We start from the raw sequence: 174,491 nt of genomic DNA, 5'->3' as shown, positions 1-174,491 counted from the left end.
GCAGGGTGACCTGGTAGCTGGCGAACTGGCCGGCGCCGGCGCCCTGGCTACAGCGCGCGACGATGCCGTGGAAATACCGCCGGCTGCCGCCGGGGAGTTCCAGCGCGAGGCTCATCGGCTTGCCCAACAGGGCATCCAGAGGCAAGGCGGGATTGCTCGAGACCAGTTCGAGCTCGTGGCTGAACAGCCGGCCCAGCTCTTCGCGACCCTCCAGCCGTTGCAGTTGCAGGACCTCGGGTCCCAGCGGGGAGTCCACGTGTACCAGGCGGGTGTGTTGGGAGAACAGCATGGGGAATCTTCCTTGATAGTCACCTGCGGCGGGCGGCCCGAACAACGCGCCAGCAGCGCGCCAGATGATCGTACAACCCAGTGCCGTCGCGAAAGGCTGGCCAATAGCCACGACACTCCTGCCCGCCTCCTGCGGACCCGCCGACCCTAAGCCAGAACCAAAGCCGAAGCAACGACGGCTTTGTCGAAAAGTATTTCCGCTCCGAGCACGCTGCGGCGCATTGGCCCATTGCCCGATACCCGGCAAAAATGAGATATTCACGAACGTGAATCATTCTCATATTTCAATCCCATCTCCCCGCCTGCTGCTGGTCGAAGACGACCCGCGCCTACGCGAGGATCTCGACGCGCATTTCCGCCGGCGCGGCTTCCGCGTAACCGTCTGCGGCGATGGCTCGCACGGACTGGAAGCCGCCGGGCGCGAAGCGTTCGACCTGGTGTTGCTGGACATCATGCTACCCGGCCTCGACGGCCTGGCGCTGCTGGAGTCGCTGCGCCGCGAGCAGGCCACGCCGGTGATGCTGATGTCGGCCCTGGGCGCCGAACAGGATCGCATCAGCGGCTTCACCCGCGGCGCCGACGACTACCTGCCGAAGCCGTTCAGCCTGGCCGAGCTGGATGCCCGCACCGACGCCCTGCTGCGCCGCGTACGACTGGACCGCCTGCCGTCGGCGCAGCGGCGGGATACCCGGCTGGTGTTCGACGACCAGGCCCAGGATGTGCTCCACCAGGGCCTTCCGGCGGGGCTGACGCCATCCGAGTACCGCCTCCTGGCGACGCTCCGCGAACACGCTGGCGAGGCGCTGAGCAAGCCGTTCCTCTACCGGAGCGTGCTGCACCGCAGCTACACGCGCCTCGACCGCGGTCTCGACGTGCACGTCTGCAACCTGCGGCGCAAACTCGCCGCGGTCGCCGTCCGTCACCTGCAGATCCAGGCGGTACGCGGCCAGGGCTACCTGCTGGTGGAGACGGAACACCCCTGATGCGCAGGCACCCGCTGTTATGGAAACTGGCGCTGCTGCAGGTCGGCTTCTGCCTGCTGCTGACCTGGCTGATCTACACCTGGGGCCTGTCGGTGGAGCGCAGCACCTACTTCCTCGCCCCGGCCGACCGCAGCTACCTGGCGGACTACGCGCGGCAGGCGGAGGATGCCTGGCGCAGCGAGGGTGCCGCGGGCGCCGAACGCTTCCGCAAGGAACTGTCGGCGAAGGAAGATACCTGGGTGGCGCTGGTCGGACCGCACCTGGAAAGCCTCGGCAGCACGCCGCTAAGCGCCGAGGAGTCGAGCCACCTGACCTTCATGCGCAAGCTCGACTGGCCGATGAGCCGGCGCCTGCAGGACGAACTGCCGTACGTCAGCATCGAGTTCCCCGGACATCCCGAGCAGGGCCGGCTGGTAATCCAGTTACCGGAGCGCCTGCTGCCCGGCGGGCTGACCCCCTGGACCCACCTGGTCACCCACGGCATAGTCCCGACCCTGCTGGCCGCCCTGCTCGGCCTGCTGCTCTATCGCCACCTGGTGGTGCCGCTGAACCGCTTGCGCGATCGCGCCGACGCCCTGCGCGCCGACGAACTGGAAAGCACTCCCCTCGCCGCACCGCTGGCGGCCCGCCGCGACGAACTGGGCGAGCTGGCCCAGGCCCTGGAGCACATGGCCGAGCGCCTGCGCCTGAGTCTCGCCCAGCAGCGCCTGCTGCTGCGCACCCTGTCCCACGAACTGCGCACGCCGCTGGCGCGCCTGCGCATCGCCCACGACAGCGAGCTACCGCCGGAACAGTTGCGCCAGCGCCTGGATCGCGAAATCGGCGACATGCAACGACTGCTGGAAGACACCCTCGACCTCGCCTGGATGGACACCGAGCGCCCGCAACTGCCCACCGAGCCGGTGCTGGCGCTGTCGGTGTGGGAAGCGCTGCGCGATGACGCCTGTTTCGAAAGCGGCTGGGACCCGGCGCGGCTACCCTGCCGCTTGGGCGTCGACTGTCGCGTCGAGGTACACCTGGACAGCCTGGCCCAGGCCATGGAAAACCTCCTGCGCAACGCCATCCGTCACTCGCCCGAGGACGGCACGGTCAGCCTCGACGGCGAGCGCGAGGGCGACTTCTGGCACCTGCGCCTGCAGGACCAGGGCCCTGGCGTGGCGGAAGACCAGTTGGAACGCATCTTCCTCCCCTACCAGCGCCTGGACGATAGCGCCGGCGAAGGTTTCGGCCTCGGCCTGGCGATCGCCCGGCGCGCCATCGAGCTACAGGGCGGCCGGCTCTGGGCCAGCAACGGCAAGCCCGGATTGTGCCTGCACCTGTGGCTGCCGGCGGCCGCCTGAGGGCGAAGTGTTTAGAAAGTTAATGCGCTTTACTATCAAATAACAATCAATATCATTTGTGATCTCTTGCATTTCGCTGCATTGCCCGGAGATCACCGATGTCCTCACGCGCCCTTCCCGCCGTTCCCTTCCTGCTGCTGTCCAGTTGCCTGCTCGCCAACGCCGTACACGCCGCCGGCCAGGGCGACGGCTCCGTCATCGAGCTGGGCGAGCAGACCGTGGTCGCCACCGCCCAGGAGGAAACCAAGCAGGCGCCGGGGGTTTCCATCATCACCGCCGAGGACATCGCCAAGCGACCGCCGAGCAACGACCTGTCGCAGATCATCCGGACCATGCCGGGGGTCAACCTGACCGGCAACAGCTCCAGCGGCCAGCGTGGAAACAACCGGCAGATCGACATCCGCGGCATGGGCCCGGAGAACACCCTGATCCTGGTCGACGGCAAGCCGGTCAGCTCGCGCAACTCGGTGCGCTACGGCTGGCGCGGCGAGCGCGACAGCCGCGGCGACACCAACTGGGTGCCGGCCGACCAGGTCGAGCGCATCGAAGTGATCCGCGGCCCGGCGGCGGCGCGCTACGGCAACGGCGCGGCGGGCGGCGTGGTGAACATCATCACCAAGCAGGCCGGCGCGGAAACCCACGGTAATCTCAGCGTCTACAGCAATTTCCCGCAACACAAGGCCGAAGGCGCCAGCGAACGGATGAGCTTCGGTCTCAACGGGCCGCTCACGGAAAACCTCAGCTACCGCGTCTACGGCAACATCGCCAAGACCGACTCGGACGACTGGGACATCAACGCCGGCCACGAATCCAACCGCACCGGCAAGCAGGCCGGCACCCTCCCCGCCGGTCGCGAAGGCGTGCGCAACAAGGACATCGACGGGCTGCTCAGCTGGCGCCTGACGCCCGAGCAGACCCTCGAGTTCGAGGCCGGCTTCAGCCGCCAGGGCAACATCTACACCGGCGACACGCAGAACACCAACAGCAACAACTACGTGAAGCAGATGCTCGGCCACGAGACCAACCGCATGTACCGCGAGACCTACTCGGTCACCCATCGCGGCGAATGGGACTTCGGCAGCTCGCTGGCCTACCTGCAGTACGAGAAGACCCGCAACAGCCGGATCAACGAAGGCCTGGCCGGCGGCACCGAAGGTATCTTCGACCCCAACAACGCCGGCTTCTACACCGCCACCCTGCGCGACCTGACCGCCCACGGCGAGGTCAACCTGCCGCTGCACCTGGGCTACGAGCAGACCCTGACCCTCGGCAGCGAGTGGACCGAGCAGAAGCTCGACGACCCCAGCTCCAACACCCAGAACACCGAGGAAGGCGGCTCGATCCCCGGTCTCGCCGGAAAGAACCGCAGCAGCAGTTCCTCGGCGCGGATCTTCTCGCTGTTCGCCGAGGACAACATCGAGCTGATGCCCGGCACCATGCTCACCCCAGGCCTGCGCTGGGACCACCACGACATCGTCGGCGACAACTGGAGCCCATCGCTGAACCTGTCCCACGCGCTCACCGAGCGGGTCACCCTGAAGGCCGGTATCGCCCGCGCCTACAAGGCCCCCAACCTGTACCAGCTGAACCCCGACTACCTGCTCTACAGCCGTGGCCAGGGTTGCTACGGGCAAAGCACCAGTTGCTACCTGCGCGGCAACGACGGCCTCAAGGCCGAGACCAGCGTGAACAAGGAACTGGGCATCGAGTACAGCCACGACGGCCTGGTAGCGGGGCTGACCTACTTCCGCAACGACTACAAGAACAAGATCGAATCCGGCCTGTCACCGGTCGACCACGCCAGCGGCGGCAAGGGCGACTACGCCAACGCGGCGATCTACCAGTGGGAGAACGTGCCCAAGGCGGTGGTCGAGGGCCTCGAAGGTACCCTGACCCTGCCCCTGGCCGACGGCCTGAAGTGGAGCAACAACTTCACCTACATGCTGCAATCGAAGAACAAGGAAACCGGCGACGTGCTCTCGGTGACGCCGCGCTACACCCTCAACTCGATGCTCGACTGGCAGGCCACCGACGACCTCTCGCTGCAAGCCACGGTCACCTGGTACGGCAAGCAGAAGCCGAAGAAATACGACTATCACGGCGACCGTGTCACCGGCAGCGCCAACGACCAGCTCTCGCCCTACGCCATCGCCGGCCTCGGCGGCACCTATCGGTTGAGCAAGAACCTGAGCCTCGGCGCCGGCGTCGACAACCTGTTCGACAAGCGCCTGTTCCGCGCCGGCAATGCCCAGGGCGTGGTCGGCATCGACGGGGCCGGCGCGGCGACCTACAACGAGCCCGGACGGACCTTCTATACCAGCCTGACCGCGTCGTTCTGAGCCATAACGAGAAAGCCTGATGAGAACCTCCCTGCTCGTCGCCGCCCTGGGCCTCGCCCTGGCGGCGGCCCTGCCCGGCGGCGCGCCGCTGGCGCAACCGGACCCCGAGGCGACCATGGACCGCAGCCTGCTGCAACGCCAGGACCTGCCCTATCGCTTCAGCGCCGTGGACCTGGACTCCGTCGATGGCCAGCGGCATTACCGGCTGTGGCTCGGCCGACCGCTGCAGGCACCGCCCGCCGCCGGCTACCCGGTGGTCTGGATGCTCGACGGCAACGCCGCCGTCGGCGCCCTCGACGAGTCAACCCTGAGACGCCTGGCCGACGGCGACGCACCGCTGCTGGTCGCCATCGGCTACCGCACGCCGCTGCGCATCGACCGCGCCGGGCGTACCTTCGACTACACCCCCGCGAGTCCCGGCCAGGCCGATCAGCGCGACCCGCTCAACGGCCTGCCCAGCGGTGGCGCCGACGCCTTCCTCGACCTGCTGCGCGACGGCATGCGCCCGGCCGTGGCGGCGCAGGCGCCCCTGGACACCGCGCGACAAACCCTCTGGGGACACTCCTACGGCGGCTTGCTGGTGCTCCACGCACTGTTCACCCGTCCCGGCGAGTTCGCCCGCTACGCCGCGGCCAGCCCGTCGCTGTGGTGGCGCGACGGGGCGATCCTCGGCGAACGAGCGGGGCTCGAACAGCGCCTGCGCGGAAAGCGCGCGGAACTCCTGCTCTGGCGCGGCAGCGCCGAACCGGCCAGCCCGCGCGGCTCGCTGAAAGCCGAGCCGGGCCAGGCGATGGCGCGGCTGGTAGATGACCTGCGCCGGGTTGCCGGGCTCACGCTGGACTTCCAGCCGCTCGACGGCCTGGGTCATGGCGAAACGCTGGGGGCCTCGTTGCGCCTTCTGCTCGCCCGTCCGGCGGTGGAACGCCAGCGCTGAAGACGCACGCTCCCAAGAGAACCGAGGCAACGGCGGATAACCGCTTCGCGGTTATTCGCCCTACCGGAAGCCAGGCATCCGCGCGCCGCTGCATCCCTCTACGCTGCACGGCATCCTCTCCCGCCTGCGGGAGAGGGTTGGGGTGAGGGAAAATCGCCCTACGCCACCACCGGAATCAGCGGGTCGGCCGCCGCCAGCGCCACGGCGCGGTCCGCCGCCGGCGGGTAGATCCACACGCCATTGATCTCGGTCTTGATCTTCTTGCCCTCCTCGCGCACGAACCGTACCTGGCGGTCCCAGCCCTCGGTGAACACCGCGCCCCAGCCGCCGAGGTCGAGACAGGTCACGTACTTCACCTGGCTGTAGGGAATCGGCTCGACGCCGAGCAGGTCGGCGGCCACGTTATTGCCGGCCGAGCGACCCAGGGCGATGGCGTGCTGGCAGGTCATCAGGGCATGGTTGCCGAGGTCGTCGGTAGCCGCGCGGGCCACGTCGCCGGTGGCGTAGACATCGTCGAGACCGAGCACCTTGAGGTTGCGGTCGACATGCAGGCGACCCTGGGCATCGCGCTCGCCCGGAATCTGCCCGGTCAGGGTGCTGGCCCGCACGCCCACGGTCCAGACCACGGTCTTCGCCTCGATCCGCTGGCCGTCGTCGAGCGTCACGCCCTCGGCATCCACCGCCGCCACCGAACGCCCCAGGCACCACTCCACGCCCAGTTCCGCCGAGGCCTCGGCGATCAAGCCGCTCAGGTCCGCGCCCATCGATGCGCCGATGGCGGCGCCGCGGTCGACCACGATCACTCGCAGCGCCGCTTTCTCGCCGAGGATCGCCCGCAGGCGCGCCGGCATCTCGGTGGCAGTCTCGATGCCGGTGAAGCCGCCGCCGGCGACCACCACGGTGTTGCGTGCCGGCGAATCCGGCAAGTCGCGCAGGGCATGCAGGTGTGCCTCCAGGCGCAGGGCGTCTTCCAACTGGTCGACATCGAAGGCAGCGTCGATGCCGACGACACTCGCCGGACGCCACACGCCGCTGCCGGCCGCCAGCACCAGGCGGTCGTAGTCCAGTTGCGCCAGCGTGCCCTCGGCATCGCGGTACTCCACCCACTTGCCGGCCACGTCGATGCGCTGCGCGCTGCCCTGCACGAAACGCACGCCGACCGCGGCGAACAATTCGCCCAGCGGCGCCGCCATGCGCTGCACGTCAGGCTCGTAGAAACGCGGGCGGATGCGCAGCTCGGGCTGCGGCGCGAGCACCGCGACCTCGACGTCGTCGCGGCCCTGGCGGTCGAGCTGGCGCACTGCGCTCAGCGCGCTCCACATGCCGGCGAATCCGGCACCGACGATCAGGATACGTTGTTTCATTGGGGGCTCCTGGAGGGAAAGGACGGGATATCCGGAGAAAAGCCTCTCCGTAACTACGACTATATTTGTCGTAGTTAAGAAGATCAATCCCCGAAAAGCGTTCCGAGAGGCAATCGCCCCTCGCCGTGAAAGAGAGGAAAAGACGTCGAAAACATACGAAAAGGATCGGAGATAGAGCGCTTCGAGGCGGAAGACAGCGAACGACCTGTCCTTGTGAGCGACCTGAAAACCGCGCAGAATATTGCGAATATTTCTGTCGGAGTTAGTGATGGCTCTCTATAGCGCCGGCGTCGAATACGGCATCCACTGCCTGTTGTTCCTCGCCGACGAGAAAGGCGACAGCCGCGAGTCCAGCGTACGCACCCTCGCCGAGTTGCAGGGCGTGCCGCCGGAACTGCTGGCCAAGGTCTTCACCCGCCTGGCCAAGGCCGGCCTGGTGGCTGCCACCGAAGGCGTGCGCGGTGGCTTCCGCCTGGCACGGCCGGCCAACGAAATCAGCGTGCTCGACGTGGTCCGCGCCATCGACGGCGACAAATCGATCTTCGAATGCCGCGAGGTCCGCGAGCGCTGCGCGATCTTCGAAGGCAACCCGCCTTCCTGGGCGACCCGCAACACCTGCTCGATCCACGCGGTGATGCTCACCGCGCAGAAGCGCATGGAAGAAGCGCTGGCCCAGCAGACCATCCTCGACCTGGTACGCCGGGTGGGGCGTATCGCGCCACCGGAGTTCGGCGAAGAAGTGCTGCGCTGGATGGATGCCAGCCGGGAAGGACGCGGCGGCTCCCGCGACTAGCCCTTGGCGCATACGGAGCGGCGCCGCAAGCCCGTTTCGCGGAAAACACCATTGTCGACTGCGGTGCTAATCGCGCCGGCGTTTCTCCCTACCCTATCGCCAGAGGCCGCCGCAGAGCGGCCGCCGGCCCACTGCAATGGCCCGTGACCAACTTGCGTGATAGGTGAACGATGGAACCTGGCAGCTACCAACTGACCATGAGCGTGCTCATGACCCCCGACAAGGCGAACTTCTCCGGCAACGTCCACGGCGGCGCGCTGCTCAAGCTACTCGACGAAGTGGCCTTCGCCTGCGCCAAGCGCTACGCCGGACGCTACGTGGTGACCCTGTCGGTGGATCAGGTGATCTTCCGCGAGCCGATCCATGTCGGCGAACTGGTGACCTTCCTCGCCTCGGTGAACTACACCGGGCGCACTTCGATGGAGGTCGGGGTGAAGGTGATGACCGAGAACATCCACGAGCGCACCGTGCGCCATACCAACAGTTGCTTCTTCACCATGGTGGCGATGGACGACCAGCGCCGGCCGGTGGCGGTGCGTCCGCTGGAACCGGAGACCGCGATCGAGAAACGCCGCTACGCCCAGGCCCTGGCCCGGCGCGAGCAGCGCAAGCTGATGGAACTGCGCTACCAGGAGATCCGCGAACAGGTGGATCACGCGATGCCGGCCTGAACGCCGCCCGGCCCGCGGGCCGGGTCCTCAGCCCTCGCCGACCAGGCTCTCGAACGCTTCTTCCAGCACGCTGGCGCTGCCGGGGCGGACTACCCGCGCCACCTCCCGGCCGTCGCGAAGAAAGACGAAGGTCGGCCACAGCTTGACCTGGAACGAGCGCCCCAGGCGGCGCCCGGGACCGTCCTCGACCTTCAGGTGGCCGACCTCCGGATAGTCGTCGAATACTTCCGCCAGCAGCGGCTGGGCGGCCTGGCAATGGCCGCACCAGTCGGTACCGAACTCCACCAGCGTCGGACCGGCGAGCCGGTCCAGTTCGTCGCGCGCCGGTGCCTCGGCGCTGTATCGGGTCTTCATACGCTGCTTCTCCATGAGCTTGGCTGACAGGACGGCAGACTCCCGCGGCGGCGCCAGGTTCGACCCGCGCGACGATGGACTCAGCGTTTCCGCACGCGCGCCATGCAACGCTGGTAGCGTTCGTCGACGCGCTTGGCGAACCAGGCGGTGGTCAGCTTGCGGGTGATCTTCGGGCTCTCCAGGGCGATCCCCGGCAGCACGGCGCGGGGCAGCGTCTTGCCGATGGCGCTTTCGGCCAGGGCGAAGACCTTGCGGTACAGCGCGCTGTCGGCGAACTCCGGGCTGTCGCCCTGCTCCAGCGCCCGGCGGATCGCCGCGTCGCTCATGTCCAGGCGCTTGCCGAGGCTGCGCACGGCCAGTTCGGTGGAGCCCGGCGTGCGCGTACCGTAGCGGATCAGATCGCCATCCAGCGCCAGCGGAATCCCCGAGACGCGACTCACCGCATTCTGGAACGCGGCGTTGCGACTGGCATACCAGCCGGCGTTGAAGTCGGCGAAGCGGTACAGCGGCGCCGGGTAGTCCGCCGGATAGCCAAGCAGGTGGGCGATGCCGAAATACATGCCGCCGCGCCGGCTGAACACCTCGCGGCGGATGCTGCCGTCCAGCGGATAGGGATAGCCGTCCGCGTGCTGCTCGGCGAAAGCGATGCTGACCTGCATCGGCCCGCCGGTGTGTACCGGGTTGAAGCCGCCGAACAGCTTGCCGCCCATGGGCACGATGGCGATGAAATCGTCGAATGTCTCGCTCAGTTCCTTCTCCGTGCGCGCCGCGGCCAGGCGCTGGCTGTAGGTGCGGCCATCGGGCGACTTGATATTCAGCGCCGAGCTGACCAGGAACGCCGGCACGTGCAGCTTGCCGGCACGACGCTCGACCTCGCGGGTGGCGATCCTGCCCAGGCCGGCCACCGGCGGGTCGACCTGGTAGGTGGACTCCTGCTCGGTCACCGCCAGCACCGCACAGAGATTCTCGTCGCTGGGGTAGATCTGCTGGGCGGAAAAGGCCGCGTAGATATCGCTGGCCCACCCTTGGCGATCGCGCACCGTGGCCGGCATCAGGCGGACGATCTTCGCCCGTACTTCGTCGGGGTTGGGCGGCGGCGGCTCCGCCGACCGCGAACTGCACCCGGCCAGCGCCAGGAGCATGAGCAACCCCGTTACGCCGCGACCCTGGCGTACTGCTTTCATCTGCGATTCCCTGTTCCGTTGCGAAGTGGGCGGCCGATGGCGACCGCCGAAGCCAGGGCATTCTAGCCGAGCATCCGGCGGCTTCCGTACCGTCCGTCACGCACGGTCGCGGTTCACAGCGCTGCGTCGGTGCGCTGCCGCTTGACCCGACGCCAGGTCGAGGGCGAGGCGCCGGCCAGCCGGAGAAAGATCCGCGAGAAATGCGGCTGGTCGGAAAAGCCGCAGGCGACGCCGATCTGCGAAAGCGGTTCGTCGCTGCCCAGCATCAGCTCCTTGGCCCGGTCGACGCGCATGCGCATCAGCCATTCGTGGGGCGAAACACCGGTGCTGCACTTGAAGGCCTTGGTGAAATAGCTGCGCGAGAGCCCGCACTCCTCGGCCAGGCGCGCCACCGACACGCCCTCGGCCAGATGCCCGGCGATCAGCTCCTTGGCCCTGCGCAATTGCCAGGGCGCCAGGCCCTTGCCGGTGCAGACCGGGACCTGGGTCGAAGCGAAGCGATCCTGAACGTGGGTCAACAGCGCCAGCATGACCTGCTCGATGAACAGTTCGTTGCGCTCGCCCGCCCTGGCGAAGCTGGGCAGCAGCGCCAGCGCCAGGTGATAGACCACCGGATCGTCGACACCGATGATCCGCTCCGGCTCGGCGGACGCGCGTTGCCCTTCTTCGTAGAGAAACTCCTTTATCGAAGCGCGCGGCAACATGAAGCGGACATTGTCGTAAGTTGTCCGGTGCTGGCACTTTATTTCATCGCCAAGATAGGCGATGGAGATACTTTTCCGTGGATGTCCGCCATCGAAAACCAGTTTGTTTCCATTCCAGAGACGATGGGAATTGAAATCGCGCAACTGCACGATGACGGAAAACGAATCGGCACAAGGAATATGGATCACCTTGTCCGGATCGGGAGTCGCCTCACTATTGCGAATCAAGGCGTACCCCTCTCCCCTTATGATGTTCCCTGGCGTGGATTGGTCGCCCTTTGTTCTGTCTATGGCAACAGTCATGACTCCCCCTGATTCCATGCGCCTGATGATCTCGTGACACTTTTCTCTCGACGCGAAAAACGACGCACGAAAGCTCCCCCAGAGATTAATCCGAGGGAGCCGTTCCGGGGAAATCTAACCGACGAAGATAACTACCAGATTACTGCGCTGTTACTCGATGATATAACGCTCAACCCTTTTCCTTTTCCGACGGGCCAGCGGCCTGGTCGAGGCGATGCCGACCCGGTAGTTGCCCCAGCACATGGCCGACCGAACCCGCCTTGTCGCAGGCCGAGGCGAACGCGCAACCGCCGAGCAATTGCTTGCCGACCGGGATGACCTGCTCGCCGAGCAGGATGCCGAGCAACCCCACCAGCGCCACCAGCGGCGGAGCCGGCGAACGCACCTGCAGCAGGCTGTAGACGATCCCCACCAACAGTCCGGCGCCCAGCGACAATACGTAGAGCTTCATCTTCGTTCTCCTTCGCGGCCGTGCCGCCCGGCGGACCGGAGCGGCACGGCCGGCATTCACTTGGCCGGATTCGGGCCGATGCGTTCGCCGTGGGTCACCCGCTCGGGCGCCTTGTGCACCATGGTGTAGGCGTAGTCCACGCCCATGCCGTAGGCCCCGGAATGCTCCTTGGCGATGGCCATCACGGCGTCGTAGGTATCCCGGCAGGCCCAGTCGCGCTGCCACTCCAGCAGGACCTGCTGCCAGGTCACCGGTACCACGCCGGCCTGGACCATGCGGTCCATGGCGTACTTGTGGGCGTCGCTGGAGGTGCCGCCCGAGGCATCGGCCACCATGTAGATCTCGTAGCCGCCCTCGAGCATGGCGCAGAGGGCGAAGGTGGTGTTGCAGACCTCGGTCCACAGCCCGGCGACCACGACCTTCTTGCGGCCCGCGGCGGCCAGCGAGTCGCGCACGTTCTGGTCGTCCCAGGAGTTCATCGAGGTGCGTTCGAGGATCTTCTGTTCGGGGAACACCGCCAGCAGCTCCGGATAGGTCGGGCCGGAGAAGCTGTCGGTTTCCACCGTGGTGATGGTGACCGGGATGTCGAATACCTTCGCCGCCTTGGCCAGGCCCACTACGTTGTTCTTCAGCGTCTGGCGATCGATGGACTGTACGCCGAATGCCATCTGTGGCTGCTGGTCGATGAAGATGATCTGGCTGTTCTGCGGAGTTAGAACTTCGAGATAGTGGCTCATGATTGTTTCCTGACAACGAACGATGAATTCCAGCTGTTGCGCACAACAGCACGCGGGCCAACAGATAATTTCCCGTGGCCGGCCAGACTATGAAGCATGAATATTGGAAAAAACAAACTTTTCGAGAAAATAAATCACTGAACTGCGGCCCTGGATAAAGTTGAACGGCGATATTCAAAATATTCGACACATCCATACAAAAAGCGCACACAGAGACAATAAAAGAAGGATTACCAGCTAGCAGAATCGACAGTCCGCCCTATAAGAAAAAGCCCCCATGAAGTTCAGGACATGTCTCGCGCCTTACTTGCTATCGACCACCAGCAAGTTGCGCTTGCAGGAGGATGCGTCATTCGGGAAAACCGCTCTTTCGTCCCGTACGTTTTCCGCCGCACCTATCCTGTCCGGTGGCCTCTCTCGCCGCCGCCCTCGCTGACCGATTCCGCCCCGCTGCCAGGAGCACGCCATGAGCCACGATCCGCCGAGCAAGGACCGCCGCCATTTCCTCACTACCAGTTCGGTGCTGGGCGCCGCCGGAGTCCTGTGGTCCGCCCTGCCCTTCGCCAACGCCGCCAGCCTTTCTCCCGCAAGCAACCCAGGAGGTTCCATGACCGCCGACCTGATCCTGCACAACGGCCGTTTCCACACCGTGGACCGCGACAACCCCACCGCCACCGCCGTGGCGATCAAGGACGGCAAGTTCCTTGCCGTCGGCAACGACGCCGAGGCGATGCTCCATCGCGGCAGCGCCACCCAGGTGATCGACCTGCAGAAGCGCACCGTGATCCCCGGTCTCAACGACTCGCACCTGCACCTGATCCGCGGTGGCCTCAACTACAACCTGGAGCTGCGCTGGGAAGGCGTGCCCTCCCTGGCCGACGCCTTGCGCATGCTCAAGAACCAGGCCGAACGCACGCCCAGCCCCCAGTGGGTGCGGGTGGTCGGCGGCTGGAACGAGTTCCAGTTCGCCGAGAAGCGCATGCCGACCCTGGAGGAATTGAACAAGGCCGCGCCGGACACCCCGGTGTTCGTCCTCCACCTGTACGATCGCGCCCTGCTCAACCGCGCCGCCCTGCGCGTGGTCGGCTACACCAAGGACACGCCCAACCCGCCCGGCGGCGAGATCGTCCGCGACAGCAGCGGCGAACCCACCGGCATGCTGATCGCCCGGCCCAACGCGATGATTCTCTACGCCACCCTGGCCAAGGGACCGAAGCTGCCGCTGGAATACCAGGTCAACTCCACCCGCCAGTTCATGCGCGAACTCAACCGCCTCGGCCTGACCAGCGCGATCGACGCCGGCGGCGGCTTCCAGAACTACCCGGACGACTACCAGGTGATTCGCGAACTGGCCGACCAGGGCCAGCTCACCGTACGCATCGCCTACAACCTGTTCACCCAGAAACCGAAGGAAGAACTCGCCGACTTCAAGAACTGGACCGGCAGCGTCAAGTACGGCCAGGGCAGCGATTTCTTCCGCCATAACGGCGCCGGCGAGATGCTGGTGTTCTCCGCCGCCGACTTCGAGGACTTCCTCGAACCGCGCCCGGACCTGCCGCAGACCATGGAGCAGGAGCTGGAGCCTGTGGTCCGCCACCTGGTGGAGCAGCGCTGGCCGTTCCGCCTGCACGCCACCTACGACGAATCGATCTCGCGGATGCTCGACGTGTTCGAGAAGGTCGACCGCGACATTCCGTTCAACGGCCTGCCCTGGTTCTTCGACCACGCCGAGACCATCACCCCGCGCAACATCGAGCGGGTGCGGGCACTCGGCGGCGGCATCGCGATCCAGGACCGCATGGCCTTCCAGGGCGAGTACTTCGTCGACCGCTACGGTGCCAAGGCCGCCGAGGCCACGCCGCCGATCCAGCGCATGCTCGCCGAGGGCGTGCCGGTGGGTGCCGGCACCGACGCCACCCGGGTCTCCAGCTACAACCCCTGGACCTCGCTGTACTGGCTGGTCAGCGGCCGCACCGTCGGCGGCATGGCCCTGTATCCGCAGGGCCTGCCGCGGGAAACCGCGTTGCAGCTGTTCACCCACGGCAGCGCCTGGTTCTCCAGCGAGCAGGGCAAGAAAGGACAGATCAAGGTTGGCCAGCTCGCCGACCTGGCGGCGCTGTCGGCGGACTTCTTCGGCGTCGAGGAAGAGGCCATCAAGTGGATCGAGTCGGTGCTCACGGTGGTCGACGGCAAGGTCGTCTATGCCGCCGCCGAGTTCGACAAGCTCGGTCCGCCGGCGCCGCCGGTGCTGCCGGACTGGTCGCCGGTGGCCAAGGTACCCGGCCACTGGCGGCAAGGCGCGCCGCTGACCGCCCAGGTCCACCAGTGCGTCGGTGCCTGCGCGGTACACGCCCACGAGCACAACCGCGCGCGCCACTCCAACGTACCGGTGAGCGACTTCCAGGGTTTCTGGGGCGCATTCGGCTGTTCCTGCTTCGCTTTCTGACGTACCCGGGCGGGCCCTTCGCGGCCCGCCTAGCCCGGAGTTTTCCCGATGATCCGCGTTCGACCGGTCGGCCGCCTGGCCCTTTTCCTGGCGCTGGGCGGCACCTCGCCGTGCCACGCCGCGACAGAGGAAGCCAAGGCACCCGACTACCTGGAGTGGCGCCTGCTCAACCGCAACTACTTCCTCTACAACGACTATCGCCGCGCGGACGCCGGGCGCGGCTACCGCAAGGAATGGGCACACGGCCTGATCGTCGACCTGGAGTCGGCCTATACTCCCGGCCGCGTCGGTTTCGGCCTCGATCTCCAAGGCTTCGCCGGCTTCAAGCTCGACGGCGGACGTGGCCATGCCGGCACCGGCCTGTTGCCGCTGGACTCATCCGGCGATAACGCCAGCGAGTATTCCGACGCCGGCGCCGCACTCAAGCTGCGGCTCGGCGAGAGCCTGCTCAAGGTCGGCGAGATGACCGTCGAGACCCCGGTCTTCGATACCAGCGACAAGCGCCTGCAACCCCAGTACGCCAGGGGCTTCTTCCTGCAGAGCGACGACCTCGACCGCGTGCGGATCCAGGCCGGGCGCTTCACCGCCTTCAAGGAACAGGCCTCCAGCTCCGGCCATGGCGACTTCGACGGCTACGGCGCGAGCACCGCCGGCAGCGCCATCGGCTTCGCCGGCGCCAGCCTGGCGGCCAGCGACAACCTGAGCGGCTCGCTGTTCGCCGCGCAACTGGACAACGTCTGGCGCCAGGTCTATCTCAACATGAACCTGCAACGTGCCGCGTTCAGCCTGGATGGCAACCTCTATCGCACGCGCGACCAGGGCCGCAGCCGGGCCGGCGCGATCGACACCCTGGCCTACAGCCTGCAACTGAAGTACCGCGTCGGCGCGCAGGGTTTCTCCCTGGCCTACCAGCGTGTCCATGGGGATACGCCGTTCGACTTCGTCGGAGGTGACTCCATCTACCTCGCCAACTCGATCAAGTACGCCGATTTCAACGGTCCGGGCGAACGCTCCTGGCAGGCCCGCTACGACCTCGACCTGGCCCCGTTCGGCCTGCCGGGGCTGAGCTTCATGGCGCGTTACGTCAGCGGCCGCGCCATCGACGGCAGCCATGCGCCGGCCGGCGGCGCCTACAACCCGCTGGGCGCCGATGGCCGCTACCGGCCCTTGCAGGGCAGCGGCGGCAAGCACTGGGAGCGCGACCTCGACCTGCGCTACCTGTTCGCCTCGGGCCCGCTCAAGGACCTCTCGCTGAACGTCTCGCACCTCAGCCACCGGGCCAACGCGGCCCAGGCCGGCGACGACATCGACCGCCTCTACCTGATCGTCGAATACCCACTCAAAGGCTCGCTCTGACCATGACCGCACCCGCCGCCTCACCCTGGAGTCCCCTGCGCCAAGCCACCTTCCGCTGGCTATGGCTGGCCAGCATCGCCTCGAACATCGGCACCTGGATGCACGAGGTGGGCGCCGGCTGGCTGATGACCTCGCTCTCCGCCAGCCCGCTGAACGTGGCCCTGGTGCAGGTCGCCGGATCGCTGCCGATGTTCTTCCTGGCCCTGCCGGCCGGCGCCCTCGCCGATATCGTCGACAAGCGCCGCTACCTGCTCGGCGTGCAATTGTGGATGGCCTTGGTGGCCACCCTGCTGGCCAGCCTCACCCTGCTCCAGTTGACCAGCGTCTGGCTGCTGCTAGGCCTGACCCTGTGCATGGGCATCGGCACCGCGCTGATGATGCCGGCCTGGAGCGCCACCACTCCGGAACTGGTGGGCAAGGACGAACTGCCGGCGGCGGTGGCGCTGTCCAGTGTCGGGGTCAACCTGGCGCGGGCGGTCGGACCGGCCATCGCCGGGGTGCTGGTGAGCCTGGTCGGCCCCTGGCTGACCTTCGCCCTCAACGCCCTCTCCTTCTTCGCGGTGATCGCCGTGCTGCTGGCCTGGAAACGCGAGGCCGTGCCCTCGGTGCTGCCGGCGGAACGCCTGTTCGGCGCCCTGCGCGCCGGCTGGCGCTACAGCCGCAGCTCGAGGCCACTGCAATCGGTGCTGGTGCGCGCGGTGGCGTTCTTCCTCGGCGCCAGCGCCGGCATGTCGCTGCTGCCGCTGATCGTGCGCGGCGAACTGCATGGCAACGCCATGGACTTCGGCCTGCTGCTGGGCAGCGTCGGCGTCGGCGCGGTGCTCGGCGCCGCGTTCCTGCCGCGCCTGCGCGAACGCCTCGGCAGCGACCGCCTGGTGCTGCTCTCCAGCGTGCTCTACGCACTGGTGCTGGTGGCCCTGGCGCTGCTGCGCAACCTCTATTTGCTGGTGCCGGTGATGCTGCTCAGCGGCGCGGCATGGATCGCCGTGCTCTCCAGCCTGCAGGTCGCCGCGCAGACCTCCGTGCCGGCCTGGGTCCGCGCCCGCGCGCTGGCGGTCTACATCCTGGTGTTCTTCGGCAGCATGGCCGCCGGCGGCGCCCTGTGGGGTCTGGTCGCCAGCCACCTGTCGATCACCTTCGCCCTGCTCTGCGCCAGCGCCGCGCTGCTGCTCGGCCTGTTCGCGTCGCTGCGCTGCCGGCTGCCGGTCACCGAGGCCGAGGACCTCGCGCCGTCGCTGCACTGGCCGGCACCACTGGTCGACGAAGAGGTGGACCAGGAACGCGGCCCGGTGATGGTCACCCTTGAGTACGACATCGACCCGCAGGACGCCGCGGCATTCGAGGCGGCGATGGTCGAGGTGCGCGCCATGCGTCGGCGCAACGGCGCGGTGTCCTGGGGACTGGTCCAGGACAGCGGCAACCGTCGCCTGTGGCTGGAGTTCTTCATCGACGAATCCTGGCTGGAACACCTGCGCCACCACCAGCGGGTGACCCGCGGCGAGTTGCGGGTCGAGGCCGCCGCCCGGCGCTTCCAGAGCGCCGGCGTGGAGGTGCGCATCCGCCATTACCTGCACGGCGCGGCCAGGCCTTGAGCCTCCCGGGCGACGGTCGTCGCCTGCCCCTGGCGGATCCGCCCACGGCTGTTATCCTGCTCGCCGATGGCGCCACAAGGACGGTGGCCGGTAGCGATGCCGCGCACCCGCGGCGCCGCGAACGCAACCCACAGGGAAGTCCACGCATGTCCTACGACTACGAGAAAACCAGCCTCACCCTCTACCGGGCGGTATTCAAGGCCAACTACGACGGCGATGTCGGTCGCTACCTGCGTCCCGACAAGGAACTCGCCGAGGCTGCGGAAGTCGCCCCGCTGCTGCATCCGACCTTCGACAGCCCCAACACCCCTGGCGTCCCCGCCCGCGCGCCGGACATCGTCGCCGGCCGCGACGGCCTCTACGCCCCGGACACCGGCGGCACCTCGGTGTTCGACCGCGCCGGCGTGCTGCGCCGCGCCGACGGCGACTTCGTGATACCCGACGGCACCGACATCCCGCCGGACCTTAAGGTGAAGCAGGACAGCTACAACAAGCGCCTGCAAGCCACCCACTACACCATCATGCCGGCCAAGCCGATGTACCGGGAGGTCCTCATGGGCCAACTGGACAACTTCGTGCGCAACGCCATCCGCCGCCAATGGGAAAAAGCCCGCGGGCTCTAGGAGTGAACCATGAACCTGAAACCCCAGACCCTGATGGTGGCGATCCAGTGCGTCGCCGCGCGCACCCGCGAACTCGACGCGCAGTTGCAGAACGACGACCCGCAGAACGCCGCTGAACTCGAACAGTTGCTGGTCGGCTACGACCTCGCCGCCGACGACCTGAAGAACGCCTACGAGCAAGCCCTGGGCCAATACAGCGGCCTGCCGCCCTATGACCGGCTGATCGAAGAGCCGGCATCCTGACGGCCCGTGGGCAGGCCATCGTTGGCCTGCCCGCTCCAGCGCGCGCAGAGAAACGACAGATGGTCTTCGGCTGGCACGGCGACACCATCACCCGCGACACCGCAGTGTGCCGCGACTAGCGCAACGCCCAGGACGTACGGCGCTTCCTCGTCGGGCTGTGCGGCGCCGACTTCCGCTTCGATCGTGCCTTCATGGCCTGGATTGGCGACGGCGCGGCAAAATCCCTGAGTGAGGTGGCGAACGAACGGCGACGGCGCCACGCCGACACCAGCCCCTCCGCCTGAGCGAGCGCTCAGGCGCGGAAATGGCTCGGCGGCTGGCCGCTCCAGCGCTGGAAGGCATGGCGCAGGCTGGCGGTCTCGCTGAAGCCGAGTTCCTCGGCGATCCGGTAGATCGGCATGTCGCCGCTCTGCAACAACTCCTTGGCGCGGGCGAAGCGCAACTCGTCGAGCAATTGCTGGTAGCTGGTGCGCTGCTGCTGAAGGTGCCGGCGCAGGCTGCGCGACGAACAGTTCAGGCGCCTGGCCAGTTCCTCCAGGCCGGGCGGGTCCTGCAAGCGCTCGGCGAGGATCGCCCGGACCTTGTCCAGCCAGGCACGACGCGCGGCCAGGTCGATGTTCTGCCGCCGGCACTGTTCCAGCATCTCCCGGTGGGTCACCGGGTCGGCCAGCGGCAACGGGCGCTCCAGCCATTCGGCGGCGAAGCCGATGGCGCTGCGCTCGCGTTCGAAGTGCAACTCGCAGGCGAAACCCTCGGCGTAGGCCCGCGCCATCGCCTCGTCGCCGGCATAGTCGAAGGCCGCTTCCAGCAAGGGCAGCGGCTGGCCGAGCAGGTCGGCGCAGGTGACCTTCAGCGAGCCCAGGCAAAGCTCGGTGTTGAATGGCCGCAGCGCCTCGTCCTCGCCGTAGCCGGTGGCCACCAGCCAGGCGCGGCCGTCGGCGACTTCCAGCGACAGGTGGAAGTAGGTGCCGAGCAAGACCGGATAGCTGAGGCCGATGCGCAGCGCCTCGCCGAGGGTCGGCGCGGAGAGCAGCGCGTAGCCGAGCAGGCCGTAGGCGGAAATCCGCGTGCGCAGTCCCAGGCGCAGGCCGAGGGCAGGCTCGTCGCTGAGCCGGCAGGCGTTGGCGAACACCTGCTGCTCCTGCCAGGGGCTGATCAGGCGCCGCAGGTCGAGCAGGTCGGCGGGGGTGATGCCACTGCCTTCGAGCAGTTGCTCGCGGGCGAACCCTTCCTTCTCCAGCAGCGAGAGAGTGAGGGTCGACATGTGCAGCGAGTTGAGCCAGGTGGCGCGGGAGAAGGTCGAGTCGATCATGGCGTGCCCATCGTTACCGGTGGCCGCGCCGCGCTGTTACCGCGCGGACGGGATACACAGGGTAGGCAAGTTGCGTGCCGCCGCGCCTGTCGCCGGTCCCGCAGGCAGTTGGCTCAACCGCGCGAGAGGAAGCGCATGCCCTCCTCCAGGCCGCTCAGGGTCAACGGATACATCTGTTCCTTGACCAGTTCGCGGACCAGGCCGGTGGACGCCGTGTAGTTCCAGGTGTCCTTCGGATAGGGGTTGATCCAGACGAGCTTCTTGTACTTCTCCATGAAGCGCTGCATCCAGACGTAACCGGCTTCCTCGTTCCAGTGCTCGACGCTGCCGCCGGCCTGGGTGATTTCGTAGGGCGCCATCGCCGCGTCGCCGACGAACACCACCTTGTAGTCCGGACCGTACTTGTGCAGCAGGTCGAAGGTGGCGGTGCGTTCGCTGCTGCGGCGCAGGTTGTTCTTCCACACCGACTCGTAGATGAAGTTGTGGAAGTAGAAATACTCCAGGTGCTTGAACTCGGTCTTGCAGGCCGAGAACAGCTCCTCGCAGACCTTGACGTGGGCGTCCATCGAGCCGCCGATGTCCAGCAGCAGCAACAGCTTCACCGTGTTGCGCCGCTCCGGGCGCATCTGGATGTTGAGCAGCCCGGCGTCCTTCGCGGTGTGGTCGATGGTGCCGTCGATGTCCAGCTCCTCCGCCGCGCCCTCACGGGCGAACTTGCGCAGGCGCCGCAGGGCGATCTTGATGTTGCGCGTACCCAGTTCGACCTGGTCGTCGAGGTTCTTGTATTCGCGCTGGTCCCAGACCTTGGCCGCCTTGCCCTGGCGCTTGCCGGCGTCGCCGACGCGGATGCCCTCCGGGTTGAAACCGCCGGAGCCGAACGGACTGGTACCGCCGGTACCGATCCACTTGTTACCGCCGGCATGGCGCTCCTTCTGTTCCTCGAGGCGTTTCTTGAACTCCTCGATCAGCTTGTCCAGGCCGCCGAGGGACTGGATCTGCGCCTTTTCCTCGTCGGTCAGCAGGCGCTCGAACTCCTTGCGCAGCCATTCCTCGGGGATCAGCGCCTTGAGGTGGTCGTCGAGCTTCTCCAGGCCCTTGAAGTAGGCGCCGAAGGCCCGGTCGAACTTGTCGAAGTGGCGCTCGTCCTTGACCATGATGGTGCGCGCCAGGTAGTAGAACTCGTCCATGTCGGCGAACACCACGCGGTGCTTCAGGGCATCGATCAGGTCGAGCAGCTCGCGCACCGACACCGGCACCTTGGCTGCGCGCATTTCGTTGAACAGGTTGAGCAGCATGGCTGCGACCTCGTCTGTTGTCCGTTGATCCCGGCGCGCGAGCGCCGGTCAGTATTGGTGTTCTTGCGGCAGGTCGTCGGCGATGACGTACCAGTCGGCTTTCGAACCCACGTAGATGTGCCGCTGCGCTACCGATGGCAGCGGCGAGTCGAGGGTGCCGAGGGCAATAGAGGTGTACGTCGGGTCCTCGTTGCCGCCAAGCCACTGCAGGTTCGATCCGCAGTGGCGGCAGAAGGTACGGGTGACGCCTGGCGACGAGTGGTATTCGGCCACCGCGTCCGCTCCGGCGACATAGCGGAACGCCTCGCGGCGCACCTTGCCGTAGGTGGCGAACGCCGCGCCGTGGGCCTTGCGGCACTGGCTGCAATGACAATGACTGGCCGACTCGATGGGCGCGTCGATTTCATAGCCTACCGCGCCGCACAGGCAACTTCCGCTGAGCATGGGATGTTCCTCCGCTGTCTGGCGTGCCGCCCCGCAGCCCTTTCCCCGGAAAGGGCCGACGCACTCAGCGGCTGGCGCGGCGGCTCATGAACGCCAGGCGCTCGAGAAGCTGCACGTCCTGCTCGTTCTTCACCAGGGCGCCGGCCAGCGGCGGGATCGCCTTGGTCGGGTCGCGTTCGCGCAGCACCGCTTCGCCGATCTCGTCGGCCATCAGCAGCTTCAGCCAGTCGACCAGCTCGGAAGTCGAAGGTTTCTTTTTCAGGCCGGGCACCTTGCGCACGTCGAAGAAGATGTCCAGCGCCTCGCTGACCAGCGACTGCTTGATGTTCGGGTAGTGCACGTCGACGATCTTCTGCAACGTCTCGCGGTCGGGGAAGGCGATGTAATGGAAGAAGCAGCGGCGCAGGAAGGCGTCGGGCAGTTCCTTCTCGTTGTTCGAGGTGATGATGATGATCGGGCGCTGCTTCGCCTTGATGGTTTCGTTGGTCTCGTAGACGTAGAACTCCATCTTGTCGAGTTCCTGCAGCAGGTCGTTGGGGAACTCGATGTCGGCCTTGTCGATCTCGTCGATCAGCAGGATCACCCTCTCCTGGGCCTCGAAGGCCTCCCAGAGCTTGCCCTTCTTGATGTAGTTGCGCACGTCGTGAACCTTGTCCACGCCCAGCTGCGAATCGCGCAGGCGGCTTACCGCATCGTACTCGTAGAGGCCCTGGTGGGCCTTGGTGGTGGACTTGATGTGCCAGGTGATCAGCTTGGCGCCGAAGGACTCGGCCAACTGCTCGGCGAGCATGGTCTTGCCGGTGCCCGGTTCGCCCTTCACCAGCAGCGGCCGCTGCAGGGTGATGGCGGCGTTGACCGCGAGCTTGAGGTCGTCGGTGGCGACGTAGGACTGGGTGCCTTCGAACTTCATCAGGAAATCCTCGAACGGTAACGCCCTGGCTGGAAAACCGGGCAGTTCAGTATTGTTTGAAAACCCGACTATAACGCGGGGACAAGCGCACTGTGAACGCAGACGGGTCATTCAGTCACTGAATGCCCGGCCACCTCGCGACCCGCCGTTCCGCCCGCGTCTTCAGCCGTCGTCGTCGCGCGTCGCCGGGGAACGCTCGAAACGAGCGTTGAACGCCTCGACGAACGCGTTGCGGAGAATCCCGAGGAACGCCTGGAACGCGCTGACGTCCCGCTGGTGGATATTACCGCTCAGGCTCACACGGGTTGCGAACTGGTCTTTGCGCTGGTTCTTCAGCACCGTCTCGCCACCGCCGACCAGCGCCTCCCACACCGAGCGGAACAGGTTCTTGTCGCCATCCTCCACGTCCTGCCGCCAGTTGAACACGTCCACGTCGCGCAGCAGCGGCTTGATGTAGCCATCCAACTGGCCGCGCTTAGCCTGGGCCTCCAGCACCAGGTCGCCGGTGCCGGCATTGAAGTCGAACTTGCCATAGGCGCTGGCGAAGTCGTTGAGCCGCTTCAGCTCGACGCGGGTGACCCGCAGGCGCAGGTCGAAGTCCTCGAAGTCGCTCAGCGGGTCGAAATGCGCCGCCACTTCCAGCGGCGCCTGGCCGAGTATCCGCGCCGTGCCTTCGAGACGCGCCGGCCGCTCGCCCCGGGCGTCGGCCACGTTGGTCAGGTTATAGATGCTGGCGTTGAGCGCCGAGGCGTGCAGGTTCACCGGCGGCTTCGAAGTGAAGTTGCGGAAACGCAGGGTGCCGTCCACCACCCGCACCTCGTTGAGGGTGATCGGCAGCAGCTTGTCCAGTTGCTCGCGCCAGTCGGTGCCGGCACCGGTCTGCGAGGCGTCGCGGTCGCCGCCGGCATCGACGAAGTTGAGCTGCGGACGCTCGAAGACCACCCGCGCCACTACTGCGTGATCATCCCAGAGCGCCTGCCAGCTCACCGACAGGTCGATGCTCGGCGCGTCGAGGAACGGCACCGGCACCTTGCCGTTGTCCTTGACGATGCTCAGCCCGTCGATCCGATACGCGCCGCGCCAGAGCGCCAGGTCGACGTCGGCGATGTGCCCACGGTAGTCGCCCATGTCGGCCAGCTTGCCGTTCAGGTAGTCGCGCACCAGGTACGGCAGCGCCAGGTGCAGCGCCAGCAACAACAGAAGCAGCGCCGCCAGGCTGCCCAGGGGAATGGCATAGCGTTTCTTCATCGGTACGGCCCTCCTGGACAGTGGACACGCGCGGCGCGCCGCTGGTTCGAACGCGTCTGGACGCGCGGGCGGGGGCGGAATAGGCTGATTGATCTTTCTCCATGCGACAAGGACACCATCATGAGCCGCATCTTCGCAGACAACGCGCAGTCCATCGGCAACACGCCGCTGGTCCAGATCAACCGCATCGCCCCGCGCGGCGTCACCATCCTGGCCAAGATCGAAGGGCGCAACCCCGGCTATTCGGTGAAGTGCCGGATCGGCGCGAACATGATCTGGGATGCCGAAGCCAGCGGCAGACTGAAGTCCGGCATGACCCTGGTCGAGCCGACCTCCGGCAACACCGGCATCGGCCTCGCCTTCGTCGCCGCCGCACGCGGCTACAAACTGATCCTGACCATGCCGGCGTCGATGAGCCTGGAGCGACGCAAGGTGCTCAAGGCGCTGGGCGCGGAGCTGGTCCTGACCGAACCGGCGAAGGGCATGAAGGGTGCGATCCAGAAGGCCGAGGAACTGGTCGCGGGGGATCCCGGGAAGTACTTCATGCCGCAGCAGTTCGACAACCCGGCCAACCCGGCGATCCATGAGAAGACCACCGGCCCGGAGATCTGGAACGATACCGAGGGCGCGGTGGACGTGCTGGTTTCCGGGGTCGGCACCGGCGGCACCCTCACCGGCGTCTCGCGCTACATCAAGAACACCCGGGGCAAGCCGATCCTCGCCGTGGCGGTGGAGCCGGTGACCTCGCCGGTGATCAGCCAGACCCTCGCCGGCGAGGAGGTCAAGCCCGCCCCGCACAAGATCCAGGGCATCGGCGCCGGCTTCGTGCCGAAGAACCTCGACCTGTCGCTGGTCGACCGGGTCGAGAAGATCGGCGACGACGAAGCGAAGAACATGGCGCTGCGCCTGATGCAGGAAGAAGGCATCCTCTGCGGCATCTCCTCCGGCGCGGCGATGGCCGCCGCGGTGCGCCTGGCCGAGGAGCCGAACATGCAGGGCAAGACCATCGTGGTGATCCTCCCCGATTCCGGCGAGCGCTATCTTTCGAGCATGCTCTTCGACGGCCTGTTCAGCGAACAGGAACTGACCCAGTAACCACCGACCCGCGGCGCCGCAGCAAACCGGCGCCGCCTTGCGCCAGGCGTATCGAATCATGCTGGAAACCTCGCTCTTCGTAGCCACCCTCGCCACCCTGGGCATGCTCTCGCCCGGCCCGGACTTCTTCCTGATCATCCGCAACGCGGCGCGCTACCAGCGCTCGGCGGCGATGATGACCTCGCTGGGGGTGATCCTCGGCGTGGCCACCCACATGGCCTACTGCGTCGCCGGCCTGGCGGTGCTGATCACCACCACGCCGTGGCTGTTCAACGCGCTGAAGTACACCGGCGCGGTCTACCTGATCTGGATCGGCATCCAGGCCCTGCGCTCGCGCGGCGGCGGCACGCTCGACCTGGCGGTCGGCGGCGTGCAGCGCGTCGGCCACTGGAGCGCGTTCCTCCAGGGCTACCTGTGCAACCTGCTCAACCCCAAGGCCACGCTGTTCTTCCTCGCCGTGTTCACTCAGGTGCTGAGCCTGGACTCCAGCTTCGCCGAGAAGCTCTGGTACGCCGGCATCATCGTCGGCCTCGCCGCACTCTGGTGGCCGCTGCTGGTGGTGCTGATCCAGAGCGCGGTGGTGCGCCGCGGCCTGGCCAGGGCCCAGGGGGTGGTGGACAAGCTGCTCGGCGGCCTGCTGATCGCCCTCGGGGTCAAGGTCGCCCTGAGTTGAGGCAGGCGGGCGGAGCGACGCCCCGCTGCGGTGCCGGCGCCTGTCTGCGGGCCCGCAGGTAAAAGCCGCCCCTTTCCTCGCTTCCGGCAACGCGGGATAAAACCCGGGTGCCGGCCAGCGTTGCCGGCGCCCCCTGAGCGCCGGCGGCGAACCAGTCCGTCGCCGACGCTGTCGTCAGCCGACAGGACACCTACAACAATGAAGACCCGCATCGCTTCCCTCACCCTCCTCGCCCTCGCCCTCGCTTGCGGCAGCGGCGCAACCCTCGCCGCGGACAACCTGAAGATCTACAACTGGTCCGAATACATCGCTCCCGAAACCGTGGCGAACTTCGCCAAGGAAACCGGCATCCAGGCCACCTACGACGTCTACGACAGCAACGAGACCCTCGACGGCAAGCTGATGACCGGCCAATCCGGCTACGACGTGGTATTCCCGTCGAACCACTTCATGGCCAAGCAGATCCAGGCCGGCGCCCTGAAGAAGCTGGACAAGTCCCAGCTGCCCAACTGGAAGAACCTCAACCCGGTGCTGCTCAAGGCCCTGGAGGTCAACGATCCGGGCAACCAGTACGGCTTCCCCTACCTTTGGGGCACCACCGGCATCGGCTACAACCCGGCGAAGATCAAGGCGGTGCTCGGCGACGACGCGCCGCTGGACTCCTGGGATATCTTCTTCAAGCCCGAATACATGCAGAAACTGAGCAAGTGCGGGGTGGCGGTGCTGGACAACGGCCCCGAGCTGCTGCCCATCCCCCTCAACTACCTCGGCCTGCCACACCACAGCCAGAAGGCCGACGACTACAAGCAGGCCCAGGCGGCGCTGCTGAAGGTGCGCCCGTACATCCGCTACTTCCACTCCTCGAAGTACGTCAGCGACCTGGCCAACGGCGAGATCTGCATGGTGGTCGGTTTCTCCGGCGACATCCTGCAGGCCGCGACCCGCGCCAAGGAGGCCAACAACGGCGTGGAAGTGCGCTACTCGACGCCGAAGGAAGGCTCGCCGCTGTGGTTCGACATGGTCTCGATGCCGGTCGACGCGCCCGACGAGAAGGCCGGCTACGCCTTCATGAACTACCTGCTGCGTCCCGAGGTGATGGCCGCGATCAGCAACCATGTGCACTACGCCAACGGCAACCTGGCCGCCGACCCGCTGGTGGACGCCGAGATCAAGGCCGACCCGGCGATCTACCCGCCGCAGGAGAAGATGGCCAAGCTGTTCGCCCTCGAGTCCATGCCGCAGAAGATCGACCGCGTGCGCACGCGCACCTGGAACACGGTGAAGACCGGCAAGTGAAGCCCGGCGCCGGCCCGGTTTGTCGCCGGGCTGGCGTTTTAGCGCAAGGCTCGCCCACAGGCTCGTCAAATCCCGGACGGCCCGCTATAGTCCCTCTCGTTGTCTTCATCGACCGGATAGCCTCCATGAACCAGCGCTCGCACAGCTCGCTCCCCGCCCTTCCGGTAGCCACCGGCGAGGTCGGCGCGCTCCAGCCGTGCGCCAGCCTGGGCTGCGTTTCCCCTCCTGTAGTCGCCTCGCCTCCGCCTCCCCCTCCCGGTTCGGCCGCCTGCCCGCCGCCGGGCGTCAGCCCCTGACGAGCGCGGTAGCGCCCCAACTCTCTTCCACAGCCCGCCGCAAGCAGCGCCATCCGCTGCCGAGGCGTGCCGTCCGCCGCCGGCCCGAGCCCGCGGCATGCCCGACTACAAGGTGGCAGATCCATGTTTGCACTGAACAAATCCGCGCTGGCCGGCCTGGCCAGCACCAGCCTCTTCGTCCTGCTCTGGAGCAGCGGGGCCATCGCCTCGAAATGGGGCCTGGCGCACTCCTCGCCGTTCGCCTTCCTGGTGTTCCGCTTCGGCATCGCCCTGGCCTGCCTGCTGCCGCTCGCCCCGCTGCTCAGGCTGCGCGCGCCGCGCAGCGCGCGTGAGCGCGGCCAGGCCCTGCTCACCGGCCTGGTGATGCTGGGGATCTATCCGATCTTCTATATCTTCTCGCTGAAGCTGCAGGTCACTCCCGGCATGATGGCGACCATCCTCGGCGTGCAACCGATCCTCACCGCCGTCATCCTCGAACGCCGGCAGTCGCCGGCGCGCCTGTTCGGCCTGCTGCTGGGCCTGGCCGGCCTGGTGCTGGTGGTCTACCAGGGCATCGGTCTGGCCGGGATGTCCACGGCCGGCATCCTCTGCGCACTGCTGGCGCTGGCCGGCGTCACCGGCGGCTCGATCATGCAGAAGGGCATCCGCGAGAACCCGCTGGGCACCCTGCCCCTGCAGTACCTCGCCGGCCTCGGCCTGTGCCTGGCGTTCGTGCCCTTCCAGCCGTTCGAGTTCGAATGGAACGCCGGCTTCCTGGTCCCCGCACTGTGGATGGGCGTCGTGGTCTCGGTGGGCGCGACCCTGCTGCTCTACCGGCTGATCGCCCAGGGCAACCTGGTCAACGTCACCAGCCTGTTCTACCTGGTGCCGGCGGTGACCGCGATCATGGACTTCATGGTCTTCGGCAACCGCCTCGGCTGGCTCAGCCTGCTGGGCATGGGGCTGATCGTGGTGGGTCTGATGTTCGTCTTCCGCAAGGCCGGCTGAGCGAACCGAGCGGGTCGCGGCCCGCCCATGGCAGAGCGCGCGCGGATTCAGTTCTGCGCGAGCTTGCCAGCCATCGCCGCGAACCCCGGCCCCGGCACCGCCGTCACATCGCGCGACCCCACCGGCTCGCCGCACTCCGGACAGACCATGGTCGGCCGGAACTTGTGGCCACAGGCCTTGTGTACATACTCCACCGGAGCGCCGCGGCCCTCGTCGAGCCAGCGGTCGCCCCAATTGGCCAGGGCCAGCAGCACCGGATGCAGGTCGTGGCCCATCTCGGTGAGGCGGTATTCGTAGCGCGGCGGTCGCTCCTGGTAAGGCACCTTCTTCAGCGCGCCCGCCTCCACCAGCCGGCTCAGGCGGTCGGCCAGTACCTGGCGGGTGACCCCGAGGCTGGCCTGGAACTCATCGAAGCGGCGCATGCCGAGAAAGCAGTTGCGCAGGATCAGCAGCGTCCAGCGATCGCCGAGGATCGCCAGGCTGCGCGCCATCGAACAGGGCGTTTCGCCGACTTCTTGCCATTTCATGGGGTTCTCCCGGAAAAACCTCCGTCCATTCTAGGGGGCCGCTTCGGAGCTTGACCAGTTCCAAATTGGAACTTAGTATCCGGCCGAAAAGGTCATGGACCCGGCGCGCTCCTGCCAGGATCGGACAAACCAGCACTACGGACGGGTCCCATGTCAGCGCCCGCGTATTAAGTTCCGATTCGGAACTGTAGAAGCGTCGAGCATGAGAGGGAAAGGCCGATACGACGGGGTTCCGTGGGCCGCCCGCGCGTCGTCCTTGCAGCACAGCGTCAGGCAGTCCCGAAAGAACGAAGCCCGCACGGCTGGGGTGCGCCCCAGGTTGCGCCGGCAACGACAACAACGAGGAACACACCGTGACTACGCCGTCCCCGCAATGGAAGAAGACCGCCTGTATCCTCTGCAGCCTCAATTGCGGGCTGGAAGTGCAGACCGAGAATGGCCGCATCAGCAAGATCCGCGGCGATGACGACCACCCCGCCTCGCAGGGCTACGTCTGCGAGAAATCGCAGCGCATGGACTACTACCAGAACGGCGCCGACCGCCTGGACACGCCGATGCGCCGGCGCCCCGATGGCAGCTACGAAGCCATCGACTGGGACACGGCGATCCGCGAGGTGGCGGAGAAATTCCTCGCCATCAAGCGCAGGCATGGCGGCGAAAGCATCCTCTACTACGGCGGCGGCGCGCAGGGCAACCACCTCGGCGGCGCCTACGGCGACAGCACGCTGAAGGCCCTCGGGGTGAAGTACCGCTCCAACGCCCTGGCCCAGGAAAAGACCGGCGAGTTCTGGGTCCAGGGCAAGATGTTCGGTACCGGCGTGCACGGCGACTTCGAGCATTGCGAGGTGGCCATCCTGATCGGCAAGAATCCCTGGCAATCCCATGGTTTCGCCCGCGCCCGCGTGCTGCTCAACGCCATGGCCAAGGACCCCGCACGCTCGATCATCGTGATCGACCCGCGCCTGAGCGAAACCGCCGCCCTGGCCGACTTCCACCTGCAGATCCGTCCGGGCACCGACGCCTGGTGCCTGGCGGCGCTGGTCGGGATCATCGTCCAGGACGGGCTGCTGGCGCGCGACTGGCTGGCCGAACACACCAGCGGCTACGAGCACATCGTCGACGAACTGAACGCCATCCCGGTGGCCTACTGCGCCGAGACCTGCGGGGTGGCGGAAGACAAGCTGCGCGCCGCCGCCCGGCGGATCGCCAGCGCCAGCAGCGTATCGGCGCTGGAAGACCTGGGCATGCAGATGAACCTGCACTCGACCCTCGGCAGCTACCTGCAACGCCTGGTCTGGTTGCTCACCGGCCATTACGGGCGCCCCGGCACCAGCAACGCCTTCGTGCCCTTCCTCTCGCTGTCCAAGGCGAGCAAGGGCGATACCTCGATGGGCAAGAAGGGCGCGCCACGCGTCGAGAAGCGCAGCCCGGTGGCCAATGCCAAGATCATCATCGGCCTGATTCCCTGCAACGTGATTCCAGAGGAAATCCTCACCGACCATCCCAAGCGCTATCGCGCCATGCTGGTGGAGACCGGCAACCCGCTGCATTCGCTGGCCGATAGCCAGCGCATGCGCGAAGCCATGCGCGCCCTGGAGTTGTCGGTGGTGATCGACGTGGCCATGACCGAGACCGCGCGCCACGCCGACTACGTGCTGCCGGCGGCGAGCCAGTTCGAAAAGGCCGAGGCGACCTTCTTCAACCTGGAATTCCCGCGCAACGCCTTCCACCTGCGCGCGCCGCTGTTCCCGGCGCGCCCCGGCACCCTGCCGGAAGCGGAGATCCACGCCCGCCTGCTGGAAGCCATGGGCGTGCTCGGCGAGAAAGACTACCGGCCGTTGCGCCTGGCCCTGAAGCTCGGGCGCAAGGCATTCTCGGCGGCTTTCCTCGCCGCCGCGGCGACCCGCCCCAAGGTCATGAAATACGCGCCGGTCCTGCTCTACCGTACCCTCGGCCCGACCCTGCCCGCCGGCATGGAAGCGGCCGCGGCGATCTGGGGCATCTGCCAACTGCACGTGCTGAACAACCGCAAGACCGCTGCCCGCGCCGGCTTCGACGGGTTGCCGCCGCTGGCCGCCGACCGCCTGTTCCAGGCCATGCTCGACAACCCGTCCGGGGTGGTCTTCGCCGAAACCACCTACGCCGAAAGCTGGCAGGCCGTCGCCCGTCCCGAACAGCGGATCAACCTGCACATCCCCGAACTGTTGCCGGAACTGGCCAAGCTCGCCCACAGCGCGCCACCCCACGATCCGGCCTACCCGTTCATCCTCGCCGCCGGCGAGCGGCGCAGCGACACCAGCAATACCGCCGTGCGCGACACCGGCTGGCACCGCCGCGGGCGCTACGGCACCCTGCGCATCAGCCCGCAGGACGCCGAGGCGCTGGGCTGCGCCGACGGCGAGGTGCTGCGCGTGGTGACCCGCCGCGGCGAGGTCGAGGCGGAAGTGGAGATCAGCGACATGATGCAGCCGGGCAATATCTCCCTGCCCAACGGCCAGGGCCTGGACTACCGCAACGCCGAGGGCGAGGTGGTGCGCCGGGGCGTGGCGCCCAACGAGGTGACCGACTGCACCCAGCGCGACTTCCTCGCCGGCACGCCCTGGCACAAGTACGTGCCGGCGCGCCTGGAACGGCTGGCGACGCCCGCCGCTACGAACGCCTGAGCCAGGGAGGACGATCATGACCTTCGTCGTGCTGGAAGAATGCATCCGCTGCAAACACACCGACTGCGTGGAAGTCTGTCCCGTGGACTGCTTCTACGAAGGCCCCAACTTCCTCGTCATCCACCCCGATGAATGCATCGACTGCGCGCTCTGCGAGCCGGAATGCCCGGTCGCCGCGATTCGCGCCGAGGACGAGGTGCCGCTCGGGCAACGGCAGTTCATCGCCCTCAATGGCGAACTCGCCGCGCATCCCAACTGGACGCAGATCACCCGCAAGAAGCCGGCGCCCGACGACCACGACGCCTGGTTCGGCCTGCCGGGCAAGCTGGCCGAACTCGACCGCAACGGCGCCTGAGGCGCTGACGGTGCTCAGGCTTCGGCGCGCGAACGCATGAGCCGCCGGTAACGGCGGGTCTGCAGGAGCGCGCCGGCCTGCTGCGCGAGCAACGCGCACAGCGGCGACACCCGTGGGTTGGTCGCCCTGCCCCGGCTCAGCTTGCGCAACTGGAACTTCACCGCGGCCATGTTCGCCAGCGAGGCCAGGGGTTTGTTCCTCCAGGTTATCGGCCGCAACTGCGGCGCCGAGTCCTTGCCGGCGCGCCAGTCGCGCGGCAGGTTCGGCTCGATCGCCAGCGCCGTGCCGATGCCGACCATGTCCACCCCGCTGGCCAGCACCTGCTCGGCCACCGGCCGCCGGCGGATGCCGCCCGTGACCATTACCGGCATCCGCGCCGCCGCGCGGATGTCGCGGGCGAACTCGACGAAGTAGGCCTCGCGGGCCAGGGTCCGCCCGTCGCGCGCTTCGCCCTGCATGGCCGGCGCCTCGTAGCTGCCGCCCGACAGCTCGACCAGGTCGACGCCCAGGCCATCGAGCATCCGTACCACCTCGCGGGCATCGTCGGCGCTGAAGCCGCCGCGCTGGAAATCGGCGGAATTCAGCTTCACCGCCACCGCGAAGCCAGGGGCAACCTCGGCGCGCACCGCCCGGACGATCTCCAGCAGCAGGCGCGCGCGATTCTCCAGGGAGCCGCCCCAGGCGTCGCTGCGGCGGTTGCTCAGCGGCGAGAGGAACTGGCTGAGCAGGTAACCGTGGGCGGCATGGATCTCCACCCCGCTGAAGCCGGCCCGCTCGGCCAGGCCGGCGCTGCGGGCGAACCGCTGGATCACCTCGGCGATCATCGCCTCGTCCATCGCCTTCGGCGTAGCGAAGTGCCTGGACATCCCGCCCAGTTCCAGCGGCACCGCCGAGGGTGCCCAGGCCTGCTGGCCGAGATTGGCCTGCATCTGCCGGCCGGGATGGTTGATCTGCAACCAGAACTGCGCGCCGGCGGAACGCCCGATGCGCGCCCAGCGGCGGAATTTCTCCAGTTGCGCGTCGTTTTCCAGGACCACCCCGCCGGGGCCGGTCATGGCACGGCTGTCGACCATCACGTTACCGCTGATCAGCAGCCCGGCGCCGCCGTCGGCCCAGGCCTGGTAGAGGCGCATCAGGCGTTCGGAGGGGGCCTGCGCGGCATCGGCCATGTTCTCCTCCATGGCGGCCTTGGCGAGGCGATTGGGAATGGTCGAGCCGTTGGGAAGCGTCAGCGTGTCGAACAGGTTCATGGGCCTACCTCATGAGGACAGTGGCCCGACGATAAGATTGAAGTCGACTTCAAGGTCAACGCTTTTTTTGCCGCGCCGCCCGGGCCCTGACCGGGTGCCGGGAGCGCGCCCCCAGCACCCGGCGCGCTCAGCCGCGGATGAAGGCCAGCAGGTCGGCGTTGATCACCTCGGCCTGGGTGGTCGGCATGCCGTGCGGGAACCCCGGATAGGTCTTCAGCGTGCCGTTGCGCAGCAGCTTCGCCGAGAGTACGCCGGAATTCTCGTAGGGCACGATCTGGTCGTCGTCGCCATGCATCACCAGCACCGGGATGTCGATGCGCTTCAGGTCATCGCTGAAGTCGGTCTGGGAAAAGGCCACGATCCCATCGTAGTGGGCCTTGGCGCCGCCCATCATGCCCTGCCGCCACCAGTTGCGGACGATCCCTTCCAAGGGCTGCGCCCCGGGACGGTTGTAGCCATAGAACGGGCCGGCGGGAATGTCCTGGTAGAACTGCGCGCGATTGGCCGCGAGCTGCGCCTGGAGATCGTCGAAGACGCTCTTCGGCAGGCCGCCCGGATTGCCCTCGGTCTTCACCATCAGCGGCGGTACCGCGCTGATGATCGCCGCCTTCGGCACCGGGTCGTCGGGATAGCGGGCGATGTAGTGGACGACCTCGCCGCCGCCGGTGGAATGGCCGACATGGATCGCCCCGCGCACCCCGAGGCGCTCGACCACCGCCGCCACGTCGTCGGCGTAGTGGTCCATGTCATGGCCGTCCCAGACCTGGCTGGAGCGACCGTGGCCACGGCGGTCGTGGGCCACTACGCGAAAGCCCTCGGCGAGGAAGAACAGCATCTGCGCATCCCAGTCGTCGGAACTCAGTGGCCAGCCATGATGGAAGTAGATCACCTGGGCGTCGCGCGGCCCCCAGTCCTTGTAGAAGAGTTCGACGCCATCCTTCGTTGTCACGTAACCCATGTCGCTTCTCCCGATCGGTGTGGATGCAGGCAACGGCGCCACCCTGCGGCCGCCGTTCCCTGTGTAGAGTAGAAAGCCGCCTGCGTTGCGCCGCCTGGACGAGGAAAACGCGACCGGCGGTAGCGCCCATGCGGCCTGGCGAACCCGTCGATGGAGGCGAGTTCGTCGCCCGGCCGTGAAACCACCCTAGGCTTGAAGTAGGCTTGAAGGTCAACGCGTTTCGAGGTGCGACATGAAAATCGGCGAACTGGCCAAGCTCACCGGCCTGGCGACATCGCGCATCCGCTTCTACGAGGCCAGCGGCCTGATCCGCTCGCAGCGCAAGGCCAACGGCTACCGCGACTATGCGGCAGACACCGTGTGGATCCTGGAGCTGGTCACCGGCGCCCAGGGCGCCGGCTTCTCCCTGGAGGAGATCGCTCGCCTGCTGCCGAGCGGCGACGGCGCCTGGCAGCACGGCGAGCTGCTCGAAGGCTTGCGTCGCAAGGTGGCCGAGATCGAGGCCCTGCAACGACGCCTGGAACAGAACAAGGCACAATTGCTGGTGGCCATCGAAAGCATCGAGAACAAGCCGGACGGTCTGCAGTGCACGGAAAACACCCAGCGCGTGCTGGAGCGCCTGCGCGAGGAAGGCCCTCCACAGACGGTCGGGCGTCCACGGCAAACCCGCTCGCGGGGGTCCTCTCCCACGCCGGCGGAGCAGCGGCTTTCCGACGCTTGACCTTGAAGTCGACTTGAATCTTAGAGTGACGCCAACCCACCCGGACAGCCTGCCGAAACCGGCTGCCGACGGGATCACTCACCGAGGAAGGTCAACGCAATGACCAAGCGCATCCTGCACGTCGTCACCAACGTCGCCCACTATGCCGATCCGACCCAGCCCACCGGGCTGTGGCTGTCGGAGTTGACCCATGCCTACGAGATCTTCGCCGCTCGGGGCTACCAGCAACGCCTGGTCAGCCCCCGCGGCGGCGAGTCGCCGCTGGAGCCGCGCGCCCTCGGCTGGCCCCACGCCGACGCCAGCGCCAAGGCCTGGCTGGCCGACGAGACGCGCCTGGCGCTGCTGGCCGACACTGCCGCTCCCGAGCAGGTCGACGCGGAGGCGTTCGACGCCATCTATTTCACCGGCGGCCACGGCGTGATGTGGGACTTCCCCGACGACGCCGGGCTGCAGCACCTGACCCGCGAGATCTACCAGCGCGGCGGCATCGTCTCGTCGGTCTGCCACGGCTATTGCGGCCTGCTCAACACACGCCTGGACGATGGCCGCCTGCTGGTCGCCGGGCGCCGCCTGACCGGCTACTCCTGGATCGAGGAAGTGCTCGCCGGGGTCGCCCGCAAGGTGCCGTACAACGTCGAGGAAGAAATGAAACGACGCGGCGCGCTCTACGAAAGAAGCCTGCTGCCGTTCACCAGCAAGGTGGTGGTCGACGGCCGCCTGGTCACCGGGCAGAACCCGCAGTCGGCCAAGGCCACGGCCGAGCAGGTGGCCGCCCTGCTCGGCTGAACGCGGCGTGTCAGTCCTGCGCGCGCCTCATCTGGAAGTCATGGCGCCGCTTGCCGATGAAGAACGATTCTGCATCGTCCCGTCGGCCAGGGGCCGCAGGATCGTCGCAGTGCTGGTCGTGTGGTAGGGGTCGAACTCGTCGAAGGGCGACGCGGCGGCCTACGCCAGCGGCTTGAGCATGAGGAAGTTGCGCACGCTGTAGTAACCCTGCGAATCCTGCCAGTCGAGAGCGGCCAGGTTCTGCATGCCGGCCTCCCACGGCTGGTTGTCGAACAGCGCCTCCACCGTGCGCTGGTTGCCGAAGGCACAGAAGAAATGCCGGAACCAGTGCAGGCGCGCGTCCAGCGGCTCGGCGCGGATCGCCCGCTCGATGCTCGGGAACAGCCCGGCCGGCAGCGGCGGCGCCTTGCCCTCGGCGCCGCGCAGGCCGAGGTTGCCGATATGCACCTCGAAACGCCGCTCGTCGACCTCCCAGGTCTCCACCATCACCTGGTCCTCCTCGGCCTGGCCCCAGAGCGCGGAAAGCAGCACGTGGAAAGAGTTGGAGGCGAAGTTACGCAACGCGTCCTGCAAGCCGTCCTCGCCGCTGCCGATGCCGGCGAAGGCTTCCTGCAACTGGCGCTCGTCCTCCAGCAGCACGTCGACATCCAGCCGTCCGGTCTTCTCCCCCGCATACCAGGTGGCGCGGATCGCCGGTAGCCGCCCGGCTGGCGCCACCCATTCGCCGTGCACGACGCAGTCGATCCGGTGGGATTCGAACAGAGCAGCCAGATGCTGCGAGACGGAGACCGCTTCCATGGGTTGTCCTTGCATGGTCGAGGGCGCGCCGCCGAGGCGCTGCCCGGAAAGCCCGGCGAGGCCGGGCGAAACGCGGCATAGGGTAGCGCAGATCGGCACTCGCGGCGCGACCTCCCGTTCGGCGCCTGCCCAGGTCGCCGCACGCCAGCCGACTAGACTGGCGGGGTCGACCCCGCCCGTGGAGACCTCGCCATGAACAGCAAGAACACCATCTGCCTCTGGTACGACAGCGCCGCCCTGGAGGCCGCGACCTTCTACGCCGAGACATTTCCCGACAGCGCCGTGCTGGCTGTCCATCGCGCGCCCGGCGATTACCCTTCCGGCAAGGAGGGCGACGTACTGACGGTGGAGTTCCGGGTGATGGGCATTCCCTGCCTCGGGCTCAACGGCGGCCCGGCCTTCCGCCACAGCGAAGCGTTCTCCTTCCAGGTCGCCACCGACGACCAGGCCGAGACCGACCGCCTGTGGAACGCTATCGTCGACAATGGCGGCGAGGAAAGCGCCTGCGGCTGGTGCCGTGACAAGTGGGGCATCTCCTGGCAGATCACCCCGCGCGTACTCAGCGAAGCCATCGCCAGCCCCGACCGCGCGGCGGCCAGGCGCGCCTTCGAGGCGATGATGACGATGGGCAGGATCGATATCGCCACCATAGAGAAGGCCTTCAAGGGCTGAACGCCCCAACGCCTTGCAAAGGAGTCACGAAATGGATCGATTCACCGGCGGCTGCCTCTGCGGCAAGGTCCGCCTGGTGGCGAGCGGCCGCCCCTACCGGGTCGGGCTCTGCCACTGCCTCGACTGCCGCAAGCACCACGGCGCGCTATTCCACGCTTCGGCGATCTTTCCCGAGGAGGCGGTGAGCATAGAAGGCGAGACCCGCGACTATGCCGGGCGTTTCTTCTGTCCGCAGTGCGGCTCCTCGGTGTTCTCGCGCAGCGCCGACGAGATCGAGGTCAGCCTCGGCGCCCTCGACGCTCCCGACCGGTTCCAGCCCACCTACGAACTCTGGACCGTCCGCCGCGAGGGCTGGTTGCCGGCGTTTCCGCTGGCACGGCACTATGAAAGGGATCGAGAAGGCGACGGACGCAGCGAAGAGTGACGTTGTTCCAGCAGGAGAAGGGAGGCAGCATGGACGAACTGTTCGAAGAGCACCTGGAGATCGCCAAGGCGCTCTTCGCGCAGCGCTTGCCGTACTGGTGCGATGTCTTTCTGCGCCCGGCCGACCAGGCTTTCAACGCCTACCTGAATGCCCGCGGCCAGGCCTCCACCTACCTGGTGCTCGAAGGCTTCGATCCGGTCTATATTCCTCGCGGCTGCGACCTCGACGCCGTGCGCGCGACCGCCAGGGCCAGGGCTCGATTGAGGGAAGCGGGGCTGGGCGAAGACGCGCTGCCCGTACTGCTCTGAGCGCAGGCCGCCAGTATCGCGGAAGCGTCTGCTGGCAATTTCTCCCACCGCACTGTCCGCCAACGGAAGGCTACATGACCCGCCCCTACCTGCTCCGTCTCGCCGCCGGCCTGGCGCTGCTCCTGCCGGCCGCCTGCACGTCCCCTGCCCCGCCAGCACCGAACCTGACCGCACTGTTCGCCGACGCCCTGCACTGCCGCGGCGACTTCCCCGACGGCCGCGACCGCGCAACCGCCGAGCGCCTGCGCGCCGAGGGCGTCGAAGTGCTGGATCGCGCGCCCGGCGAGACCCTCGACCTGCTCTACCGCTTCGCCACCCCGCTGCGCATCGACGGCAGCCTGGTGAACGCGGTGCGGGTACGCGGCGACAGCGGCGTGCTGGTGATGGCCTACGCCGAGGGCGACCTCGAAGACTTCGCCCGGCGCCAGGGCGCGACGCCGCACCCGGCGGAACGCGCCGCGCTGGATGGTTTCGGCGAGCTGGAGGTGCTCTACAGCCGTCCGTTGCCGCCGCGTCCCGACCTCGACGAAAGCCCGCCGCGCCTGGTGATCGGCCGCGGGATCGAGGCGGCGGCGCAGGCGTTCCGCTGGGGCTGCCGGAGCTACGACGGTTGAGCAGGCGCTCCGCCAAGCCTGGCACCCGGAACTCGTAGCGGTTTTCGTCGCCTCCGGCGAGGTCAGGGTTGGAGACATGGCCCTCGGGGCAATATGCTGTGGCCACGACACACGCTGTGAGCGACTATCGATGCCAGGGACTGCACTGTTCGAAAAGCCACGCTGGTTGCGCGACCTCCTGCGCTTCCTGCCCCTCAAGAGCCAATTCGTCCTCTCCGGGAACATCCGCGACCTGCAAGCCTGCGAAGTGGTGCCGGGTACGGTCACCGCGCAGAGCTTCAACCAGACCCTCTGCGACGCCCTGCTGGACGCCGGCTACACCCAGGTGCTGGCCTGGGATCCGCTGGCCGGGTTCCGCGTGCTCGGCCGGCCGGGCAGCGAGGCGGGGGCCACTCCGCAGGTGCTTCTCGACCTCGGCCTGACCCCGGTGGACGGCGCCGCGCCGGCCGGCATCGACCTGCTCGGCGCGACCCTGCAACGCCTGGTCAACCGTAGCGGCGAGCCGATCGCCCTGATCGTCGACTTCGCCTCGCGCCTGGCGGTGCGCAACGACGCCCTGAGCGCCGCCGAGCATCAGTTGTTCACCCAGGCCCTGGTGCTCTCCCACCAGGCCCGCAGCCGTCCCGCCGGGGAACAGCGCAAACCGTTCTTCAACAGCGTGCTGTGGGTGGTGGAAAAGGAAGGCGACCTGCCCGACTGGCTGCTGGTGGACAACCCGCGCCTGCGCCATATCCCGGTGTCGAAGCCCGACCAGCCGGCGCGCCGGGCCCTGGCCCCGGCGCTGCTCCGCGGGCTAGGCGGCGCGGGCGTCGCCGAGGAGGCCCTGCAACAGGCCGCCGCAACCTTCGTCGAGAACACCGAAGGCCTGCTACTCCTCGATCTCAACGCCATCGTCCAGTTGGCGCGCGTGGAAGGCCTGGCCATGGAACGCATCGCCGACGCCGTGCGGCGCTACAAGGTCGGCGTCACCGAAGACCCCTGGCTGAAGATCGACCGCCAGCGCATCCGCCAGGCCGACGAGATCGTCCGCCGCCGGGTCAAGGGCCAGCAGCACGCGGTGACCCACATGCTGGACATCGTCAAGCGCGCGATGACCGGGGTCGGCGCCAGCCGCAAGGGCAACCGCCCGCGCGGCGTGGCCTTCCTCGCCGGGCCCACCGGGGTCGGCAAGACCGAGCTGGCGAAGACCGTCACCAGCCTGCTGTTCGGCGACGAGAGCGCCTACATCCGCTTCGACATGTCCGAGTTCAGCGCCGAGCATGCCGACCAGCGCCTGATCGGCGCGCCGCCCGGCTACGTCGGCTACGACGTCGGCGGCGAACTGACCAACGCGATCCGCGAAAAACCCTTCAGCGTGGTGCTCTTCGACGAGATCGAGAAAGCCCACCCCCGGATCCTCGACAAGTTCCTGCAGATCCTCGACGACGGCGTGCTCACCTCCGGGCGCGGCGATCGCGTGTACTTCTCCGAGGCGCTGATCGTGTTCACCTCGAACCTGGGCATCTACCGCCAGGGGGAGAACGGCGAACGGGTCGCCAACGTGCTCCCCGGCGAGCCCTTCGAGGCGGTGCAGGGCAAGGTCCACGGCGAGATCGAGCGCTACTTCAAGCTGGTTCTCAACCGCCCGGAAATCCTCAACCGGATCGGCGAGAACATCATCGTCTTCGACTTCATCCGCGCCGACGTCGCCGAGCAGATCTTCACCCAGATGGTCGACGGCACCTTCGCCGACCTCCGCGAGCAGCGCCTCGTCATCGAACTGGCCGAGGCGCCGCGCCAGGCGCTGCACGACCTCTGCCTGGGCGACCTGTCCAACGGCGGCCGCGGCATCCGCAACCAGCTCGAAGCGCGCCTGCTCAACCCGTTGTCGCGGGCGCTGTTCGACCAAGACGCGCAGCCGGGCGAGCGCTTCCTAATCAGCGCCCTGGACGCCGACGGCCTGACCCTGGAACGCCGCTGAGATGGAACTGAGCCTGTCGCGGGTGCATTTCCCGGTGACCACCCTGGGCCCGGGACGGCGCCTGGGCATCTGGTTCCAGGGCTGTAGCATCCGCTGCCCCGGCTGCATCTCCGCCGATACCTGGGGGCCGGGACGGCGGCGCATCGCCCTGGCACGCCTGCTCGCCGACATCCAGCCATGGCTGGAGCAGGCCGAGGGCATCACCGTCTCCGGCGGCGAACCCTTCGAGCAGTTCGCTGCCCTCCTCGCCCTGCTCGGCGAACTGCGCCAGCGCAGCCGCGCCGACATCCTGGTCTACAGCGGCTACCCGCTGGAGCATCTGCACGCGCAACTGGAACAGGCCGCCGGGCTGATCGACGCGCTGATCAGCGACCCCTACCAACAGCACGCCGAACAGAGCCTGGCCCTGCGCGGCAGCGACAACCAGCGCCTGAGCCTGCTCACCGAACTCGGCCGCGCGCGCCTCGGCGGCTACCAGCGGCCACTGCGCGAAGACGACAAGGCCCTCGACCTGATGTTCGACCACGACGGCAGCGTGTGGATGGCCGGCATCCCGCGCCGCGACGACCTGCTGCGGCTGCAGGACCTGCTGCGCGAACAGGGCCACCAACTTAGCGTCAGCGCCCACCGGCCGCGCTGAATGGATCGATACCGATGATACGTTTCTGCCCCAACTGCCAGAGCGAACGCTCGCTTTCGGAAATCTTCTGCGAAGGCTCGATCCAGGGCCAGCCCTGCGGCTGGGACCTTTCCGCCGAAGCCATCCATCCCGCCGGCTGGCGACCACAGCCGGTGCTGACCCAGGAAGCCATCGCGCCGCCCGCCAGCGAGCCGCCAGCGGCGTCCGCCCCGCTCTGCGCCAACGGCCACCCGCTGCAACCCGGCGACCTGATGTGCCTGGAGTGCGGCGCCGCGCCGGCCGAAGGTCCACTGCCGATGCAGGCCGAGGCCACGCCGCAGCCCGCCGTCACGGAAACCCTGATCGACGGCTGGCGCCTGCTGCGGCAGATCGCCAGCAGCGACGGCGTGCGCGAGCGCTACCTGGCCGAACATGCGGAAAGCGCCCGCCAGGCGGTGCTCACCCTGTATCGCCCGGGCGCCGAGCCGGACCCGGCGATCTACGACGTGATCCGCCGCCTGCCGCGCGAACACGTGCCGGAAATCCTCGCCACCGGCCGCTGGGACGAGCGCGCCTACGAAGTGGTCGAGGAACTCACCGGCGGCAGCCTCGCCGACCTCGGCACCGTGCTGGAGGACCGCGAGGCGGTGCGCCACGTGGTCCGCGAGCTGGGCCACGCCCTGCACGTGTTCAACGAAGCCGGCCTGCGCCACCGCGACCTGCGCCCGGCCAGCCTGCTGGTGCGCAGCCACGAGCCACTGGACCTGGTGATCAGCGGCTTCGGCTCGGCGCGCCTGTCGGAGTTCGACCTGGATATCGTCTCGCCGCTGGAGACCAGCCGCTACATGGCCCCCGAGGCGATCGCCGGCGGCGTGGCGGCGGCTTCCGACTGGTGGAGCCTGGGCATGATCCTGCTGGAGCAGTTGACCCGCGGCGCCTGCTTCGAAGGAGTCAACGCCAACGCCTTCCTGATCCACGTGCTGGCCAACGGCGTGGCGCTGCCCGACGACCTCGACCCGCAGTTGCACCTGCTGCTGCGCGGCCTGCTTGCACGCGACCGCCACCAGCGCTGGCAGTGGCCGCAGGTACAGGCCTGGCTGAACGGCGAGGCGGTGGACGCGCCGGCCTCGGCGGACAGCGAAAAGGACGACGCCGAAGGCGCCAGCATCGCCCTCGGCGCACGGCGCTTCCGCAAGCCGACGGTCTTCGCCCTGGCCGCGGCCCAGGCCGAGCACTGGGCGGAGGCCCTCGACCACCTGCTGCGCGGGGCGATCGTCACCTGGGCCGAGCACATCGGCCTGTCGCCCAGGCTGCTCGCCGGCCTGCGCCAGGTGGCCCAGCACGAGGGGCTGGAGGACGACTTCCGGCTGATGCTGGCGCTCAAGCTGCTGAACCCGGAAATCCCGCTGATCCAGCGCGGCGAGATCGTCACCCCCGGCTGGCTGCTGGAGCATCCGCTGGAGGGCTACCGGCTGATCAGCGGCTCGGTGCCCGACCTGCTCGAACAGTTGCACACCGAAAGCTGGCTGTCGCGGCTCAAGACCCGCGCCGAGAACGTCCGCCAGCGCGCCCTGCACCAGCACATCGAACTCGCCGAAGAACAGTTGCGCATCTACCTGCTGTCAACCTCGCGGGCGCGCCTCGCCGCGCAGTGGCAGGAGCGCCAGCGCCTCCTGCCGGACACCGAGCACCCCGGCCTGCTGGCCCTGGCCGAGCGCCGGGTGATCGCCGAGGAAGACCTGATCGTCCTGCTCAGCGCCAACATCGGCCAGTTCCGTGCCGCCGAGGCGATCGTCGAGGAAGCCGCCGGCCTGGCCCGCGACGCCGATGTGCACCTGTTCGACGCGGAGACCGCGCGCGGCCTGTTGCAGCACTCGCGGCAGGAGCTGTACCGCCGCGTCGACGAACGCATCAGCGGCTTCGCCCGCAGCGGCGTGCCCAGGGTCGACGAATGGGCCGAGCAGTTCCGCCTGGAGCGGCGCATGCCGTTGGCGAGGGTCCTGGTGCTGCTGGCGATCCCGCCGGAACAGTGGCTGGAACCGCAGAAGCAGCAGTACGTGTCGCAGATCCTCGATTTCTTCGAGAAGAAAGTGGTCGCCGCGGTGATGCGCGGGCCGCTGGTGCGCATGAGCATCGGCAAGAGCACCCCACGCATCGACCTCAACGAACTGCACAGCGCGCGACGCCCCGCCGCCGCCCTGCTCGACCATCTGCTGCAACGCAACGCCCGCGCGGTGAGCCTCGACCCGGACAGCTTCCTCGCCAACCCGCAACTGGAAGTGCGGCTCAACGCGCTGTCCCGGCAAAGCTCGCTGTACAAGCGTGACACCGGCATCGACGGCCTCTACCTGGGCTTCCCCTTCCTGCTCAACCGCGACCCGCGCGGCACCACCCGCACGCGCATCGTGCCGCTGCTGCTGTGGCCGCTGAAGCTGCAACTGGAAGTCGGCAGCCGCGGCCAGGTGGCGCTGGCCTTCGACGGCGAGCGCGAGGAAGTGCGCCTCAACCCGGCCCTGGAAAGCCTGCTCGGCCCCGAGCCGTGCAAGCGCTGGCGCAAGGTCGCCGACGAATTGCTCGGCCGCTCCGCGCTGCGCGCCGCCGATGTGATGGATGCCTTCGGCCTGCTCGCCACGCCGCGTGCTAGGGTGCTGGAAGGATTGCCACCGAGTTCCACCGAGGTCACGCCCTACCAGGACCAACTGGCCTGCGCCGCGGTGCTGTTCCACGTCACCTTCATGGGCCAGGCGATCGGCGAGGACCTGCGCCAGCTGAAGAGCCTGCCGCCCTCCGGCACCGGCCTGGAGACCGCGCTGCGCCTGCGCGAGAACGGCGAGCCGGAAGCCCGCGAGAGCCCGCCGGAGTTGCAGCGCTACTTCACCGTGGCCAGCGACCCGTCCCAGGAGGCCGCCGTGCTGCAGGCCCGGCAGAGCCCGGGGCTGCTGGTGGAGGGCCCGCCCGGCACCGGCAAGAGCCAGACCATCGTCAACATGGTCGCCGACGCCATCGGCCGCCAGCGCAGCCTGCTGATCGTCTGCCAGAAGCACGCCGCCCTGGAAGTGGTGCACAAGCGCCTGGTGGCCGAGGGCCTGGGCCAGCGCATCGTCATGCTCAACGACGTCAACCGCGACCGCGAACCGGTGATCCGCAACATCCGCGAGCAGCTCGAAGCGCTGTTCGCCGAAGCCGGCGGCGCCCAGGGCTGGGAGCGCCAGCGCGAGCGCCTGGCGGCGCGTATCGAGGCGCTGGAAGGCGAACTGGACCGCTACCACCAGAGCCTGCACCGCGTGGACGAGGCCACCGGGCTGAGCTACCGGCGCCTGCTCGGCGAACTGATCGAGCTGGAGAAAGGCTCGCCGCCGCTGGACTTCCCGGCCCTGCGCCAGCGCCTGGCGGCGCTGGACATCGGCAGCCTGGCGCGCCTGGAGGAAAACTGCGCGCCGCTGGTCCGCCTCTGGCTACCGGCCCGCTACGAAGGCAGCCCGCTGGCGCAACTGCGCGCCTTCGCCACCGACCAGGCCACCCTGCAAGCCTTCGCCGACAGCCTGCGCGCCTTCGGCGAAGCGGAGAACGCCCGGCAGAAAGCCCTCGACGAACACCCGGCGAGCTTCGAGGTCGACGACCCGACGCCCTACCGCGCCTGGCTGGCAAGCCAGGTCGGTACCCTGCTGAATTTGCGCGAGGAGCAGCGCCAGCGCCTGGCCCACTGGCTGCCGCTGTTCCGCGACGCCGCACCAGGACAGCCGAGCCGTGGCGACGGCCTGTTGGCGGAGGCCGAGCAGATCGAACGGCAACTGCGCCAGCTCGACCTCGAACGGCATGCGCCGCTGCTGTCGCCGGCCCTCGCCATGCTCGAAGAGAACAACCTCGAACGCTTCCAGGCCCACGCCCGCCAGGTGCTCGAGGCACGCACCTGGCTGGCTCGGCTCAACCCGCTGCGCCTGCTGCGGCGCGGCCGCCTGCGGCGCTTCCTGCGCGAGCACGGCGAGGCCGACGACGACAGCCGCCTGGCCGCCCTCCTCGGCGCCTGCGACCTGGAGCGCCAGTGGCGGCCGCTGCGCCGGCAACTGGCGGCGCTGCAACAGAGCCTGGGGCTGGCGACAGTCGCCACCGATGCCGGTCCGGAACTGACCGGCCTGGCCGGCCACGCCAGCCAGCAACTGCGCGAAACCCAGGTCCTGGCTCGTGGCCTGGCCCAAGCGCCGCGCGCCGAGCAGCTCGACGCGGTGATCCTCACCGGCGAGAAACAGCGCTTCGAAGCGCTGCTCGGCGACCTCGACGCCGCGCTGATCCGCCAGGCCGCACGCCAGCTCAGCCTGGACAAACTCAAGGTGCTCGCCGACTGGCTCGGCGACGAACTGCTGGAACAGCTGCACCGCGCCATCGCCGGCAACCAGAGCAACCTGCCGGCCCTCGGCCGCCTGCGTGAGGCGCTACCGCAACTGGTCGCCTACCAGCGCTTCCGTGGCCGCGCCGGCCAGCTCGAAGCCACCGAGCTGGAATTCCTGGCCCTGCTGCGCCAGCGCCAGGAACGACTCGACGCGATTCCCGCCGAAGCACTCGAAGCCACGGTGCGCCGCATGCTCAATCGCGAAGCGCGGCTGGGCTGGAAGCAGCGCCTGGAACAAGACAATCCGGAACTGCTGTTCAGCCAGGACGAAGCCAGGGCCAGGGTCGCCAGCCTCGCCGAAGCCGACGTGCAGATGCGCGCGCTGAACCGCGAACTGCTCGGCAAGGGAATCGACGCCGCGCGCCTGGGCAGCCGCAAGCAGTGGGAAGACGTCACCCGCCTGACCGGCAAGCGCTCGCGGCGCCTGCGCGAGTTCATCGAGCTGGGCGCCGAACTCGGCCTGATGAGCCTGCGCCCGGTCTGGCTGATGAACCCCGACCTGGCCAGCCGCGTGCTGCCGCTCAAGGCCGGGCTGTTCGACATGGTGATCTACGACGAAGCCTCGCAGATGCCGGTGGAGTTCGCCCTGCCGACCCTCTATCGCGGGCGGGTCACGGTGGTCAGCGGCGACGAGAAGCAGATGCCGCCGACCGCGTTCTTCTCCAGCCGCGTGGAAAGCGACGAGGCCGAACTGTTCGACGGCGAAGCGCCCGACGAGGACGCCGACGAGGAGCAGCGCGAAGCCTACGAGGACACCTGGAACCGCCGCGAGATCAAGGACTGCCCGGACCTCCTGCAACTGGCGCGCAACGCCCTGCCCAGCACCACCTTGCAGATCCACTACCGCTCGGCCTACCGCGAGCTGATCGGCTTCTCCAACGCCTCGTTCTACGGCAACCGCCTGAGCGTGCCGGTACGCCATCCGCAGGCCAACATCCTGCGCATCAAGCCGCTGGAACTGATCCAGGTGAACGGCCTGTACCAGAACCAGAGCAACGAGCGCGAGGCCGAGCGAGTCGTCGACTACCTCGCCGAACTCTGGCGCCAACCCTACGCGGCGCGGCCGTCGGTGGGCGTGGTCACCTTCAACCGCAAGCAAGCCGACCTCATCGAGGAGCGCCTGGAACTGCGCGCCGAGCAGGACGAGGCGTTCCGCGCCGCCTACAGCGAGGAGCGCGAGCGCAGCGAAGACGGCGAGGACATGGGCGTGTTCGTGAAGAACGTGGAGAACGTGCAGGGCGACGAGCGCGACGTGATCGTCTTCTCCTCCACCTTCGGCCGCAACGGCCAGGGCAGCTTCCGGCGCAACTTCGGCGTGCTCGGGCAGACCGGCGGCGAGCGCCGTCTCAACGTGGCGGTGACCCGCGCGCGGCGCAAGGTGGTGATGATCACCTCGATGCCGATCGGCGACATCTCCGACATGCTCGGCACCCAGCGCTCGCCGAGCAGCCCGCGCGACTACCTGCAAGGCTACCTGGAATACGCCCGCGCACTGTCCGCCGGCGAATTCGCCGGCACCGGCCAGCTGCTCGAGCGCCTGCACACCGACCGCAGCGACCAGCGCCGCCAGCACTACCAGCGGCACGACGGCTTCAGCGAGATCGTCGGCGAGTACATCCGCTCGCTGGGCTGGTCCGCCGCACCCGCCAGCGAAGGCGACGCCTTCGGCCTCGACTTCGCCATCGAGAACCCGGCCACCGGCCTCTACGCCATCGGCATCGAATGCGACGCCCCCTGCCACCCGCTGCTGGAACGCGCCCGCGCCCGAGAAATCTGGCGACCCTCGGTGCTGCGACGGGCGATCCCGCACCTCCACCGGGTTTCCTCCCAGGGCTGGTACCACGACGGCGACAACGAACGCGCACGGCTGCGCGCCGCCATCGAGAAAGCCCTGGCGCCCAGCGCGGAACCCCATCCCACGGCAGCAGCGGAGGCCTCCCAATGAGCGGACCGAAAGTCGTACGAATCGTCACCCGGGAAGAAGCCATCGCCACCTGCGAGCGCGACCTGCAACGCCTGGACAAGGCCCTCGCGCGCTGGGAAAACCAGGCCAGCCGGCTCGCCCAGCTCAGCGACGCCGAGCGCGCCGCCGCCCACGCCCGCCGCGCCAGCCTGCACGCCCTGCTCGAACAGGAACGCTGGCTGGACGTGCAACTACAGGTGAAGATCGAAAGCGAATTCCTCAAGCGCGACCTCGCCGAACGCGAAGAGCGCGCCATCCGCCAGGCCGCGGAAACGCGCCAGCAACACCGCCGCCTCCAGGAAAACGCCAGCGCCCTGCTCCAGGCCCTCGACGCCAAGCCCGATGCCGCCAGCGCGGCACTCCGGCAAACCCTGCAAGCGCTGGCCGACGGCGCCCTCCGCGACGACGCGGAAGCCCTGCTCGCCCAAGGCTTCGCCGCCCTCGCCAGCGCCCCCGCCGAGGAACGCCTCAGCGAAGCCCAGCACGAACTCGCCCAGCGCCTGAAGACCGACGAAACGCCCATCACCCTGGAACAGTGGCGCGCCCGCCAGCAACAGGACGCCCCGCGCGAACAGCGCCTGGCGCGCATCGACCGGCACATCGCCGAACTGCAACTGCTGCAAGGCGAGGCCAGCGCCCAAGCGTTCCTCGAGCGACTGGCACGCGCCGAAGCCGAACAGCGCCCGGAGCGCCGCAACCTGCTGCTCGACAGCCTGGTCCTCGACCTCGCCCAGGCCGCCCGCGAACACCAGCAGCAACGCCAGCGCCTGGAACACCTGCAAGACCTCGCCAGCGAAGTCGCCGCCCTGGGCGCCGCCGAACACGCCGAACTGCTCCAGCGCGCCGCCTGCCAGCCCGACAGCGATCCGCAGCAACTCGCCGAACTCACCGAGCGATGCAACGCCATCCTCACCGCCCACCTCCAGCAACAGGCCGCCCTCGCCCGCCGCCAGGCCGTGCTCCAGGGCCTCGCCAGCCTCGGCTACGAAGTCCGCGAAGGCATGGCCACCGCCTGGGCGCAGACCGGCAGGGTCGTCCTGCGCAAACCCGCCACCCCCGGCTACGGCCTGGAAGTCGGCGGCAAGGCCGACAACGGCCGCCTGCAACTGCGCGCCGTCGCCCTCAACGCCAACCGCGACAGCCAGCGCGACCGCGATATCGAAACCCTCTGGTGCGGCGAGCTCCAACGCCTCCAGGCCCTGCTCGCCGCCCAGGGCGGCGAACTCAGCGTGGAACGCGCGCTGGGAGTGGGAGAAGTGGCGTTGAAGGAGATTGGCGAGGAGGAGCAGCGGGAGATGGGGGTGGCGCGGCAGAGGGGGTTGTGAAGGGGCCGGCTGGCGCCTCGGCGAGGCATTCGATCCGGGCAGCCCATCGCTTGACCCATGGATGCCCCCTCGCTACCCTGCCGGCCAGGTGCTGAACACACCTTCTCTAGGCGGTTAGCCGCTCCCGAAAGCCAAGCGGTTTTTTACCTACACAGGAAAAAATCATGGCTACCCAGAAATCCCCTCTTTCGAATTCTCGACTTCTAACGATCGGCTACCAGCTCTATAAAAGCCGTCATAGCGATTGGGAACGTCGTGGCAAACCACGGCAAATTCCCTACCTGCGCTTGAGTGGCGACTGGCTGGAGGCTGCGGGCTTTGAGGTTGGCTGCAAGGTGAGCATTCAGGTCACCAGGCGGCGCCTTGTCATGCAAGTTGAGGATTGAGGCCATGCGCCCCTCGGGCAGAGAGTATCTGCTCAGGGGGCGCTGGTTTCTCTGTGAACCTTCATCCCATTCCTGCCGCATCTCGCCCTGCGCTCGCGCACCAGGCATCGTAGGAAAACGTCGCTCAGACACCCTTGTCTCCTCGAGCTGAAGCCAGCATGGGAGAGCAAGCTCAGCATGGAGCGAACTCCTGGACCGCAGGAAGCAGCAAAAGCCCATGGTGGCTGACGATTCGCCGAGGGCATGTCCGACAGCTTGTAGCCCCCTATCCCATGAAGAATCCCTACGATCTTTCTCCCTTCGTCTGAAGGAAGTATGGTGGCGGGCAATGGCGTCGCAGACGCCCGAGGCCCCGCCTCGCCGCCAGCCCGAAAAGATTCCTGGATATCGCCGTGACAAACGCATCGCCCCCCTCCTCCCTGGTAGACGTCGGCCAGCTCGCCGCCGCCCTCGATCGTTTCGCCGCCGAGCGCAACTGGGCCCAGTTCCACTCGCCGAAGAACCTGGTCATGGCCCTGACCGGCGAGGTTGGCGAACTCAGCGAGATCTTCCAATGGATGGACGAGGAGCAGTCGAAAGACGCCGCGCGCCATCCCGACACCGCCCAGGCGGTGCAGGACGAACTGGCCGACGTACTCATGTACCTGGTGCGCCTGGCCTCGGTCCTCGGCGTCGACCTGGATGCCGCCGCCCGGCAGAAGCTGGAGCAGAACAACCGGAAATACCCGGTAGAGAAAGCCCGGAATAGCAGCAAGAAATACGACCAGTTCTGAAGAAAGGCCATATCAGGGAAGATCGACGTGATCGTTTACGAAGCGACCAAGAAGCAGTTCCTGCAAGACAGCGACAACGACGATATCGAAGAGGTGATCCTCCAGCATTTCAAGGCGGTCACCGGCAAAAGCGTCGGCAACTCGGAAATCAACTCGTGGAAAGGCTCCCTCGGCTACATGGCCAAGGTGCTGCGCGACGAGGAAGTGCCCGACGACACTGGCCTGGCCATCGAGCTGCATATCCCCCAGACCTCCAAGCGCATCGACATCACCCTCACCGGGCGCGACGAGTCGGGAGGCAAAAACGCGGTGCTGGTCGAACTGAAGCAGTGGAGCAAGGCCAGCGCCACCGGCAAGGACGCCATCGTCCGCACCGCCCTGGGCAATGGCCTGCGCGAGGTCGTCCATCCCTCCTACCAGGCCTGGTCCTACGCTACCCTGCTGGAGGGCTTCAACGAGGCGGTCTACGAGGCAAGCATTTCCGTCCGCCCCTGCGCCTACCTGCACAACTACCCGCGCGACGGTGTGATCGACTCCCCGCACTACCGCGACTACATGGAAAAGGCCCCGCTGTTCCTCAAGGGCAAGGACGAACTGGCGCGCCTGCGCAGCTTCATCAAGCAGCACATCAGGACCGGCGACGCCAAGGAAGTGCTCTACGAGCTGGCCAACGGCCGGATCCGCCCGTCCAAGGCCCTGGCCGACTCGCTCAAGGGCCTGCTCGCCGCCCAACCGGAGTTCGTACTGATCGACGACCAGAAGGAAATCTACGAGTCCGCCATCGCCGCGGCCAGGTCAGCCTCCGAGACGCATCCCCGTGTACTGATCATCGAGGGCGGCCCGGGCACCGGCAAGACGGTGGTGGCGATCAACCTGCTGGTCCACCTCACCGGGCTCGGCCTGGTCGGCAAGTACGTGTCCAAGAACGCCGCGCCACGCAAGGTCTACGAATCCAGGCTGGTGGGCTCCATCACCCGCAGCCGCTTCTCCCACATGTTCACCGGCTCCGGCGGTTTCATCGAGACCGAGCCCAACACCTTCGACATGCTGATCGTCGACGAAGCCCACCGCCTGAACGAGAAGAGCGGGCTCTACGGCAACCTCGGCGAGAACCAGATCAAGGAACTGATCGAAGCCTCCAAGTGCGTCATCTTCTTCATCGACGAAGACCAACGCGTCACCCTCAGCGACATCGGCAGCAAGCAGGCCATCCGCGAGTTCGCCAAGGCGAAAGGCGCCACGATCGAGGAATACAGCCTCGCCTCGCAGTTCCGCTGCAATGGCTCGGACAGCTACCTCGCCTGGCTCGACGACGTGCTCGACATCCGCCCGACCGCCAACCAGCAACTCGACGCCAGCCAGTACGACTTCAAGGTCTTCGACACCCCCGAGGCCCTGCACGCCGCCATCGCCGCCCGGAACCAGAACAACAAGGCCCGCGTCGTGGCCGGCTACTGCTGGCCGTGGCGCAGCAAGAAGGATCCCCGGCAACAGGACATCGTCATCGGCGACTACCAGCGCCAATGGAACCTCGACCAGGACGGCAGCCTCTGGATCATCGCCGAGAACTCCATCGAACAGGTCGGCTGCATCCACACCTGCCAGGGCCTGGAGGTCGACTACATCGGCGTCATCATCGGCCCGGACCTGATCGTCCGCGACGGCAAGATCATCACCGCCCCCGAACAACGCGACCGCCACGACAAGTCCATCCGCGGCTACAAGAAACTGATGAAGGAAAACCCGGAACTGGCGCGCAAGGAGACCGACCTGATCATCAAGAACACCTACCGGACGCTGATGACCCGGGGGATGAAGGGGTGCTACGTGTTTTGTACGGATGAGGAGACGGCGAGGTATTTTCGGGGGCGTGGCGGAAGGTAGGACAGCTTCCAGGGCATCGTGGACGCGTCATGCAAAGAGATGGGGACGAGGAATTTTAATATTCTACCCCTTGTACCCCATGCTCTTATTTCATGGATTTCCATGGACGCTAGTGGACACTGACGGATCGCCTACACCCTAGTAAATACGGGGAATACAGGCTAAATTAGCGTCCATCACGGTCCATGAGCATCCACCGACAGCCAAGCGATTCGGTGGGGTAAAAGTGGGGTAAAATTCCATGAAATCGAATTAGGCAAGGGGTAGGACATGGCCAAACTGACAGCCAAGCAACTGGAAGCACTCACCACAGCCGATGATGGCCGGATCCTCCGCGAGGACGGGGGCCTGGTCGCTAAAGTCCGTGCCGGCGTGCGTGGTGTGACGGTGCAGTTCCGCTACGAATTCAAGCAGGATGGAATAAAGCGCGACCACAGCCTGGGCAGTTGGCCGAAGAAATCGCTAGCGCAGATTCGCGCCGAACGCGACGAAGTGAAAGCGATAGCCGCCAAAGGGATCGACCCCACCGCTGCCCGTAAGGCTGCCAAGATCGAAGCCCAGGCCGCCATCGCCGCGACCATTGCCGAAGCTGAACGTCAGGCCGCAGAAAACAAGACAGTCGCCGACCTCTTTGAGGAGTGGATGCGTGATGGCGTATCACGCCAGGACGGTAATGCCGAACTGCGTCGCAGCTTCACCAAAGACGTGCTTCCACTTATTGGCAAGAAGCCGCTGCGCACCCTGACCGAGAAAGACCTGCTCAAGGTCCTGCGCTCAGTCAAAGCCCGTGGCCTGAACCGCACCGTAGTGATCCGCAGCAAGGACATCGGCCAGATGCTGCGCTGGGCCGAGAAACGCAAACCATGGCGCACCCTGATGGCCGACGGCAACCCGGCCGACCTAATTGATGTCAACAAGTTGCTCGACCACGACTACGAGGAACAGCGCGATCGCCTGCTCTCCCCTGACGAAATCCGCGAGCTGCGTGATGTCTTCGCCCGCCTGGAACGCGACTACGACGCCCTCCCCGCCGGACAGAAATACTCAGGCATCCGTCCGGTAAACCCACGCGTGCAATGCGCCGTCTGGATCTGCCTAAGCACTCTCTGCCGTATCGGCGAGCTGCTCAAATCAGAATGGCGGGATGTGGATCTGGAGAAAGGCACCTGGTTTATCCCCGCCGAGGCCACCAAAGGGCATAAGGGCAAGCGCCAGGATCACCATGTGTTTCTATCGCCATTCGCGCTGGAGCAGTTCAAGCGACTGAAAGACGAAACCGGCCATACCCCGTTCTGCTTCCCGAGCAAGGACGAGAACAGCCATGTCGACACCAAGACGGTCAGCAAGCTGATCGGTGATCGGCAGTGCCGTTTCAAGAACCGTAGCAAACCACTTACTGGTCGCCATCATAATGACTCACTAGTACTGAGCAAAGGTACTAAAGGCGAATGGACACCTCATGACTTGCGCCGCACAGGTGCAACCATGATGCAAGAGCTCGGTATAACGCTGGAGATAATTGATCGCTGCCAGAACCACTTGCTGGGTGGATCAAAAGTTCGCCGACACTATCTCCATTATGACTACGCCAACGAGAAAGCAGAGGCCTGGCAACACCTCGGAAGCAGGTTAGAAAAAATCCTAACCCCCTAAAGTACCATCTCAAGCTCTGCGCAATCAAAAAGAGAACGATTTGGGATCCAGCCAATGGGGAAATTAGCCCTGAGTACGATGAAGCTGATCGAAACTTGGCCGGACAAGACGCGGGATAGAGATAACTCAGACGGTTGCTAGGCGTTGGTTTGCCCGAGAGAAATCCGCCAGGGAGACATGAGGCATAGGCAGCAGGGATAAGCCTGCATAGAGAGATAAGGTGATGGGCATGACCACGGACTAGGCGCCGCTCACTATTCCAGATCTTTCTTATTGACGCTGGGCACGATCAGCTTAAGGTCTAGCTGACTATACACATCCCGAGATAATGCCCATCTCGGACTACACGGATGTAACTCAGATGAAGAAAGCGTTGATCTCTCTTGCCATATTTAGCTGTACCGCCATCGTATCTGCCGAAGAGAAAACCGCCCTCGCCGAAGCTGCCGAAACGATGAAGCCCATCATCGAAGTTCCTGCGCAGTATATTGAGAAAAGTATCATGCAAAGCCTGGCCGATGGAAAAGGACCACTCGCGGAAGGGGCACGAAGAAATCTTAAAATGCAGGCCCAACACGAACGGGAAGCCAACAGAGGCACCCGTAGATCCATGAAGGAATGTATCAAGCCAGGAAACGTAATCGATGATGACGTAAAAGAGTGTACCGAAGGAACTCGTGAGAGAACATGGTGAATTTATGTGCAGGACGGACTAAAACACTAATACCCCTCGACTCTCACATGAATCTATAACAGCTAACAGAACCCAAAGAATTCGCTCACTACAACATCACGAAAATAAAACCAATAAAATCAAAAGTCTCTACACTAATGCTTTATCAAAGAAATAATTTCTCTCAATGACTTTGCTGCCCCCTCATCCTCAACATCAACTTTAAGAACCAACCCTTGCGCCCCGCTATACCTAACGGACTCTAGTATCTTCACCCACAGCTCAAAGGGATATTTGTCAAGATCAACAGTCAATGAGACAAGCTCTTTTCCAACTCCGAGACTTTCGGTGCTATCTACATCAGCACAGCCATCCTTACGCCCGTCAGAAAATACTGGCTCACCTCTATATGCACTTAAAAGATTCTCAACATTCGGCGCACCATCTGTCGAACGTCGACCAATCGCAAAAGCATTTGCCTCAGCCAGTAAACTTCTACTCTCGTTTGACATAACATCATAGCGTATGAAGAACTTTGCGAGCTGTCGCCAGTCAGAATTAGATCTCTTCAAAACCCAGCCTACTTCTGGGTCAGACAAAAGTGCTGCCGATGAATTACCACTTAGGATATCTGTGGCACCGGCCAAGGTAAATCGACTCCACTTTTCACCCGGGGCCACAGCAGATATTAGCGTTATTGAGCCCGAGCAATCGCCCCCCGCTTCCACCGCTATTTTCTTCCTAGTTAACACGCCAAAAGGAAGGATCATTACAACATTCATTCCGCGATCTAAAAAAACTCTAGCTACATCTTCACTAGAACGATTGTTATAAATCAGAGCGACGGTAATACCATCTCCTTTCCTGGAAAGCTCCGAAGAAATTGATTCAAGAGCCGACATCTCTCTCATAGAGGGATTGCGCGAAGGAAAAACAGATATCCAGGGCTCGTTTAGCGCTCCCAAATCACCCTTAGCATAAATAGTAGAGCCAGTTTTATTAGAAAAACTCGCGAATGAAGATGCAGTATACCCTGCGCGCTTTACTTCAAGACTTTCATCCTCGCCAGCTGTAGCAGTGCCAACCCGCCTAGATTCTGAGGGCGAAAATACCAACAGGTTTGCCGGTAAATCAGAAAGTTTCTCTCTGATCATCTGAGAAACACGTCCCCAGTCTAATCCGCCGTGCCCACATCCCAAAGCTGGAATTGTTACGGTTACGCTTCCCAGTGGAGCAAGAAATTCATACAGAGCGTCCAAACCTGTATCGATATCCTCATATCTTGAAGGATCTCGCCAGTCCCTCTTTGTTGGAAAATTAACTACCCAATCGCCCGTCAAAGAACGCCATACATGCAACTTTCCTGGACGAACCAAGCCAGCATCACAAGCTTTTTTATAATCCTTGAACATCTCAGGCAAAAGCTTTTTAAAAGCCAGCGCGACCCCAGCCCCCATAACTCCAACACAGTTTACGGTATTCACTCGAATATCCGCAGGAGTCTCGAACATGTCTCCATCAAGAAAACTAATCATGCAGACCTCTAACTCCCGTTTTTTACATAGACTCGAGACACCAATCATACAACCGTTCTGCGCCGGTTTCATCCCACCAATGCTCAGCTAACGCTGTTGCATCAGCCTTGCCCAGCGCAAAGAGCATATCCAGCTCAGATTTATTATCGACAACATCCAAAATTTGCCGTGCATCTCGCTCCTTTCCAAGCACTTCACCGACAAGATCATGATAGCAAACTAGCTTGGCAAGGGTCGTTGCCTTTATCGCCGAGACATTTCCGACCACCCTGGTCAGTACGTTGACCATCATTGGCATAGCGCCAACTGGATGATTTGGGTCAACTTTTTGTAATCCGCCATTAAAATCCCAGCGGGAGCGCGGCCCTTTACCAATATCGTGCAAATATGCCGCAAGCTCTACCAGTACTCGCTGCCCCTCTTTAAGCTCACCATACTCACGAAGGGAGAGCAACTTCGCCACAACTTCCTTAGTATGGACATCAACAGTTCGTTTATGTACGCCATTTTCGGATTTAAGCCCAACCAACTCTGCCGTTTGAGCAAGACACCCAAAGTCCTCCCTTAGTGCATTTAAAAGTTCTACCTCATCCTCAAATTCAGCAGACTCCTGGTGCTTACCTATATCCGAGAGCATTTCCTGGCAAGCCGCCGAAAATATCATTGATATCTCTCGCGGCCCTGTAACTATACTCGTCCCCTTCCTTGCTGCCTCCTGAAAATTAGTAAACCAGTGGCGTCTTTCTGGGGATTCGAATTCAATCACTGGAAAAGGCACACCAGCTTCCGCAACAATATCCTCTACCCGCTTCTTTATCCCTTCATTCCATACAACGCAGCGCGCTGCCGCCGCCAGAGGAAGACTCCCATACACAAGAGCTTCCGCCATTCGCTGATGTCGGAAGTCATCATTGACATTCCCCCACTTACGACTATCAATAGCCTCCCAGTTCAACTTACACAACTCATCGGGATTATCAAAGAACTGCGGAGGAATAACCGTATTCGCCGATGCATTGGTGAACACCACATCACCACGCTGAAGTATGGATATAGGAAATTCAAAATAAAGAATTTCCATCTGATCTACGTTTTTTGCGTTAATCACGCCAAGCAGCATTGGGCTGATCGCGCCAAAATAGAGAGGAACATAATCATGAACACACCCCCCGGGTCCACAAGGAACGGCCATTTCTGCACGCCTCTTCTGGATTCCCGAAGCCGCAATTGAGTGATGCCCAAATCTTGGAAAGCCTTTATGATTATTTGCTAAAAATCCCGACCTTAGCAAATTCGGTAGATTATCGATGTGGGAAAAGTGATAGACATAACGGCCACTATGCTCTGGAGGAATCGACATGGAAGACCTCTTAAATTTAAATCCCGCATATTAAAACAAGGACCCAAACACAAAACTCACCAATTACATCAAAATACTTCGAATGGATAGTCAAACGCCCCACAAACAATCATGTACTATTTATTTCTTCCCCCTCGACAAGCCGGATATTCTTGACACCCCCAAAACTGCATACCAATATTCGCCCCACGCTTAGCAGTTCGAGCGATCATGGGCTCATTGCAAACAGGACAGCTTGGGCTTTCTGATTGGATAGCATTTATATCTGCGTCAGCATTTTGCTGGGTGGCAGATCTAGATTCCGAGCGAATGTTGATCCATCGTTCGAGTAGAACACCATCGACCAATTGAATATTGCGACCTTCCGAAAACTTCCTGGCTTCAGCAGTATATCTACCCGATGTAACAACAAAGCCTCCTGCAGCTCCTTCCGCAGCCATAACACCGAAGAACTCGCGAACCACCGTGACGCCAACCTTGATGGACTTCCAATGTTTGCACTGCACTAGATACTTGTCAGCTCCCAGATGCAACACCAGGTCAACGCCACCATCCGGTCCATCGCCGCCCTTTTCGATAACTGTATATCCCTTGCGGCGGAAGGCCTCTCCGACCAGCAGCTCGAACTCGCGCCAGCTAATGCCTTCGATTACTTGCCCAGGCTCTCTCGCGTTCGCCGCGTTTGCATGCAGCTTCTTGCGTTCTGCCCTAGCAACCAAAGAACCAATGGCTCCTAGAACGAATACCGCAGGCAACACGAACTGGCCGAAAAAGGCAAAAGTGCGAATGAGCTGACCGGCAACTGATTGCCCCATCTGGTGCAAGTCTTTGGGGACTTCAGGCTGACTGTTAGCAATAGGATGGAGAATGAGCCAACTGCCCAAAGCGATGAGCAGACTTACCCACCACGGCAAGCGGCTAGCAATCTCAATGAGGTCCTCGATGAGCGAGGTTCTGCGGCGACGAGCCATCCCAGTCTCCTAAATACGCATCCATTCATGGCCAGAGGCCATACACGGAGGCTAGCGCGAGACACTAGTACCCGTAAAGACTCTAGGGTGACTACATAAGGCCGATTGTCAGAAACAGCCTGTTGAAATGAGGTTTCATCGCCTTTGAAAGGCCCGATTTACAAGGCTTCGGGGTAGCGTGGGGTGGCTCTCATGCGATTCATAATGCTTGGCTGCACCAATCGATCAGAAAAAATTTCAGCTCTATATCACTGCAATGACAAACCCACCATGGAGGCCTCCCAGCTATGTCATTGCAGTGCCCTCGCTGTAACTCTCCCAAGATCGCATCCCTGCATCCCGCCATGAAGATCGGTGCCTTCGTCGGCACGATCGGTGGCGCAGCACGCGGTGCATCCGCCGCGCTGGCCGGCAGCCAGGCCGGCGCGGCAGTCGGCGCCATTGCCGGTCCGCTGGGCATCACCCTCGGTTCGTTGTCCGGCGCCATTCTTGGCAGCCTGGCCGGTGGCGTTGGCGGTTGTGCGCTCGGGGCCCAGCTCGGCGACCAATTGGATCGCCATGTGCTCGCCAACAACCTCTGCCTGATTTGCGGGCATCGCTTCAACCTGCCGACCTGATCGGCTTCGTTCTTCGCTCCCCTTCTCCTTCATCCCTTTCGCCGGTGCTGCGCTTCGCGCAGCGCTTTATGCCGGCTATTGCTCACAGGAAACTCATCATGGCTCATCTCATCGAACGCATGGCCTATGTCGGCGAAGCCCCCTGGCATGGTCTGGGCAGCCGCCTTTCGCCGAAACAACCGCTGGAGGTCTGGCAGCACGAAGCCGGTATGGACTGGCAGATCCAGGAAAGCCCGGTGCACTTCAAAGCCGACGCGGTCGGGCACCTGGGCAGCATCCACTCCTTCCCCGAACAGAAGGTGCTCTACCGCTCCGACACCAAGGAACCGCTCTCGGTGGTCTCCCAGCGCTACCAGGTGGTGCAGCCACGGGAAGTGCTGGAGTTCTACCGCGACCTCACCCAGGTCTCCGGCTACGAGCTGGAAACCGCCGGTGTGCTCAAGGGCGGTCGTAAGTTCTGGGCACTGGCACGCACGGGGCAAAACACCTCGCTGAAGGGCAACGACCTGGTCAACGGCTACCTGCTGCTGGCCACCTCCTGCGACGGCACTCTAGCCACCACGGCGACGCCAACCACGGTGCGGGTGGTGTGTAACAACACCCTGACCATCGCCGTCGATGGCGCTACCCGGGCAATCAAGGTGCCGCACAGCACCCGCTTCGATGCCCAGGCGGTGAAAAAGCAACTCGGTATCGCCGTCTCGCAATGGGACGAATTCATGTACCGCATGCGCCATCTGGCCGAGCGCAAGGTGCAGTGGCACGAGACGATGGGCTATTTCATGCAGGTGCTCTGCGATGCCCAACCCAACAATCCGTTGCCGGATGCCCTACCGAACGAGCGCGCGCTGCGTCGGGTGCAAAGCCTGTACGAAGGCCGCGGCCGCGGTTCGCAGTTGGAAGCCGCCAATGGCACCGCCTGGGGCCTGCTCAATGCCGTCACCGAGTACGTCGACCACGAACGCCGGGCGCGTAGCAACGAGTACCGCATGGACTCGGCCTGGTTCGGTCAAGGGGCAGTGATCAAGCAACGCGCCCTGGAGGCGGCCCTGCAGTTGGTGGCCTGACGGCCGTTCCCTCCTCTCGTTCAGCGGTAGCTCGCTGGTACCGCGGCGTTGGGCGTTTTCTTCCACCCACCGGGGTTCCGCTCCTGGGGAGTGGGCTCCGGTATTTCATTGGAGACCTCTCTCATGGGCTGGCTGTTCTCATCCCGTACCCGGGCAGAACTCATCCAAACTCTGATCCGCCCCGAAGACACGGCACGGGCCTATGTTCGTGTGCTTGTGCATACCTTGCGCGGCAACGTGCTGTGGTCGGTCACCGAAGTGACGGCGAAAGCCGAAGGCGTTCACCCAGACCTCGCTCCCGGCGAGTCCATGCGCTACATCCGCTGCGACCTGCTGCAACGCAGTGGCGGTGAGTGGGGGTACAAAGCCATGGACGAGTCCATGGCGCCGTACTACTACAGCTGCCCGCTGCGCTATCTCGATATGGCCAAGGAACTCTCGTCCGGCTGGCGCGAGAAGGTTCGTGCTCATCACGCACAGCGACGTCAGTCGGCGACCGCTACAGCCGGTGCTGTAGCCCGGTAAGTGGGAGAGATCCCAGCCCCGCCTGGATGCAGTCCTCCCATTGATGGCCTGACGGCCATTGCCCCTATGCCCGACCGGTTCTGCCGGCCGGGCATTTTTATGTCCGGAGAAAAAACCTCATGCCCCATGCCCATTCCACGCCCAACAGAACACGACAGCGCCCTGCCCTGCGCCTGGTCGGTACCAAGGACCTGTCCCGTGATGAGTGGCTGGCCGTACGCAAGCACGGGATCGGCAGCTCTGACGCCGCGGCTGCGGTCGGCCTCAACCCCTACAAGTCGCAGCTGGAGCTGTGGCTGGAAAAGACCGGCCGCGATGCCGGACTGCCCAAGAGCGATCCGAACGACGAGGAAAGCCCGACCTATTGGGGCAACATCCTCGAGCCCATTGTCGCCAACCACTATGCCCAGCGTACCGGCAACCGAGTACGGCGGATCAATGCCGTGCTGCAGCATCCGGATCCGAAACTGGACTGGATGCTGGCCAACATCGATCGCGAGGTGATTGGCGCCATCGACGTGCAGATCCTCGAATGCAAGACCGCCGGTATCAACGGCGCCCGCCTGTGGAAGGAAGGCGTGCCGGTGTACGTGCAGTTGCAGGTGATGCACCAGTTGGCCACCGGCAAGCAGGCGGCCGACGTGGCCGTGCTACTCAGCGGCCAGCACCTGGAGATCCACCGCATCGAGCGCGACGAGGAGCTCATCGCCCGGTTGATCGAGCTGGAGCGCGACTTCTGGGGCTACGTGCAACGCGATACGCCTCCGCCGGCGGATGGTTCCGACTCGGCGGAGCAGGCCCTGCGCTGCCTATACCCGGAGGACCAGGGCCACACCCTGGACTTCACCCAGGATCCGCTGCTGTCGGCGGCCTTTGATGAACTGCAGGCAGTACGCGCCAGTCTGGAGCTGCAGAGCAAGCGCGAAGCCGAACTGAAACAGCAACTGCAGCAGGCCATGGGCGATGCCAGCCGGGCCCTGTTCACCAACGGCGCGGTGTCCTGGCGCAAGGCCAAGGACAGCGTGGTGCTCGATGTGTCTCGGCTGCTCAAGGAAAAACCCTACCTGCTGGCGCGCTACCCCACCACCAAGGTCGGCAGCCGGCGCTTCCTGATCACCTGATTTCGCTTCCCCCTTGACCACCTCGGCGTTTCCCCTGCGCCGGGGTGGTCTTTTTTATTCATCTACTGGAGAACCACCATGCTCAAAGGCTTGGCCATTACCCCGCCGGTGCTCGGACGGATTTCCATCGGCAAGGTCGTCGAGAAGAACGGCAAGCGTCTGCCGGAGAAGGACGATCAATTCACCCTCACCTCGCAGGTCCAACTGCGGGATGGCTGGTTGCCCCATCCCCTGGACGAGGAGTTGCGCAAGGCCCAGGGCGGCAAGATCCGCAGCATTCCGATCCGCCTGCTGTTCAACGCGCCGGAGCTGAACTTCCGCGCCGAGTACTGCCTGTTCGATCGGCATTCCGGGCGGCCGCTGTGTGTCGGCAACGGCGAAACCTGCAAGCGCCGTGGCCAGGACGGTATCGCTTCGCTGCCCTGCCCTTCGCCGGATGGCTGTCCGCTGGCCAAGGGCGGTGCCTGCAAGCCCTACGGTCGCCTCAACGTCGCCATCGGTGATGAGGATCCGTTGGGCAGCTTCGTGTTTCGCACCACCGGCTTCAACAGCATCCGCACCCTGGCGGCGCGGCTGCAGTACCTGCAAGCGATCTCGGGCAACCGCCTGGCGTGCTTGCCGCTGGAGCTGCACCTGCGCGGCAAGTCCACCCGGCAGAGCCATGGCTCGCCGATCTTCTATGTCGACATCACGGTGCGCAGAGGATTGTCGATGGAGGAAGCGCTGCTGCAAGCGCGGGAACTCGATGAAGCACGCCAGGCCTCCGGCTTCGATCAGGTAGCGCTGGACGCCACGGCACGGCTGGGCTTTGCCAATGGCGCTTTCGAGGACAGTGACGAGGAAACGGGGGCCATCGCCGAGGAGTTCTTCCCGGAGCCGACTCCCGCATCGCCCCCTTCGAGCGCTCCTGCAGCAGAACCACCGGCTACGCCGAAACCCACCCTATCAACGCTGCTGAAAGCCCGCGCCGAAGCTCGGGCCCAACATACCGCGGAGTGACATCCGCGGCATCCCCCACCACTCAACCTACGAGGAGGATCGCGCCATGAACCTGGTGCGCTTCATTGGTTTGCTGTTCGTGTTCATCGGCGTGCTGGCCAGCTGTGCGGTGGCCGTTGCGCTGCTGGTGCTCATGCTGCGCTTCTGGCCGGTGCTCATCACTGTTGGACTAGCACTACTGCTATTTCAGCGTTTCATTCGCTCGATTAACGCTCGCCTTACTCAGCATACCTAAAACGGATCAACAGGAGGCCAAGGAACTCCTGAGCATCCCATTTTGGGGATCGAAGGACTCAAGCAAGATCAGCGATCAAGCACCGCGCGCAGGATGAAGGCTGGCGAAATGGAGAGGACATCCCATGCTCCGGTCCATAGCAGAAGCGCATTAGGACCGGAGCCTACCGGCCAAGCGTTCCACGATATCCATCACCAGCTGACGATCCTCTGGTGCCAACTGGGCAAGCAAGTCATGGATACGTGCTGATTGCTCCGTAGTCCGTGGACTCATTTCCGTCAATAACTCCGCCAAATCGCATTCGAAAATGCTCGCGAACTCGATTAGGCGCTCAATGTTGGGCTTTCGAAGTCCTCGCTCAATTCGTGAGACCGCTTCGTTTCCAATCCCTAACCGAACGCCCACCTCTTCTTGCGTCAATCCCATTCGTATTCGGTGCTTGGCAATCGCCTTACCCGTGAGCACCGCCAGACGTTTCAAGTCGTTATTGGCCATGAACCCTCCATTCAGCCTGAATGGTTGGCTAACACCCCAATTGACATGAAGGGCCAGAAAAACCGAACATCAACCAAATTGGACCATAACCAACCCAGAGGAGCCTGTAATGCAGGACGCAAACACCACTATCGAAACTTCCTGGTTCTACGAAGAGAAAGGCGAGCGCAAAGGCGGTTTCGACCAGCAGCAGATCATCGCCCTGATCCGCAGCGGCAAGCTGACCTATGGATCGATGGTCTGGAAGAAAGGAATGCCAGGGTGGGCGCAGATCGAGCAGACCGAACTGCGCCAGCACTTGGAAGACATCGCACCACCACCACTGACCGGCGCAGGCGTGAATAACAAGATCATCTGGCTGCTGGCGTTCGCGCCAATCATTGGCTACCTGCTGGAATCCTTCGTCGCGGGATTGCTAGGCGCGACCGAAGCCCAGTGGGAGCGAGCCATGACGGAGAACCGTTACTGGTACGTGACTCTGCTATTGAACATCGCCCTGTCGGTTCTCGACTCCAAGCGACTCAAGCAAGCCGGCCATGACATAAGCCGCTTCAAAGGCTGGGTGTTCGTGGTGCCGGTCTACCTCTATCAGCGCGCCAAGCTGCTGAACCAGAACCTCGCCTACTTCATCACCTGGATCGTGTGTTTCTTAATCAGCATCGGTGCTCACCAAGCCTAAGCCTCATTTACGAGAGACATTTCCCATGAAAAAGAACAGAGCACTCGCACTGCTTTCCGGCTTTGCCATGTGCATTGTGGCTACCGACACCGTATTTGCCGGCACCTACGAGTGGACCTCCGCATATACCCAGGGTGTCGAAGAGCACCTGGTCGACGACGGCAACGGCAACGAACTGAACATCTCCTGCCCTGACGACGAAAGACCCGTAACGGCCTATGCAAGCATCACTGGCAAGCAGTACTCCTCCGATAAAGGGGATGGCTTCGACGTGATCGTCGACGGCACCACCTATAGCAATCCCTTCTTCACGGACTGCCACGTCTGTGGCGCCAACTTCCCTGGGTTCTGGGCAGCACTGCGCAAGGCCAACAACCTGCAGATCAGCGCTGAAGGCAAGACAGTGAAGCTGCCGACCAAGAACCTGAAGAAGGTTCTGCTTCCCTATAGCAACAAGCAAAACATCTGCCGGTCAGCCTGGTAGTCAGCAATCAACTCCTTGATAACAACTCTTCAGGAAATAAGCATGGAACAACAACATGAACAGGACTCGGCAAGCTCCGAAACCGACCTCCCAATCAGTCCAGCGGTAATTGGCTGGGGGCTGGCCGCCGTAGTCTTTTCGATTCTCTGCATGGTCTTCAACAACTCGCCTTTGGTATTGGGTGCAGGATTCTTCGTGAAGTTTCTTGCGGTGATCGTAGGTTCGGTATTGGGACTGATCGGTGCCTTACTTGGTGATGCCATCCGTAAGTTTGCCCATCCGGATGCGGTCTATACCAATGGCGGCATCCTCAACCTGATTTGGATAAAGGTGTTCTGGCTCATGGGACCGCAGGTGATTGGCCTACTGGCCGGGGTCTTCATCGGCTGTGCCATCGTGCTGCGCTAGAGGGAACCATGAAAACCAATTTTGCTGTGCTCTTATGTCTTCTGGCCTTGGCTGCCTGCTCCGATGAGAACTCAAAGCTCCGAGGCCAATTCATCGCTGGCTGCATCCAGAGTGGAGCTCCCAAATCTATTTGCGCCTGCACATTTAAGAAACTGGAAGAGAAATACAGCCCCAGTGAGCTGAAAGCTCTGAATACCCCCTACAAGGCTCCACCGGATAGCTTCCTAAGAGACACAATGCAGTTCGCCCTAGCCTGCAGATCCGAATAATCTTCAAACCTATAGCTAAAACAGCAACGCACAAGCAAATTGCTTGTGCGTTGCTTTATTTTTTGTCAAAAACCCACAATAGCAGCCAATTTTTATATATAAAAACTCTTCCTTGCGCATCTACAGTTAAAGCTCACCTACCCGCTGCCGGTACCAAGACTTTCCTTATCGGGGCGGACCTTGGTCCGCAGTCGAGTTGCTAATGCTCACTCCACCTTGTACATCGCGTTGTCTGGTAGTTCGCCCCCACCTGATTGATCTGCAGCCCCAGGGTGCTAGCCCAAGCCTCCTGCAAACGGCTAATCATGTTAGGGGTTTCCGACTGCAGCCGCCCTACGGTATAGAACGCATCTCGGTTGAGCAGAATCAGCGCGTGATAGCGTGGACTACTTTGTCGACTGCATCGACCAGATCCTGGCCGAAGGCCTGTAATCCAGCGGGTGCATTGCGGGCCCGAAACCGCCGGCTTGTAAGACATGACCGCGCTCACCACGAACCAATCAAAATGCCCGCTCGAGCGGGCATTGTTATGTGGCTATTCGGTATCGGCTACAGATTCCGGTACGTCTTCGCCGGCGGTTTCTTCATTTTCTCTACTGCGGTAATCGATCGTTCGTTCTGGGAAGCCTGGGATCCCCTCCCCTTTGGTATCGATGAAGGCATCCCAGTGCCACCAGCCAGCGGAACCGAACTGACCGTTGTACCAACGAATCTTTCTCTGTCGGCGCGACTGGTACGTCGGCGTATTCATCCCGAATACCTCCAGAGGATATTGCGTGTCACGGCCCATGTCTAGCAGCCAGAAGTCAGGAAAAATTTCATCCTCAGCTTCAAAGCGTGGGGGCTTGAAGAAGGCGCGTCCCTCGGCGTGGAGCTTTTCCTCAATTGTGGCTTCGTAGCCGGAGTCGAGCGGAATCATCCGGTCGCTGACGCGCATCAGCGCCAAATCCAGGACATCCGCGTAGCGCCCCTTCTTCAGATTCAGCTGCGCGATCGCAATAACCTCGTGCCCAGACTCCCACGCGACTAGCTCAGAAGCAAAGCTACGTTCAACTCGGCGCCGAACCTCCGCTCGAATGTCCATCGTCGGCATCCCGAAGGGTCCCGAGACAGAAAGCGTCAAGAGATTGCGTCGTTCCGAGTTGAAGGACGCCAGCGGCGACACCGCAATGAGCCTGCGCGAATGCTCCTGCGCCAGCTCCACGACCTCAGCATTGCGCTTCGCCATGCGGGAGTTCTTCTTGGCCGACATCAGCAAGACGTCGAACACCGTCATTCGGCTGGCCCGGATACGCTTTGCGGCTTCAGATACCCAATAGGCAACATTCGCGGGCGTTCGCTTGCCTTCCATCAGTGGGTACCAGTTGGCCAATCCAGCCTCTAACCACAGCAGCTGGAGCAGCCCGAGCAGACGTATCGAAGGCTTCTTAACCCCCGGCGTACGCGGAACGTCGGCCACGTCATCGGCGGCGGGAGACGCTTCTTTGACTCGAAGGCCATGGGCTAGCCGGATGCGCAGGGTGTTGTCATCGGCCTCCTCTACAACTCCCTCAGCGTAGCCCTGCAGGCCTGATCGCTCTGGGGCGTGAGCATGGAATCGGCAGTCGTTTGCATGCTCCGGACCGGTGTTGGCGTACCGGGCAAGGTGATAGTTGTCGCTCCCCTCCCGATGTTTCACCGAGAGATAGCGATTACCCTTGCCGGGGCACAGGCAGACCACAGGGGTACCGTGTGCTCGTTGCAGGACCGATTTCCAGCCATCCTCGAATTCGTTCTTGACCTGGAATTCCCTGGAATATTTCTTCTGGGTACTGACCACCCGTACTTCGTAAGTTTTCGACATTTCCTCTCCCTGCTCACCCGGGCGCAGTTAGCTGCACAGCACCTGCAAGCGTCAACATGCCAGAGGGGCTAGGAGATGAGCCAGTGCTTTACTGTCACTACACTACTTGCTAAATGTACAAACAAGGCAGTTTCACGGGCTGTAGCGAAGCCCTGAAATGAAAAAGCCCTGCCATTTCAGGCAGGGCTTGTGGGTAGTACTTATGCTGTCGTGCAACCACTCGGTGACCGCAATCAGGCTGCGCCCCCACGGCTTATGCTGCGCGTGGGATCACCGATATCTCAAGAGCCAGATCAGCCGCGCCCAGCAGGTTTACCAGGGCGTCCAGAGAGAACTTGTCAATCTTGCCTTTGAGCAGGTCATTCAATCTCGGCTGCGTCACTCGCAGGCGAGCAGCAGCATCTTTTTGCGGAAGATCCCAGCCCTTGACAGTACGGGTGAGAGCCCGCATGAGTTGGGAACGGATACGCAGGTTTTCGGCTTCTTCTGGCGAATCAACCAGCGCATCCCAGACACTGGTAGCGCGTTCGTTTGCCATCTGTTTGTTACCTCTTGATGAGTATGTGTTGCTGTAGAGTCAGGACCCTGTGTTGATGAGCCCCCTCACGGCCATTCCGTAGCCGGAGAGGGATATCCCAACACCCTCAGTCCAGTGATTTCAGCCTGGCTTTGGCCAGGTCGATATCACGCTTTTCCGTCTGCTGTGTGGTCTTCTGGAAGACATGTAGCACGTAGATCGCGTCAGGCCGGTTAGCCACATAGAACACGCGAAAAGCCCCTTTAAAACTCACCCGGATTTCCATTACACCTGGCCCGACCGTTGTCATCGGCTTCCAGTCAGTGGGCTCATCCCCATGCTGGACCAGATTAAGCTGGTAACCCACTCGTTGCATGACTTCAGCGGGCAAGTCCCGCAGATCGTCCAGGCTGCTGTCTACGAACTTCACTTCCTTCGTCTGCTCTTGCTGCATGTTCCCTCCGTCTTCGCCCAAAATATTGACCGTTATGCCGTTTCATGGCTTTTCCTCGGTTGATTGCTGGACACACGTGCCAGGAGGCCCTCATTGAGGGGAACCCTGGCGCCATTGATTTATTGTGGCCAGTAACTCAATTTTATATCAATTTCGATATAAAAGTCAAGCCGCAAGTCTCCGTGTGATCCTGTTTGGGTGAGCTAAGGCTTGCTGGATGGGCGCGGGCAGGCCGGGTGATCCTGGTCGGATCACCTCGCACTTCAAGGGTGACTGCGTAGTGGCGGGAGGCTCGATTGCCAATAGGAGCTAGCACGCCTGAGCAAGCGCGCCATGAACAGCATCTCCTCAGCCAGAACTGGCCAAGGCCTTCAGTGCCAGAATCTGTAGTCGTATACCCGTGAGTACATCAGCGCCCTACCGCCACGGGGAACGCTGACTCCCAGAAGACTAATACCTCCATTCTTGTCGTTCTGCGCTATCGTCGTGATGGCTCGCCTCGGCTTCATAACGCCTAGCGATTTTTTCCAGGGCTGCGGCCGTGGCGGGATACTCCGACTCCAGTGCTTCAGCCCATTTCCGGAACTTAGCCATCTCGGCCCGTTCAAGCGCACCACCATCACCAAGCAGCCTGGTCGTGACCCCTCGCCGGTCTATCTGGCCGACCAGAAATCCGTCCAGGAGCGTTTTGTCCTCGAACTGTTCGATGACTTCCCGCACGGCTTCTGCCGGCCAAATACCGTCTGCGCCAACCGGTGAGGCCGATAGAATCACGCCAATCTGACTCATCGCGATGCCCTCACGGTGCCTGTCCTTAGCCAAGCGAAGCACCTCGACAATCCATTTGCTCAACGCATTCTTATCGATAGAACCATCGCTTTGCGTACCAGGAACCAGATTCCACACACGGAGCAACCGATATGCTTGGCGCGCGACACTCGTAGAACGCTGCTCCTGAGCGTCTTCCGCCCCTTGATACTCCTCACTAGGTGCGAAAGCAGCAGTCAGCATGTGAACGAACATCTGAGGATCCTTCGAAAGCGACTCGAGAATCGCCTTGGGAGGCCGAGCCGAGTGCTCCAAAACCTGCAGGTACTTCCATTCGAGAAGCGCTAGCACGCTGTCCTCTAGGTCAGCACGTTCATCAAGAGACTTGAATATCTGCTCGACGTAATACTGGAACATCGTTCCTTCGTTCGGATCAGCCGTAGCCTCATGAGGCTGCGTAACAGCTTCGTTCAGCAGTCCTACGAGCATCGCTGTTGGCAGGTGAGCGATGGTGTCGCGCCCCGCAAACGCCAGTGCAGCCCTCGCTCTACCTACTGAAATCAGCTTGCCAATGGCGTAGCCGATATCCTTCTGGTCGCTCGGCCAAAACACCGGCACAGCCTTCCAATAGTCTTCCTCGATCTCATCGCCTGCCCGATGCGCCTGGCCCCAAGTCCACTCTTGCGATGGAATAGCTAGCAAAATAGCGAGGACTGACGAACGACCCCATGCAGCGTCGAGGGCCTTTGAGATCAGCTGCTCACCCCATTGCTTTCCTTTGAAGTGGAAACTCGGCGCAATGAGACCGCGGGCAAACTCCTGCTCGCTTGCGTTGCCATTCGGCAAGGCCGCTTCCAGGAGCGCCTGGAGGTCAGGCTCAGATAACCCACTGTCATAGAGAGCCGTACCAAGCATGCCTGGGTACTCGAGCTGACGTGCAAGTTCAAGAACAGCGCCCCCCCCTTTCTCTCGAAACAGGCTATCTGCAGCCTGTTTCCTGAGCTCTTCAAGATCGCGACGCTCGTTCTCCCAGCCAGAAGAGGGTCTGGGAACGACCGCACCACTAGTAAAGAGCCAGCTAATCCGTTTGAACCTGTCAGATGGGGTGAAGCGCTCGTAGATCCCCTCAAGCCTACCGAGGACATCTTCGGCCATCGCCCACTCTGCGCCGGGATGCTGTCGATGTTGGCTCAGCGACCGGCGGATGGCCTCCCAGAGAACCATGCGGCTAGCTTCATCCGATATCGACTTTTCGGCTGCCCCAAGCTCGGAAATCACATCCACAGGCCCCGACACCAAATCGGGGAGGCGCTTAATCAATTTTGCCCAGCGTGGTGCACTGCTACCGGCATCAGAGATCAATCGACTGGAGATTTCCAGTACGCCTCGGTTGATGAGACTCCAGCTCACCTCCTCGACTTTATCTGGCGTGAAATCTCGCCAGCGCGGAGTTGGCGAGGGCGTGAACGAGTCATGCCCCCTGGGAAGAATGCCCAGCATAAGTCTCCATGCGGCATCACTTTCGCGAGCCCTCAGAGCATCGAGGGTTTTGAGCCTGGTCGCCAAAGGCGCAAACGTCTGCGGCCCCCACAGCAGGAAAATACTTCGCAGGCTGTTTCGCGGCCGGTTCATGTATCGCGCCGGTGTATTGTCGATAGCATCTAGCCTTGCGAGAACGCGAGACACGCGCGTAAGCAGAGCGGGTGACCACGCCAGGGACTCCAGGGCCCAGAGAAGGTCGCACAAATGCGAGGCTCCTCCTCCTATCCCCTCATCGATAACAAAAAGTGCTCTGAGCGGCTGATCATCTCGTTTGAGGCTCTCGTCCAGCGCATCAAGAAACTCACTTGGCGATGCTTCGGCTAGCAGTCTGAAATCACTCGCAAGTGACCACCATCGTGCTTGATTGGCGCCCGCCAACAAAGTACGAACGATACGATCGGCACTCTGCTTGGCACCTTGGGCAAGGATCGCCTTCTCCCCCCACAGGGCAAGCAAAATAAGCGTTTGCCCAACGCCCTGCCTAAGCAGACCTGAGTAGCTCGGCGCAATTTCTCGGAAGGGAGCCATCCAGCGCTCTTCTGGCGACATGCTAAATCGGGGATCCTCGGCGCCCAATACCGCAAGAGCAACGCTCTCGAACTTGCTCACGTCACCGCTGGTGAGACGAGAAGCAAGCAGCATCCAGGCATCCATTGGAGACTTCACCCGCCAGGTTGAACCTACCTTCTGAAGAGGGCTGTCAAAGTTTCCAACAAGTGGAGCCAAGTCCGCAGCAACGCGGTCGTAGGGCAGACCAGCCACCTCTGCGATTCGTTCGCAGTCCGCTTCAGATCCATCGTCCCAGCCGCCGACAAGCAGCGCAGCGCGCAGTGCAGCAGACGGAGGTTCATTTGCCCATCGGGGAAGCCGCCCAGGTGCTGAAAGCATGAGGCGCCTGAGAACAGTCAGATTTCTTGCGCACTCCCGAGCAAGCGAATCCGCCTTCGCCTCCTGAATCCCCGCTTTAGTCAGCGCGAATACGATCCCCTCACGCGATGGTCTTTCCAGCGCACGCAGATCGCCTTGAGAAACCTGACGATCGTCATAGCACTGGAGTACATAATGCCCACGATCGATCAAAACCTTCGCAAGGCCCGGTTCCGGCTCCATCATCAACAGAATCAACGGGCCCGGTGCATCTGATAGCGCTCGGGCCGCCTCAGTAGTTGTGGCGACAACGCAGCGTACCCGGTAAGCGATCGAGGCATCTTTGGGCAGCATGTTCAGCGTGGCATGGAAGAAAGCGACAATCTCTTCGGCTGTATTCGCTTGAAGCGACAGCATTGAAGGGCCGCCCCTCAGCCAGCGGAGGATCTCTGCTGAGTTCTGGTCTCGGTCGCTAAGAACCAAGTCTTCAGAAAGCGGCTGCTCCGTTGCACGAGACCACTCATCCCAAACGTCACTCAGCTCACGCACGCCCGCAGGTCGCTTGTTCAAACGAGTAGCGAGCCACAACCCAACAGATGGCGTTTGTTCGATCCAATGAACCAGGTCATCCGCATCGTAGGCACGGACATCCTTCCAGTTCGCCTCCAACTTCCTCTCGCTCACCCACTCGTGCTTCGCAGGCCACGGGCGGGTGGAGATAAACACATAGGTGGCGTTCTTCGGATCCAGTGGTAGAGGCTCGATCGTCCGCTTTGTGTAATCGCTTGTGGCCTTCCCCGTGATGTTCGTCCGCTGGGTTGTAATTTCCCAGCCGGTCTCCCCTTGGGGGACATAGAGGCTGCGTGTTGGACCTGAGGTCAACCCATCGTAGCCAGGAAACCTTACGCTCTCATCTGCCGGGAATCGTCGCCAAACACCGGCACCTTCGGTCGCATAGACCAAGTAAGCAAGCAGCGTTGGCATGCTCGCTACAGCATCGTTACTACCCGCCCATCCCGCGAGATCTTCCGAAGTCACCCATCGAACTGGGATACCTGGGCGCTCGGCAGCGGCAATGGGCGGCAGGGCCGGACCTATCACAGCACCTTGTGGCGGGAAACTGATACCTGCGCTTTCCAGGGCGCTGCGGATGACCAAAGCATTGTTGGCCAAAGGGGGCCGGTGGCCTCGCTCGAAATCGGCCACGGTGGAGGTCGCTACGCCAGCATGCTTGGCGAGCTCCTGCTGAGACCACGCAAGAAGGGCTCGTGCTGCCCTTACTTGCCGGGGTGTCAGTTCGTCGGGAGGGCTAGACTGATTCATGGTCATATGAAATAGCGCAGATTCCGGCATGATTTCAGCCTTTGCTCTGCGACCCCTGCTGATCCAGATGGGCAATCCAACGGTTCACGCCTTCCAGGACCGCGGCCTTCGCTTCCTCAAACGTGATCTGAGCTTTGGCCTGGTCTCCACTCGCAACTGCATGGCGGCAATGATCCCCCGTCAGACCAGGGTTGTTCGCGGCAGCTTTTACATCCCGTAAGGCCCCTTTAATTCCCCAGTCTTTCAGTTGAGCGCTGACGTTCTCATAGAGAAGCTCTGTCACCTTATAGATGGGGCCCCAATCGTTATCACGGACATCATCGAGGAGGCGTAACGCATAGGCGAGCCTAGGTGTGGCGTGGATGATTGCCATCACGGGAACGCTGCTTTTGGGTTGAGTACTGGATTCGCTGGTACGAATCGTCGGGAACCCGAAGGCAGTTGCCTCAAAGCCGGTCATGCGGAGCACCTGGGTCGGTGCACGCGCGGCTTCATTTCGCTCAATCGCTGCGAAGAGAAAACGCCCGGAGATTTTGGTGGCCTCAATCAAGCCATTCGCTTGCTTGAGCTCAGTAACTGCCTGTCTCTCCGCGTCACCGTACGCGAGGGGCGTCACCTCACCGGATAGGTTGAAGTAGAGCCTGGAAGAGTCGGAGTAGATGAACTCCATCAGGTCGAATTTCTCGCGCAGATAGTTTAAAGCCGACTCATCCCCTTCCCATGTCACTCGCACCCGCCAGGTCCACTGCTTATCGCCGTCCATTGCATACGCCTCGTGTTGGTGGATTCCAGGAAGACTCCGTCTCAGGATCAGCCTATTCAGTAGTTCTGACCTGATCACTTAAGCGGCAGCCAAATGCTCTCGCCCGTGGCAGTTTGGATAGAGTGCCACGGCATTCTCCACTGTGTCCTCTCCACCATCCCATCCGCCAGGCGGACAACATGGTAAGCCGGCAGCTTGGTGGCCAACGTCGAACACGCCGAAACCGTGGCTGACGACGAAGCCCTGAACGACCTGATCCTCGCCAGCGTCGCAGCCACCCTGGCTGCAGCGACCTCGGCGTGAAAATCGGCAACGCCGAGCTAGTGGGTATCCAGAAGAAAGTCATCCTGCACGCCCGCCGCGACAACAAGACAGTGATCACCGCGCCCCAGATGATGGAGTCGATGATCCACAACCTGACGCCGACCCGGGGAGTCTCCGACGTGGCCAAGGCCGTGCTTGACTATAGGCCGAGAGCGCCGCCAACCACTTCCCCGGCATCAAGGCAATCATCTGCCTGACCGAGAGCGGCTATACCCCGCTAGTCATGTCACGCATCAGTTCCTCGATGCCGATCTTCGCCTATTCCCCGCACTGCTAAGCCCAGACTCGCGTGGCGCTGTTCCTTGGCGTGGAAACCACGCCCGTTCGACCCAGCTGTGCTGCCGCCGAAGCGGGTCAGCCTGGGAGCCGTCGACGCACCGTACAGCGTCGCTAATGATTGCGCAGCCCAGCGCCGGCAGCTCGGACTACACCGGGTTCTTCTTCCAAAACATCGAAAAAAACTCTCAGGCAGGCTGATGACACACGAAAAACTGTGCATTGAGGAATTTGAGGGGGATCAGGGGAAGCTACTAAATAATTTGCAGGGTGGTCGTGACACACCCAAAGCGGCCATTAAATGGGTGTCCCCAATCCACCAACGGGACACCCCCGGAAATGCTCAAATACTCGCTCGACAAGCTCGTCAACATGATCCTGAACATCGCGACCGCTGTGATCACCGCCTATCTGCTCAGCAAGATGCCGCCGGCCGAGCCAGAGCGAGCCCCGAACTTGATGTATGCAGTGACCCTGGAGCGTCCAGCGTCTCAGGTGTCAGACGGCTTTGTTGGCCGCGTTCTCTTGACCCTTCAGGGCAGGAAAGAAATCGGTCACAGGCAACACCAGGCGCAGCGGTTTGCCTACGGAGGGGACAAAGCCAAGTTTGTCCTCGTAGTACGACGCAGCTTTGGCGTCTTTGGCATCGACAACGAGGAACGCAACGCCGGCATGCTTCGAGATTGCGTAAGTGCGCCATGAGACGCTTACCGAGTCCCTTGCCGCGCGCGGGCCCGTCGACGGCCAGGCGGCTCAGGAGTACTGCAGGGAGGGGGTATTTCGGCAACCCCTTCGCCTCATCTGCAGGGATGTCCGCGAGCTGCACGGAGCTGGTTGCGAGGGTGTAGTAGCCGACCAGCTTGCCCTCCTCCAGGTACATACAAGTCCTAGAGACGTTCCTCTTCTGATCCTGAGTAGCCTGCTTGGCGATGTAGTCGTTCAGTGGAGGGTGGTCGACGCAGTCGAACGCGGTGCGGTCCACAGCCTTGTCGTAGTCGACAGCGATGAAGCCAATTGTGTAGCGCAGCATGTAATCCCTTGCTTACCGGCATCCCTCCCCGAGGAGTCAGTCTTGCTACTGCTCAGCTTCCCTTGCTAGGAAATTGGGCAAAGACATGCTTCATTTGAGCCAGCGATTCAACGAGCGACTCCAGCATCATACGACCCTGCACCAGCGGGTCGGTAAGTGAATCGACGCCAACCAAAATAAACGCCTTGGTATGCTCAGATGAGGGTAAGTGAGCATCCGCCTGCCTCAGCTCGTTGATACCTACAAGCACCTTAGTCAACGCTCTTGCCTCCTCCAAGCTCACTACTTTCTGCAACGCAATTTCCAAATGTTTGACTGAGCCTGGCTTCATTTTCGCTGGAGGAGCGGCGAGCACCGACAAGGCGTCTCCATTCAACGACTCAACCGTGACCCTAGCCAAATCTTTGGCTAGTTCGAGCACACCGGTTTTTTCCAACGCCCGGAAACGGTGGATCCTGCTGAAGATGTCATCAACAGCATGATGCGCACCGAACAAAGGCTGCCCGGTTAGCGTTTGAAACACCGCATTGAGCCCGTCATATGCCGGCCGTAGCTGCATCTCCGGAGCTTTCGTACCGGCGGGGGTAGCTTGTGCCTGCGATGCCAAAAGCTCGGCTGAAACGCCCCCATCCGGCACCACATTTGCCCCTGCCCACACCCGTTGCTGCCAAAGTGGAAGTTGGCCAATGTCTTTGGCATAAACGTTGAGAAGGCCGAGATCGTTCAACCCAAAATGGACACTGTGCCCGCGAGAGATACCGATGATGCCGGTATCTCGGGTATACCAATTTAGCGAGGACCCTCGATAGCTGCTGAGAAGAGCAGTGACGGTTGGGCGGAACCACAGCCAGCGGCCACAGTCGATGAGCTCATCACCATGAAGTCGCCCACCTGAGCCATCTACCGCAAAATCTACCCTTGTAAGGGGGGGCTCACCCAATATCCGTTCACTTACCAGGCCAGGCTCGACAACCTCGGTTTTCCAAAGCGCGCCTCTCAAGCAGTGTAGCTTCCGTCCCTGGTGCTTGACCGTCCATGATCTGGAAACAACAGACTCGTCATTTGGAAGTCCGAGCACAGGCACCTCATCATCGGAATCAATGTCGGTGCGGGATGCATGGAAGACAGCGGTCGAGGAACCATATTGCATACCGCCTTCATGGATGGCCTGGTTGATCCCCTCCCATTTGTCCGAGTCCGAGACGTCCTCAACAACGGCTGAAGCCCAGTTGATATGAGATGCATTCGATACGGTCTGCTGGCGTTCTCGATAACTCGAAATCAGTAGAAACATCCCCCGCGCCTTCAGATAGTCACGAAGGTGCTCGGTACGCACCTCAAGCAATACGGGGGCACCGTTGGCGTCACGTGTTAGCCTCACGATCTCTTGAAAACCTTCGGTTGGGCGGAGCCAACTATCACCTTGTCGCTGCAGTCCCAGAGAGATCACAAAGTCCTGATGCAAATGCCACTCGCTGGGAGCCTCTCCTTCAAAGCTCTGGTCGATCACTAGCCCGGTGCCTACCGCATCGGAGCAGCTACTTGCCCAATCACCTGCCCAGTAGTTGATCGTGATTCGTTCCGGCTTTTCTGTTCCTACTAATTCAGGCGGAGTTGCGGGAGCCAACTTCGACAGCCGGATGCTCAGGGCGAGCTTCAGAGAGGTGAAAGGCACGCGGAAGGACGCAAGCCATCCATCTTGCTCGGCCTGGGCATGTGAGGCCTTCTGAGACCCGCCGGCACTGCCCGGCTCCGCTGAGTGTTTGCTCTCTGGCCAGACATATTGAGTTTCCGGACCACCTGCAAAGGCGTTCCCAAGAACATCATCTGTGCCCAGATCGTTTAGCTGTTCGCGATGCCTCAGCTCGAACATCACCGAGCCAACTCCGAAGTACTCTTCGAGACGGCCTTCATAGCCAACCTCACCTTCTTTATCGAGCACTGAGTCGGCGCGAAGCGGTATCCAGACTTTGTCAGCAACTGAGGTCTTTCGGATCTTCGCCATTTCAAACCAGGCCTGCGGCTTGCAGTCTGCGGTCTTCGCTATCACGGTCACAGCTGCTCTACCCTCCTCTTTAAAGACCAGCACCACAGCCATCGCGCGCGCGTGGTCAATCTCGTCTATACGCGCGCGCACTGCTTCCCGCAGCTCATCGGTGGGGATCAGTTGATCAATAGCATCAGCAGAGAAGAAGAAACCTGGACTCTCAAAACCGTTCGTGTCGGAGTGCCACAGCACAAAGCTGGGGCCTTGAGCGGTTACCTCTTCCGTACGACTAAGGTCCGTCCAGGTGCTGCGCCAGTGCTCCAGAACCGACATCTCCATGACATCATTGGCATCCGTTTCCATCAAAGTGGTATCCATTCTCTTCCCCATCTCTGTCGGCCTCTTTCGCATTCGCGCCGTATAACTCAAAGGCGGATTTAAGCACGAGCCGATGCCAGCCATGCAGGGTCCTTCCCGGATACGTCTTGAAGCGTCCTCAGGGCCAGAGCCACCCAGAAAGGTAAGGGCACGCCGTCTGAGAATGCGTTGCCGATTCGGCCGTTCAGACTCGCCCCCTTTACTCTTCAGTTCGTCAGTGAACATGCACATTGCACCGGACAAAACTGCCCAGCCGATTTCCCGTCAATCAAAACTACCGAGAACGATTACACGCCCAACGCTCTCGTGCCGCAGCCGCCAGATAGAGTTGCAAATGCCCAGAGTCTCGGAGGCTGTTTGAGCAGTGCTAGCCACCAGTCTTCCCGACGTGACTGGGCAGACCCGTTATCCAGCCCTCTGCGAACGTACCGCCATTCGATTACGAGAGCCTGTATCCAAAAACGCTCATGCAGGAGTCTGGCTTATCGGGCATAGGCGGATGAGTTTGGCGAAGAAGTTGTCGCAGGCTGGCTGGTCGCCCCCAGTACCTCCTAGCGCAGCACCGCTCGCCTTGTGTGCTGGAATACCCGGGGCACTCTCCACCTAGAGTAACTCTGTCGCCGAAGGACTCGGCTACATCGTTGAAATCCCCTGCGTCGGCGTCTTGAAGCGCTACCCTCACGGCAGGGCTTCTCGTTTACGCCGCGCAGCACTCAATTCAGCTCATTCTGACAGCAAGGCAACAGCCTTCTCTCCGTACACGTAGCACACCCGTTGCCCCAAAAGCTCGCCAGGAATCTTTCGGCCGCTGCGGGCGATATCCTCTACGGTAACAATCCAGGATCTACCATGAAACCAGCCGTTGGCTTTAGCTGCCAGCAGACTGCACACGATTCGGCGTTGCTGTGGTGGGCCCGCGAATGATCGCAGCTGCCCGTAGGCATGAATCACGCGAGCCAGTACAGGCACTTGCAGACGACGGGTAGGGGTACCAGCCGCCATTTCAGCAATCAGGCGCAAGCCGCCCGCCTCTTGATAGCGCTCATCGCCTTCTAGGTATTCAGCCATGGACACTACGTCGAACGGTGAGCCGATGCACATTAGCTCTTCCATGGCGAGATAGATCCGGCAATGGATGTACCCCATGAAGTCACTAGGATTCAGCTCCTTGGCAGCTTCCCACCAGGCGTCGTTATCGTTCATCAAGCATCCGAGCAGATGCCTTTCTGCAAGCTCTGCAGCTGCATCAAATACAGGGTTCAGGCCGTCTTCCGCTTCCATCTCCACCCTCAGGTCGCATCGTCAGTACTCGAGCTCCCACGCCAACTTGGTCAGAGCCTTGGTGATGGCGTTCTACTCTGTGCCATAGATTCGCCTCCACTCTACGATGTGGTCGAGCACTGGTAACGCCTCCTCAAAGGGCAGACTCGCAGGCGTTCAACCAGGGCCGGGGCCTGATCGTGGCTGGCTAAGCCTTCGCTCGGGCTGCTCAATCCAATACCATGGTTCGACGGCCCCAGTTGCAGCATCGCTCATTGCGGCCAAGCAAGGACAGGTGCAGGCCGCGCAGACAGCCGCACATCACTGGTAACCAAGGTCGGGACCGTACTGATGAGTCTTCAAGACGATCAAGAGTTTGCACGCAAAAACTGCACCCGCATCATCGCTAGCCTCTCACCTACCATCCTGAGGAAGGAGGCGGGCCTGACAGGCAGGTTGGAAGCATCAAAGCTTACGCCCCTGAAGAGGCTGGCGGCCATCTATGAGTTCCTGGACGACCTCGCCAAGTACATAGCTCCCACGCCATGTAAGAAAGGCTGCTCCAGCTGCTGCCACTATGCGGTCTCAATTTCCGAGGTTGAGGTTCAATTCATCGAGCAAGTCACGAAGAAGAAACGTCTGAAAGTGGCCGGTGCGCCCGGCAACTTCATTGGACAGCCATGTCCATTTCTGGTGAATGGGGCGTGCTCAATCTATACGGCAAGGCCGTACTCTTGCCGTCGGCATCACAGCCTGGCGCCGACTGCCGAGTGGTGCGCTCCAGCGATTTCGTTTGCTGGCAATTTTGCCAGGGTGCAATCCAGTGAAGCCCAGCTGGCCTTCGATCTGGTGCGGGAGATGGGCACGCTTGGCGACATTCGCCAAGTTTTCGGGACCGCGTCGTCGCGCTGAGGCTGTGATACCACTAGGTGTACCGGCGCAGCCAAGCCCTACCCGACCGATCATTGAGCGCGGGCGCGCTTCCCATCTCCGCCATTGGCCATCCTCGATGATGGTCAACCCAATGTCGTGATGCAGGCGGAACAGGGACCGAGTATGGAGGTTGCAGAGAGTACAGTGCTCGACAGCTTCGACGATAGCGACGCCTAGCGCGGGCTTTACGATCACTCCACGCAACTGGCTACGCCTGAGCTCCCGAGCACATTCGTTGCACTGGCCCGTGTGCCATTGCCTGCCCGAGCAGGTTGTCGCGTCGCAGTCCTGGAATTGGCAGTCCTTACTGAAAGCTCTGATAGCATTCGCCATCCCTCGGAATGGAAGCCACACCATGTACGACATTCATCAGCACAAGCACAGCTATGCAATCTGGACTGCCTCCCGCGCCTGGAATCGAAAATTGAAAGGAGGCGACCTAGCACTGGCCCAGCGCCTGATTGGCGTCGCCGGCCTGGAAAGTGTGCGTGGCCCGGATGATATCGGTGAGAATGTGGATGCATGGCTGCTGGAGCGGATGCGGTTGATCGTCGAGTACGCAGCGCAGCACCAGATTCTCGGGATCAACTACGGCAGGGCCCAGAAGCTGGTCAACATCTACCTGAAGACCAAGCTGGTGTGCGGTGGGCAGGAAGCCCACCCGAAGGTGGCCAAGTTGCATCCGCCGCTCGACCGGGACCTGTTCGCAGGCCTTCACGCCGAGTTCCGCATCCAGAAAACGACTGATGCCACGATCGCTTTCGCTGCAGCGCAGAAAGCGTGCTCGGCCTGGACGAACTTCGAGCTGCAGGACTACCTGGCGCACATCCAAGCGATCAAGCTTTTCATGGCCGGCAAGCCACTTTGGATGGTCGAGCAATACTGGCGGTAGGAGGGGGCGCCCGGCGGGCAGACATCCCCCTGTCAGCAGACTTAGAGTCCTGGCCACATTTTACCGCACCACCTTCCAAGTACATTGAGCGCCCCATCGCTCTGCGAGAGCACCTTCGGCCACCCCCACCCACCTCCTCCCTCCCCCTGCCCTGGTTAGATTTCGAATCTGTATTCAGTTAAAAGATGCTTCATGGCTGCACATTTAGTGGTCATGCACTGGCTCGCAGTGAAGACAGTGCCGAGTTATGGAGTCGATTGTGGAAACGGAAATCACATTTACCCCCTCGCCAGTAGGCAGATTTTTTACAGCATCGCCCCGTTGGAAACTGCGCGTGAGCGGGCACAAAGTCAGTCTTGAGATTGACGGAAAAGCAGTCGGGGCACCTTCCAACAATGCATCGCCGATCAGCGTGCGCCTCGGGCTATTCTGGGCTAGTGTGGAGCGCGCTGATGGCCGCCTGGGCGGGCTTTCCAAGTCCGATGCAGGTCACCTTAACCACCTCATAAAATCAGCAGCTGAGAAACGCCGAGTGCAGCTCGCTGAGCGTGCTCCGACCTACGCGTTAGCGATCAAGCACATCAACAACTGGGTTGAGTCCATTGAAGCCGCCTTAGCGAAGGCAAAGGCAGACCGCCGCTGGTTCACGCGTGAACAGCAGGGCGAACTGCTCGCACGCCGACCAATCCTCTCGGTGTCCAATATCGAGCTAAACGAACTGGCCTCGAATACAGAGCTCCGGGCACTGGCGAAACTCAGTCTTCAGGATACGGAGTCCACTCTAGAAAATTGGCGCAGGGACTGGATTTCAACGTGGGCTGAAGTCAACCAAACCCATACCCAAAACGAACTGGAGGCTAGCGCTCCCCTCCTCTCGAAGGTCGAAAGCCGACCACTCACCGAAGAGCAGGCCAAAGCCGTAATCTGCTTCGACAATCGAGTACAGGTCGTCGCCTCTGCCGGGTCAGGAAAGACGTCCATTATGGTTGCCAAGGCCGCCTATGCCATAAATCGGGGTATCGCCTTACCTAGTGAGATCATCCTGCTTGCGTTCAACGCAGCAGCTGCGGAAGAGCTTGCGGAACGGGCAGAGCGCTCGTTCAAACGCCTGGGAATGGACAACATTTCGGTCCATGCGAAGACGTTCCACAAGCTTGGCCTCGATATCATCGGCAAGGCTACGAACAAAAAACCAAACGTTCCAGACTGGGCCCACAAGGACAAACCATCGCTTGAGAAGATGGCCTTGATCGTCGATCAGCTCAAAGATCGCGATCCAGTATTTCGCACCCGATGGGATCTATTTCGACTAGTGTTCGGGCGCGACATTCCCCACTTCAACAACAAGGTCGACAGCAAAGCTCAAGAAGCTAGCCCAGATGGAACCTACACTCTGGACGGTAAGTATGTTCGCAGCATGGAGGAGTGCATGATTGCGAACTGGCTCTTCTATAACGGGGTGCCCTACGAGTACGAACCGCCTTACCCACATGACACCGCAACGGCTGAGCATCGCCAGTATCACCCGGACTTTTTCTATCCCACACTCAACCTATACCACGAGCACTTTGCTCTGGATGGGAACGGCCAACCCCCTCCCCACTTCAAGAAATACCTGAGTGGTGTGGACTGGAAACGCGCTCTTCACGCGCAGAAAGGTACCCACCTAATCGAAACAACCTCTCACCAGATTCGCCAGAACACCTGGATGGAGCACCTCACTAAGGAGCTCACCAAAAGAGGGGTCACCCTAGACCCCAATCCCAGCCGTCCCATATCTGGCCTGGGCCAAGCGCCAATTGATCACAGCGAGCTGCTTAGCTTGATGCGGACATTCATCCGCCACGCCAAAAGTAACTGCCTCTCCCTATCCGACCTTCTAGGCAGAGTGCAGCAGCTGCCACACGCCGCCTTCCAGCACCGCTACCTGAAGTTCCTTGAGATTCTCGCGCCTGTATGGGAAGGCTGGGACAAAGCCCTCAAAGCAGAGCAAGGAATCGACTTTGAAGACATGCTGAATATGGCAGCCAGGCACGTTGAAAACGGAGCCTATTCCCCGCCCTACCGGCTCGTAATGGCAGATGAATTCCAAGACGCATCCCAAGCAAGGGCACGTCTGTGCAAGGCGTTAGTGAAGGCCCCCGGTCGGCATTTCTTCGCGGTCGGCGATGACTGGCAATCAATCAATCGCTTTGCTGGCGCCGACGTGTCAGTCATGACGCGGTTTAGGGAGTTCTTCGGCAGCGACCAGATTCTAAAGCTGGAAACGACCTTCAGGTGCCCCCAGAAGATCTGCGACACCTCGAGCCAATTTGTGGTCAAGAACCCCGCTCAGCTCACAAAGAACGTTAGCTCCGTGACACCCGCGGTAGGCACTGAGCTCGTCGCGTATCAGGTGAATGAACCAGCAGCCTTGAAGAAAGCCGTCGCAAAATACCTGCTCAACCTAGCGCGCCAAATCTCGGAAGGAACCATCCCTCCGAAAGCAGGCGGCAAAATAAAGGTGTATGTGCTTGGGCGCTACAACAAAGACGAAGAGTACGTTCCCAAAGACTGGCAGAGTCAGTACGGCGACCTCATTGAGCTCTCCTTCCTTTCAATGCACCGCTCAAAAGGCGCGGAGGCAGACTATGTGATCCTGCCTGCAATGCTTAGCCAGAAGCGTAATAGAAGCTTCCCTAGCACGAGAGCCGATGACCCGCTCATTTCTATAGCAATGCCACAGGGGGATAGCTATCACCTGGGCGAGGAACGACGACTGTTCTACGTTGCTCTGACTCGAGCCAGAAGGTCTGTTGCGATGTTCACCGTGGCGAACCAGGTGTCAACATTCCTCACAGAGCTAGAGAAAGACGAGCAGGTGAAGATTACGCCGCTCGAACCGCCGGGCCCTTCCTGCCCACTGTGCAAAACCGGGAGCATCATCACGAGATCAAGTGTGAACGGAGACTTCCTCACTTGCTCAAACTTCCCGGCCTGCCGGTACAAACCACCGAAGCCGCAGCCTGCCAGACGTCCGAGATTCGCCAAAGAGCATAACGTACGATCAAAGTAGCTCTGGCGATATCAGTACAACTGTGCCGCGGCGCCTGTCCGGCACATCGTAGATTTGCAACAAGCCCCTCCGAGGAGGACATTTCTCGACCTGTATGCTGACCGGACGCCAAAGCGCCAGCTTCCCGCAACCTCGAGTACCTCACTCTCTCAATTTGCTGCACAGGCATCTCAATGGAGCAGTGCCCCTACGGCGTGCAGCTCAAGGTTCTATAGGTGAACTAGACCAGGGGGGCTCTCTCGGCTCGGCGATCCACCACCAGCTGCGTGGATCGCCGAGCCGAGCACATGGAGAGGCCCGTGGGTGGTAACGAAAGGATCAGGTACCTACAGACCTCAGATTTTTTTACTTACAGGTACCGACGAGAGAATCACTACGCATTAGTTTTGGCGCATCTTCCACAATCAGGTAAGTCTAACAATGGCCACCCCCTCTCAAGCCGTTCAAGTATGCGAAGCGATTCTCCGGGCGAATTTGGAGTACAACCAGGCACATAAAATCTGGCCAAGCATTAATCGCGTGCTTGAACTCATGCTCGCTCGTCGACACGAGTTGAGCGATGCCTATGAGGAGCTCCATGACTCTCTCGCCCACCGCCATCGCGCCCTAGAGTCATTCTTCGACGTGTTCACCTCGACACCCATGGCGTGGAGTCCGGAGAAGATGAGCGAAGCGCGACATGCGCGCAAAGAGCTCATTGATATCAACACGCGGATCGCCGCGGTGGCAGAGGATCTCGCCCAACTGCTCACCCGGCGCGACGATATTAAGGAAACCTCTGGTTTCAGCTGCGAGACCGTCTACCACGCTCTCGATGCGTTGGAGCTAGCCGCTGAGTCGGAGGGCAATCACCTTTTCGAATGGCATGTAAAAGAAGGCTTGGATGCGCTGAGGTACCAGTACGACCTGAAATACTGGCCGCCACTAAGCGCGGTCGTTGAAGCCATTGGTGAAGATGCCCGAAACACAGAAGTCTATGCGCAGGATCCCGCCACTGCGTCGGCCACAGAAAGTCGCCGCCCAGGACTTTCCGATTTCCTGAGGGCATTCTTCGCCCGCATGAAGGAAAACAGCGTCAGAGAACACGGCTTCATTCCGAATAATTTCAGTGTGTCTGATAACACCCTGGCGTCGCTGATCAATTGCGCCCTTGATCTTGATGCAGACAAGCTCATTGATGGTGGTTTCGTTAAGCGGTTCCGACAGCGCGAGCGTGAGCACTAGAAAGACCTGGCGACGGCAGAAGAAAGAGGCTGGCTGAAAGGAACGAGAGTGTGCGCCAAAGTATCCCACGTGCCACACAACCAGCTCGTCTATGCCATCACCGAGTTCGACCTGGACGATGCCACGCTGCTCACGGCGGGCTTCAGCGTGCAGAAGAACCAGGCCGACTCACCTCTGCGTACCGGTCTGCAGACGTTCTACTCCAATGGCCAGAAGACCGACTTCTCCCGCTCTGCCAGCAGCTCGCCAGACTGGTCGTACTTCGACGTGAACAAGAGCAATGTCTTCGTCTCGCTCGAACACCAGTTCGACAATGGCTGGAGCGCCAAGGCGGAACTTGGCCACACCGAGTACGAGTTCGACGAACTGATCAACTACATGAATGGGGAAATCGATCAAGCGACCGGCGCCGGCGCCTACCTGTACCCCAACCGCTGGTCCGCAACACCGCGGGAAAACAACCTGGACGCCTACCTCACCGGCCCCTTCAGCCTGCTCGGCCGCGAGCACGAGCTGATCGCCGGCATCACCCTGTCGCGTTACCGCGAAAGCACACCGGACCGTGGCGGCTGGTATGGCCCATGGACCGGCTACGACGGCAGCATCGGCAACATCCACCAGTGGTCCGGCGCGGCACCGCGACCGGACACCAGCCCGATCGGCAAGAACCTGATCGAGGAAAACCAATACGCCGCCTACGCCACCAGCCGCTGGAACCTGCGCGATGACCTCAAGTTGCTGCTGGGCGGCCGCGTCACCGACTGGAAACGCAGCAGCGACAACACTCCTTACGAGGGCACGCCCACCAGTAACGAAGAGAATCGCCATGGCGTATTCCTGCCCTATGCCGGGCTGGTGTATGACCTGAACGACACCTGGTCGGCGTACGCCAGCTACACGAAAATCTTTAACCCGCAGGCCTATGGCATCAAGGGGCTGGACGGCAAACCGCTGGACCCGCAGGAAGGTACAGGCTACGAAGTGGGTATCAAGGCTGCGCCACTGGATGGACGCCTGAACGCCAGCCTCGCGCTGTTCCGCATCGAGCAGGACAACCTCGCGGTATACGCAGGTCAGTTCGATACCTATTACCCGGAAAAGGGCACCACCACCGAAGGCCTGGAACTGGAAATGAACGGTGAGCTGGCCGATGGCTGGAACGCCTCCGCAGGGTATGCTTACAGCGTCAGCCGTGATCAGGATGATGAGCGCATCGTCACCAACATCCCGCGGCACAGCCTGAAGACCTTCACCAGCTACCGCCTGCCTGGCGCCTGGAATCGCCTGACCCTCGGTGGCGGGGTGTATTGGCAGAGCAAGATTGGCCAGGACCTGCATACCTTCGAGCAAGGTAGCTATGCCCTGGTCAATGTGATGGCTCGCTTCGCGGTCACCAACCAGTTGGACGTCGCAGTCAACGTCAACAACCTGTTCGACCGCACCTACTACAGCTACGCCGATAGCTGGAGTGTCTATGGCGCGCCGCGCAACCTCATGACGACGCTGAACTACCACTTCTGAGCAGTTGCCGCTGGAAGACCTGGCCACGCTGGCGGGCCTTGCCCGCACCATCGATGCCGGGGAGACCTGCCAGCCCGGCTCAGCCTGTTCCCCGCAGATCGGGTAAGCGCCCGTCTGCGGGGAGCGGCACTGCCTCAGAAGCGATACTGGGTGGTCAGCATCACGTTGCGCGGGTCGCCGTAGTAGCCACCGTAGAAGGTGGTATCTGCCGAATCGACTGGCCAGCAGCAAGCGCTCGCGAAATGTAAGCGAACGGGCATCACACCTTGCCGGCGGGTACCCAGTTATGCGGCAGCAGCTCGATCAGGGCGCTGGCCTTCTGCGTCGGCAGGCGCATGAGCACGTCCTTCAGGTAGGCGTACGGATCGTGCCCGTTCAGGCGGGCTGACTGGATCAGCGTCATCAAAGCTGCGCCACGTTGGCCACTGCGCAGTGAGCCGGCAAACAGCCAGTTGGAGCGCCCCAAGGCCCAGGGACGGATCTGGTTCTCGATCCAGTTGTTGTCGATGGGTAAGTTGCCGTCATCCAGGTAACGCACCAACGCTGCCCAGCGCTTGAGGCTGTAGTCGAGTGCCTTGGCGATCGCGCAACCTTCCGGCACCTTCTGCCGCTGCCCAAGCATCCAGCCATGCAGGCCATCGATGATCGGCCTGGCTTTGTCCTGGCGCAGTTGCCGTCGATGTTCGGCGAGCAGCTCTCGCCCTTCGCGCTCCACCTCGTACAACTGGCCGATGTACTGGAGGGCCTACTCGGCCAGTTGGCTCTGGTTGGCGACATGCAGATCGAAGAACTTGCGGCGGGCGTGGGCCATGCAACCGATTTCGGTGATGCCTTGCTCGAAACTGGCCTTGTAGCCAGCGAAGTCGTCGCAGACCAGCTTGCCTTGCCAGTCGCCCAGGAAGCTGCGCACGTGCTCACCGGCCCGGCTCGGCCTGAAGTCATAGACCACGGCCTTGAGGTCGGCGAAGGGGCTGGGTGCATAGGCCCAGACGTAAGCCCGCTGGGTCTTTTTCGTGCCTGGGGCAAGCATCTGCACTGGGGTTTCGTCCGCGAGGATGACGTCCTGCCGAAGCAGGCAGTCGCGCAGGGCATCGACCAGGGGTTGCAGTTGGACACCGCAAGCGCCGACCCATTGCGCCAGCGTGGAGCGCGCGATGGCCAGCCCGGCGCGGGCGAAGATCTTTTCCTGGCGGTACAGCGGCAGGTGATCGGCGAACTTGGCCACCATGACCTGAGCCAGTAGCCCGGCAGTCGGGATGCCCTTGTCGATCACCTGCGCAGGCACTGGGGCCTGGATCAATATTTCACACTTGGCGCAGACCCACTTGCCACGGATATGCCGCTCTACGGTGAAGGAGCCTGGGGTGTAGTCGAGCTTCTCGCTGACGTCTTCGCCGATGCGCTTGAGTTGGCAGCCGCAGGCACATTGGGTGCTGTCCGGCTCGTGAAGTATCAGTGTGCGCGGCAGCTCGGCCGGCAGAGGCGCCCGCTTGGGCTGCTGCCGTAGCTCGCGCTTGGCAGGGACCGGGCGTGCCGCTTCAAGCTCTGCCTCGATGGTGGCGATGTCGGCATCGATCATCTCTTCCAGCAGGTTGAGCTGGTCGGCATTGAGCTGCTCGCTACGACGGGCGAAGCGGTGGCGTCGCAGCACGGCGAGTTCGTGGTTCAGCGCTGGTTGAGCGTTTCCAGATGATCGACGCGCTGACTCAACTGCGCGGCCAGTTGGCGCAGTTGCTCAGGCGTCAGATGATCGAAAGCGGCAGAATCCATGGCGCCGAGTGTGAGGATTTCTGGCCCCCCTCGGCGATAGGCCATTGGCCTAATTGCACCCCGGCTACAGGAGCCTGATCTCGGCATCAGGCCCAAGACGCTGCCAAGGCAGGCCGACCACCAGGGCCTGCAACTGCTCGGGGCTGAGCTCCAACTGCTGTCCCTGCCAATTCCCCGACCAGACGAAGCGCCCCCTATTCAGCCTCCGAGCGGCCAGCCAGATGCCGAAGCCATCGTGCACCAGCACCTTTACCCGGTTGGCGCGCTTGTTGGTGAAGAGGTAGGCACAGGGCGGCTGTGCCGCACCGAACACCTGCACCACCCGGGCCAACGCTGTTTCGGTGCCGGCGCGCATGTCCAGCGGCTCGGTGGCGAGCCAGATGCGCTCGATGCGGATCACCTCAGCAGCTCGCGCAGGAAGCGGGCGCAGCCTTCAGGGTCGTTGCCCGGCCACTGCACCGACAGCTTGCCGGCCCGATGGGGGATGGCGATCTGGATGGCCATGTCGGCCGCATTCAGAGTAGCCGGCAGGCTCGGGACGAGAGGAATCGGAATAAAACTTGAAGATGCAGCGGGCAACTGCGCCTGCTGGCGGCGAATCCACTTGTGCACGAGATTAGCGTTGAGGCCATGACTCAAGGCCACACCGGCAACCGAGGCGCCGGGCTGGATACACTCATCGACGACCTGGGCCTTGAAGGATTTTGGATAGGAGCGGCGTTGGCCTGGCACGGGAGATCCTCCACTAGGGGCTTGAAATGGTGTCCACCCAAAACAGGTGGACACCATGCCGCTAGCTGGAAGAACCGGGGAGGTGTGTTGGCCGGACGCTTACCCTTGTCCTCCTTCGCCAGCATCTGAAGCCAGGTGGCAGTCTTTCTTAGCTTGTTGGCTAGCAGCTATCACTCACCTGATTCGGAGCAAAATAACAGCCAGGACTTAGGTTGTAGCACCCGTAGAGCAGTGGGGATGTTTCACGCAGAGAGTCACCCATTTGCCATCCGTGTCACGCTCAAGGGCCCTGACATAGCTCGATAGAGCCTCGATGACGCCTTCTTGTGCCAAGGCTTGAGATCGTCCGAAGGTCGAGCTCAATGCGCTATCTACATCAGTCCTCGCCCGTATTTTTGTGGATACAAGCTCGAAGGACTCCCCTTTCAGGATGATCATGATCGCCTCCTCTAGACAGATCATGCGCGCCCACATGCAGCCGGCGACTAGCTCGTCATTGATCTTAGATAACGCTACGAAGGCTCTTTTGTCCCCACTGAGCAAACTGTCCTGATCACTCTGGTGAAGCGCGGCGAATAGGACTGCCTCGCCGGAATCGATGTCCGGTCGCTCAATGTTTAACGCGTAGTTAGATTGCTCGACCTTCAGCTCCACAACATTTGCAAGGCTCACCAACTCTGTGGCCAGCGTAACGGCCTCTACGGAGCCGAGCTTTTTCAGTGCGGCATGGGGATCCCTAAGCCTCAGCTGAAACGCAAGCTGCGGCAGCACCGCAAACCCAGCCAGGGGGCACTTTAGGGCACGAGCCAGTTCGTGGACGAGCTGGTACTGGCAGAGCTTGCGTGCAACGTCACTGTCGAGGAGGTACAAGGCGCGTCACTCTCCGAATCCCTGGACTGACAGGAGGTACTCCTGGTTCTCTTGGCTCAAGGCCTCTAACTCCACTCCTTTTCGAAAGTGCATTCCGATCACGTCGATGGCACTTTTCTGGGACGGGCTGTACTCCAGCGCTTGATTTGCCCGAGCCCACTCGTTGTGCTCTTTGGCATACGAGAGGATCAGATGGCCAGCCTCGATGCCCAACTCTTTGCCAAGCACAGCAGCTCTCGCCGCCAAAGCGGTTGGTGAGTTCAGCCGGCCCATTGCCGCCAAAGGATTGAGGTACTCATTTCTGATAAGAGCTAGGGCGAAGGTATCTGCTTCGCGTTCCTCGGTGTCTTTGCGCTGGGTCTTCATATCAATGAGGGTGTCTGCGATCTCAGCGATGTCCTCATCGATCAGCACGCCATCCTCACCCAGATGCCCGCGAAGAATGTGCCCAAGCTCGTGTGCGAGCACGAATAGCTGCCTCGAATGCTGGGGGCTTGCGAAGCCCAGGACAATTGCGGGTCGCCCGCTGATGCTCAAGGCCATGCCTGTAATTCGCTTAGTCGCTCTCGGCAGCTCCTTGAGATAGAGCACGGGAACTCCGTGATCCCAGCAGAGATTGAGCAGCCCGTCAAAATTGACATGGGAAGCTCCGGTGCTGGCGAGGATCTCTCGGCGCAAGGTGGGGATATCATCTGCCAGCGGGACGTAAGGCTTTAGGGTGCAGAACATTGCCAGCTTCGCGATGGCCGTACCGAGGCTGGCCGCAACGGCAAGCTCCGAGTCTTTGGTATCTGAGCGTCGCTTGAATCTGATGTGGCGGGAGTCCGGTTGAAGCTGCAGGTGGCCATCCTGGCCAAAGCTTGCTTCAAGACCCAGGCGCTGCTTCAGGATCAACGCGAACTGCAGGGCGCCGGCGGTGGTTTTGAAAAGACTGTTGTCCCACCAGTCGGGCAAGAGCTTCTCGACGTAGGTCCGCGGGTATCCCGCTGCTTTCAGGCTGTCGAAAGCAGATTTGACTGTCACTGGGATCGAAGCGTCTTCCATGGCTTCACCTACCTCTACGTCATCGCTCATTGTCACAGACACGCCTTCCGATGGGCAATTAGGAGCTCAGCGAGGCGCCTGGCGTGCAGCTCTGAACCATCCCAAACTGCCCCTAATGCGTCCATCAAAATAGCCGAGGAGCGAGGATCAGGCTGCTCACACTCGAGAGATATAGATGCATATCTGCATAGGTCTCTTAGAGTAGCGCTGACGCGCTTCGGGCGGCCAAAAAGATTCCGATAGATCTGCGACTGCGGCATCCGTGTAAGCCTTGCAATACTTGAGCTAGACACATGACCTCCGCGCTCAAAAAACTGACGGAGTTCATGTTGCAGCTGCTGGGGAGTCTTTATGCTAATCATCTGCTAAAATGTAGCATATTCGCATAGATTAAAATGCGACAAATGATCAGACGGCCATCAGCCCCATGCGTTAGACTACGCGGCTGTCCGACGGGGGCTTTTATCTATTAGGACATGGACGATGCGTGAGGCAGAAATCAAACGAGCGTTAGCACACCATCTGGACTGTGTTCGCGGCGGCGTGCCGAACATGCTCCTTGAGGAGCTACAGCTCAATGGAGGCGAGGTCAGGGCAGATATCGTCGACGCGTATGACCTTCACTGCTACGAGATCAAGAGCGAGGGAGACTCGCTCAAGCGATTACTCGGACAAGGGTCACGCTATGCTCGCGTCTTCGACCACGTGACACTCGTGACGACTGAGCGGCATCTCAAGAAAGCATTGCCGATTCTCCCCAATTGGTGGGGCATTTTGCTGGTTCCTGAGCATGAGCATGCCGGGTTCAAGCAAGTGCGAGTTGCCAAGCCAAACAAAGGCCAAGAGCCAGATGTTCTAGCCACCGTGCTTCGTCGAGAAGAGTGTCTATCGGTACTTGGAAGCCTGGGAATTGCGCGAGGCTGGCGTAGCAAAAGCCTGTACATGCTGCAGGAACGCCTCGCTGAGCTACTGACGCTCGATGAGCTGAGGCACACCGTGCGAAGCTGCCTCTTGAAACGGGGTGAGGCTCCAGTGGAAGAAGGGCCCCTGGATCTCTTCAGTACTGCTTCTTAAGCACGTAGGCAATGTGGTGAATCCAGGCCTCCACGATGTGGGCTAAAGGCCCGGCTTTCTTCTCTCGATAGGGCACCTTGCTGTCCGCTCGAATAGCCATTTGCCTATCTCCTAGAGAGAAATCAGCTCCCCGGAAGTCTGCAGCGTAAGTCGTTACCAAAATGACTGACAGGTTGATCGAGTCTTCCTTCTTCTTACCCGCCGCCTTTAGGATCAGCCAGTCCTTGTCGCGCGTGTACCGAAGCACCACTTTCTTCGCAATTTTCTTCAGAATCTCTTCGGTCCATTTCGGCGACAAGATACCGTAATCGGAGTATCCCAACAGCAGTTCCGGGGCCATGGCGTTGAGCTCCTTCCAGAGAGTCCAGTCGTGCCTCTCGCACTCGGCCATGGCTGTAACGTCGACCAGGCTCTCTGGGTAAGCTCCAGAGGCCACGTGAACTGTCACAAACCCTAGCTCCTTCAGACCGCGAAGTGCCGCTGCGAAAGCCTCCAACTCCCGGGGCAACCGTGTGGACGGGCACTCTCCCAAATCGACCATTAGCCGTGGACTCCCCCCCAGGAGTAGAAGGTTCTTGCAAGCCTCTACTGTGCTGTCGAATTGCGCTTGAGTAACACGTAGGCCATCAAGCCGTAGGCGCACGACGACAGATGTGAACGTAGCCAGCAGCTGCTGCATTTTGCTGCTCAGCTGAGCGGCATCGCGGGAGTCAATGACAGGAATGATTGGGTAGTTCTTGTTTCCAGCTACCGAGAGAAACGATTCAAATACCGGCATCCGATGCAGGCTCAACCGACCGGTTGGGTCAGAGTAATCCACAAGAACTGTGCCCTTCCAGGAGTGATACACCTCAGACATCAGAAGATCGTGATGGGTTACCCCGCGAACCTCAATGCAGGGCCAAACACGATCCACAAGACCAGGATCATCCTCGATCGCTTCTAGGACTTTTGTCTCGGCGTTCTGCCATTTGATGATGGGAATGTATGGCGGATGATCAGGGTGTATAGGAGGCATGTCCGGTCCCTAGATAAAATGCAATTTCATTATGCCATCACGCAGCACTTAGATGGGGCAATTGACCTCGCAGCGGCAGGAGCCTTTCGGCAGCTTACTCACGCAGATCCTGAGTACACCGGTTTGCGCGAAGTCGCGCCTGACGGATGAGGAAAACTTCACCTCTCGTCATCAGAATGCCGCCGAATCCGCAAAAAAGATTCAGGCCAAAGCGCAGCTCAACAGCATGTAGCCAACCTACCCCGTTAGCTTTGGTAAGCATCTACAGCGCCGACAATGGCCTCCCCGTAGAGTAAGGCAGGCCACGCCGGAGCAACTACCGCTTAATGGGTTACCTTTTTCTGAAGGTCCGCGACAGCAGACTCAACCTTGGCCAGCATCTGAGCTCTTGGCTTGCACTCCCCATACCCCTTAAGGAGCAGATCTCGGACAGTCTCTATGGCCTTGAGGCTGTCTTGCGGAGTGCTATAGCCATCAACTGCTGGTCCGTAGTAGAGCTTGGCGTCGACCTCTGCCGTAATGCCTTCGGGATGCTCCATGTAAGCCCAATCCTCGAGGCGCGATCGCACTTGATTCAACTTCTCGTAAATCCTTGATGTAATGCCAGCGGCACGAGAAGAACTGTTGCAGAGCTTATGCAGGATAGGCCCAATAGTTGTGTGCATCTCCAGTGGTACGCTCCGCGCCGGGCGCCATCTAGAGCGAACGCCGGGTGCGCCGCCATACGCTATCGCGCCATTTCTAACGCCGGTAACTGGCATTTCGCGAGATCTCCAAGGCTTTCCGGAGGCGACGCGGGCTGGGCTAATAAACTTAGAGTCGTAAGGCATTTCCTGAGGCATGCCCTTGGGATAAAAGCTATCAGGAATTTCTTCGACCTGGGCTTGTACCTTTGCGAGCAGATCCTGACTAGGTGAAATCAGGTATGGCACTGCTAGGCCGGGGTAGTAGAGTCCCGGCCAACTTGGCGCCACTTGATACAGTCCGTGTGCCTGCAGCCAGTCCTTCCTGAACCCGTCGATCGGCGAAATGTAGGGCTCATCCAGCAGTAACCAATCACCGGTTTTGGGATCCTCCCAGCCAGTCATGTGATCGGCCTTGGGCACCTTTTCCAACCCATTCATAGCCTCGACGTTTTCTCGCCGGAACACTCTCACAAGGCCAGTGGCGCTCATGAAGAGCAGAGCAGCACTGGCTTGATCCAGGTACTGCATTGCACTGATCTGGCTGGGTGCATCCGTACGCATTTCGAGGTGATCGGGTGCCTCGAGCTTAAACTTTCTCAGGTAAGGGCCACCGACCCGTGGACCGCCAGCAAGCAGCTCGGGAAGGGGGTGCTTGAGGCGAACCTCTACGGTGTATCGCCCGGCGGAAGCTACGCCAGATCCGAGATCACGCCAGTACACAGTCACATAGGCGGTATGACTTTGATGGGCAGTCTTGGCAATTGCGCGTTTAGCGTGCAGGAAGTTCTGGAAGCCTGCCTTGTGGGCGGCTACTTCGAGAGCTTCGTAGTGGGTAATACCAAGTTCGCGCTTGATGGCCTTTGCCAGGCGCTTGATACCGTCGATAGTGGACGGAGGAGTAGCGAGGGTAACCATGAACGTCTCCCGGCCTATCACGCAGCGTCACCCGTCTCCGCTACAACAGACCGATTGAATTCACGGTCGGTCGTTTAGCAAGGCAGTGCCGTTACCAGCTTTAAAGACGGGTGTCATACGCCTGCCGGGGCGCCCTCGAATGTTAGCAGCGGTCTTACGATGAACTCAAGCGTCATCACAGCACTGGTGATAATACCTGCTTACTGAGCCGCTGCGATCCCTCGCACATAGGCAATCGCTTGCTGCACATCATCAAAAGCTTCTCCTGTAGGCCAGGTCTTCCCATACCCCTGGGCAAGCCACTGTTTTCCATCAGCGAGTTGAGTCACCTCGCCGATAAACTGCCCATGTGCATCCTGTACGAGCGAAGTGGTGACGGGGTTTTCTCGGACATCCAATACTGCGTTTATCCATTTGCGCAACCTCAACGCTTGGTTGGCGGTAATCTCGTTGGCCGCTTCCGCACGATTCACTGCAGATAGATCAAGCTGCTCCTTCAGACCCCGAATCAGTTTTTGACTACCTCTGACAGCTTGAGCTTGCTGAGCCATACCCCCTCCTTAGATGAAAGTAAAACGGACTTCCTGGCGAGAGTACCCCACCAGCCGCTCAAGGGTCTGCAGATAGCGCCATTCGATTCACGCCATTTCCGGTTGAGAGCTGGGAAAATCTGAATCGACCCTAGTTTCGTAGACACATCCGAGCGGCCGCTTCTGAGCGATGTCTGCATGTCGCGAAGAGCGGAGAATGGAAAGATACACTCGCTCTGCCAAAGAGCGGAGTGTTGCTGCCTGTCTGCACAGCAATCCGATTACCTCCATGGCCTCGCCACCTGAGCCAGTCGGCAAATGCATCGCCCCCAGCCAATGCTTGAAGGTGCCAACTCACCATCAAAAGAAGGCTGATAGCACTCCAAAATCTCGGGTGGGGCAAAAAGTGGGGCAAAATTCAGATGTACCACAAAAGCATCAGGCATAAAAAAATCCAGTCACCGCTAAGTGACTGGATTTTCTAGGGATTTTTGGTCGGGACGGAGTGATTCGAACACTCGACCCCTTGCACCCCATGCAAGTGCGCTACCAGGCTGCGCTACGCCCCGACTGTACTTCCGAGCTCAGTGGCTGTGCTTCCGAAGTGAGCCGCACTATATACTAAGCTTCTGATAAGTGGAAGTTTTTTTTGCTTCCGTCACTTCTTCAGGACCAGCAGGACTTCCTCCAGCTCGGCGATCATCTGGCGGATGAGCTGCTTGTACTGGGTGACGTCGTCCTTGGCCTCGTCGCCGGAGAGGCGCTGGCGCGCCCCGCCGATGGTGAAGCCCTGGTCGTAGAGGAGCGCGCGGATCTGGCGGATCATCAGCACGTCCTGGCGCTGATAATAGCGGCGATTTCCGCGGCGCTTCACCGGGTTGAGCTGCGGGAACTCCTGCTCCCAGTAGCGCAGCACGTGGGGCTTGACCGCGCACAAGTCGCTGACTTCGCCGATGGTGAAGTAGCGCTTGCCGGGAATCGGTGGCAGCTCGTCGTTATGACTTGGTTCCAGCATATGCCTCAACCCTGGCCTTCAGTTTCTGCCCTGGACGAAAGGTGACAACGCGGCGGGCCGTGATCGGGATTTCTTCGCCGGTCTTCGGGTTGCGTCCGGGGCGCTGGCGCTTGTCGCGCAGGTCGAAGTTGCCGAAACCGGACAGCTTGACCTGCTCGTTATGCTCCAGCGCCTGGCGGATCTCTTCGAAGAACAGCTCCACCAACTCCTTGGCTTCCCGTTTGTTCAGGCCCAGCTCTTCGTACAGACGTTCCGCAATTTCAGCTTTCGTCAGAGCCCCCATACGCTATTTCCTTAACGTGGCATTGAACCTTTCTTCCAACGACGTGACGATGTTCTGCGTCGTGCTATTGACTTCATCGTCATTAAGAGTGCGCGATGGATGCTGCCAGGTCAAGCCGACGGCAAGGCTTTTTCTATGCGGATCAATGCCTTTACCGTGATACACATCAAACAGCCTGAGGTCCGTCAGCCATTCGCCGGCCGCCGCACGGATTTGTGTCAGGATGTCTTGTGCCGGCACGTCCTGGTCCACCAGCAGCGCCAGGTCGCGACGCACTTCGGGGAAGCGCGACAGCTCGCGGAACTTCGGCAGGTGACCGTCGACCACTTCGGCCAACAGCAGCTCGAAGAGGAACACCGGCTGCTCGAGGTCGAGTTTCTTCGCCAGTTCCGGATGCAGCGCGCCCAGGTAGCCGACCAGCCGCCCGTCCCGCTCGATGCGCGCGGTCTGCCCCGGGTGCAGCGCCGGGTGCTCGCCGGGCACGAAGCTGAAGTCGCCGAGGGCACCGGCACTGGCCAGCACTGCCTCGACATCGGCCTTGGCGTCGAAGAAGTCCACGCCGTCACGGCCGTTGGCCCAGCCTTCCGGCAGGCGCTTGCCGCAGATGGCGCCGGCGAACATGGCTTCCTGCTTCAGGCCTTCCAGTTGACCGACGAAGCGCAGGCCGCTTTCGAACAGGCGGACCCGCGACTGCTGGCGGTTGAGGTTGTGCTGCAGCGCCTTGACCAGGCCCGGCCAGAGGCTGGAACGCATCGCCGCCATGTCGGCGGAGATCGGGTTGGCCAGGGTCAGCGGCTGGGTGCCCGGATCGAACAGTTCGAACAGGACCGGATCGATGAAGCTGAAGGTGATCGCTTCCTGGTAGCCGCGGGCGACCAGCAGGCGCCGCAGCAGCGGCAGCGCGGCGCGCGCTTCCGGCTTGTTGTTCGGCGCCAGGCGCGCCTGCGGGTAGCGCACCGGCAGGCGGTTGTAGCCGTAGAGACGGGCCAGTTCCTCGATCAGGTCGACTTCCAGGGAAATGTCGAAGCGATGGCTCGGTACGCCGACCGACCACTGCCCTTCCCCGTCGGCTACCACCGTCAGCTCCAGGGCTTGCAGCAGGCGCACGATCTCGGCGGCGTCCAGCGGCATGCCGAGCATCTGGGTCACGCGCTCGGCGCGCAGTGTGATCGGCGCGACCTTCGGCAGGTGCGCTTCGCTGGCCTGCTCGACGATCGGCCCCGGTTCACCGCCGACGATGTCGAGGATCAGGCGCGTCGCGCGCTCCATGGCCTTGCGCGCCAGCTGGCTGTCGACGCCGCGCTCGAAGCGGTGCGAGGAGTCGGTGTGCAGGCCATAGGAGCGAGCCTTGCCGGCCAGGGCGATGGTGTCGAAGAACGCGGCTTCGAGGAACAGGTCGCGGGTGCTGTCGCTGACGCCGCTGTGCTCACCACCCATCACCCCGGCGATGGCCAGGGCGCGCTGGTGGTCGGCGATCACCAGGGTGTCGGCACGCAGGGTGATTTCCTGGCCGTCGAGCAGGACCAGCTTCTCGCCGTCCTCGGCCATGCGCACGCGCACGCCGCCGTTGATCTCGGCAAGGTCGAAGGCATGCATCGGCTGGCCCAGTTCGATCATCACGTAGTTGGTGACGTCGACCACCGGGTCGATGCTGCGGATGTCGGAACGGCGCAGGCGCTCGACCATCCACAACGGGGTCGGCCGGCTCAGGTCGACGTTGCGGATCACCCGGCCGAGATAACGCGGGCAGGCGGCCGGCGCGGCGAGTTCGACCGGACGGGTCTCGTCGTGCTGCGCGGCGACCGCATCCACCGCCACCGGCGCCAGCGGTACGTCGTAGATGGCGCTGACTTCGCGGGCCAGGCCGGCGAGCGACAGGCAGTCACCGCGGTTCGGGGTCAGGCCGACCTCGATGGTGTAGTCGTCCAGCTCCAGGTAGGTGCGGACGTCCTGGCCGACCGGCGCGTCAGCCGGCAGCTCGAGCAGACCGGCGTTCTCTTCGCTGATCTGCAATTCCTTGGCCGAGCAGAGCATGCCGAAGGACTCGACGCCACGCAGCTTGGCTTTCTTGATCTTGAAGTCGCCCGGCAGTTCGGCGCCGATCATGGCGAAGGGAATCTTCAGGCCCGCGCGCACGTTGGGCGCGCCGCAGACGACCTGGAAGGTCTCGCTGCCGTTGCTGACCTGGCAGACGCGCAGCTTGTCGGCGTCCGGATGCTGTTCGGTCGAGAGCACCTCGCCGACCACCACGCCGCTGAAGGCGCCGGCGACCGGCAGGTCGGCGTCGACCTCGAGGCCGACCATGGACAGGCGAGCGACCAGCTCGTCATGGGAAACCTGCGGATTTGCCCAGCTCCGCAGCCACTTTTCACTGAATTTCATCCTGTTCTCCTAAGGAATCCGGTTGCGTTCTGGCCTAGCGGAATTGTCCGAGGAAGCGCAGATCGCTATCGAAGAACAGACGCAGGTCGTTCACCCCGTAGCGCAGCATGGCCAGGCGCTCGGCGCCCATGCCGAAGGCGAAGCCCTGGAATTTCTCGGGATCGATGTTGGACATGCGCAGCACGTTCGGGTGCACCATGCCGCAACCCATGACTTCCAGCCAGCCGGTCTGCTTGCACACGCGGCAGCCGTTGCCGCTGCAGATCACGCACTGGATGTCCACTTCGGCCGACGGCTCGGTGAAGGGGAAGAAGGACGGACGGAAGCGCACTTCGAGCTGCTTCTCGAAGAAGGCGCGGAGGAATTCCTCGATGGTGCCCTTGAGGTCGGCGAAGCTGACGCCCTCGTCCACCAGCAGGCCTTCCACCTGGTGGAACATCGGCGAGTGGGTCAGGTCGGAGTCGCAGCGGTAGACGCGCCCCGGGCAGACAATGCGGATCGGCGGCTGCTGAGACTCCATGGTCCGCACCTGCACCGGTGAGGTGTGGGTACGCAGCAGCATGTTCGCATTGAAATAGAAAGTATCGTGCATGGCACGCGCCGGGTGGTGGCCCGGAATATTGAGCGCTTCGAAGTTGTGGTAGTCGTCTTCGACTTCCGGGCCTTCGGCGACTTCGTAGCCGATGCGGCTGAAGCACTGCTCGATGCGCTCCAGCGTGCGGGTGACCGGATGCAGGCCGCCGCTCAGCTGGCCACGACCAGGCAGGGTGACATCGATGCGCTCCGCGGCCAGCCGGGCGGCCAGCGCGGCCCCTTCCAGCTCGGTCTTACGCGCGTTCAGAGCATCCTGGACCTTTTCCTTGGCCACGTTGATCAGCGCGCCGACCTTCGGCCGCTCTTCGGCCGGCAGGTCGCCCAGGGTCTTCATCACCTGGGTCAGTTCGCCTTTCTTGCCGAGGTAGTGAACCCGGATCTGCTCCAGGGCATTGACGTCTTCGGTGTGTCGCACAGCCTCCAATGCTTGAGAGACCAGCGCATCCAGGTTTTCCATGTATGGACTCCAGATACAAAATAGGGGAAGAGCGGTAAGGCTCTTCCCCTATCGGTGACGTTACGTCCGGACCGAAGTCCGGTGATTGTCGTAGGGCTTAAGCCAAGCTTGCCTTCGCTTTCTCGACAATCGCGGTAAACGCCGCTTTTTCGTTCACTGCCAGATCGGCCAGGACCTTACGGTCGATCTCGATGGCCGCCTTTTTCAGGCCGGCGATCAGACGGCTGTAGGACAGACCGTTCTGACGAGCACCAGCGTTGATACGGGCGATCCACAGTGCGCGGAACTGACGCTTGCGCTGACGACGGTCACGGTAGGCGTATTGGCCAGCCTTGATCACCGCCTGCTTGGCAACGCGGAACACGCGCGAGCGTGCACCGTAGTAGCCCTTGGCGAGCTTCAGAATTTTCTTGTGACGACGACGGGCGATAACGCCACGCTTAACACGAGCCATGAATTAATCCTCTACCTTAATAATCAGCGCAGACGCAGGGAGCGTTCTACGCGCGCAACGTCAGACTTGTTCAGCATCGAGGTGCCGCGCAGTTGACGCTTACGCTTGGTGGTCATCTTGGTCAGGATGTGGCTCTTGAAGGCGTGCTTGTGCTTGAGGCCACCAGCAGTCTTCTTGAAGCGCTTGGCCGCGCCACTTTTGGTCTTCATCTTTGGCATGTTCGGATACTCCGCATTGAGTGATTACGCATAACCGCAAGGCCTGCCAGTGCCCTGGTGGTTACTTTTTCTTCTTGGGAGCGATGACCATCATCAGCTGGCGTCCTTCCAGCTTAGGATGCTGCTCGACGGTGCCGTACTCCACGAGGTCGGCTTCGACCCGCTTCAACAGCTCCATCCCCAGCTCCTGGTGAGCCATCTCACGGCCGCGGAATCGCAGGGATACCTTGGCCTTGTCCCCTTCACTAAGGAAACGTACCAGGTTGCGTAGTTTTACCTGGTAATCCCCTTCTTCCGTCCCTGGACGAAACTTGATTTCTTTGACCTGCGCCTGCTTCTGGTTCTTCTTGGCGACCGCAGCCTGCTTCTTCTTCTCGAACAGGTGCTTGCCGTAGTCCATGATGCGGCAGACAGGAGGCACCGCGTCGGCCGAAATCTCAACCAGGTCCAGCTTCGCCTCTTCGGCTAGGCGGATCGCCTCATCGATCGAAACAACACCAACCTGCTGGCCATCAGCTCCAATCAACCGTACCTCACGAGCCGAGATGTTCTCGTTGATCGGGGGTTTCGGTTGAGCTCGCTTATCCTGTCTCATTTCACGCTTAATAATGATTACTCCGAGTCTTGGCGACCACGCCGGGAAACCGCCTGTGCCAACAGCTCAGCGAACTGGGTGACGGGCATGGAGCCCAGGTCTTCCCCTTCGCGCGTACGCACCGCGACGGCCTTCGATTCAACTTCCCGATCTCCAATAACCAAGAGATAGGGAACCTTGAGCAAAGTATGCTCGCGGATTTTAAAGCCGATCTTCTCGTTTCTCAAGTCGGACTTGGCACGGAATCCGCTTTCCCCGAGGATCCGCACCACCTCGGCGGCGAAATCGGCCTGCTTGTCGGTGATGTTCATCACCACTGCCTGGGTCGGCGCCAGCCAGGCCGGGAAGGCTCCGGCGTAGTGCTCGATGAGCATGCCGATGAAGCGCTCGAAGGACCCGAGGATCGCACGGTGCAGCATCACCGGGCGCTTACGGTTGTTGTCCTCGGCGATGTAGCTGGCGTCCAGGCGCTCCGGCAGGTTCGGGTCGTACTGCAGGGTGCCGCACTGCCAGTTACGGCCGAGGCAGTCCTTCAGGGTGAACTCGATCTTTGGCCCATAGAACGCGCCCTCGCCCGGCTGGTATTCCCAGGCCAGGCCGGATTCGTTCAGCGCATCGGCCAGCGCGCCTTCGGCGCGATCCCACAGCTCGTCGGAACCGACGCGCTTGGCCGGACGGGTCGACAGCTTCATGGCGATGTCGGTGAAACCGAAGTCGCGGTAGACCTGCAAGGTCAGCTTGATGAAATCGGCCGCTTCCTTCTTCACCTGCTCTTCGGTGCAGAAGATATGCGCGTCGTCCTGGGTAAAGCCGCGTACACGCATGATCCCGTGCAGCGCGCCGGACGGCTCGTTGCGGTGGCAGGCGCCGAACTCGGCGAGGCGCAGCGGCAGGTCGCGATAGGACTTCAGGCCCTGGTTGAAGATCTGCACGTGGCACGGGCAGTTCATCGGCTTGACCGCGTAGTCGCGGCTTTCCGAGGAGGTGGTGAACATGTTCTCGGCGTAGTTCGACCAGTGGCCCGAACGCTCCCAGAGGATGCGGTCGACCACCTGCGGGGTACGCACTTCGACATAGCCATGGTCGCGCTGGACCTTGCGCATGTACTGCTCGAGCACCTGGTAGACGCTCCAGCCATTCGGGTGCCAGAACACCATGCCCGGCGCTTCTTCCTGCAGGTGGAACAGGTCGAGCTGCTTGCCGATGCGGCGATGGTCGCGCTTCTCGGCCTCTTCGATGCGCTGGATGTAGGCCGCCAGTTGCTTCTTGTCGGCCCAGGCGGTGCCGTAGATGCGTTGCAACTGCTCGTTCTTCGAGTCGCCGCGCCAGTAGGCGCCGGAAATCTTGGTCAGCTGGAACGCCTTGAGGAAGCGGGTGTTCGGCACGTGCGGGCCGCGGCACATGTCCACGTACTCCTCATGGAAGTACAGGCCCATGGCCTTCTCGTCCGGCATGTCGTCGATCAGGCGCAGCTTGTAGTCTTCGCCACGGGATTTGAACAGCTCGATGACCTCGGCGCGCGGGGTCATCTTCTTGATCACGTCGTAGTCCTTGTCGATCAGCTCGCGCATGCGCTGCTGGATCGCCGCCATGTCCTCGGGGGTGAAGGGGCGCTCGAAGAAGATGTCGTAGTAGAAGCCTTCCTCGATCACCGGGCCGATGACCATCTTCGCGGTCGGATAGAGCTGCTTGACCGCATGGCCGACCAGGTGGGCGCAGGAGTGGCGGATGATCTCCAGTCCTTCCTCGTCCTTGGGCGTGATGATCTGCAGGGTCGCGTCGCGATCGATGGTGTCGCAGGCGTCGACCAGGCGGCCGTCGACCTTGCCGGCGAGGGTCGCCTTGGCCAGGCCTGCGCCGATGGATTGGGCCACCTCGGCCACGGAGACCGGGTGATCGAAGGAACGTTGACTGCCGTCGGGAAGAGTAATGATGGGCATGGCGCCTCCTCTCCTAGTGGTGACCCCTACCAAAGGCCACGTGGGTTGGGATGTGCCAGTAAGCGTCGCCCGCCGGGCCGGCCTGCCTCACAGTGGCAGGCGCCTTGCGGCACCCCTGCGCCGAAGCGCGCGGACGGAGATCACTGGGAATGGCTACTGACGAAAAACGCCGGAGCTGATCCGGCGCGAAGCGCCCATGGTAAAGCATCCGCGGCGAGCTGACGAGCGGTCAGTTCGCCCGGCCTCGCTTCAGGACGTTTCCACGTCCGGCGCAACGCCATCGACGCGCGCCAGGAACTCCAGTACCGACCGGTTGAAAGCCGCCGGACGGGTGGCATTGAGGCCATGGGACGCACCCTGGATGCGTTGCAGCTTGGCGCGCGGCAGGGCCGCCGCCAGCGCCTCGGCGGTGGCCGGGAACGGTTGCGGACTGCGTTCGCCGTTGAGGATCAGGCTCGGCAGGTCGATCGAGCGCAGTTCCGACAGCGACAGCGCCGGCGGCTGGTCGGCCACCTGCCCGACCAGGGTCATGGCGTTGTCCAGGGTCATTCGGCGGAACGTCGCCGACGAGCGTTTCCATACCCCGGCGCCGCTCACCGTATCGACGAACAGTTCCAGTCCCCGTTCCGCCTCGCCGCCACGGATCAATTCGAGCGCCTGGCGCCGGAACTGGTTGCGTTCCAATGGCTCCTCGGGGGCAGGCAGGCCGGCGTGGGCGTAGACCTCGGCGGCATAGTCGCCGCCGGGATCGGCCAGGCTCAGCGAACGCAGGGCGTCCGGAGCGGCCAGCGCCAGGCGCAACGCCAGGTTGCCGCCACGGGAATGGCCGAGCAGGTGTACCGGCTCGCCGAGCCGCTCGACCAGCGCCAGCAGGTCGGCGACGTGGCGGGCGCTGGTGAAGTCCGCACCCTGCCCGTCCCAGCGCTCGGGGTAGTAGTGACGCAGGCTCGGCACGATCAGCCGGTGGCGCTCGCCGAGGCTGCGCAACTGCCATTGCCAGTAGCGGTAGTCGCAGAGCGAACCGTGGACCAGTAGCACCGGCGTGCCCTCGCCCAGGTCCTGATAGACCAGTTGATACCCATCCACCTCGAACGAGGCGAGTTCGCCACTCATGCACGCAACCCTTTCGGTTTCTTTTTCGACTCAGCGCGACGAACGGTGATCGGGCCCGCAGCCCGATGCACGGCATCGCCTGGAAAAGATGGATGTTAGCGGCCTGAGGTCACGCCCCGTAATGACAAATAGGTCTAGGGCCGTCTCGCCCGCTGGGCTAGGCTGGAAGTTCCCCTGCGGAGGTGACGCCGATGAATACGCCGATCTTCTACGAGCTATTCCGCAACCACCCGCTGCATGCCCCGTCCGCCCGGACCCTGGCGAGCATGCTGGCTCTCGGCCTGGCGCTGGCCGGGGTATGGGCCCTGCTGCTGGGCTGGGGCATCGGCCTGGGCATCGACAACTTCGCCATGTACTTCGGCTGGACCGCCTTGCTCATGACCATCCTCCTGGTCGCGCTGTTCCTCGGCGCCACGCTGTTGCGCATGGAGGCCATCTGGCTGGCCTTCCTGCTCGCCCTGCCCCTGCTGACCAGCCTGACCGGCTGCCTGGCTCTGGTCGGCGCCGGCCCCGAGTGACCGCGTTTCAGACCATGGTCGAAGACCGATTGCAGTAATTCCCCTTTCCGCAGGGTCTATCCTTGGGTAAGAGGAGGACGAACCATGACTCCCGAATCCTTCGTCACATTGCTGATCGTCGCCTGGCTGGGCCTCGCCGGCGTCACCCTGTGGGCCTTCCTGCGCGTGCCGCGTCGGCGCGCACGCCTGCAACGCAAGGCACGGCAAGCCGAAAACCGGCATCCCGCACGGCCGCCACAGCCTCTTCCGCAACGCAGCTGAAGCCGCCATGCCGACCGGTCACGGCAGGAAGGCGTGCTGGGAAACCCCCAGCAACAGATAGGCCGCCAGCACGGTGAACGCGAGAAAACCCACGACGTAACGCAGCATCCCGACTCCTGTCAGTCATTTCATCCCTGATGCTGACCCGAACGACCTTGCATCGTTCTGCGCCAGCCTGCCGAAGCGCCGAACGGGCAGGCCAGCCCTGGCCTTCCCTTCCGACACGAGCGGGGCCGGTCGATCCTCGCCCAGCCCCCTCGAAGCTTCACTCTAGCACTCTCGCCCGCCCTGCCGGAGGTCTCCGCCAGGATTCCGGACGAACCGTTCAGCCCGCCATGTAGCTCGGCAGGCCGCGCTCCTGCAGACGACGCAGGGTGCCGACCACATCCACCGGCAGGCTCCCCGCCTCCAGGGCCAGGTCGCGGCGCACGGCGTTGATGAACCAGTACATGCGCTTCTCGTCGGCCAACTGGGCGGCGGACACCACGCGACGGGTCACGATCTCTTCGCCGTTGCGCAGGGTCAGCAGGGCGCCGCCGTCCGGACGCATCTGGGTGGATACGGCAAAGGTGGCCTGGAAGGCATCGAACAGCATCTTGATGGACTTTTCCATGATCGTTTATCCCCTCTTGCATGAAAACCGACCGCGAACTTCAGCGCAGCCGCAACACGGGGAAAGGTGGCAGCTTTCATGCCAACCACATGGAAAATTAAAACCATTTAAAATCAATAACTTGTGAAAATACTCAGCGAAGCGGCCCGTGCAAACTGCAAGGTCGTGCGAAATGCACCATGCGATTTGCCAGCTGGCTCAGTCGGAAAACAGCGGCCGGCCCCGTGCATCGAAGCCGCGCACCCGGTACAGCGCCGCTTCCGCCAGCGACAGCGCGGCCGCCGGACTCTCGCACGGCGGCTGGCCCGGCAGCACCAGCCATTCGGTGCGTCCGTCGTCGATGCTGGTTATCTCGATCTCGGCCAGATAGCCGCTGTCCTCGCGCAACCAGGTGGCGCGCAGTTCGAACTCGCCAAAACGCCTGCCGGACACCCGCCAGCCTCCCTTCGGAAAAGTCGTCGCAGTGTAACCAGGCCGGGCGTCGATCAGCCAGCCAGGTCGGCCAGCGTCTCGCGCTCCTCTTCGCGCAGGGTCAGGACCCGGCAACCCCGCTCGGTGACCAGCACGGTGTGCTCGTACTGGGCCGACAGGCGGCGGTCGCGGGTGGTCACGGTCCAGCCGTCCTTGTGCAGCTTCACCGCGTGGCCGCCCTGGTTGATCATCGGTTCGATGGTGAAGGTCATCCCGGCCTTCAGCCGCGCACCCGCGCCAGCGCGACCGAAGTGCAGGACCTGCGGCGCCTCGTGCATCTTGCGGCCGATGCCATGCCCGCAGTATTCGCGGACCACCGAATAACCGTTGGCTTCGGCGTGACTCTGGATGGCATGCCCGATATCGCCGAGGGTGGCGTCCGGGCGCACCACGCGGATCGCCCGGTACAGGCATTCGCGGGTGACGTCGAGCAGCTTCTGCGCCTGGCGGTCGATGGCGCCGACCCGGTACATCTTGCTGCTGTCGCCGAAATAGCCGTCCTTGATCACCGTGACGTCGACGTTGACGATATCGCCGTCGCGGAGGATCTGCTGCGCCGACGGCCAGCCATGGCAGACCACCTCGTTGACCGAGGTGTTCACCGTGAACGGATAGCCGTACTGCCCCTTGCTGCCGGGAATCGCCGCGAGGGTGTCGACGATGTAGCGCTCGCAGAAGCGGTCGATCTCTGCCGTGCTGATGCCTGGCCGCACCACCTCGTCGAGGGCTTCGAGGACTTTCGCGGTGAGCGCGCCGGCCACGCTCATGCGCTGGACTTCCTCCGCGCTCTTGATCATCCCGAGATCCTCGCCGCGTCCTGCTCGCGGCGGTCGCTTTCGCGCGCTTCGTCCATCAATTGGCGTAGCACCTGCGCATAGGTCAGGCCGGGATTGGCTTCGATCAGCATGCCGATGCGCATCCAGTGCTCGGCCTGGGCATTGATCGAGCGCGACATGGCCTTGCAGGCGATGCGCGCCTCTTCGTGCAATTGCTCGGAAATCTTCACCAGGCCCACACTACACCTCGACTACAAAACATATACGGAACGTATACTAACCATCGCATGGACGCGGCGCAAACGGGAAGGTCCGCCCCTCGCCTGGCCATGGACTGGCCACGATTGGCATCTCCTGCAAAATCAGTAACATGCGGATTTTTTTGGAAGTTGCCGCATGCTTTCCCGTTTGTTTGTAGGCCTTTTCGCCCTCCTCCTCGCCAGCACCGGCCAGGCCAACGCCCCGCGCACGTTCTCCGAAGCGAAGAAAATCGGCTGGAAGCTCTACGCCCGGCAATCCGTGGAGTTCTACTGCGGCTGTCGCTACTCGGGAAATCGTGTCGACCTCGCCAGTTGCGGCTACAAGCCGAGGAAGAACGCCAACCGCGCGCGGCGCATCGAGTGGGAACACATCGTCCCGGCCTGGGTGATCGGTCACCAGCGGCGCTGCTGGCAGAACGGCGGGCGGAGCAACTGCGCGAGGCACGACAGCACCTACCAGCGCGCCGAAGCCGACCTACACAACCTGGTGCCGAGCATCGGCGAGGTCAACGGCGACCGCAGCAACTTCGGCTTCGGCTGGCTGCCGCAGAAACCCCAGCAATACGGCGCCTGCCCGATGGTGGTGGACTTCAAGGCGCGCAAGGCGATGCCACGCCCGCAGATTCGCGGGATGATCGCCCGCACCTACTTCTACATGAGCGACCGCTACGGCCTGCGCCTGTCGAAGCAGGATCGCCAGCTCTACAACGCCTGGCACAAGCAGTACCCGCCACAGACCTGGGAGCGCCAGCGCAACCACATGGTCGGCTGCGTGATGGGCTGGGGCAATCCCTATGTCGGCCCGGTGGACCTGGCGACCTGCAGCAACCTATCCTCGCGTCGACGCTGACCTCCGCCGGAGTAGCCCATGATCTTCCGCACCCTCGCCCTGTTGCCGCTCTGCGCCGCCCTGGCGTTCGCCGCCGACGCCGGGGAGCGCCGCTTCGACTGCACGGTGGTGGCGATACACGACGACGCCAGCCTGGGCTGCCGCCTGCCCGGCGCGAACAAGGCGCTGCGCATCCAGCTCAATGCCGTCGAGCTACCGGCCGCCGAGCCCTGGCGTCGGCGCGCCCGGGAAGCCCTGGAAGACATGCTGCTCGGCAAATCGGCGACCATCCGCGAGCAAGGCCGCGACGCGCGCTTCCGCATCCTCGGCGCGGCCTGGGTCACCCCGGCCGACTGCCCCACCTGCGGACATACCCTGGATGCCGGGCTGGCCCTGCTGACCATTGGCCTGGCCAGCTGGCGCGACGCGCCGGACAGCGGCCAGACGGCCGAGGCGCGCGGCCAGTACCGGTTCGCCGAGGAAGAAGCGCGGGCGCGCAAGGCTGGCCAGTGGCGACCGCGCGACGCCGCTCCTAGAGATGGATCTCCGCGAACTTGATGCCCAGCCCGCGCAGCTCCTTGACCGCGTCGTCGAGCCGGCGGAACGACATCACCTCGTCGCTCTCGTCGACCAGGAAATAGCTGCGCCCGCCGTCCTTCTTGAAGAACACGATCCATTCCCTGGCCAGGGTGGGATTGGCGATGATGTGGGTCGCCGAGATCTTCCCTGCCGCCTGCCTGTCCCGAACCTTCTCGCGCTTCATTGCCTTCCCGTCAGCTGTGTGGAAAGGCGGAATTATCGCATCATCGGTTCCCGCGGCGAAAAAACTCAGCGTGCCGCCATCGCCATTTCCATGCCCGGCACGGCCAGTTCCCGGCGGATGCTGCGGATCAGCCACTCGGTCTCCGGCGGCGCGCTGAGCTGCGGCGAGGGTATGGTGCGAGCCACGTAGCGGCCGTCGGCGGCCTGCAACTGCAACAACAGCGCGCCGTCGTGGCGGCTCTTGCTGGACAACTGGAACTCGGGAAAGGCAGCGGCGATTTTCTTCAGGTCGACAGACATGGTGCGCTCCATTTCTGAGAAGTTGGACGGAGGCCCGCCGCGCGGCGGGCAGGCGCAGTCTGGCTAACGGATGCGACCGAATGATGACGCCGGCGACGAACCAATTCGCCCGCCGTGGCGTCCCAGAAAGGACGCGACGAATTTCACCCAACGGAAAATGCCTGGCGGCAAGCGGCCATCGGTGGTCGATCGTCATCGGCACGCACACAGCAAGGAGATGGAATGTTCCGTACGGCTTATCGGGAAATAGGCCTGTTCGGCCTGGTCAAGCGCACCGTGAACGAGTTCCTCGAGGACGACATGCCGACCTACGCCTCGGCCCTCGCCTATCAGATGCTGTTCTCGCTATTTCCGTTCCTGCTGGTGCTGATCACCCTCGTAGGCTACTTGCACCTACCGGAGTTCTTCGCCTGGCTGCGCGAGCAGGCGGCGTTGCTGCTGCCGCCCGAGGCGATGGATCAGGTCAACCCGGTGATCGACCAGTTGCAGCAGCAGAAAGGCGGCCTGCTGTCGATCGGTATCGCGGTGGCGCTGTGGACCTCCTCGGCGGGCATCCGCTCGATGATGATCGCGCTCAACGCCGCCTACGACGTGAAGGAGAGCCGCCCGGTATGGAAGCGCTTCTCCCTGTCGATCCTCTACACCCTCGGCATCGCCCTGTTGTTGCTGGTGGCGGCCGGCCTGATGGTCACCGGGCCGCAGGTGATCGCCTGGATCGCCGGCCTGGTCGGTCTGGAACAGTACCTGGTGACGCTCTGGACCTGGCTGCGCTGGCCTCTTGCGGTGTTCCTGCTGATGCTCGCGGTGGCGCTGTTCTACTACCTGGTGCCGGATGTCGAGCAGCGTTTCCGCTTCATCACTCCAGGCTCGGTGCTCTCGGTGATCGCCTGGATCGCCGCGTCCCTCGCCTATGGCTTCTACGTGAAGAACTTCGCCAACTACAACGCCATGTACGGCAGCATCGGGGCGATCATCATCCTCCTGCTGTACTTCTACCTGTCGGCGGCAGTGGTGCTGTTCGGCGCCGAGTTGAACGCGGTGATCGAACACCATTCGGAAGACGGCAAGGACCCTGGCGAGCGCGAACTTCCGGACAACGACGACCCCGAACTCAAGGCTTGAGCAGGGCGTCGGCCTCGCTGACGCTGGCCTTGCCGGTGGCGCGCCGGTACAGACACAGCTCGCGGCCCTGGCGGCCCTGCATGTGCGGCTGCGGATAGCGGCCCTGCAGGAGCAGCGCCGAATAGCCCACCTCATCGTCGAAGGGCAGTACCTGCCCCACCGCGCGTACCTGGCGCAAGCCGCTGGCTTTCAGGCAGGCGGCACGCACCATGGCGTCGTGCGCCTGCCACGCCTCGGCCGTGGAAGCCCAGGCCGGCGCCGAACCGAGCAGCAGGCAGACCAGCGATCCCGCAACCACCCTCGACATTGCGCACCTCGCATCGCCGGAAACAGGCAGGAAAAGAGAAGCCCCCGGGACCACAGCGGCAACTAAAGGCCCCGGGGGCGATGAGGCGGCAGTTACACCTCGCAGCAATGGACATTGCCCCGCGAAAAATAGTTCTACGCTCGCCGACGAAGCGCTCAGCCGGCCCAGCCCAGCACCAGCGCAGCCAGGGCCAGGTAGCGGAGCGTCTTGGCCAGGCCGACGATCAGCAGGAAACTCCAGCAGGGCTCACGCATGATGCCGGCCACCAGCGTCAGCGGATCGCCGATGACCGGCACCCCACTGAGCAGCAGGGTCCAGCGGCCGTAGCGGCGATAGTGTCGCTGCGCCCTGAGCAACTTCACCTCGCCCACGGGAAACCAGCGGCGACCGCGGAAATGCTCGAGGTAGCGACCCAGCCACCAGTTGACCCAGGAACCCAGCACATTGCCGACGATGGCCAGCGCCAGCAGCCACGCGACCGACTGGCCGCCGCGCAGCAGCAAGGCGGCCAGCACGGTTTCCGACTGCAACGGCAGCAGGGTCGCCGAACCGAACGCCGAGAGGAACAGCCCGGCGTACGCGGCCCAGTCAGTCAACACCCGAACGCTCCCAGCGCCATTCGCATCCCCGCTCCAATCCGGAAAAAACTGACCTGGGACAGCCGTCCCGAGGCCGGCGAAGCATACCCTGGCAGGCAAGGGCATTTCCCCGGTTATCCGAAAAGGAGGCAGGCCATGTTCATTCCCGGCCATCTGCATCTCGCCTCGGCCAGCGAAGTCGACCGCCAGGCATTCGATATCCACCTGCGCTACCGGGTCCTGGAGGCCGAGGCCCGCCCGGTGGCCGTACACTTCGACATGGAGGGCCGGATCGACGGCCAGCCTTTCAGCGAAAGCTTCGAACTGCCACGCGACGCCGCCGTGCATTTCGCCAGCCGTGCCAGTCGCCTGGCCCGACGCCACGGCCTGCGCTTGCGGCAGGGACCGATCGTGCGCCAGCGCCGCGAGTACGACGCTATGTTCGACGACCTGCGCCGACGCCTGAAACTCAAGAGCGGCGAAGCGATCGACCTCGACCGCTACCTGCGCGGCGAGGCCGGGGCATCCTGAAACGGCTCTCCCGCATGCTACGGAAACCCCCGACGCAGGCCATGCCGTGCAACTTTCAGCGAAGCGGGCGACTCCATACCTAGGTAACCATCCTCGTCAAGGAGACCGACATGACTCTGAAAACCCGCTCCGCTCGCGCCAAGCAGGCTATCCAGGACCAGGCCATGGCCGAACTGCAGGACCTGATCGCCGAGGTGGACCAGTTGATGAGCGGCACCGGCAGCCTGGCCGGCAAGGAGGGCGCGAACCTGCGTGAACAGATCAATTCCGTGCTGCATCGTGGTCGCGACGCCATCGAGCGCACCCGCCGCGGCGTGGTGCAACGCAGCCAGGCGGCCGCCGAAGCGACCGAGGAATACGTCGAGGACCATCCCTGGCAGACCATCGCCGTATCGGCCGGCGCCGGCTTCCTCCTCGGCCTGCTGGTGGGCCGCCGCTAGGGCGTTTCCGCAGGCAACAGAAAGCCCGCGCTCGGCGGGCTTTTCGGCAAGGCAAGGGCCTTGGCTCAGGCGGAGATCGCCGCCTCCAGCGGCCAACTCAGTTCCCAGGTTCCCTTCAAGGCTTCCGCCTCGTCACGGCTGGTGAAGGGGCCGGCCCACATGGCGCCGTCCACCATCAGGATCCAACAGGCCAGCAATCCCTTGCTGCGCAGCGATTCGGGAACGGACGTCCCCACCAGCACGGCGACTTCGATTCTGGACATAGGCTGACTCCGGTTATCATTAGCTTGCTAATAATAAGCGCCCGCCCCTTCGCCATGAAGCACGCCGCGCACAACAGTCTTTTTCATCTGCGACAAAATTACCCACCCCCGGCTCCCACGGCGGCCCTGCCGTCCCGCCGGCTATAGTGGAAAAACAGCGAATCCAGGAGGAACCGTCATGGACACCAGCCCGCACACCTTTTCCAACCTGTTCCGCCAGTTGGGGCTCCCCGCTGGGCGAGACGACATCGTCGCCTTTCTCGCCCGGCACCACCTCGAGGAGGGCACGGCGCTGCCCGATGCGCCATTCTGGAACCCTGCCCAGGCCAGCTTCCTGCGCGAGGCCCTGGCCGAGGACTCCGACTGGGCCGAACAGGTCGATGAACTGGCCTTGCAACTGACCCGCTGAAAAAACGCAAACTGATGCGCTGACGGCTCTATCGTGCGGAACTTGCTATGAGTTGGCGGGGAATTTCAAGTCACCGGCATCGATAGCCACTATCAGCCCAAAGCATTTTTCCCCAGCGGAGCGGCGTGAGATCGTAGCGGCGTCGGGAGAACCCCAAGTCCCCGACGCTCCTTTGAAGACCATCGCCCTCCCCCCGCAGATGGTCTTTTTTTTGCCCGCGATTCGGCCGTGCCCCGACCGGCTGGCCCAGGACATGGAACATTCCGTTACGTCCCCCACTGAACTTTTCACCCGTGCCTCGGTGTCTTACCCTGCTCGCGTTACCACGTAAGGAGAACCTCAAGGACATGAAAGCACTACTGATCGCCGCCGGCGTTGCCGCTCTTTCCAGCACCGCCATGGCCGCCAAACTGGATGAAAAGGTTCCCTACCCGAAGGCAGATGCCGGCTTCACCCGCCAGGTCATCCACCTGCCGAAACAGGACGCGGAAGACGCATTCAAGGTCGAGATCATCGCCGGCAAGACCCTCGAGGCCGACTGCAACCAGCAGCGCCTGGGCGGCGAGCTGGAAGAACATACCCTGGAAGGCTGGGGCTACTCCTACTACCGCCTGGACAAGGTCAGCGGGCCGATGAGCACGATGATGGCCTGCCCCGGCCAGAAGAAGGAGCAGCGCTTCATCCCGGTGGTCGGCGAAGGCTTCCTGCTGCGCTACAACAGCAAGCTGCCGATCGTGGTCTATGCGCCGAAGGACGTGGAGGTCCGCTATCGGATCTGGTCGGCGTCCGAAAAGGTCGAGAAAGCGGTCAGCGAATAAACGCCGCGCATGAAAAAGCCGCCCACGGGCGGCTTTTTTCGTTGCGCCGGCGTCAGCCCGGCACCAGGCCGATGTTCAGGCCGGAGTCCACGGTGATCCGGTAATGCGTGGTCTGCCCGTTCTGCACATGCACCACCTGCTTGGGCGCCTCGCCGCGGCAGATCCCATCGCCCTGCACGGATACCACCCGCAGCCCCGCCGGAAGACGGAAACGCGCGCTCTCGCCGGCCTGGATCTCGGCGGCCAGGCGGCTATCGATGATCAAGCGGGTATTGCAGACGCTGCCGAGGAACTCGCGGTCCCGGGAAACCACCAGGAAGGCGTCGCCGTCGTCACGGAACTGGTAGTTGTACAAACGCTCCTTCGGTACCTGGTCCGTCTCGTCGAGCGAGGGCGTCGATGTCGAACAACCCGCCAGCAAGACGGTCCCCAGTAGCATCCCCAAAATCCGCATAGTGACCCCAATCCGTTCATCGAAATGCCGCACCCCATCCTCGCCGGGGCAGACCTTCATGGCTTGCGGTCGTACTTCCTCCCTGAACCGGCACCACAGCGCACGTCCGTCTAAGGTAGGCGATTTGCCCCGGCCAAGGCGAGCGCGAATGGCGCTGAAGAAAAAAAATCCTCAGACGGAGGCCGCCTCGCCGGCCGGCAACGCGGAAGTTGGGAGGCCGAACAGGCGATCGAAGGCCCAGTTGAAGAGGAAGGTGTAGCACGGGATCAGGACGATCAGCGCCAGGTCCAGCCAGAACGCCTCCAGCAGGGAAATCCCCATCCACCAGGCGATCAGCGGGATCAGGTAGACCACCAGGGTCAGCTGGAAGCCGATGGCGTGCGCCACCCGCCGCGCAATGCTGCGTCCGCGCACGGCCTGGCGCCGCTCCCAGAACTCGAACAGGCAGTTGTAGATGAAGTTCCAGGTCACCGCGACGGTGGTGATCACCACCGCCAGGGGGCCGGTGGTAGTGGGCGTGGAACCGGCGAGCAGGGCCAGCCCCAGGGTCGAGATACTCATCCCGATCAATTCGTAGGCGGTCACGTAGACCAGTTTGCGCTTGATGCCTTGCACGTGGACCTCTCGGGCGTGATAGCGGAAAGGCGGGCAAGGTTGGATCAATTTTCTTGACAGAAAAAGTCAGCAGCTTTCAGATCTGCTGATAGGAGAATTGCCATGAACTTTTCCAGCGATACCATCGAGCTGTTCCTCGCCGTCCTCGACCGCGGCTCCTTTTCCGGCGCCGCCCGTGCCTTGGGTCGAGTGCCTTCGGCGGTGAGCATGGGCATCGCCAACCTGGAGGCGGAGCTGGGTTTCGCCCTTTTCGAGCGAACCCACCGCGAAGCCCGTCCTACGGCGCTGGCCAGGGCCCTGGCACCGCAAGCGCGGATGATCGCCGAGCAGCTCGCCCAGTTGCAGGTGCATGCGCTGGAACTCTCCCAGGGATTGGAAAGCCGCCTGTCGCTCGGCGTGGTTGCGGACATCGACAGCGGGCGGCTGTTCGGCGCCCTCCGCACCCTTTCCGAGCGCTACCCGCTGCTCGATGTCGAGGTGCTCAGCGCGGCGCAGGACGATGCCCTCGCCCTGCTCCATGGCGGCCGCATCAGCCTGTGCTTCGGATTCGCCGGCATCAGCGTGAACCCGCAGGAGCGCTTCCAGTATGTCGGCGCGGAATCGCTGGTCGCGACCATCTCGCCGCGCCATCCCGCCCTGCAGAAGCCGGGGCAGGCGCTGTACCTGGAAGAGCTGGTGAACGTGCGGCAGATCCTGGTGGCCAGTTGCGACCTGCCGTTGGCCGACACCCGTCCGCTGATTGCCGGCGCCTGCTGGCGCACCGACAGCCTGGGCACGGCGCTGGAAATGGTCGAGGCGGGGATCGGCTGGGGCAATTTCCCGTTGTCCCGGGTCGCGCCGCTGCTGGCAACGGGAAGGCTGGTACGCCTGGACTTCAGGAATACCAAGAACGAGCTGAAACTGCCTGTCCACGCTATCTGGCTGAAAAACCAGCCATTGCGCAAGGCTGCCCAGGAACTGGTTGGCATGCTGGCCACCCGTCCCGATTGAAGCGTTATGCAATGCACTTCACAGAAAAAACGAGACCCGTCACGCGAATCGCCGCACACGCCGGCTCCCCGGCCTCCAGTACTTGATCTCGATCAAGCGCAGCGCCGGCCATAGGCAGATGATCGTTCTGCGGCCATCCTCCGTTTGCGGCCGTAGAGCTCCGGACACTTCATGCTAGGGGGGCCGGAGCTCTTCCCTCTTCCTCGCGGCTCAGGAACAGGTCCTGGCCGCATCGATGAAGGCCCCGCGGGTGACCCAGGGCTGCTGATCATGGATTCGCACCAGGCTGCCACCCCCCGCCGGCTGCACCTCCAGCCACTGACCGGCGTCCGCCAGGCGATAGCCGCGGCCTTCCTCCACCAGCGCCACGCCCGGCGCCTGGCGTTGCCACTTGGGCAAGACGCACATCGCGTAATCGTAGGGAGCCTTGCTGGTGCTGGCGGCCAGCGCCGGGGCGTTCGAAGCGGGAGGCGAGGCACAGGCGGACAGGGCCAGGGCGGCGAATACAGCGATAAGAATCTTCATGTCACGTCCCTCTTTGTCGATCCGTTCACGATTCGACGGTATCACCGCCCAAAGCGAGAACTGCAGCGACTTCGCGGCATGGTACTTATCGATAAGGTTGATATTGCAGGCGCATGACGAAGCGATCCGGCAACGCCCGATTCAGAGCCTATGGAAGGGGCTTTCCTTGCACTTTGGTTATTAGCAAATGACTCGAAGCTTTCTTGGATCGAACAATGTTCTGGTATTGTTGCGCCGCCAACGGGAGAAACAAGAAACCAGAACCGCCACGCACGGTAAATGGGACAAATGACTCCCGTGCACTTCGAACCTTGCGCTTCCTTCAATTTCAGCGCACATCAAGCCAACAACCAGGAACAATAAGATGTTGAAGAAAAGGATTTGCCTGCTGGCACTGGGCATCGCGACTGCAAGCCAGGCGATGGCCAATGACCAAGAAGCAGCAAAGGGGTTTGTCGAGGACAGCCACCTCGATCTGTTCTTCCGCAATGGCTACATCAGCCGTGACTACAAACATGGCCGGCAGGACAAGGCCGAATGGGGCCAGGCCGCCACTGCCACCTTCACCTCCGGCTTCACCCAGGGGACGGTGGGCGTCGGTGTCGACGCGTTCGGCTTGTACGCGGTACGCCTGGACGGCGGCAAGGGTCGTAGCGGCGCCGCCGGTATCGACTTCTTCAAGCAGGGCGACAGCGGCTCCGCGGCGGACGATCTGTCCAAGGGCGGCGCGGCGGTGAAGTTCCGCATCTCCAACACCGTGCTCAAGTACGGCGACCAGATGCCCAGCCTGCCGGTGCTCAGCTACGACAACTCGCGCCTGCTCCCGGAAAGCTACAGCGGCACCCTGATCACCTCCAAGGAGATCGAGGGCCTGGAGCTGAACGCCGGTCGCTTCACCGCGGAATCCCGCAAGAGCGCCGAAGGGCGCGACAGCGGCGGCCTGAAGAGCATCAACGTGTTCGGCGGCAAGTACGCCTTCACCGATCACTTCAACGCCTCGCTGTACGCTTCCGACGTCGAGGACGTACTGAAGAAGCAGTACATCAACCTGAACTACACCATCCCGCTGCAGGCCGACCAGTCGCTGAACTTCGACTTCAACGGCTATCGCACCAAGCTGGACAGCGACTTCGCCGACCAGAACTTCAACGGTAACCGCGACAACAAGATCTGGAGCCTGGCGGCGTCCTACACCATCGACGCCCACACCTTCATGATCGCCCACCAGCGCAACACCGGCGACACCGGCTACAACTACGGCTGGTACCAGAACGCTGGCGGCATCGGCGACGGCGGCACCACCATCTGGCTGGCCAACTCCTACTGGTCGGACTTCAACGCCGAGGACGAGCGTTCCTGGCAGGTCAGCTACGCCCTGGACTTCGCCAAGTACGGCGTGCCCGGCCTGACCTACCGCGTAGCCTACGTGCGCGGCGACAACATCAAGACCGCCGAGACCAGCAACGGCAAGGAGCGCGAGATCTTCAACCAGGTCCAGTACGTGGTGCAGAGCGGTCCGGCCAAGGACCTCACCCTGCGTCTGCGCAGCTCGTTCCTGCGTGTCTCCAACGACGCCCGCTCGTACAACGACGACGGCAACGAAATCCGTGCCTTCGTCGAGTACCCGTTCAGCGTGTTCTGATCGAACCTGCGAGCGCGACGAGAACCCCGGGCCAGTCCCGGGGTTTTCTTTTTTGCGTTTCGTGCGCCAGTTCAACCTTATCGGGTAGAGCCGTACAGCTTCGGAAAGCCAGTGATAGCATTCGCTCTCGCTTGCCATTGCTTATCGATATCGACAATGCCGTTCCGGAAACACCTTCTGCTCCCCCTCCTCGGTCTTGCCCTGCTGCTCGGCGGTTGCGGCCCTAGCGTCAGCTACTCCTACATTCCGCCGACCAGCGATGCCGGCCTGCACTGCGTGAGCCAGTGCAATGCCGAGAAGCGCCAGTGCAAGACCCTCGCCAAGCTGCAGCAGCGCCAGGACGAGGCGCTCTACCAGGCGCAGAGCACGGCCTACAACTACTGCATGCAGAACAGCGACAAGAAGAAGCGCAAGTCCTGCCCCTACCCGCAGCGCAACTTCGATTTCGGCGACGACTGCCAGGACGAGTACCGCAGTTGCTACCAGTCCTGCGGCGGCACCATCCGCCGCATCGTCCACCAGGACTGAGGCGCGACGTCCGGCAGGCATCCCGGACGTGCGGCAATACCGTCAGGCGAAGACGAAGTACTTGCGCACCGTCTCCACCACCTCCCAGGTACCACGCAGGCCCGGCTCGATGACGAACACGTCGCCCGCCCTCAGGTGCACCGGTTGCTCGCCTTCCGGGGTGATGATGCAGTAGCCGTCGAGGAAGTGGCAGAACTCCCAGCGTTCGTAGTTCACCTCCCACTTGCCCGGCGTGCAGATCCAGGTGCCCATCAGCTTGCTGCCGTCCGCCGAGGCGTATGCGTTGAGGTTGACGGTATGCGGATCGCCGTCGATCCGCTTCCACTTGGTGGCGTCCAGCACGGGTACGGGACAGGTATCGCGCAGTACGGTGATGAAATCTGACATGGTCGCTCCAGGAAGGCAGTGGATGAATGCCTCACCATAGGGCCACGCGCGGGGCGCCGGTTGTCTGGGTTCGACATCCGCCTAGCTGAAAGCGCTAGGCAGCCCGGGCGCTCAGCGACGCCTGCCATTCAGCGCTGCCAGCAGGTCGCAGACCATGATCAGCAGCAGCATGGGTACGGCGAACGGAAAGAACGCCAGCGCCGCGTATTCGTAGGCCTGGCCCGTCCACCACAGGCAAAGGCTGGCGACCGCCACGAGCAGGAAGCTGGCGGCGACGATGAACTTGCACAAGCGCGAGGCGAACCTGAGCGTATCGTCCACGACGAATCTCCTTCGGCGACTCCCCCGCAGTCTGCCGAAACCGCTCTGTCCCGGCGGTGACGCAAGAATGACGATTCGGACAGAATTGTTACGCCTGCCGCAAAACTTCATTCCACTTTGTTAGCTGGCTAATCAAATTCCCCCTTGATATCGTCTTTTTCGCCAGATCCCCAAGGCCTGGCAAATGTCCCTTGTACAGGCCATTACCAACCCTCCCCCCGCTTGGTAATGGCCTTTTTTTCCCTTCTGCCGTAGTCCATGGAGATCGCATGCCACGCATTGCCCTGGTCCTGGGTGTGCTGCTGGTCAGCGCCTGCGCACAGCCTGTCACGCCGGACTCGATAGTCGAGGAATCGTTTTCCCGCAGCGCCAGCGAACGCCAGCTGGAAGAGCTGAACCGCCAGGGCCTTCCCTACGAGCAGTACCGGCTGCGCCGCCAGCGCATTCTTGGCCGCTGATCCCGGCGCCGCGCCTAGCGCTTCTTCGGCACCACCGCCCGCACCGCCTCGCAGACGACCAGCCCGACCATCAGCGGGATCAGCAGCGGCAGGATCGACATCGAGAGGTTTTCCGCTCCCGAGCTGAGGAGAAACGGAAACTGGCTGAGGAAGGCGACCATCGCCAGGCTGAGCAGGATCAGCAGGCCGTAGAGGCATGACGCCAATTTCAGAGCTTTTTCCATGACCGGGTAGAAAGTGAAGGATTCGGAAGAAAATCTACCCGCCCCGCTCCCCCGGTATGGCGAGAAGCAAGATTTTTTCAGATTCGGGTGCCCCGAAAAGACGCGAACCCGACCGACCGATCACCCCTCCATGCCCGTCGCGACAACCCGATCGGTCGGGTCCGGACTTGCAACATACCGCCGTGCCGATATCACGTCGCCTACCGGAACAAGGAGTTGTTCTTTTCGACGAACGTCCTCGCCTCCCGCTATCGCCCGCCCATCGCGACCTCGTATGCTCGCCGGGCGATGCCTCATGCCAGCAACCCTCACCCACAAGGGAGCAACACGATGAGCAACCTGCCTGCGATCATCCTGGTCCACGGCTTCTGGGGCGGCGCCGCCCACTGGAGCAAGGTCATTCTCGAACTGAAACGCCTCGGCCACGACAACCTGCATGCCGTCGAACTACCGTTGACCTCGCTGGCGGACGATGCCGAGCGGACGCGCAAGATGATCGCGCAGCAACAGGGGCCGGTCCTGCTGGTCGGACACTCCTATGGCGGCGCGGTGATCACCGAGGCCGGCAACCAGCCGAATGTGGTCGGGCTGGTCTATATCGCCGCCTTCGCCCCCGACAGCGGCGAAAGTCCCGGTGGCATCACCCAGGAGCACTTGCCCCTGGCCGCAGCGAACCTGGCGCCGGACAGCGATGGCTATCTCTGGGTGAAGGCGGACAGGTTCCACGAAAGCTTCTGCCAGGATCTCGCTGCGGACGAAGGGCTGGTCATGAGCATCACCCAGAAGGCTCCGCTGGCCAGCACTTTCGGCGATGCCATCGGCAGCCCGGCCTGGAAGAGCAAGCCCTCTTGGTACCAGATTTCCAGCGCCGATCGCATGATTGCGCCGGAGAACCAGGAGCGGATGGCCGCGCGGATCGCACCGAGGAAGATCGTCACCCTCGATGCCAGCCACGCGTCACTGGCCTCGCGAGCGAAGGAAGTAGCGGCGCTGATCGACGAGGCCGCCGTGGCCACCGCCCACTAGCGCCGCGCAGGACGCGGCAGCAGGCCTGGCCTGCTGCCGCGGCGGGCTCAGAGGCCGAGGGCGGACAGGTCGAGGCGGCCGTCGGCCATGGGCGGACACCAGAAGTAGCTGCCGCTGATCGGCCGGGTGAAACGGAACAGGCCATCGAGCACCCCGTCTTCCACGCCGATCATCCGTAGCCACTGGACCTCGAAGGCATCGAACGAGCGGCCGAAGGCGGCGAACAACAGCCCCGCGCGGTGCTCGTCGGACCAGGGCGCGCCGCGCCGCAGGAGGAACGCGGCGGGCTCGAAGCTTTCCTGCTCGGTGCGCTTGACGTGGGCGTAGGCCGGCGCGTCTTCCAGTTCTTCATCGTCGGACTTGCGGCGGCCGATGATGTTGTCCATCTCCTCGCCGGGGATCGCCTGCATCCGGTCGAAGTCATGCAGCCACTGCTGGACAGCAACGAAACTGCCGCCATCCAGGCCCGCACCGCGCCCGGAGACCAGCGCGGCTTCGAGCGCCGCATCGCCCTTGGGGTTCTCGGTGCCGTCCTTGTAGCCGGACAGGTCGCGGTCCTCGCCGTAGAGGAACGCATCCACCGCGCCGGTCCGCTGGAAGGCCGGCGCCAGCGACCGTTCCAGCGCGTGCGAGCGCAGCGTCACCTCGCCGCGATCCTCGCCGCGCAGCCAGCACCACAGCGCGGAGGGCGTGGACGGCAGGTCGATGCCGGGCGCGGCGAGCACCGGATAGTCCTTCATGCCCTCGACGGTCTTGCCGAGGCTGAGCATCAGCGAATGGCCGATACCCACCACCAGCTGGTAACCATCGGTGGCCGCGGCCAGGCTGGCCAAGGTCGCGGCCACCTGCTCGGGTTGGGAAATGCTGAAAAACAGGTAGCGACCCACCACCGGAATCGGGGTGAGAATGCCTGGCTGAGCCGCGCTCATGTTGCCTCCATCTATCATCAGGCCGTGCGCCGCTCGTGGCGATGCACCTTCGATCTCGTTCTGGTTCGAGCAATGCTCGGTTTCGGAGCGCAGCGGCGGGCGACGCCAAGCGAAGCGGCTCCGAAATACCCGCGCATCCTAAACCGGTGCAACGCCAGAGACCACTCGAAGACGAGGGAAAAGCGCGAAGCCGGACCTGCGTCGCTCAGAACTCCATCGGCATGAGACCGACCACCAGGCCGGCGACGGCAAGGGCAAACACCAGCAGGGCCTTGGCGAGTTCGAGATGATGGGCGTTCATGGGCTTACCTGTCGGAGGGAAAGCCTGACGCTAGACGCCGAACATTGCAGTTGTGCAATCAGTCCCGGTCCGCTTGCGGCGAAACCGCTCCGCTCGCCGAAAGCAGGCCCAGCGCATGCTCCAGCGCCGCATCCAGGACCTTGTCGCGCGCCACCTCGCTCGCCTGGGCACGCGCGAGAAGCACCGCGCCGACCGACAGGCAGGTGAGCACCCAGGCCCGGTTCTCGTCGCCCATCAGTTCGGCCAGCCGCCGTTGCCGTTGTTCCAGGGCGCGTTCGAAGGTTTCCCGCACCTCGGGCCCTGCCCGGCCCACCTCGGCGGCCAGCGCCGGAATCGGGCAGCCCATGTCGGCATGCTGCGCATGACCGCGACTGAGGTAGAGACGGGTGGCGCCGGCCAGTTGCTCCAGGCTGTCCAGCGGAAAGGCATCGTGCTGGGCGCTCAGCTCGCGCTGCAGGATCGCTTCGAGCAACTCCGCCTTGCTGGAGAATTGCGAGTAGAACGCCCCGGTGGTAAGACCAGCCGCCTTCATCAAGGTGTCCAGGCCGGTGCTGGCGAAGCCCTGGCGCTTCACCAGCGGAGCGGCCTTGCTCAACAGCAGGGCGCGGGTGGCCTGTTTCTGTTCCGGTTTGTAGCGCATGCCGACTATCCGTTGGTTGGGGAGACGATGTCGTCACATTGGATAATGATCTTTATATAACGCTCGTTATCCAATGAGGAAGCCGCAATGACTCTAGCACCGCGACACCTGCGCATAGAACAACGAGGACGCGTCCTGCAAGTCCTGCTCGACAATCCCCCGGCGAACTTCCTCACCACGGCGGTGATGCAGGAGCTGGCCGACCTGCTGGAAGACCTTGAGCAACGCCAGGACATCGGCGCCGTCATCCTTTCCGGAGCGGCGGACGGGGTCTTCCTGACCCACTTCGACGTCGACGAGATCGAGCGCGCCGTCGCCCCCATCACCTTTTCCATGCCGGCCTGGCTGACACGCCTGCTGCTGGAAAGCGAAAGCCTCCTGCGCCACCTGCCTGGGGCGAGGAAGCTGCTGCGGCGCACCCTGCTGGCAGGCGTCGCCGACATGAACCTGTTCCATGAGGTCACCGCGCACATGCGCCGCATGGACAAGGTGTTCATCGCCGCGATCAACGGCCTGGCCCTGGGTGGCGGCTGCGAGCTGGCGCTGGCCTGCGACCTGCGCCTGATGGCCGAGGACGACCAGGTGGAACGCTTCCTCGGCCAGCCGGAAGTACTCATCGGCCTGATACCGGGAGGCGGCGGCACCCAGATGCTGGCGCGCAGCCTGGGCGTAGCCAGGGCCCTGGAGCTGTGCCTGGAAGGGCAACTGCTGGAGCCGCGCCAGGCCCTTGCGCTGGGCCTGGTCAACGGGCTGGCGCCAGCGGAGGAGCTACTGGAAGCCGCCGACGCGCTGGCGCAACGCCTGTCCCGGCGCTCACCGCAAGCGGTGCGCCTGATCAAGCGTTCGATCTACCAGGCGGCTTCCCGCGACTGGACGGAGGGCATGGCCAGCGAAAAGGCCGGCTTCCTCTCCGCCGCCTCCCAGGGCAATACCCGCCGCGCCATGCGCGAATACATCGAACGGGTGCGCACCATCGTCCGGGAAGAGCGCCCTTTCCGCCGTGCGGATTTTGACGATCTGACCGAAGGCAACGCCATCGACATGGCCTACAGGTGATCTGCATGACTGCCTCCCCTTCCCCGGTTTCCGCCACGCCTTGGCTGACCCTGAGCATTCGCCTGATGGCCGGCGGCTTCCTGCTGTTCTTCGGCCTGGCCCTGGCCACGCTGCTCCTGCGGCTCGACCAGTCGCTGCTCGACTCCGACGCCGGGCGCCTGCTGCTCCGCCTGGTTCGCTGGGGCGACCAGCAAGGCGGCGGACAGCACTATGAGCTGATGATCTCGACGATCTACCTGGTCTGGGGCGCATTCCTCTGGCGCGCCGCCAGCCAGCCCTTCCGCCACCGGCTGTTCATCGACTTCACCGTGGCAGCCAATGCCGCGCACTTCGGCCTGATGTTCCTGCAGGGACTGTTGATGCCCGGCGAACACATCCACCTGGCCGGCGATGTCCTGCTGGGCTGGGCCTCGCTGCTGCCGCTGATGCTGTTCTGGATACCGCAACGCAAGCGGGCAGCCCCTTCGCTCGCCGTCGAGCGGAGGTGACGACAGTGGAACGGCCCCCAAAGGGGCCTAGCAGTTCGAACAGGCTCCTCTTGATGCCGTTGCGGACTGGCCTATGCTCACGGTGTGTGCGAACCCCAAGGGTATTTCCCGACCAGCTCCCCCGCGGTCGGGATTTTTTTTGCCTGTCGCTCAGCGCTTCGGGTCGAAGGGCGAATAGCCCCGCCGGCGCAGGCTCGCCAGGGGCGCGAACAGCGGCTCCGGCAGATCGGCCCAATCGAACCAGGCCCAGCCGTCGCACTTGTCCGGCTCCATGAGGCGCGCCTCGGCATCCTCCGCGCAACCGGCCAGGATGAACGCGGTGAGGTAGTGGCGCCCCTCGAAGACGTCATTGCTGAACGGGCCGTGGCGCAGTTCGCTCAGCGCCAGGTCGGTCTCTTCCAGGGCTTCGCGCAGGGCGCAGTCCTCCACCGCCTCGCCGAACTCGAGATGGCCGCCGGGCGCCGACCAGCAGCCAGCGCCATGACTGCCCTTGCGGCGCCCCAGCAACACCTTGCCGTCCCGCAAGATCAGGACGCCCACGCCTACCTGCGGTGCCGGCATCGTCGTACTCCTGCTTCGGGATCAGAGATGGAGCGTACCGCTCATGTACAACGCCGCCTTGCCGGAGATGACCACCCGCTCGCCGCGCACGTCGCATTCCAGGCGCCCCTTGCGCGCCCCGCCCTGCTCGGCGCTCAGCCGGGTCTTGCCCAGGCGCTGCGCCCAGTACGGCGCCAGGGAGGTATGCGCGGAGCCGGTCACCGGGTCTTCGTTGACGCCGACGTTGGGCCCGAACCAGCGCGAGACGAAATCGAAGCGCTGGCTGCGCGCGGTCACCGCCACCCCGCGGCACGGCAAGCCCTTCAGCCGGGCGAAGTCAGGCGCCAGGGCGGCGATCGTCTTTTCGTCGTCGACCACCACGAGGTAATCGTCGGTCTTCAGCACTTCCGCCTCGGCAATACCCAGCGCCTCCAGCAGTCCGTCCGGTGTCGCGCAAGGCTCCGGACGCTTGGCCGGGAAGTCCATCGCCAGCGAGTCGCCCTCGCGCCGCACGCTCAGCTCACCGCTACGGGTAGCGAAACGCAGTACCGGGGAAGCGTCGTCGAGCTTGTGGATCAGTACCCAGGCCGTCGCCAGGGTCGCATGACCGCACAGGTCCACCTCGACCTGCGGCGTGAACCAGCGCAATCGATAGTCGCCGTCGCGGCCGACGACAAAGGCGGTTTCCGAAAGATTGTTCTCTTCCGCGATGGCCTGCAGGCGCTCGTCGTCCAGCCAGGCATCGAGGGGGCAGACCGCCGCCGGATTGCCCTGGAAGGGACTGTCGGCGAATGCGTCTACCTGGAAGATCGTCAGTTCCATGTTCCGGACTCCTGTATCGATGGGCTGCGCACCTTAGCAGCCGGACCGAGACCAGGACAATGCCGCGCCCCGCGCAGGCGCCTCGCTCAGATCTGACGGATATCCAGCAGCGCCCAGACCTGGTAACCCTGGCGCTTGGCTTCCTTCTCCGCTTCCAGTTGCGCGGTGACCTTGCTGATGGAGCGCGAGCGATGTTCGAAACGCAGCGGCAATCCCGCCCCGCCCTTGCGCACGCTCAGTTCGACGATGGTGTAGCGGACCGGCTGGCTGGCCTCGGTCCGGACCTTTTTCGGTCGCGTTTCGGCAAGGCCCAGCGCCTTGCGCATCTGTTCTTCAGAGTAGATTTCCTGCACGCATTCACCCAGATTGAATAAAACCCGCAAATCCTATTGGTTCGCGACCCCACTTGCCAGGATAGTCGGCGAAGCGGGTCACACATCGACGCGAAAATCGCGCCTACCAGATCCGGCAGCTTCATCGAAACCGCCGCCGACATAAGCTGTGGGCGCTGTACATCCCTGGATCCTTTCCCGGCCTGCTCCACGCGGCCGGGATTTTTTTTGCCCTCTTCACCCTTGCGCCGACTGCGGACGCCAGGCTGGCCTTCAGCCTGTCCGGCAGCTATACCGAAAGTCTCCACCGTGATCAGGATCCAGTATGCTCGCCTGCCCCCTCCCTCCCGACGAAGCCCTGCGCCAGCAGGCCCTGGACGACATGGCGCTGGTCGACACCCCCGCCGAACACTACCTGGACGCCCTGGTGGAACTGGCGCGGGAAACCTTCGGGGTGAAGACCGTGCTGATCAGTCTGATCGACCACGACCGCCAATGGTTCAAGGCCCGTATCGGCCTGGATGCCGAACAGACGCCGCGCGACCTGTCCTTCTGCGGCCACGCCATCCTGGCCAGCGAACCGCTGATGGTGACGGACGCCTCCAGGGATCCGCGTTTTCACGACAATCCGCTGGTCACCGGGCCGCCCTTCATCCGCTTCTACGCCGGCGAGCCCCTGCACGCCAGCAATGGCCAGGCCATCGGCACACTCTGCCTGATCGACCCGAGCCCGCGGCTGCTGGATCTCCGGGAAGGACGCCAGCTCAATCGACTGTCGATCCTGGCCGAAGGATATCTCCAGCTACGCAGCCTCACCGAGCACACCCGCTTCCTGCGCCAGGAGATCGACCGGGAGCAGCGCAAGTCACTGCTCGACCCCCTCACCCAATTGTGGAACCGGGCCGGCTTCCACGCGCTGCACCAGCATGAACTGGAGTTGGCGCGGGCCAGCGACCAGCGCATCGGCATCATCTACAGCGATATCGACCATTTCAAACGTATCAACGACACCCTGGGGCACCGGGCCGGCGACAGCGTCCTCCGCGAGGCGGCTTCGCGACTGCGCGCGGCGCTGCGGCCGGAAGATCTCCTGGCGCGTTTCGGCGGCGAGGAGTTCGTGGCGATGGTCCGGGTCCGCGAGACCACGGAACTGACCATGATCGCCAATCGCATCCGCGAACTGATGGAAGCGACCCCGATCGACTGTGCCGGCACGTCCGTGCCGGTGACCATCAGTGCCGGCTGTACCCTGGCCGGCAGCGGCGAAGAACCGGAACGGGCACTCGCCCGGGCGGATGCCGCGCTGTACGACGCCAAGCGTGCCGGACGCAACCGGGTGGTCAGCGTCTGACCAGGGCTAGTCCTCCAGCCCTGCGCAATCGGCGCAGATAGAGAAACCCTCGCTATCGACTGGCACCTGGACCGCGTCGCAATATTCGCAGGAACGTCGCCTGCCGGTTCCGCAGGCATCGGGCTCGTCGAGCGCGCCGAACGTATCTTCGTCACGCTCGTCCTCGAGGTAATCGTTATCCAGCAGGTGATCGTGTTCGGGTTCGTGAATATCGTCTTCGTCGCTCATCTTCGACTGCCTGCCGGCTGCGTGAGGCGGTCTTATAAAGGCAGCGACAGCGCCCGTCAACGGCTCAACCCAGGTACAGACGCAGTTGCAGCCGGATTCGCTCCGGCTCGCCGTCGATCGGCGCAGGGCGACTGTCGAATCGCTGGGCGCCCTGGACCATGTAGAACGCTTAGGCATGCAAATCGGCTCCTCCCCCTGCCTCATTGCACTAGAATCGCCCGGCGCAGCGCCTGCGCCCTCAAGCCTCTTTCGTAGAAAACACCATGAGCAAACTGCAACATATCGGCCTGTTCCTGTTCGTTCTTCTTTCCGCCGGCCTGGCGCTCGGCTACCGAGTCGACTGCCCGGACGGCAGCCATGTCGAGACCTACCTGCTTCGCGGCCTGGGCGCGCGCCTCCTCGGCAACGATCTCTGCGAGCAGGCAGCGCCCTGACGCCGGGCGTTCCCGGATCCGACGGCGCCCGCCTATCGAGCCGGCAAGCCTCCGCCAACGCCAAGCCTTGCCGAAGCGATGGGCCACCAGCGCTAACCGGCCAGTTGCAACCAGAGCGAAAACACGCCCAGCGCACACCAGAAGCCGGCGAACAGGAACGGCACGCGTCGCGAGAACAGCAAGGTTTTCTCGAAGCTGCCGCGGTTGACCTCGCGTTCGCTGAACAATGGCGAATCATCGTAGGCCAGGCCGATCTCCGGATCGCTGTGCAACAGGCAGGACTGCTTGAACTGCCAGTGGCAGATGATCTCCGAGGATGCCTGGATGCCCGGCCAGGCATGCAGGGAATTGACGATCCCGAGCAGTGCCAGGAGCGCCGGCACCACCAGGGTGAACAGCTCGCCCCAGGCCGGGTTCAGGTTGGCCATCGACGAGGCATAGGCGATGACGAGGAACGACTGCGCCGTCAGGTAGGCGTTGGTCCGACTGGATAGCTGGCCCGTCTCGTAGTGGATTTCCCGCCGGTAGAAGTCCAGCCGCTCCTTGGCTGAACAGAAGATCCGGACATCGGATTCTTGCGACAACGGCCCTCCGGGCATGATCAACCTGGACACAAGCACGACACCTCGAACGAGTGGATGGGCTTGTTTGGAAAGAACCGATCCACGCCGGTTCGGAATCTCCGACGACCGTTCCCCGCGCCGGTAACGATTTCCGCCACCGCCCCGCTGGCCATGGAACTCAACGGAGCCCTGGCCGCCGCACGCCTGCGCAAGGTAAAAAGGGCGATCCTCCCGGATCGCCCTCCTGCATCAGAACAACGCCCCCAGGTAAGCCGCCGCGCCGCCGCCGAACTGTGCACCGACGTTGACCCCGGCCATCAACAGGGCGCCACGGGACGATTGCAGTAATTGCCGCGACATGCTGGCGCCCAGCGCGGCGGTCAATGGCGAGGCGCTCGCCAGCGCCACCGCCGCCAGCAGCTTGGGATCGAGGCCGAAGAGGATCGCCGTGCCCGAACCGCCGGCGATGACTCCCGCGCCGAGTTCGACGTACATGCAGGGCCCGGTGAAGTCGCCGCGGGACAGGTCGCGCCCCACCAGGCCGTCCGCGACCAAGACGGTTCCGGTGCTCGGCAACGCCTCCAGCGCACCGGCCCCGCCAACGCTCTTGCCCTTGACATTGAGGTTGACCTTGCCGAAGCGCGGCAGGCGCATGCCCAGTCCGATCCCGCCGCCCACCCCGCCATAGCGGAAGGACACGTTCTCACCCTCCGGCGAGAGCAACGTGATGGAGCCGCCGCTACCCGCTAGGAAGGCCACGGTCATGCCTCCGCCACTGGCCGTCACGTAGCGCCAGCGACTCTCGTTGAGGGGCAAGGGAATGGGAAGTTGCGACATGACTTCAATGTCCTTTTGAGGTCGGTTGGGAAGAACGCAGGCCCAGCAATCCCCTGAACCCGACAATACCGAAGAGTGCGCCGAAGCCGCAGAGGAAAGCGCTGGTTCCCCAGAGCGCGCCGGCATCGTCGACTATCGCGCTGGCCGCCGGCCGCCCAGCCTCGTAGAGGACGCGAACCGGCTCGCCCACCTGGTAGCCGAAGATGAAGCCGCCCTGGGGATAGGAAATCCGCTCGCCGGAAACGCTGGTGAAATCGATCTGCGGATGCGAACCGCCGGCATTCAAGGCGCTGACCGTCCCCTGGGCTTCCTGCGCAGTACGCAGGAAATGGTACCGCTCGACGGTCTTGAAACCGCCGGCGAGCAGGAGACCGAGTCCGAGCAGGGAAAAAAGGGAAGCGTGAAGAAGTCCGCCGATACGCGAACCGGAAGAGGTCGTCATGAGCCTTGTCGCCTGAATCATCCGTGAAGGCGCTAGGGTCGGAAAAGACCGCCCCCGCTGTCAATAGCGACTATGCGATGAAGCGCGAGCCCAGGCGAGCACGGGCCGAGCGGCCTTTTTCGGGGCGCAAACGAAGAAAGGCGACCCTTTCGGATCGCCTTTCTTGCCCCGCCAGCAGTGCGGGATTTGTTTGGTAGGCACGATTGGATTCGAACCAACGACCCCCACCATGTCAAGGTGGTGCTCTAACCAACTGAGCTACGTGCCTGCTGATGGCGCGCATTCTACAGACCCCAAAAACACCGTCAAGCTTTTTTTCGCTAACTCTCTGAAAAAGTGGAATTTTTATTTTCTGGGGGTCCGTTGAAAATTTTGCACGGAGGCTAGCCGGCCGATTTCGACTCGGGTAGCATCCGGGCATCCGTAAAAAATAAAAAACAGAGGTGCAAGATGCCGCACACCCCCTACCCCTCCTCCTATTACGCCGCGTCGGCCAATCCCGCGCCGCCCCGCCCGGAACTCCAGGGCGAGGTCGAAACCGACGTCTGCGTGATCGGTGCCGGCTATACCGGCCTCTCCACCGCCCTGTTCCTGTTGGAGAATGGTTTCAAGGTCACCGTACTGGAAGCCGCCAAGGTCGGCTTCGGCGCTTCCGGGCGCAACGGCGGCCAGATCGTCAACAGCTACAGCCGCGACATCGACGTGATCGAGCGCACCGTCGGCAAGCGCGAAGCGCAGTTGCTCGGCGAGATGGCCTTCGAAGGCGGGCGCATCATCCGCGAGCGCGTGGCCCGCTACGGTATCCAATGCGACCTGAAGGACGGCGGGGTGTTCGCCGCCTTCACCGAGAAGCAGATGGATCACCTGCGCGCGCAGAAACAGTTGTGGGAACGCTACGGCCACAACCAGTTGGAGATCATGGACGCCAAGCGCATCCGCGAGGTGGTGGCGACCGACAACTATATAGGTGGCATGCTTGACATGAGCGGCGGCCACATCCATCCGCTGAACCTCGCCCTCGGCGAAGCGGCGGCGGTGGAGTCGCTCGGCGGCAGAATCTACGAGCAGAGCCCGGCGACCCGCATCGAGCGCGGCGCCAGCCCGGTGGTGCATACCCCGCAAGGCAAGGTGAAGGCGAAGTTCATCGTGGTCGCCGGTAACGCCTACCTCAACGGCCTGGTCCCGGAACTGGCGGCCAAGTCGATGCCCTGCGGCACCCAGGTGATCACCACCGAGCCGCTGAACGAGGAACTGGCCCACAGCCTGCTGCCGCAGGACTACTGCGTGGAAGACTGCAATTACCTGCTCGACTACTATCGCCTCTCCGGCGACAAGCGCCTGATCTATGGTGGCGGCGTGATCTATGGCGCTCGCGATCCGGCGGACATCGAGGCGATCATCCGGCCGAAGATGCTCAAGACCTTCCCGCAACTGAAGGACGTGAAGATCGACTTCGCCTGGACCGGCAACTTCCTGCTGACCCTCTCGCGCCTGCCCCAGGTCGGCCGCATCGGCGACAATATCTACTATTCCCAGGGTTGCAGCGGCCACGGCGTGACCTACACCCACGTCGCCGGCAAGGTCCTGGCCGAAGCCCTGCGCGGCCAGGCCGAGCGCTTCGACGCTTTCGCCGGCCTGCCGCACTACCCCTTCCCCGGCGGCAAGCTGTTCCGCGTACCGTTCACCGCCATCGGCGCCTGGTACTACAGCCTGCGCGACAAGCTCGGGGTCTAGTCCGCGTCGACAGAACGGCACCCCGGGGTGCCGTTTTTTCCATCCGCTCCTCAACCTTCGCTACGGATCTGCGCATGACTGATCAGGGCGAAGATCAGGCTACCGCCGACGATGTTGCCGCCCAGGGTAGGCAGGGCGAACTTCAGCAGGAACTCGGTCCAGCCGATTTCCCCGGCGAACGCCAGGTAGCCTACCTCCGCCGAGCCCACCACGATGTGGGTGAAGCTGCCCAGCGCCATCAGGTAGGTGACCATCGCGATGATCCAGATCTTCGCGCCCTCCGCCGCCGGGATCAGCCAGACCATGGTGGCGATCATCCAGCCGGAAACGATGCCCTTGGCGAACATTTGCGCCAGGTCGTTGTGCATCACCTCGCGGCCGATCTCAAGGAACGCCGCGTCGGCCGCTTCATTGAATATCGGCAGATGCAGCACCGCCCAGGCGAACAGCAGCGTACCGACGATATTGCCGAACAGCACCACGCTCCAGAGACGCAACAGTTGCCAGGCCTTTTCCAGGGTCGGCTCGGTCATCACCGGCAACACGGCGGTCAGGGTGTTTTCGGTGAACAGTTGCTGGCGGGCGAGGATCACTGCCAGGAAGCCCATGGGATAGCCGAAGCTGCTGACGATGATCGCCCACTCCTGCTCGGGCAAGGCAGCGCGGAACAGGCCCATGCCCATCAACGAGAGGCCGATGGTCAGCCCCGCGGCCACCGCCGACCACCAGAGTGCCGCCAGCGTGCGCTGCAACTCGTGTTCGCCCTGGACGCGAATCACCTCGTGCAGGACAGCGGCGCGCGGTGGCTGCTTGTCGTCGATCTCCCGCCGCTCGTTGGCGGTCAGCGCCGTGGCCGAACGTCCGTCGGCCGGTTTCTCTTTCCGCTCCTCGCCGCGCGCACGCGGCTTGCGCCTGCCCTCCGCCGCATGCCCCTGGCGCTTGCCCGCCGCACCGCCCTTGGCCGGCTGCCGGGGGGTGGGGGGCGAAGTCCGCTTGTCGTTGGCCATGTTCTGCACCTGAGTGGGGTCCTCCCAGGTATAGAGCCGTCTCGCTGGAACGGGGTTCCGACAACCTTCGGCTCGGCCGCCTCAGCGGGGCGGTGCGCCAACGGGACAGGCCGGCAGCTCGGCGCACCGCGCCGCGGGTGCGACGGCCTGCGGCAAGGCCGCAGCGAAGCGGGCTTCCCCAGGCTGCAATGCCCGCGCGCAGGCCTGCGCCTGGCGCGCCGGCGCCGCGCAACCGCGTTCCGCCAGCAACTGGGACAGGTTGAACCAACCCGCGGCGAAATCCACGCGACGCTCGACGCTGGTGAGCATGGCCTGTTCGGCAGCGGCGGAATCGCCTGCGGCGTAGCGACTGTTGCCCAGGGCAAACCAGGCGAAGGCGTCCTCAGGCCAGCGTCGCACGGCTTCTTCGTAGGCGCGCCGGGCAACCTTGGGGTGGCCGGTTTCCTCGCTGTCACTGGCGGCCTTGAGCCACGGGACCGCCGCTGCCGTGGCCGGCAGGCGGTCACCCGGCAGGGTCAGCACCGCCCAGCGCCCCGAACGCTTCCAGGTCGACTCGAAGCTGGTGAAGTCGGTAACCCAGCGCCGGGTGATGCCCGAGCGCAGCACCAGTTCGCGGCGCTCCCGATCGAAACCGACCACCACCGCGAAGTGCCAGCGCGGCCACCAGGAGAAAGCCTGGTTCTGTAACACCAGCACCGGGTTGCCCGCCGCGACCTCCTCGAGCACGCTCTCCAGTCCGCCTTGCAGCGGATAGACCAGCATGCCGTGGCGGCGCGCCGCGGCGACCATCTCCAATTGCAGGCTGCCCTCGCGACCGGGAATGAACACCTCGTCCTTCAATTGCCCCGGCGTCAACGCCAGGCCGCGCTGGCCGAGCATCGTGGCCAGCGCGGCGGGACCGCACTGGTAGGCTTCCTGGGGGAAGAACGGCACTTCGCGCAGCTCCACCCGTGCGGGCAGCGCCGCGCTTTCCGGCGGCAGTCTCGGCGGCTGCGCGCAGCCGCCGAGCATTGCGGAGACCAGCAGTGCCCCTGCCAGCCGCCTCACCGATTGATGCATTTGATGAAGCTGAAGATATCCGTGGCGCAAAGCATGTCGGTGATGATGAAGATCACCAGGAACAACACGATGATGCCGATGATGCCGCCCGCCGGCGCCTGGTCCAGCTGCTGGTTGAACTGCGCCAGCTCGGCGTTGGTCAGGCTGTTGATGCGACTCGCCACCTGGTCGCGGGGCACGCCCATGGCCTCCAGCTTCTTCTGGACGCCCTGGTCGTCGAGCATCTTCAGCAGTTGCTGGCGATCGAGGTTGTGCTGTTGTTGCTGCATGACTTCCGCAGTACCGATCATCGCTGCCTGGGCGAGCGGAACCTCGGCGAAGGTGAGCAGGTGCAGCGCTGCCAGGACGGCAGCGACACGGCGGATGCTTGTTGTTGTTCTCATGGGAATGACCTCTGCGTGAAACCCGGCTATTAGTCTTGGAAGGCGAGGCTTGGTTCCGCAACGCCCACCTTTCCTGAGTATCGTCCCGATCGCCGTTTTCCGCCGCCTCGGCGCCGATGCCCGCCCCTCTGGCGAGACGACGACCCGCCGCCCCCAGGCGACGAAACGGCGTCCGCCTTTATGCAATTCGCATATACTCCGGCTCGCCGCGAGAAAACCGGAGCATGCGCGATCTCGGCGACATCGACGCATATCCCCGCCGCAGCCTCGTACACGGCGTCGAAACCGCGCGCCGCCCCGGACGACAGAGCCTCCGGCACGGCGAAAACTAAGGATTCCTGAGCTTCCATCTTGTCCAGATTTGCCCAACCTTGAGCGAGCGGGCCAACGGGACGGGAGTTGTATGGATGCTAGGTACCCGGCTAAAAGCCGCAAGAATCAGAGCGGGATACTCGCAGAAACAGTTGGGCATGCTGGTGGGAATGGACGAGTTTTCCGCCAGCGCACGGATGAACCAATACGAACGCGAACGGCACTCCCCCAACATGCGGACTTCCGAACAGCTGGCCATGGTCCTCCAGGTCCCCATGGCCTACCTCTATTGCCCCGAGGACGAGCTGGCCGAGCTCATCCTCAAGGTGTCCAGCCTGACACCCGAGTTCAAGAAAGAGCTGACGCGTTTCATCGAACAGTTGCTCGCGGCCCAGGGATCAACCAGCCGCCAGCCTGTACGCACAAGGAGTGAACTGTGAACAAAAGCTTGGATTCAGACTCGATAACCACCGCCATAATGGCCCTGCGTCGCCTACGCGACACGCACCCGGAGCAGTACCGGGAGCTGCTGCCGTTGTGCGCCTCGGGGCTGGTGGAGACCCTGGTCGGACAGAGCGACGGGGACGACCGCAGGAAGGCCGAGACGCAGAGCGAGACCATCGCCCGCTGGACCTGGCTGCAGTTGCTCGGCTGGGCCCAGAACAACAGCCTCAGCCAGCAGCAGATCGAAAGCCTCTACAGCATCGTCGAAGGCATCCGCAGTTGCCGGCCGCTGATGCAGGAGCGCGCCCGTCTCCTGCAACTGGCGCGAGGCTGAGGCCCCGGCGCGGCTAGAGGCCGTACCGGGTTGCCTGGAGATGAGCGAACATGCCACCGTCGGCCGGGATGTCGACACCCCATAGCCAGCGCCAGGCGTCAGCGAAGCCAGCTGGACGAACCAGGGCTTTGAGGTGGCATCGGCGAACTTCTTGAACTGCCAGGCCGGTCCGCCCATATAGGTGGGGCTGCCGTAGACGATGGCATCGGCTTCGACGAGCCGAGCAACTTCGTCCAGTTCTTCAAGCGCGAGGACGGCCAGGTGCGCCGAAGCCTTCCGCCGCGAACAGCATGGCGGCCGAACGCCAGCCTTGCCGCAGCGCACAGAGCGCACGTGACCTGGCGCCCGCAGCGCTCCGGCCTGATTCGCAGTTTCGTCACGCCGGCGCGCGGCCTGGCGCAAATGTGAACGGTTGCCGCCACGCTGGGAGAGGCTTCTTCCTAGACTCCGCGCCACGTTCACTCAGAGGAGAAACAACGTGGCCAAGACATGGATCTACGCAGCCTCGGCCGCCGCCATCGGCGGTGCGCTGATCGGCGGCTGGCTGCTCGACCCGGCTCCGCCCGAGGCATCGCCGCAGGCCCGCCAGTCCCCCGCCGCCCAGGCAGCCGCCGCCCCGACAGCGGCGCTCGCGGCGCCGGCGGCGGACGCTACCCGCATGCTCGCCCCGACCCCCGTCACGACGCCCGCGCCACGCGAGCGGGTGACGCTCTGGCAAGGCGAACTGCGCAGCCGCGAAGGCGCCCAGGGTATTCCCGAATACCTGGCGCAGGTCGAACCCGCCCTGCTCGACACGCTGGCGCTCGGCCAGGTGCTGGAAATGAGCCTGCCGGGTCGCGAGCGGCCCTTGCAGGCACGCCTCGCCAGCACCCATAACAGCGCCGGCCTGCCGGTCTGGCGCGGCGGCCTGGTGGACGGCGACGAGGCGGAAAGCCTGACCGTGGTGCGCGGCAGCCTGGAAACCCACATCAATGTCGCCACCCTCGACGGCAGCTACTCGATCATCGTCGACAACCGCAGCGGCAAGACCCGGGTGATCGACGAGAACGACATCGCCGCGCGTAGCGACCCGCACGGCGATCATGTCGACGCGCCGCTCGCCGAGCTGCCACCGATGCCGCCGCCCGCCCAGGGCTGAGCCCACCTTCCCAGCATGTTTCCCCAGCGGTGCCCTCGGGGCGCCATGGCTTCCTATTGTCCGAACACAGGCAACCCATGAAGAAATCCCTGCTCTGCTCCACCCTAGCCCTGGCGGTAGCCTCTGCCGCCCAGGCCGCGCCGAAGACCGTCGACATCATGGTCCTCTACACCACCGCGGCGACCCAGACCGCAAATGGCCGCGACATCGATGCGCGGATCGCCAGCTACATCGAGTTCGCCAACACCGCCTACGAGAAGAGCGGCGTCAACCTGCGCCTGCGTCTGGTGCACAAGCAGCGCCTGGACTGGGCCGACTACCCGACGGTGACCGGCGCCAACCTCGATCGCTTCATGCGCGACCCGCAGGTGCAGCGCCTGCGCGAGCAGTACGGCGCCGACCTGGTCAGCCTGGTCAACCGCTCGCAGAACAGCGGCAACGGCTACATCACCTGCGGCATCGGCTACATGGGCTCGGGCGATAAGAACAGCGGGCGCTTCCACGGCAACGCCAAGGACATTGCCTACAACCTCACCGGGGTCGACTGCGGGCTCAACACCTTCGCCCATGAAGCCGGCCACAACATGGGCCTGCGCCACTCCTACGAACAGGACCTGGAGTCCAGCTACTACGATCCGCGCTACGCCCACAGCGGCACCTACGAATGGAGCCGCGGCTACGGCGTGCAGGGGCGCTTCGCCACCGTGATGGCCTACCCGCATGCCTTCGGCACCAACAAGCAGGCACCGTTCTTCGCCAACCCGCGCCTGGTCAACGCCGAATGCGCCAACCAGCCCTGCGGCCGCGAAGAACACGCCGACGCCGTACGCGCGCTGAACAGCATGGCCACGCAGATCGCCGACTTTCGCCCGACCAAGGTACCCGGCACGCTCAACCCGGGCTCCGGCGGCGACACGCCGACCCCGCCGGACCTGCCATGGTGCACGAAAGCCAAGCTCGGCGGCCTGCTCGGCGATGGCGAGTTCGCCAGCATGGAAGGCTGGCGCGCATGGTCCGGCAACGCCCAGCTGAGCCTGGTGAACGTCGCCAAGGGCTGCCGCGACAATGCCTTGCTGGTCGACGTGCGTGGCTTCGATCTGCTGGTCCGCCCCATTGCCCCCCTGCGCGCCGGCAGCGGCTACCGGCTGAGCGGCAAGGTCATGCTCAAGGCCGCCAATACCCGTGAAACCGTGCGCATGGCGCTGCTCAGCGAACGCGCCGATGGCGCCCTGGCCTACAACCCGGCGCAGAGCGTCGAACTGTCGGTCAGCGGCAACGAGTTCAGTCGCCTGGAGAAGACCTTCGACTACCGTCCCGCCGCCGACCAGCGCAACCTCTACGTGGCGGTCTGGAGCGACAGCGGCGCCAGCCTGCTGGTCGACGAGATGAACCTGCAGGAAGCCCAGGCCGCGCCGCCGAGCGTACCGCCGGCGCCGAAACGCATCGCCTACGACTTCGAGAGCGGCATCGGCGGCTGGAGCGGCGTGCATGCCAGCGCCCGCGCCACGCGCGTCGCCAGCGCCGGGCGGCTGGCCCTGGAAGCCTACCAGCGGCGCTACGCCGGCACCGGCGCGAGCACCAGCCTGCTGGGCAACCTGCAAGCAGGCCGGACCTACGCGTTCAGCGCGGACGTACGGGTCGGCGACGGTCGCGGCTCGCAGGCCATGACCTATGCCTACCTCTACCTGGAAAGCCAGGGTCGGCCCGGCGAATACCTGCCCCTGGGCTACAAGGTGGTCGAGAATGGCCGCTGGGCCAGCCTGCGCGGCCAGGTGCAATTGCCGAAGGGGCCGATCAAGCGTGCTGAACTGATGATCCTCAGCGGTAACCAGCAGGAGTCGATGTTCATCGACAACGTCCAGTTGCTGCAGAAGTAGGACGCTTCCCCTCCGTGCCCCCGGCAGGCACGGGGGGATTTTGCGGAGCGCTCCAGGCTGGATGCAGCGATCATGAAATTATCGTTTTACGATAATTTATTATTAAACTATGATCACTCCAATTTCCCTCGTTTCCGAGGGGCCTGCCCACCTTCCCAGGAGTACCCCCGATGACAAGCGACCGCCTGGCCGGCTACAGCCGCCTGATGGCTACCCTGACCCTGCTGTTGATCGCCGGCATGCTGCTGCTCAACGCCGCGTGCTGGATCTTCCCCGACCTTGCCAGCGAGCACGGCCTCGGTTTCGCTCTCACCGCCACCGGTGTCGCCGGCGACCTCGGCGTTGTGGCGCGGGACATGCCGCTCTGGCAGGCCCTCGGCGGCATCCTCCTGTCGAGCCTGCCGCTGCTGGTCCTGGCCAGTGGACTGCAGGCGCTGCGAAGGCTGTTCCAGCACTACGGGCGCGGCGAGTATTTCTGCGAAGACGCCGCGGCGCTGCTCGGCAAGGTCGGCCTGTGCCTGGCTTGCTGGGTGCTGGCGAACTTCCTGCTGGAACCGCTGCTGACAGTCTGGGTCACCTTCCTCCAACCCCAGGGGCAACGCATCGTCAGTCTCAGCTTCGGTTCGGCGGAACTGGTCAGCCTGTTCGCCGCCGCCTCGGTGATGGTGATCGCGCGCATCCAGCGCAAGGCCGCCCTGCTCGCCGAGGAAAACCGCCAGTTCGTCTGAGGTCCGCCATGCCCATCGAAATCAGGCTGGACGTCATGCTCGCCCTGCGCAAGGCCAGGTCCAAGGACCTGGCCCAGGCCATCGGCATCACCGAACAGAACCTGTCGCTGCTCAAGCAGGGCAAGGTAAAGGGCATTCGCCTCGCTACCCTGGAGGCCATCTGCGCCTACCTGGCGTGCCAACCGGGAGACCTGCTGGAGTACCTGCCCGGCCCGACCGAGGAGTGACAGCCGGGCGCTTATGCGCTCGAGCGAGGGGGAGCGCACCAAAGGGTATTTAGGCCAAGCCCCCTTTCGCCGCTACAGTCGCGGTTCATCCACCAGACATGGGCGAGGCCGGGCATGGCGAAATCCTCCGAACGATTCGAATCCCTGCGCCGGGATATCGACGCACTGGCCCGCCGGCTCGACGTGCCGTCGGTGCTGATCATGCGTTCCCTGCCCCGGCACATGCGCGTCGAGGCCTCCGCCGGACGCCTGGAGGACACCTACCCGATCGGCGCCGAAGGCCGCAAGAGCGTCCATGAAGACGGCGCCAAACCCCTCTACTGCGAACGCGTGGTCGACCGCGACGCCCCGTTGCACGTGCGCGACTCGCGCCAGGAGACGGAATGGGCCGGCAACGAGGATGAAGTCGAGTTCGGCCTGAGCAACTACCTTGGCTATCCGGTTCATGCGCCCGACGGCACCCCGTACGGCACCGTCTGCGTACTCGACAGCCGACCGCGCGACTATTCGGCCGAGGAACGAGCCCTGCTGGAAGAATTGCGGCGCAAGGTCGAGGCGCTGCTGGCGGAAACCGTCTCATGACCTAAGGTCAATCGGATACCGCGGCGCACAACCGCGCCGCCTCCGCCCGCCAGACGAGGACCTTCCGTGCACGCCCGCCGCCTGCCCCGCCTCTTGCCGCTCGCCCTCGCCTTCCTGCTTTCGCCCGCCGCCTTCGCTGCCGACACGCCAGCCGCCGAGCTGCTGCGCCAGGCCGAAGCCGAACGCCCGGCCTACCTCGACACGCTCCGGCAACTGGTCGCGGTGGACAGCGGTACCGGCCAGGCCGAAGGCCTCGGCCAGTTGTCCGCGCTGCTCGCCGAACGCCTGCAGGCGCTCGGCGCGCAAGTCCGCAGCGCACCGGCGACGCCCTCGGCCGGCGACAACCTGGTGGCCACCCTCGATGGCACCGGCAGCAAGCGCTTCCTGCTGATGATTCACTACGACACCGTGTTCGCCGCCGGCAGCGCGGCGAAGCGTCCGTTCCGCGAGGACGCGGAGCGCGCCTACGGACCCGGCGTGGCCGACGCCAAGGGCGGCGTGGCGATGGTGCTGCATGCCCTGGCGCTGCTCAGGCAGCAAGGCTTCAGGGACTACGGACGGATCACCGTGCTGTTCAATCCCGACGAAGAGACCGGCTCCGCCGGCTCGAAGCAACTGATCGCCGAGCTGGCCCGGCAGCAGGACTACGTCTTCTCCTACGAGCCGCCGGACCGGGACGCAGTGACGGTAGCCACCAATGGCATCGACGGCCTGCTGCTCGAGGTGAAGGGTCGCTCGTCCCATGCCGGCTCGGCACCCGAGCAAGGCCGCAACGCCATTCTCGAACTGTCGCACCAGTTGCTGCGTCTCAAGGACCTCGGCGATCCGGCGAAAGGCACCACGCTGAACTGGACCCTCGCCAGGGGCGGCGAGAAGCGCAACATCATTCCCGCCGAGGCTTCGGCGGAAGCCGACATGCGCTACTCGGACCCGGCCGAGAGCGAGCGGGTACTGGCCGACGCCCGGAAGCTGACCGGCGAACGCCTGGTCGCCGATACCGAAGTCAGTCTGCGTCTCGACAAGGGTCGTCCGCCTCTGGTGAAGAACCCCGCCTCGCAGCGCCTGGCGGAAACCGCACAGACGCTCTACGGCCGAATCGGCAAGCGCATCGAGCCGATCGCCATGCGCTTCGGCACGGACGCCGGCTACGCCTACGTGCCCGGCAGCGACAAACCGGCGGTGCTGGAAACCCTCGGCGTGGTCGGCGCCGGCCTGCACAGCGAGGCGGAATACCTCGAACTATCCAGCATCGCCCCCCGCCTGTACCTGACGGTGGCGCTGATCCGCGAGCTGTCCGCCGACTAGCGCCGACGCCCGCAGCCAGCCTCAGGTACGGAAGCGACCGAGCACCACGCGCAAGCCAGCCATGTGCTCCTTGACCCTCTGGTTGGCCGAAAGCACTGCGGCGGTCCCTTCGTGGGCCTGCTCGGAGAGTCCGGAGACGTTGGTGATGTTGCGGTCGATGTCCTGGGCCACCTGGCTCTGTTCCTCGGCGGCGGTCGCGATCTGCTGGTTGAGGCCGTCCAGTTCTTCCACCGTGGCGACGATGCGCCCCAGCGCCTGGGCCGCGCTGTCGGCCTCGACGAGGTTGCTCTGGGCATGGCTGGCGCTACCGCGCATGGCGGCGACCGCATCGTTGGCGCCGTCCTGCAACTGCTCGATCAACCCCTGGATCTCCTGGGTCGACTGCTGGGTACGGTTGGCCAGCGAACGCACTTCGTCCGCCACCACGGCGAAGCCGCGCCCGGCCTCCCCGGCCCGCGCCGCCTCGATGGCGGCATTGAGCGCCAGCAGGTTGGTCTGCTCGGCGATGCTGCTGATCACCGTAAGCACCTGGCCGACACTGCCCGCATGCTGGTGCAGGGTGTTCAGCGCCAGGGCGGTCTGCTCCAGTTCCTCCGCCAACGCACCGGTCTGGCTGCTGGCGTGCTCCACCAGACGCCGTCCCTCGTGGGCCAGGGCCGCGGCGTCGCGCGTGGAGTGCGCCGCATGGTTGGCGTGGCGGGCGACCTCGGCCACGGTGGCGCTCATCTCGTTCATCGCGGTGGCCACCTGGTCCAGGTCCTGGTGCTGGCGCGCCACCTGGTCGCCGGCGCCGAGCGCCTGCTCCAGGGCCTCGGCCACGTCCTTGTCGGTCTCTGCCGCGCTGCGCTTGACGTTCGCCAGCAAACCGCTGACGTCCTGGCGCATCCGCTCGTAGCCAGCGACGATGCGGCCGATCTCGTTGTCCGCATGGCCCGCCGCCAGGGCATGGGTGAAGTTCGCCGCGCCGACCTCGGTCAGCGCCACTTCCAACCCACGCAACTGCCGCATCAGCGGCGCCAGGCCGAACTGCCGGCCGAGCACCACCAGCACCAGGATCGCCAACAGGCAACCGAAGGCGATCCACATCTGGGTGTGCTGGACACTGTCGGCGCGCGCGCTCATCAGCGAGACCAGGTTGTTCAGCTCGCCCAACAGCTCGGTGGAATACTGCGAGAAGCCGCGCAGATCGACCTGGCTGGCAGGCTGTGCCACCTGGTCGAGCATGGCCCGGTAGCGGCCCCAGATCTGCGCCACCTTCTGCCGCTGGGCGGCGATCTCCGGCGCGCCCATCCGGCTCACGTTGCGCTCGGCATTGCCCGCATCCAGGTCGGCGGCCGAGCGTTCGTACTGGGCGATGGTCGCGGCCAGGGCCTTTGGGTCGCCGGCGCCGAGTCGCAATTGCAGCGCCTCGCGGGCCATCTTCTGGCTGAGCATGCGCTGCGCGCCGGCCACGTTGATGGTTTCCGGCGAGATCGACATGCTCAGGTACAACGCCACCGAGGCGCAGGCGGCCAGGCCGAACATCAGTGCATAGGACAGCAGGAACTGGGCGTTCAGGGTCTTCAAACCGAGCCCCCGTAGAATCCGATCGAACACCCTGGCGACGCTTTCGTTCATTGGTTTTTCCCCACTGGACTACAGAAACCGATAACCACCCCATCGGCCCGTCGCGCCTGGGCTTGAATCGGCACTTCGCCGACTCCATCCCCGAGCGCCTCCCTCTCCAGGGCGTGGCCCCCGGCGGACAAGGCCTGAAGACAGTTTGCCGCTGCGGCATCGGGACGCGCCCTGTAAACTCTGGCAGGTACCCGGCACGCCGCGCCGGAGACGTCATGGAACCCAACCCGCAAGGACGCCCGCGTGATCCCCGTCGCCCCTATTCCCCTGATCGTCCCGCTCATCTACCTGTCGTCGTTCGTCGCCGGCATCTGGCTGCTGGTCTGGCTATCGCTCCTGGCCTTCAGCCCGCGCGCGCGCCAGCGCTTGCGCCGCCGCTGGCCGAGCCGCGGCCTGCTGATGCTGCTCCTGCTGATCCCGTTGGGACTGCGCGCCTGGCTGGAGATCGGTCTCTGGCAGTACGAGCGCGAACGTGCACGCGAGGAAGCCGCGCACAGCGCCGTGCTCGAGCGCCCCACCCGCCTCGGAGGCATCGAGATGCCTGCCGGCACCCGGCTGAAGCTGGAACTCAAGCACCAGCCGGAAAGCTTCCGAGAAGCCGAATTCCCCACCCCGGTGACGATCCGCGGCGTCGCCACCCGCCACCTGCAACGCTGGCTGCAGAGCGAGCAGGACAACCCGCAGGACCCATGGAAAACCACCGGCGTCCATCCCACTTCGCTGCGCCTGCGTGGCGAGGGAGTCGCCGAGATCGAAGGCTGGCGTTGCGACGCCAGCCAGGAAATCGCCTTCGCCAGCGAGCGCGACGGGCGTCCCGCCGCCTTCGAAGGCTGTAGCCTGGCGATCGGCAACCGCGCCGACGACATCGACTTCCCCGCCGGTGCGCGATTGTTCGCCAGCGATGGCATGGTCTACACCGACGGCTACCGCGACGCCGAGCGCTGGCGGGTAATGCCGGAAACCGGGCAACGGGTGTCGGTGCGCGGCATCGCGCTGAGCGGCGGCGCCCTGGCCTTCGACCGCGACCGCCGCCTGTACGGCCTCGGCGGTACGGTCCTCGCCGAGGCCTTGCAACTGGGCGCCTGGCACTACCCGGCAGGCACCGAGGTCAGCCTTTCACCCCGCGCCGCCTGGCGCGCGCAACATCCGCACGCCTGGCTGTTCAGTCCTACCCGCGAAGCCGCTTCGCATGCCTCCGGCGAGCGCCTGGAACACGGCGTCTCGCTGTTGCAGACGCTGGACGGCCAGGAACTTGAGCGCCTCGACAACCGCGCGGCAGGGGTCATCGACTTCATCGAACTGGAGATCGGCGACGAACGCTGAACCTGCGCCGCACGGTTATCTGAGGCTCAGCCAGCAGCGCGGCGGGAAGGGCAATCAGGAAATGGACGAGGCGCATGGACCCTCCGTGGCCATCACTGCGGTATGGCTGATCCTGCGGGAAAAGCGATGCCGCTTCGCTTGCCGCATAGCGAAACAAGGCTAGCCTTATCAATGTGACTTTCTCCTATGGTGGTCACCAAAGCCCCGGAGGCCGCTCATCCCTCCGGGGCTTTCCCCCCGCCTGCTGCCTCTCCCCTCCTTGATACAGCAGCCCATCGCAGTTCAACGAGGAAACCCGATGAAACTCAGCATTGTCGCCCTGGGCCTGTTGTCCATGGCAGGGGTGCTCATCTGCACCTATCTGATCCTGAAATCGCTCAGCGCCATCTGATATCGCTCGTGCACGAAGCTGTGGATCGCCCATGGGCAGATCCAGCAGTCCGCGCGTAGGATGGGCAGGCCCGCTTCCTGCCCATTTTCCGCCAGGAAAAGAGAGGAATTCCTTTCCGAGATTTCCACAGAGGTCATGGATGAAAAAAAGCCCCCTGCTGATACTGAGCGTACTCCTCGCCGCGTGCGGCCCCGACAAGCTGATTTCCGACCTGCCGTCGCCGAACGGGCAATACCACGTCGAGGTTCGGAAATGCCCGGAGAAAGGTTCGATCACCTGGGGCGAAGAAATACAGGTCTCCCTCCTCGAAACCGGGAAATCGGAAAAGTGCCATGCAGTCGTGCGGTCGCTGGCGCAATTCGACCTGCGCGCATCCGCGGACCAATTGCAACTGGAGTGGCTGTCCGATACGGAACTCAGGGCCTGGCACCCTAGCTTCGAGCCCGGGAACCAACCGAACGGCTCGCGCCTGAAGCACGATGCGCCGGTGAAGATGGTCTTTGCGCCGAAGCGCTGAGCGACTCAAAGGACGCACCTGTATTCCGCCGCAGCAGGAGATGTCAAAGCAGTCCGCTTACTCGAGCTACACACCCGCGAGTGCCTGATTAAAGACTGGCAAATATGAAACAAAGCGGCGCCATCCACAGCGCCAGGTTGATCGTCCATTGCAGCGCTCTTTCGCGAGCGCTTCCCAGCTTTCGCTGCTGGAGCACGAATGCCAACGCAGGGGAATGCAGCAACAGGGCGCAGGCAGGAAAGACCAGCAGGTAGGCGATCAGCCCAGGCGCATTCATATTAGGATAGCTATGGCTGACGAGCGATCGCCAGTACGCCACCAGGAAAGCGCTCGCGACCGCGAGGCTGAGTCCCAGGCTGATGCGGCTATACCACTTCATCGAGACCCTCCCGACGCGCCTTCCGGACCTACGCCGATCGCTCCGGAAAACGGCCCGATCCGCCTCGCCTCACCCTGCTTCAGTCAGAGCGGCTCAGGGCTTCCGGGGTTCGTTGCCGAGCAGACGATCGAGTTCGCCCATGACGCGATCGCTCTTGGCCTCTTCGAGCTTGCGCCGGGCCTCGGCGAGATTGGCCTGGGCGCGCTCCATCTCGACCATGCCGACGGCGGTGATCACCGCCTGCAATGGCACGCCCCTGCCGGTGGAGCGCATGCCATTGCGTTCGCGCTCCTGCGGCGCGCAGATGAACTGGAGGACAGCCTCATGGCTTTCGTTGGGCAGCGGGGTCCAGCCCTTGGCGAAGGTGAACTGGAGGTTCGTGGGTTGCCCGTTGTTGGAGAAGGTCTTGGCGTTGACCACCTTCACCTCTCGCGTATCGCAGCGGTACTGGTGCGCGCTGAGCAGATGGAAGGAGTCGAACAGCATGGCGATCTGCAACTGCCAGGCGTTTTCGATACCCGGCACCGGTGCCAGCGAATCGGCATCGGCCAGGAACACGTCAAGCTCGGCAGGGTCGTCGCCCTTGTGTACCACCCACCAGTCTTCGGCCCAGGCATGGCCGGATGCGGCCAGCAGCGCGGCGCACAGCCAAGTCGCGGCACTGCAGGAAACCTTGCGATATACGTTCATGTCACCTTCCTTGTGGGGAAATGCTTCCCTGCCGATCGTGGATAGGGGCGGCACCCGGCGCGCCCCTGAGCGAACACCCGCTATTTCAATGACAGCGGCACGCCCCAGACCGGGTCTTCCATGCCCTGCTTGCGCAGCGGCGTGATCTGCAGGGGCTGGAGCCTGGACAGCAGTTGCCGGTGCTTGTCGCTCAGGGCCCGCTGGGCGATCAGGGACTGGCTGAAGTCCATCGGCGCCGGCCAGGTGTAGACGGTCAGGTTTTCCAATGGGCATTCGATCTTCTTCGGATCGATCGCCCGGCACTTCGACTGCTGGTACTTGTAGCCGGGGGTCTTCAGGTGCATGCGCGGGGCCAGCAGCAATTGCCCGCCCTGCACGGTGAAGCTGGCCAGCGCCTTGTCGACCGGCAGGCGCGCCTGGACCTTGATCGAGGGCACGTCGCGGGAGTCGGTCTGCTGGTAATAGCCGGCCTGGGAGCCCTGGGTCGTCTGCGTGTATTGCTGCTCGCCCCAGCTCACGCAGGCGCCCGAGGCCACATGCACGGCGGTGCAGACCTTCTCGGTCTTGATCTCGCTGCCATAGGTGGCATCTTTCCAGACTTCTTCCCGGTAGTACTCGCGATACAGCTCGGGGGACAGGTACGCGGTGCCGTTGGCGCCATGGCCCGAACCGGGCGGACCGCTGCGGGCGCCGACCTGGTCGAGCAAGCCATGGATCTGGTAGTCGTCGCCGCCGGTCAGCAGGTACTTGCCGGGCGGCAGGATATGCACCTCGAAGGCCTTGAACAGATAGGTCTCGTCGGGCTTCCGCTGCAGCGCGTTGGTCTGGAACTTGCGGCCGAAGGTCACCTTCGGGTCCTTCTCGTACTCCCAGATCGCCGTTGGCGTCCACTGGGTCATGGTCAGGGCATCGCTCAGGGACTTGTGCGGCATCACGTCGGCCACCAGTACCACGGCCATGTTCCCCTTCAGCGCCTGGTCCACCAGGTCCAGCATCTGCGCGTTGCGCGGATCGTCCATGCTGCCATAGGCGCCCGAATCGAGTTCCGACACGCAACCGGAAAGGCAAAGCAGCAAGGCGGCGGAAAGGGCAAAACGCGGGCGGGGCAGTCTCATGCATCGATCCTTGATAGAGGCTGGTGCGGGTCGTCGAACGGCCCATCTTACTGGCCCATGCCAGGATCGCAATATTTCAAATGGACTAGGTCGGCAGGGGCACACCGGCAGGGCCAGGAGCTGCCACGGCCCGCCGGCCCTCGTTGGTTCGGCTCCTCCCGATCAGACTGCCCACAACCGGCTGCAGACCTTCAGGCGTCGGAATCGGCGCCGCCTGGCATGCCCCTCCTCGGGAAACGAGACCGAATCGCCCTGCCCGGCCGGCATCACTCAGGAAGAATGGTGATTCCGCGTGCCCTGAGACTGCGCCGGTCTTTTCGGAGAGTTTCCAGCAACCGGTCCCTTGTCTCCCGGACGTGCGATTCGACCATCCCCGCGGCGCGTTCGATATCGCATGCCCTCAAGGCGGCGATGATGGCGCGATGCTCGGCCCAGCCGTGATGTTCCGGTTGGCTCTCCAACCATCTGACACGCTGGAGGCGCGTCAGGGCCTCGCCGAGCCCCCGACTGATGAATTCATTGCGGGCCAAACCGGCAATCCAAAGGTGGAATTGGCGTCCGGCAGACTCGGTCTCTTCTGCCGAGGCATTTATCGGCACCGCATCCAGTATGGCCTCCCCCTCCCGGAGATAGCTTTCTTCCGCCTCTTTTCCACCGAGGCGAACTGCCGTTACCTCAAGCATCTCCCGGTATACGAACAATTGTTCTATTTCCTGAAGATCGATGGGCGGCACCAGCCATCCCCGGCCCTCCCTCGCAACGAGACCTTCAGCCTCAAGACGAACCAGTGCCGTGCGGATAGAGCTTCGCGAGGCCCCTGTCTGCCCTTCGAGCCAGCGCTCCGTCAGGCGCTCTCCAGGGCCGATCTCCATATCCAGAATCAAGCGGCGCAGCCGCTCTTCAGCCTGCTGAATGACCGTCATTAGGTGCCTCCGATTGACAGATCCATTGGCCAACGTCAATGTATACCAAATTGGTATACCAAATTGACTGTGTGGTATCGAGTGTCTCTGATCGGAGTCTGCTGATGCAAGGCAACATGAACGAACCCGCTATCGACTGCTGGCAACGCAACCTCGCCGTGTGCTTGTTTGGAGCCTTCACCACCGTCTTCGCCATGACACTTATCCTGCCGTTCCTCCCGGTCTACATAGGTCAACTCGGGGTATCGGGCCACGCTGCAATCGTGCAGTGGTCAGGTATCGCCTACGCCGCCACTTTCGTCACCGCCGGGTTGGTAGCACCGCTTTGGGGGATGCTTGGCGACCGCTACGGTCGCAAGCCCATGCTGGTCCGAGCTAGCCTGGGAATGGCGATCACCATGTTGCTGATGGGGCTGGCCTCCGATATCTGGCAATTCATCGGCTTGCGCTTGTTAGCGGGAATCGCCGGCGGGTACTCGTCGGGGGCAACGATCCTGGTCGCGGTGCAAGCTCCGAAATCCCGTTCGGCATGGGCATTGGGTCTTCTTTCCTCGGGCGTGATGGCCGGCAATCTGTTAGGGCCGCTGGTTGGCGGCTTCCTGCCTCCTCTGATCGGCATACGAGCCACATTCTGGGGCGCCAGTGGATTGATCTTCATTGCGTTTGTCTTCACGACCTTCATGTTGCGCGAGACTGCACGCCCCTCCGTCCCCGCCGTCGAAGAACCTCCCAAGGTCGGTTGGTCGAATATGCCCAACAAGGCGGTGATCCTCGCCATGCTGGCGACAGGCCTGCTGCTGATGATTGCCAACATGTCGGTCGAACCGATTATCACCGTCTATATCGAAACGCTGCTCGAGGACTCGAGGCGGGTGACGTCTGTGGCGGGTCTGGCCATGTCGGCGGCAGCGCTCGGAAGCATCATCTCCGCGACCTATCTGGGTAAGGTGGCCGACCGGATTGGCTACGGCGTCATCATGATAGCCGCGCTGAGCGTCGCGGCCGTCCTGCTGATTCCCCAGGCTTTCGTATATGCGGGGTGGCAACTCATCGCCCTGCGCTTCCTGATGGGCATGGCGCTTGGCGGCCTGCTTCCGTGCATGGCCGCTGTAATCCGCCATAGCGTCCCGGAGCGATTCGTCGGCTCGGCAATGGGCTGGTCGCTATCCGCGCAATTCGCCGGCCAGGTAATCGGGCCGGTAATCGGAGGGTTCGTCGGTGGCCAGTTCGGGATGCGCAGCGTTTTCCTGGTAACCAGCCTGTTGATGCTGGCAGGGGCGCTATTCAACTGGCGAGCCCTTGGGCACTCCACCCGCTAGACGGTTTTCCACCACCCAGAGGTCGTCATGACTGAGCTCGTGCTTGAATCTCCCTTTAATTCCGCCCTGCTGCTGATGGATTTCCAGGAATTCGTGCTGAACAACTTCGTGCCCGCACCTCGCGCAGCCGAGGTAGTGGCCCGCACCTCCAGATTTCTTTCCAGGGTACGGCAAACCGATATGCTTGTAGTTCATGTAACGGTGGGCTGCCCGCCCGATGGTCCGCCAATGGACAGGCGCAACAGGCTATTCCGCGAGCTACGTGAAAGTGGCTTGATCGAACCGGGAAGCCCCGGGTTGGCGATCACCGCCGCCTTGCAGCCGATCGAAAGCGAACCGGTCATTACGAAGAGTCGCGTCGGCGCCTTCACGGGTACGGAACTGGACGAGCTTCTCTGGGCGCATGATATTGAAACATTGCTCATCGCTGGAGCCACTACCTCAGGCGTAGTGCTGACGACGGTTCGCCAGGCGTTCGATCTGGACTACCAGTTGGTTGTGCTCAGAGACGGCTGTGTCGATGGCGATGCAGAGTTGCATGACTACCTCATGGCCAGAGTCATTTCCGACCACGCCACGATCACCGAAATCGATGAAGTGGCGAAAACTCTACGCATGTAGAGTGCGCCAGCCATACAGAAGCAACGGTCGTTCCCGCGTACCGCCGCCCAGACCCTTGGCAACTTCCCTCGCTCGATCCCACCTCCGATAAAAGCATCGGCGATGTGCTCGGCGACTCCTCGGGGCTATCGAAGCTGACCATCAGTAGCGTCAAGGCCACTCACCGGGAGCGCTCCTTTGGGCTGGAACCCGCCTCCCTGCCAAAAGGCTTTCAAGATCCGGGAGCTCGATACTATCGTCGAGCGCATGTAGAGAGGCCCAGTGGAGGGTAACGACTACCTCCTCGGGTCTGGCAACCATTTTGCCTGGCAGCGCCCCAGAAAATGGCGATCGAGTCCATCCCCACGAAAGATGTACCAGGGGCGGAGATTCTGGTCAGTGACTGAAAAACGGTGGCGGCCCAGGTCGAGAGGCTGATGGAGACATCATCCGAATCGATGTACTGATGACAGCCTACGAGCCGTGCTGGAAAGCCTCGGGTTATCGGACACCGACGCTGGGCGGGTGGAACTGCTCATTACCGACGATATGGCAAAGGCCCCATCCCTGATAAAATCCCTCGCCCTGCTCCGCTCCCCCTACCGAAGTCCCGATGCGCCCAGAACCGACCAACGCCCCCGCCGCCCTCTCACGCCGCTTCTCCGTTGCGCCGATGATGGACTGGACCGATCGCCACTGCCGCTTCTTCCTGCGCCAGTTGTCCCGTCACACCTTGCTCTACACCGAGATGGTCACCACCGGCGCGTTGCTGCACGGCGATCGCCAGCGCTTCCTCCGCTACGACGAATGCGAGCACCCACTGGCGCTGCAACTGGGCGGCAGTGTGCCGGCGGAATTGGCGGCCTGCGCGCGGCTGGCGGAAGAGGCCGGCTACGACGAGGTCAACCTCAACGTCGGTTGCCCCAGCGACCGGGTCCAGCACAACATGATCGGCGCCTGCCTGATGGGGCATCCGGCGCTGGTGGCGGACTGCGTGAAGGCGATGCTGGATGCGGTGGAGATAGCGGTGACGGTGAAGCACCGCATCGGTATCAACGGGCGCGACAGCTATGCCGAGCTCTGCGATTTCGTCGGCCAGGTGCGCGAGGCCGGCTGCCGGAGCTTCACCGTGCATGCACGGATCGCCATCCTCGAAGGGCTCTCGCCCAAGGAGAACCGCGAGGTGCCGCCGCTGCGCTACGAGGTCGCGGCGCAATTGAAGAAGGACTTCCCGGACCTGGAGATCGTCCTCAACGGCGGCATCAAGACCCTAGAGGCCTGCCGCGAGCACCTGCAGACCTTCGACGGCGTGATGCTCGGTCGCGAGGCCTACCACAACCCCTACCTGCTGGCCGCGGTGGACAGCCAGTTGTTCGGCAGCGAAGCGCCGCCGCTCAGTCGCAGCGAGGCCTTGCTCCGTCTGCGTCCGTACATCGAGCGACACCAGGCCGAAGGCGGCGCGATGCATCACGTGACCCGCCATATCCTCGGCCTGGCCCAGGGCTTCCCCGGCTCCCGGCGATTCCGCCAGTTGCTCTCGGTGGACGTGCACAAGGCCGCCGATCCGCTGCGGGTTTTCGACCAGGCGCTGGAACTTCTGGCGGGGCGATAGCTCCCATTGAGCCGCGCCTGCGGCTCGGGTAAGGTCGGGGGATTCTTCTTCCCAAGAACCCACCTGACAAGACCTCGCCATGACTTCGAAGCTGGAACAACTCAAGCAATACACCACGGTGGTCGCCGACACCGGCGACTTCGATGCCATTGCCCGCCTGAAGCCGGTGGACGCCACCACCAACCCGTCGCTGCTGCTCAAGGCCGCCGCCCTGCCGCGCTACGCCGAGCACCTTCGACAGGCTACCGCGGGTAGCGGCGGCGACGCCGGACTGGCTTGCGACCGCTTCGCCGTGGCAGTCGGCAAGGACATCCTCGGAGTCATTCCCGGACGTATTTCCACCGAAGTCGACGCGCGCCTGTCGTTCGACAGCGAGGCCACCCTCGCCCGCGCCCACCGCCTGATCGAGCTGTACGACGAACAGGGCATCGACCGCGAGCGGGTGCTGATCAAGATCGCCTCCACCTGGGAAGGAATCCGCGCCGCCGAGACTCTGGAACGCGAGGGCATCCAGACCAACCTGACCCTGCTGTTCTCCTTCGCCCAGGCGGTGGCCTGCGCCGACGCCGGGGTGTTCCTCATCTCGCCGTTCGTCGGGCGCATCTACGACTGGTACAAGAAGAGCGAGAACCGCGACTACGTCGGCGCCGAGGATCCCGGCGTGCAGTCGGTCTCGCGCATCTATCGCTACTACAAGGCCAACGGCTACAAGACGGTGGTGATGGGCGCCAGCTTCCGCAATCTCGGCCAGATCGAGCAACTGGCCGGCTGCGACCGCCTGACCATCAGTCCCGACCTGCTGCAACAACTGGCTGACGCTCAGGGCGAGCTGCCGCGCCTGCTGCTGCCGGGCGAAGGCGAGCCGCGCCAGGTGCTCGACGAGAGCGCTTTCCGTTGGCAGATGAACGAGGACGCCATGGCCACCGAAAAGCTCGCCGAAGGCATCCGCCTGTTCGCACGCGACCAGGAAAAGCTCGAATACCAGTTGGCGACCCGCCACTGATCGCCGCTGCCGGCGGGACGCGCATGCAGGGCGTCCCGTTCCGGCGCAGCGGAGGATTCAGCAGGAATTCGGGAAGGGATCGACCGGTTAATGGCGCTCCAGGGCGCTGACCAGGTCGTGGAAGGCTTCGCGGTTGGATTCGTTGAGGCCCATCAGGATGCGGTGCGCCTCCAGAACCTTGTCGCGCACCACATCTTCCGACTGGTCCTGCGGCGGCAGGTCGGACAGGCATTCCGGGCACGGAATCGGACGATCGACGATATTGAACACCTGATCGAAGCCCATCGACTGCAACAGACGGGTAATGTCCGGATTGGTGGTCACCAGCGTGGGCAACAGACCGATTTTCTGCCGCGACAGGATGGACAGCTTGGCCAGCAGGCCGAGCGTGGTGCTATCGATGCTCTGGGTTTCCGTAAGATCGATGATGATCGCCGAAAAATTCAGCGCAGCGAAGATCTTTTCGATGGTGGAATCCAGGGCCGAGCACAGGGTGAGGCGGACCTCACCGACGAATTTCAGAACGAAGGAGCCGTTCTGTTCGGCAAACTGGATTTTACCGGTACTCATGCAAGGTTCCTGCTCAACACCAGCAAGGCGATATCATCCGGCATCTCCGCCAGGTTGGCCAGCCCGAAGACCTGGCGCAGCCCGTCGAGGGTGCCTCCGGCGGCTGCCACCTGTTCCGGTAGCGAAGCCTCTTTCTCCTTCAGCGTAGCTCCTGGCAGCACATCGAGGATGCCATCGGAAAACAGCGACAGGCTGAAGGAAGGCGGCAACTCCATGACCCGGTCGTCATAGGTCGCATCGTCGAACAGGCCCACCGGCAGGCCACGGCCCTCCAGGTAGCTCGCCTGCCCTTCGACGAACAACACAGGAAGCGGCAGGTGGCCGCCGATGCTGTAGGTCAGGCTGTTCTTCTCCAGGTCGATGACCCCGCCGAGCATGGTCACGTGCTTGCCCAACTTGGTGTTGATCAGGCCGCGGTTGATGTGCGCCAGCACCTCGGACGGCTTGAACTCCGGGAGCGTGCCGTTGCGCCTCGACTCATAGAGCAGGCGCGTGGTCATGAACTTCAGCAGCACCGTGACGAAGGCCGAGGAAGCGCCATGGCCGGAAACGTCGGCCAGGTAGAACGCCACGCGTCGCTCGTCGACCCGGAAGTAGTCGACGAAGTCGCCGGAGAGATACAGCGACGGAATGATCCGGTGGGAAAACTCCAGCCCCTCGATGCTCCACGGCGTCACCGGAAGCATGTTCATCTGCACCTGGCGGCCGGCGTTCTGGTCTTCCTGAAGCAGGTTCAGGCTGGCCTGCAATTCGCGGTTGGCGGCTTCCAGCTTGTCGCGGTAGCGCTGGTTCTCGACCCGCAGGTAGGCGCGATCCAGGGCCCGGCGCACCGAATGCTCGAGCACCGCGAGGTCTTCCAGGGGCTTGATCAGGTAGTCGGCGGCGCCCAGGCGCAAGGCTTCCACCGCATCGCTCATCACGCCGGCTCCGGAAAGTACGATGATCGGCGTTTCCGAAGCGGTCTGGCGGATGCGGCGGATCAGTTCGAGGCCGTCGATCTGCGGCATGCGCAAATCGCAAATGACCAGGTCCGGCTGTTCGCTTTCGAAGATCTGCAGGCCCTGCAGACCGTTGAGGGCCTGCAACACCTTGAAGTTGCTGTCTTCCAAGTAGGCGGCGAGGCTTTCGCGCACCACCTCGTCGTCATCGATGATCAGCAGCGTGGCACTGACTTTATGCATGGGTCATCCAGGCAAACGGCGCCGGAAACAGTGGGTCCTAGGCGCTTATTGTAAGTGACAACAGCGCGGCTACGGGGTTCGACAAGGCGCAGACGGTACTCCCATCCGTTGAGCAGTTCAAGCCGTTGACCTTTGCCGGAAAATCCGCCTTTGTCCGTCCGATCCCGTCCGCACGGTATAAACTTTGACGATAATCGCCAGGATTGCCAGTCGCCCTCCCATCGCCCCGACCATGAGGATCAGCCCATGCAGCCCATCGAGCACAACTACAGCGAGAAGCGCGACTTCATCCGCATGAAGCTCGACACCCCGGTCACCATCCGCTGCGAAGGCCACGAGTCGGTGGCCCTGTGCCGGGACCTGTCCGCCAGCGGGCTGCTGCTGGAAGCGCAAAGCGAACTGGCTCCGGGCGACCACCTGCGGGTGAGCATCCCGTCCACCCACGAGACGCTCACCGGCCTGGAACTGGAAGCCCGCGTGGTGCGCTGCGAACGCCTCGGCCCGGGTCGGCATAGCCTGGGGCTGAGCATCGTCGCGATCCACTGAAACGACGAAAGGCGACCCAAGGGCCGCCTTTCCAGGTGTCGCACGAAGCGGGTCGACTTAGAAGTCGTCCTCCACCTCGCCGTCCTTGACCTTGAACTCGCGGTTCTGCAGGTAGGCGTTGCGGATGAAGATGTACTTGTCGCCGCTGATCAGTTTTTCCGACTTCAGCAGGTTGGCACGGGTGTCGACGGTATTGATGCCGAACATCACGTTGCGCGCGCGTACGTCGTCCATGTAGTGGTAGGGACTGACATAGATGTCCGGGATCTTCGCCGGGGCATCGCGCAGCGTGCTCGGGCCGAGGAACGGCAGCATCACGTACGGGCCGCTGCCGACGCCCCAATAACCCAGGGTCTGGCCGAAGTCCTCATCGTTGCGCTGCAGGCCCATCGGGGTCGCCACGTCGATCAAGCCGGCCAGGCCGAAGGTGCTGTTGAACAGCAGGCGGCTGGTGTCCACGCCGGCATTGTGGAACTTGGCCTGCAACAGGTTGTTGGCCAGGTTCTTCACGTCGCCGAGGTTGTTGAAGAAGTTGTGCACGCCGTCCTGAACGAAGTTCGGGGTGACCTTCTGGTAACCCTGGGCCAGCGGTTTCAGCGCATAGGTGTCCAGGGTGTCGTTGAAGGTGAAGATGGGACGGTTGATGCTTTCCCAAGGGTCTTCTTCACTGGCCGCCAGGGACAGCGTGGGTGCCAATGCGAGGCTGGCGCAAGCCAGGATTCGGGCACTACGTTCGATCCAGTTCACGCCGCGGGCGCGCATTGCTGTATCTCCTTTGCATGACTAGTCTTGGCCGCCAGCGCGGCTTCAGCGTGCGCGCAGTATATAGGCTCGCATCGATTTTGAGACTAGAAGAGTTACGAGATGGCTGACAGACAATTGCTACACACGGCCCATATCCCGGTGCGCTGGGGCGACATGGACAGCTACGGGCACGTCAACAACACCCTCTATTTCCAGTACCTGGAAGAGGCCCGGGTGGCCTGGTTCGAAACCCTCGGCATCGACCTGGAAGGCGCTGCCGAGGGGCCGGTCGTGCTGCAAAGCCTGCACACCTACCTGAAGCCGGTGGTGCATCCGGCCACCGTGGTGGTGGAACTGTACGCCGGCAGGCTGGGCACCAGCAGCCTGGTACTGGAACATCGCCTGCACACCCTGGAAGATCCGCAAGGCACCTATGGCGAAGGCCACTGCAAGCTGGTCTGGGTGCGCCACGCGGAAAACCGTTCGACGCCCGTGCCGGACAGCATACGCGCCGCGATCGCCTGACTCAGGCGCCCGGATAGGCCGCGTCGAGCACGATCTCCAGAGCGTCCGGGCGCCAGAACTCCTGGTCGAACTCGACCACCCTCTGCCCCTCCGCGTAACTCAGTCGCTCCAGGTACAGCGCCGGCGAACCCGGCGCCAGTTGCAGCGGCTCGGCCTGGGCCGCGTTCAGCGCGGTCGGGTGCATCGCCAGTTGGCAGCGCGTCGGCTGCAGGCCGAAACGCTCGCGCAGCAGGCTCATCAGCGAAGTATCGAGGTCGTGGTCCAGCAGGCCTGGGCACCACCCGGCATCCAGGGCGATCAGTTCGATCAGCACCGGACGCTCGTCCACCCAGCGGCGCCGTTGCAGGAAATACACCGGCGCGCTGTCCTCCAGCCCCATCCGCTTGGCCAGCCAGGCGCCGGCTGCTCGCCGCTCGGCGTGCAACGTCTCGGTACGCGGCTGGCGTCCCTGGGCGCTGACGTATTCCATGAAGCCGGTGGTACGGGTCGGGTTGTAGCGGATCCGCGGCGGCGCGACGAACCAGCCGCGGCGGTTCTCGCGATAGACCAGGCCTTCGGTTTCCAGTTGCTGCAGGGCTTCGCGAAGGGTGATGCGGGTACACAGGAAGCGCTCGGCCAACTCCCGCTCGGAGGGAAGTTTCACCTGCAGCACGCCCTGGGCGATATCCGCGGCGAGCTGGTCGCGGATGCGCAGGTACTGACGAGATTGATCGACCGGCATGACGGCCTCGCTGATTCAGACCGGCCGATTATAACGGCAGCCCGTCGGCCTATCGCCACTGCCACGAAAACGTCACGGCAGCGTCACAAAACCCCTCTAGGCTGGCCTAGACCATTTGCCAGACGCCTTTCGCATGCCCAGCTCCGACCAACTCCCGCGCTTCACCGCCCTGCTCTTCGGACTCTCCGGCGGCCTGGTGGATTTCGGCGCCCGGACCCTGTCCCTGGCGCTGCTGCGCAGCCATCCGCATAGCCCTGCCGAACACCTCCGCGACGCCAGTCTGCTGCCCTTCGCCGAGGCACAAAGCTTCCTGTTGCGGCGCAAACCGAACAAGAGCGAGCGCCAGCGCCTGGAGCAAGCCCTCGACGAAGCCGCCGGGGAACAGGCCGAAGCTATCGCCGGTGCCGTGGCCCTGTTGGAGAGCCTGGACGAACAACGGATTCCCTACGCCTGGCAGGACGAGCTACCGGAATCGGTCTGCCAGCGCCTTGCCGCGCCGCTCGGCCGAGCGGACGCCCTGATCCCCCTCGCCGGCGCGCGCCCCTGGCCGGCCCCCGATGGCTGCTGGCAGGCCCTCGCCCGGCTGGGCATCGAGCGCCTCGACGGCTGCGTGCTGGTCAGCGCCCAACCGCGTCAACTCCAGGCCGGACTCAATGCCGGGCTATGGACCATCGGCCTGGCCGCCAGCGGGCCGTCGTGCGGCCTCTCGCCGGCCGACTGGGACGCTCTCGGACACACCGAGCGCGACCGCTTGCGCGCCGACGCCACCCTGGAACTGTACCGCCTGGGCGTGCATTCCGTGATCGATCACCTGGGCGAGCTGCAACCCTGCCTGCACGACCTCGCCGTCCGCCGCCTGAAAGGAGAAAAACCATGAGCCGCGCCCGTCACCGCTTTCTCGACGAACTGGCCGAACGCTTCGCCAGCCATGGCGCCGAGCCCTATGGCGAGGCAGTCAGCCAGGCCGAGCACGCGCTGCAGTGTGCGACCCTGGCCGAGCGCGCCGGCTGCTCGGACAGCCTTGTAGTCGCCGCCCTGCTGCACGATATCGGCCACCTCTACGAAGACCCGGCGCAGATCGACGAGGAGGACCTGCGCCACGAGGAATTCGGCGCACGCCTGCTGCGCGAGCTGTTCCCAGAGTCGGTCTGGCAGCCGGTGCGCCTGCACGTATCGGCCAAGCGCTTCCTCTGCGCGGTGGACCCGAGCTACCACGCCAGCCTGTCGCCGGCCTCCCGGCACAGCCTGGTGCTGCAAGGCGGGCCGTTCGACGAGCGTGCCGCCGCGGCCTATATCAAGGCGCCCTATGCCCAGGACGGCCTGACCCTGCGCCGCCTCGACGACCTGGCCAAGGACCCGGCCATGCGCACCCCCGAACTGACGCACTTCTTCCCGCTGCTGGAACGCCTGCTGCGGATTGATCCGGATCGCGCACATCTGCGCCCGACAGGTTAATCTGTTCGGCATGGACGGACCTTTCGGCGCCCGCCGGAGGTCCACCGAAGACTTGTACGTCGAGGGAAATACCATGCCGAAAGAGAGTCTGCTGCGCGAACTGTCCGCCCTGCGCGAGCAACTGGAGCAACAACCGCCGCTGAACGAAGAGCAGCGCGCCGAACTGGAACTCCTGATCAGGGACATCGAACTGAAACTGGCCAACGAGGACGCCCTCAACGAAGGCAGCCTGGTCGATGGGGTCAACCTCGCCGTCGAGCGCTTCGAGGTCAGCCACCCGACCCTCGCCGGCACGCTCCGCTCCATCGTGCAGAGCCTGGCCAACATGGGTATCTGAACGACTTGCCGAAATGAAAAGCCCCGGCATGGCCGGGGCTTTTTCGTATCCGCGTGTTGCGAGGCGTTACTGGCGCACCAGGCGTCGGTTGTCCGGTGCGACCTCCGCCAGGCTGCGGTAGGGATTGATATCCAGGCCGCCACGGCGTACGTAGCGCGCGTAGACGCTGAGCGCCTGCGGCTGCAACAGGCGCTGCAGGTCGAGGAAGATGCGTTCGACGCACTGTTCGTGGAAGTCCTGGTGCTGGCGGAAGGAAACCAGGTAGGCCAGCAGGCTGGCCGGGTCCAGCGCCGGGCCCTGGTAGTCGACCACCAGGGTGCCCCAGTCGGGCTGGCCGGTGACCGGGCAGTTGGACTTGAGCAGGTGGCTGTAGAGCTGCTCCTCGACGATCCGCCCGGCGTCGCAGCGCAGCAGTTCCGGGCGCGGCTGCTCGTAGCCGTCGACGGCGATGTCCAGCTCGTCGATGCAGCGCCCCGGCAGACGCCCGATGCCCTCCTCGGCCACCTCGTCGAGGCTGCGCAGGCGCACGCCCACGGGCGCCCCGGCAGCGGACGAGAGATCTTTCTCCAACACCGTACGGAGCGCCTCGCGACTGTCGAAGGCGGACTGGTTGAGGGAATTGAGGTAGAGCTTGAACGACTTCGACTCGATGATGTTCGGCGAGTCCGCCGGGATCGAGAACTCGCCGATCGCCACCACCGGCTTGCCGGCCGGGGTCAGCCAGGACAGCTCGTAGCAATTCCAGATATCCACGCCGCGATAAGGCAGAGTCTCGGCGCTCAGGCCAAGCTCGGCCCATTTCGCCGTGCGTGAAATGGGGAACAGCAGCGACGGCGTGTAGCTGGAGACGTATTCGCTGGTCTTGCCCAGCGGCGAATGTTCGGCGGGATGCTGCATGAGGGAAACCTGCTGGATGAATCGCGCAGGGCCCTTCCCCGCGCGCCGCGCCGCACTGGCGGGCGGCGGCAAGTGTATACGGATCGGCCGGCATCTTCACGCCGGCCGTCCGCCGGCTCAGGGCTGCACGGTCAGTTGACCGACCATCCCGGCCTGGTAGTGGCCGGGGATGTTGCAGGCGAACTCCAGCCGGGTGGCTTTGGCGAAGGTCCAGGTCAGCTCGGCGCTCTTGCCCGGCTCGACCAGCACGCTGTTGGGGTCGTCGTGCTTCATCATCCGGCCATGGTCCATGCCGGCCATGCCGTGGCCCATCTGACTATGGTCCATCGACGCCATGCCGGTCGGGGTGAGCATCCCGGACTGCTGCATCTCCAGCATCTCCTTCTGGTGCTCGGCATGCATCGCCGCGTCTCCCAGGTTGAACTCGTGCAACAGCTTGCCTTCGTTCTTCAGCACGAAGCGGACCGTCTCGCCGGCCTTGACCTCGATCGCCCGCGGCTTGAAGTACATGTCGCCGAGCACCACCTCGATGCTGCGGCTGGCCTGCGCGGCCTGGGCCGGCTTGCCGAAGGCCTGGCCGTGGGCCGGCGAAGCCTGGGCGCTGGCACCGAAAAGCACGCCGAGGACGATCAGGGAAGCGGGAAGCAGGCGGCGCGGAAACATACGGGGAATCTCCATCGGGTTGATGTCGCCTATCCTGTGTCGCTGCGCCTGCCGGCTGGCTGTCGGGAGCATTACATCTTTGTCAGCTTGCCGCCGTTGCGGACCGCGAAGGCTAAGATCGCCCAGCGCCACCGACGGGCATAAAAAGCCCGCCGACCGGAAACCAGGGAACCGGTGGCGGGTGAAGACGGGATCGGAGCCCTCCGTCATCCCGTGTGGAGCCGGGGGTGGAAGAACTGGCGATCAGCAGTTTTCCTTGTCCTTCTTCGTCGCTTCGGCCTGCTTCGCCAGTTTCTCCTGGTGCGCGGCACGAGCCTTGGCGGCCTGGGCCTGCATGCGCTCGAAGACGATGTCGCCGCCGCTGTCGGCCATGGCCGGAACGGTCGGGGCGAGGACCAGCAGGAAAGCGAGGGTGGAGGCAGTGAAGGTACGCATGGGAAGTCTCCTCGAATGAGTTCCCCTGTAGTCTGCGCGGGGGCCACTGTCGCCCCCGTTACCCACTGATTACGATGCTGTCAGAAACAGGTCGGCATGGCCGGCAAATGTAACGAGGGATGAACATGAAACTGCTGATCGTCGAAGACGAACCGCGCATCGGCCAGTACCTGCGCCAGGGGCTCGCCGAGGCAGGCTTCGCCGTCGACCTGAGCGACGATGGCAACGAGGGCGAGCAACTGGCCCTGGGCGGCGACTACGACCTGCTGATCCTCGACGTCATGCTGCCCGGCCGTGACGGCTGGCAGATCCTGCGCAGCGTGCGCGACGCCGGGATGACCGTACCGGTGCTGTTCCTGACCGCCCGCGATGCCGTAGAGGACCGCGTGCGCGGCCTCGAACAAGGCGCCGACGATTACCTGGTGAAGCCGTTCGCCTTCGTCGAACTGCTCGCCCGGGTGCGCACCCTGCTGCGCCGGGGCAGCCAGCAGTTGCAGGAGACCACCCTGCAACTGGCCGACCTCGAACTCGATTTGCTGCGCCGCCGGGTGCAACGCCAGGGCAAGCGGATCGACCTCACCGCCAAGGAGTTCGCCCTGCTCGAACTGCTGCTGCGGCGCAGCGGCGAGGTGCTGCCCAAGTCGCTGATCGCCTCGCAGGTCTGGGACATGAACTTCGACAGCGATACCAACGTCATCGAGGTGGCCATCCGCCGCCTGCGCGCCAAGGTCGACGACGACTACCCGCAGCGCCTGATCCATACCGTGCGCGGCATGGGCTACGTTCTCGAAGAGCGCGACGAATGAGCGCCGGGTTCGGCTCGCGGATGTCCCTCGGCGTCCGCCTGAGCCTGCTGTTCGCCGCCTGCACGGCGGCGGTCTCGCTGATCGCCGGATTGATCTTCAGCAGGGCCATCGACGAGCATTTCGTCGAGCTCGACCATATGGCGATGTCCGCCAAGCTCGCGGTGTTTCGCGATGAGCTGCGCGGCCTCGGCTCGGAACAACAGATGCGCCGCCGCGAAGCGGAACTGCTGCGCGAACTGGCACGCCATCCCGACCTCGGCCTGCGTCTGAACGGCCCGGATGGCAACCTCTGGTTCGAGCGCCTGCCGCAGCCTGCGCATCCCGGCCTGCCCGCCAACCGCGAACTCGGCGCCCCGCTGGAGCCCGGCAACGACGCTTCGCCGCGACTTACCGTGATCCTCGACATCAGTCATCACCAGCACTTCCTGCAACGCATGCGCCAGTTGATCTGGCTGACCATGAGCCTGTCGGCGCTGGCCACGGCGCTGCTCGGCGCCTGGGCCACCGGCGCCAGCCTGGCGCCGCTGCGACGGATGCGCGAAGTCGCCGCGCGGGTTTCCGCCAACTCCCTCACCACCCGCCTCGACGCCAGCCGGATGCCAGAGGAGCTGCGCGGACTGGCCGGCGAGCTGAACGCCATGCTGGCGCGCCTGGAAGAAGCCTTCCAGCGCCTCTCGGCGTTCTCCGCCGACATCGCCCACGAGTTGCGCACCCCGCTCACCAGTCTGCTGACCCAGACCCAGGTGGTATTGTCCCGCCCACGCTCGCTGGAGGATTATCGCGAGGCCCTGCACGGCAACCTCGAGGAGCTGGAACGGCTCACCGCGATGGTCAACGACATGCTGTTGCTGGCCAAGGCCGACCACGGCCTGCTGGCGCCCAGCCGCCAGGCCCTGGACCTGGGCGCGGAAGTCGACTCGCTGCTGGAGTTCTACCAGCCGCTGGCGGAAGACCACGATATCCGCCTGCTGCGCCAAGGCAGCCTGAGCCTGCCCGGCGACCGCGGCATGCTGCGGCGGGTGCTGGCCAACCTGCTGGACAACGCCCTGCGCTTCACCGCCGATGGCGGCGAGATACGTATCCGTCTCGGCGACCGACGCCTGAGCGTGGAGAACCAGGGTCCGGCGATTCCTCCCGAGCGCTTGCCGCGCCTGTTCGACCGGTTCTATCGTGCCGATCCGGCGCGCCGCGAAGGCCAGGGTGAACACGCCGGGCTCGGCCTGGCGATCTGCCGCTCCATCGTCCAGGCCCACGGCGGCGAGATCCGCTGCGAGTCTGCCGACGGCTGGACCCGTTTCGTCATCGATTTCGCTCGCCCGCGCCGATGAAACGCGAAGCCCCCATGACGGGGGCTTCTGTTTCATGCCTTCGAGCGTTTCATTGGCGCATGCCGCGCCCGCTCACCAGCAGCCTTACGCAGCCGAGATAGAGCACCGCGGTGGCCAGCAGCATGAAGCCGATGGCCACGCCGATGCGAATGTCGGAGACGCCGAGGATGCCGTAGCGGAAGGCGTTGACCATGTGCAGGATCGGGTTGGCCAGCGACACGGTCTGCCAGAACGGCGGCAGCAGGTTGATCGAGTAGAACACCCCGCCCAGGTAGGTCAGCGGCGTCAGCACGAAGGTCGGGATGATCGAGATGTCGTCGAAGTTGCGCGCGAACACCGCGTTGATGAAACCGCCCAGGGAGAAAATGGTCGCGGTAAGCACCACCACCAGCACCGTGATGCCCAGGTGGTGCACCTGCAGCTTGGTGAAGAACAGCGACAGCATGGTCACGATCACCCCCACCGCCAGGCCGCGCAGTACGCCGCCGATGGTGTAGCCGAGGAGGATGGTGTGCGGCGATACCGGCGACACCAGCAGCTCCTCCACCGAGCGCTGGAACTTGCTGCCGAAGAAGCTCGACACCACGTTGCCGTAGGCGTTGGTGATCACCGACATCATGATCAGGCCGGGCACGATGTATTCCATGTAGGTGAAGCCGCCCATATCGCCGATCTGCCGGCCGATCAAATTGCCGAAGATCACGAAGTACAGGACCATGGTGATCGCCGGCGGCAGCAGGGTCTGCGGCCAGATCCGGGTGAAGCGGCGCACCTCGCGGTAGACGATGGTGTTCAGGGCGACCAGGTTGGCGCTCAGCTCGCTGCTCATCGGGCGATCCTCGTCAGGTTCTTCTCCACCAGCGACACGAACAGCTCCTCCAGGCGATTGGTCTTGTTGCGCAGGCTCAGTACCTCGATGCCTTGTGCGCCCAACTGGGCGAACAGATCGTTGATGCCCTGGCTTTTCTCCACCTGCACTTCGAGGGTGTGATCGTCCACCAGCCGCGTCGGGTAGCCGTCGAGAGTCGGCGGCAGGGCCTGGACGTTCTTCAGGTCGAGCAGGAAGGTTTCCGAATGCAGGGTCATCAGCAGGTCACGCATGCTGGTGTTCTGCACGATCTCGCCGTGGTCGATGATGGCGATGTTGCGGCAGAGCTGCTCCGCCTCTTCCAGGTAGTGGGTGGTGAGGATGATGCTGATGCCTTCCTGGTTGAGTTCGGTGAGGAAGCTCCACATCGAACGACGCAGCTCGATGTCGACCCCGGCGGTGGGCTCGTCGAGGATCAGCAGGCGCGGCTGGTGGACCAGTGCGCGGGCGATCATCAGGCGCCGCTTCATGCCGCCGGAGAGCATCCGCGAGGCTTCGTTGCGCTTGTCCCACAGCCCCAGCTGGGTCAGGTAGCGCTCGGCGCGCTCCTTGGCGATCTTCGCCGGGATGCCGTAGTAGCCGGCCTGGGTCACGACGATGTCGAAGACCTTCTCGAACTGGTTGAAGTTGAACTCCTGCGGCACCACGCCAAGGCAACGCTTGAGGCCGGCCGGGTCCTTGTCGAGGTCGTGGCCGAACACCGAGACCGAACCGCTGGTCTTGTTCACCAGGGTCGAGAGAATCCCGATGGTGGTGGACTTGCCCGCGCCGTTGGGGCCGAGCAAGGCGAAGAAATCACCTTCGGCGACGTCCAGGTCGATGCCCTTGAGGGCCTGGAAACCGTTGCCGTAGGTTTTCGTCAATTGACGGATGGACAGGGCGGAACTCATTAGGCTTCCCGTGTCGGAAGGTGAAGAGGAAGAGCTAGATAAGGCTACGGGTAACAAAATGCAACAGTAGCCGGCTCAGGTCAGTTCGGTCATTACCGCGGTGCGGAACGCCGGGCGCTCGCGCAAGCGCAGGTACCAGGCCTCGAGGTGGGGCAGCGGCGGGCGCTCGATGGGCATCTCGAACCAGGCGTAGATGAAACAGCCCAGGGGAATGTCACCCATGCCGAAGCGTTCGCCGGACAGCCAGGGTTGGCCGGCCAGGGTCTGGTCCGGCACCCGCAGCAACTCGCCGCAGGTCTGCAACGCCTTTGCGATCAGGGCCTCGTCGCGTTGCTCCGGCGACGTACGCAGCGTTCCCCAGAACAGGTCGCGGAACGGCCCGGCGAGAGTCGAGGTGGTCCAGTCCATCCACTTGTCGGCGTCGGCGCGGCGCACCGGGTCCTGCGGATAGAGGTCGCCCGGCGCATAGCGGGCGGCCAGGTAGCGGACGATGGCGTTGGACTCCCAGAGGACGAAGCCGTCGTCCTCGATCACCGGCACCCGACCGTTCGGATTCATCGCACGGAACGCCGGCTCATCCACCAGGCCGAACGCCCCGCCGGCATCCACCGTCCGGTACTCCAGGCCAGCCTCCTCGGCGCACCACAGCGCCTTGCGCACATTGCTCGAGTTCTTCCGGCCCCAGATGGTCAACATACTCTGCGTTCCCTCTTCGGTTGATGCGGCGGATGGGTCGCCGGAGCGCCCGGACGACATGCCGCACCCTACCGAGGATGGACCGAAGAAGGAAGACGCGCCGGCTGATGGTGACTATCGACGCCCTTCATCTTGCCCGGCCTCGGCCTGGAAATCGCCGTCCAGGGCCAGCGGGCGGCCGGAGAACAGGTGCGGATAGTGCTGCTGCAAGTGGGAGAAGAACAGTTCCTCCGGCAGGTCGGCGAACTGGCCGTGATCGGCCAGGTACTCCATGTAGCGCTCGCCCTGGCGGTTGAATGGATGGAAGACGCTGTCGGCGACGCCGTCGAACTCCAGCGGAGCGACGTCGAAGGCGCGGCACAAGGCACGGTTGAACGCCGGGGTGGCCTTCACCCAGCGGCCCTCGAGGTACAGTTCGGTATAGCCGTGCATGGCGAACACCTCGCTGCGCAGCGCCTCCAGCAGGCGCGGCGTGGCCAGGTGGTTGCGGACGTCGGCCAGGCCGATCCGCGCCGGAATCCGGCAATGCCGAGCGCAGGCGGCGAGCAGGATGGCCTTGGGCACGCAATAGGACTCGCCCTGCTGCAGCGCGTGGCTGGCCTTCAGGGTCTGCGGATCGCGGCTGAACACGTAGGGGTTGTAGCGCACCCCGTCGCGTACCGCGTAGTACAGCGCGACCGCCTGGTCACGCGGTTTCGCCGAATTCCCCCGGGATTTTTCCGCGAACTCCACCACCACCGGGTGGTCACTATCCACGAAGCGGCCGGATTGTAGGTAGGACTGCATGGCGGGCTCCCGGCGGGCAATTTGTCCCAGTCTAAACGGGAAGTTTTCGCCTATAACGTGACAAACCGGCCAAGCTGACCGGCCCTGCCGCCAAACGGCGGCAAACGGGCTAAGCTCGAGACGCCGCCTGGCGTCTTCATGGAGGATTCCGCATGTTGTTGCTCTGGTTAGTCGTACTGGTACTCGGTGTCGCTTACCTCGCCCATCGGCGTACCCCACCCGCTCCCGCGCTCGGCATCAGCGCCGCCTACCTGATCCTGATGGGCGTGTTCAGCCACGCGCCCGGCTGGCTGCTGCTGGTCTTCTGGCTGCTCTGGCTGGCGGTGGCGCTTCCCCTCGCCCTGCCCGACCTGCGCCGGCGCGTGCTCAGCGGTCCGCTGTTCGCCTGGTTCCAGAAAGTCCTGCCGCCGATGTCCGACACCGAGCGCGAGGCCATCGAGGCGGGCACCGTGTGGTGGGATGGCGAATTGTTCAGCGGCCGCCCGGACTGGCAGAAACTGCTCGACTACCCCAAGGCGCAACTCACCGAAGAAGAGCAGGCCTTCGTCGACGGCCCGACCGAAGAACTCTGCGCCATGGTCAGCGACTGGGACATCGGCCAGCGCATGGACCTGCCGGAAGAAGCCTGGGCCTTCATCAAGCAGCACGGCTTCTTCGGCCTGATCATTCCCAAGGAGTACGGCGGCAAGGGCTTCTCCGCCTTCGCCCACTCGCAGGTAGTGATGAAGCTCGCCACCCGTAGCGGCGACCTGGCCTCGACGGTGATGGTGCCGAACTCCCTCGGCCCGGCCGAGCTGCTGCTCCACTACGGCACCGACGAGCAGCGCCAGCGCTACCTGCCGAGCCTGGCCAAGGGCGACGACATCCCCTGCTTCGCCCTCACCGGCCCCTACGCGGGCTCCGATGCCGGCGGCATGACCGACGTCGGCATCGTCTGCAAGGGCGAATGGGAAGGTCGCGAGGTGCTCGGCCTGCGCCTGACCTGGGAAAAGCGCTACATCACCCTCGGCCCGGTGGCCACCCTCCTCGGCCTGGCCTTCAAGTGCCACGACCCGGACCATCTGCTGGGCGACGAGGAGGACCTGGGCATCACCCTGGCGCTGATCCCCACCGACACCCCCGGGGTCGAGATCGGCCGCCGCCACGTGCCGCTGGGCGCCGCCTTCATGAACGGTCCGAACTCCGGCAAGGACGTGTTCGTGCCGCTGGAGTACATCATCGGCGGGCAGGAAATGATCGGCAAAGGCTGGATGATGCTGATGAACTGCCTGTCGGTCGGACGCTCCATCTCGCTGCCGGCGGTGGGCACCAGCGCCGGCAAGGCCAGCAGCTACGTCAGCGGTCGCTACGCCCAGGTCCGCGAGCAGTTCAACGTGCCGATCGCCGCCTTCGAAGGCATCCAGGAGGCGCTCGCCCGCATCGGCGGCAACGCCTGGCTGATGGACAGCGCGCGAATCCTCACCGCCAACGCGGTGGACCTCGGCGAGAAGCCCTCGGTGCTTTCGGCGATCCTCAAGTACCACCTCACCGAGCGCGGCCGCGAGTGCATCGCCCATGCCATGGACATCCATGGCGGCAAGGGCATCATCATGGGCCCGAACAACTACCTGGGTCGTTCCTGGCAGGGCGCGCCGATCTTCATCACGGTGGAAGGCGCGAACATCCTCTCGCGCAACCTGATGATCTTCGGCCAGGGCGCGATCCGTTGCCATCCGTACGTGCTCAAGGAAATGGAACTGGCCCAGCGCGAGGACAAGGACCAGGCCGCCCGCGAGTTCGACGCGCTGCTGGTGAAGCACATCGGCTTCGCCGTCGGCAACGCCGCCAGCAGCTTCCTCCTCAGTCTCAGCTGCGGCCACCTCGGCAACGCGCCCGGCGACCGCATCAGCCGTCCCTACTTCCGCGCGCTGAACCGCCTGGCGGCGTCCTTCGCCCTGCTCGCCGACTTCAGCATGATGCTGCTGGGCGGCGAACTGAAGCGCAAGGAACGCCTCTCCGCGCGTCTCGGCGATGTCCTCAGCTATCTCTACCTGGGCTCGGCGGCGCTCAAGCGCTACCACGACCTGGGCAACCCGGACTACCTGCATCCGCTGCTGCGCTGGGCCATGGAGGAAAACCTCGGCAAGGCCGAGGCGGCGCTGGAGGACCTGCTGAACAACTTCCCCAGCCGCTTCTTCGGCTGCGCGCTGAAGGTCCTGGTACTGCCGTTCGGCCGCCGGCACAAAGGGCCGGGCGACGAACTGGACGCCGAGATCGCGGAAATCCTCGGCCGTCCGGACGACGACCCGGCGTTGCAGGCGATCCTCGCCGGCGCGTTCCTGCCGAAAGACCCGCAGGACCCGGTCGGTGCCCTCGCCCACGCCTTCGACGCGGTACGCGAAAGCGCCGCGCTGGAGAAAACCCTGCACAAGGCGATCAAGGAAGGCAGGGTCCAGCCGCAAGCGGGGCAGAACCCGATCGATGCCGGCGCCGCCGCCGGCGTGCTGAGCGCCGAGCAGGCGCAGGCCCTGCACCAGGCCGAAGCGGCACGGCGCAAGGTGATCGACGTCGACGACTTCGCCAAGGAGGAACTGCAACTGGCCGACGGCAGGATCCGCTGACACTCCGCGGCAAAGCGACGGTCGCAACCGACAAAGGCGCCTTCCGGCGCCTTTGTCGTCTTCACCCACCCAAACCCGGGCGATTGGCTAGAATCGACGGGCACATCCCTGACGTACGGGAGGCCATCATGCTCAAGCTATTTGCCACCGGCCTGGCAGCCTCGTTTCTCCTCCTGCCCCCGGCGCAGGCCGCACCGCCTGCGCCCTATGGCGTGCAGCCGCACCAGCAGGCGGTGCAGCGCGCTGGCGAACAGCGCCAACGCCAGCTCCAGGAACAGCGCCAGCGCTTCGACGAACAACGCCTGCAACTGCAGCAGGATCAACTGCAACGCCAGCAGCAGAACCTGCAGCGGCAACGGCAGCAGCGACAGATGCAGGACAACCTGATCCGCCAGCAGCAACTGGACCAGCAGCGCTGGCGCCTGGAGCAGGACCAGCGGCGCCTCGACAGCGAACGCCGGCAACTGGAAAACCGCCGGCGCCAGAGCCAGTCCCCGGCGATCCGCTGAAACTGGCCGGCGCCGCGAAACCCTTTATACTGCCCAGCTTTTTTCCAGAGGACCCGTCATGGCCAACTCCTACCTCGAGCACCACCTCGCCCTGCTCCAGCACCTGCGCAACATCCTCGGCGCCCTGGGCGAGGCCGAGCAGGTGCCGGAAGAAAACCACGGGCTGTTCCTCGAGCGTTTCGACGAACTGATGGACGAACTGCCGCGCGACCCGGAAGGCGCCCAATACCTCGGCCAGGACCTGATTTCCCAGGTCTTCCACCGCTATCCGCAGATCGCCCACCTGGTACCGCGCGACCTGCTGTGGTTCTTCGGCGGCGATTGCCTGCACTTCATGCCGGACGAAGAGATCGACCTGTTCCAGCGCCTCGACGAGCGCCGCTACGAAGCCGAAGAGCGCGGCGAAACGTTCGACTGGAACCGCGAAAAGCAGTTGCTCGCGCTGCCCGAGGACAGCCCGCGGCACTGAGCCCGCCACGGCCACCGGCCGTCCCGCCCCGACCGCCATCCGTGCGCTCGGGGCCGCCTCCCGCCAGCCCAAACCTCGCTACCCTTTCCGAATAAAAAACGGACCGCCCGCCCGATTGCCGGAGCGCGCCGAGTCCGTACCTAGCAGTTCTGCCGGGTAGCCGGAGCTTCACACCCCTTCGCCGCACACGTCCCCACTGATTGCTCTGCAGCGAGCATGTCGTACCTCGCCGGAGCTGCCGATCAATCTGGCGAAGGCGCAGGCATGCACTCGAACGAGTCAACGGAAGACCGCTGTTCACGCCACTACACCCTGCTGCAACGGTGCCCGCTGCTGCACGGGCTGCCCGATCTGCTGCGGCACGTGGCGACCCATGCGTCGGAGCGCCGGTTGCGCGACAAGGACGTCCTGTTCCTCAAGCACGACCCTGAAGACTTCATCGGCCTGGTCCTCGGCGGACACCTCTATACCGTGCTCTACGGGCCGGACGGGCGGGAGCTGATCGTCAATGATATCCGTCCTGGCGAAGTGATCGGGGAAACCGCGCTGATCCAGCCGAACCGCCGCGAGACCTCTGCCTACGCCTCCGGCGCGGCGTCGGTGCTGATCCTCCACCGACGTCACTTCGCCCCGTTGATCGCCGACACGGAATTCCTCAACCGCGCGCTGGCCCTCCTCTGTTCGCGCCTGCGCGAAGCCTCCGGTTTCGTCGAGAGGGTCTGCCTGCATCGCCTGGAGTCGCGCCTGGCGCGCCATCTCCTGGCCAGCCTGGCGAGCGAACAACCCGAGGGAGCCTGCGCGACGCTACCGACCAACCAGAGCATCCTAGCAGCGATGCTCAACGCCAGCCGGCCGAAGCTCAACGCGCAACTGCAAATATGGAAACGCGAAGGGCTGATCAGCTGCCGCAACGACCGGATCCTGATCAACGACCTCGGTCGCCTGCGACGCAAGGCCGAACTACCAGCCGCGCCCCTGTCACCCAGGTAACAGCCTCGCCCACCGCCCGCCTCACAGACTGCTCGCCGACACGAGCAACCAGGGAGGTAGCGGTTATGGATCGTCCGAATCAGCCAGGCGGCAACGAAACCGGTTCCGATCGCCTGTTCGAGGAAAGCTGGCGTGCCGCGCAGGCTGGCCTGCGCAAACGCGCACAACGCCTTGCGCGCGGCAACAGCCATCGGGCCGAAGAATGGCTGTCGAGCACCGCGGTCAAGGCGCTGCTGTTCCTGCGCCAGTCACCGGAGCGGGTACGCGACCCCCAGGGCTTCCTGTTCCTGGTCCTGGAACACGTCTACCTGGACAGCGCGCGCCACCAGATCCGCGAGGACCGCCTCATCGACCGCGGCATCGACCTGCACGATGGCCAGTTGGAGCGCTTCGCCGCCGTCGGCTCGCCGCTGGAACGCCTGGAGCAGCTGGAACGTCTCGACCAGGTGGACAAGGCCCTGGCCTCGCTGTCGCGCCAACAGCAGCAGCTCTTCGAACTGCGCTTCATCGAGGAACTGCCCTATGCCGACATCGCCAGCCAGCTCGGCATAGCCCCGCCGCTGGTGCGCAAGCGCGTGCAGTTGCTGCGCTCGCGGCTGAGCGCCGACTTTTTCGCCGGCGACGTTTCACAAGACAGACGCAGCCGCGTTCATTCCTGACAAGCGAGTCGAGGCCCGTGCGACCGGCCCCCTGCCCGACGAGCACCTGCCCATTCAAGGAGAGTCCCATGGCTGACCCCACGGCTGTGAATGCCCAGATCACCGATGCCGTCACCCAGACCAACGTCAAGGTGGTCGCCGAAGCCCCGGCCCAGGCCATCGCCGCGCTCTACCAGATCGCCAGCCATTCCGCCGGCCTGTCCCTGCAGAACGCAGTCTACAGCCAGCAGGCCCTGAACCAGATCTCCACCGCGGTGGTTTCCAAGGCGGTGTCGATGATCATGGCGATAGAAGACAAGAAAGGTATCTGACCCGCCCCTTGATCCCAGGAGTGCCCAGACATGTTCGGCTTCGGCAAGAAATCCGCGCCCGCGCCATCCGGCGACAGCGAGCAAGCCGCCGCCCCCGGCGAGGCCGGCCGGCAGACGCCAGCCAGCGGCGGCAGGGCGTCCGCCAACGGCGACGTGAAGCTGCCGTCGCGCCCTTCGCCGCTGGCCGGCATGAGCGAGCGCCTGCTCAAGCAGACCGAGGCGCCGCCGCCGGACACCAGCGCCCTGAACAGTCAAGTCGTGCAGGCGGTGCAGATGAGCAACAGCGAAACCGCCGGCTATGCGCCGTCGCAGATCGCCATCGCGCCGAACATGATGATCAGCCAGGCCTCCGGGCTGGTGGCGCAATCCGCCGCCAGCTACTTCGACGGAGTCAGCAAGATCGCCCTGGCCAGCCAGGCGATCCTGCTCCGGCAGATGACCCAGAACATCGCCGAAAACAAGCTGGCCCAGGCTGCCGAGGACGCGCTCGGCGCCCTCGCCACCGACCTGCTGATGGGCGCCGCCGCCGCGGTAGCCGCGGCGGCCGGAGCGATCGAGGCGGAATCGGCCAGCTTCGCCATCGACAAGATCGACCAGAGCATCGCCAAGTACAGCGAGACCCTCGCCAGTCGCGGCGGCAAGGACACCCAATCGTAGCCACCACCGGCGGGGCCGGCGGCGTCCGGCCCTGGCACAGGAGAGCCGTCATGGCCTATTTCAAGCTGGAAGAACCGGTCAGGTTCCATCGCTATCCCTTCGACTTCCATAGTCACTTCGCCGGCATCCTGCCGGTGGAAAGCAACAGCCGCTGGACGCGCGACCGCCGGGTCTTCCGCGTCGGCGAGCGGCAGGTGAGCCTGGAGAAAGGCCAGGAGCTTTCCCTGATCGGGCTGCTGATGAGTGCCCGCGGCGTCGCCCCGGACGTCGACGGCAAGGCGCTGGAGGAGGCTCGCCAGGCCGCGCACTATGAGCTGTTCGAACTGGCTCTGCAGCGGATGGTCAGGCGCAATCCGTTCGCCGCGACCGACCGTCAGGGCTACCTGCGCGGCGAATGCGCGGCGGAGAACATCTATCTCGCCTGCCTCATCCTGGCGCAACGTTTTGGCCGGACCTCGCCGCCAGCGGCCATCGACCAGCCGGCGATCTACCTCGGCACCCTGGAACTGCTCGATGCGAGCGCGGTTCGCGACAGCGAGACGGACCAGTTCGTCCGCTACTTCAACCGCAAGATCTGGAGCGGCAACAAGTACACGCCGTTCGACGACGCCTACTGGGCCCGCGGCGCCATCCGCGATCGCCATCCGGGCGAATTCGCCTGCCTGACGCTGGGGTTCCTCCTCCACGAAGGAATCAGCCATACCCAGACGGCGACGGGGGAAGACGAGGTGGCCTTCCTCGATTCCCTGTTCGAACAATTCAACGCCTCCGAGAAGACCGCCTACCGCCTGCTCGCCCACACCGCGCATGGCTATGCCAGCGAAGCCGCCTTCGATGCCGAGCTGCACAGGATCCTCCGTCATTTCGAAATACAGCAGGGGCAGCCACCGCAGGCCCGGCTGGTCGGCATCGACCTGCTCGGCATGGAGACCGCTACCGGCCTGTACCGACAGTTCTTCGACTTCCTCCTCGGACAGGCCGCGGTGTTTCGCCACTACCTGGACGGCAAGCCGGAAACCCGCAAGGTGGTCCTGCACATCCATTGTGGAGAGGGGACCGGGGTGTCCGACGACAACCGGTCGCTGTGCGGTTACTTCCTGCGCAACGCCAACGCGCTGGACGATTTCTACGCAGCGCTCTCCGCCTATGCCTGGAAGTGCTATGGCAACACCATCCGCCAGGGCAAGGCGCGGCTACGCGAACGGGAGAACCTGCAGGACCGTGACAAGGCGCCCAGCGCCCTCGCCGGCCTTTTCGACGAACTGTTTTTCGGCAACAGCCTGACCGCCTCCGGCCTGCGGCTACGCCGCTTCGACATCACCAGCGGGACTACCCAGGCCCTGGTCGCCTACTACGCCCGCACCAACGTCGTGAACCTCTGCCAGGCGCTGGCCAGCCGCGACGCCGACGGCAACAGCTACTACCGCCGCCTGCTGGAGAGCGATCTGTTCAGCCTGCGCATCGGCCATGCCTACTACTACCGCAACTATCTGGCCAGCAAGTTCCCCGAGCTGTGCTTCGACACCAACCTGGGAAGCAATTTCATTACCGGCGCCTCCGGCCTCTTCGACTCGCTGCAGGAATACCGCCTGAACCGTGGCCTGCGCCATCTCGACGGATACGTCGGCACCGACCAGCTCAAGGAGCTCAGCCTGGCCATCGCCTACCAGGGCGAACAGCGCCTGGACCCACAACAGATGCAGTACGTCCATGCCCTGGCGGAAAGCCAGAGCGGCTTCGACGAACTGGGCGAACACCTCCCGGGTACACCCGGCTGGGCGAAACCCGCGCTGGAACAGTTCTTCGCAAGTCAGTGCGCGCTCTACCGCTCCGAGGAGGATCGCTACTTCCAGTTCGAAGCCTACCGGCGCCTCTTCGCCCAGGTCCTCAACTGGCGCTCCTATCTGCTGGGCGCCGACGGCCAGGGTGTCGAGCACTCCAACGTACAGGACGAAGCGATCCGCATGGCGCTCCTGCTCAACTATGCCGCCGCGGACCGCCACGGCCGGGTACCGGTCGCTTCGCTGGAGAATGCCCAACGCCTGCTGGTGCAACTGGGCAGCGCCTACTGGGAGGAAACCATCGGCGCCGTCGACCTGGCCGGCGCGCCCCATCGGGACCGAGAGCTGCAGCGCTTCGAAGGGTTCGCCGCCCCCGCCTCGGTCGTGCGCATCTCCACCCGCAGCAGTTGAGGAGCGACCGATGAGCGCCTACGCACGCTACATCAGACGCCGCGCGCTCGCCGCCGCGGACCGCCCGGCGCAGCGTTCGCCGGACGCCAGCGAGGAGACACGGGACCAACCGCCCCCCAGCAGGCCGGCGAGCGGAAAGCGCCTGCTGGAAATATCGGACAGCGATGCGGCCAAGCTCTTGGCCGTGCTGAAACTGCTCGGATGAGCACCCACCCCAGGAGAAGCGTCATGAAAGAAGAACTCGAAACCCTCGTCACCCAGGTCAAGGCACTCCTCACCGAATGCCTGCAAGGCTGGCTCCAGGCCCTGTCCCAGGGAGACAGCGTGGACGACCCGGCCAGCCTTGGACAGTTGGCGGTGCAGTTGAGCACCGCCTACAGCACCCTGCAGGCCGCTGCCGCCGCCTACCCCGGCGATACCGGCGGCAGCGCGCAGGCCCCCTCGGCGGACGGCACGCAGCAGTACTGAAGCCTCGCCACGACACCCCGCGCACCGCGCGTCTATCGCAGAGGAGTCCGCGCATGTCGATCTCGGAAGAATTGGGGAGGAATCTGGTCCAGCTGGCGCAACTCTGGCTGAAACGCCCCCTCACCAGCGAAGAACACGAGCAGTTGAGACAGTTCCAGCTCGGCCTCGGCAACGACGCCAGCAGCGATCCGGCCGTGCACGCGCGACAGCAGGCCGAACAGGTGATCGAGAACGGCCGGCAGCGTTCCGAAGGCTCCATCCGCCAGATCCTGCAGAACGTCCAGCAGGCCTCGACCCAGGCCCTCCGCGCCCAGGACAGCGGCGAGCAGGCGATTCTCGAGGCGGTCAATGCCGCCGGCAGCCTGGCCGAACTGCGTCCCGGCCACCTGCAGAGCGGCCAGGCAAGCGCCAACCAGTTGGTGATGTCGCAGATTGCCGACCGCCTGGCCAACCTAGTGAAGAGCGAGGTACGCCTGTGCTTCGAGCAGAACTTCGGCTCGCTCAAGCAGCAACTGGAGAACGCTATCGCCATCTTCAACCAGAGCAACCACAACACGTCCGCACCGCCGCCGGACAAGCCCGACCCGCCCGCCGCATGAGACCGCACCGACAAGCGCCCCGCCTCGCGGGGCGCTTGCATTTTCGCCGCCCGCCAGGCCTGGCGCCGACGGATTCACAACTCCCTGGCTGGAGCGTTCATCAAGACAGCACGACATGAGCCGTGCCGTTCACTCACAGGGAGTCACATCATGAGTTTTCCGACCGCAGTCAACGACCAGATCACCGATGCCGTCACCCAGTCCAAC

Annotated in this window: 188 protein-coding genes, 2 tRNA genes and 4 pseudogenes; 102 read left to right on the top strand and 92 right to left on the bottom strand. The window is 63.8% G+C overall.

Features of this window, described 5'->3' with window-relative positions:
- A partial coding sequence (locus HMPREF3014_RS11865) for a contractile injection system protein, VgrG/Pvc8 family (protein ID WP_042955903.1) occupies nucleotides 1-289 on the bottom strand: 289 nt, incomplete at its 3' end.
- Between the two features lie 265 nt (nucleotides 290-554).
- On the opposite strand from HMPREF3014_RS11865, the gene HMPREF3014_RS11860 reads away from it, so the two are divergent.
- The 4 genes from HMPREF3014_RS11860 to pfeE all read left to right on the top strand — a co-directional run bounded on the left by HMPREF3014_RS11860 (nucleotide 555) and on the right by pfeE (nucleotide 5,884).
- Nucleotides 555-1,271 (top strand): response regulator transcription factor, encoded by a 717-nt coding sequence (locus tag HMPREF3014_RS11860; protein ID WP_003101494.1) that lies wholly within the window; start codon nucleotides 555-557, stop codon nucleotides 1,269-1,271.
- Nucleotides 1,271-2,611: a two-component system sensor histidine kinase PfeS gene (gene pfeS / locus HMPREF3014_RS11855; RefSeq protein ID WP_003162120.1), complete on the top strand. Its 1,341-nt coding sequence runs from the start codon at nucleotides 1,271-1,273 to the stop codon at nucleotides 2,609-2,611. The genes HMPREF3014_RS11860 and pfeS overlap by 1 nt, the downstream gene beginning before the upstream one ends.
- 98 nt (nucleotides 2,612-2,709) lie before the next feature.
- Complete coding sequence (gene pfeA, locus HMPREF3014_RS11850) at nucleotides 2,710-4,950, top strand: siderophore enterobactin receptor PfeA (RefSeq protein WP_003090548.1); 2,241 nt, start codon at nucleotides 2,710-2,712, stop codon at nucleotides 4,948-4,950.
- A 19-nt stretch (nucleotides 4,951-4,969) separates the two neighbouring features.
- Entirely contained in the window at nucleotides 4,970-5,884 is a 915-nt protein-coding gene (pfeE, locus tag HMPREF3014_RS11845; protein ID WP_003090549.1) for a ferric enterobactin esterase PfeE, read from the top strand.
- Between the two features lie 158 nt (nucleotides 5,885-6,042).
- Here the strand turns inward: pfeE and HMPREF3014_RS11840 are convergent, their stop codons facing one another.
- The gene (locus HMPREF3014_RS11840; protein WP_003122579.1) at nucleotides 6,043-7,248 is read right to left on the bottom strand and encodes an NAD(P)/FAD-dependent oxidoreductase; all 1,206 of its coding nucleotides are present in this window, start codon (nucleotides 7,246-7,248) and stop codon (nucleotides 6,043-6,045) included.
- A 268-nt stretch (nucleotides 7,249-7,516) separates the two neighbouring features.
- Between HMPREF3014_RS11840 and HMPREF3014_RS11835 the strand changes: the two genes are divergently transcribed.
- Together HMPREF3014_RS11835 and HMPREF3014_RS11830 are read left to right on the top strand one after the other, a co-directional pair.
- A complete protein-coding gene (locus HMPREF3014_RS11835) occupies nucleotides 7,517-8,041 on the top strand; it encodes an RrF2 family transcriptional regulator (RefSeq protein ID WP_003090553.1) in 525 nt (174 codons plus the stop codon).
- 170 nt (nucleotides 8,042-8,211) lie between these two features.
- A complete protein-coding gene (locus tag HMPREF3014_RS11830; protein WP_003090555.1) occupies nucleotides 8,212-8,712 on the top strand; it encodes an acyl-CoA thioesterase in 501 nt (166 codons plus the stop codon).
- 27 nt (nucleotides 8,713-8,739) lie between these two features.
- Here HMPREF3014_RS11830 and HMPREF3014_RS11825 read toward each other — a convergent pair whose 3' ends face one another.
- The 3 genes from HMPREF3014_RS11825 to HMPREF3014_RS11815 all read right to left on the bottom strand — a co-directional run bounded on the left by HMPREF3014_RS11825 (nucleotide 8,740) and on the right by HMPREF3014_RS11815 (nucleotide 11,143).
- The gene (locus HMPREF3014_RS11825) at nucleotides 8,740-9,066 is read right to left on the bottom strand and encodes a thioredoxin family protein (protein WP_009313971.1); all 327 of its coding nucleotides are present in this window, start codon (nucleotides 9,064-9,066) and stop codon (nucleotides 8,740-8,742) included.
- A gap of 80 nt (nucleotides 9,067-9,146) precedes the next feature.
- Entirely contained in the window at nucleotides 9,147-10,250 is a 1,104-nt protein-coding gene (locus HMPREF3014_RS11820; RefSeq protein ID WP_023087234.1) for a DUF1615 domain-containing protein, read from the bottom strand.
- Nucleotides 10,251-10,363: 113 nt separating this feature from the next.
- Nucleotides 10,364-11,143: an AraC family transcriptional regulator gene (locus tag HMPREF3014_RS11815; RefSeq protein ID WP_223290709.1), complete on the bottom strand. Its 780-nt coding sequence runs from the start codon at nucleotides 11,141-11,143 to the stop codon at nucleotides 10,364-10,366.
- Between HMPREF3014_RS11815 and HMPREF3014_RS35090 the strand changes: the two genes are divergently transcribed.
- Complete coding sequence (locus tag HMPREF3014_RS35090; RefSeq protein WP_223723618.1) at nucleotides 11,036-11,269, top strand: hypothetical protein; 234 nt, start codon at nucleotides 11,036-11,038, stop codon at nucleotides 11,267-11,269. The genes HMPREF3014_RS11815 and HMPREF3014_RS35090 overlap by 108 nt on opposite strands.
- Nucleotides 11,270-11,426: 157 nt before the next feature.
- Here HMPREF3014_RS35090 and HMPREF3014_RS11810 read toward each other — a convergent pair whose 3' ends face one another.
- Both HMPREF3014_RS11810 and HMPREF3014_RS11805 read right to left on the bottom strand, forming a co-directional pair.
- On the bottom strand, nucleotides 11,427-11,708 hold the full coding sequence (locus HMPREF3014_RS11810) for a XapX domain-containing protein (protein ID WP_003101509.1): 282 nt from the start codon (nucleotides 11,706-11,708) through the stop codon (nucleotides 11,427-11,429).
- Nucleotides 11,709-11,764: 56 nt separating this feature from the next.
- Complete coding sequence (locus HMPREF3014_RS11805) at nucleotides 11,765-12,445, bottom strand: hydrolase (RefSeq protein WP_023087233.1); 681 nt, start codon at nucleotides 12,443-12,445, stop codon at nucleotides 11,765-11,767.
- A 607-nt stretch (nucleotides 12,446-13,052) separates the two neighbouring features.
- Here HMPREF3014_RS11805 and HMPREF3014_RS11800 point away from each other — a divergent pair.
- The 6 genes and pseudogenes from HMPREF3014_RS11800 to HMPREF3014_RS35085 all read left to right on the top strand — a co-directional run.
- Entirely contained in the window at nucleotides 13,053-14,891 is a 1,839-nt protein-coding gene (locus HMPREF3014_RS11800) for an amidohydrolase (protein WP_003101513.1), read from the top strand.
- Nucleotides 14,892-14,939: 48 nt separating this feature from the next.
- Nucleotides 14,940-16,247: an OprD family porin gene (locus HMPREF3014_RS11795; protein ID WP_023087232.1), complete on the top strand. Its 1,308-nt coding sequence runs from the start codon at nucleotides 14,940-14,942 to the stop codon at nucleotides 16,245-16,247.
- A gap of 2 nt (nucleotides 16,248-16,249) precedes the next feature.
- A complete protein-coding gene (locus tag HMPREF3014_RS11790; protein WP_023087231.1) occupies nucleotides 16,250-17,839 on the top strand; it encodes an MFS transporter in 1,590 nt (529 codons plus the stop codon).
- A 146-nt stretch (nucleotides 17,840-17,985) separates the two neighbouring features.
- A complete protein-coding gene (gene tse2 / locus HMPREF3014_RS11785; RefSeq protein ID WP_003119469.1) occupies nucleotides 17,986-18,462 on the top strand; it encodes a type VI secretion system effector Tse2 in 477 nt (158 codons plus the stop codon).
- 9 nt (nucleotides 18,463-18,471) lie between these two features.
- Nucleotides 18,472-18,705: a type IV secretion system immunity protein Tsi2 gene (tsi2, locus tag HMPREF3014_RS11780; RefSeq protein WP_003114383.1), complete on the top strand. Its 234-nt coding sequence runs from the start codon at nucleotides 18,472-18,474 to the stop codon at nucleotides 18,703-18,705.
- A gap of 131 nt (nucleotides 18,706-18,836) precedes the next feature.
- A pseudogene (locus HMPREF3014_RS35085) lies at nucleotides 18,837-18,989 on the top strand (DUF6434 domain-containing protein); the annotation flags it as partial.
- 8 nt (nucleotides 18,990-18,997) lie between these two features.
- On the opposite strand, the gene HMPREF3014_RS11775 reads toward HMPREF3014_RS35085, so the two are convergent.
- The 5 genes from HMPREF3014_RS11775 to HMPREF3014_RS11755 all read right to left on the bottom strand — a co-directional run bounded on the left by HMPREF3014_RS11775 (nucleotide 18,998) and on the right by HMPREF3014_RS11755 (nucleotide 23,914).
- A complete protein-coding gene (locus tag HMPREF3014_RS11775) occupies nucleotides 18,998-20,017 on the bottom strand; it encodes an AraC family transcriptional regulator (protein WP_003101519.1) in 1,020 nt (339 codons plus the stop codon).
- A gap of 113 nt (nucleotides 20,018-20,130) precedes the next feature.
- Complete coding sequence (locus HMPREF3014_RS11770) at nucleotides 20,131-21,312, bottom strand: vWA domain-containing protein (RefSeq protein WP_023087230.1); 1,182 nt, start codon at nucleotides 21,310-21,312, stop codon at nucleotides 20,131-20,133.
- Nucleotides 21,313-21,360: 48 nt separating this feature from the next.
- A complete protein-coding gene (locus HMPREF3014_RS11765; RefSeq protein ID WP_003119467.1) occupies nucleotides 21,361-21,756 on the bottom strand; it encodes a GFA family protein in 396 nt (131 codons plus the stop codon).
- A 64-nt stretch (nucleotides 21,757-21,820) separates the two neighbouring features.
- Complete coding sequence (locus HMPREF3014_RS11760) at nucleotides 21,821-22,666, bottom strand: AAA family ATPase (RefSeq protein WP_003101531.1); 846 nt, start codon at nucleotides 22,664-22,666, stop codon at nucleotides 21,821-21,823.
- Nucleotides 22,667-22,828: 162 nt separating this feature from the next.
- Nucleotides 22,829-23,914 (bottom strand): DUF748 domain-containing protein, encoded by a 1,086-nt coding sequence (locus HMPREF3014_RS11755; RefSeq protein ID WP_003090572.1) that lies wholly within the window; start codon nucleotides 23,912-23,914, stop codon nucleotides 22,829-22,831.
- A gap of 120 nt (nucleotides 23,915-24,034) precedes the next feature.
- On the opposite strand from HMPREF3014_RS11755, the gene cysK reads away from it, so the two are divergent.
- From cysK to HMPREF3014_RS11735, 4 genes are all read left to right on the top strand, one after another.
- Nucleotides 24,035-25,009 (top strand): cysteine synthase A, encoded by a 975-nt coding sequence (gene cysK, locus HMPREF3014_RS11750; RefSeq protein ID WP_003090573.1) that lies wholly within the window; start codon nucleotides 24,035-24,037, stop codon nucleotides 25,007-25,009.
- 58 nt (nucleotides 25,010-25,067) lie between these two features.
- Entirely contained in the window at nucleotides 25,068-25,682 is a 615-nt protein-coding gene (locus HMPREF3014_RS11745; RefSeq protein ID WP_003090574.1) for a LysE family translocator, read from the top strand.
- A gap of 198 nt (nucleotides 25,683-25,880) precedes the next feature.
- The gene (locus tag HMPREF3014_RS11740; protein WP_070753832.1) at nucleotides 25,881-26,978 is read left to right on the top strand and encodes a polyamine ABC transporter substrate-binding protein; all 1,098 of its coding nucleotides are present in this window, start codon (nucleotides 25,881-25,883) and stop codon (nucleotides 26,976-26,978) included.
- A gap of 419 nt (nucleotides 26,979-27,397) precedes the next feature.
- The gene (locus tag HMPREF3014_RS11735) at nucleotides 27,398-28,261 is read left to right on the top strand and encodes a DMT family transporter (protein WP_009876666.1); all 864 of its coding nucleotides are present in this window, start codon (nucleotides 27,398-27,400) and stop codon (nucleotides 28,259-28,261) included.
- 47 nt (nucleotides 28,262-28,308) lie between these two features.
- On the opposite strand, the gene HMPREF3014_RS11730 is transcribed toward HMPREF3014_RS11735, so the two are convergent.
- On the bottom strand, nucleotides 28,309-28,788 hold the full coding sequence (locus tag HMPREF3014_RS11730; protein ID WP_003090577.1) for a winged helix-turn-helix transcriptional regulator: 480 nt from the start codon (nucleotides 28,786-28,788) through the stop codon (nucleotides 28,309-28,311).
- A 353-nt stretch (nucleotides 28,789-29,141) separates the two neighbouring features.
- Between HMPREF3014_RS11730 and HMPREF3014_RS11725 the strand changes: the two genes are divergently transcribed.
- On the top strand, nucleotides 29,142-31,451 hold the full coding sequence (locus HMPREF3014_RS11725; protein WP_003160485.1) for a molybdopterin oxidoreductase family protein: 2,310 nt from the start codon (nucleotides 29,142-29,144) through the stop codon (nucleotides 31,449-31,451).
- Nucleotides 31,452-31,467: 16 nt separating this feature from the next.
- Nucleotides 31,468-31,806, top strand: a complete 339-nt coding sequence (gene fdxA / locus HMPREF3014_RS11720) for a ferredoxin FdxA (protein WP_003090580.1) — start codon at nucleotides 31,468-31,470, stop codon at nucleotides 31,804-31,806.
- Nucleotides 31,807-31,820: 14 nt separating this feature from the next.
- Here fdxA and HMPREF3014_RS11715 read toward each other — a convergent pair whose 3' ends face one another.
- Complete coding sequence (locus HMPREF3014_RS11715; RefSeq protein ID WP_003101540.1) at nucleotides 31,821-33,056, bottom strand: NADH:flavin oxidoreductase/NADH oxidase family protein; 1,236 nt, start codon at nucleotides 33,054-33,056, stop codon at nucleotides 31,821-31,823.
- A 127-nt stretch (nucleotides 33,057-33,183) separates the two neighbouring features.
- A complete protein-coding gene (locus HMPREF3014_RS11710; RefSeq protein WP_009876669.1) occupies nucleotides 33,184-34,014 on the bottom strand; it encodes an alpha/beta fold hydrolase in 831 nt (276 codons plus the stop codon).
- Nucleotides 34,015-34,246: 232 nt separating this feature from the next.
- Between HMPREF3014_RS11710 and HMPREF3014_RS11705 the strand changes: the two genes are divergently transcribed.
- A complete protein-coding gene (locus HMPREF3014_RS11705; RefSeq protein WP_003090587.1) occupies nucleotides 34,247-34,735 on the top strand; it encodes a MerR family transcriptional regulator in 489 nt (162 codons plus the stop codon).
- Nucleotides 34,736-34,834: 99 nt separating this feature from the next.
- On the top strand, nucleotides 34,835-35,521 hold the full coding sequence (locus HMPREF3014_RS11700; RefSeq protein ID WP_003114389.1) for a type 1 glutamine amidotransferase domain-containing protein: 687 nt from the start codon (nucleotides 34,835-34,837) through the stop codon (nucleotides 35,519-35,521).
- Nucleotides 35,522-35,680: 159 nt separating this feature from the next.
- Here the strand turns inward: HMPREF3014_RS11700 and HMPREF3014_RS11695 are convergent, their stop codons facing one another.
- Complete coding sequence (locus HMPREF3014_RS11695) at nucleotides 35,681-36,319, bottom strand: DUF6348 family protein (protein WP_023087229.1); 639 nt, start codon at nucleotides 36,317-36,319, stop codon at nucleotides 35,681-35,683.
- A 192-nt stretch (nucleotides 36,320-36,511) separates the two neighbouring features.
- Here HMPREF3014_RS11695 and HMPREF3014_RS11690 point away from each other — a divergent pair, with 192 nt between their 5' ends.
- From HMPREF3014_RS11690 to HMPREF3014_RS33395, 13 genes are all read left to right on the top strand, one after another.
- Nucleotides 36,512-36,991, top strand: a complete 480-nt coding sequence (locus HMPREF3014_RS11690) for a VOC family protein (RefSeq protein ID WP_003114391.1) — start codon at nucleotides 36,512-36,514, stop codon at nucleotides 36,989-36,991.
- A 31-nt stretch (nucleotides 36,992-37,022) separates the two neighbouring features.
- Nucleotides 37,023-37,415, top strand: coding sequence for a GFA family protein (locus HMPREF3014_RS11685; protein WP_003114392.1), 393 nt, complete (start codon nucleotides 37,023-37,025; stop codon nucleotides 37,413-37,415).
- Between the two features lie 29 nt (nucleotides 37,416-37,444).
- Entirely contained in the window at nucleotides 37,445-37,723 is a 279-nt protein-coding gene (locus tag HMPREF3014_RS11680) for a hypothetical protein (RefSeq protein ID WP_003119461.1), read from the top strand.
- Between the two features lie 74 nt (nucleotides 37,724-37,797).
- The gene (locus HMPREF3014_RS11675; protein WP_003122572.1) at nucleotides 37,798-38,337 is read left to right on the top strand and encodes a hypothetical protein; all 540 of its coding nucleotides are present in this window, start codon (nucleotides 37,798-37,800) and stop codon (nucleotides 38,335-38,337) included.
- A 76-nt stretch (nucleotides 38,338-38,413) separates the two neighbouring features.
- Nucleotides 38,414-40,297 carry an AAA family ATPase gene (locus tag HMPREF3014_RS11670; protein ID WP_003122571.1) on the top strand — a complete coding sequence of 628 codons (1,884 nt, stop codon included), beginning with the start codon at nucleotides 38,414-38,416 and terminating at the stop codon, nucleotides 40,295-40,297.
- A 1-nt stretch (nucleotide 40,298) separates the two neighbouring features.
- A complete protein-coding gene (locus HMPREF3014_RS11665; protein ID WP_003090610.1) occupies nucleotides 40,299-40,937 on the top strand; it encodes a 4Fe-4S single cluster domain-containing protein in 639 nt (212 codons plus the stop codon).
- A gap of 14 nt (nucleotides 40,938-40,951) precedes the next feature.
- Entirely contained in the window at nucleotides 40,952-47,248 is a 6,297-nt protein-coding gene (locus tag HMPREF3014_RS11660) for an AAA domain-containing protein (RefSeq protein ID WP_023087228.1), read from the top strand.
- The gene (locus HMPREF3014_RS11655; RefSeq protein ID WP_003116687.1) at nucleotides 47,245-48,591 is read left to right on the top strand and encodes a coiled-coil domain-containing protein; all 1,347 of its coding nucleotides are present in this window, start codon (nucleotides 47,245-47,247) and stop codon (nucleotides 48,589-48,591) included. The genes HMPREF3014_RS11660 and HMPREF3014_RS11655 overlap by 4 nt, the downstream gene beginning before the upstream one ends.
- Nucleotides 48,592-48,755: 164 nt before the next feature.
- Nucleotides 48,756-48,977 (top strand): SymE family type I addiction module toxin, encoded by a 222-nt coding sequence (locus HMPREF3014_RS33400; RefSeq protein ID WP_003116686.1) that lies wholly within the window; start codon nucleotides 48,756-48,758, stop codon nucleotides 48,975-48,977.
- A gap of 392 nt (nucleotides 48,978-49,369) precedes the next feature.
- On the top strand, nucleotides 49,370-49,750 hold the full coding sequence (locus HMPREF3014_RS11645; RefSeq protein WP_003116685.1) for a nucleotide pyrophosphohydrolase: 381 nt from the start codon (nucleotides 49,370-49,372) through the stop codon (nucleotides 49,748-49,750).
- A gap of 27 nt (nucleotides 49,751-49,777) precedes the next feature.
- The gene (locus HMPREF3014_RS11640) at nucleotides 49,778-51,634 is read left to right on the top strand and encodes a DUF2075 domain-containing protein (RefSeq protein WP_023087227.1); all 1,857 of its coding nucleotides are present in this window, start codon (nucleotides 49,778-49,780) and stop codon (nucleotides 51,632-51,634) included.
- A 270-nt stretch (nucleotides 51,635-51,904) separates the two neighbouring features.
- Nucleotides 51,905-53,287, top strand: coding sequence for a tyrosine-type recombinase/integrase (locus HMPREF3014_RS11635; RefSeq protein ID WP_023087226.1), 1,383 nt, complete (start codon nucleotides 51,905-51,907; stop codon nucleotides 53,285-53,287).
- 361 nt (nucleotides 53,288-53,648) lie between these two features.
- On the top strand, nucleotides 53,649-53,981 hold the full coding sequence (locus HMPREF3014_RS33395) for a hypothetical protein (protein WP_071535082.1): 333 nt from the start codon (nucleotides 53,649-53,651) through the stop codon (nucleotides 53,979-53,981).
- A 134-nt stretch (nucleotides 53,982-54,115) separates the two neighbouring features.
- On the opposite strand, the gene HMPREF3014_RS33390 is transcribed toward HMPREF3014_RS33395, so the two are convergent.
- From HMPREF3014_RS33390 to HMPREF3014_RS33380, 3 genes are all read right to left on the bottom strand, one after another.
- Nucleotides 54,116-55,495 (bottom strand): macro domain-containing protein, encoded by a 1,380-nt coding sequence (locus tag HMPREF3014_RS33390; protein ID WP_023087225.1) that lies wholly within the window; start codon nucleotides 55,493-55,495, stop codon nucleotides 54,116-54,118.
- Between the two features lie 22 nt (nucleotides 55,496-55,517).
- Nucleotides 55,518-56,855 (bottom strand): DUF4433 domain-containing protein, encoded by a 1,338-nt coding sequence (locus tag HMPREF3014_RS33385; RefSeq protein ID WP_023087224.1) that lies wholly within the window; start codon nucleotides 56,853-56,855, stop codon nucleotides 55,518-55,520.
- Nucleotides 56,856-56,971: 116 nt separating this feature from the next.
- Nucleotides 56,972-57,826: a restriction endonuclease gene (locus HMPREF3014_RS33380; RefSeq protein ID WP_023087223.1), complete on the bottom strand. Its 855-nt coding sequence runs from the start codon at nucleotides 57,824-57,826 to the stop codon at nucleotides 56,972-56,974.
- A gap of 344 nt (nucleotides 57,827-58,170) precedes the next feature.
- Here HMPREF3014_RS33380 and HMPREF3014_RS11625 point away from each other — a divergent pair, with 344 nt between their 5' ends.
- From HMPREF3014_RS11625 to HMPREF3014_RS11600, 6 genes are all read left to right on the top strand, one after another.
- Nucleotides 58,171-58,443: a hypothetical protein gene (locus tag HMPREF3014_RS11625; protein ID WP_009876675.1), complete on the top strand. Its 273-nt coding sequence runs from the start codon at nucleotides 58,171-58,173 to the stop codon at nucleotides 58,441-58,443.
- A gap of 98 nt (nucleotides 58,444-58,541) precedes the next feature.
- Nucleotides 58,542-59,510: a DUF932 domain-containing protein gene (locus tag HMPREF3014_RS11620; RefSeq protein ID WP_009876676.1), complete on the top strand. Its 969-nt coding sequence runs from the start codon at nucleotides 58,542-58,544 to the stop codon at nucleotides 59,508-59,510.
- Nucleotides 59,511-59,633: 123 nt separating this feature from the next.
- On the top strand, nucleotides 59,634-60,035 hold the full coding sequence (locus tag HMPREF3014_RS11615) for a hypothetical protein (RefSeq protein WP_023087221.1): 402 nt from the start codon (nucleotides 59,634-59,636) through the stop codon (nucleotides 60,033-60,035).
- Nucleotides 60,036-60,154: 119 nt separating this feature from the next.
- A complete protein-coding gene (locus HMPREF3014_RS11610; RefSeq protein WP_023087220.1) occupies nucleotides 60,155-61,156 on the top strand; it encodes a YqaJ viral recombinase family nuclease in 1,002 nt (333 codons plus the stop codon).
- 78 nt (nucleotides 61,157-61,234) lie between these two features.
- Entirely contained in the window at nucleotides 61,235-62,155 is a 921-nt protein-coding gene (locus HMPREF3014_RS11605; RefSeq protein ID WP_023087219.1) for a recombination directionality factor, read from the top strand.
- A gap of 46 nt (nucleotides 62,156-62,201) precedes the next feature.
- A complete protein-coding gene (locus HMPREF3014_RS11600) occupies nucleotides 62,202-62,390 on the top strand; it encodes a hypothetical protein (protein ID WP_009876680.1) in 189 nt (62 codons plus the stop codon).
- A 150-nt stretch (nucleotides 62,391-62,540) separates the two neighbouring features.
- Here HMPREF3014_RS11600 and HMPREF3014_RS11595 read toward each other — a convergent pair whose 3' ends face one another.
- Entirely contained in the window at nucleotides 62,541-62,885 is a 345-nt protein-coding gene (locus HMPREF3014_RS11595) for a helix-turn-helix domain-containing protein (RefSeq protein WP_023087218.1), read from the bottom strand.
- Nucleotides 62,886-62,994: 109 nt separating this feature from the next.
- Between HMPREF3014_RS11595 and HMPREF3014_RS11590 the strand changes: the two genes are divergently transcribed.
- The 3 genes from HMPREF3014_RS11590 to HMPREF3014_RS11580 are packed head-to-tail and all read left to right on the top strand — an operon-like array spanning nucleotide 62,995 to nucleotide 64,456.
- On the top strand, nucleotides 62,995-63,564 hold the full coding sequence (locus HMPREF3014_RS11590; protein ID WP_009876681.1) for a DUF4339 domain-containing protein: 570 nt from the start codon (nucleotides 62,995-62,997) through the stop codon (nucleotides 63,562-63,564).
- A gap of 25 nt (nucleotides 63,565-63,589) precedes the next feature.
- On the top strand, nucleotides 63,590-64,048 hold the full coding sequence (locus tag HMPREF3014_RS11585; protein ID WP_023087217.1) for a hypothetical protein: 459 nt from the start codon (nucleotides 63,590-63,592) through the stop codon (nucleotides 64,046-64,048).
- A gap of 42 nt (nucleotides 64,049-64,090) precedes the next feature.
- On the top strand, nucleotides 64,091-64,456 hold the full coding sequence (locus HMPREF3014_RS11580; RefSeq protein ID WP_023087216.1) for a hypothetical protein: 366 nt from the start codon (nucleotides 64,091-64,093) through the stop codon (nucleotides 64,454-64,456).
- 468 nt (nucleotides 64,457-64,924) lie between these two features.
- Here the strand turns inward: HMPREF3014_RS11580 and HMPREF3014_RS35395 are convergent, their stop codons facing one another.
- The 6 genes from HMPREF3014_RS35395 to HMPREF3014_RS11555 form a co-directional block, all read right to left on the bottom strand.
- On the bottom strand, nucleotides 64,925-65,203 hold the full coding sequence (locus tag HMPREF3014_RS35395) for a YagK/YfjJ domain-containing protein (RefSeq protein ID WP_116813937.1): 279 nt from the start codon (nucleotides 65,201-65,203) through the stop codon (nucleotides 64,925-64,927).
- Between the two features lie 57 nt (nucleotides 65,204-65,260).
- Complete coding sequence (locus HMPREF3014_RS11575; protein ID WP_023087214.1) at nucleotides 65,261-66,568, bottom strand: DUF1173 family protein; 1,308 nt, start codon at nucleotides 66,566-66,568, stop codon at nucleotides 65,261-65,263.
- A 253-nt stretch (nucleotides 66,569-66,821) separates the two neighbouring features.
- On the bottom strand, nucleotides 66,822-67,106 hold the full coding sequence (locus HMPREF3014_RS33370) for a helix-turn-helix domain-containing protein (RefSeq protein WP_023087213.1): 285 nt from the start codon (nucleotides 67,104-67,106) through the stop codon (nucleotides 66,822-66,824).
- 106 nt (nucleotides 67,107-67,212) lie between these two features.
- A complete protein-coding gene (locus HMPREF3014_RS11565; RefSeq protein ID WP_012613972.1) occupies nucleotides 67,213-67,539 on the bottom strand; it encodes a type II toxin-antitoxin system RelE/ParE family toxin in 327 nt (108 codons plus the stop codon).
- Nucleotides 67,540-67,989: 450 nt separating this feature from the next.
- A complete protein-coding gene (locus tag HMPREF3014_RS11560; protein ID WP_225037675.1) occupies nucleotides 67,990-72,039 on the bottom strand; it encodes a helix-turn-helix domain-containing protein in 4,050 nt (1,349 codons plus the stop codon).
- A gap of 34 nt (nucleotides 72,040-72,073) precedes the next feature.
- On the bottom strand, nucleotides 72,074-72,802 hold the full coding sequence (locus tag HMPREF3014_RS11555) for a hypothetical protein (protein WP_023087211.1): 729 nt from the start codon (nucleotides 72,800-72,802) through the stop codon (nucleotides 72,074-72,076).
- Between the two features lie 195 nt (nucleotides 72,803-72,997).
- Between HMPREF3014_RS11555 and HMPREF3014_RS33365 the strand changes: the two are divergent.
- Nucleotides 72,998-73,500, top strand: a pseudogene (locus HMPREF3014_RS33365) (pyruvate kinase); the annotation flags it as partial.
- A 241-nt stretch (nucleotides 73,501-73,741) separates the two neighbouring features.
- On the top strand, nucleotides 73,742-74,104 hold the full coding sequence (locus HMPREF3014_RS35075; RefSeq protein WP_023087210.1) for a hypothetical protein: 363 nt from the start codon (nucleotides 73,742-73,744) through the stop codon (nucleotides 74,102-74,104).
- A gap of 40 nt (nucleotides 74,105-74,144) precedes the next feature.
- Here the strand turns inward: HMPREF3014_RS35075 and HMPREF3014_RS35070 are convergent.
- The 3 genes and pseudogenes from HMPREF3014_RS35070 to HMPREF3014_RS11530 all read right to left on the bottom strand — a co-directional run.
- Nucleotides 74,145-74,282: pseudogene (locus HMPREF3014_RS35070) on the bottom strand (GNAT family N-acetyltransferase); the annotation flags it as partial.
- Between the two features lie 202 nt (nucleotides 74,283-74,484).
- Nucleotides 74,485-76,797, bottom strand: coding sequence for a hypothetical protein (locus HMPREF3014_RS11535; protein ID WP_124014390.1), 2,313 nt, complete (start codon nucleotides 76,795-76,797; stop codon nucleotides 74,485-74,487).
- Between the two features lie 723 nt (nucleotides 76,798-77,520).
- A complete protein-coding gene (locus tag HMPREF3014_RS11530) occupies nucleotides 77,521-78,078 on the bottom strand; it encodes a DnaB-like helicase N-terminal domain-containing protein (protein WP_025982348.1) in 558 nt (185 codons plus the stop codon).
- 330 nt (nucleotides 78,079-78,408) lie between these two features.
- On the opposite strand from HMPREF3014_RS11530, the gene HMPREF3014_RS11525 reads away from it, so the two are divergent.
- From HMPREF3014_RS11525 to HMPREF3014_RS11505, 5 genes are all read left to right on the top strand, one after another.
- Nucleotides 78,409-78,969 (top strand): YkgJ family cysteine cluster protein, encoded by a 561-nt coding sequence (locus HMPREF3014_RS11525; protein WP_049231824.1) that lies wholly within the window; start codon nucleotides 78,409-78,411, stop codon nucleotides 78,967-78,969.
- A gap of 376 nt (nucleotides 78,970-79,345) precedes the next feature.
- Nucleotides 79,346-79,882, top strand: coding sequence for a hypothetical protein (locus tag HMPREF3014_RS11520; protein ID WP_023087207.1), 537 nt, complete (start codon nucleotides 79,346-79,348; stop codon nucleotides 79,880-79,882).
- Nucleotides 79,883-80,141: 259 nt separating this feature from the next.
- The gene (locus HMPREF3014_RS11515) at nucleotides 80,142-82,937 is read left to right on the top strand and encodes a UvrD-helicase domain-containing protein (RefSeq protein WP_023131471.1); all 2,796 of its coding nucleotides are present in this window, start codon (nucleotides 80,142-80,144) and stop codon (nucleotides 82,935-82,937) included.
- Nucleotides 82,938-83,357: 420 nt separating this feature from the next.
- A complete protein-coding gene (locus tag HMPREF3014_RS11510) occupies nucleotides 83,358-84,161 on the top strand; it encodes a hypothetical protein (RefSeq protein WP_023087205.1) in 804 nt (267 codons plus the stop codon).
- Nucleotides 84,162-84,209: 48 nt separating this feature from the next.
- Nucleotides 84,210-85,682, top strand: a complete 1,473-nt coding sequence (locus tag HMPREF3014_RS11505) for a TonB-dependent siderophore receptor (RefSeq protein WP_023087204.1) — start codon at nucleotides 84,210-84,212, stop codon at nucleotides 85,680-85,682.
- 259 nt (nucleotides 85,683-85,941) lie between these two features.
- On the opposite strand, the pseudogene HMPREF3014_RS11500 reads toward HMPREF3014_RS11505, so the two are convergent.
- The 5 genes and pseudogenes from HMPREF3014_RS11500 to HMPREF3014_RS11480 form a co-directional block, all read right to left on the bottom strand.
- A pseudogene (locus HMPREF3014_RS11500) lies at nucleotides 85,942-87,452 on the bottom strand (IS66 family transposase).
- 64 nt (nucleotides 87,453-87,516) lie between these two features.
- A complete protein-coding gene (gene tnpB, locus HMPREF3014_RS11495) occupies nucleotides 87,517-87,852 on the bottom strand; it encodes an IS66 family insertion sequence element accessory protein TnpB (protein ID WP_009876688.1) in 336 nt (111 codons plus the stop codon).
- Complete coding sequence (locus HMPREF3014_RS11490) at nucleotides 87,849-88,184, bottom strand: IS66-like element accessory protein TnpA (protein ID WP_023087201.1); 336 nt, start codon at nucleotides 88,182-88,184, stop codon at nucleotides 87,849-87,851. The genes tnpB and HMPREF3014_RS11490 overlap by 4 nt, the downstream gene beginning before the upstream one ends.
- Nucleotides 88,185-88,391: 207 nt before the next feature.
- Complete coding sequence (locus tag HMPREF3014_RS11485; RefSeq protein WP_025982350.1) at nucleotides 88,392-89,054, bottom strand: hypothetical protein; 663 nt, start codon at nucleotides 89,052-89,054, stop codon at nucleotides 88,392-88,394.
- A 6-nt stretch (nucleotides 89,055-89,060) separates the two neighbouring features.
- A complete protein-coding gene (locus tag HMPREF3014_RS11480) occupies nucleotides 89,061-90,128 on the bottom strand; it encodes an ImmA/IrrE family metallo-endopeptidase (RefSeq protein WP_025982351.1) in 1,068 nt (355 codons plus the stop codon).
- Between the two features lie 453 nt (nucleotides 90,129-90,581).
- Here HMPREF3014_RS11480 and HMPREF3014_RS11475 point away from each other — a divergent pair, with 453 nt between their 5' ends.
- Nucleotides 90,582-91,172 (top strand): sce7726 family protein, encoded by a 591-nt coding sequence (locus tag HMPREF3014_RS11475; protein WP_049233375.1) that lies wholly within the window; start codon nucleotides 90,582-90,584, stop codon nucleotides 91,170-91,172.
- On the opposite strand, the gene HMPREF3014_RS11470 is transcribed toward HMPREF3014_RS11475, so the two are convergent.
- Nucleotides 91,156-92,190, bottom strand: coding sequence for a beta family protein (locus HMPREF3014_RS11470; protein WP_071535077.1), 1,035 nt, complete (start codon nucleotides 92,188-92,190; stop codon nucleotides 91,156-91,158). The genes HMPREF3014_RS11475 and HMPREF3014_RS11470 overlap by 17 nt on opposite strands.
- A 52-nt stretch (nucleotides 92,191-92,242) precedes the next feature.
- On the opposite strand from HMPREF3014_RS11470, the gene HMPREF3014_RS11465 reads away from it, so the two are divergent.
- Nucleotides 92,243-92,422: a hypothetical protein gene (locus HMPREF3014_RS11465; protein ID WP_025982353.1), complete on the top strand. Its 180-nt coding sequence runs from the start codon at nucleotides 92,243-92,245 to the stop codon at nucleotides 92,420-92,422.
- Between the two features lie 91 nt (nucleotides 92,423-92,513).
- On the opposite strand, the gene HMPREF3014_RS11460 is transcribed toward HMPREF3014_RS11465, so the two are convergent.
- The 12 genes from HMPREF3014_RS11460 to HMPREF3014_RS11405 all read right to left on the bottom strand — a co-directional run bounded on the left by HMPREF3014_RS11460 (nucleotide 92,514) and on the right by HMPREF3014_RS11405 (nucleotide 103,372).
- On the bottom strand, nucleotides 92,514-93,791 hold the full coding sequence (locus tag HMPREF3014_RS11460; RefSeq protein WP_023087197.1) for a DUF5623 domain-containing protein: 1,278 nt from the start codon (nucleotides 93,789-93,791) through the stop codon (nucleotides 92,514-92,516).
- 200 nt (nucleotides 93,792-93,991) lie between these two features.
- Nucleotides 93,992-94,342 (bottom strand): hypothetical protein, encoded by a 351-nt coding sequence (locus HMPREF3014_RS11455; RefSeq protein ID WP_025982354.1) that lies wholly within the window; start codon nucleotides 94,340-94,342, stop codon nucleotides 93,992-93,994.
- Between the two features lie 471 nt (nucleotides 94,343-94,813).
- Nucleotides 94,814-94,890, bottom strand: a tRNA-Pro gene (locus HMPREF3014_RS11450).
- Between the two features lie 89 nt (nucleotides 94,891-94,979).
- A complete protein-coding gene (locus tag HMPREF3014_RS11445; RefSeq protein ID WP_003090655.1) occupies nucleotides 94,980-95,336 on the bottom strand; it encodes a MerR family transcriptional regulator in 357 nt (118 codons plus the stop codon).
- Nucleotides 95,317-95,619, bottom strand: coding sequence for an integration host factor subunit alpha (ihfA, locus tag HMPREF3014_RS11440; protein ID WP_003090661.1), 303 nt, complete (start codon nucleotides 95,617-95,619; stop codon nucleotides 95,317-95,319). The genes HMPREF3014_RS11445 and ihfA overlap by 20 nt, the downstream gene beginning before the upstream one ends.
- Nucleotides 95,620-95,622: 3 nt before the next feature.
- The gene (gene pheT / locus HMPREF3014_RS11435) at nucleotides 95,623-98,001 is read right to left on the bottom strand and encodes a phenylalanine--tRNA ligase subunit beta (RefSeq protein ID WP_023087196.1); all 2,379 of its coding nucleotides are present in this window, start codon (nucleotides 97,999-98,001) and stop codon (nucleotides 95,623-95,625) included.
- Between the two features lie 34 nt (nucleotides 98,002-98,035).
- A complete protein-coding gene (gene pheS, locus HMPREF3014_RS11430; protein ID WP_023087195.1) occupies nucleotides 98,036-99,052 on the bottom strand; it encodes a phenylalanine--tRNA ligase subunit alpha in 1,017 nt (338 codons plus the stop codon).
- 97 nt (nucleotides 99,053-99,149) lie between these two features.
- On the bottom strand, nucleotides 99,150-99,506 hold the full coding sequence (gene rplT / locus HMPREF3014_RS11425; protein ID WP_003099086.1) for a 50S ribosomal protein L20: 357 nt from the start codon (nucleotides 99,504-99,506) through the stop codon (nucleotides 99,150-99,152).
- Nucleotides 99,507-99,529: 23 nt separating this feature from the next.
- Nucleotides 99,530-99,724, bottom strand: coding sequence for a 50S ribosomal protein L35 (gene rpmI / locus HMPREF3014_RS11420; protein ID WP_003090673.1), 195 nt, complete (start codon nucleotides 99,722-99,724; stop codon nucleotides 99,530-99,532).
- A 61-nt stretch (nucleotides 99,725-99,785) separates the two neighbouring features.
- Nucleotides 99,786-100,337, bottom strand: coding sequence for a translation initiation factor IF-3 (gene infC / locus HMPREF3014_RS11415; protein WP_003119938.1), 552 nt, complete (start codon nucleotides 100,335-100,337; stop codon nucleotides 99,786-99,788).
- On the bottom strand, nucleotides 100,337-102,259 hold the full coding sequence (gene thrS, locus HMPREF3014_RS11410) for a threonine--tRNA ligase (RefSeq protein ID WP_003090677.1): 1,923 nt from the start codon (nucleotides 102,257-102,259) through the stop codon (nucleotides 100,337-100,339). The genes infC and thrS overlap by 1 nt, the downstream gene beginning before the upstream one ends.
- 249 nt (nucleotides 102,260-102,508) lie before the next feature.
- Nucleotides 102,509-103,372 carry an alpha/beta fold hydrolase gene (locus tag HMPREF3014_RS11405; protein ID WP_016263381.1) on the bottom strand — a complete coding sequence of 288 codons (864 nt, stop codon included), beginning with the start codon at nucleotides 103,370-103,372 and terminating at the stop codon, nucleotides 102,509-102,511.
- Between the two features lie 191 nt (nucleotides 103,373-103,563).
- Here HMPREF3014_RS11405 and HMPREF3014_RS11400 point away from each other — a divergent pair, with 191 nt between their 5' ends.
- Both HMPREF3014_RS11400 and HMPREF3014_RS11395 read left to right on the top strand, forming a co-directional pair.
- Nucleotides 103,564-103,890: a hypothetical protein gene (locus tag HMPREF3014_RS11400; RefSeq protein ID WP_003090681.1), complete on the top strand. Its 327-nt coding sequence runs from the start codon at nucleotides 103,564-103,566 to the stop codon at nucleotides 103,888-103,890.
- An 84-nt stretch (nucleotides 103,891-103,974) separates the two neighbouring features.
- Nucleotides 103,975-104,151 (top strand): hypothetical protein, encoded by a 177-nt coding sequence (locus HMPREF3014_RS11395; protein ID WP_003099098.1) that lies wholly within the window; start codon nucleotides 103,975-103,977, stop codon nucleotides 104,149-104,151.
- Nucleotides 104,152-104,476: 325 nt separating this feature from the next.
- On the opposite strand, the gene HMPREF3014_RS11390 is transcribed toward HMPREF3014_RS11395, so the two are convergent.
- The 4 genes from HMPREF3014_RS11390 to HMPREF3014_RS11375 form a co-directional block, all read right to left on the bottom strand.
- Nucleotides 104,477-104,764 carry a DUF3509 domain-containing protein gene (locus HMPREF3014_RS11390; RefSeq protein WP_003090684.1) on the bottom strand — a complete coding sequence of 96 codons (288 nt, stop codon included), beginning with the start codon at nucleotides 104,762-104,764 and terminating at the stop codon, nucleotides 104,477-104,479.
- Nucleotides 104,765-104,962: 198 nt separating this feature from the next.
- Nucleotides 104,963-105,196, bottom strand: coding sequence for a hypothetical protein (locus HMPREF3014_RS11385; protein WP_003090686.1), 234 nt, complete (start codon nucleotides 105,194-105,196; stop codon nucleotides 104,963-104,965).
- A gap of 53 nt (nucleotides 105,197-105,249) precedes the next feature.
- On the bottom strand, nucleotides 105,250-106,032 hold the full coding sequence (gene map, locus HMPREF3014_RS11380; RefSeq protein WP_023087194.1) for a type I methionyl aminopeptidase: 783 nt from the start codon (nucleotides 106,030-106,032) through the stop codon (nucleotides 105,250-105,252).
- Nucleotides 106,029-106,250, bottom strand: a complete 222-nt coding sequence (locus HMPREF3014_RS11375; RefSeq protein WP_003090688.1) for a ParD-like family protein — start codon at nucleotides 106,248-106,250, stop codon at nucleotides 106,029-106,031. The genes map and HMPREF3014_RS11375 overlap by 4 nt, the downstream gene beginning before the upstream one ends.
- A 157-nt stretch (nucleotides 106,251-106,407) precedes the next feature.
- On the opposite strand from HMPREF3014_RS11375, the gene HMPREF3014_RS11370 reads away from it, so the two are divergent.
- On the top strand, nucleotides 106,408-107,121 hold the full coding sequence (locus HMPREF3014_RS11370) for an endonuclease (RefSeq protein ID WP_003124481.1): 714 nt from the start codon (nucleotides 106,408-106,410) through the stop codon (nucleotides 107,119-107,121).
- A gap of 18 nt (nucleotides 107,122-107,139) precedes the next feature.
- Nucleotides 107,140-107,658 carry a thermonuclease family protein gene (locus HMPREF3014_RS11365; RefSeq protein ID WP_003114413.1) on the top strand — a complete coding sequence of 173 codons (519 nt, stop codon included), beginning with the start codon at nucleotides 107,140-107,142 and terminating at the stop codon, nucleotides 107,656-107,658.
- Here HMPREF3014_RS11365 and HMPREF3014_RS11360 read toward each other — a convergent pair.
- On the bottom strand, nucleotides 107,633-107,863 hold the full coding sequence (locus tag HMPREF3014_RS11360) for a hypothetical protein (protein ID WP_003090795.1): 231 nt from the start codon (nucleotides 107,861-107,863) through the stop codon (nucleotides 107,633-107,635). The two genes, HMPREF3014_RS11365 and HMPREF3014_RS11360, sit on opposite strands and share 26 nt — an antisense overlap.
- 65 nt (nucleotides 107,864-107,928) lie before the next feature.
- Nucleotides 107,929-108,162, bottom strand: coding sequence for a DUF3509 domain-containing protein (locus HMPREF3014_RS11355; RefSeq protein ID WP_003090796.1), 234 nt, complete (start codon nucleotides 108,160-108,162; stop codon nucleotides 107,929-107,931).
- A gap of 222 nt (nucleotides 108,163-108,384) precedes the next feature.
- On the opposite strand from HMPREF3014_RS11355, the gene HMPREF3014_RS11350 reads away from it, so the two are divergent.
- Nucleotides 108,385-109,284: a YihY/virulence factor BrkB family protein gene (locus tag HMPREF3014_RS11350; RefSeq protein ID WP_003090797.1), complete on the top strand. Its 900-nt coding sequence runs from the start codon at nucleotides 108,385-108,387 to the stop codon at nucleotides 109,282-109,284.
- Here HMPREF3014_RS11350 and HMPREF3014_RS11345 read toward each other — a convergent pair.
- The gene (locus HMPREF3014_RS11345) at nucleotides 109,274-109,591 is read right to left on the bottom strand and encodes a hypothetical protein (protein WP_003108875.1); all 318 of its coding nucleotides are present in this window, start codon (nucleotides 109,589-109,591) and stop codon (nucleotides 109,274-109,276) included. The genes HMPREF3014_RS11350 and HMPREF3014_RS11345 overlap by 11 nt on opposite strands.
- A 155-nt stretch (nucleotides 109,592-109,746) precedes the next feature.
- Nucleotides 109,747-110,190 carry a YqaA family protein gene (locus tag HMPREF3014_RS11340; protein WP_023087193.1) on the bottom strand — a complete coding sequence of 148 codons (444 nt, stop codon included), beginning with the start codon at nucleotides 110,188-110,190 and terminating at the stop codon, nucleotides 109,747-109,749.
- A gap of 135 nt (nucleotides 110,191-110,325) precedes the next feature.
- Here HMPREF3014_RS11340 and HMPREF3014_RS11335 point away from each other — a divergent pair, with 135 nt between their 5' ends.
- The gene (locus tag HMPREF3014_RS11335) at nucleotides 110,326-110,700 is read left to right on the top strand and encodes a DUF5064 family protein (RefSeq protein ID WP_003090800.1); all 375 of its coding nucleotides are present in this window, start codon (nucleotides 110,326-110,328) and stop codon (nucleotides 110,698-110,700) included.
- 110 nt (nucleotides 110,701-110,810) lie between these two features.
- A complete protein-coding gene (locus tag HMPREF3014_RS11330; protein WP_003090802.1) occupies nucleotides 110,811-111,140 on the top strand; it encodes an ElaB/YgaM/YqjD family protein in 330 nt (109 codons plus the stop codon).
- 65 nt (nucleotides 111,141-111,205) lie between these two features.
- Here the strand turns inward: HMPREF3014_RS11330 and HMPREF3014_RS11325 are convergent, their stop codons facing one another.
- On the bottom strand, nucleotides 111,206-111,403 hold the full coding sequence (locus HMPREF3014_RS11325; protein WP_003090804.1) for a hypothetical protein: 198 nt from the start codon (nucleotides 111,401-111,403) through the stop codon (nucleotides 111,206-111,208).
- A gap of 178 nt (nucleotides 111,404-111,581) precedes the next feature.
- On the opposite strand from HMPREF3014_RS11325, the gene HMPREF3014_RS11320 reads away from it, so the two are divergent.
- Both HMPREF3014_RS11320 and eco read left to right on the top strand, forming a co-directional pair.
- Nucleotides 111,582-111,812 (top strand): DUF2789 domain-containing protein, encoded by a 231-nt coding sequence (locus HMPREF3014_RS11320; protein ID WP_003090806.1) that lies wholly within the window; start codon nucleotides 111,582-111,584, stop codon nucleotides 111,810-111,812.
- Nucleotides 111,813-112,159: 347 nt separating this feature from the next.
- Entirely contained in the window at nucleotides 112,160-112,630 is a 471-nt protein-coding gene (gene eco, locus HMPREF3014_RS11315) for a serine protease inhibitor ecotin (RefSeq protein ID WP_003090808.1), read from the top strand.
- Nucleotides 112,631-112,682: 52 nt separating this feature from the next.
- Here the strand turns inward: eco and HMPREF3014_RS11310 are convergent, their stop codons facing one another.
- Complete coding sequence (locus HMPREF3014_RS11310) at nucleotides 112,683-113,069, bottom strand: hypothetical protein (protein ID WP_003114417.1); 387 nt, start codon at nucleotides 113,067-113,069, stop codon at nucleotides 112,683-112,685.
- 186 nt (nucleotides 113,070-113,255) lie between these two features.
- Nucleotides 113,256-113,699 carry a PACE efflux transporter gene (locus HMPREF3014_RS11305; RefSeq protein ID WP_003090812.1) on the bottom strand — a complete coding sequence of 148 codons (444 nt, stop codon included), beginning with the start codon at nucleotides 113,697-113,699 and terminating at the stop codon, nucleotides 113,256-113,258.
- 102 nt (nucleotides 113,700-113,801) lie between these two features.
- On the opposite strand from HMPREF3014_RS11305, the gene HMPREF3014_RS11300 reads away from it, so the two are divergent.
- Nucleotides 113,802-114,689: a LysR family transcriptional regulator gene (locus tag HMPREF3014_RS11300; protein WP_003099119.1), complete on the top strand. Its 888-nt coding sequence runs from the start codon at nucleotides 113,802-113,804 to the stop codon at nucleotides 114,687-114,689.
- A 210-nt stretch (nucleotides 114,690-114,899) separates the two neighbouring features.
- Here HMPREF3014_RS11300 and HMPREF3014_RS11295 read toward each other — a convergent pair whose 3' ends face one another.
- The gene (locus HMPREF3014_RS11295) at nucleotides 114,900-115,214 is read right to left on the bottom strand and encodes a hypothetical protein (RefSeq protein ID WP_003143770.1); all 315 of its coding nucleotides are present in this window, start codon (nucleotides 115,212-115,214) and stop codon (nucleotides 114,900-114,902) included.
- A gap of 364 nt (nucleotides 115,215-115,578) precedes the next feature.
- Between HMPREF3014_RS11295 and HMPREF3014_RS11290 the strand changes: the two genes are divergently transcribed.
- Together HMPREF3014_RS11290 and HMPREF3014_RS11285 are read left to right on the top strand one after the other, a co-directional pair.
- On the top strand, nucleotides 115,579-116,856 hold the full coding sequence (locus HMPREF3014_RS11290) for an OprD family porin (RefSeq protein WP_003099122.1): 1,278 nt from the start codon (nucleotides 115,579-115,581) through the stop codon (nucleotides 116,854-116,856).
- A 156-nt stretch (nucleotides 116,857-117,012) separates the two neighbouring features.
- Nucleotides 117,013-117,384, top strand: a complete 372-nt coding sequence (locus HMPREF3014_RS11285) for a hypothetical protein (RefSeq protein ID WP_003160518.1) — start codon at nucleotides 117,013-117,015, stop codon at nucleotides 117,382-117,384.
- A gap of 42 nt (nucleotides 117,385-117,426) precedes the next feature.
- On the opposite strand, the gene HMPREF3014_RS11280 is transcribed toward HMPREF3014_RS11285, so the two are convergent.
- Both HMPREF3014_RS11280 and HMPREF3014_RS11275 read right to left on the bottom strand, forming a co-directional pair.
- A complete protein-coding gene (locus HMPREF3014_RS11280) occupies nucleotides 117,427-117,771 on the bottom strand; it encodes a cupin domain-containing protein (RefSeq protein WP_003090818.1) in 345 nt (114 codons plus the stop codon).
- Between the two features lie 111 nt (nucleotides 117,772-117,882).
- Nucleotides 117,883-118,092, bottom strand: coding sequence for a hypothetical protein (locus tag HMPREF3014_RS11275; RefSeq protein WP_003090820.1), 210 nt, complete (start codon nucleotides 118,090-118,092; stop codon nucleotides 117,883-117,885).
- 269 nt (nucleotides 118,093-118,361) lie between these two features.
- Between HMPREF3014_RS11275 and HMPREF3014_RS11270 the strand changes: the two genes are divergently transcribed.
- A complete protein-coding gene (locus HMPREF3014_RS11270) occupies nucleotides 118,362-118,550 on the top strand; it encodes a hypothetical protein (protein WP_003090821.1) in 189 nt (62 codons plus the stop codon).
- 14 nt (nucleotides 118,551-118,564) lie between these two features.
- Here HMPREF3014_RS11270 and HMPREF3014_RS11265 read toward each other — a convergent pair whose 3' ends face one another.
- Nucleotides 118,565-118,756, bottom strand: coding sequence for a hypothetical protein (locus HMPREF3014_RS11265; RefSeq protein WP_003099127.1), 192 nt, complete (start codon nucleotides 118,754-118,756; stop codon nucleotides 118,565-118,567).
- A gap of 348 nt (nucleotides 118,757-119,104) precedes the next feature.
- Here HMPREF3014_RS11265 and HMPREF3014_RS11260 point away from each other — a divergent pair, with 348 nt between their 5' ends.
- Nucleotides 119,105-119,800: an alpha/beta hydrolase gene (locus tag HMPREF3014_RS11260; RefSeq protein WP_003119904.1), complete on the top strand. Its 696-nt coding sequence runs from the start codon at nucleotides 119,105-119,107 to the stop codon at nucleotides 119,798-119,800.
- 47 nt (nucleotides 119,801-119,847) lie between these two features.
- Here the strand turns inward: HMPREF3014_RS11260 and HMPREF3014_RS11255 are convergent, their stop codons facing one another.
- Both HMPREF3014_RS11255 and HMPREF3014_RS11250 read right to left on the bottom strand, forming a co-directional pair.
- A complete protein-coding gene (locus tag HMPREF3014_RS11255; protein ID WP_079382027.1) occupies nucleotides 119,848-120,747 on the bottom strand; it encodes a Dyp-type peroxidase in 900 nt (299 codons plus the stop codon).
- 341 nt (nucleotides 120,748-121,088) lie between these two features.
- A complete protein-coding gene (locus HMPREF3014_RS11250; RefSeq protein WP_003090825.1) occupies nucleotides 121,089-121,670 on the bottom strand; it encodes a TetR/AcrR family transcriptional regulator in 582 nt (193 codons plus the stop codon).
- 87 nt (nucleotides 121,671-121,757) lie between these two features.
- On the opposite strand from HMPREF3014_RS11250, the gene HMPREF3014_RS11245 reads away from it, so the two are divergent.
- Nucleotides 121,758-122,726 (top strand): enoyl-CoA hydratase/isomerase family protein, encoded by a 969-nt coding sequence (locus HMPREF3014_RS11245; RefSeq protein WP_003099134.1) that lies wholly within the window; start codon nucleotides 121,758-121,760, stop codon nucleotides 122,724-122,726.
- A gap of 5 nt (nucleotides 122,727-122,731) precedes the next feature.
- On the top strand, nucleotides 122,732-123,214 hold the full coding sequence (locus HMPREF3014_RS11240; RefSeq protein WP_003099136.1) for a DUF6632 domain-containing protein: 483 nt from the start codon (nucleotides 122,732-122,734) through the stop codon (nucleotides 123,212-123,214).
- Nucleotides 123,215-123,364: 150 nt separating this feature from the next.
- On the opposite strand, the gene HMPREF3014_RS11235 is transcribed toward HMPREF3014_RS11240, so the two are convergent.
- The 3 genes from HMPREF3014_RS11235 to HMPREF3014_RS11225 form a co-directional block, all read right to left on the bottom strand.
- Entirely contained in the window at nucleotides 123,365-123,775 is a 411-nt protein-coding gene (locus HMPREF3014_RS11235; protein ID WP_003114423.1) for a nucleotide triphosphate diphosphatase NUDT15, read from the bottom strand.
- A gap of 21 nt (nucleotides 123,776-123,796) precedes the next feature.
- Nucleotides 123,797-124,576 (bottom strand): PhzF family phenazine biosynthesis protein, encoded by a 780-nt coding sequence (locus HMPREF3014_RS11230; protein WP_003114424.1) that lies wholly within the window; start codon nucleotides 124,574-124,576, stop codon nucleotides 123,797-123,799.
- Nucleotides 124,577-124,662: 86 nt separating this feature from the next.
- A complete protein-coding gene (locus HMPREF3014_RS11225; RefSeq protein ID WP_003114425.1) occupies nucleotides 124,663-124,902 on the bottom strand; it encodes a hypothetical protein in 240 nt (79 codons plus the stop codon).
- Nucleotides 124,903-125,233: 331 nt separating this feature from the next.
- Here HMPREF3014_RS11225 and HMPREF3014_RS11220 point away from each other — a divergent pair, with 331 nt between their 5' ends.
- Nucleotides 125,234-126,259, top strand: a complete 1,026-nt coding sequence (locus HMPREF3014_RS11220) for a diguanylate cyclase (RefSeq protein ID WP_003114426.1) — start codon at nucleotides 125,234-125,236, stop codon at nucleotides 126,257-126,259.
- A gap of 6 nt (nucleotides 126,260-126,265) precedes the next feature.
- Here HMPREF3014_RS11220 and HMPREF3014_RS34785 read toward each other — a convergent pair whose 3' ends face one another.
- Nucleotides 126,266-126,487 (bottom strand): hypothetical protein, encoded by a 222-nt coding sequence (locus HMPREF3014_RS34785; RefSeq protein WP_003114427.1) that lies wholly within the window; start codon nucleotides 126,485-126,487, stop codon nucleotides 126,266-126,268.
- Nucleotides 126,488-126,750: 263 nt separating this feature from the next.
- Here HMPREF3014_RS34785 and HMPREF3014_RS11205 point away from each other — a divergent pair, with 263 nt between their 5' ends.
- Nucleotides 126,751-126,921 (top strand): hypothetical protein, encoded by a 171-nt coding sequence (locus HMPREF3014_RS11205; protein ID WP_003099153.1) that lies wholly within the window; start codon nucleotides 126,751-126,753, stop codon nucleotides 126,919-126,921.
- Between the two features lie 92 nt (nucleotides 126,922-127,013).
- Here HMPREF3014_RS11205 and HMPREF3014_RS11200 read toward each other — a convergent pair whose 3' ends face one another.
- The 4 genes from HMPREF3014_RS11200 to HMPREF3014_RS11185 all read right to left on the bottom strand — a co-directional run bounded on the left by HMPREF3014_RS11200 (nucleotide 127,014) and on the right by HMPREF3014_RS11185 (nucleotide 129,031).
- Nucleotides 127,014-127,535, bottom strand: coding sequence for a hypothetical protein (locus HMPREF3014_RS11200; protein WP_003119901.1), 522 nt, complete (start codon nucleotides 127,533-127,535; stop codon nucleotides 127,014-127,016).
- Between the two features lie 198 nt (nucleotides 127,536-127,733).
- Nucleotides 127,734-128,321 (bottom strand): type IV secretion system toxin Tse4, encoded by a 588-nt coding sequence (gene tse4 / locus HMPREF3014_RS11195; protein ID WP_003099160.1) that lies wholly within the window; start codon nucleotides 128,319-128,321, stop codon nucleotides 127,734-127,736.
- A 4-nt stretch (nucleotides 128,322-128,325) separates the two neighbouring features.
- Nucleotides 128,326-128,763, bottom strand: coding sequence for a type VI secretion system immunity protein Tsi4 (gene tsi4, locus HMPREF3014_RS11190; RefSeq protein WP_003099162.1), 438 nt, complete (start codon nucleotides 128,761-128,763; stop codon nucleotides 128,326-128,328).
- 191 nt (nucleotides 128,764-128,954) lie between these two features.
- Nucleotides 128,955-129,031: transfer RNA gene (locus tag HMPREF3014_RS11185), tRNA-Val, on the bottom strand.
- A 182-nt stretch (nucleotides 129,032-129,213) separates the two neighbouring features.
- Between HMPREF3014_RS11185 and HMPREF3014_RS11180 the strand changes: the two genes are divergently transcribed.
- Entirely contained in the window at nucleotides 129,214-130,497 is a 1,284-nt protein-coding gene (locus tag HMPREF3014_RS11180) for an NAD(P)/FAD-dependent oxidoreductase (protein ID WP_003114430.1), read from the top strand.
- 50 nt (nucleotides 130,498-130,547) lie between these two features.
- Here HMPREF3014_RS11180 and HMPREF3014_RS11175 read toward each other — a convergent pair whose 3' ends face one another.
- From HMPREF3014_RS11175 to HMPREF3014_RS11165, 3 genes are all read right to left on the bottom strand, one after another.
- Nucleotides 130,548-131,504, bottom strand: coding sequence for a formate/nitrite transporter family protein (locus HMPREF3014_RS11175; protein ID WP_023087192.1), 957 nt, complete (start codon nucleotides 131,502-131,504; stop codon nucleotides 130,548-130,550).
- A gap of 81 nt (nucleotides 131,505-131,585) precedes the next feature.
- Nucleotides 131,586-132,515 carry a PA2778 family cysteine peptidase gene (locus HMPREF3014_RS11170; protein WP_003162463.1) on the bottom strand — a complete coding sequence of 310 codons (930 nt, stop codon included), beginning with the start codon at nucleotides 132,513-132,515 and terminating at the stop codon, nucleotides 131,586-131,588.
- A gap of 32 nt (nucleotides 132,516-132,547) precedes the next feature.
- Complete coding sequence (locus HMPREF3014_RS11165; RefSeq protein WP_003090843.1) at nucleotides 132,548-132,946, bottom strand: PA2779 family protein; 399 nt, start codon at nucleotides 132,944-132,946, stop codon at nucleotides 132,548-132,550.
- Nucleotides 132,947-133,353: 407 nt separating this feature from the next.
- Here HMPREF3014_RS11165 and HMPREF3014_RS11160 point away from each other — a divergent pair, with 407 nt between their 5' ends.
- The gene (locus HMPREF3014_RS11160) at nucleotides 133,354-133,698 is read left to right on the top strand and encodes a helix-turn-helix domain-containing protein (protein WP_003115217.1); all 345 of its coding nucleotides are present in this window, start codon (nucleotides 133,354-133,356) and stop codon (nucleotides 133,696-133,698) included.
- Nucleotides 133,699-133,751: 53 nt separating this feature from the next.
- Here HMPREF3014_RS11160 and HMPREF3014_RS35390 read toward each other — a convergent pair whose 3' ends face one another.
- Nucleotides 133,752-134,360 (bottom strand): NAD(P)H-dependent oxidoreductase, encoded by a 609-nt coding sequence (locus tag HMPREF3014_RS35390; protein WP_071534012.1) that lies wholly within the window; start codon nucleotides 134,358-134,360, stop codon nucleotides 133,752-133,754.
- Between the two features lie 154 nt (nucleotides 134,361-134,514).
- Here HMPREF3014_RS35390 and bamI point away from each other — a divergent pair, with 154 nt between their 5' ends.
- The 6 genes from bamI to HMPREF3014_RS11125 all read left to right on the top strand — a co-directional run bounded on the left by bamI (nucleotide 134,515) and on the right by HMPREF3014_RS11125 (nucleotide 139,893).
- Nucleotides 134,515-135,174: a biofilm-associated metzincin protease inhibitor BamI gene (bamI, locus tag HMPREF3014_RS11150; RefSeq protein WP_003124476.1), complete on the top strand. Its 660-nt coding sequence runs from the start codon at nucleotides 134,515-134,517 to the stop codon at nucleotides 135,172-135,174.
- Nucleotides 135,175-135,251: 77 nt separating this feature from the next.
- On the top strand, nucleotides 135,252-137,051 hold the full coding sequence (gene mep72 / locus HMPREF3014_RS11145) for a metalloendopeptidase Mep72 (protein ID WP_016263373.1): 1,800 nt from the start codon (nucleotides 135,252-135,254) through the stop codon (nucleotides 137,049-137,051).
- Between the two features lie 170 nt (nucleotides 137,052-137,221).
- Complete coding sequence (locus HMPREF3014_RS11140) at nucleotides 137,222-137,779, top strand: DUF2975 domain-containing protein (RefSeq protein WP_003090849.1); 558 nt, start codon at nucleotides 137,222-137,224, stop codon at nucleotides 137,777-137,779.
- Nucleotides 137,780-137,787: 8 nt separating this feature from the next.
- A complete protein-coding gene (locus HMPREF3014_RS11135; protein WP_003108924.1) occupies nucleotides 137,788-138,006 on the top strand; it encodes a helix-turn-helix domain-containing protein in 219 nt (72 codons plus the stop codon).
- 114 nt (nucleotides 138,007-138,120) lie between these two features.
- The gene (locus HMPREF3014_RS11130; protein WP_003104034.1) at nucleotides 138,121-138,588 is read left to right on the top strand and encodes a GAF domain-containing protein; all 468 of its coding nucleotides are present in this window, start codon (nucleotides 138,121-138,123) and stop codon (nucleotides 138,586-138,588) included.
- Between the two features lie 66 nt (nucleotides 138,589-138,654).
- A complete protein-coding gene (locus tag HMPREF3014_RS11125; protein ID WP_003114784.1) occupies nucleotides 138,655-139,893 on the top strand; it encodes a M20/M25/M40 family metallo-hydrolase in 1,239 nt (412 codons plus the stop codon).
- Nucleotides 139,894-139,914: 21 nt separating this feature from the next.
- On the opposite strand, the gene mcpN is transcribed toward HMPREF3014_RS11125, so the two are convergent.
- A complete protein-coding gene (gene mcpN, locus HMPREF3014_RS11120; RefSeq protein WP_003114783.1) occupies nucleotides 139,915-141,510 on the bottom strand; it encodes a nitrate chemoreceptor McpN in 1,596 nt (531 codons plus the stop codon).
- A 243-nt stretch (nucleotides 141,511-141,753) separates the two neighbouring features.
- Here mcpN and HMPREF3014_RS11115 point away from each other — a divergent pair, with 243 nt between their 5' ends.
- On the top strand, nucleotides 141,754-142,833 hold the full coding sequence (locus HMPREF3014_RS11115; RefSeq protein WP_004350252.1) for a hypothetical protein: 1,080 nt from the start codon (nucleotides 141,754-141,756) through the stop codon (nucleotides 142,831-142,833).
- A gap of 422 nt (nucleotides 142,834-143,255) precedes the next feature.
- Nucleotides 143,256-143,741 (top strand): hypothetical protein, encoded by a 486-nt coding sequence (locus HMPREF3014_RS11110; protein ID WP_003122543.1) that lies wholly within the window; start codon nucleotides 143,256-143,258, stop codon nucleotides 143,739-143,741.
- 88 nt (nucleotides 143,742-143,829) lie between these two features.
- Here the strand turns inward: HMPREF3014_RS11110 and HMPREF3014_RS11105 are convergent, their stop codons facing one another.
- The 4 genes from HMPREF3014_RS11105 to HMPREF3014_RS11090 form a co-directional block, all read right to left on the bottom strand.
- Nucleotides 143,830-144,120: a hypothetical protein gene (locus HMPREF3014_RS11105; protein ID WP_003104043.1), complete on the bottom strand. Its 291-nt coding sequence runs from the start codon at nucleotides 144,118-144,120 to the stop codon at nucleotides 143,830-143,832.
- A gap of 93 nt (nucleotides 144,121-144,213) precedes the next feature.
- A complete protein-coding gene (locus HMPREF3014_RS11100; protein ID WP_004350257.1) occupies nucleotides 144,214-144,810 on the bottom strand; it encodes a hypothetical protein in 597 nt (198 codons plus the stop codon).
- An 80-nt stretch (nucleotides 144,811-144,890) separates the two neighbouring features.
- Complete coding sequence (locus HMPREF3014_RS11095; protein WP_003090863.1) at nucleotides 144,891-145,925, bottom strand: hypothetical protein; 1,035 nt, start codon at nucleotides 145,923-145,925, stop codon at nucleotides 144,891-144,893.
- A 266-nt stretch (nucleotides 145,926-146,191) separates the two neighbouring features.
- Nucleotides 146,192-146,848 carry a GntR family transcriptional regulator gene (locus HMPREF3014_RS11090; protein ID WP_003116580.1) on the bottom strand — a complete coding sequence of 219 codons (657 nt, stop codon included), beginning with the start codon at nucleotides 146,846-146,848 and terminating at the stop codon, nucleotides 146,192-146,194.
- 104 nt (nucleotides 146,849-146,952) lie between these two features.
- Between HMPREF3014_RS11090 and HMPREF3014_RS11085 the strand changes: the two genes are divergently transcribed.
- The 4 genes from HMPREF3014_RS11085 to tal all read left to right on the top strand — a co-directional run bounded on the left by HMPREF3014_RS11085 (nucleotide 146,953) and on the right by tal (nucleotide 151,382).
- The gene (locus tag HMPREF3014_RS11085; protein ID WP_003090864.1) at nucleotides 146,953-148,167 is read left to right on the top strand and encodes an MFS transporter; all 1,215 of its coding nucleotides are present in this window, start codon (nucleotides 146,953-146,955) and stop codon (nucleotides 148,165-148,167) included.
- A 27-nt stretch (nucleotides 148,168-148,194) separates the two neighbouring features.
- On the top strand, nucleotides 148,195-148,788 hold the full coding sequence (locus HMPREF3014_RS11080; RefSeq protein ID WP_003104048.1) for a cysteine hydrolase family protein: 594 nt from the start codon (nucleotides 148,195-148,197) through the stop codon (nucleotides 148,786-148,788).
- Nucleotides 148,789-149,380: 592 nt separating this feature from the next.
- Entirely contained in the window at nucleotides 149,381-150,379 is a 999-nt protein-coding gene (dusA, locus tag HMPREF3014_RS11075) for a tRNA dihydrouridine(20/20a) synthase DusA (RefSeq protein ID WP_003104050.1), read from the top strand.
- Nucleotides 150,380-150,458: 79 nt separating this feature from the next.
- Nucleotides 150,459-151,382, top strand: coding sequence for a transaldolase (tal, locus tag HMPREF3014_RS11070; RefSeq protein ID WP_009876707.1), 924 nt, complete (start codon nucleotides 150,459-150,461; stop codon nucleotides 151,380-151,382).
- 87 nt (nucleotides 151,383-151,469) lie between these two features.
- Here the strand turns inward: tal and rssC are convergent, their stop codons facing one another.
- Both rssC and rssB read right to left on the bottom strand, forming a co-directional pair.
- Complete coding sequence (rssC, locus tag HMPREF3014_RS11065) at nucleotides 151,470-151,952, bottom strand: anti-sigma factor antagonist RssC (protein WP_003104052.1); 483 nt, start codon at nucleotides 151,950-151,952, stop codon at nucleotides 151,470-151,472.
- On the bottom strand, nucleotides 151,949-153,133 hold the full coding sequence (rssB, locus tag HMPREF3014_RS11060; RefSeq protein WP_003119890.1) for a two-component system response regulator RssB: 1,185 nt from the start codon (nucleotides 153,131-153,133) through the stop codon (nucleotides 151,949-151,951). Before rssB ends, rssC begins: the two co-directional genes overlap by 4 nt.
- 246 nt (nucleotides 153,134-153,379) lie before the next feature.
- Between rssB and pilZ the strand changes: the two genes are divergently transcribed.
- Nucleotides 153,380-153,679, top strand: a complete 300-nt coding sequence (gene pilZ, locus HMPREF3014_RS11055; protein ID WP_023085356.1) for a cyclic di-GMP-binding protein PilZ — start codon at nucleotides 153,380-153,382, stop codon at nucleotides 153,677-153,679.
- A gap of 57 nt (nucleotides 153,680-153,736) precedes the next feature.
- Here pilZ and HMPREF3014_RS11050 read toward each other — a convergent pair whose 3' ends face one another.
- Nucleotides 153,737-154,441, bottom strand: a complete 705-nt coding sequence (locus HMPREF3014_RS11050; protein ID WP_003114777.1) for an MlaA family lipoprotein — start codon at nucleotides 154,439-154,441, stop codon at nucleotides 153,737-153,739.
- A gap of 102 nt (nucleotides 154,442-154,543) precedes the next feature.
- Here HMPREF3014_RS11050 and HMPREF3014_RS11045 point away from each other — a divergent pair, with 102 nt between their 5' ends.
- Entirely contained in the window at nucleotides 154,544-154,948 is a 405-nt protein-coding gene (locus tag HMPREF3014_RS11045; RefSeq protein WP_003114776.1) for an acyl-CoA thioesterase, read from the top strand.
- A gap of 1 nt (nucleotide 154,949) precedes the next feature.
- Here HMPREF3014_RS11045 and HMPREF3014_RS11040 read toward each other — a convergent pair whose 3' ends face one another.
- On the bottom strand, nucleotides 154,950-155,669 hold the full coding sequence (locus tag HMPREF3014_RS11040; protein WP_003104061.1) for a UTRA domain-containing protein: 720 nt from the start codon (nucleotides 155,667-155,669) through the stop codon (nucleotides 154,950-154,952).
- Nucleotides 155,670-155,802: 133 nt separating this feature from the next.
- Between HMPREF3014_RS11040 and HMPREF3014_RS11035 the strand changes: the two genes are divergently transcribed.
- The 3 genes from HMPREF3014_RS11035 to HMPREF3014_RS11025 all read left to right on the top strand — a co-directional run bounded on the left by HMPREF3014_RS11035 (nucleotide 155,803) and on the right by HMPREF3014_RS11025 (nucleotide 157,461).
- Nucleotides 155,803-156,546 (top strand): HAD superfamily inactivated hydrolase PcrP, encoded by a 744-nt coding sequence (locus HMPREF3014_RS11035; protein ID WP_003108944.1) that lies wholly within the window; start codon nucleotides 155,803-155,805, stop codon nucleotides 156,544-156,546.
- A complete protein-coding gene (locus HMPREF3014_RS11030) occupies nucleotides 156,543-157,124 on the top strand; it encodes a phosphonate degradation HD-domain oxygenase (protein ID WP_003090877.1) in 582 nt (193 codons plus the stop codon). Before HMPREF3014_RS11035 ends, HMPREF3014_RS11030 begins: the two co-directional genes overlap by 4 nt.
- A gap of 73 nt (nucleotides 157,125-157,197) precedes the next feature.
- On the top strand, nucleotides 157,198-157,461 hold the full coding sequence (locus HMPREF3014_RS11025; protein ID WP_003090878.1) for a DUF4404 family protein: 264 nt from the start codon (nucleotides 157,198-157,200) through the stop codon (nucleotides 157,459-157,461).
- A gap of 66 nt (nucleotides 157,462-157,527) precedes the next feature.
- Here the strand turns inward: HMPREF3014_RS11025 and queF are convergent, their stop codons facing one another.
- The 3 genes from queF to ptrA all read right to left on the bottom strand — a co-directional run bounded on the left by queF (nucleotide 157,528) and on the right by ptrA (nucleotide 159,456).
- Nucleotides 157,528-158,358: an NADPH-dependent 7-cyano-7-deazaguanine reductase QueF gene (gene queF / locus HMPREF3014_RS11020; RefSeq protein ID WP_003090879.1), complete on the bottom strand. Its 831-nt coding sequence runs from the start codon at nucleotides 158,356-158,358 to the stop codon at nucleotides 157,528-157,530.
- Between the two features lie 117 nt (nucleotides 158,359-158,475).
- Nucleotides 158,476-159,093, bottom strand: coding sequence for a copper-resistant cuproprotein CopI (locus tag HMPREF3014_RS11015; RefSeq protein ID WP_003119888.1), 618 nt, complete (start codon nucleotides 159,091-159,093; stop codon nucleotides 158,476-158,478).
- Between the two features lie 171 nt (nucleotides 159,094-159,264).
- On the bottom strand, nucleotides 159,265-159,456 hold the full coding sequence (ptrA, locus tag HMPREF3014_RS11010) for a T3SS anti-activator PtrA (RefSeq protein WP_003090881.1): 192 nt from the start codon (nucleotides 159,454-159,456) through the stop codon (nucleotides 159,265-159,267).
- Between the two features lie 125 nt (nucleotides 159,457-159,581).
- Here ptrA and HMPREF3014_RS11005 point away from each other — a divergent pair, with 125 nt between their 5' ends.
- Complete coding sequence (locus HMPREF3014_RS11005) at nucleotides 159,582-160,262, top strand: heavy metal response regulator transcription factor (RefSeq protein WP_003098784.1); 681 nt, start codon at nucleotides 159,582-159,584, stop codon at nucleotides 160,260-160,262.
- Entirely contained in the window at nucleotides 160,259-161,590 is a 1,332-nt protein-coding gene (locus HMPREF3014_RS11000) for a sensor histidine kinase (RefSeq protein ID WP_003160564.1), read from the top strand. The genes HMPREF3014_RS11005 and HMPREF3014_RS11000 overlap by 4 nt, the downstream gene beginning before the upstream one ends.
- A gap of 49 nt (nucleotides 161,591-161,639) precedes the next feature.
- On the opposite strand, the gene HMPREF3014_RS10995 is transcribed toward HMPREF3014_RS11000, so the two are convergent.
- From HMPREF3014_RS10995 to HMPREF3014_RS10980, 4 genes are all read right to left on the bottom strand, one after another.
- Nucleotides 161,640-162,419 (bottom strand): ABC transporter permease, encoded by a 780-nt coding sequence (locus HMPREF3014_RS10995; RefSeq protein WP_003090884.1) that lies wholly within the window; start codon nucleotides 162,417-162,419, stop codon nucleotides 161,640-161,642.
- Nucleotides 162,416-163,348, bottom strand: coding sequence for an ABC transporter ATP-binding protein (locus HMPREF3014_RS10990; protein ID WP_003090885.1), 933 nt, complete (start codon nucleotides 163,346-163,348; stop codon nucleotides 162,416-162,418). The genes HMPREF3014_RS10995 and HMPREF3014_RS10990 overlap by 4 nt, the downstream gene beginning before the upstream one ends.
- Nucleotides 163,349-163,423: 75 nt before the next feature.
- Entirely contained in the window at nucleotides 163,424-164,044 is a 621-nt protein-coding gene (locus HMPREF3014_RS10985; RefSeq protein WP_003162387.1) for a glutathione S-transferase family protein, read from the bottom strand.
- Nucleotides 164,045-164,158: 114 nt separating this feature from the next.
- A complete protein-coding gene (locus tag HMPREF3014_RS10980) occupies nucleotides 164,159-164,830 on the bottom strand; it encodes a transglutaminase-like domain-containing protein (RefSeq protein ID WP_003098789.1) in 672 nt (223 codons plus the stop codon).
- Nucleotides 164,831-164,982: 152 nt separating this feature from the next.
- Here HMPREF3014_RS10980 and HMPREF3014_RS10975 point away from each other — a divergent pair, with 152 nt between their 5' ends.
- From HMPREF3014_RS10975 to HMPREF3014_RS10925, 11 genes are all read left to right on the top strand, one after another.
- A complete protein-coding gene (locus HMPREF3014_RS10975; protein WP_003108955.1) occupies nucleotides 164,983-167,430 on the top strand; it encodes an acyl-CoA dehydrogenase in 2,448 nt (815 codons plus the stop codon).
- Between the two features lie 128 nt (nucleotides 167,431-167,558).
- Nucleotides 167,559-167,939, top strand: a complete 381-nt coding sequence (locus HMPREF3014_RS10970) for a PA2816 family glutamine-rich protein (protein ID WP_003090889.1) — start codon at nucleotides 167,559-167,561, stop codon at nucleotides 167,937-167,939.
- A 58-nt stretch (nucleotides 167,940-167,997) separates the two neighbouring features.
- Nucleotides 167,998-168,408, top strand: coding sequence for a PA2817 family protein (locus HMPREF3014_RS10965; protein WP_003090890.1), 411 nt, complete (start codon nucleotides 167,998-168,000; stop codon nucleotides 168,406-168,408).
- A gap of 264 nt (nucleotides 168,409-168,672) precedes the next feature.
- On the top strand, nucleotides 168,673-169,398 hold the full coding sequence (locus HMPREF3014_RS10960) for a Crp/Fnr family transcriptional regulator (RefSeq protein ID WP_003108957.1): 726 nt from the start codon (nucleotides 168,673-168,675) through the stop codon (nucleotides 169,396-169,398).
- Nucleotides 169,399-169,463: 65 nt separating this feature from the next.
- Nucleotides 169,464-170,057: an RNA polymerase sigma factor gene (locus HMPREF3014_RS10955; protein ID WP_003090892.1), complete on the top strand. Its 594-nt coding sequence runs from the start codon at nucleotides 169,464-169,466 to the stop codon at nucleotides 170,055-170,057.
- A 68-nt stretch (nucleotides 170,058-170,125) separates the two neighbouring features.
- A complete protein-coding gene (locus tag HMPREF3014_RS10950; protein ID WP_003090893.1) occupies nucleotides 170,126-170,368 on the top strand; it encodes a RebB family R body protein in 243 nt (80 codons plus the stop codon).
- A gap of 30 nt (nucleotides 170,369-170,398) precedes the next feature.
- Nucleotides 170,399-171,025: a hypothetical protein gene (locus tag HMPREF3014_RS10945; RefSeq protein WP_003116571.1), complete on the top strand. Its 627-nt coding sequence runs from the start codon at nucleotides 170,399-170,401 to the stop codon at nucleotides 171,023-171,025.
- Nucleotides 171,026-171,075: 50 nt separating this feature from the next.
- Complete coding sequence (locus HMPREF3014_RS10940; RefSeq protein ID WP_016253301.1) at nucleotides 171,076-173,217, top strand: hypothetical protein; 2,142 nt, start codon at nucleotides 171,076-171,078, stop codon at nucleotides 173,215-173,217.
- A gap of 10 nt (nucleotides 173,218-173,227) precedes the next feature.
- Nucleotides 173,228-173,422, top strand: a complete 195-nt coding sequence (locus tag HMPREF3014_RS10935; RefSeq protein ID WP_003116569.1) for a hypothetical protein — start codon at nucleotides 173,228-173,230, stop codon at nucleotides 173,420-173,422.
- A gap of 23 nt (nucleotides 173,423-173,445) precedes the next feature.
- Entirely contained in the window at nucleotides 173,446-173,685 is a 240-nt protein-coding gene (locus tag HMPREF3014_RS10930; RefSeq protein ID WP_003116567.1) for a hypothetical protein, read from the top strand.
- Between the two features lie 53 nt (nucleotides 173,686-173,738).
- Entirely contained in the window at nucleotides 173,739-174,284 is a 546-nt protein-coding gene (locus HMPREF3014_RS10925; RefSeq protein WP_003452364.1) for a hypothetical protein, read from the top strand.
- The last annotated feature ends 207 nt before the right edge of the window (nucleotides 174,285-174,491 follow it).

The organism is Pseudomonas sp. HMSC065H01 (genome assembly GCF_001815235.1).
GTDB lineage: Bacteria > Pseudomonadota > Gammaproteobacteria > Pseudomonadales > Pseudomonadaceae > Pseudomonas > Pseudomonas aeruginosa.
The sequence above is the reverse complement of the archived record's forward strand: the minus strand, read 5'-3'. Positions and strand labels throughout refer to the sequence as shown.

Coding starts and splice junctions, on each gene's coding strand:
- pfeS (WP_003162120.1), top strand. CDS start 1,271: ATGCGCAGGCACCCGCTGTTATGGAAACTGGCGCTGCTGCAGGTCGGC.
- pfeA (WP_003090548.1), top strand. CDS start 2,710: ATGTCCTCACGCGCCCTTCCCGCCGTTCCCTTCCTGCTGCTGTCCAGT.
- pfeE (WP_003090549.1), top strand. CDS start 4,970: ATGAGAACCTCCCTGCTCGTCGCCGCCCTGGGCCTCGCCCTGGCGGCG.
- HMPREF3014_RS11840 (WP_003122579.1), bottom strand. CDS start 7,248: ATGAAACAACGTATCCTGATCGTCGGTGCCGGATTCGCCGGCATGTGG.
- HMPREF3014_RS11835 (WP_003090553.1), top strand. CDS start 7,517: ATGGCTCTCTATAGCGCCGGCGTCGAATACGGCATCCACTGCCTGTTG.
- HMPREF3014_RS11830 (WP_003090555.1), top strand. CDS start 8,212: ATGGAACCTGGCAGCTACCAACTGACCATGAGCGTGCTCATGACCCCC.
- HMPREF3014_RS11825 (WP_009313971.1), bottom strand. CDS start 9,066: ATGAAGACCCGATACAGCGCCGAGGCACCGGCGCGCGACGAACTGGAC.
- HMPREF3014_RS11820 (WP_023087234.1), bottom strand. CDS start 10,250: ATGAAAGCAGTACGCCAGGGTCGCGGCGTAACGGGGTTGCTCATGCTC.
- HMPREF3014_RS35090 (WP_223723618.1), top strand. CDS start 11,036: ATGTCCGCCATCGAAAACCAGTTTGTTTCCATTCCAGAGACGATGGGA.
- HMPREF3014_RS11810 (WP_003101509.1), bottom strand. CDS start 11,708: ATGAAGCTCTACGTATTGTCGCTGGGCGCCGGACTGTTGGTGGGGATC.
- HMPREF3014_RS11805 (WP_023087233.1), bottom strand. CDS start 12,445: ATGAGCCACTATCTCGAAGTTCTAACTCCGCAGAACAGCCAGATCATC.
- HMPREF3014_RS11800 (WP_003101513.1), top strand. CDS start 13,053: ATGACCGCCGACCTGATCCTGCACAACGGCCGTTTCCACACCGTGGAC.
- HMPREF3014_RS11795 (WP_023087232.1), top strand. CDS start 14,940: ATGATCCGCGTTCGACCGGTCGGCCGCCTGGCCCTTTTCCTGGCGCTG.
- HMPREF3014_RS11790 (WP_023087231.1), top strand. CDS start 16,250: ATGACCGCACCCGCCGCCTCACCCTGGAGTCCCCTGCGCCAAGCCACC.
- tse2 (WP_003119469.1), top strand. CDS start 17,986: ATGTCCTACGACTACGAGAAAACCAGCCTCACCCTCTACCGGGCGGTA.
- tsi2 (WP_003114383.1), top strand. CDS start 18,472: ATGAACCTGAAACCCCAGACCCTGATGGTGGCGATCCAGTGCGTCGCC.
- HMPREF3014_RS11775 (WP_003101519.1), bottom strand. CDS start 20,017: ATGATCGACTCGACCTTCTCCCGCGCCACCTGGCTCAACTCGCTGCAC.
- HMPREF3014_RS11770 (WP_023087230.1), bottom strand. CDS start 21,312: ATGCTGCTCAACCTGTTCAACGAAATGCGCGCAGCCAAGGTGCCGGTG.
- HMPREF3014_RS11765 (WP_003119467.1), bottom strand. CDS start 21,756: ATGCTCAGCGGAAGTTGCCTGTGCGGCGCGGTAGGCTATGAAATCGAC.
- HMPREF3014_RS11760 (WP_003101531.1), bottom strand. CDS start 22,666: ATGAAGTTCGAAGGCACCCAGTCCTACGTCGCCACCGACGACCTCAAG.
- HMPREF3014_RS11755 (WP_003090572.1), bottom strand. CDS start 23,914: ATGAAGAAACGCTATGCCATTCCCCTGGGCAGCCTGGCGGCGCTGCTT.
- cysK (WP_003090573.1), top strand. CDS start 24,035: ATGAGCCGCATCTTCGCAGACAACGCGCAGTCCATCGGCAACACGCCG.
- HMPREF3014_RS11745 (WP_003090574.1), top strand. CDS start 25,068: ATGCTGGAAACCTCGCTCTTCGTAGCCACCCTCGCCACCCTGGGCATG.
- HMPREF3014_RS11740 (WP_070753832.1), top strand. CDS start 25,881: ATGAAGACCCGCATCGCTTCCCTCACCCTCCTCGCCCTCGCCCTCGCT.
- HMPREF3014_RS11735 (WP_009876666.1), top strand. CDS start 27,398: ATGTTTGCACTGAACAAATCCGCGCTGGCCGGCCTGGCCAGCACCAGC.
- HMPREF3014_RS11730 (WP_003090577.1), bottom strand. CDS start 28,788: ATGAAATGGCAAGAAGTCGGCGAAACGCCCTGTTCGATGGCGCGCAGC.
- fdxA (WP_003090580.1), top strand. CDS start 31,468: ATGACCTTCGTCGTGCTGGAAGAATGCATCCGCTGCAAACACACCGAC.
- HMPREF3014_RS11715 (WP_003101540.1), bottom strand. CDS start 33,056: ATGAACCTGTTCGACACGCTGACGCTTCCCAACGGCTCGACCATTCCC.
- HMPREF3014_RS11710 (WP_009876669.1), bottom strand. CDS start 34,014: ATGGGTTACGTGACAACGAAGGATGGCGTCGAACTCTTCTACAAGGAC.
- HMPREF3014_RS11705 (WP_003090587.1), top strand. CDS start 34,247: ATGAAAATCGGCGAACTGGCCAAGCTCACCGGCCTGGCGACATCGCGC.
- HMPREF3014_RS11700 (WP_003114389.1), top strand. CDS start 34,835: ATGACCAAGCGCATCCTGCACGTCGTCACCAACGTCGCCCACTATGCC.
- HMPREF3014_RS11695 (WP_023087229.1), bottom strand. CDS start 36,319: ATGGAAGCGGTCTCCGTCTCGCAGCATCTGGCTGCTCTGTTCGAATCC.
- HMPREF3014_RS11690 (WP_003114391.1), top strand. CDS start 36,512: ATGAACAGCAAGAACACCATCTGCCTCTGGTACGACAGCGCCGCCCTG.
- HMPREF3014_RS11685 (WP_003114392.1), top strand. CDS start 37,023: ATGGATCGATTCACCGGCGGCTGCCTCTGCGGCAAGGTCCGCCTGGTG.
- HMPREF3014_RS11680 (WP_003119461.1), top strand. CDS start 37,445: ATGGACGAACTGTTCGAAGAGCACCTGGAGATCGCCAAGGCGCTCTTC.
- HMPREF3014_RS11675 (WP_003122572.1), top strand. CDS start 37,798: ATGACCCGCCCCTACCTGCTCCGTCTCGCCGCCGGCCTGGCGCTGCTC.
- HMPREF3014_RS11670 (WP_003122571.1), top strand. CDS start 38,414: ATGGCCCTCGGGGCAATATGCTGTGGCCACGACACACGCTGTGAGCGA.
- HMPREF3014_RS11665 (WP_003090610.1), top strand. CDS start 40,299: ATGGAACTGAGCCTGTCGCGGGTGCATTTCCCGGTGACCACCCTGGGC.
- HMPREF3014_RS11660 (WP_023087228.1), top strand. CDS start 40,952: ATGATACGTTTCTGCCCCAACTGCCAGAGCGAACGCTCGCTTTCGGAA.
- HMPREF3014_RS11655 (WP_003116687.1), top strand. CDS start 47,245: ATGAGCGGACCGAAAGTCGTACGAATCGTCACCCGGGAAGAAGCCATC.
- HMPREF3014_RS33400 (WP_003116686.1), top strand. CDS start 48,756: ATGGCTACCCAGAAATCCCCTCTTTCGAATTCTCGACTTCTAACGATC.
- HMPREF3014_RS11635 (WP_023087226.1), top strand. CDS start 51,905: ATGGCCAAACTGACAGCCAAGCAACTGGAAGCACTCACCACAGCCGAT.
- HMPREF3014_RS33395 (WP_071535082.1), top strand. CDS start 53,649: ATGAAGAAAGCGTTGATCTCTCTTGCCATATTTAGCTGTACCGCCATC.
- HMPREF3014_RS33390 (WP_023087225.1), bottom strand. CDS start 55,495: ATGATTAGTTTTCTTGATGGAGACATGTTCGAGACTCCTGCGGATATT.
- HMPREF3014_RS33385 (WP_023087224.1), bottom strand. CDS start 56,855: ATGTCGATTCCTCCAGAGCATAGTGGCCGTTATGTCTATCACTTTTCC.
- HMPREF3014_RS33380 (WP_023087223.1), bottom strand. CDS start 57,826: ATGGCTCGTCGCCGCAGAACCTCGCTCATCGAGGACCTCATTGAGATT.
- HMPREF3014_RS11625 (WP_009876675.1), top strand. CDS start 58,171: ATGAAGATCGGTGCCTTCGTCGGCACGATCGGTGGCGCAGCACGCGGT.
- HMPREF3014_RS11620 (WP_009876676.1), top strand. CDS start 58,542: ATGGCTCATCTCATCGAACGCATGGCCTATGTCGGCGAAGCCCCCTGG.
- HMPREF3014_RS11615 (WP_023087221.1), top strand. CDS start 59,634: ATGGGCTGGCTGTTCTCATCCCGTACCCGGGCAGAACTCATCCAAACT.
- HMPREF3014_RS11610 (WP_023087220.1), top strand. CDS start 60,155: ATGCCCCATGCCCATTCCACGCCCAACAGAACACGACAGCGCCCTGCC.
- HMPREF3014_RS11605 (WP_023087219.1), top strand. CDS start 61,235: ATGCTCAAAGGCTTGGCCATTACCCCGCCGGTGCTCGGACGGATTTCC.
- HMPREF3014_RS11600 (WP_009876680.1), top strand. CDS start 62,202: ATGAACCTGGTGCGCTTCATTGGTTTGCTGTTCGTGTTCATCGGCGTG.
- HMPREF3014_RS11595 (WP_023087218.1), bottom strand. CDS start 62,885: ATGGCCAATAACGACTTGAAACGTCTGGCGGTGCTCACGGGTAAGGCG.
- HMPREF3014_RS11590 (WP_009876681.1), top strand. CDS start 62,995: ATGCAGGACGCAAACACCACTATCGAAACTTCCTGGTTCTACGAAGAG.
- HMPREF3014_RS11585 (WP_023087217.1), top strand. CDS start 63,590: ATGAAAAAGAACAGAGCACTCGCACTGCTTTCCGGCTTTGCCATGTGC.
- HMPREF3014_RS11580 (WP_023087216.1), top strand. CDS start 64,091: ATGGAACAACAACATGAACAGGACTCGGCAAGCTCCGAAACCGACCTC.
- HMPREF3014_RS35395 (WP_116813937.1), bottom strand. CDS start 65,203: ATGTCTTACAAGCCGGCGGTTTCGGGCCCGCAATGCACCCGCTGGATT.
- HMPREF3014_RS11575 (WP_023087214.1), bottom strand. CDS start 66,568: ATGTCGAAAACTTACGAAGTACGGGTGGTCAGTACCCAGAAGAAATAT.
- HMPREF3014_RS33370 (WP_023087213.1), bottom strand. CDS start 67,106: ATGGCAAACGAACGCGCTACCAGTGTCTGGGATGCGCTGGTTGATTCG.
- HMPREF3014_RS11565 (WP_012613972.1), bottom strand. CDS start 67,539: ATGCAGCAAGAGCAGACGAAGGAAGTGAAGTTCGTAGACAGCAGCCTG.
- HMPREF3014_RS11560 (WP_225037675.1), bottom strand. CDS start 72,039: ATGAATCAGTCTAGCCCTCCCGACGAACTGACACCCCGGCAAGTAAGG.
- HMPREF3014_RS11555 (WP_023087211.1), bottom strand. CDS start 72,802: ATGGACGGCGATAAGCAGTGGACCTGGCGGGTGCGAGTGACATGGGAA.
- HMPREF3014_RS35075 (WP_023087210.1), top strand. CDS start 73,742: ATGCTCAAATACTCGCTCGACAAGCTCGTCAACATGATCCTGAACATC.
- HMPREF3014_RS11535 (WP_124014390.1), bottom strand. CDS start 76,797: ATGGATACCACTTTGATGGAAACGGATGCCAATGATGTCATGGAGATG.
- HMPREF3014_RS11530 (WP_025982348.1), bottom strand. CDS start 78,078: ATGGAAGCGGAAGACGGCCTGAACCCTGTATTTGATGCAGCTGCAGAG.
- HMPREF3014_RS11525 (WP_049231824.1), top strand. CDS start 78,409: ATGAGTCTTCAAGACGATCAAGAGTTTGCACGCAAAAACTGCACCCGC.
- HMPREF3014_RS11520 (WP_023087207.1), top strand. CDS start 79,346: ATGTACGACATTCATCAGCACAAGCACAGCTATGCAATCTGGACTGCC.
- HMPREF3014_RS11510 (WP_023087205.1), top strand. CDS start 83,358: ATGGCCACCCCCTCTCAAGCCGTTCAAGTATGCGAAGCGATTCTCCGG.
- HMPREF3014_RS11480 (WP_025982351.1), bottom strand. CDS start 90,128: ATGAGCGATGACGTAGAGGTAGGTGAAGCCATGGAAGACGCTTCGATC.
- HMPREF3014_RS11475 (WP_049233375.1), top strand. CDS start 90,582: ATGCGTGAGGCAGAAATCAAACGAGCGTTAGCACACCATCTGGACTGT.
- HMPREF3014_RS11470 (WP_071535077.1), bottom strand. CDS start 92,190: ATGCCTCCTATACACCCTGATCATCCGCCATACATTCCCATCATCAAA.
- HMPREF3014_RS11465 (WP_025982353.1), top strand. CDS start 92,243: ATGGGGCAATTGACCTCGCAGCGGCAGGAGCCTTTCGGCAGCTTACTC.
- HMPREF3014_RS11460 (WP_023087197.1), bottom strand. CDS start 93,791: ATGGTTACCCTCGCTACTCCTCCGTCCACTATCGACGGTATCAAGCGC.
- HMPREF3014_RS11455 (WP_025982354.1), bottom strand. CDS start 94,342: ATGGCTCAGCAAGCTCAAGCTGTCAGAGGTAGTCAAAAACTGATTCGG.
- HMPREF3014_RS11445 (WP_003090655.1), bottom strand. CDS start 95,336: ATGCTGGAACCAAGTCATAACGACGAGCTGCCACCGATTCCCGGCAAG.
- ihfA (WP_003090661.1), bottom strand. CDS start 95,619: ATGGGGGCTCTGACGAAAGCTGAAATTGCGGAACGTCTGTACGAAGAG.
- pheT (WP_023087196.1), bottom strand. CDS start 98,001: ATGAAATTCAGTGAAAAGTGGCTGCGGAGCTGGGCAAATCCGCAGGTT.
- pheS (WP_023087195.1), bottom strand. CDS start 99,052: ATGGAAAACCTGGATGCGCTGGTCTCTCAAGCATTGGAGGCTGTGCGA.
- rplT (WP_003099086.1), bottom strand. CDS start 99,506: ATGGCTCGTGTTAAGCGTGGCGTTATCGCCCGTCGTCGTCACAAGAAA.
- rpmI (WP_003090673.1), bottom strand. CDS start 99,724: ATGCCAAAGATGAAGACCAAAAGTGGCGCGGCCAAGCGCTTCAAGAAG.
- thrS (WP_003090677.1), bottom strand. CDS start 102,259: ATGCCCATCATTACTCTTCCCGACGGCAGTCAACGTTCCTTCGATCAC.
- HMPREF3014_RS11405 (WP_016263381.1), bottom strand. CDS start 103,372: ATGAGTGGCGAACTCGCCTCGTTCGAGGTGGATGGGTATCAACTGGTC.
- HMPREF3014_RS11400 (WP_003090681.1), top strand. CDS start 103,564: ATGAATACGCCGATCTTCTACGAGCTATTCCGCAACCACCCGCTGCAT.
- HMPREF3014_RS11395 (WP_003099098.1), top strand. CDS start 103,975: ATGACTCCCGAATCCTTCGTCACATTGCTGATCGTCGCCTGGCTGGGC.
- HMPREF3014_RS11390 (WP_003090684.1), bottom strand. CDS start 104,764: ATGGAAAAGTCCATCAAGATGCTGTTCGATGCCTTCCAGGCCACCTTT.
- map (WP_023087194.1), bottom strand. CDS start 106,032: ATGATCAAGAGCGCGGAGGAAGTCCAGCGCATGAGCGTGGCCGGCGCG.
- HMPREF3014_RS11370 (WP_003124481.1), top strand. CDS start 106,408: ATGCTTTCCCGTTTGTTTGTAGGCCTTTTCGCCCTCCTCCTCGCCAGC.
- HMPREF3014_RS11365 (WP_003114413.1), top strand. CDS start 107,140: ATGATCTTCCGCACCCTCGCCCTGTTGCCGCTCTGCGCCGCCCTGGCG.
- HMPREF3014_RS11360 (WP_003090795.1), bottom strand. CDS start 107,863: ATGAAGCGCGAGAAGGTTCGGGACAGGCAGGCGGCAGGGAAGATCTCG.
- HMPREF3014_RS11355 (WP_003090796.1), bottom strand. CDS start 108,162: ATGTCTGTCGACCTGAAGAAAATCGCCGCTGCCTTTCCCGAGTTCCAG.
- HMPREF3014_RS11350 (WP_003090797.1), top strand. CDS start 108,385: ATGTTCCGTACGGCTTATCGGGAAATAGGCCTGTTCGGCCTGGTCAAG.
- HMPREF3014_RS11345 (WP_003108875.1), bottom strand. CDS start 109,591: ATGTCGAGGGTGGTTGCGGGATCGCTGGTCTGCCTGCTGCTCGGTTCG.
- HMPREF3014_RS11335 (WP_003090800.1), top strand. CDS start 110,326: ATGTTCATTCCCGGCCATCTGCATCTCGCCTCGGCCAGCGAAGTCGAC.
- HMPREF3014_RS11330 (WP_003090802.1), top strand. CDS start 110,811: ATGACTCTGAAAACCCGCTCCGCTCGCGCCAAGCAGGCTATCCAGGAC.
- HMPREF3014_RS11325 (WP_003090804.1), bottom strand. CDS start 111,403: ATGTCCAGAATCGAAGTCGCCGTGCTGGTGGGGACGTCCGTTCCCGAA.
- HMPREF3014_RS11320 (WP_003090806.1), top strand. CDS start 111,582: ATGGACACCAGCCCGCACACCTTTTCCAACCTGTTCCGCCAGTTGGGG.
- eco (WP_003090808.1), top strand. CDS start 112,160: ATGAAAGCACTACTGATCGCCGCCGGCGTTGCCGCTCTTTCCAGCACC.
- HMPREF3014_RS11310 (WP_003114417.1), bottom strand. CDS start 113,069: ATGCTACTGGGGACCGTCTTGCTGGCGGGTTGTTCGACATCGACGCCC.
- HMPREF3014_RS11300 (WP_003099119.1), top strand. CDS start 113,802: ATGAACTTTTCCAGCGATACCATCGAGCTGTTCCTCGCCGTCCTCGAC.
- HMPREF3014_RS11295 (WP_003143770.1), bottom strand. CDS start 115,214: ATGAAGATTCTTATCGCTGTATTCGCCGCCCTGGCCCTGTCCGCCTGT.
- HMPREF3014_RS11290 (WP_003099122.1), top strand. CDS start 115,579: ATGTTGAAGAAAAGGATTTGCCTGCTGGCACTGGGCATCGCGACTGCA.
- HMPREF3014_RS11285 (WP_003160518.1), top strand. CDS start 117,013: ATGCCGTTCCGGAAACACCTTCTGCTCCCCCTCCTCGGTCTTGCCCTG.
- HMPREF3014_RS11280 (WP_003090818.1), bottom strand. CDS start 117,771: ATGTCAGATTTCATCACCGTACTGCGCGATACCTGTCCCGTACCCGTG.
- HMPREF3014_RS11270 (WP_003090821.1), top strand. CDS start 118,362: ATGCCACGCATTGCCCTGGTCCTGGGTGTGCTGCTGGTCAGCGCCTGC.
- HMPREF3014_RS11260 (WP_003119904.1), top strand. CDS start 119,105: ATGAGCAACCTGCCTGCGATCATCCTGGTCCACGGCTTCTGGGGCGGC.
- HMPREF3014_RS11255 (WP_079382027.1), bottom strand. CDS start 120,747: ATGATAGATGGAGGCAACATGAGCGCGGCTCAGCCAGGCATTCTCACC.
- HMPREF3014_RS11250 (WP_003090825.1), bottom strand. CDS start 121,670: ATGCGCTACAAACCGGAACAGAAACAGGCCACCCGCGCCCTGCTGTTG.
- HMPREF3014_RS11245 (WP_003099134.1), top strand. CDS start 121,758: ATGACTCTAGCACCGCGACACCTGCGCATAGAACAACGAGGACGCGTC.
- HMPREF3014_RS11240 (WP_003099136.1), top strand. CDS start 122,732: ATGACTGCCTCCCCTTCCCCGGTTTCCGCCACGCCTTGGCTGACCCTG.
- HMPREF3014_RS11235 (WP_003114423.1), bottom strand. CDS start 123,775: ATGCCGGCACCGCAGGTAGGCGTGGGCGTCCTGATCTTGCGGGACGGC.
- HMPREF3014_RS11230 (WP_003114424.1), bottom strand. CDS start 124,576: ATGGAACTGACGATCTTCCAGGTAGACGCATTCGCCGACAGTCCCTTC.
- HMPREF3014_RS11225 (WP_003114425.1), bottom strand. CDS start 124,902: ATGCGCAAGGCGCTGGGCCTTGCCGAAACGCGACCGAAAAAGGTCCGG.
- HMPREF3014_RS11220 (WP_003114426.1), top strand. CDS start 125,234: ATGCTCGCCTGCCCCCTCCCTCCCGACGAAGCCCTGCGCCAGCAGGCC.
- HMPREF3014_RS34785 (WP_003114427.1), bottom strand. CDS start 126,487: ATGAGCGACGAAGACGATATTCACGAACCCGAACACGATCACCTGCTG.
- HMPREF3014_RS11205 (WP_003099153.1), top strand. CDS start 126,751: ATGAGCAAACTGCAACATATCGGCCTGTTCCTGTTCGTTCTTCTTTCC.
- tse4 (WP_003099160.1), bottom strand. CDS start 128,321: ATGTCGCAACTTCCCATTCCCTTGCCCCTCAACGAGAGTCGCTGGCGC.
- tsi4 (WP_003099162.1), bottom strand. CDS start 128,763: ATGACGACCTCTTCCGGTTCGCGTATCGGCGGACTTCTTCACGCTTCC.
- HMPREF3014_RS11180 (WP_003114430.1), top strand. CDS start 129,214: ATGCCGCACACCCCCTACCCCTCCTCCTATTACGCCGCGTCGGCCAAT.
- HMPREF3014_RS11175 (WP_023087192.1), bottom strand. CDS start 131,504: ATGGCCAACGACAAGCGGACTTCGCCCCCCACCCCCCGGCAGCCGGCC.
- HMPREF3014_RS11170 (WP_003162463.1), bottom strand. CDS start 132,515: ATGCTCGGCGGCTGCGCGCAGCCGCCGAGACTGCCGCCGGAAAGCGCG.
- HMPREF3014_RS11165 (WP_003090843.1), bottom strand. CDS start 132,946: ATGAGAACAACAACAAGCATCCGCCGTGTCGCTGCCGTCCTGGCAGCG.
- HMPREF3014_RS11160 (WP_003115217.1), top strand. CDS start 133,354: ATGCTAGGTACCCGGCTAAAAGCCGCAAGAATCAGAGCGGGATACTCG.
- mep72 (WP_016263373.1), top strand. CDS start 135,252: ATGAAGAAATCCCTGCTCTGCTCCACCCTAGCCCTGGCGGTAGCCTCT.
- HMPREF3014_RS11140 (WP_003090849.1), top strand. CDS start 137,222: ATGACAAGCGACCGCCTGGCCGGCTACAGCCGCCTGATGGCTACCCTG.
- HMPREF3014_RS11135 (WP_003108924.1), top strand. CDS start 137,788: ATGCCCATCGAAATCAGGCTGGACGTCATGCTCGCCCTGCGCAAGGCC.
- HMPREF3014_RS11130 (WP_003104034.1), top strand. CDS start 138,121: ATGGCGAAATCCTCCGAACGATTCGAATCCCTGCGCCGGGATATCGAC.
- mcpN (WP_003114783.1), bottom strand. CDS start 141,510: ATGAACGAAAGCGTCGCCAGGGTGTTCGATCGGATTCTACGGGGGCTC.
- HMPREF3014_RS11110 (WP_003122543.1), top strand. CDS start 143,256: ATGGGCAGATCCAGCAGTCCGCGCGTAGGATGGGCAGGCCCGCTTCCT.
- HMPREF3014_RS11105 (WP_003104043.1), bottom strand. CDS start 144,120: ATGAAGTGGTATAGCCGCATCAGCCTGGGACTCAGCCTCGCGGTCGCG.
- HMPREF3014_RS11100 (WP_004350257.1), bottom strand. CDS start 144,810: ATGAACGTATATCGCAAGGTTTCCTGCAGTGCCGCGACTTGGCTGTGC.
- HMPREF3014_RS11095 (WP_003090863.1), bottom strand. CDS start 145,925: ATGAGACTGCCCCGCCCGCGTTTTGCCCTTTCCGCCGCCTTGCTGCTT.
- HMPREF3014_RS11090 (WP_003116580.1), bottom strand. CDS start 146,848: ATGACGGTCATTCAGCAGGCTGAAGAGCGGCTGCGCCGCTTGATTCTG.
- HMPREF3014_RS11085 (WP_003090864.1), top strand. CDS start 146,953: ATGCAAGGCAACATGAACGAACCCGCTATCGACTGCTGGCAACGCAAC.
- HMPREF3014_RS11080 (WP_003104048.1), top strand. CDS start 148,195: ATGACTGAGCTCGTGCTTGAATCTCCCTTTAATTCCGCCCTGCTGCTG.
- dusA (WP_003104050.1), top strand. CDS start 149,381: ATGCGCCCAGAACCGACCAACGCCCCCGCCGCCCTCTCACGCCGCTTC.
- tal (WP_009876707.1), top strand. CDS start 150,459: ATGACTTCGAAGCTGGAACAACTCAAGCAATACACCACGGTGGTCGCC.
- rssC (WP_003104052.1), bottom strand. CDS start 151,952: ATGAGTACCGGTAAAATCCAGTTTGCCGAACAGAACGGCTCCTTCGTT.
- rssB (WP_003119890.1), bottom strand. CDS start 153,133: ATGCATAAAGTCAGTGCCACGCTGCTGATCATCGATGACGACGAGGTG.
- pilZ (WP_023085356.1), top strand. CDS start 153,380: ATGCAGCCCATCGAGCACAACTACAGCGAGAAGCGCGACTTCATCCGC.
- HMPREF3014_RS11050 (WP_003114777.1), bottom strand. CDS start 154,441: ATGCGCGCCCGCGGCGTGAACTGGATCGAACGTAGTGCCCGAATCCTG.
- HMPREF3014_RS11045 (WP_003114776.1), top strand. CDS start 154,544: ATGGCTGACAGACAATTGCTACACACGGCCCATATCCCGGTGCGCTGG.
- HMPREF3014_RS11040 (WP_003104061.1), bottom strand. CDS start 155,669: ATGCCGGTCGATCAATCTCGTCAGTACCTGCGCATCCGCGACCAGCTC.
- HMPREF3014_RS11035 (WP_003108944.1), top strand. CDS start 155,803: ATGCCCAGCTCCGACCAACTCCCGCGCTTCACCGCCCTGCTCTTCGGA.
- HMPREF3014_RS11030 (WP_003090877.1), top strand. CDS start 156,543: ATGAGCCGCGCCCGTCACCGCTTTCTCGACGAACTGGCCGAACGCTTC.
- HMPREF3014_RS11025 (WP_003090878.1), top strand. CDS start 157,198: ATGCCGAAAGAGAGTCTGCTGCGCGAACTGTCCGCCCTGCGCGAGCAA.
- queF (WP_003090879.1), bottom strand. CDS start 158,358: ATGCAGCATCCCGCCGAACATTCGCCGCTGGGCAAGACCAGCGAATAC.
- HMPREF3014_RS11015 (WP_003119888.1), bottom strand. CDS start 159,093: ATGCTCCCGACAGCCAGCCGGCAGGCGCAGCGACACAGGATAGGCGAC.
- ptrA (WP_003090881.1), bottom strand. CDS start 159,456: ATGCGTACCTTCACTGCCTCCACCCTCGCTTTCCTGCTGGTCCTCGCC.
- HMPREF3014_RS11005 (WP_003098784.1), top strand. CDS start 159,582: ATGAAACTGCTGATCGTCGAAGACGAACCGCGCATCGGCCAGTACCTG.
- HMPREF3014_RS11000 (WP_003160564.1), top strand. CDS start 160,259: ATGAGCGCCGGGTTCGGCTCGCGGATGTCCCTCGGCGTCCGCCTGAGC.
- HMPREF3014_RS10995 (WP_003090884.1), bottom strand. CDS start 162,419: ATGAGCAGCGAGCTGAGCGCCAACCTGGTCGCCCTGAACACCATCGTC.
- HMPREF3014_RS10990 (WP_003090885.1), bottom strand. CDS start 163,348: ATGAGTTCCGCCCTGTCCATCCGTCAATTGACGAAAACCTACGGCAAC.
- HMPREF3014_RS10985 (WP_003162387.1), bottom strand. CDS start 164,044: ATGTTGACCATCTGGGGCCGGAAGAACTCGAGCAATGTGCGCAAGGCG.
- HMPREF3014_RS10980 (WP_003098789.1), bottom strand. CDS start 164,830: ATGCAGTCCTACCTACAATCCGGCCGCTTCGTGGATAGTGACCACCCG.
- HMPREF3014_RS10975 (WP_003108955.1), top strand. CDS start 164,983: ATGTTGTTGCTCTGGTTAGTCGTACTGGTACTCGGTGTCGCTTACCTC.
- HMPREF3014_RS10970 (WP_003090889.1), top strand. CDS start 167,559: ATGCTCAAGCTATTTGCCACCGGCCTGGCAGCCTCGTTTCTCCTCCTG.
- HMPREF3014_RS10965 (WP_003090890.1), top strand. CDS start 167,998: ATGGCCAACTCCTACCTCGAGCACCACCTCGCCCTGCTCCAGCACCTG.
- HMPREF3014_RS10960 (WP_003108957.1), top strand. CDS start 168,673: ATGCACTCGAACGAGTCAACGGAAGACCGCTGTTCACGCCACTACACC.
- HMPREF3014_RS10955 (WP_003090892.1), top strand. CDS start 169,464: ATGGATCGTCCGAATCAGCCAGGCGGCAACGAAACCGGTTCCGATCGC.
- HMPREF3014_RS10950 (WP_003090893.1), top strand. CDS start 170,126: ATGGCTGACCCCACGGCTGTGAATGCCCAGATCACCGATGCCGTCACC.
- HMPREF3014_RS10945 (WP_003116571.1), top strand. CDS start 170,399: ATGTTCGGCTTCGGCAAGAAATCCGCGCCCGCGCCATCCGGCGACAGC.
- HMPREF3014_RS10940 (WP_016253301.1), top strand. CDS start 171,076: ATGGCCTATTTCAAGCTGGAAGAACCGGTCAGGTTCCATCGCTATCCC.
- HMPREF3014_RS10935 (WP_003116569.1), top strand. CDS start 173,228: ATGAGCGCCTACGCACGCTACATCAGACGCCGCGCGCTCGCCGCCGCG.
- HMPREF3014_RS10930 (WP_003116567.1), top strand. CDS start 173,446: ATGAAAGAAGAACTCGAAACCCTCGTCACCCAGGTCAAGGCACTCCTC.
- HMPREF3014_RS10925 (WP_003452364.1), top strand. CDS start 173,739: ATGTCGATCTCGGAAGAATTGGGGAGGAATCTGGTCCAGCTGGCGCAA.